Source organism: Thiobacillus sp. (assembly GCF_018780105.1).
Classification (GTDB): domain Bacteria; phylum Pseudomonadota; class Gammaproteobacteria; order Burkholderiales; family Thiobacillaceae; genus Thiobacillus.
In genome coordinates this window covers 57,672-237,443 of the sequence record NZ_JADMKC010000004.1, presented here as the reverse complement: position 1 = coordinate 237,443, position 179,772 = coordinate 57,672, and the positions used below count along the sequence as shown (strand labels likewise).

The 179,772-nt window shown below is 62.5% G+C and carries 167 protein-coding genes and 2 riboswitches (1 of these 169 cut by a window edge); of the genes, 78 read left to right on the top strand and 89 right to left on the bottom strand.

Annotated elements, in window-relative coordinates:
* Positions 1 to 285: 285 nt before the first annotated feature.
* A complete protein-coding gene (locus IV098_RS04235; RefSeq protein WP_296886566.1) occupies positions 286 to 2,253 on the bottom strand; it encodes an ABC-F family ATP-binding cassette domain-containing protein in 1,968 nt (655 codons plus the stop codon).
* 279 nt (positions 2,254 to 2,532) lie between these two features.
* On the opposite strand from IV098_RS04235, the gene IV098_RS04230 reads away from it, so the two are divergent.
* Both IV098_RS04230 and IV098_RS04225 read left to right on the top strand, forming a co-directional pair.
* Entirely contained in the window at positions 2,533 to 2,685 is a 153-nt protein-coding gene (locus IV098_RS04230; RefSeq protein ID WP_296886565.1) for a hypothetical protein, read from the top strand.
* Positions 2,685 to 2,855, top strand: a complete 171-nt coding sequence (locus IV098_RS04225) for a hypothetical protein (protein WP_296886564.1) — start codon at positions 2,685 to 2,687, stop codon at positions 2,853 to 2,855. The genes IV098_RS04230 and IV098_RS04225 overlap by 1 nt, the downstream gene beginning before the upstream one ends.
* A 2-nt stretch (positions 2,856 to 2,857) precedes the next feature.
* Here the strand turns inward: IV098_RS04225 and IV098_RS04220 are convergent, their stop codons facing one another.
* From IV098_RS04220 to IV098_RS04210, 3 genes are all read right to left on the bottom strand, one after another.
* Positions 2,858 to 4,168, bottom strand: coding sequence for an ATP-binding protein (locus IV098_RS04220; RefSeq protein ID WP_296886563.1), 1,311 nt, complete (start codon positions 4,166 to 4,168; stop codon positions 2,858 to 2,860).
* Positions 4,169 to 4,257: 89 nt separating this feature from the next.
* Entirely contained in the window at positions 4,258 to 8,247 is a 3,990-nt protein-coding gene (locus tag IV098_RS04215; protein ID WP_296886562.1) for a DUF1631 family protein, read from the bottom strand.
* An 89-nt stretch (positions 8,248 to 8,336) separates the two neighbouring features.
* Positions 8,337 to 9,050, bottom strand: coding sequence for a response regulator (locus tag IV098_RS04210; protein WP_296886561.1), 714 nt, complete (start codon positions 9,048 to 9,050; stop codon positions 8,337 to 8,339).
* Positions 9,051 to 9,196: 146 nt separating this feature from the next.
* Between IV098_RS04210 and IV098_RS04205 the strand changes: the two genes are divergently transcribed.
* From IV098_RS04205 to IV098_RS04195, 3 genes are read left to right on the top strand one after another with little or no spacing between them, the layout of a single operon-like run.
* Positions 9,197 to 9,481: a hypothetical protein gene (locus IV098_RS04205; RefSeq protein WP_296886560.1), complete on the top strand. Its 285-nt coding sequence runs from the start codon at positions 9,197 to 9,199 to the stop codon at positions 9,479 to 9,481.
* A 30-nt stretch (positions 9,482 to 9,511) separates the two neighbouring features.
* Positions 9,512 to 10,078 carry a glycine zipper 2TM domain-containing protein gene (locus IV098_RS04200; RefSeq protein ID WP_296886559.1) on the top strand — a complete coding sequence of 189 codons (567 nt, stop codon included), beginning with the start codon at positions 9,512 to 9,514 and terminating at the stop codon, positions 10,076 to 10,078.
* A 41-nt stretch (positions 10,079 to 10,119) separates the two neighbouring features.
* Positions 10,120 to 10,494 (top strand): hypothetical protein, encoded by a 375-nt coding sequence (locus IV098_RS04195; protein WP_296886558.1) that lies wholly within the window; start codon positions 10,120 to 10,122, stop codon positions 10,492 to 10,494.
* A gap of 36 nt (positions 10,495 to 10,530) precedes the next feature.
* Here the strand turns inward: IV098_RS04195 and IV098_RS04190 are convergent, their stop codons facing one another.
* The 4 genes from IV098_RS04190 to IV098_RS04175 all read right to left on the bottom strand — a co-directional run bounded on the left by IV098_RS04190 (position 10,531) and on the right by IV098_RS04175 (position 15,016).
* Positions 10,531 to 11,745: a multifunctional CCA addition/repair protein gene (locus IV098_RS04190; protein ID WP_296886557.1), complete on the bottom strand. Its 1,215-nt coding sequence runs from the start codon at positions 11,743 to 11,745 to the stop codon at positions 10,531 to 10,533.
* Positions 11,742 to 11,960 (bottom strand): DUF2007 domain-containing protein, encoded by a 219-nt coding sequence (locus IV098_RS04185; RefSeq protein ID WP_296886556.1) that lies wholly within the window; start codon positions 11,958 to 11,960, stop codon positions 11,742 to 11,744. Before IV098_RS04185 ends, IV098_RS04190 begins: the two co-directional genes overlap by 4 nt.
* A 6-nt stretch (positions 11,961 to 11,966) precedes the next feature.
* Positions 11,967 to 13,004, bottom strand: a complete 1,038-nt coding sequence (locus IV098_RS04180; protein ID WP_296886555.1) for a complex I NDUFA9 subunit family protein — start codon at positions 13,002 to 13,004, stop codon at positions 11,967 to 11,969.
* Between the two features lie 65 nt (positions 13,005 to 13,069).
* The gene (locus tag IV098_RS04175) at positions 13,070 to 15,016 is read right to left on the bottom strand and encodes a transglycosylase SLT domain-containing protein (RefSeq protein WP_296886554.1); all 1,947 of its coding nucleotides are present in this window, start codon (positions 15,014 to 15,016) and stop codon (positions 13,070 to 13,072) included.
* A gap of 219 nt (positions 15,017 to 15,235) precedes the next feature.
* Here IV098_RS04175 and IV098_RS04170 point away from each other — a divergent pair, with 219 nt between their 5' ends.
* From IV098_RS04170 to IV098_RS04145, 6 genes are all read left to right on the top strand, one after another.
* Positions 15,236 to 15,616: a hypothetical protein gene (locus IV098_RS04170; RefSeq protein ID WP_296886553.1), complete on the top strand. Its 381-nt coding sequence runs from the start codon at positions 15,236 to 15,238 to the stop codon at positions 15,614 to 15,616.
* Between the two features lie 56 nt (positions 15,617 to 15,672).
* Positions 15,673 to 16,728, top strand: coding sequence for an efflux RND transporter periplasmic adaptor subunit (locus tag IV098_RS04165; RefSeq protein WP_296886552.1), 1,056 nt, complete (start codon positions 15,673 to 15,675; stop codon positions 16,726 to 16,728).
* A 3-nt stretch (positions 16,729 to 16,731) separates the two neighbouring features.
* Positions 16,732 to 19,803, top strand: a complete 3,072-nt coding sequence (locus IV098_RS04160) for a CusA/CzcA family heavy metal efflux RND transporter (protein WP_296886551.1) — start codon at positions 16,732 to 16,734, stop codon at positions 19,801 to 19,803.
* Entirely contained in the window at positions 19,800 to 21,107 is a 1,308-nt protein-coding gene (locus tag IV098_RS04155; RefSeq protein WP_296886550.1) for a TolC family protein, read from the top strand. The genes IV098_RS04160 and IV098_RS04155 overlap by 4 nt, the downstream gene beginning before the upstream one ends.
* Before the next feature lie 180 nt (positions 21,108 to 21,287).
* Complete coding sequence (locus IV098_RS04150) at positions 21,288 to 21,965, top strand: Crp/Fnr family transcriptional regulator (RefSeq protein WP_296886549.1); 678 nt, start codon at positions 21,288 to 21,290, stop codon at positions 21,963 to 21,965.
* A 95-nt stretch (positions 21,966 to 22,060) separates the two neighbouring features.
* Positions 22,061 to 22,252, top strand: a complete 192-nt coding sequence (locus IV098_RS04145; RefSeq protein ID WP_296886548.1) for a DUF2892 domain-containing protein — start codon at positions 22,061 to 22,063, stop codon at positions 22,250 to 22,252.
* Here the strand turns inward: IV098_RS04145 and ilvA are convergent, their stop codons facing one another.
* Complete coding sequence (ilvA, locus tag IV098_RS04140) at positions 22,253 to 23,770, bottom strand: threonine ammonia-lyase, biosynthetic (RefSeq protein ID WP_296886547.1); 1,518 nt, start codon at positions 23,768 to 23,770, stop codon at positions 22,253 to 22,255. It abuts the gene before it with no gap.
* Between the two features lie 69 nt (positions 23,771 to 23,839).
* Between ilvA and rpiA the strand changes: the two genes are divergently transcribed.
* The gene (rpiA, locus tag IV098_RS04135; RefSeq protein ID WP_296886546.1) at positions 23,840 to 24,496 is read left to right on the top strand and encodes a ribose-5-phosphate isomerase RpiA; all 657 of its coding nucleotides are present in this window, start codon (positions 23,840 to 23,842) and stop codon (positions 24,494 to 24,496) included.
* 121 nt (positions 24,497 to 24,617) lie between these two features.
* Here rpiA and IV098_RS04130 read toward each other — a convergent pair whose 3' ends face one another.
* From IV098_RS04130 to IV098_RS04095, 8 genes are all read right to left on the bottom strand, one after another.
* Positions 24,618 to 24,803, bottom strand: coding sequence for a DNA gyrase inhibitor YacG (locus IV098_RS04130; RefSeq protein ID WP_296886545.1), 186 nt, complete (start codon positions 24,801 to 24,803; stop codon positions 24,618 to 24,620).
* Complete coding sequence (gene zapD / locus IV098_RS04125; protein ID WP_296886544.1) at positions 24,800 to 25,534, bottom strand: cell division protein ZapD; 735 nt, start codon at positions 25,532 to 25,534, stop codon at positions 24,800 to 24,802. The genes IV098_RS04130 and zapD overlap by 4 nt, the downstream gene beginning before the upstream one ends.
* 73 nt (positions 25,535 to 25,607) lie before the next feature.
* Complete coding sequence (coaE, locus tag IV098_RS04120) at positions 25,608 to 26,216, bottom strand: dephospho-CoA kinase (protein ID WP_296886543.1); 609 nt, start codon at positions 26,214 to 26,216, stop codon at positions 25,608 to 25,610.
* Positions 26,216 to 27,067 (bottom strand): A24 family peptidase, encoded by an 852-nt coding sequence (locus IV098_RS04115; protein WP_296886542.1) that lies wholly within the window; start codon positions 27,065 to 27,067, stop codon positions 26,216 to 26,218. The genes coaE and IV098_RS04115 overlap by 1 nt, the downstream gene beginning before the upstream one ends.
* Complete coding sequence (locus IV098_RS04110; RefSeq protein ID WP_296886541.1) at positions 27,067 to 28,311, bottom strand: type II secretion system F family protein; 1,245 nt, start codon at positions 28,309 to 28,311, stop codon at positions 27,067 to 27,069. Before IV098_RS04110 ends, IV098_RS04115 begins: the two co-directional genes overlap by 1 nt.
* An 11-nt stretch (positions 28,312 to 28,322) precedes the next feature.
* Positions 28,323 to 30,038 carry a type IV-A pilus assembly ATPase PilB gene (pilB, locus tag IV098_RS04105; RefSeq protein ID WP_296886540.1) on the bottom strand — a complete coding sequence of 572 codons (1,716 nt, stop codon included), beginning with the start codon at positions 30,036 to 30,038 and terminating at the stop codon, positions 28,323 to 28,325.
* Between the two features lie 91 nt (positions 30,039 to 30,129).
* Positions 30,130 to 31,419 (bottom strand): HlyC/CorC family transporter, encoded by a 1,290-nt coding sequence (locus IV098_RS04100; RefSeq protein WP_296886539.1) that lies wholly within the window; start codon positions 31,417 to 31,419, stop codon positions 30,130 to 30,132.
* A gap of 11 nt (positions 31,420 to 31,430) precedes the next feature.
* On the bottom strand, positions 31,431 to 32,204 hold the full coding sequence (locus IV098_RS04095) for an inner membrane protein YpjD (RefSeq protein WP_296886538.1): 774 nt from the start codon (positions 32,202 to 32,204) through the stop codon (positions 31,431 to 31,433).
* 79 nt (positions 32,205 to 32,283) lie between these two features.
* Here IV098_RS04095 and ffh point away from each other — a divergent pair, with 79 nt between their 5' ends.
* The 6 genes from ffh (at position 32,284) to slmA (ending at position 36,567) form a co-directional block, all read left to right on the top strand.
* Complete coding sequence (ffh, locus tag IV098_RS04090; protein WP_296886537.1) at positions 32,284 to 33,627, top strand: signal recognition particle protein; 1,344 nt, start codon at positions 32,284 to 32,286, stop codon at positions 33,625 to 33,627.
* Between the two features lie 131 nt (positions 33,628 to 33,758).
* Positions 33,759 to 34,016, top strand: a complete 258-nt coding sequence (gene rpsP / locus IV098_RS04085; RefSeq protein WP_296886536.1) for a 30S ribosomal protein S16 — start codon at positions 33,759 to 33,761, stop codon at positions 34,014 to 34,016.
* A 28-nt stretch (positions 34,017 to 34,044) separates the two neighbouring features.
* Entirely contained in the window at positions 34,045 to 34,524 is a 480-nt protein-coding gene (gene rimM / locus IV098_RS04080; protein ID WP_296886535.1) for a ribosome maturation factor RimM, read from the top strand.
* An 11-nt stretch (positions 34,525 to 34,535) separates the two neighbouring features.
* Positions 34,536 to 35,288, top strand: coding sequence for a tRNA (guanosine(37)-N1)-methyltransferase TrmD (gene trmD, locus IV098_RS04075; protein ID WP_296886534.1), 753 nt, complete (start codon positions 34,536 to 34,538; stop codon positions 35,286 to 35,288).
* Between the two features lie 97 nt (positions 35,289 to 35,385).
* The gene (rplS, locus tag IV098_RS04070) at positions 35,386 to 35,778 is read left to right on the top strand and encodes a 50S ribosomal protein L19 (protein ID WP_296886533.1); all 393 of its coding nucleotides are present in this window, start codon (positions 35,386 to 35,388) and stop codon (positions 35,776 to 35,778) included.
* A 204-nt stretch (positions 35,779 to 35,982) separates the two neighbouring features.
* Positions 35,983 to 36,567: a nucleoid occlusion factor SlmA gene (gene slmA / locus IV098_RS04065; protein ID WP_296886532.1), complete on the top strand. Its 585-nt coding sequence runs from the start codon at positions 35,983 to 35,985 to the stop codon at positions 36,565 to 36,567.
* On the opposite strand, the gene IV098_RS04060 is transcribed toward slmA, so the two are convergent.
* From IV098_RS04060 to gpmI, 5 genes are all read right to left on the bottom strand, one after another.
* A complete protein-coding gene (locus IV098_RS04060) occupies positions 36,555 to 37,328 on the bottom strand; it encodes a molybdopterin-synthase adenylyltransferase MoeB (protein WP_296886531.1) in 774 nt (257 codons plus the stop codon). The genes slmA and IV098_RS04060 overlap by 13 nt on opposite strands.
* 21 nt (positions 37,329 to 37,349) lie before the next feature.
* Positions 37,350 to 37,745: a hypothetical protein gene (locus IV098_RS04055; protein WP_296886530.1), complete on the bottom strand. Its 396-nt coding sequence runs from the start codon at positions 37,743 to 37,745 to the stop codon at positions 37,350 to 37,352.
* A gap of 88 nt (positions 37,746 to 37,833) precedes the next feature.
* The gene (locus IV098_RS04050; RefSeq protein WP_296886529.1) at positions 37,834 to 39,252 is read right to left on the bottom strand and encodes a S41 family peptidase; all 1,419 of its coding nucleotides are present in this window, start codon (positions 39,250 to 39,252) and stop codon (positions 37,834 to 37,836) included.
* A 1-nt stretch (position 39,253) separates the two neighbouring features.
* On the bottom strand, positions 39,254 to 40,528 hold the full coding sequence (locus IV098_RS04045) for a peptidoglycan DD-metalloendopeptidase family protein (RefSeq protein ID WP_296886528.1): 1,275 nt from the start codon (positions 40,526 to 40,528) through the stop codon (positions 39,254 to 39,256).
* Positions 40,521 to 42,062 (bottom strand): 2,3-bisphosphoglycerate-independent phosphoglycerate mutase, encoded by a 1,542-nt coding sequence (gene gpmI / locus IV098_RS04040; RefSeq protein ID WP_296886527.1) that lies wholly within the window; start codon positions 42,060 to 42,062, stop codon positions 40,521 to 40,523. Before gpmI ends, IV098_RS04045 begins: the two co-directional genes overlap by 8 nt.
* A 195-nt stretch (positions 42,063 to 42,257) precedes the next feature.
* Here gpmI and IV098_RS04035 point away from each other — a divergent pair, with 195 nt between their 5' ends.
* The 11 genes from IV098_RS04035 to IV098_RS03985 all read left to right on the top strand — a co-directional run bounded on the left by IV098_RS04035 (position 42,258) and on the right by IV098_RS03985 (position 54,343).
* Entirely contained in the window at positions 42,258 to 42,581 is a 324-nt protein-coding gene (locus IV098_RS04035) for a helix-turn-helix transcriptional regulator (RefSeq protein WP_296886526.1), read from the top strand.
* Between the two features lie 240 nt (positions 42,582 to 42,821).
* The gene (locus IV098_RS04030; protein WP_296886525.1) at positions 42,822 to 43,874 is read left to right on the top strand and encodes an efflux RND transporter periplasmic adaptor subunit; all 1,053 of its coding nucleotides are present in this window, start codon (positions 42,822 to 42,824) and stop codon (positions 43,872 to 43,874) included.
* Between the two features lie 12 nt (positions 43,875 to 43,886).
* Entirely contained in the window at positions 43,887 to 47,087 is a 3,201-nt protein-coding gene (locus IV098_RS04025; protein WP_296886524.1) for an efflux RND transporter permease subunit, read from the top strand.
* A 10-nt stretch (positions 47,088 to 47,097) separates the two neighbouring features.
* Entirely contained in the window at positions 47,098 to 47,316 is a 219-nt protein-coding gene (locus tag IV098_RS04020) for a DUF2892 domain-containing protein (protein ID WP_296886523.1), read from the top strand.
* Between the two features lie 15 nt (positions 47,317 to 47,331).
* The gene (locus IV098_RS04015) at positions 47,332 to 47,745 is read left to right on the top strand and encodes a rhodanese-like domain-containing protein (protein ID WP_296886522.1); all 414 of its coding nucleotides are present in this window, start codon (positions 47,332 to 47,334) and stop codon (positions 47,743 to 47,745) included.
* A gap of 24 nt (positions 47,746 to 47,769) precedes the next feature.
* Positions 47,770 to 48,030: a glutaredoxin 3 gene (gene grxC / locus IV098_RS04010; RefSeq protein ID WP_296886521.1), complete on the top strand. Its 261-nt coding sequence runs from the start codon at positions 47,770 to 47,772 to the stop codon at positions 48,028 to 48,030.
* A gap of 76 nt (positions 48,031 to 48,106) precedes the next feature.
* Positions 48,107 to 48,532, top strand: coding sequence for a thioredoxin TrxC (gene trxC / locus IV098_RS04005; RefSeq protein ID WP_296886520.1), 426 nt, complete (start codon positions 48,107 to 48,109; stop codon positions 48,530 to 48,532).
* A gap of 68 nt (positions 48,533 to 48,600) precedes the next feature.
* Positions 48,601 to 49,059: a protein-export chaperone SecB gene (gene secB, locus IV098_RS04000; RefSeq protein WP_296886519.1), complete on the top strand. Its 459-nt coding sequence runs from the start codon at positions 48,601 to 48,603 to the stop codon at positions 49,057 to 49,059.
* A gap of 7 nt (positions 49,060 to 49,066) precedes the next feature.
* Complete coding sequence (locus tag IV098_RS03995; RefSeq protein ID WP_296886518.1) at positions 49,067 to 49,507, top strand: SH3 domain-containing protein; 441 nt, start codon at positions 49,067 to 49,069, stop codon at positions 49,505 to 49,507.
* Between the two features lie 27 nt (positions 49,508 to 49,534).
* On the top strand, positions 49,535 to 50,521 hold the full coding sequence (locus IV098_RS03990; RefSeq protein WP_296886570.1) for an NAD(P)H-dependent glycerol-3-phosphate dehydrogenase: 987 nt from the start codon (positions 49,535 to 49,537) through the stop codon (positions 50,519 to 50,521).
* 174 nt (positions 50,522 to 50,695) lie between these two features.
* Positions 50,696 to 54,343: an EAL domain-containing protein gene (locus IV098_RS03985; RefSeq protein ID WP_296886517.1), complete on the top strand. Its 3,648-nt coding sequence runs from the start codon at positions 50,696 to 50,698 to the stop codon at positions 54,341 to 54,343.
* Here the strand turns inward: IV098_RS03985 and IV098_RS03980 are convergent.
* Positions 54,330 to 54,815, bottom strand: a complete 486-nt coding sequence (locus IV098_RS03980) for a hypothetical protein (protein WP_296886516.1) — start codon at positions 54,813 to 54,815, stop codon at positions 54,330 to 54,332. The two genes, IV098_RS03985 and IV098_RS03980, sit on opposite strands and share 14 nt — an antisense overlap.
* The gene (locus IV098_RS03975; RefSeq protein WP_296886515.1) at positions 54,816 to 55,277 is read right to left on the bottom strand and encodes a tRNA (cytidine(34)-2'-O)-methyltransferase; all 462 of its coding nucleotides are present in this window, start codon (positions 55,275 to 55,277) and stop codon (positions 54,816 to 54,818) included.
* A 43-nt stretch (positions 55,278 to 55,320) separates the two neighbouring features.
* Here IV098_RS03975 and gshA point away from each other — a divergent pair, with 43 nt between their 5' ends.
* The 6 genes from gshA to ptsP are packed head-to-tail and all read left to right on the top strand — an operon-like array spanning position 55,321 to position 61,008.
* Positions 55,321 to 56,622: a glutamate--cysteine ligase gene (gene gshA, locus IV098_RS03970; RefSeq protein ID WP_296886514.1), complete on the top strand. Its 1,302-nt coding sequence runs from the start codon at positions 55,321 to 55,323 to the stop codon at positions 56,620 to 56,622.
* Positions 56,619 to 57,572, top strand: coding sequence for a glutathione synthase (gene gshB / locus IV098_RS03965; RefSeq protein ID WP_296886513.1), 954 nt, complete (start codon positions 56,619 to 56,621; stop codon positions 57,570 to 57,572). The genes gshA and gshB overlap by 4 nt, the downstream gene beginning before the upstream one ends.
* Positions 57,548 to 58,585, top strand: a complete 1,038-nt coding sequence (locus IV098_RS03960; protein WP_296886512.1) for an FAD:protein FMN transferase — start codon at positions 57,548 to 57,550, stop codon at positions 58,583 to 58,585. Before gshB ends, IV098_RS03960 begins: the two co-directional genes overlap by 25 nt.
* Before the next feature lie 35 nt (positions 58,586 to 58,620).
* Entirely contained in the window at positions 58,621 to 59,037 is a 417-nt protein-coding gene (locus tag IV098_RS03955; protein ID WP_296886511.1) for a PTS sugar transporter subunit IIA, read from the top strand.
* The gene (locus IV098_RS03950; RefSeq protein ID WP_296886510.1) at positions 59,018 to 59,287 is read left to right on the top strand and encodes an HPr family phosphocarrier protein; all 270 of its coding nucleotides are present in this window, start codon (positions 59,018 to 59,020) and stop codon (positions 59,285 to 59,287) included. The genes IV098_RS03955 and IV098_RS03950 overlap by 20 nt, the downstream gene beginning before the upstream one ends.
* Positions 59,284 to 61,008 (top strand): phosphoenolpyruvate--protein phosphotransferase, encoded by a 1,725-nt coding sequence (gene ptsP / locus IV098_RS03945; protein WP_296886509.1) that lies wholly within the window; start codon positions 59,284 to 59,286, stop codon positions 61,006 to 61,008. Before IV098_RS03950 ends, ptsP begins: the two co-directional genes overlap by 4 nt.
* A gap of 30 nt (positions 61,009 to 61,038) precedes the next feature.
* On the opposite strand, the gene IV098_RS03940 is transcribed toward ptsP, so the two are convergent.
* The 5 genes from IV098_RS03940 to IV098_RS03920 form a co-directional block, all read right to left on the bottom strand.
* Positions 61,039 to 62,943, bottom strand: a complete 1,905-nt coding sequence (locus tag IV098_RS03940; protein WP_296886508.1) for a dynamin family protein — start codon at positions 62,941 to 62,943, stop codon at positions 61,039 to 61,041.
* A complete protein-coding gene (locus IV098_RS03935) occupies positions 62,940 to 63,248 on the bottom strand; it encodes a DUF167 domain-containing protein (RefSeq protein WP_296886507.1) in 309 nt (102 codons plus the stop codon). The genes IV098_RS03940 and IV098_RS03935 overlap by 4 nt, the downstream gene beginning before the upstream one ends.
* The gene (locus IV098_RS03930) at positions 63,235 to 63,810 is read right to left on the bottom strand and encodes a YggT family protein (protein ID WP_296886506.1); all 576 of its coding nucleotides are present in this window, start codon (positions 63,808 to 63,810) and stop codon (positions 63,235 to 63,237) included. Before IV098_RS03930 ends, IV098_RS03935 begins: the two co-directional genes overlap by 14 nt.
* Positions 63,807 to 64,622: a pyrroline-5-carboxylate reductase gene (gene proC / locus IV098_RS03925; RefSeq protein WP_296886505.1), complete on the bottom strand. Its 816-nt coding sequence runs from the start codon at positions 64,620 to 64,622 to the stop codon at positions 63,807 to 63,809. Before proC ends, IV098_RS03930 begins: the two co-directional genes overlap by 4 nt.
* A 152-nt stretch (positions 64,623 to 64,774) precedes the next feature.
* On the bottom strand, positions 64,775 to 65,524 hold the full coding sequence (locus IV098_RS03920) for a YggS family pyridoxal phosphate-dependent enzyme (RefSeq protein WP_296886504.1): 750 nt from the start codon (positions 65,522 to 65,524) through the stop codon (positions 64,775 to 64,777).
* A gap of 40 nt (positions 65,525 to 65,564) precedes the next feature.
* On the opposite strand from IV098_RS03920, the gene IV098_RS03915 reads away from it, so the two are divergent.
* Positions 65,565 to 66,608 carry a type IV pilus twitching motility protein PilT gene (locus IV098_RS03915; RefSeq protein WP_296886503.1) on the top strand — a complete coding sequence of 348 codons (1,044 nt, stop codon included), beginning with the start codon at positions 65,565 to 65,567 and terminating at the stop codon, positions 66,606 to 66,608.
* Between the two features lie 10 nt (positions 66,609 to 66,618).
* Positions 66,619 to 67,746 carry a PilT/PilU family type 4a pilus ATPase gene (locus IV098_RS03910; RefSeq protein ID WP_296886502.1) on the top strand — a complete coding sequence of 376 codons (1,128 nt, stop codon included), beginning with the start codon at positions 66,619 to 66,621 and terminating at the stop codon, positions 67,744 to 67,746.
* 87 nt (positions 67,747 to 67,833) lie between these two features.
* On the opposite strand, the gene IV098_RS03905 is transcribed toward IV098_RS03910, so the two are convergent.
* The 3 genes from IV098_RS03905 to IV098_RS03895 form a co-directional block, all read right to left on the bottom strand.
* Positions 67,834 to 68,700 carry a diguanylate cyclase gene (locus tag IV098_RS03905; protein ID WP_296886501.1) on the bottom strand — a complete coding sequence of 289 codons (867 nt, stop codon included), beginning with the start codon at positions 68,698 to 68,700 and terminating at the stop codon, positions 67,834 to 67,836.
* A 109-nt stretch (positions 68,701 to 68,809) separates the two neighbouring features.
* Positions 68,810 to 70,054: a THUMP domain-containing protein gene (locus IV098_RS03900; protein ID WP_296886500.1), complete on the bottom strand. Its 1,245-nt coding sequence runs from the start codon at positions 70,052 to 70,054 to the stop codon at positions 68,810 to 68,812.
* Between the two features lie 20 nt (positions 70,055 to 70,074).
* Complete coding sequence (locus IV098_RS03895) at positions 70,075 to 70,488, bottom strand: CopD family protein (protein ID WP_296886499.1); 414 nt, start codon at positions 70,486 to 70,488, stop codon at positions 70,075 to 70,077.
* On the opposite strand from IV098_RS03895, the gene IV098_RS03890 reads away from it, so the two are divergent.
* Complete coding sequence (locus IV098_RS03890) at positions 70,487 to 71,020, top strand: TlpA disulfide reductase family protein (protein ID WP_296886498.1); 534 nt, start codon at positions 70,487 to 70,489, stop codon at positions 71,018 to 71,020. The two genes, IV098_RS03895 and IV098_RS03890, sit on opposite strands and share 2 nt — an antisense overlap.
* The gene (locus tag IV098_RS03885) at positions 71,017 to 71,250 is read left to right on the top strand and encodes a SlyX family protein (protein WP_296886497.1); all 234 of its coding nucleotides are present in this window, start codon (positions 71,017 to 71,019) and stop codon (positions 71,248 to 71,250) included. Before IV098_RS03890 ends, IV098_RS03885 begins: the two co-directional genes overlap by 4 nt.
* Positions 71,251 to 71,256: 6 nt before the next feature.
* Here IV098_RS03885 and IV098_RS03880 read toward each other — a convergent pair whose 3' ends face one another.
* The 5 genes from IV098_RS03880 to IV098_RS03860 all read right to left on the bottom strand — a co-directional run bounded on the left by IV098_RS03880 (position 71,257) and on the right by IV098_RS03860 (position 75,935).
* The gene (locus IV098_RS03880; RefSeq protein WP_296886496.1) at positions 71,257 to 71,724 is read right to left on the bottom strand and encodes a YhcH/YjgK/YiaL family protein; all 468 of its coding nucleotides are present in this window, start codon (positions 71,722 to 71,724) and stop codon (positions 71,257 to 71,259) included.
* 32 nt (positions 71,725 to 71,756) lie between these two features.
* Positions 71,757 to 73,124, bottom strand: coding sequence for a diguanylate cyclase (locus tag IV098_RS03875; protein ID WP_296886495.1), 1,368 nt, complete (start codon positions 73,122 to 73,124; stop codon positions 71,757 to 71,759).
* A gap of 7 nt (positions 73,125 to 73,131) precedes the next feature.
* Complete coding sequence (gene ettA, locus IV098_RS03870) at positions 73,132 to 74,796, bottom strand: energy-dependent translational throttle protein EttA (RefSeq protein ID WP_296886494.1); 1,665 nt, start codon at positions 74,794 to 74,796, stop codon at positions 73,132 to 73,134.
* An 89-nt stretch (positions 74,797 to 74,885) separates the two neighbouring features.
* Positions 74,886 to 75,380 (bottom strand): peroxiredoxin, encoded by a 495-nt coding sequence (locus tag IV098_RS03865; RefSeq protein ID WP_296886493.1) that lies wholly within the window; start codon positions 75,378 to 75,380, stop codon positions 74,886 to 74,888.
* Positions 75,381 to 75,407: 27 nt separating this feature from the next.
* A complete protein-coding gene (locus IV098_RS03860; protein ID WP_296886492.1) occupies positions 75,408 to 75,935 on the bottom strand; it encodes a gamma carbonic anhydrase family protein in 528 nt (175 codons plus the stop codon).
* 102 nt (positions 75,936 to 76,037) lie between these two features.
* Between IV098_RS03860 and IV098_RS03855 the strand changes: the two genes are divergently transcribed.
* Positions 76,038 to 78,086, top strand: coding sequence for a M3 family metallopeptidase (locus IV098_RS03855; RefSeq protein WP_296886491.1), 2,049 nt, complete (start codon positions 76,038 to 76,040; stop codon positions 78,084 to 78,086).
* 19 nt (positions 78,087 to 78,105) lie between these two features.
* On the opposite strand, the gene IV098_RS03850 is transcribed toward IV098_RS03855, so the two are convergent.
* A complete protein-coding gene (locus IV098_RS03850; RefSeq protein WP_296886490.1) occupies positions 78,106 to 78,357 on the bottom strand; it encodes a hypothetical protein in 252 nt (83 codons plus the stop codon).
* Here IV098_RS03850 and IV098_RS03845 point away from each other — a divergent pair.
* Positions 78,340 to 80,694 carry an arylsulfatase gene (locus IV098_RS03845; RefSeq protein ID WP_296886489.1) on the top strand — a complete coding sequence of 785 codons (2,355 nt, stop codon included), beginning with the start codon at positions 78,340 to 78,342 and terminating at the stop codon, positions 80,692 to 80,694. The genes IV098_RS03850 and IV098_RS03845 overlap by 18 nt on opposite strands.
* Before the next feature lie 200 nt (positions 80,695 to 80,894).
* On the opposite strand, the gene IV098_RS03840 is transcribed toward IV098_RS03845, so the two are convergent.
* From IV098_RS03840 to IV098_RS03830, 3 genes are all read right to left on the bottom strand, one after another.
* Positions 80,895 to 81,779 carry a phosphoribulokinase gene (locus IV098_RS03840; RefSeq protein WP_296886488.1) on the bottom strand — a complete coding sequence of 295 codons (885 nt, stop codon included), beginning with the start codon at positions 81,777 to 81,779 and terminating at the stop codon, positions 80,895 to 80,897.
* 108 nt (positions 81,780 to 81,887) lie between these two features.
* Positions 81,888 to 82,379: a heme-binding protein gene (locus IV098_RS03835; RefSeq protein ID WP_296886487.1), complete on the bottom strand. Its 492-nt coding sequence runs from the start codon at positions 82,377 to 82,379 to the stop codon at positions 81,888 to 81,890.
* A gap of 19 nt (positions 82,380 to 82,398) precedes the next feature.
* Complete coding sequence (locus IV098_RS03830; protein WP_296886486.1) at positions 82,399 to 83,346, bottom strand: TraB/GumN family protein; 948 nt, start codon at positions 83,344 to 83,346, stop codon at positions 82,399 to 82,401.
* 124 nt (positions 83,347 to 83,470) lie between these two features.
* Here IV098_RS03830 and leuS point away from each other — a divergent pair, with 124 nt between their 5' ends.
* From leuS to IV098_RS03780, 10 genes are all read left to right on the top strand, one after another.
* Complete coding sequence (gene leuS / locus IV098_RS03825) at positions 83,471 to 86,062, top strand: leucine--tRNA ligase (RefSeq protein ID WP_296886485.1); 2,592 nt, start codon at positions 83,471 to 83,473, stop codon at positions 86,060 to 86,062.
* The gene (gene lptE / locus IV098_RS03820; protein WP_296886484.1) at positions 86,059 to 86,559 is read left to right on the top strand and encodes an LPS assembly lipoprotein LptE; all 501 of its coding nucleotides are present in this window, start codon (positions 86,059 to 86,061) and stop codon (positions 86,557 to 86,559) included. The genes leuS and lptE overlap by 4 nt, the downstream gene beginning before the upstream one ends.
* A complete protein-coding gene (gene holA / locus IV098_RS03815; protein WP_296886483.1) occupies positions 86,556 to 87,593 on the top strand; it encodes a DNA polymerase III subunit delta in 1,038 nt (345 codons plus the stop codon). Before lptE ends, holA begins: the two co-directional genes overlap by 4 nt.
* A 4-nt stretch (positions 87,594 to 87,597) precedes the next feature.
* Positions 87,598 to 88,875: a glutamate-5-semialdehyde dehydrogenase gene (locus IV098_RS03810; protein WP_296886569.1), complete on the top strand. Its 1,278-nt coding sequence runs from the start codon at positions 87,598 to 87,600 to the stop codon at positions 88,873 to 88,875.
* A gap of 93 nt (positions 88,876 to 88,968) precedes the next feature.
* Complete coding sequence (nadD, locus tag IV098_RS03805) at positions 88,969 to 89,613, top strand: nicotinate-nucleotide adenylyltransferase (RefSeq protein ID WP_296886568.1); 645 nt, start codon at positions 88,969 to 88,971, stop codon at positions 89,611 to 89,613.
* Complete coding sequence (gene rsfS, locus IV098_RS03800) at positions 89,610 to 89,969, top strand: ribosome silencing factor (protein ID WP_296886482.1); 360 nt, start codon at positions 89,610 to 89,612, stop codon at positions 89,967 to 89,969. The genes nadD and rsfS overlap by 4 nt, the downstream gene beginning before the upstream one ends.
* A gap of 44 nt (positions 89,970 to 90,013) precedes the next feature.
* Complete coding sequence (gene rlmH, locus IV098_RS03795; RefSeq protein WP_296886481.1) at positions 90,014 to 90,484, top strand: 23S rRNA (pseudouridine(1915)-N(3))-methyltransferase RlmH; 471 nt, start codon at positions 90,014 to 90,016, stop codon at positions 90,482 to 90,484.
* 14 nt (positions 90,485 to 90,498) lie between these two features.
* Positions 90,499 to 91,110 (top strand): nucleoside triphosphate pyrophosphatase, encoded by a 612-nt coding sequence (locus IV098_RS03790; RefSeq protein WP_296886480.1) that lies wholly within the window; start codon positions 90,499 to 90,501, stop codon positions 91,108 to 91,110.
* An 18-nt stretch (positions 91,111 to 91,128) separates the two neighbouring features.
* Complete coding sequence (gene rng / locus IV098_RS03785) at positions 91,129 to 92,580, top strand: ribonuclease G (RefSeq protein WP_296886479.1); 1,452 nt, start codon at positions 91,129 to 91,131, stop codon at positions 92,578 to 92,580.
* 18 nt (positions 92,581 to 92,598) lie between these two features.
* Entirely contained in the window at positions 92,599 to 93,225 is a 627-nt protein-coding gene (locus IV098_RS03780; protein ID WP_296886478.1) for a DNA-3-methyladenine glycosylase, read from the top strand.
* Positions 93,226 to 93,333: 108 nt separating this feature from the next.
* Here the strand turns inward: IV098_RS03780 and IV098_RS03775 are convergent, their stop codons facing one another.
* The 17 genes from IV098_RS03775 to IV098_RS03695 form a co-directional block, all read right to left on the bottom strand.
* Positions 93,334 to 94,839, bottom strand: coding sequence for a hypothetical protein (locus tag IV098_RS03775; protein ID WP_296886477.1), 1,506 nt, complete (start codon positions 94,837 to 94,839; stop codon positions 93,334 to 93,336).
* Positions 94,840 to 94,987: 148 nt separating this feature from the next.
* Entirely contained in the window at positions 94,988 to 95,365 is a 378-nt protein-coding gene (locus IV098_RS03770; RefSeq protein ID WP_296886476.1) for a diacylglycerol kinase, read from the bottom strand.
* Complete coding sequence (gene gcvPB, locus IV098_RS03765) at positions 95,362 to 96,813, bottom strand: aminomethyl-transferring glycine dehydrogenase subunit GcvPB (protein WP_296886475.1); 1,452 nt, start codon at positions 96,811 to 96,813, stop codon at positions 95,362 to 95,364. The genes IV098_RS03770 and gcvPB overlap by 4 nt, the downstream gene beginning before the upstream one ends.
* A 116-nt stretch (positions 96,814 to 96,929) precedes the next feature.
* Entirely contained in the window at positions 96,930 to 97,421 is a 492-nt protein-coding gene (gene tpx, locus IV098_RS03760; RefSeq protein WP_296886474.1) for a thiol peroxidase, read from the bottom strand.
* Between the two features lie 54 nt (positions 97,422 to 97,475).
* The gene (locus tag IV098_RS03755; RefSeq protein WP_296886473.1) at positions 97,476 to 97,760 is read right to left on the bottom strand and encodes a DUF3144 domain-containing protein; all 285 of its coding nucleotides are present in this window, start codon (positions 97,758 to 97,760) and stop codon (positions 97,476 to 97,478) included.
* A gap of 10 nt (positions 97,761 to 97,770) precedes the next feature.
* Complete coding sequence (gene gcvPA, locus IV098_RS03750) at positions 97,771 to 99,165, bottom strand: aminomethyl-transferring glycine dehydrogenase subunit GcvPA (RefSeq protein ID WP_296886472.1); 1,395 nt, start codon at positions 99,163 to 99,165, stop codon at positions 97,771 to 97,773.
* Positions 99,166 to 99,276: 111 nt separating this feature from the next.
* Positions 99,277 to 99,666 (bottom strand): glycine cleavage system protein GcvH, encoded by a 390-nt coding sequence (gcvH, locus tag IV098_RS03745; protein WP_296886471.1) that lies wholly within the window; start codon positions 99,664 to 99,666, stop codon positions 99,277 to 99,279.
* Between the two features lie 61 nt (positions 99,667 to 99,727).
* Positions 99,728 to 100,840, bottom strand: coding sequence for a glycine cleavage system aminomethyltransferase GcvT (gene gcvT, locus IV098_RS03740; protein WP_296886470.1), 1,113 nt, complete (start codon positions 100,838 to 100,840; stop codon positions 99,728 to 99,730).
* 36 nt (positions 100,841 to 100,876) lie between these two features.
* Positions 100,877 to 101,009, bottom strand: a riboswitch (glycine riboswitch).
* Between the two features lie 15 nt (positions 101,010 to 101,024).
* Positions 101,025 to 101,113: riboswitch (glycine riboswitch) on the bottom strand.
* Positions 101,114 to 101,170: 57 nt separating this feature from the next.
* A complete protein-coding gene (locus IV098_RS03735) occupies positions 101,171 to 102,145 on the bottom strand; it encodes a zinc-ribbon and DUF3426 domain-containing protein (protein ID WP_296886469.1) in 975 nt (324 codons plus the stop codon).
* On the bottom strand, positions 102,142 to 103,032 hold the full coding sequence (gene prmA, locus IV098_RS03730) for a 50S ribosomal protein L11 methyltransferase (RefSeq protein ID WP_296886468.1): 891 nt from the start codon (positions 103,030 to 103,032) through the stop codon (positions 102,142 to 102,144). Before prmA ends, IV098_RS03735 begins: the two co-directional genes overlap by 4 nt.
* Before the next feature lie 42 nt (positions 103,033 to 103,074).
* A complete protein-coding gene (gene accC / locus IV098_RS03725; RefSeq protein ID WP_296886467.1) occupies positions 103,075 to 104,445 on the bottom strand; it encodes an acetyl-CoA carboxylase biotin carboxylase subunit in 1,371 nt (456 codons plus the stop codon).
* Between the two features lie 61 nt (positions 104,446 to 104,506).
* A complete protein-coding gene (accB, locus tag IV098_RS03720) occupies positions 104,507 to 104,962 on the bottom strand; it encodes an acetyl-CoA carboxylase biotin carboxyl carrier protein (protein WP_296886466.1) in 456 nt (151 codons plus the stop codon).
* Positions 104,931 to 105,413 (bottom strand): type II 3-dehydroquinate dehydratase, encoded by a 483-nt coding sequence (gene aroQ, locus IV098_RS03715; protein ID WP_367114171.1) that lies wholly within the window; start codon positions 105,411 to 105,413, stop codon positions 104,931 to 104,933. Before aroQ ends, accB begins: the two co-directional genes overlap by 32 nt.
* Before the next feature lie 119 nt (positions 105,414 to 105,532).
* On the bottom strand, positions 105,533 to 106,060 hold the full coding sequence (locus tag IV098_RS03710; RefSeq protein WP_296886464.1) for a TlpA disulfide reductase family protein: 528 nt from the start codon (positions 106,058 to 106,060) through the stop codon (positions 105,533 to 105,535).
* A gap of 45 nt (positions 106,061 to 106,105) precedes the next feature.
* On the bottom strand, positions 106,106 to 107,245 hold the full coding sequence (gene ccsB, locus IV098_RS03705) for a c-type cytochrome biogenesis protein CcsB (protein WP_296886463.1): 1,140 nt from the start codon (positions 107,243 to 107,245) through the stop codon (positions 106,106 to 106,108).
* Between the two features lie 33 nt (positions 107,246 to 107,278).
* Positions 107,279 to 109,291 carry a cytochrome c biogenesis protein ResB gene (locus IV098_RS03700; protein ID WP_296886462.1) on the bottom strand — a complete coding sequence of 671 codons (2,013 nt, stop codon included), beginning with the start codon at positions 109,289 to 109,291 and terminating at the stop codon, positions 107,279 to 107,281.
* A gap of 130 nt (positions 109,292 to 109,421) precedes the next feature.
* Positions 109,422 to 110,048 carry a c-type cytochrome gene (locus tag IV098_RS03695; RefSeq protein WP_296886461.1) on the bottom strand — a complete coding sequence of 209 codons (627 nt, stop codon included), beginning with the start codon at positions 110,046 to 110,048 and terminating at the stop codon, positions 109,422 to 109,424.
* 73 nt (positions 110,049 to 110,121) lie between these two features.
* Here IV098_RS03695 and yihA point away from each other — a divergent pair, with 73 nt between their 5' ends.
* The 3 genes from yihA (at position 110,122) to IV098_RS03680 (ending at position 112,845) form a co-directional block, all read left to right on the top strand.
* Positions 110,122 to 110,805: a ribosome biogenesis GTP-binding protein YihA/YsxC gene (gene yihA, locus IV098_RS03690; RefSeq protein WP_296886460.1), complete on the top strand. Its 684-nt coding sequence runs from the start codon at positions 110,122 to 110,124 to the stop codon at positions 110,803 to 110,805.
* A gap of 132 nt (positions 110,806 to 110,937) precedes the next feature.
* Entirely contained in the window at positions 110,938 to 111,942 is a 1,005-nt protein-coding gene (hemB, locus tag IV098_RS03685) for a porphobilinogen synthase (protein ID WP_296886459.1), read from the top strand.
* A gap of 108 nt (positions 111,943 to 112,050) precedes the next feature.
* Positions 112,051 to 112,845, top strand: a complete 795-nt coding sequence (locus IV098_RS03680) for a hypothetical protein (protein WP_296886458.1) — start codon at positions 112,051 to 112,053, stop codon at positions 112,843 to 112,845.
* Positions 112,846 to 112,896: 51 nt separating this feature from the next.
* On the opposite strand, the gene IV098_RS03675 is transcribed toward IV098_RS03680, so the two are convergent.
* Positions 112,897 to 113,778 (bottom strand): class I SAM-dependent methyltransferase, encoded by an 882-nt coding sequence (locus IV098_RS03675; protein WP_296886457.1) that lies wholly within the window; start codon positions 113,776 to 113,778, stop codon positions 112,897 to 112,899.
* Positions 113,779 to 114,235: 457 nt separating this feature from the next.
* On the opposite strand from IV098_RS03675, the gene IV098_RS03670 reads away from it, so the two are divergent.
* Positions 114,236 to 115,093, top strand: coding sequence for a PEP-CTERM sorting domain-containing protein (locus IV098_RS03670; protein WP_296886456.1), 858 nt, complete (start codon positions 114,236 to 114,238; stop codon positions 115,091 to 115,093).
* Positions 115,094 to 115,183: 90 nt separating this feature from the next.
* Here the strand turns inward: IV098_RS03670 and IV098_RS03665 are convergent, their stop codons facing one another.
* The 4 genes from IV098_RS03665 to polA all read right to left on the bottom strand — a co-directional run bounded on the left by IV098_RS03665 (position 115,184) and on the right by polA (position 122,587).
* On the bottom strand, positions 115,184 to 116,059 hold the full coding sequence (locus IV098_RS03665) for a ThiF family adenylyltransferase (RefSeq protein WP_296886455.1): 876 nt from the start codon (positions 116,057 to 116,059) through the stop codon (positions 115,184 to 115,186).
* Between the two features lie 33 nt (positions 116,060 to 116,092).
* A complete protein-coding gene (locus IV098_RS03660) occupies positions 116,093 to 116,977 on the bottom strand; it encodes an alpha/beta hydrolase (RefSeq protein ID WP_296886454.1) in 885 nt (294 codons plus the stop codon).
* 62 nt (positions 116,978 to 117,039) lie between these two features.
* Positions 117,040 to 119,820: an XrtA/PEP-CTERM system TPR-repeat protein PrsT gene (gene prsT, locus IV098_RS03655; RefSeq protein ID WP_296886453.1), complete on the bottom strand. Its 2,781-nt coding sequence runs from the start codon at positions 119,818 to 119,820 to the stop codon at positions 117,040 to 117,042.
* 55 nt (positions 119,821 to 119,875) lie between these two features.
* Positions 119,876 to 122,587 (bottom strand): DNA polymerase I, encoded by a 2,712-nt coding sequence (polA, locus tag IV098_RS03650; RefSeq protein ID WP_296886452.1) that lies wholly within the window; start codon positions 122,585 to 122,587, stop codon positions 119,876 to 119,878.
* 58 nt (positions 122,588 to 122,645) lie between these two features.
* Between polA and IV098_RS03645 the strand changes: the two genes are divergently transcribed.
* The 3 genes from IV098_RS03645 to IV098_RS03635 all read left to right on the top strand — a co-directional run bounded on the left by IV098_RS03645 (position 122,646) and on the right by IV098_RS03635 (position 124,568).
* Complete coding sequence (locus IV098_RS03645; protein ID WP_296886451.1) at positions 122,646 to 123,374, top strand: TIGR00730 family Rossman fold protein; 729 nt, start codon at positions 122,646 to 122,648, stop codon at positions 123,372 to 123,374.
* A gap of 68 nt (positions 123,375 to 123,442) precedes the next feature.
* Entirely contained in the window at positions 123,443 to 123,763 is a 321-nt protein-coding gene (locus tag IV098_RS03640; RefSeq protein ID WP_296886450.1) for a DUF2782 domain-containing protein, read from the top strand.
* A 16-nt stretch (positions 123,764 to 123,779) separates the two neighbouring features.
* Positions 123,780 to 124,568: a BPSS1780 family membrane protein gene (locus IV098_RS03635; RefSeq protein WP_296886449.1), complete on the top strand. Its 789-nt coding sequence runs from the start codon at positions 123,780 to 123,782 to the stop codon at positions 124,566 to 124,568.
* Here the strand turns inward: IV098_RS03635 and IV098_RS03630 are convergent.
* Positions 124,544 to 126,667: a UvrD-helicase domain-containing protein gene (locus IV098_RS03630; RefSeq protein ID WP_296886448.1), complete on the bottom strand. Its 2,124-nt coding sequence runs from the start codon at positions 126,665 to 126,667 to the stop codon at positions 124,544 to 124,546. The two genes, IV098_RS03635 and IV098_RS03630, sit on opposite strands and share 25 nt — an antisense overlap.
* A gap of 46 nt (positions 126,668 to 126,713) precedes the next feature.
* On the opposite strand from IV098_RS03630, the gene IV098_RS03625 reads away from it, so the two are divergent.
* The 4 genes from IV098_RS03625 (at position 126,714) to xth (ending at position 131,044) form a co-directional block, all read left to right on the top strand.
* Positions 126,714 to 126,965 (top strand): MoaD/ThiS family protein, encoded by a 252-nt coding sequence (locus IV098_RS03625; RefSeq protein WP_296886447.1) that lies wholly within the window; start codon positions 126,714 to 126,716, stop codon positions 126,963 to 126,965.
* Positions 126,966 to 126,993: 28 nt separating this feature from the next.
* Positions 126,994 to 129,588, top strand: a complete 2,595-nt coding sequence (locus tag IV098_RS03620; protein WP_296886446.1) for an EAL domain-containing protein — start codon at positions 126,994 to 126,996, stop codon at positions 129,586 to 129,588.
* Positions 129,589 to 129,685: 97 nt separating this feature from the next.
* The gene (locus tag IV098_RS03615; protein WP_296886445.1) at positions 129,686 to 130,219 is read left to right on the top strand and encodes a glutaredoxin family protein; all 534 of its coding nucleotides are present in this window, start codon (positions 129,686 to 129,688) and stop codon (positions 130,217 to 130,219) included.
* 51 nt (positions 130,220 to 130,270) lie between these two features.
* Entirely contained in the window at positions 130,271 to 131,044 is a 774-nt protein-coding gene (gene xth / locus IV098_RS03610; protein WP_296886444.1) for an exodeoxyribonuclease III, read from the top strand.
* 45 nt (positions 131,045 to 131,089) lie between these two features.
* Here xth and IV098_RS03605 read toward each other — a convergent pair whose 3' ends face one another.
* The 9 genes from IV098_RS03605 to cyaY form a co-directional block, all read right to left on the bottom strand.
* Complete coding sequence (locus IV098_RS03605; protein ID WP_296886443.1) at positions 131,090 to 131,938, bottom strand: peptidylprolyl isomerase; 849 nt, start codon at positions 131,936 to 131,938, stop codon at positions 131,090 to 131,092.
* 356 nt (positions 131,939 to 132,294) lie between these two features.
* Positions 132,295 to 134,505 carry a tetratricopeptide repeat protein gene (locus IV098_RS03600; RefSeq protein WP_296886442.1) on the bottom strand — a complete coding sequence of 737 codons (2,211 nt, stop codon included), beginning with the start codon at positions 134,503 to 134,505 and terminating at the stop codon, positions 132,295 to 132,297.
* A gap of 201 nt (positions 134,506 to 134,706) precedes the next feature.
* A complete protein-coding gene (locus IV098_RS03595; RefSeq protein ID WP_296886441.1) occupies positions 134,707 to 136,050 on the bottom strand; it encodes an HD-GYP domain-containing protein in 1,344 nt (447 codons plus the stop codon).
* Positions 136,051 to 136,127: 77 nt separating this feature from the next.
* A complete protein-coding gene (locus tag IV098_RS03590) occupies positions 136,128 to 138,497 on the bottom strand; it encodes an arylsulfatase (protein WP_296886440.1) in 2,370 nt (789 codons plus the stop codon).
* A gap of 177 nt (positions 138,498 to 138,674) precedes the next feature.
* Entirely contained in the window at positions 138,675 to 139,022 is a 348-nt protein-coding gene (locus IV098_RS03585) for a hypothetical protein (protein ID WP_296886439.1), read from the bottom strand.
* Positions 139,019 to 139,906, bottom strand: a complete 888-nt coding sequence (locus IV098_RS03580) for a DUF2950 domain-containing protein (RefSeq protein WP_296886438.1) — start codon at positions 139,904 to 139,906, stop codon at positions 139,019 to 139,021. The genes IV098_RS03585 and IV098_RS03580 overlap by 4 nt, the downstream gene beginning before the upstream one ends.
* Positions 139,907 to 139,937: 31 nt before the next feature.
* Positions 139,938 to 141,338 (bottom strand): DUF3300 domain-containing protein, encoded by a 1,401-nt coding sequence (locus IV098_RS03575; protein WP_296886437.1) that lies wholly within the window; start codon positions 141,336 to 141,338, stop codon positions 139,938 to 139,940.
* A gap of 273 nt (positions 141,339 to 141,611) precedes the next feature.
* Entirely contained in the window at positions 141,612 to 142,199 is a 588-nt protein-coding gene (locus tag IV098_RS03570) for a MarR family winged helix-turn-helix transcriptional regulator (RefSeq protein ID WP_296886436.1), read from the bottom strand.
* A gap of 6 nt (positions 142,200 to 142,205) precedes the next feature.
* Positions 142,206 to 142,529, bottom strand: a complete 324-nt coding sequence (gene cyaY / locus IV098_RS03565) for an iron donor protein CyaY (protein WP_296886435.1) — start codon at positions 142,527 to 142,529, stop codon at positions 142,206 to 142,208.
* Between cyaY and IV098_RS16335 the strand changes: the two genes are divergently transcribed.
* Both IV098_RS16335 and lysA read left to right on the top strand, forming a co-directional pair.
* Positions 142,411 to 142,680: a lipoprotein gene (locus tag IV098_RS16335; RefSeq protein ID WP_367114170.1), complete on the top strand. Its 270-nt coding sequence runs from the start codon at positions 142,411 to 142,413 to the stop codon at positions 142,678 to 142,680. The genes cyaY and IV098_RS16335 overlap by 119 nt on opposite strands.
* On the top strand, positions 142,677 to 143,921 hold the full coding sequence (gene lysA, locus IV098_RS03560) for a diaminopimelate decarboxylase (RefSeq protein ID WP_296886434.1): 1,245 nt from the start codon (positions 142,677 to 142,679) through the stop codon (positions 143,919 to 143,921). Before IV098_RS16335 ends, lysA begins: the two co-directional genes overlap by 4 nt.
* Positions 143,922 to 144,184: 263 nt before the next feature.
* Here the strand turns inward: lysA and IV098_RS03555 are convergent, their stop codons facing one another.
* Positions 144,185 to 144,748, bottom strand: coding sequence for a hypothetical protein (locus IV098_RS03555; protein WP_296886433.1), 564 nt, complete (start codon positions 144,746 to 144,748; stop codon positions 144,185 to 144,187).
* A 229-nt stretch (positions 144,749 to 144,977) separates the two neighbouring features.
* Between IV098_RS03555 and IV098_RS03550 the strand changes: the two genes are divergently transcribed.
* The 3 genes from IV098_RS03550 (at position 144,978) to IV098_RS03540 (ending at position 149,565) form a co-directional block, all read left to right on the top strand.
* Complete coding sequence (locus tag IV098_RS03550) at positions 144,978 to 146,024, top strand: efflux RND transporter periplasmic adaptor subunit (RefSeq protein ID WP_296886432.1); 1,047 nt, start codon at positions 144,978 to 144,980, stop codon at positions 146,022 to 146,024.
* Between the two features lie 29 nt (positions 146,025 to 146,053).
* Positions 146,054 to 149,131: an efflux RND transporter permease subunit gene (locus IV098_RS03545; protein WP_296886431.1), complete on the top strand. Its 3,078-nt coding sequence runs from the start codon at positions 146,054 to 146,056 to the stop codon at positions 149,129 to 149,131.
* A 176-nt stretch (positions 149,132 to 149,307) separates the two neighbouring features.
* The gene (locus tag IV098_RS03540; RefSeq protein WP_296886430.1) at positions 149,308 to 149,565 is read left to right on the top strand and encodes a hypothetical protein; all 258 of its coding nucleotides are present in this window, start codon (positions 149,308 to 149,310) and stop codon (positions 149,563 to 149,565) included.
* Here IV098_RS03540 and IV098_RS03535 read toward each other — a convergent pair.
* Positions 149,556 to 149,756 carry a hypothetical protein gene (locus IV098_RS03535; protein WP_296886429.1) on the bottom strand — a complete coding sequence of 67 codons (201 nt, stop codon included), beginning with the start codon at positions 149,754 to 149,756 and terminating at the stop codon, positions 149,556 to 149,558. The two genes, IV098_RS03540 and IV098_RS03535, sit on opposite strands and share 10 nt — an antisense overlap.
* Between IV098_RS03535 and trxA the strand changes: the two genes are divergently transcribed.
* The gene (gene trxA / locus IV098_RS03530; protein ID WP_296886428.1) at positions 149,746 to 150,120 is read left to right on the top strand and encodes a thioredoxin; all 375 of its coding nucleotides are present in this window, start codon (positions 149,746 to 149,748) and stop codon (positions 150,118 to 150,120) included. The genes IV098_RS03535 and trxA overlap by 11 nt on opposite strands.
* A 3-nt stretch (positions 150,121 to 150,123) precedes the next feature.
* Here the strand turns inward: trxA and hda are convergent, their stop codons facing one another.
* Positions 150,124 to 150,771, bottom strand: a complete 648-nt coding sequence (hda, locus tag IV098_RS03525) for a DnaA regulatory inactivator Hda (protein ID WP_296886427.1) — start codon at positions 150,769 to 150,771, stop codon at positions 150,124 to 150,126.
* 152 nt (positions 150,772 to 150,923) lie between these two features.
* Between hda and nadA the strand changes: the two genes are divergently transcribed.
* The gene (gene nadA / locus IV098_RS03520; protein WP_296886426.1) at positions 150,924 to 152,006 is read left to right on the top strand and encodes a quinolinate synthase NadA; all 1,083 of its coding nucleotides are present in this window, start codon (positions 150,924 to 150,926) and stop codon (positions 152,004 to 152,006) included.
* 5 nt (positions 152,007 to 152,011) lie between these two features.
* A complete protein-coding gene (locus IV098_RS03515) occupies positions 152,012 to 152,920 on the top strand; it encodes a DUF808 domain-containing protein (protein ID WP_296886425.1) in 909 nt (302 codons plus the stop codon).
* Positions 152,921 to 152,933: 13 nt separating this feature from the next.
* On the opposite strand, the gene IV098_RS03510 is transcribed toward IV098_RS03515, so the two are convergent.
* The gene (locus IV098_RS03510) at positions 152,934 to 153,779 is read right to left on the bottom strand and encodes a PhnD/SsuA/transferrin family substrate-binding protein (protein ID WP_296886424.1); all 846 of its coding nucleotides are present in this window, start codon (positions 153,777 to 153,779) and stop codon (positions 152,934 to 152,936) included.
* The gene (locus tag IV098_RS03505; RefSeq protein ID WP_296886423.1) at positions 153,776 to 155,053 is read right to left on the bottom strand and encodes a diguanylate cyclase; all 1,278 of its coding nucleotides are present in this window, start codon (positions 155,051 to 155,053) and stop codon (positions 153,776 to 153,778) included. Before IV098_RS03505 ends, IV098_RS03510 begins: the two co-directional genes overlap by 4 nt.
* A gap of 290 nt (positions 155,054 to 155,343) precedes the next feature.
* Here IV098_RS03505 and IV098_RS03500 point away from each other — a divergent pair, with 290 nt between their 5' ends.
* From IV098_RS03500 to IV098_RS03490, 3 genes are all read left to right on the top strand, one after another.
* Positions 155,344 to 159,135, top strand: a complete 3,792-nt coding sequence (locus tag IV098_RS03500) for a DUF3683 domain-containing protein (protein ID WP_296886422.1) — start codon at positions 155,344 to 155,346, stop codon at positions 159,133 to 159,135.
* Between the two features lie 165 nt (positions 159,136 to 159,300).
* Complete coding sequence (locus IV098_RS03495) at positions 159,301 to 161,298, top strand: hypothetical protein (RefSeq protein ID WP_296886421.1); 1,998 nt, start codon at positions 159,301 to 159,303, stop codon at positions 161,296 to 161,298.
* A complete protein-coding gene (locus IV098_RS03490; protein ID WP_296886420.1) occupies positions 161,295 to 161,783 on the top strand; it encodes an HIT family protein in 489 nt (162 codons plus the stop codon). Before IV098_RS03495 ends, IV098_RS03490 begins: the two co-directional genes overlap by 4 nt.
* Here IV098_RS03490 and phoR read toward each other — a convergent pair.
* Both phoR and phoB read right to left on the bottom strand, forming a co-directional pair.
* Positions 161,746 to 163,086 (bottom strand): phosphate regulon sensor histidine kinase PhoR, encoded by a 1,341-nt coding sequence (gene phoR / locus IV098_RS03485; RefSeq protein WP_296886419.1) that lies wholly within the window; start codon positions 163,084 to 163,086, stop codon positions 161,746 to 161,748. The two genes, IV098_RS03490 and phoR, sit on opposite strands and share 38 nt — an antisense overlap.
* A gap of 33 nt (positions 163,087 to 163,119) precedes the next feature.
* Positions 163,120 to 163,812 (bottom strand): phosphate regulon transcriptional regulator PhoB, encoded by a 693-nt coding sequence (gene phoB / locus IV098_RS03480; RefSeq protein ID WP_296886418.1) that lies wholly within the window; start codon positions 163,810 to 163,812, stop codon positions 163,120 to 163,122.
* Between the two features lie 140 nt (positions 163,813 to 163,952).
* Between phoB and ubiE the strand changes: the two genes are divergently transcribed.
* The 5 genes from ubiE to IV098_RS03455 all read left to right on the top strand — a co-directional run bounded on the left by ubiE (position 163,953) and on the right by IV098_RS03455 (position 169,218).
* Entirely contained in the window at positions 163,953 to 164,687 is a 735-nt protein-coding gene (gene ubiE, locus IV098_RS03475) for a bifunctional demethylmenaquinone methyltransferase/2-methoxy-6-polyprenyl-1,4-benzoquinol methylase UbiE (protein ID WP_296886417.1), read from the top strand.
* Between the two features lie 16 nt (positions 164,688 to 164,703).
* Entirely contained in the window at positions 164,704 to 165,282 is a 579-nt protein-coding gene (locus tag IV098_RS03470; RefSeq protein WP_296886416.1) for a hypothetical protein, read from the top strand.
* Complete coding sequence (gene ubiB / locus IV098_RS03465; protein ID WP_296886415.1) at positions 165,279 to 166,805, top strand: ubiquinone biosynthesis regulatory protein kinase UbiB; 1,527 nt, start codon at positions 165,279 to 165,281, stop codon at positions 166,803 to 166,805. The genes IV098_RS03470 and ubiB overlap by 4 nt, the downstream gene beginning before the upstream one ends.
* A gap of 9 nt (positions 166,806 to 166,814) precedes the next feature.
* Positions 166,815 to 168,266 carry a sodium:solute symporter family protein gene (locus tag IV098_RS03460; RefSeq protein WP_296886414.1) on the top strand — a complete coding sequence of 484 codons (1,452 nt, stop codon included), beginning with the start codon at positions 166,815 to 166,817 and terminating at the stop codon, positions 168,264 to 168,266.
* A gap of 202 nt (positions 168,267 to 168,468) precedes the next feature.
* Positions 168,469 to 169,218: a PEP-CTERM sorting domain-containing protein gene (locus IV098_RS03455; RefSeq protein ID WP_296886413.1), complete on the top strand. Its 750-nt coding sequence runs from the start codon at positions 168,469 to 168,471 to the stop codon at positions 169,216 to 169,218.
* 67 nt (positions 169,219 to 169,285) lie between these two features.
* Here IV098_RS03455 and cysC read toward each other — a convergent pair whose 3' ends face one another.
* The 9 genes from cysC to IV098_RS03410 form a co-directional block, all read right to left on the bottom strand.
* Complete coding sequence (gene cysC / locus IV098_RS03450; RefSeq protein ID WP_296886412.1) at positions 169,286 to 170,914, bottom strand: adenylyl-sulfate kinase; 1,629 nt, start codon at positions 170,912 to 170,914, stop codon at positions 169,286 to 169,288.
* Between the two features lie 16 nt (positions 170,915 to 170,930).
* A complete protein-coding gene (locus IV098_RS03445; protein WP_296886411.1) occupies positions 170,931 to 171,887 on the bottom strand; it encodes an acetyltransferase in 957 nt (318 codons plus the stop codon).
* The gene (locus tag IV098_RS03440) at positions 171,874 to 174,180 is read right to left on the bottom strand and encodes a VanZ family protein (protein WP_296886410.1); all 2,307 of its coding nucleotides are present in this window, start codon (positions 174,178 to 174,180) and stop codon (positions 171,874 to 171,876) included. The genes IV098_RS03445 and IV098_RS03440 overlap by 14 nt, the downstream gene beginning before the upstream one ends.
* The gene (locus IV098_RS03435) at positions 174,177 to 175,379 is read right to left on the bottom strand and encodes a right-handed parallel beta-helix repeat-containing protein (RefSeq protein WP_296886409.1); all 1,203 of its coding nucleotides are present in this window, start codon (positions 175,377 to 175,379) and stop codon (positions 174,177 to 174,179) included. The genes IV098_RS03440 and IV098_RS03435 overlap by 4 nt, the downstream gene beginning before the upstream one ends.
* Positions 175,380 to 175,433: 54 nt before the next feature.
* Positions 175,434 to 175,985 (bottom strand): shikimate kinase, encoded by a 552-nt coding sequence (locus IV098_RS03430; protein ID WP_296886408.1) that lies wholly within the window; start codon positions 175,983 to 175,985, stop codon positions 175,434 to 175,436.
* Between the two features lie 115 nt (positions 175,986 to 176,100).
* Positions 176,101 to 178,272 (bottom strand): type IV pilus secretin family protein, encoded by a 2,172-nt coding sequence (gene pilQ, locus IV098_RS03425; protein WP_296886407.1) that lies wholly within the window; start codon positions 178,270 to 178,272, stop codon positions 176,101 to 176,103.
* A 31-nt stretch (positions 178,273 to 178,303) separates the two neighbouring features.
* Complete coding sequence (locus IV098_RS03420; RefSeq protein WP_296886406.1) at positions 178,304 to 178,801, bottom strand: pilus assembly protein PilP; 498 nt, start codon at positions 178,799 to 178,801, stop codon at positions 178,304 to 178,306.
* Complete coding sequence (locus IV098_RS03415) at positions 178,798 to 179,418, bottom strand: type 4a pilus biogenesis protein PilO (RefSeq protein ID WP_296886405.1); 621 nt, start codon at positions 179,416 to 179,418, stop codon at positions 178,798 to 178,800. The genes IV098_RS03420 and IV098_RS03415 overlap by 4 nt, the downstream gene beginning before the upstream one ends.
* Positions 179,415 to 179,772, bottom strand: the 3' portion of a protein-coding gene (locus IV098_RS03410; protein ID WP_296886404.1) for a PilN domain-containing protein. Its footprint extends 221 nt past the window's final position; 358 of the gene's 579 nt are visible here — the last part of the coding sequence; the start codon falls outside the window, past its right edge; the stop codon is at positions 179,415 to 179,417. The genes IV098_RS03415 and IV098_RS03410 overlap by 4 nt, the downstream gene beginning before the upstream one ends.

Below are 179,772 nucleotides of genomic sequence, written 5' to 3'. Positions count from 1 at the left end.
TGAGCCCCGCTCACAAAAATCAATCAAGCATTACAAAAGCGGGGCGAGTTCTTTGCCGCCCACCCGGCAGGCTCAATTTCCGGGGTTTCGGGGATGTCGGGGTGCGTTTTCTTTGGTTACTTTCTTTGTCGCATTGACAAAGAAAGTGACTAGCCGCCGGGCTACCCCCGGCCAACGGGCAGTGGTCAAGCTAACGACGTCAAATCCCCCTCAATCCCCTTTATGCCCTTCAGGGTGCTTTTCCAAAGGGGGAGGCCGGGGGTGGCGGCCCTTCAGGGTATACGCCTAAGCCCCCGCCGCTTCCAGCGCCTCAATCTCCCCCGACAACTCCAGCCACTCCCCCTCTTCAATCGCCAGTTCGTCAATGACATGCTGAAGCTGCTTGCCGGTTTCGGTGATCTCCTCGACGGAAAGCGTGCCGCCCAAACGGGCTTCGAACGCCGCTTTTTCCGCCTGCAACGCAGCCATGCTTTTGTCGAGCTTCTCCAGCTTCTGCCTGAGCGACTTGATCTTGCCCGATGACACCGGCTTCTTCGCCGCCACCGGCGCGGGCTCGACGGCTTTCACCACCGGCGCTTCGGCCTGCTTGCCGGCCTGCTTCAACTCTTCGCGCAGGCGCTTGCCTTCGTCCAGCAGATAACGCTGGTAGTCGTCGAGGTCGCCGTCGAACGGTTCGACACCGCCGCGGCTGACCAGCCAGAACTCGTCGCACACCGAGCGCAGCAGGGCGCGGTCGTGGCTGACCAGCATGACGGTGCCTTCGAACTCGTTGAGCGCCATCGCCAGCGCTTCGCGCGTGGCCAAATCCAGGTGGTTGGTCGGCTCGTCCAGCAGCAGCAGGTTGGGACGCTGCCACACGATCATGCACAGCACCAGGCGCGCTTTTTCGCCGCCGCTCATGGTACCGACCGCCTGCTTGACCATGTCGCCGCTGAAGTTGAAGGTGCCGAGGAAGTTGCGCAGGTCCTGCTCGCGGCTGCTGAACTGGCCGGCACCGCCGTTGGCGATGGTGTCTCGCGCGAGGCGGATCATGTGTTCCAGCGGGGTATCGGTGGGACGCAGGACGTCGAGTTCCTGCTGGGCGAAGTAGCCGATGTTGAGGCCGCGGCCTTCGATGACTTCGCCGGCGACCACTTTCAGCTCACGCGCGACGGTTTTCACCAGCGTCGATTTGCCCTGGCCGTTGGCGCCGAGAATGCCGATGCGCTGGCCGGCGAAAACGGATTTGCTGACGTGCTGAACGATCACGGTCGGCGGGGTGCCAGCGGGCGCGCCGGCGGGCGGCGGATAGCCGAAGCTGGCGTCGTCGATCGTCAGCATGGGATTGGGCAGGTTCTGCGGTTCCTGGAACTCGAAGGTGAATTCGGCGTTCGCCAGCATCGGCGCCAGCTTTTCCATGCGGTCCAGCGCCTTGACCCGGCTTTGCGCCTGCTTGGCCTTGCTGGCCTTGGCCTTGAAGCGGTTGATGAAGTCCTGCAGGTGGGCGATCTTGTCCTGCTGGCGGGCATAGGCCGCCTGCTGCAACACCATCTGCTCGGCGCGCATGTCCTCGAAGGTGCTGTAGTTGCCGCCGTAGCGGGTGAGCTGGCCGTTTTCGATGTGCAGGGTGACGTTGGTCACGGCGTCGAGAAACTCACGGTCATGGCTGATCACCAGCATGGTGCCGGGATATTTTTTCAGCCAGGCTTCCAGCCACACCAGCGCGTCGAGGTCGAGGTGGTTGGTCGGTTCGTCGAGCAGCAGCAGGTCGGACGGGCACATCAGCGCGCGGGCGAGTTGCAGGCGCATGCGCCAGCCGCCGGAAAAGCTGTTGACCGGCTGGCCGAGTTCGCGCACCTGGAATCCCAAGCCAAGGATCAGCGCCTGCGCGCGCGACTGCGCATCGTGGGCGCCGGCGTCGTGCAGCGCCATGTAGGCGTGCGCCATGCGTTCGCCGTCGTCGCTTTCTTCGGCAGCGGTGACTTCAGCCTGCGCGGCCGCCAGCATCGTGTCGCCGGCGATGACGAAATCGGTCGCGGACTCGCTGGTTTCCGGCATGTCCTGCGCCACCTGCGCCATGCGCCACTGCGACGGAATGGAAAAGTCACCCTTGTCCTCGTGCAGGGTGCCGTTCAACAGCGCGAACAGGCTGGATTTGCCGGCGCCGTTGCGCCCCACCAGGCCGACCATTTCGCCGGGGTTGATGGTGGCGTTGGCGTTGTCGAACAGCACCCGGGAACTGCGCCGGAGGCAAATGTTTTTAAGCTGGATCATGCGGTTGTGTGCGCGGACGCACCCTGACTCAGTGATGCGGGAGGGCGGATTCTACCCTGCCAGCCCGCTGCGGCCGCTTTGCGGCCGTCCCCTGTTTGGCAGTTCGACGCGGACTGTCATGTTTTCATCAAACTGCGCGCCGCCCGATACTGCCGCCGGCGAGCAAGTCCTGAATACTCTATTGATTTATATGGGCTTTCCAAACAGCGGCCAACACGCAGGGCGGATGGCACAGGCATTGCATGTAGTAAGGCATCCAAACGCAACCAGGAGCGCATCATGAAACTCAACTTCGGCCAAACCCAACTCGTCCTTGCCCTCAGCAGCTCGCCCTTCGACTGGTTCTACGGCCATACCGAACGCATGAGCCTCACCAGCCTGTCGCTGCTGTTCGTGCAGTTTTCCCTGTTTGCCCGCCAGCCGAGTGTGTAATGCAACTGAATCGATGCATCAACGTGAGCCTGGCCTTGTCCCGCTCACCGCTGGCGCTGTTTAACGGCAGTACGAACCAGATGTCGATGTTCAGCCTGACGCTGCTGTTCATCGAGCTGCGCGTGTTGCGCCGCCAGCCTGCGTATTGCCCGCAGATGCCGCGCACCTGATTTTATCGCCGGCGCAATTCCAGCACGGCTTCCAGCCCGCCGCTTGCCCGGTTGGCCAGTCCCACCTTCCACCCGTTTGTTTCCGCCAGCTGACGCACCAGCGCCAGCCCCAGCCCGGTTCCCCCTGTCTGCTGCGAGCGCGAGGCTTCCAGCCGGTAAAACGGCCTGAATACCTTTTCCAGCTGATCCTCGGGAATGCCCGCGCCGCTGTCGCGCACAATTACCCTGGCCGATTGTTCCGCACATTCCAGCGCCAGCTCGACCGGCGTGCCGCCGCCGTAGCGCTGTGCGTTTTCGATCAGGTTCGCCACGATTTGCCGCAGTGCCAGGCGGCCCGCCTCGATTTCGCAGGGCGCGGCGGATGACCAGGGCAAGCCGGCTTCCGCCGCCACCTCATGCAGCAATGCCGCCAGGTCGAAGCGCGCGCGCGGTTCGGCCCGGGTGGTGCGCGCCAGTTCCAGATAACCGCCGATCAACCGGTTCATTTCAACCAGATCGTTGACCGCGCGGTCGATACGCGCCTGGTTAGAGCTGGCGCGGGCGGTGTCCGCCGGGCTGGCATCGTCGCGCAGCATTTCCAGATTGAGCTGCAGACGCGTCATCGGCGTACGCAAATCGTGCGAGATGCCCGCCAGCAAGGTGGTGCGGTTATCCAGCAATTCACGCACCTCGGCCGCCATCTTGTTGAAGCAGCGTGCCAGTTCGGCGAGTTCGGCGGGGCCGGTTTCCGGCAGGGCCTCGGGCAGCTCCCCCGCCCCCACCTGACCTGCCGCCTGCGCCGCGCGCGCCAGCGGAACCGTGATGCGGCGTACCAGCAGCAGCGCCGTCAGCAGACTCAGAAAGGTACCCAGCGCGACCACCGCCACCGCGGCCAGCGGCGTCTGGACGGCATAGCGATCGGGGAAAAATCCCACCCGCAAGTCGTGCCCGCCGAGCGGAATGTCCAGCCATGCCGCAGCCGAACCCGGCACGCCGCGCAAGGCCACCGCCTCGCCCAGACGCTGATTCAGCGCGCTTTCGATCTGCGTGCGAAAAGTGAAGGGCGGCGCGCTGGCTGTCGCACCGACATCGACGGTGGTCAGGCGCAAACCGTGACGCTTCGCCAGTTCGCGCTCGAACGCCGCGCGCGTCTGCGGCGGCAATTCCACCCAGGTTTGCGCCGACAGCACGATCAGGCCTGCCAGATCATTCGCCGAACGCTCTGCCACCGGCACGATCAGGGTGCGATACACCACCCAGAACGCAGCCGCCTGAAACACGATGAAAGCCAGCGCCAGCGTCAGTGCGGTGCGGGCAAAGAGAGAATGGGGCATGGATCAGGAACCTGAAATGACTTCCCCACCAGAAATGGCGTCGGCCAATCCCGACTGAGCCGGCCGCAGGTTTCGCCGCCAACGGGCAGTCACTTGATGAATACCGGCTCCCGCGCCGACAACAGTTCATCGATACGGCAGGGTTTGTGAATGGCGTAGCCCTGGGCATAGTCAACCCCGATTTCGCGGAGGGCTTCCAGGATCAGGGGTGATTCCACGTATTCGGCCACCGTGATCAGACCCAGCGAATGTCCAATGTCGTTCATCGACTTGACCATGGCGTAGTCGTCTGAATTCTGCAGCATGTCCTTGACGAAGCCGCCGTCGATTTTGAGTGTATCGGTGCGCAGGTTTTTCAGGTGGGCGTAAGAAGTGAAGCCGCTGCCAAAGTCGTCCAGCGAGAATTTACAGCCAAAGCGACGAATTTCCCGGATGAAATCCTGCGCGGCGCCATAGCTTTCGATGGCAGCGGTTTCCGTGATTTCGAAGGCGATTTTGTGGGTAGGGATGTCGCTGCCCGGCAGTACCTGCTGCAGATAGCTCATCACCTCGGGATTGCTCAGCGAGTTGGCCGAAAGGTTGATGGCGAACCCACCCAGGGACGCAAAACCCGCCGGGTTGGCTCTGATCCATTCGAACACGTTCCGCATCACCCAAATATCCAGTTCGTGTGAACGCTGCAGGCTTTCTACTGCGGGAACGAAGTGCACGGGACTGACTTCCTGTCCGGCCTCGCTATCGATACCCAGCAGAATCTCGTAATAAGGCAGAAGCGAGGTGTTGTCCGTACGGATGGGCATCACCTGTTGGCAGCGCAAATACAAGCCACTGCCTTTGAGAAAGGAGTCGAGGCGTCCTGCCCAATCCATCATGGATTCCTGGGACTGCAACTGCGGGCTGGACTGCTCATAAATCTGCATCCGGTTGCGCCCCATCGACTTTGCCGTGATACACGCCGAGTCGGCATGCCGGATGGCTTCTGTCGCGCTGAATCGGGTCGGCGCATATTCGGTCAAGCCGATATTGAAACCGATGCTGTAGCTGTGCTCACCATGCTGGAAATGGTAATCCTTCACTTGCTTGAGCAGGCTATCGACGGCCTGGCAACCGTCGTCCCGGCTGGAGTTGGGCAGCAGAATCGCCAGGGTATCGTCGCGGAACGTGGCGATGGCGGCATCAGGGCCGATTTGCGCGCGAACCTCGTTGGCCAGACTGCGCGCCAGGCTTTCTGCCGCCGCCACACCGCAGGTGTTGTAGATCATGCGGAACTGGTCAAACTCGATGATGCCAATCGCGTGTGCCTTGTCCTCCTGGTCCGGCATGGCCAGATGGCTCAAGTGATGCATGAAACCCTTGCGATTGAGCAATCCCGTCACCGGGTCGTGCATGACCTGATGCACCATGCGCTGATAGGTCTCATCGAACAAGGCATGCTCCGAGCGCTCGAACAGCGGCATATCCAGATCCTTGCCCGGATTGACGAGCCCATTCTGCATGCGCCGGGAAAGCTCGGCCAGCGTGAACGCGGTCTTGCTGGTCGCGGAACGGTTGGCGAAGGCGCAGCCTAATGGCGGCTGGCTGACCCAGATAAGCTGCATCGGAACCTTGCCGTCGTCCAGACTGAAGTCCCACCAGTCGCCCACTCGCAGGCGTTCCGCCAGCCGACGATGCGCGGGCGCATCGCCTCCCTCACCCTTTGATGCAGCCAATCTGCCCGGGGGGACCAACACCATCGCGGTGGCAGTTGCAGCGGCTGCGGGACACGACGACGACGCATCGGCCAGCCTGTCGCCCAACTCATCCATGAATGCAGCCAACAGCTTGGCGTCGACATTGACCGTTGCCAGCGTGCGTTCGACCTCGTTCAGCAATGCCTGGGCTGCTTCAGGGGCGCGGGACACATCCGCACGATCAGGGTCGAGCCAGGCAAGCAGCCGATCCAGCACCGCCAGGCCTGCGTCCCACAAGTCACCCTGCGTGCCATGGCGCATTTCCAGCAGAACGAGATACTGGCGCCAGCCCGCATCCAGCAGGCGCAACAACATGGCGGGCACTTCGCGCCCCGCCAGGCGCTGCTCCAGTGCCGCGTTGACCCGGGTGCGGGCCGAACGGATGCGCTCCCGTCCCTCGCTGGCTTCCTGCAGGCGTGCCACCCGTGTTCTGCGGACTTGCAGGATTGGCAACAACACCTTTTCCAGACTGTCGCGAACCCCCTCGAAAATGCCGGGGTCCTCGTCGGCCCGAGCGCAAACACGATCCACCAGCAGGTAGAGGAAGCGTTGCAGCTTGGCATCAAAAAACTTGCCCTTGTCATCCGCCGCCACGGCGTATTGCTCAATGAGATTGAGCACCTGCCGGGCGGGGTGATTAGGCAAATTGGGGAAATTGGCGTCCTGCAGCGCAAGCTTGAGCAGCGGGCGCTCCAGCCGCTTCACCAGCAACTCCACGTCCGAACTGGGCACGAAGTCCGCCCGTGCCCGGGCGAACAAATCCGAGGTGGTATCCAGAATTCGCCGATGGTCCGGCGCAATCCATCTGGCACCGCCCCCGCTCGATGCGATATGCGCATCGATCTGATCGGCCAATGAAGACGGCATGCCCGCCGTTGCCTGGCTCACGCGTGGCAAGCTATCCAGGGCGAACTGCAACTCGCGCAGGCTGGCCTCCGGCAACGTCGCCCCGGCGCTGCTCGACCCGGGAGGTCGCAGCGCCGACTCATCGCGCCCGACCATCTGGCGGGCGGTCTGTTGCATGCGGCTGACCACTTGCAGGATCTCGGGCCGCGCGACAGCCGGCTGCCCCGAGGCAGCGCCCATCTGGCGACTGGATCGCGCTGCAGGCGCCTCCGCTGCAACACTGGCTGCACGTCGTTGAGACTGGTTGAGGGTCGCCAGAATACGATCCAGACTGTAGTCGGCGCTTTCCGGCGTTTGGAGCGTACCCGCCTGATCCTGCTTGTAGAGTGCGTTCAGCGTGTCCGCGATTTCGGCGAGATCCGGCCTCGGCTTGTCGCTTTCAACGGGTTGAGCCTCTGCCGCTGCGGCGGGCTTCGATTTCGCCTTGCCGCGGCCCGACTCGGGCAGGGTGGCCGGTTGCAGGGAAACCAGCGTCTGGTTGAGCTGCTGGTAAAGCGCCAAACTATGGTTCGACACCGCTTGCCCGAGCGTTTTGTAGAGAACCGCCCGCATGGGATTGGAGAAATCCAGCACCTGGATGGCATCCTGGAAAGCACGGCCGATCATTTCCGGACCAAGGGAATTGTTTTTCCGGTTGACCGGCATGCCGATCAGCCTGCTGTAGCGCTGCTCGAACTCACCGAGTGGGGTCGCAATAGCCGACTCGATCTGCTTGATAACCGCCGACAAACTCAGCCAGTCCTCGAATTCAGCCTCGTCGACAAGGGATAGTTTTTTCGCTGTGGGCGCGCCCAAAGAGGCTTCCGTGTCCGCCTCGATATACGAGATGCGGTCGCGTACGGCATTGAAAAAAACGTCTTCGATCCGGCTGCGACGCTGTGTCAGTTCCTGGATGCCATAATCGTAACGGGAGCGCTCCAGAAAGCTCGGCTCGTCCTGACCCGCCTCACGCAGACGCTCCTCTGCGCGCTGAAAGAAGTCCTCCATCACCCTGTCCAGAAAGCTGCGGAACTGGCTGGTGCATTCCAGTTGCAACGCCTGAATCTGCTGCGGGCTCAGGTCATCGCCGCCCCTGTCGGAATCAGGCTGGGCAAGATGTCCGCTTGCCGCTCGCAAGGCCTGTACAACCCCTTCGGGCAGGGTGGCGGTAAAAACACCTACCCCACCGGGCGACACATGCGCGACCCGCCCCTTGCACCGAAATGCGCCGGAAGCGCCCACTTCAAACACCACCTGCACGGAATCGCCTACCAGCGCCGGAAGGGCGGCGTCGGGTGTGCGCTCGCCGGGAAAGGCCACGTACAGCCCCGTCTGGCAATAGTCACGGATTTCGGCCGGAATGGCCTCACCTTCGCCAAAACGGATCTGCGCGTTCTGTAATGTGACCAGCCGCGCATGGCGCCGCTGTTCCTTTTTGCCCGTTCTGGAAGAAGCAGAAATCATTTTGGTTTTATCAGGTGGGCCTACCTAAGCCTAAAGGACACCGATCAAATTGCGTGAGAATGGCGCAAAACACCCTTTTCGGCAGAGTACTAATCTTTGCCCCGCGGCACAAACAAATATCCCAGTCCGCGTTGAGTACGGATGTAAGCCGGACTGGCCGGATCGTCCTCGATTTTCTTGCGCAGGCGATTCACCCGCACGTCGATGCTGCGGTCGAACGGATCGCGTTCGAAGCCGCGCAACTGATCCATCAACCAGTCGCGCGACAGCGCGCGGTTGGCATGGCTGACGAAAATTTCCAGCAGTTCATATTCGCCACCGGTCAGCACGATTTCGTTGCCATCGCGGGTGAGGCTGCGGGCATCGAGATTGACGACGAAAGGTCCGAAAGCAAAGATTCTGGCCGGCGTCGCAGCGGACAGCGCGGGTGCAGCTGCATGCCGCCGCAGCACGGCACGGATGCGCGCCAGCAATTCGCGCGGGTTGAAAGGCTTGGGCAGGTAGTCGTCGGCACCGACCTCCAGTCCGATGATGCGGTCGATATCCTCGCCCTTGGCCGACAGCATGATGATAGGGGGAAACCCCGGCTGCGCGCGCAGCCGACGGGCAACCGACAGGCCGTCCTCGCCCGGCATCATCCAGTCGAGTACCACCAGCTGCGGCAAGCGCGCTGCCAGCAACCGGTCCAGCGCCGCCGCATCGGCCGCCGTCTCGACCGCGTAGCCCTGCGTGCCCAGATATTCGGCCACCAGTTCGCGGATGCCGGGGTCGTCGTCGGTCACGTAAATCAGATCTTTTTGCATGCGGCAACTATAGCGCGGCTCTCGCGCGCTTCGCATCCGGTTACAAAGCGTTACAAAATGGCGGCTGCGTGAAACAGCACGCTTACTTTCCCCACCCAAACTGCGAAGCGTGGGAGCGAGACATCGCCCCCGCACAAGGAGACAACATGAACACACGTCACACATGGATCGTTGGTCTGGCTGCACTGGGATGGATGCTGACCGCACCCGCCCACGCCAATCCGTACGACCCGGGTGGCGCGTTCATGGTGGCCAGGGACGACCGCCGCGACGATGCCCGTGAGGCCCCGCGCAACGACAAGGCCGGCACGCGCAGCAGCGACAAGCGCGATGACGGCCGCGACGATGCCAAGGGCTACGGCTATGGCTACGAGCGGCGTCAGCAACAAGGCGACAGCAAGGACCGTTCCGCGTCGCAGCCACGTCGCTAACCCGCACCGCTTCACTCAAGGAGAGTCAGCATGAGTACACGCATTTTCAACACGACCCTGATCGCCGCACTGCTCGCAGCCAGCGGCAGCGCCCTGGCCGACCGCCGCGCCGACGACGAAATGACCGTGCGCGCCAAGGTCGTCGCCAGCGTGCCGGTGTACGAAACCATCAACGAACCGCGCAAGCAATGCTGGACCGAAACCAGCGGCCATGAGACGCAAACCTGGCGCGCGGCCCCCAATCCCGGCGGGGCTGTGCTCGGCGCCATCGCGGGCGGCCTGATCGGCTCGACGGTCGGCAAGGGCAACGGCAAGGTCGCCGCAGCCGCCGTTGGCGCGGCCACCGGCGCGGTGGTGGGCGACCGCTGGAACAGCGGCGTGGTCACCGAATCGCGCCCGGTTCAAGTGGAACGCTGCAGCGTCCAGGACAACTACCGTCAGGTGCTGGCCGGATACGACGTGCGTTACCGTTTCAACGGTCGCGAATTCAGTGCCCGCCTGCCCTACGACCCGGGCAACTATCTCACCCTCAACGTGAGCTACCGCATCGCGCAGGACCAGCGCGACAAGCGCTGGCACCAGGACGACCGCAGCTGATTTAGCCGCGCCCCGTCCTCACTCCTGAAAGGAAACCCATCATGTTACGCACCTCATTACTTGCCGCCGTACTTCTCGCCACCCCGCTCGCCGCACTCGCCTCAGGTGGTTATTACGCCGGCGGCCACGGCAGCCGCGTCATTGTCAGCGAGCCCAGCGTCGCCGTTTCCATCGGCGCGCCGCTCAGTGGATTCAATTTCTATTACCAGAGCGGGGGCTATTACGCGCCGGTGGCGCCGGTCTACTACCGCGCCCCGGTGATCGTACCGGCGCCGTATTACCCGCCGCATCGCGTGCAGTACTACCCCGCGCGCCACGACTGGCATGGCGGGGGGCGCCATCATCACCGCGACCGCGACGACGATCATCGCGGACGGGGCCATGGTCGGGGGCACGGCCATGACCGCGACGACTGAACCCGGTTTGCACGCGCTGAAGATACTGACGTCAGCTCACAGCGTCAGTTTCCAGGCCTCGACAGCTGCCGCGCGCGCACGGAACACCGCTTCGCGCACCTTGTCGGGCGCGGCCGCCCGAGCCACTTCCCCGGCATCGACTGCGCGGGCGACCGCAAACGCCTGCATCAAATAGGCGGGCGCGGGGTACGCGCGTGTCTCATACCCCGGACGGCCGCGGAAATCGCATTCGCAAGCTTGTAAAAACTCGGTGAAGCGTTGCGGGCGGCGAAATGCGTCGACGCGTTCGAGCAATTCGATCACCGTGGCGGCGCGCAGTTCTTGCGCACGGTGCACGTTGCCGTGATCGCGCGCGACCGCAACAGCCAGATCGCGGCAATCGGCCGGTACGCGCACGCGTTCGCACAATTCGCGCACCCGTTCGACGCTTTTGGCTTCGTGACCGTGATGCTTCGGCCACAGTTCGGGCGGCGTCGCCCCCTTGCCGAGGTCGTGGGTCAGTGCGGCAAAGCGCACAGGCAGGCTGTAGCCCTGAGCGGCGGCCCAGTCGACGACGAGCATGACATGGATGCCGGTGTCGATTTCGGGATGATGGGCGGGCGGCTGCGGCACGCCGAACAGGCAGTCTATTTCGGGAAACAGCCGCGCCAGCGCGCCGCAATCGCGCAGCGCCTGGAACATGCGCGACGGTTGCGCCTCCATCAGGCCGCGCGCGATTTCCTGCCACACGCGCTCGGGCACCAGTGCGTCGATCTCGCCTGCGGCCACCATCTGCTGCATCAGCGCCTGGGTTTCCTGCGCCACCCTGAAATCGGTGAAGCGCGCGGCAAAGCGCGCCAGCCGCAGGATGCGCACCGGGTCTTCGGCGAAGGCGGCGCTGACGTGGCGAAAGACTTTCGCCGCCAGATCGCGCTGCCCGCCGTACGGGTCGACCAGCTTGCCGTTGGCGTCCTCGGCCATCGCGTTGATGGTGAGATCGCGCCGCGACAGATCCTGCTCCAGCGTGACATCGGGCGCGGCATGCACGGTGAATCCCTTGTAGCCTTTGCCGGACTTGCGCTCGGTGCGCGCCAGCGCGTATTCGGCATGGGATTCGGGATGCAGGAAAACCGGGAAGTCCTTGCCCACCGGCTGATACCCCAGCGCCACCATCTGTTCGGGGGTGGCGCCGACGACCACGTAATCGCGATCGACCACGGGCAGACCCAGCAAACGGTCGCGCACTGCGCCGCCAACGATATAGGTTTTCATGACGGGCTGGCCGCCTCCCACCGCTGGATCGCTGCGCGCGCTCGGTCGAAATTCGCTTCGTCCGCCAGCAAGCGCACCAGTCCGTGCGCCGGCAGCTCGCCTACCCCGCCTTGCAGATAGGCGCCGACGATCTGGACAGCGATACCTTCCTGCTCAAGATAGCCCTGGAGAATATGGGCTTCAACCGCATTCGACGCCTCGTATACGGTTTGCATGAATGGCTAGCGGCGGGCGCCTTCACGGTAGGCGTCGTAACGCGCGCGCGGCGAATCGTCGCGGAGGTATTCGGGCGCGATCGCTTCGAGCGCGACGGGCTGGAAGCCGAACACGTCCGGCCAGCCGCCCTTGCAGACGTTGTCGGTGCACATGGCGTAGTGGTTGTCGCGCGTCATCAGCTTTCTGCCGGGCTTGAACTCCAGCGCCCAGGCCTGCAGGAAGGATGCGAAATTGCCCAGCGGAATCAGGCTGCGTTTCTTGCCGATGATTTCGCCGACGTAGTTCACCAGCTCTTTCAGGCTGTAGGCCTTGGGGCCGCACAGGTCGTAGGTCTGGCCGTAGGTCGCGGTGTTGTCGAGGCTGTCGGCAAAGGCGCGGGCGACGTCGTCGACATGCACCGGTGCAAAGCGTGCTGCGGCATTGGCCAGCGGCAAAACCGGGAAAGACTTGAGCAGGCCGGCGAACATGTTGAGGAAGGAATCGCCACGGCCAAAAATGACCGACGGGCGGAAAACGGTCACGTTGAGTCCGTAGCCGTGAATCAGCTTGGGGCCGTTGAGATACCAGTTTTCGTGTTCGATATGGTGGACGCCGGATTCGCGTACCAGGAATTCGGCCACGCCCTTGGAGCGCTGATAGGCCGAACGCGAGTTGGGATGGGCGCCGAGTGCGCTCATGTGCAGCAGGCGGTGGACGCCCGCTTCGCCGCAGGCATGGATTACCTTGCGGGTCAGTTCGATATGGGTCTGATGGAAATCGCCGCGGCGTGCGCTCGGCAGGTCGACGCGGCCGATCCGGTTTTCGTGCAGGATGCCGACCAGATTGATCACGGCATCCATGCCGCGGAAGTTGCGGATCAGGTCCTGCTGGTCGTGCACGTCGGCCTCGATCACTTCTACAGTGGGCAGCAGGATCAGTTCCTTGGCCATTTCGCGGCGGTGGCTCAGGACGCGCACCTTGAGGCCGCGGGCGGCGAGCTGACTGACGAGATGGGAGCCGACAAAACCGGAGCCCCCCAATATGCAAATGCGTTCGATCTTCATGATTATTTGGGGTTATCTGTATATAAGGCGATCCTGATTTTAACTCGGAACGCCTGCATTGCGCGCTATTCGTCCTCGGCGGACGCATCGGCAGGCTCGGCAGCTACTGCGGTCTTGCGCGACGGCACCACGCCCAGCCGGTCTTTCAGCAGCACCGACGGCTGGCCGAAGCGCTGGGCGTAATACATGGCGTTGCTCATCACCTTTTTGACGTAATCGCGGGTTTCGGCGAACGGAATCGACTCGATGTAGACCGCGGCCTCCATCTGCTGGCTGCTGCGCCAGCGCTGCGCCCGTCCCGGGCCGGCGTTGTAGGCGGCGGTGGCGAGCACCGGCGAGCCATCGAGACTGGTCTGCACATGCTTCAGATAGTAGGCGCCGAACTGGATATTGCGCGCGGGATCCTGCATCTCGCGAGTGTCGAAGCCCTTGATCCCCAACCGCTGCGCAATCCAGCGCGCGGTGGCGGGCATGACCTGCATCAGACCGGCCGCACCCACATTGGAACGAGCGACGTTGATGAAGCGGCTTTCCTGTCGCATCAAGCCGAACACCCAGGCTTCGTCGATCTGGTTGTCGCGGGCGGCCTGCTGCGCCAGTTCGCGATACGGCGCCAGAAAACGCAACTCGAAGTCGTGCAGCTCACGTGTACGTTCGGCGGTATTGATGGCCCGGTCGTACCACGCCATCTGCCGCGCCAGCTCGGCTGCGGCCAGCAGTTGGGTGTCGGAAAAATCCTGGATCGCCCAGTTCCACTCCAGTGCGGCATCGCTGCGCAGGTCGAGCGCATACAGTGCCTGCGCCCGCGCAATGCCGGGTGTGCGTGCAATCGCCGCCACATTCTCGCCGCCGGTTTTGACATTGATCTGCGGGGCCGCGATCACCGGCCCCAATTCTTCCTGCGCCAGCTGACCGTAATAGTGATGCTCGCGCGATAACGACAGGAAAATCGCGTTCGCCGCCTGCCGCTGGCCGTTGGCCTGCAGCGCGCGTGCGCGCCAGTAGCGCCAGACCGGCTGCGCGCGGGACGACTCGGCCATGCTTTCGATCACCCGCTGCACGGTTTTCCAGTCGCCCTCGCGCAAGGCTGCGCGTACCCACCATTCGCGCTGAAAATCAGTCACGGCAACGTCACCCGCCTGCTGATACCAGGCGAGCGCGACCGGCTCATGGCGACGCGCCGCCCAGCTGGCAAGCCGCGCCCAGGCGACCTGCTGCTCGGCCTCGCTCAGCTTCGGCGCCACTTTCTGCAATGCAGACTCGGCCGCACGGGAGTTGTTTTTTGCGACCTGGCCCAGCGCATACAGGGCCAGCTCGCGCTCGCCGCGCTGCCCGAGATCCCGTTTGCCATTGCTCAGCAGGCGTGCCGGATCGCGCGCCGCCTGATCGAATACGCTCGGTGCGGGTCGCTGCGCTTCCGGCAGGGAACGGGACACCGCCTGCGCAACCCGGATATTGCCCGCCTCCAGTGCCAGCCGCATGCGCCGCCACACATCCTCCTCGTTGATGAACCCGGCTTCCATCAGCTGGCTGAACAGGGGATCGCAGGCATTCGGCAGGTCGCGTCCGCTGAACCACAAGGCCACCGCCTCGCGCGCCTGGCTGCGGTTGCCCTGCGCCCATTCTGCACGGTAGGCATAGCAGCGATGCCCCACATCCGGCTTCTGCAGAGCGGGATACGCCGCCAGATATTGTGCCCAGGAGGAACGCACGCCCAGCGACTTGAGCCAGTCGCTGCGTACCAGCTCGGCCACGCGGCTGCCCGGATAACGCGCCAGAAAATCGGCCACGCGGGCTTCATCGCTGCGGCCCGTCAGCATCAAACGCCAGTATTCGACATACGGCATCAGCACATGTTCGGGGGGCACGTTGGCCGCGGCGCGTTCGAGACCGGCCACCTGCCGCGCGGTGTAGGCGGCGCGTGCGCGCTCCACCGCCGCATCGCCTGCGTCGGCCCACGCTGGCAGCGCCGTCAGCAGGCTGAGGAGCAAAGCGTAAATAATTTTGATCATGGATCGAGGTTAACACGCAGCAACAAGCAGAAAAAAGCGTGGCGCGTGCCGGGCGACATGGAAAAATAATTCTTGCCGAGCGGAACTTTCCTGGTGTTCGGCCGTCAGCGAATAGCCCTCGTTCCGTGTTACGAAGTGGTAACGTCTGACCGACGCGTGTCGTCGTAAACTGCCCGCCGTATCCACGCAACGTACTTTTTTCCACCTGCCGAGACTGACTTGCCCCACCGAATCAACCGCTCCCTGATGCTCTGGTTCTTCATCGCCCTGCAGGCGATGATGCCGTTCATCCACGCCCATGCGGGTGCGGTGCAACTGAGTCATTCGGGATTTCTGCATGTGCATCAGGACATGCCCACCGACGCCACCTGGCACGCCACCGCCAACGCTGACCACGGTGCCGAAGTCGACGTAGCCGATGGCAGACCGTCGCCCCTCCTGATCCTGGATGTGGCGGAGGCCGCGCTGCCGGCCAGCCGCCTGACGCTGCCGCGCATCGCTCCGCAGGCCACCCCCGGTGCCGGTCTGCCGGCGCCGCCCCCGCGCTTCCTTCCGCCCGACCACACCCTCCCCCTCGCCCTCGCCCCGCCGGCTGCCTGATCGTCCATCGCGGCGCGCATTGCTGCGCGCCTGTTGTCTGTTTTTGGAGATCACGCATGACCACACCATTCCGTATTGCCCCCGTTCTTGTCTGGGCGCTGTTCACTACCCACGCCGCGCTGGCGGCTGACACCCTGCCGCTCACCGCAGCGCAAAAAACCAATCTAGGCATCGTCACCGCGGCTGCAGCCAGCGGAACCGCCAGCCCGGCGCTGACTTATCCGGCGCGGGTAACGCTGCCGCCCGCCAGCGTGCGTGTCGTCGCCGCCGCCGGTGCGGGGCTGGTGACGCAACTCCATGTACAGGCTGGCGACACAGTCAAACGCGGCGCGCCACTGGTGGCCCTGTCGATGCCGGGACTGGCCGACGCGCAGAACGCGCTGACCCAGGCACGGCTGAAATCACAACTCGCCAGCGGCAATGCGGCACGCGACCAGAAGCTGTTCGCCGAAGGCCTGATCGCCGAATCGCGCCTGCGCATGACGCAAGCCGACGCGCAGTCGGCCAGCGCCAGTCTGGCGGCGGCCCAAACGGCAATGACGCTGCTGGGCACAGGCAAGGTATCCGGCAGCACGATCACCTTGACCGCGCCGATCGCCGGGGTGGTGCTGGACAGCGCCGCCGGGCCGGGCGAACGGGTCGATGCCGGGATGGCGCTGCTGAAAATCGCCGACTTGTCGAAGCTCGCGCTCGAAATCCCGCTGTCGACGGCGCAGGCGCGCCAGGTAGTTGTGGGACAGGCGGTGACGGTGGCGGACAGTACTGCCAGTGGCCGCATCAACGCCCTGCTGCCGCAGCTCAACGCGTCGCAAAGCGTGCTGGCGCGCGCCAGCCTCGCCGACCCACAAGGCCTGCTGCGCCCGGGTCAGTCAGTGCAAGCCTCCCTGGCGGGTCTGCAGTCTGCGCAGGCGCTGAGCGTGCCCAGCGCCGCACTGGTGTGGAAGCTCAACGCCGCCTATGTATTCGTCGAGACCGCGCAGGGGTTCACCCCGACGCCGGTCAGGCTGGTTCGCCAGAACGCCCGTGTGGCAGAGGTCGGCGGACTTGCCGCCGGCAGCCGCGTCGCCGTCAAGGGCGTGGCGGCGCTCAAAGCGCAATGGCTGGGAGAGTAATCCATGTTGAATATCCTGATCGAAACCGCGCTGGCGCGGCGCTGGTTCATACTTGCCCTGGCGCTGCTGCTGGCCGGGCTGGGCGTGCGCGCGTTCCAGCAAATCCCCATCGACGCCTTCCCCGATGTCTCGACGACGCAGGTCAAGCTGATCCTGAAAGCCCCGGGCATGACGCCGGAAGAAGTCGAGGCACGCATCGCCCAGCCGGTTGAAACCGAACTGCTGGGCATTCCGAAACAGACCATCCTGCGCAGCCTGTCGAAGAACGCGCTAGCCGACATCACCGTCGATTTCGCCGAAGGCACCGACATCTACTGGGCGCGCCAGCAGGTGGCCGAGCGCTTCGCCAATGTGAAAGGCGACCTGCCCGCCAACGTATCGGGCGGCCTGGCGCCGATTTCCACGCCATTGTCCGAGCTCTTCATGTTCACCATCGAGGGGCCGCTGTCGCTGGCGGAAAAGCGCACCCTGCTCGACTGGACGGTGCGGCCGCAGTTAAGAGCGATTCCCGGCGTGGCCGACGTCAATACGCTAGGCGGGCGCGTGGCCACTTTCTCGGTCAGTCCCGATCCCACCGCGCTGGCCGCGCGCGGCGTCACCTATGACGACTTGCGCATGGCGCTAGAAACCAACACCCGCAACGACGGCGCCGGACGCGTCAACGAAGGCGAGGAAACCTGGGTGGTACGGGTCAACGGCGGCGTGACCTCGCTCGACGACCTGCGCCGCATCGGCATCAAGGCGATCGATGGCGTGGTCGTCACCGTCGGCGATGTCGCGCAGGTGGAACTGGGCGAAATGACGCGTTACGGCGCAGTCACGCAGAACGGCAAAGGCGAGGCGGTGGAAGGCCTGGTGATCGGGCTGAAAGGCGTCAACGCGGGCGAGCTGATCAAGAACGTCAAGGCGAAACTGGAAGACATTCAGGCCACCCTGCCCAAGGGCGTGACGATCTCGACCTTCTACGACCGCGCGCAACTGGTCGACCGTGCGGTCGGCACCGTCAGCAAGGCGCTGCTCGAAGCGGCGGTGCTGGTGGTGATCCTGCTGTTGCTGTTCCTCGGCAATCTGCGCGCGGCCATCGTGGTGGCCTTGATTTTGCCGCTGTCGGTGCTGGCGACGTTCGTGCTGATGCGCCAGTCCGGTTTGTCGGCCAACCTGATGAGCCTGGGCGGTCTCGCCATCGCCATCGGCCTGCTGGTCGATGCGGCGGTGGTGGTGGTGGAAAACATCGTTGCGCATCTGGCGCACGATCCGGAGGACACCAGCGAAACGCCGCTGCAACGCGTGCTGTGGGCGACGCAGGAAGTCGCCAGCCCGGTGACCTCGGGCATCGTCATCATTGCCATCGTGTTCCTGCCGCTGCTGACGCTGGAAGGGCTGGAGGGCAAGCTGTTCGCGCCGGTCGCGCTGACCATCGTGTTCGCGCTGGCCGCGTCCCTGCTGCTGGCGCTGACCGTGATCCCGGTGCTGGCCTCGCTGCTGCTGAAGCGGGGCGCGCATGAAGATCCGTGGCTGTTGCGCAAGGCGCAAGGCCTGTACACGCCGATGCTGGACCGCGCGCTGGCCAAGCCGAAAATCGTCTACCTCACCGCCGGTGTGCTGATGCTGGCGGCGGTCGCCGTGTATCCGCTGATCGGCAAGACCTTCATGCCGACCATGGACGAGGGCGACATCCTGGTGCAGCTGGAAAAGCTGCCGTCTATCAGCCTGGAAGAGGCGGTGGCGCAGGACACGCGGGTGCAGCAGGCCCTGTTGAAGCAGATCCCGGAGATCCGCCGTATTGTTGCCCGCGCCGGCGCCGATGAACTCGGACTCGATCCGATGGGGCTGAACGACACCGATACGTTTCTGGTGCTGAAGCCGATGGCCGAGTGGCGCAAGCCGGACAAGGAATGGCTGACCGGCGAAATCCGCAAAGTGGTCGAAGGCTTCCCCGGCATCGCCTACACCTTCACCCAGCCGATCGACATGCGGGTGTCGGAAATGCTCACCGGCTCGCGCGGCGACATCGCGATCAAGATTTTCGGTCCCGACCTCGCCACGCTCAACCGGCTGACCGGCGAGATTTTCAGCGTGGTCGGAAAAATCCCCGGCGCGTCCGATGTCTATACCCAGCAGAACGCGGGCGTGCAGTATCTGCAGGCGGAAGTCGACCGCAATGCGGCCGCCCGTTTCGGCCTGTCCGCCGACGACATCGCCATGCTGCTGCGCACGCAACTCGAGGGCGAGGTCATCGGCACGATCTCGCAGCAGGGCCGGCGCATTCCGCTGCAACTGCGCGGCCCGCAGGGCCTGCGCGAGTCGCCCGACGCGTTGCAGGCGATCCGCCTGACCCTGGCGGACGGCCGCGAGATCAGCCTCGACCAGGTGGCGCATCTCAAGCGCACCAACGGCCCGGTGGCGGTGAAGCGCGAAAACGCCGCACGATTCACCGTGGTGCAGAGCAACGTCGCCGGGCGCGACCTGGTCAGCTTCGTCGAGGATGCGAAAGCCGCCGTGGCCGCGCAGGTCAAGCTGCCGCCCGGCTACAGCCTCACCTGGGGCGGCCAGTTCGAGAACCAGCAGCGTGCCGCGAAGCGCCTGATGATCGTGGTGCCGGTGGCGCTGCTGCTGATCGGCTTTCTGCTCTACGTCACCTTCGGCAACGCGAAACAGGCGCTGCTGGTGATGATGAACGTACCGCTGGCGCTGATCGGCGGCATCTTCGCGCTGGCGGCGTCGGGCGAGTATCTGTCGGTGCCCGCTTCGGTCGGCTTCATCGCGCTGCTGGGCATCGCGGTACTGAACGGCGTGGTGCTGGTCAGCCACTTCAACCAGCTGCGCGGGCAGGGACTGCACGGCGACGCCGTGGTGCGCGACGGTGCGCTGCGACGGCTGCGCCCGGTGCTGATGACCGCGAGTATCGCCGCCTTCGGTCTGGTGCCGCTGCTGTTCGCGACCGGACCCGGCTCCGAAATCCAGCGCCCGCTCGCCATCGTCGTCATCGGCGGTCTGGTCAGCGCCACCCTGCTCACGCTGGTGATGCTGCCGCTGCTTTACCGCCAATTCATTCTGAAAGGAGAACGGCCATGAACGCTGTTCATCGCTTCGCCATCCCACAATTCAAGCTGGCAAACGCCGTCCGCACACTGAGTCTGGCGCTGGCATGGGCGTTTGCCGTCCCTGCAACGGCCGATTACCTGCCCGACCCCAAAGCGGCCGAAACTGCGCTGTGGGCCTCGCCCAGCGTGGCGCAGGCACGCGGAGAATCCGCCGCGCAGGCGCTGCGCGGGCAGAGTCTGCAGCAAGGCCGCGAGGAGTGGCGACTGGACGCGGAAGTCGACCAGCGCCGCATCCAGTCCACGCCGTCCGACAACTTCGCCGAGTGGGGCGTGGCGCTGTCGCGCCCGCTCCGCATGCCGGGGCGCGCCGAGGCCGACCGCGCGCTGGCCGGCGCGCTCGACGCCCGCGCCGCTGCCAGCCTGGGCGAAGCGCTGCACGAATCCGGGCGGCAACTGCTGACGCTGTGGTTCGACTGGCTGAACCAGTCCAGCCAATCGGCCCTGTGGCAGGCGCAGCGCCAGCTCGCCGAGCAGCAGCTTGCCAGCGTGAATGCGCGCATCCGCCTGGGCGAAGCAGCGCATTCCGGACGCGTCGCCGCCGACGCCGCGCTGGCGCAGATCCGGCTGCAACAGCAGCAGGCTGCCACGCGCCTGCTGCAGGCACGCAATCGCCTGCTGGCGCAGTTCCCCGGACTGCCGCTGACGGCGGATGCGACGTTGCCTCCGCCCCCGCCGCCCGGCTTTGGCGGGTCGGCCGAGACCTACGTCAGCACGGTGCTTGAACACAACCATGAGCTGTTCCGCGCCCGGCGTCAGGCCGACGTACTGCAGGCCGAAGCGCGCAAGCTCGCCGGACAGCGCAGCGTGGATCCCACCGTGGGTGTGTTCTATCGCAACGAGATGGGCGGCAACGAGCACGTGCTGGGGCTGGGACTCGGTTTCACCCTGCCCGGCGGCGCGCGGCGAACCGACCAGCAGGCCGCCGAGCAACTCGCTGTTACGGCGCGCGACGCGGCGATCCGGCTGGAGCAGCGCCTGCGTGCGGATGCGCGCACGGATTACGAAACCGCCCTCGCCCAGGTGGCGAACTGGGAGCAGGCGCAGCAGGCCGCGCAAGCGCTGGCCGAATCCGCGCGACTGACGGCGCGCGCCTACGAACTGGGCGAAGGCAGTCTGGACCAGGCGCTGCTCAACCGTCGCCTCGCACTGGAAGGCCAGTTGGCAGCGCAGCAGACGCAGCTCGATGCGCTGGCGGCGAATGCCCGGCTGAAGCTGGATGCGCACCAGCTGTGGCCGCTCGACGTCGACTCCGACCACGCACACGCGCATCCCTGAGCGTCGCCCCGTCCGGACGGGGTCGCGGGCGCAAGCGCCATTCGGCCCCGTGCGGCAAGCCGCTGCCATGCAGATGGCGGCTTCCCCACCCCCACCTCTCGAATCACCTTCGCGCGACCTCGTCGTCCGAAGCAATTCACGATATTGTGGCGGTCAACCGCTCGACGCCCACGCCGCACCATGCCGCCTCCCTCTGAGCCCCACCTGCTTGAGCACGCCGCCTTGCGCACCTTGTTCCCGGTCTTGCTGGGGCTTGATCGCACGCTGCAGGCGCGACTGACGCGCACCCTCCAGTGGGTGCAGATGCCGCGTGAAGCCGTGCTGTTTGCGGCGGGCGACGCTTGCCAGGGTTTCCCGCTGCTGGTTTCGGGCGAGGTCCAGGTGATGCGCAGCACGCCGGATGGCCACGAAATCGAGTTGTATCGCATTCATCCGGGCGGGTCCTGCATCGTCAGCACCAGTTGCCTGCTCGGCGAGGCTGCTTATCCGGCGCGCGGCCAGGCGCTTTCCGACGTCGTGCTGGCGATATTGCCGCATGACCTGTTCGACACCCTGATCGCCAGCCACGCGCCGTTTCGCCGCTATGTGTTCGGCCGCTTTGCCGAACGGCTGGCGCAGATGATGCAGCGGGTGGAAGAGGTGGCGTTTCGTTCGCTGACGCGGCGGATCGCGGCGCTGATGCTGTCAGTTCCGGAGGACCATCTGGAGATCACCCACGAAAAGCTGGCTGCGCAGATCGGCGCCAGTCGCGAGGCAGTGAGCCGGGCGTTGAAGAAGCTGGAAGATGCTGGCTGCCTCAAACTGGCGCGTGGCCGCATCGACGTCACCGACCCCGTTCGGCTGCAGGCTGAAGCCTGACCCGGCTTGGTGACGAACATCACAGACCGGTACGTCATCTCTCTCTAAAGTGGGGGCACCTCACTGAGGTCCCCCTTCCCTTTAAGGAGCACACCATGTCATGCAACGTTGGTAGTACCGATCGCATCATCCGGATTCTGGCCGGCCTCGCCCTCATTGCCTGGGCCTTGATGGGCGGCCCGGCGTGGGCCTGGATCGGCGTCGTCCCGCTCGCCACCGGCCTGTTCAAGTTCTGCCCGGTCTATCCGCTGCTCGGCATGAACACCTGCGGCACCAACAAGAAGTAATCAGGCCAGAAACAGTTTGTAGGCCGGATTGCCGGACTCGTCCCAGTAGCGGTAGCCCAGCCCGTCCAGAAACTTCTGGAAGCTGGGCTTTTCCTTGTCCGGCACCTGGATGCCCACCAGCACGCGACCATGGTCTGCGCCATGGTTGCGGTAATGGAACAGGCTGATGTTCCAGCCTTGGCTCATGCTTTCGAGAAAGCGCATCAGCGCGCCGGGGCGCTCGGGAAACTCGAAGCGGTACAGCACTTCGTTGACCGCATCAGGCGCGCGCCCGCCCACCAGATGGCGAATGTGCAACTTGGCCATTTCATTGTCGGAGAGATCGAGCGCGTCGATGCCGTGGCGCTTGAGCAGTTCGACCACCCGCTTGCCCTCGCCCGCACCCGGCACCGACAGGCCGACAAACACGCGCGCGATTTTGGGGTCGGAGAAGCGGTAGTTGAACTCGGTGATGTTGCGCGCGCCCAGCAAACTGCAAAACGTTTTGAAGCTGCCCGGCGTTTCCGGAATGGTGACGGCCAGCACGGCTTCGCGCTTTTCCCCCAGCTCGGCGCGCTCGGCGATATGACGCAAACGGTCGAAATTCATGTTGGCGCCGGACGCCACCGCAACCAGGGTCTTGCCCTTGAGCTTGCCGCTGGCGATGGCTGCCTTCATCCCGGCGATCGACAGCGCGCCCGCCGGCTCCAGGATCGAACGGGTATCTTCGAACACATCCTTGATTGCCGCGCAGATGGCGTCGTTGTTCACGCGGATGATTTCATCCACGTACAGCTGGGTCAGCCGGAAGGTTTCCTTGCCGACCAGCTTCACCGCCACGCCGTCGGCAAAAATGCCCACGCGCGACAGCGTGACGCGTTCGCCGGCTTCCAGCGAGCGCGCCATGGCGTCGGCGTCCTCGGGCTCGACGCCGACGATGCGGATGTCCGGCCGCAGGCGTTTGATATACGCCGCCATGCCGGCGATCAGCCCGCCGCCGCCGACCGGAATGTAGACCGAATGGATCGGCCCCGGATGCTGGCGCAGCAATTCCATCGCCACCGTGCCCTGCCCCGCGATGACATCGGGGTCGTCGTAAGGATGCACGAACGTGGCCTTGGCCTCCTTGGCAAACTGCATGGCATGCGTGTATGCATCGTCGTAACTGTCGCCATGCAATACCACCTGCGCGTTGCGCGCCAACACCGCATCGACCTTGATTTTCGGCGTGGTGGCCGGCATCACGATGGTGGCCGACACACCCAGCTTCTGCGCCGCCAGCGCCACCCCCTGCGCGTGGTTGCCGGCCGAGGCTGCGACCACGCCGCGCGCCAGCTGAGCACTGCTCAGACGCGCCATCTTGTTGTAAGCGCCGCGACATTTGAACGAGAACACCGGCTGCAGGTCTTCACGCTTCAGCAAGACCGTGTTGCCAAGCCGCCGCGACAGGTTGTGGGCGGGATCGAGCGGCGATTCCACCGCGACGTCGTAGACGCGCGAAGTGAGGATGCGTTCGAGGTAATCGTCGGGTTGGCTCATGGCGATGGTTTGAAAAAAGGCAGCGATGCCGCTATCTTAGCGGGCTGAATTCAAATAGACGAAACCAAAATGACCCAAGACGAAATGAAACAGGCTGTAGCACGTGCTGCAGTGGAGTATGCCCGCGGCGGCATCATCGGCGTCGGCACCGGCTCGACCGCCAACTATTTCATCGACGCGCTGGCCGCAGTGAAGGGCCGCATCGACGGCGCCGTCGCCAGCTCGGAAGCCACCGCCACGCGCCTGAAAAGCCACGGCATCCAGGTGCTCGACCTCAACAGCGTGGGCGAACTCGAAATCTACGTCGACGGCGCCGATGAAATCACCGAACACTTCGCCATGATCAAGGGCGGCGGCGGCGCGCTGACGCGCGAAAAAATCGTCGCGGCCTGCAGCAAGCAGTTCATCTGCATCGCCGATGAAAGCAAGCTGGTCGGGGTGATGGGCCAGTTCCCGCTGCCAGTCGAGGTGATCCCGATGGCGCGCTCGTATGTGGCGCGCGAACTGGTGAAGCTCGGCGGCCAACCGCGCCTGCGCGAGGGCTTCACCACCGACAACGGCAACCTCATTCTCGATGTGCACGGCCTGTCGATCGTCGACCCGGTGTCGCTGGAAACCGCGATCAATCACATCGTCGGCGTGGTTACCAATGGCCTGTTTGCGCGGCGTGGCGCGGATGTGTTGCTGCTGGGCACCGCCAGCGGCGTCAAGACCTACAAGAAATAAAGCAGTAATTCCATTTCCAAGTTGAAAAGATCGCGAAGGCGAGCCACAGACAGTGCTGTAGCACGGCAAGGTGAAGCCGACAAAGAGATTTTCAATCTGGAAATGGAATAAGGTCTGCGGCTTACTGCGGGAGCGGCGGTTCTTCCTCCGGCTCCTGTTCTTCGGCCGGCACGCGATACTTCCCGGTCGCCCACTGCCCCAGGTCGATCAACTTGCAACGCTCGCTGCAAAACGGCTTCCAGCGGTTCTCGGCTATCCACGCAACCGGCGCGTTGCAGGTCGGGCAATTCACCACCGGTATTTTCATAGCGTGCAGAAGGTCAGGTCGAAATCGATCGCCAGATCGGAGCAGGTGCGCATCTGCCCAACCCCCGCCTGAACAAAGCGGATGTTGAGCATGTATTTATTGGCGGAAATTTCCGGCACGCACGGCAGGCTGTCGGTGAGGGTGACGCGGATCAGCAGCGGATTGCGCGATTCCAGCATGCGCTGGTAGCTGCCGTTGTCCACATGCTGCAACTCGGGCTGACCGCTGTCGCGCAGCAGTCCCAGCACGATATCGATCGCCGAATGGATGGTCGCGAACGGCAATAGCCAGCGCCGCAATTGCTGCATGCGTTCTTCGGCCGGGCGGTGCTGCCAGTAATGGTAGGACGGCAGGTCGAACTCGCTCATGCCGCCGGGTATCGCAGCGCGCTGCTTGATCGCCATCAACCATTCGTCTTCGCGCAAGTGCATGCCGACCTTGCCGGGGGTCTGATACATTTTCTGGTGGGTGGATTCGATCGACGCCAGCACCTGTTCCAGGGTGCTGTCCTGCACGTGCGGATTGCCGCGCAATGCAGTCAGGACGTTTTTCTGCCGATCCAGTTCCTGCAACAGATCCGACTTGAGGTCGGCGCGCGCAGCCACTTCCGCCAGCTCGAACAGGGTCAGCAGCGCGGCATGGTGAGCGTGCGAATCGGGTGAACTGGCATAGGCATCGAAGCGGTCGAACAGGTCTTCCAGCCGCAACAGGGTGCGGATGCGTTCACTCAAGGGATATTCGTAATGGATCACGCCGCGACGCACAGGTTTGAATCGGCCGATTGTCGCCGATCCGAGTGAAAAATCAAGGCGACGCGGCCGCCGCAAGCGCCAGATAGCGCTGATGCAGGGCCGCGACCATGGCACGCAAGTCTTCCGGCGTGGCGGTATTGGCAATCACGTCGTCGGCAATCGCCAGGCGTTCTGCCCGTGTCGCCTGCGCTGCCAGGATCGTCCCCACCTCTTCGCGCGCGAGCCCGCTGCGCGCCATCACCCGCTCGACCTGGGTCGATTCGGGGCAGTCCACCACCAGAATGCGCTGGAGCACATCGCGGTAAGCGCCCGTTTCAACCAGCAGCGGAACCACGATCAATGCATAGCGCGCAGCCAGCCCGGACAAGGCCTGTTCGACGCCCCGCCGAATCAGCGGATGCAGAATGGCTTCAAGTCGAAGACGAGCCTCGGTATCGGAAAACACCCGCTGGCGCAAAGCGGCACGATCAAGCGTACCGTCCGGCTGCATCACTGCGTCACCAAACACCTCACGCACCGGATTCAGCGCAGCGCCGCCAGGTGCGGTCAATTCGCGCGCGATGACATCCGTGTCGATGACCGGCACCCCCAGCGCCGCGAAGGCATCGGCAACCGTCGATTTGCCCGATCCGATGCCGCCGGTCAGTGCCACCACAAACATCAGATTTGGCCGAGATAGGCCTGTGTCAAATCGGCGCCGAAGAACAACGCGACCAGGCCGCCCCCCGCCAGGTAAGGGCCGAACGGGATCGGCACGCGGCGGTCATGCTTCACCAGCACGATCATGGCAATGCCGACAGCCGCCCCGAGCACCGATGACAACAGCAGGGTGACTGGCAGCATCTGCCATCCCAGCCACGCCCCCAGCGCGGCCAGCAGCTTGAAATCACCGTATCCCATGCCTTCCTTGCCAGTGGCCAGCTTGAACAGCCAGTACACCGACCACAGCACCAGATAGCCCGCCACGGCGCCCATGACCGCGTCCGGCAAACTGGTGTAGGTGCCATTCAAATTGAACAGCAGACCCAGCCACAACAGCGGCTGGGTCAGGCTGTCCGGCAACAGAGTGGTATCCAGGTCGATGAACGCCAGTGCAACCAGCGTCCAGATCAGCAGCAGCGCGCCGCCGGTCTGCACACTCAGCCCCCATTTCCAGGCGGCGGCCGCCGACAACAGTGCGGTGAGCAGCTCCACCAGCGGATAACGGGCGCCGATTGGCGCCGCGCACGAAGAACAGCGCCCACGCAACCACAGCCACGACAGCACGGGAATATTTTCCAGTGCCGTGACCTGGTGGCCGCAATGCGGGCATGCCGAACGGGGAAGCGCAAGGTTGTAAGGCGGGGACGCCGCCGGCGTTTCGCCGCGCAACTCGGCGCATTGCGCGTGCCACTCGGTTTCCATCATCTTCGGCAGCCGATGAATGACGACATTGAGGAAACTGCCGACCAGCAGGCTGAATAAAAAAACCAGCCCTGCGAACAGGGCTGGCTCCGACAACAGCATCGCCATCACACAACCGAACCCATCTTGAAGATCGGCAGATACATGGCAATCACCATGCCGCCGATCAGCGTGCCCAGCACAACCATGATGATGGGCTCCATCAGGCTCGACAGGGCCGCGACCGCATCGTCCACTTCGGCTTCGTAAAAGTCGGCGACCTTGTTGAGCATGGAGTCCAGCGAACCGGATTCCTCGCCGATCGCCGCCATCTGCAAGACCATATTGGGGAACAGTTCGGTGTTCTGCATTGCCACGGTCAAGGCCGTACCGGTCGACACTTCAGCCTTGATCTTTTGCGTGGCCTCGACGTACACCTGATTGCCCGAGGCACCGCCCACCGACTCAAGCGCTTCAACCAGCGGCACACCTGCCGAGAACATGGTGGCCAGGGTGCGGGTCCAGCGTGCGATGGTGGCCTTCTCGATCACCGCCCCAAAAATGGGCAGTTTGAGCAAGACGCGGTCCATGAACATCTGCACCTTGCGCGAGCGCTTCCAGGCCTGCAGCAAAAAGTAGATGCCGCCGCCGATGCCGCCAAAGATCACCCACCACCACTGGACGAAGAAGTCCGACATCGCCATCACCACCAGTGTCGGGCCGGGCAAATCCGCGCCAAAACTGCTGAACAGATCCTTGAACGCCGGGATCACGAAAATCATGATGACCGCGGTAATGACAAAGGCCACCACAATGATGGAGATTGGATAAAACAGCGCCGACTTGATCTTGCTCTTGATGGCGAGGATTTTTTCCTTGTACACCGCCAGGCGATCCAGCACGGCTTCAAGAATACCGGCCGACTCGCCTGCCCCCACAAGATTGCAGTACAAGGCGTCGAAATACAGGGGATGGCGGCCGAAAGCCTGAGTGAGGCTGCTGCCCTTTTCGATATCCGCCTTGATTTCGGCCAGCAAGCGTTGTACCGAAGGGTTGGAATGGCCGCGCCCCACAATTTCGAATGCCTGCAGCAAGGGCACGCCGGCTTTCATCATGGTCGCCAACTGACGGGTGAACAGGGTGATGTCCTTGTCGGTGACCTTCTTTGCGCCACTGAACAAAGTGCTCTGTTTCTTGATCTTGGCAACCGTAATGCCCTGCTTGCGAAGCAGCGTACTGACCACCGCCTCGCCGCCGGCCTGCATCTGGCCCTTGACCTTCTTGCCGCGTTTGTCCATGCCCTCCCACAGATAGGTGGCATCCTTGTTCGCTGCTTTTGCTTTTGCTGCTACTGCTTTCGCCGCTGTTGCCATAAAAGTGTTCCTTAAAGATTGGTGACGGCCTCGACCTCTTCCAACGAGGTCAGCCCGGCTTTTACTTTCAACAACCCAGCCTGCCGCAAATCGACCACGCCTTCGAGACGCGCCTGATCGGCAATATCGGATTCATCGCCTCCCTTGAGGATGATTCGGGTCATGGCGTCGGTGATGGGCATCACCTGGTAGATACCAAGACGTCCCTTGTAACCGGTACCGCCGCAAATATCGCAGCCAACAGGCTTGTAGGGCCGCCAGCTGCCGTCCAGCTGGTCTTCAGTAAACCCGGCATCCAGCATCGCCTCACGCGGCAGATCGGTCGGCTGCTTGCACGAACACAATTTGCGCGCCAGACGCTGAGCGGTAATCAGGATGACGGAAGACGCTACGTTGAATGGCGCCACGCCCATGTTGAGCAGACGGGTCAACGTACCCGGCGCATCGTTGGTATGCAGGGTGGACATCACCATGTGGCCGGTTTGCGCAGCCTTGATCGCAATATCCGCCGTTTCCAGGTCACGGATCTCGCCGACCATGATGACGTCGGGATCCTGCCGCAAGAACGACTTCAATGCCGCCGAGAAGGTCAGCCCGGCCTTGTCATTGACGTTGACCTGATTGATGCCCGGCAACTGGATTTCAGCCGGGTCTTCCGCCGTCGAAATATTCACGTCGGGCTTGTTGAGAATATTCAGACAGGTGTAGAGCGATACCGTTTTACCGGAGCCCGTCGGGCCGGTCACCAGCACCATGCCATAGGGGCGCTGCACCGCGTTCAGCAGCAATTCCTTCTGGAAGGGTTCATATCCCAGCGCCTCGATGCCGAGCTGTGCGCTGGTCGGATCGAGAATACGCATGACGATCTTTTCGCCATACAACGTCGGCAAAGTGCTGACCCGAAAGTCGATGGCCCGACTTTTCGACAACACCATTTTCATCCGGCCGTCCTGCGGCACGCGTTTTTCCGAAATATCCAGCCGCGACAGCACCTTGATGCGCGACGCGACCTTGTCCTTGATCGCCATCGGCGGCTGCGCCACTTCGGCCAGAATGCCGTCGCGCCGGTAACGGATGCGGTAATACTTTTCGTAGGGCTCGAAATGGATGTCGGACGCCCCGGCGTTGATCGCATCGAGCATGATTTTTTGCAGGTAACGCACCACAGGTGCATCGTCGATCTCGATGCCGGGCGCATCCTGCTGCGCGGCAGAGGCTTCCTCATCGACAAAATCGAGATTCAGGTCTTCTGCATTCATCACCGCCATGGTGTTGTCTGCCGCGTCACTTACCAGCTTGATCAGCTTGGCGAGCTTGTCGTCTTCTACCACCACCGGCTCCACCGACTGGTTGGTCTGGAATTTCACTTCATCCAGCGCCTGCAGGTGGGTCGGGTCAGAGGTGGCGACATACAGTTTGTTGCCACGCTGATACAACGCGATTACCCGACGTTTCTGCACCAGCTTGTCATCGAGCAGCCCCTGCGGCAGGCTGTCGGGGTCCATGGCGTTCAAGTCGAGATAGGGAAACCCGAACGAGGTCGCGGCAAATTCAGCGATCTGGTCGGCCTTGTAACGCTTGCCCTTGATGAGTTCGGTTACGAAAGACTCGCCTGCCTGGCTGGCGCGCTTGCCAACGCCATCGGCCTCGGCCTCGGACAGCCAGCCGTTGTTGACCATGGCGCGCGCCAGACCGGTTAAATTGTTGGAGATAGACGCATCGGCCATAGCTCGATTCCAAAAAGTCCTGAGTCAGATTAATGCCCGCACCGGCCAGGCCGCCGATAGCGAATCACAGGCTATAACGGCAATGATAGGCTTAAGTTGAGGCGCTTCCGGCATCTGGCGCCGGCAGGTAAATGCGTGCCATCTTGACGGCCCGATCCTGCGTTTGCACGATCTCCACCGGCACATCGCCCAGTTTCAGGCTCACCCCCACCTCGGGAATGTCCTCGAACTGCTCAAGCAACAGGCCGTTCAGGGTTTTCGGACCATCCAACGGCAGCGCCAGGCCCAGAGTGCGATTCAAATGACGCAGTAGCACGCTTCCCTCGGCCAGCCAGCTGCCGTCCGCCTCGCGCCGCAAGTAGCCCATGTCCGAAGGCGCCTGCGTGGTGAATTCGCCGACCATTTCCTCGAGCAGGTCTTCCAGCGTCACCAGACCCTGCAGTTCGCCGTATTCATCCACCACCAGCGCCAGCCGGCGACGGCCTTGCTGAAAATTGCGCAACTGGGTGAACAGCGGCGTTCCCGCCGGGACGAAATACGGCGCTTCCAGATTTTCCTTCAGCGTCTCGGGGTTGAGCTCCTCGCCGGTCAGCGCATGCAGCACCCGGCGCACATGCAGCACCCCGAGCAAGGTGTCCTGCGAACCTTGCTGCACGATCAGGCGGGTGTGATGGCTGGTGGAAATCTGCTGGCGCAGCCGCTCGGGATCATCCTCGATGTCGATCGCCTCGATCTGGTTGCGCGGCGTCATCACGTCGTCCACCGTGATGTCTTCCAGCTCCAGCATGTTCATCAGGATCCGGTGGTGTTCGCGCGGCATCCGGCCGGACGACTCCAGCACGATGGTGCGCAACTCCTCCAGCCCCAGGCTATTGCCCTGCCCTGGCTCCGGTTGCTTGATCCGCAACAGCTGCAGAATGCCCTGTACAAACAGATTGACGAACCACACCACCGGATACGCCAGCTTCAGCAGCGGCGTCAGAAGCCAGGTCGCCGGATAGGCGACACGCTCGGGAAACGCTGCGCCCAGCACCTTGGGCGTCACTTCACTGAATACCAGAATCAGGAAAGTCAGCAGCAGGGTCGCCAGCATCAGCGCCACCTCACCGTCGCCGAACAGCCGGATCGCCAGCACCGTCGTCAGCGTACCCGAGGCCGCATTGACCAGGTTGTTGCCGAGCAGGATCACGCCCAGCAGCTTGTCGGTTCGATCGAGCAGGGCCTGCGCCCGCATGGCCCCACGATGGCCGGTATCTGCAGCATGGCGCAATCGATAGCGATTGATCGCCATCATCGCGGTCTCGGATGCCGAAAAAAAGGCCGAGCTCAGCAGTAAAACGGCAAGCACGGCAAACAGCGTGCTGGTGGCAATGCTATCCAATCAGAATGGCCTCAACGCCGGAGGATGACTTCCAGCACAAATTGCGTCCCCAGATAGGCCAGCAACAGCAGCGTGAAGCCGGTAATCGTCCAGATCAGGGCCGTGCGTCCGCGCCAGCCGCGAAAATGCCGCCCCAGCAACAATCCGCCGAATACCAGCCAGGACAGAATCGCAAAAACGGTTTTGTGGGAAATCTGCACGGGCTTCCCGAACAATTCCTCGGAAAAGAACACGCCGCTGAACACCGACAGCGTCAACAAGGCAAAACCGATACCGATAGTCCTGAACAGCATCGCTTCCAGTGTCAGCAAAGGCGGGGCGCCGTTCTGCAGCATGCCGCCCCGATGCAATTGTTTTTCCAGCATGGTCATCAGCACTGCGTGCAATGCCGCCACCGCCAGCAAGCCATACGCCAGAAACGACACCACCAGATGCATGCGCAAGCTCAGTGCCTGTGAACTCGGGATGACATGGGCCTCTGTAAACACCAGCATTCCCAGCACGGACAGGGCTGCCAGCCCGCTCACCCAGGACTGGATCCGCGCCAGCGGCGTGCCCTTGCTGGACAGCCAGTAGGTAAGCGCCGTCAACCACAGGATCGTCGACAGGGAATTGCCGAATCCCAGCCGGATATCGCCCTGCCCCAGCACGGATTGATAAATCAGTGCGCCATGTGCGAACAAGGCCAGCGGCAGCGCCACGCAAGCCATCTTGAACGGCGGCGTGCGCTGCAGGCGCCAGGCCACCCAGCCATAGAGCGCGCTTACGCATAAAGTAACCAGCAATAGCGGTGACATTCGTTAAAATGGAAAATGTTTCGGCCAGCTCATTATCCATGCCGCTCTCCGCGGCAACAAGGAAACCATGCTAGATAACCTCAGCGGACGCCTCGCCGGCGTCGTCAAACAATTACGCGGCCAGGCCCGCATCACTGAAGCCAACGTGCAGGACACGCTGCGTCAGGTGCGGCTCGCACTGCTGGAAGCCGACGTCGCCCTGCCGGTGGTCAAAGCGTTCATCGAAGCCGTCAAAACACGTGCGCTGGGACAGGACGTGCTGACCAGCCTGTCGCCCGGGCAGGCACTGATCGGCATTGTTCACGAAGAGCTCACCCGCTTGATGGGTGGCGCCAACGCCGAGTTGAACCTGGCCGCCAACCCGCCTGCGGTGATCCTGATGGCTGGCTTGCAGGGCTCGGGCAAAACCACCACCAGCGGCAAGCTCGCGCTGCTGCTCAAGAACCGCAAGAAAAAGGTCCTGCTCGCCTCGGCCGACGTCTACCGTCCCGCCGCCATCGACCAGCTGCGCCAGCTTGGCAAACAACTGGACGTCGCATTTTTTGAAGCGGGCGACGAACGCGATCCGCTCAAAATCGCTGCTGCCGCGCAGGACCATGCGCGCAAGCAGTTTTACGACGTGCTGATCGTCGACACCGCCGGACGGCTGGCCATCGACGCCGCGATGATGGCCGAGATCCAGGCGCTGCACGCCGCCGTCAACCCGGTCGAAACCCTGTTCGTGGTCGATGCCATGCAGGGCCAGGATGCTGTCAACGTTGCCAAGGCGTTCAACGAAGCCTTGCCGCTGACCGGCATCGTGCTGACCAAACTCGATGGCGACTCGCGCGGCGGCGCAGCGCTGTCGGTGCGCCAGATCACCGGCAAGCCCCTCAAATTCATCGGTGTCGGCGAAAAACCCAACGGCCTCGAAGCTTTCCACCCCGAGCGCATGGCGCAGCGCATCCTCGGCATGGGCGACGTGCTGTCGCTGATCGAGCAGGCGCACAGCTCGGTCGACATGGCCGAAGCCAAAAAGCTGGCGGACAAGGTCAAAAAGGGCAAAGACTTCGACCTTGAGGATTTCAAGGCACAAATCCTGCAGATGAAAAAAATGGGCGGATTGTCGGCACTGATGGACAAGCTGCCCGGCGCCGGGCAAATGGCGATGCCCGCGGGCGCCGACGACAAGGCGATCAATCGCGTCGAAGGCATCATCAACAGCATGACCCCGCTGGAACGCCGCAAGCCCGAGCTCATCAAAGCCAGCCGCAAACGCCGCATCGCTGCCGGCGCGGGGGTACAGGTGCAGGAAGTCAATAAACTGCTCAACCAATTCGAGCAGGCGCAGAAAATGATGAAAATGATGGGCAAAGGCGGCCTGTCCAAAATGATGCGGGGCATGAAAGGCATGATGCCTGGCATGCGCTGAGCCCAGGCGTAATCTCGTTGCCCCCCGGAGCCCGCTCTCCCTTTCCCAGCCCGCGATTGCCGCCGAACTGGCAAGCCGGCGAATTTTGAGTATAATTCTCGGTTTTCTCCGTTTGCCCGGTGGGTTAAATCATGGTCGTTATTCGTCTTTCGCGCGGCGGCGCTAAAAACCGTCCTTTCTACAATGTGGTGGTTGCGGATTCCCGTTGCCGTCGTGATGGCCGCTTCATCGAGCGCGTCGGCTTCTACAATCCGGTCGCAGCCGAAGGCGCAGAAGCCATCCGCCTGAATGCCGAGCGCATTGGCTACTGGGTGAGCAACGGCGCTCAGATGTCCGACACCGTCGCACGTCTGGTCAAGCAGAACAAACCCGCAGCCGCTGCCGCCTGAGTTGGCCCAGGACAGCGACTGGGTCGTAATGGGGCGCATTGCTGCCCCGTTCGGCATCAAGGGCTGGGTCAAGGTTCAGGCTTTTAGCGAAGACCCGGGTACGCTGATGGACTTTGCGTCCTGGCGTGTCGGGCGCGGTACCGAATACAAGCATTACCCGGTCGAATCCATACAGGATCACAGCAATACGCTGGTGGCCAAACTGGCGGGAATTGACGATCGCGATGCGGCCTTTGCCTTGCGCGGCCAGGAAATATCGGTCGAACGCAGCAATCTGCCCCCGCCTGCGGAGGACGAGTTTTACTGGTCTGACCTGATCGGTCTCAAAGCGGTCAATCGCGAGGGGATCGAGCTGGGCACGGTCAGCAGCCTGATGGAATCCGGCGCGCACGACCTGTTGGTCGTAAAGGGATCGCGGGAACACCTGATTCCGTTTGCCGCGGCCTTTGTCGGCAAGGTCGATGTGGCGGCTGGCCGGATCGAAGTGGACTGGGGCGAAGATTATTAAAGGAGAAGCGGGTGCGGTTTGATGCCATCACGCTTTTCCCGGAAATGTTCGATGCCGTGCTGGATTCCGGCATCACCCGGCGGGCTCTGGATCGCGGGCTGTATCGGTTCAAGGCGTGGAACCCACGCGACTTCACCGACGACCCGCACCGCACGGTGGACGACCGTCCTTACGGCGGCGGGCCCGGGATGCTGATGCAGGCCGAACCGCTGGATCGCGCGTTGAACACAGTGCAGCAGGATCTGTCCGGCGAAAATTTATCGCCCTGGGTGGTGCATTTCTCCCCCCGCGGCCGTCCGCTCACCCACCAGCGGGTGATGGAATTGAGGGAAAAGTCCGCACTGGTTTTATTGTGCGGGCGTTACGAAGGGATAGACGAGCGGTTGTTGCAGCGCCGCGTGGACGAAGAAATCTCGCTCGGCGACTTTGTGTTGTCGGGCGGCGAACTTCCCGCGCTGGCATTGATGGACGCGCTCATCCGGCAACTGCCGGGCGCGTTGAATGACGCTGATTCGGCGGTGGAAGATTCCTTCGCCAACGGCTTGCTCGACTGCCCGCACTACACCCGGCCCGAAGTGTGGCAGGGCATGGCGGTGCCGGACGTATTAACCAGCGGCAACCACGCTGCAATCGCCACATGGCGATTGCAGCAAAGCCTGACGATCACGGCAGCCCTGCGCCCCGATCTGCTGGCCAGGCGCGGGCTGTCGAGGCTGGAACAGAATTACCTCGATTCGATGTCGCAAGACGCGGACCGGGAATAAGCGACCCCAACCGGGGTCTATTTGAAACGGCGTGATGTCTGCCCGAAGTCTGACGACTTCCGGGTACACCTCTCCCGCCAGATGTTAAGGAAACATCATGAATATCATTGAGCAACTCGAGCAGGAAGAAATCGCCCGTCTGAACAAAACCCTCCCCAGCTTTGCCCCCGGCGACACCATCGTTGTCCAGGTCAAGGTCAAGGAAGGCAACCGTGAGCGTCTGCAGGCCTACGAAGGCGTCGTCATCGCCAAGCGTAACCGCGGCCTCAATTCCGCTTTCACCGTGCGCAAGATCTCCGCGGGCGAAGGTGTCGAACGTACCTTCCAGACCCACTCGCCGCTGGTCGCCAGCGTCGAAGTCAAGCGTCGTGGCGACGTACGCCGCGCCAAGCTGTACTACCTGCGCGAGCGTTCCGGCAAGTCCGCCCGCATCAAGGAAAAGCTGCCGGCCCGCAAGGCCAAGGCTGTTGCAGGTACCGCAGCCGAATAAGCTGCGCCCTTGCCCGTCCTGCAAAACGCCCGCTTCACGCGGGCGTTTTTGTTTGCCCCTAGCCCGAAAGCGCAGCCAAGACACTGGTACTTTGCTGCCAGTGGGCACGCAAGCATATTGAGATGGATGGCGCTTGAAACTGCTAAAATTGCGCAGGTTCAACATCGCACTGAATCACCCCCTATAAAAACAAAGGAGTGTCTGATGGCAGGAGAAGCCAAAAAGCCCGGTGAGCGCCGCTTGCAAATTCTGCAAACGCTGGCTGCGATGCTGCAGGACCCCCAACCCGAAAAAATCACCACGGCGGCGCTTGCTGCGCGCGTCGGCGTATCGGAAGCGGCCTTGTACCGCCATTTCTCCAGCAAGGCGCAGATGTATGAGGGCCTGATCGAATTCATCGAACAAACCCTGTTCGGACTGATCGCACGTATCACAACGGACACGTCTTCCCCAATTGCGCAGGTCGAGGCCATCATCGCCATGCTGCTGAACTTTTCGGCAAAGAATCCGGGAATGACGCGGGTACTGATCGGCGAGGCGCTGGTGCATGAAAACGAGCGCCTGCAAAAGCGCATCAATCAGCTACATGACCGCATCGAAGCGCAATTGCGGCAATGTCTGCGACTCGGCGGCGGCAAACAATCTGAACTCAGCGCGCCGCTGGCCAATCTGCTGCAATGCATGGTGGTGGGGCGCTGGCATCAATTCACCAAAAGTGGATTCACCCGCGCACCGGGCGGCGATATCGAACTGATGCTGGCGCGCCTACTCGACGTTCAACCTGCCTGACACGCCGCCTGCCCGCATACCGGACAGGCCGGATCGCGCGGCACCTTCATCACGCGCGCCTGCGTAAGCAAGCCATCCCACAACAGCAATTTCCCGACCATCGGCTCGCCTGCGTGAGCCAGATATTTCAGCGCTTCCATCGCCTGCATCGCGCCAATCACCCCTACCAGTGGCGCAAACACGCCTGCTTCGGCACAGCGCATCTCGGGTTCGCCGGCAGCAAGCTCTGGAAACAGACAGTGGTAGCAGGGACTCCCGGCACGCGCCGAATCAAATACGGCGAGCTGCCCTGAAAAACCGATTGCAGCCCCAGAAACCAGGGGTTTTCCAGCATGCACGCAGGCGCGATTGACAGCATGACGGGTGGCGAAATTGTCCGATGCATCGACCACCAGATCAACCGCCGCGACGGCATCGCGCAGGGCGGCGCCCGCCAGGGCTTCAGGAATGGCCCTCACCCCGATTTCCGGATTGATCGCACGCACACTGCGCGCCAGCGAGTCAGCCTTGTTCAATCCGATCGCCGCAGTGGTGTGCGCAATCTGGCGCTGTAAATTGGTGAGGTCAACCGTATCGCCATCTGCCAGCAGCAACTGCCCCACCCCTGCCGCCCCCAGATACAACGCAACCGGACAACCCAGGCCACCCGCACCGACAATCAGCACGCGGGCGTCGCTAATACGTGTTTGTCCGGCCACGCCAACCTCAGGCAGCAGAATATGGCGGCTGTAACGCAGCAGAAGATCGTCAGTCAAGTTCATGGGGTACGGACTGCGGGCTGATTACTTGTAGTCGCGCCATTCCTCTGGCGTCTCGTCACGATCGCCATGCAAATGCCGCTCGTAGACTTTCACAAATGCCTGTTGCGACTTGATGTCAGGCTCGTTTGCAGCGATGTTGCGCCGTTGCACGCTCTCGCAGAAATAGGCCAGTGCGCGCTTGAGTTTGCACAGCAGGCTGTTGTCGAGATGGAACCCCTGATTGCTCAACGCCAATTCCAGCCCTTCCAGGGTGTATTCGCAGACGTTGTAACGTACCAGCAGATAATTTGACTCGCGTCCGGCGACGGCAGCCAGACCTTCCATGCCCTCCAGCAGGGCCAAAGCGCGCTCGGCTTGCCCTTCTGGCAAGGCGTGGAACACGATTTCACGGTCTTTTTCGAGGTCACACGGACGCATAACACTCCTGGCAGGCCCAAGCCTGATGTTTACAGGGCCAGTATAGCGGACTAGCCGCGGCGCTTATAGCCACAGCCAGCGGCTCAACTTACCGCCCCTGCAGAATCTGCAAGCCCTTCAGCAGATTCAGCGCCTGGTTCACTTGATAATCGTTCTTCGATACAACCTCGCCTGGCTCCAACGTGACCGGTTTCACTGGCGCAGTTTCCTTGCCATCCTTGCCCGGCTTGCCGGCTGGCGGCGCCTTGATTTCGCTGTCCGGTTTGGCGGGTTCCTCGCCCCCGTTCGGGTTGCTCAGATGCTTGTCGAGATCGGCCTCGCGCACCCCCAGGCTTTCCTCCTCGCTCGGCAGGCTCGGATCCTGCACCACGATATCGGGCTCAATCCCCTTGGCCTGGATGGAGCGGCCGTTCGGAGTGAAGTAGCGGGCCGTGGTGAGCTTGATCGCCGTACCATTGCCGATCGGCAGAATGGTTTGTACCGAGCCCTTGCCGAAGGTACGGGTTCCCATGACCACCGCACGTTTGTGATCCTGCAACGCACCGGCGACGATTTCCGATGCCGATGCAGAGCCGCTGTTGACCAGCACCACCATGGGCACCTGCTTCACGCCCTCGGGCAGTTTGGCGAGGTAATCCGCCTGCATCGGGCGCAGATAAAACTCACGGCTCGCGGTCAGGCGCATCTTGGCGTCTTCGGTGCGGCCTTCGGTGTATACCACCAGACTGTCGGGCTTGACGAAAGCCGCGGTCACCGCCACCGCGCCGTTCAGCAAACCACCCGGATCATTGCGCAAATCCAGGATCATGCCCTTGAGTGGCGCCTTGTTTTCCTTGTACAGCGCGTTGAGTGCGTCGGCCAGCAGCTCGCCGGTGTGCTCCTGAAATTGCGTCACACGGATATAACCGTAGCCGTTTTCCAGCAGCTGGGATTTGACACTGCGGATCTTGATGACGGCGCGGGTCAGGCTCAGCACGATGGGCTTGTCCGTACCCTTGCGGGCGATGGTCAACTTGATCGTCGAGCCTGGCTTGCCACGCATCCGCTTCACAGCATCGTTCAGCGACAAGCCCTTCACCGGCGTATCGTCGAGCTTGATGATCAGGTCGCCCGGTTTGACGCCGGCCTTGAATGCGGGCGTGTCCTCGATTGGCGAGACCACCTTGACGAAGCCGTCTTCCATGCCGACCTCGATACCCAAACCGCCGAACTCGCCCTGGGTCCCGACCTGCAAGTCCTTGAAGCCCTCGACATCGAGATAAGTCGAATGCGGGTCCAGTCCGGTCAACATGCCATTGATCGCGCCGTCGATCAGCTTCTTGTCTTCGACTGGCTCGACATAATCGTTCTTGATGCGGGCAAACACATCGGTAAAGGCGCGCAACTCTTCGACCGGCAGCGCTGTAGCAGCATCCTTGTCGGCCATTGCCGAGAGGTTGACGGTTAACGCCGCGCCAGCCATCACGCCGGCCAGACCGACGAGTATGAATTTCGCCTTTTGTGTCATTTCACTTCACCCATAGGAGGGGATTAACAGGACGGCTTTGGTGCCGCATTTCGAAGTACAAACCCGTGTCGGGCTGGCCGCCACTATTGCCCACGGCCGCAATCGGATCGCCGGGCTGAACCCGTTCGCCCACCTGCTTATACAGACTTTCATTATTGCTGTACAGACTCATATAGCCCTCGCCGTGGTCAACAATTATGAGGTTGCCAAAGCCGCGCAGCCACTCGGCAAACACCACTTGTCCCGCAGCAATCGCCTTCACCGCAGCGCCTTGCCCGGCCCGGATGAAAAGTCCTTTCCAGCTCACCCCGCCACCCTCTCTCGGAGCACCAAAGCGGTTCATGAGTTCCCCGGCAACGGGCAGCCGCAATGAACCTTTCAAGCTCGAGAACGGGCGCCCCGAGTTGAAGGCAACCGGCGTTTCAGTATTGACCGCCACGGCCTTGCGCGGCTGACCGCCGGTACTTTTCGCGGCCTGCCGGGATTTTTGCGCATTTTTGGCCTGCTGAGCGGCGCGGGCACGCGCGGCTTCACGCGCCGCCTGCTGTGCCATCACACGGTTCAGACGCTGAACCAGCTGGGTCAGACTGCGTTCGTCACGCTTGAGCGTGGAAATCTCGCGCTGCTGCTGCTGGATCTGCACAGACAACTTGCTCAGCAACTGTTCGCGCGCACGCTTTTCTGACAGCAATTGCCGGTTCTCACTTTCGCGCGCAGCCTGCAACTGCGACAACTCGGAGGATTTCTCGCTGACCGCCTGTTGCAATGCGGCCAGTTGCGCAAGTTCGGCGCGCAGCGCTTCGATCTGTTCGTGCTGGGCACGCGACACATGCGACAAGTAGCGCAAATCGCGCGCAAGCTGATTCGGGTCTGCGCCATTGAGCATCAACTTCAGCGCATCGCCCTGGCCACGCTGGTAAGCCGAGCGGAGTGCCTGCGCGAGGTGCGCCTGCTGCTGGCGAATGCTTGCCGCTGTCGCATCGGCCTGCTGCTGCAAGCTCAGCAGTTCATCCCGGGTTCGCACCCGCTCGCCGTCGAGCTGACGCAGTTGGCGAACGCCACTGCTGATGGCCTGTTCGGACTGGCGCAGTTCATCCACCGCTTCCTTGCGATGCGTCTGGGTTTTGCGGAATTCCTGCTGCAGGGTATCGAGGCGCTGTTTGAGCGCCTTCAACTCGGATTGCGTGCGATCGACCTGATTGGCGCCAACACACAGCGGCCAGCACAAGGCCAGCAAGAGCAGGTGGCGGAAGGCAGCCGCCTGGGGTTTACTCAAAACGAACCAGGGCTTCACCGGTCATTTCGGCAGGCTGCGGCAATCCCATCATTTTCAGCAGCGTGGGGCTGATGTCTTCGAGTGCACCGGTTTCAGCCAGGCTGGCATGCCGCCGCCCAACGTAGATCAGCGGCACCAGGTTCAAGGTATGCGCGGTATGCGCCTGGCCGGTGACTGGATCGAGCATCAATTCGGCATTGCCGTGATCGGCCGTCACCAGCACTTCGCCGCCGCGCGCGCGCTGGGCCGCGACGACCTTACCCAGACAGACATCGACGGTCTCGATCGCCTTGATGGCCGCCTGCAGGTTGCCGGAGTGCCCGACCATATCCGGATTGGCAAAGTTGCAGACGATGAGGTCGTACTGCTTGCCCTCGATTGCCGCGACCAGTTTGTCGGTGACCTCATACGCGCTCATCTCGGGCTTCAGATCGTACGTGGCCACGTCCGGCGAGGGCACCAGCACGCGGTCTTCACCGGGAAAGGAAGCTTCCTCGCCACCGTTGAAAAAGAAGGTGACGTGGGGGTATTTCTCGGTTTCGGCAATCCGCAACTGTCGCAGTCCCCTATTGGCGAGATATTCGCCCAGGCCGTTCTTGATCCGCTCGGGCGGAAAAGCCACCGACACCACGAAATCATCACTATAGCCGGTCAGGGTGCAATAGGTTGCCAGACGCGGGGTGACCTCGCGCTCGAACTCACAGAAATCAGGCTCGATGAACGGCCGCGACAACTGGCGTGCGCGGTCGGAGCGGAAATTGAGGAACACGACCGAATCGCCATCTTCCATCTTGACCGGCTTGCCGTCCGGCGAAGCGATGGCCGTCGCCTTCACGAACTCATCCGATTCACCGCGTGCGTATGCCGCTTCAAGGCCGGCCAGCGGAGAGTCGGCGAGAAACTCGGCACGCCCCAGCGTCAGCAGGTCGTAGGCCGCCTGAACCCGCTGCCAGCGACGGTCGCGATCCATGGCGTAATAACGGCCAATCATCGACGCGATATGCCCGACCCCGGTCTGTTCGATTTTTTCGCTCAGCCGGCGCAGATAGATTTCGGCGCTTTTCGGCGGCGTATCCCGGCCATCCACAAATACGTGCAAACACACTTTGTGCAGCCCTTGTCGCGCTGCCAGTTCCAGCAAGGCATGGAAATGCAATTCGTGGCTATGCACGCCGCCATCCGACAGCAGCCCCAGGATATGCAGCGTCTTGTTGTTGTCCCGCGCCAGATGGATGGCATTCAGCAGCGCCGGGTTGGTGAAAAAATAGCCCGATTCGATCGCCCGGTCGATACGGGTAAATTCCTGATACACCACGCGTCCCGCACCGATATTCAGATGCCCCACCTCGGAGTTCCCCATTTGCCCCTTGGGCAGCCCCACTTCCGACTCCGATGCGTGAATCAGGGTGTGGGGATTTTCTTTCCACAGGCGATCGAAATTGGGCTTGTCAGCCTGCGCGATCGCATTGTCGGCGCGCTCGGCGCGACAGCCAAAACCATCGAGAATGATGAGGAGAACCGGCGTGGTCTTCATGAAGAAATTTCTATTGCCTAACTCGTTTTTGTGGGATTAGTTTAATATATGCATGATTTCTAATCTATACGCAGCCCATCAAATCGGGGCAGTTTTCAGCTCGACAATGGGCGTTTGGCCGTAAATTTTCCAAGGCCTTTCCAGGAAATCACCGCGCATCAAGAGTACTACACGAACGGGAACAAGGTAACGAATATGGCAGCAGAGTGGGACGAAGTGGACCTGATGGACAAGGACGAACACATCGAGCAGGCGTCGCGCGCAATGAAGGCCATGTCGCACCCCCTGCGCCTGAAAATCCTCTGCGTGCTGGGCGACAAGGAAGTCAGCGTGCAGGATATCGTCGACCATGTCGGCACGTCGCAAAGCAACATTTCCCAGCACTTGGCCATCCTGCGCGACAAGGGCGTATTGCGTACCCGCAAGGATGCCAACCGGGTGTTTTACCGGGTAGGCGACACCCGCACGCTCAAATTGCTGGGGATGATGCGCGACGTTTTCTGCGGTTTCACCAAGTAATCCCCCGCACACAGAAAGACCCGGACGCGCTGGCGTACCGGGTCTTTTTTATTGCCGCAAGGCACAGTTTACCTACACGGAACAGAGCACAAACGCACCATGAGACAGAGTGGCTAGGTGCGCGCTTGTAGCGCATACTGGCAGCGCCTTGCGCCACCGCAAGGCTGAAAAACAAGCACAAGCAATTGATAATAATAGTTAATTAGCGTATTCTAATAGACAGTTTCAGGAGAGTCGTCCGTGCCTGCATTGAGTCCCGCCCGTTTGTTTTTGTACGCCTGCGCCCTGCTGCCGGCCCAGGCAACCTGGGCCGCCCTGCCGTTTGCTGTCGCGCCGGTGCAATACCGAACTGCGGCCAGCGGCTATTCCACCGAAGCAGTGGTCGAGGCGGTCAAGCAATCGACGCTCACCGCCCAGGTATCGGGGCGCGTGGTGGCGGTCAATTTCGATGCTGGGGATACGGTCAAGGCGGGCGCAGTGCTGATCCGCCTCTCGGCACAGGAGTTGTCCTCTGCGGTTGCGGGCAGCCAGGCGCAAGTGGCTCAGGCCAGCGCCAATCTGACCAATGCGCGTGCCAATTACGAACGCCAGAAACAGCTCTTCCAGCAAAAATTCATCAGCCAGGCCGCGCTTGACCGCGCCACGTCCGACTATCGTGCCGCCGAAGCGGCCGCGCTCGCCGCGCGCGCCGGCGTCGGACAGTCGACCGCACTGTCCAGCTACACCACCATCGTCGCGCCTTTTTCCGGGGTGGTTTCCGCCCGCCTGGTCGAAGTGGGCGAGTCCGTGACGCCCGGCAAGCCGCTGATGACCGGCTTCGACCCGAAAGACATGCGGGTCATTGCGAGCATTCCGCAATACAAGCTGGCCGACGTCAGAACCGCGGCCACGGTTGCGGTGGAAATCCCCTCGCTCAACAAATGGATCGAGGCCACCGGCGTGACCGTGCTGCCGTCGGCCGACACCGCCACCCACACGGTCAAGGTGCGCCTCAACATGCCGGCCAACCTCGAAGGCGTGATTCCCGGCATGTTCGCGCGTGCGCATTTTGCAATGGGCAAGGCCCGCAAGCTCAGTATTCCGGCGAGCGCGCTGGTGCGGCGTTCCGAGATCACGGCCGTCTACGTGGTGAAAGGCGATCACGTCAGCCTGCGTCAGGTGCGTCTCGGCACGCCGGATGCAAGCGGTCAGGTTGAAGTGCTGGCCGGCCTGAACCCGGGCGAAATCATCGCGCTGGAAGCGGTCAAAGCCGGCATCTACGCCAAAAGCCCTGCCAACGCCCCTCAAAACTGATCGGTGACGCGCATGGGACCCTCCGGACGCATCGCCCGCTTTTTCCTCACTTCCCAGCTGACGCCGCTGATCGCCCTGATCGCGGCCTTGCTGGGGCTGTTCGCCATTCTGGTCACGCCGCGCGAAGAAGAGCCGCAGATCAACGTGACCATGGCCAACGTGTTCATCCCCTTCCCCGGCGCCTCGGCAAAGGATGTGGAGGCGCTGGTGGCCACACCGGCCGAGCAGGTGCTGTCGCAGATCGCCGGCATCGAGCACATCTACTCGGTGTCCAAGCCCGGCATGGCGGTGCTGACCGTGCAGTATCTGGTGGGGCAGGACCGCACCCAGGCGCTGGTGCGGCTGTACGACACCATCCAGGCCAACCGCGACTGGGTCTCGCCCGAACTCGGGGTCGGCGAGCCCATCATCAAGCCGCTCGGCATCGACGACGTGCCCATCGTCACCGTGACCCTGTGGACCCGCGACCCGGCGCGCGGCGCGTTCGAACTCGAACAGGCAGCACACGCCGCGGAAACGGAGTTGAAGCGCATCGCGGGAACGCGCGAAGTCACCACCGTCGGCGGCCCCGGGCGAGTCGTGCGGGTGATGATGGACCCCGACCGCATGGCGGCCTTCAACGTCTCGGCCAAGGACATCCGAGATGCCCTGCAGGTGTCCAACGCCGCGCAGCCGTCCGGCACGCTGGTGTCGAACAATCAGGAAATCCTCGTCCAGACCGGCACCTTCCTGGCGGGCGCCGACGACGTGAAACAGCTGGTCGTCGGCGTGGCGCAAGGGCGGCCGGTCTACATGAGCGACATCGCCACCATCGCCGCCGGTCCCGACCAGCCGGCGAACTACGTCTGGAACGGCCCCGGCACGGGCAGTGCACATCAGGCCGACAAAGGGCAGACTTTTCCCGCCGTCACCCTGGCGATCTCCAAGAAACCGGGCGAAAACGCGGTAGAGGTTGCGGAGAAAGTCATCGCGCGCGTCAATGCGCTGCAAAACAGCGTGCTGCCCGAAGGCGTCGAGGCCAGCGTCACCCGCAACTACGGTGCCACGGCAGACGACAAGGCCAAAAAACTGATCCAGAAACTGATCTTCGCCACCGCCTCGGTAGTGCTGCTGGTGCTGTTCGCCATCGGCAAGCGCGAAGCGCTGATCGTCGGCGCGGCGGTATTGCTGACCCTGGCCGCCACCCTGTTCGCTTCGTGGGCGTGGGGTTTCACGCTCAACCGGGTGTCGCTGTTCGCGCTGATTTTCTCGATCGGCATTCTGGTCGACGACGCCATCGTGGTGGTGGAGAACATCCATCGCCGCATGAAGCTGGACCACGATGGACTCGAGGCGATCATCCCGCGCGCGGTCGATGAGGTCGGCGGCCCAACCATTCTCGCCACCCTGACCGTCATTGCCGCGCTGCTGCCGATGGCCTTCGTCTCCGGCCTGATGGGGCCGTACATGAGCCCGATCCCGATCAATGCCTCGATCGGCATGCTGATCTCGCTCGCCATCGCCTTCATCGTCACCCCATGGCTGGCGCTGAAACTGATCAAACAGGAGGCGCATGCCGGGCACGACGGCGATGACAAACTGCTCGCCCTGTTCCGCACCCGCCTCACCCCGTTTTTGCGCGGCGCAACCGGCATGCGCTCGCGCCGCTTGCTATGGCTCGGCATCGGGCTGGCCATCCTGATCTCGGTCGCGTTGCCGGTGGTGCAGCTGGTGATCATGAAAATGCTGCCGTTCGACAACAAGTCGGAATTCCAGATCATCGTCGACATGCCGGTCGGCACGCCGCTGGAGAAAACCGCGCAGGTGCTCGCTGAAATGGGGACAGCGGTCGCCGCGCTGCCGGAAGTCACCGACTACCAGGCCTATGCCGGTACCGCGGCGCCGATCAATTTCAACGGACTGGTGCGCCAGTACTATTTGCGCAGCGGCCCCGAAATCGGCGACCTGCAGGTCAACCTGGTCGACAAGCATCTGCGCGACCGCAAAAGCCACGCCATCGCACAGGGCATCCGCCCGACCGTCGAAGCCATCGCAAAAAAACATGGCGCCGACGTCAAAGTCGTCGAAGTACCGCCCGGCCCGCCGGTGATGTCGCCCATCGTTGCCGAGATCTACGGCCCCGACTACGACGCGCAAATCGCCGTTGCCAAGCAGGTACGCGGCGTGTTCGAGCAATCCGAAGGCATCGTCGCCATCGACGACACGGTGGAGGACGACGCCCAGCGCTTCGTGCTGCGCGTGCTGCAGAACAAGGCCGCGATGGCGGGCGTGGCGCAGAAAGATATCGTCGCCGCGATGAAGATGGGGCTGTCGGGCGAGAACGTCACGCCGATCCACGGCAGCGGCGCCAAATACGAAGTCCCGGTGCGCATCACCCTGCCGCCGGAACGCCTGAGCAGCCTCGACGAACTGCTGAAGCTCACCGTGCGCGGCAACGACGGCCACCTCGTCCCGCTGTCCGAACTGGTCGAGATCCTTCCCGGCACGCGCGAAAAGACCATCTATCACAAGGACTTGCTGCCGGTGGTGTTCGTCGTCGGCGACACCGGCGGCGCGCTCGATTCGCCGCTATATGGCCTGTTCGAAATGCGCGGCGACCTCAACGGCAAAGCGCTGAAGGAAGGCGGCACGCTGGCGGAATATTTCATCAAGCAGCCCGACGACCCCTATAGCGGCTTCGCGCTCAAATGGGACGGCGAATGGCAGGTGACCTACGAGACCTTCCGCGACATGGGCATCGCCTACGCGGTCGGCCTGATGCTGATCTACATCCTGGTGGTCGCCCAGTTCAAGAGCTACCTCACGCCGCTCATCATCATGGCGCCGATTCCGCTCACCGTCATCGGCGTGATGCCCGGCCACGCGCTGCTCGGCGTGCAGTTCACCGCCACCTCGATGATCGGCATGATCGCGCTGGCCGGCATCATCGTGCGCAACTCCATCCTGCTGGTCGACTTCATCAACCAACAGGTCGATGCCGGAATGGACTTTCAGGAAGCGGTGATCCAGGCCGGCGCCACCCGCGCCAAGCCGATCGTGCTGACCGGCGCTGCCGCCATGATGGGGGCCTTTTTCATACTCGACGACCCGATTTTTTCAGGGCTCGCAGTGTCCTTGATATTCGGTATCTTCGTCTCCACCCTGCTTACTCTGGTGGTGATCCCGGTGCTGTATTACGCCACGAATTACCGCAAACATTCCTCACCTCAATAGGAGCTTCACCATGACCGTCGAACGCATCGTTCGTATCATTGCCGGTTTTTTCATCATGCTGTCGCTGGCGCTGGCGCATGCCTCCGGCAGCGCCGACCTGGCCCAGCCTTCGTGGCTGTGGTTTACTGCCTTCGTCGGTTTCAACCTGTTTCAATCCGGCTTTACCCGCTTCTGCCCGCTGGACATCGTGCTGAAAAAAGCCGGCGTCAAACAGGGCTGCGGCCTCTAAACGAGAAGACTTCTTATGGACATGCAATTCATACAAGACAACTGGATGCTCGCCTCACTGGCGGCGGTGTCCGGCGCCATGCTGATCTGGTCATTCATCGGCAGCAAAATCTCCGGCATCGAGGAAGCCGACACGCTGAAGGCCACCCGCCTCTTCAACGACGACGCGCTGGTGCTGGACGTGCGCGAAGACAAGGAATTCGCTGCCGGCCACATCCCCAAGGCGAAGCATATTCCGCTCGGGCAGTTGTCCGGTCGCCTCAAGGAACTCGACAAATTCAAGGGCAAACCGGTTCTGGTCACCTGCCGCAGCGGCCAGCGCTCGGCGCGCGCCTGCGGCATGCTGAAAAAAGCCGGATTCGAGACCGTCTACAACCAGGCGGGCGGCATCATCGCGTGGGAACGCGCCAACCTGCCCGTCACCAAATAACCCATTCACCGAGAAGGAGCCACCATGGCTAAAGTTGTCATGTATTGCACCGCCGTTTGCCCGTATTGCGTCTCGGCCGAGCGCCTGCTCAAAAGCCGCGGCGTCACCGACATCGAAAAAATCCGCATCGACCTCGATCCGGCAAAACAGGACGAAATGATCGCCCGTAGCGGCCGCCGCACCGTGCCGCAAGTATTCATCGGCGACACCCATGTCGGCGGTTTCGACGACACCGCCGCGCTGGATGCGGCCGGCGGTCTGGTGCCGTTGCTCGCCAGCGCCTGATCCCAGAAGCCTGCGCTTGAATTCATGGCGCGCGCCTCCACCTTGAGGCAACGATCATTTGCCTCAAGGAATCCTGATGGAACTTGCCTGCCCCCACTGCCTGGCGCTCAATCGCGTGCCGGACGAACGCCTCGCCGACGGCCCCAAATGCGGCCAATGCGGCACGCTGCTGCTGCCCGGCAAGCCGGTCGACCTCAACGCCAGCAGTTTTGACCGCTTCATCGCCAAGGCCGGCTTGCCGGTTCTGGTCGATTTCTGGGCCGACTGGTGCGGCCCCTGCAAGATGATGGCGCCGGTATTCCAGCAGGTCGCCGCCGACATGGCCACGCGGGTGCGTTTTGCCAAGGTCGACACCGAGGCCAATCCGCAGGTCTCGATGCGTCACCACATCAAGGGCATCCCCAGCCTGATCCTGTTCAAAAATGGCGAGGAAGTGGCGCGCGTGTCGGGCGCGATGGAAGCCAACGCGCTGAAGCGCTGGCTGTTGACACAAGGCATGTAACAAGCGCGTGTAAAATACCGCCTGTCCCGGAGCGTGCGCTCCGGTTTTTATTGACCCAGGAAACCATCATGACCGACGCACTGCAGCCCACATTCAATATCGAAAAACTCTACGTCAAGGATCTGTCGGTGGAAGTACCCAACGCCCCCGCCATTTACCTCGAACGCGAAGCGCCGCAAATTGAAGTCAACATGTCGACCGAAAGCCGCCCGCTCGGCGACGACATGTACCACACCAGCATCACCGTCACCGTCACCTCCAAGATCAGCGACAAGACCATGTTCCTGGTCGAGTGCACCCAGGCCGGCGTGTTCCGCATCCAGAACGTGCCGCAGGAACAGATTCCGATGGTGCTCGGCATCGGCTGCCCCAACATCGTGTTCCCCTACCTGCGTGAAACCGTGTCCGACGTGGTGATCCGCGCAGGCTTCCCGCCCCTGCTGCTGAACCCGGTCAATTTCGAAGCGCTGTACGCCCAGCAACAGCAGGCCCAGCAGCAGCAAGCCGCCCCCGCCCAAACGCATTGAGCCGGGCTTGTTGAAACCGCTGCTCACGGCCGGTTTTCTGCTGGCGCTGGCGCATCCGGCCAGCGCGCTGGAATATCGCAGCACCGCGCGGCCTGCCCTGCTTTACGACGCGCCTTCCACCGCTGCCGGCAAAATCGCCGTCGCGGGCAGTGGCGTGCCGCTGGAGGTGGTGGTCGACACCGACGCATGGATCAAGGTGCGCGACGCCAGCGGCCGCCTGAGCTGGGTCGAGAAATCGGCACTGGGCGGCGCAAAAACCGTCATGGTCAAGGCTGAAACCAGCACGCTGCGCAAGCAGCCGCGAGCGGACGCCGAAGCGGTGGCGCAAGTCGCGCGCGGCGTGCTGCTCCAGCTGACCGGTCCCGCCGATGCCTTCGGCTGGCTGCCGGTGAAGCATGCCGACGGCCTGACCGGCTGGCTGCCCGCACACGAAGCCTGGGGCCGGTAAACGCATGGCGCGGGCCCGCTTATGAGCATGAAACTTGGCGTACTCGGCGCCGGCGCCTGGGGCACCGCGCTGGCGGCCAGCTGGGCGTCCCACCACAGCGTCAGTCTGTGGGGACGCAATGCGGGCGAACTCGACGCCATGCGCGCCCAGCACGTCAACACCCGCTATCTGCCCGGCTGCCCGTTGCCGGACAGTCTGCGATTCAACCCGGATTTCACCGCTGTCGTCGACGCCGCCGAGCTGATTGTCATCGCCGTGCCCAGCGGCGCGCTGCGCCCCACCCTCGCGGCCCTCGCGCAGCATCCCGCACTGCCGCCGCTGCTGTGGGTGTGCAAGGGCTTCGAACCCGGCAGCCGCAAGCTGCCGCACCAGCTGATTGCTGAGCTGCTGCCCGCCCACGCGCAATCCGGCGCGCTATCCGGCCCCAGCTTTGCTCAGGAAGTGGCACAGGGCTACCCCACTGCGCTCACCCTCGCCTCGCATGACCGCGTACTGGCGCAACGCCTGGCCGCAGCATTGTCCGGCCAGCGCCTGCGCATCTATGCCCATGACGACGTCATCGGAGTCGAGATCGGCGGCGCACTGAAAAACGTCATGGCGATCGCCGCCGGCATTTGCGACGGCCTGCAGCTCGGGCACAACGCGCGCGCCGCGCTGATTACACGCGGACTGGCTGAAATGACCCGCCTCGGCGTCCAGCTCGGCGGCCACGTCGAAACCTTCATGGGGCTGTCCGGACTCGGCGACCTGATCCTCACCACGACCGGCGACCTCTCGCGCAACCGCCAAGTGGGGCTGCGTCTGGCGCGCGGCCAGAATCTCGACACCATACTCAGCGAACTCGGCCATGTCGCCGAAGGCGTCACCACCGCGCGCGAAGTCGCCGCCCTTGCCAGCGAACAGGGCGTCGACATGCCGATTACCCGCACGGTCTGCCAGATGCTGTTCGAGGGGCTGCCTGCCGCGCAGGCGGTCGACGCGCTGCTGAACCGGGACATCAGGTCCGAGTTTTAACGCTGTCCGGAGCCGCCGGCCGTCTGGCCGACCACACCCCTATTGTTTTCTGCGGGTTTAGCCGTAAACATAGCGTTCGCAGCGCTGAGGCGCGCACGCCCTCGACGCCACCGTGCGCCTGGCCCGGGTTTAGTTAATTTTAATTAATACAGTCAACATGTGAGAACTGCCAGCTTGAGCCAAAGCCCGGACATCCCCGTCAACCCGAAACGCCCGCGCAACGAACAGTTGCGCGGGCTGTTTCGTGTCCTGATCGGATTTGCCCTGCTGGCCTATGCCTTCTCGCTTACCTGGCATTGGTTCGACACCCGGCGCGATGCTGAGACACAACTGCAGTACATCCGCAGCACCCTGGTCGAAAACACGCGCACCACCCTGCGCAACTACGAACTGGTGCTGCGCGGCCTGGGCAGCGAACTGGTTGCGCTGGGTGCGCTGGACAAACCCTCAAACGGCCGCGCGCTGATCGAACGAATGGGTGCAATCGACCCGGGCATGGCGGGGCTGGGCCTGGCCCGGCCAAACGGGCAGCTGCTGCTGGTCACCGGCGTCCCGGACGATACGGCCTTGCCGAATCTGCTGCAGCAAGCCGAAACCCGCGACAGTTTCCGCAAAAGTCTCAGCACGGGCCACCTGCAGATTGGCCGCCCGTATTTCATGCCCTTGCTCAAACTCTGGGTCAGTCCGGTGCGTGTGCCTATCGTCGACGCCCAGGACAAGATCATTGCGGTGATGACCGCTGGTTATTCCATCGACGGCGGCACCGCCCTGCTGGCCAATACGGTCCTGCCGCCCGATGTCGATATCGCCCTGCTGCGCGACGACCATTACGTTCAACATCTGCAACCGCTGCCTGCGGGACCCCGGCAAACTGTTTACGAAAGGGTCTACCAACGACCGGTACACCCCAAAACCATCCAGCAAGTCGCCGCGCTCCATTCCAGCAAGGGGATCACGACCATCGATCTGCCGCGCCTGAACGGCAGGCACTACGTCGCGTACGAGCGAATCGACGAATACGGGCTGACTGCGGCAGCGTTCGTCCCCTGCCGAACCATCGTATTCGAGTGGCTGCAGCGGATCGTGTTGCCGACGCTCCTGCTGCTGGCCTGCCTGATCGGCGGCACGCTGATTTACCGCCGCGCCCTGATCCGCCAATCCGAGTCCGATGCCGTCGTCGGACACCTCTTGGCATGGCAAAAGGCGGTGCTGGACGGCGCCGATTACAGCATCATTTCCACCGACACCGCAGGCACCATTGTCAGCTTCAATGCCGCAGCCGAGCGCATGCTGGGCTACAGCGCCGACGAAATGATCGGCAAGGCCAATCCCGAGATATTTCACGACCCGGACGAGGTCCGCCAGCGCGCGGCCGAACTCAGTCAGGAACTGGGCGAACCCATTGAGCCGGGGTTCGACGTTTTCGTCGCGAAAGCCCGGCGCGGCGGAGCCGATGAACGCGAATGGCTCCATCTGCACAAGGATGGCAGCCCTTTCCCGGTGCGCCTCTCGATCACCGCCCTGCATGGGCCATCGGGCGAAATAGAAGGCTTCCTCGGCATCGCCGCCGACCTGACCGAACAGAAGCAGGCCCAGGCTAGTCTGCGCGACAGCCTGGCGCGCTACCGCATCCTGTTCGAGCATGCCGGCGACAGCATTTTCCTGATGCAGGGCGACCTATTCGTCGACTGCAACCCGGCCACGCTGGACATGTTCGGCTGCACCCGCGAGCAGATCATCGGCACCACGCCGTACCGTTTTTCGCCTCCCTTTCAAGCGGACGGACGGCCGTCGCAGGAAGCCGCGCTGGAGAAAATCGGCGCTGCGTTCGCTGGGCAAACCCAGGTGTTCGAGTGGCAGCACCAGCGCCTCGACGGCAAGGTTTTCGATGCGGAAGTGACGCTGAACATCATCCTGATCGACGGCCAGCCACACATCCTCGCCACCGTGCGCAACATCAGCCAGCGCAAGAAAGCCGAAGCCGAGCTGGCACAGTCGCGCCAGGCCCTGATCGAAGGCAACGAAAGCCTGCGCCTGATCAACCGGCTGTCCACCCATCTCCACGCATCGCTGGCGCTGGACGACATCCTGAAGGAGGCCATGAACGCGCTGCTCGGCCTCAGCCACGCGCCCAACATTGCCATCTATCTGCAAGATGCGGAAGGGGCGCAACTGGATCTGGTGGCAAGCCACGGTTTCGATCCCAGCCTGTTGCGGCAGATCACCCGAATCTCCGTCGCCGGCAGCCTGTGCGGGCTGGCGCTCACCCATCAGCACGCGCTGGTCAGCGAGCACTTTGCGGCAGACGAACGCTTGCAAGCCGGCATCAGAAACGCACTGGACGCAGCGGGACTGCACGCGGGCGTCTCGATTCCGATCACCTACAACAAGCAGGCCCTCGGTTGCCTCAGCCTGCTGTATCGCGAACACAAGCCTTTCAGCGAAACCGAGCTGGAAACCCTGAACGCCTTCAGCAATGCCGTGGCGCTGGCGATTGCCAATTCGCGCCATGTCATCAGCCTGGCTTTTCAGGCGCGCCACGATAGCCTCACCCTGTTGCCCAACCGTACGGTCCTGCATCAGGAACTGATCGAACGCTTCGAACGCCAGCCGGGCAAAACCGCCGCATTGCTGTTGCTGGACCTGGACCGCTTCAAGGAAATCAACGACACGCTGGGACACCACATCGGCGATCAGCTGCTGACCGGAATCGGCCCACGCCTGGAACAAACCCTCGCCGGTCTGCACACCCTGATCTGCCGTCTGGGCGGTGACGAATTCGCCATTCTGCTGACCGGGCTGGACGACAGGAATGCGGTGGTTGAGTGGGCGCAACACCTCACCGATGCGCTGCGCCGCCCCTTCATGATCGAAGGCATCGCGCTGCAGATTGGCGGCAGCATCGGCGTCGCCTTTTATCCGGAACACGGCGACAACAGCCACGCCCTGCTGCGCGCAGCCGACGTGGCCATGTATCAGGCGAAAAAACTGTCCGCCGGCGTAGTGGTCTACGATCGCAGCTACGACACCCACAGCCCGGAACGCCTCGCACTCGCGGGCGAACTGACCCATGCCCTGCAAAACGACGAGATGGTGCTGCACTACCAGCCCAAGCTCGATATCGCCAGCCGGCAGATCATCGGTTTCGAAGCGCTGGCGCGCTGGCAGAACCCGCGGCTCGGCATGCTGTATCCCGATGCCTTCATCCATCTGGTGGAAATGAACGAGGTCATCCACCCCTTCACCCAGACCATCCTGCACCTGGCCCTGACCGACAAGCGCCGCCTGCACGACCTCGGCTACACGCAGCCTGTCGCCATCAATCTGTCGGCGCGTAACCTGATGGATGGGCGCTTCGTGGCCCATCTCGAACACGCCATCGTCAGCTTCGGCCTGCCGCACCAGGAAGTCGAACTCGAACTGACCGAAACCGCCCTCATGCACGACCCTGACAGTTCGGTGGCCCTGCTCCGGTCCATCGCCGCGACCGGGGTCAACATTGCCGTGGACGACTTCGGCACCGGCTACTCGTCGCTCGCCTACCTGCGCAGGCTGCCGCTCTCCGCGCTCAAGATCGACCGCTCATTCGTCATGGGCATGGCCGACAACTCGCAGGACGCCACCATCGTGCGCTCTACCGTCGCCATGGCTCACGGTCTCGGACTCAAGGTGATCGCCGAGGGCGTGGAAAACGCCAAACTGCTGGGCATGCTGCAGGAGATGGGCTGCGACCAGGCGCAGGGCTATTACCTCAGCCGGCCGCTGCCGCTGGACGAACTGATCGCCTGGCTGAAACAAACCGCCCCGGTCAACGCCGCGTAGCGGCGCCCGCCGCCTCGCGCGCGATGCGTTCGATGGTGGCGACAAAGCCGGGGTCTTCGCCATGCAGCAACCCGGGCAGCGTGGCTCGAAAGTCTTCCCGCTCGCACCACTCGGTCATGTAGTCCTCCCAGGATGTCCACAAGCGCGCCTGCTGGCGGCTCATCTTGTCCTCATAGACCAGCACATAGGCGCGTTCGAACAGGCTGACGAGAATGGCGAACAGCGCGCGCTTGCGTTCGCGCTGCTCTTCGTTGAGCTCGCCCTTGGCCACCGGCGACAGCAGATTCAGGTCGGCGTTGTCGATCACCAACCGCATGAAATCGGCGTACTCGTCCGACAAGCGCAGGAAGATTTCCTCCTCGTCGGTCTGCCGCTCGCGTCGCTGGTCGAGCAGATAGACCCCGATTGCGAACGGCAAACCGACGACGGTCACGATGTAGCTGGCCGCTTCCAGCCATTCCAGATAGGTCACTCAAACGCCTCCTGCAAACCCGTTTTGTCGCCAGGCCTCGAACACCGTCACGCTCACCGCATTCGACAGGTTCATGCTGCGCGAATCGGGCAGCATGGGCAAACGCAGGCGGTGGCCGACGTCGAAAGTCGCCAGAAGCTCAGCCGGCAACCCGCGCGACTCGGGACCGAACACCAGCACGTCGCCCGGCTGGAAACGCACGCTGGCATGAAAGGCACTACCCTTGGTGGTGAACGCGAACCAGCGTCCCGGCAGCGCCGCCTGCGCCGCGGCCCAGTCCGCATGCACCCGCACGCAGGCCATGTCGTGATAGTCCAGCCCGGCCCGCGCCACCTGCTTGTCGGACAGGTCAAAGCCCATAGGCTCGATCAGGTGCAGCCGGCAGCCGGTGTTGGCGGCCAGCCGGATGAGGTTGCCGGTGTTGGGCGGGATTTCGGGTTGGTACAAAACGATATCAAACATCGGCAATGACCTAAAATGACGGTTCTTACGAAAGGCGCATTGTATGGTTCCCTACCTCACCACAGCACTCACCGGCCCGCTGCTCGAACTGGAAAAACGCCTGCTCGATGCCCAGCCGACCATCGAGCACTGGTTTCGCCAGCAATGGCAGGAACAGTCTGCGCCGTTCTACACCTCGGTGGATATCCGCAACGCCGGCTTCAAGGTCGCGCCGGTGGACACCAATCTGTTTCCCGGCGGCTTCAACAATCTGAACCCCGCCTTCATGTCGCTTTCCATCCACGCGGCAATGGGCGCGGTGGAAAAAATCTGCCCCGACGCGCAGCGCTTGTTGCTGATCCCCGAGAACCACACCCGCAACATGTTCTACCTGCAGAACGTCGCCGTGCTCGCGCACATCCTGCGCCAGACCGGACTGATCGTGCGCATCGGTACGCTGATCCCCGAAATCACCCAGCCGACCACGCTGGAGCTGCCCGGCGGCGGCCGCCTCACGCTGGAGCCGTTGGTGCGCAAAGGCGACCGCATCGGTCTTGAGGGCTTCGACCCCTGCGCCGTGCTGCTCAACAATGACCTGTCGGCCGGCGTGCCGGACATTCTCAAAGACATCGAGCAGACCATCATGCCGCCGCTGCATGCGGGCTGGGCCACCCGCCGCAAGTCGCTGCATTTCAAGGCCTACCAGCATGTCGCCGGCGAGTTCGCGCGGCTGGTCGGGATCGATCCGTGGCTGATCGACCCCTACTTCGATCACTGCGGCAAGATCGATTTCCACGCGCGTCAGGGCGAGGATTGTCTGGCCGAAAAAGTCGGCAAGCTGCTCGACAAGATCAAGCTCAAGTACGCCGAGTACGGCATCGACCAGCCGCCTTTCGTCATCGTCAAGGCCGACGCCGGCACCTACGGCATGGGCATCATGACCGTGAAGTCGCCCGACGATGTGCGCGAACTCAACCGCAAGCAGCGGAACAAAATGGCGGTCGGCAAGGAAGGCATGGACGTCAGCGAGGTGCTGATCCAGGAAGGCGTCTACACCTTCGAAAGCATCAACGACGCGATCGCCGAGCCGGTGGTCTACATGCTCGACAACTACGTCGTCGGCGGCTTTTACCGCGTCCACACCGCGCGCGGCATCGACGAAAACCTCAACAGCCCCGGCATGCATTTCGTGCCGCTGGCGTTCGACGAAACCTGCGTGATGCCCGATCGCAGCGCCAACCCCGATGCCAGCCCGAACCGTTTTTACGCCTACGGCGTGATCGCCCGGCTGGCGATGCTGGCCGCCAGCATCGAGCTCGATGAAGCCCTCGACGCCGCTGAAAACGCTGAAAACGCCGCCGCATGAAACTGCTGTTCATCGTCGACCCACTGGCCGGGCTCAAGCCGTACAAGGATTCGAGCGTGGCGATGATGCGCGCGGCGACGCTACGTGGCCACGCCTTGTTTGCGGTCGAAGCGCGCCAGCTCAACGTCCAGCACGGCACCGCCCACGCCACCTGCAGCACGCTCGATGTGCGCGCCGATGACGACTGGTATCGCGTGATCGAAACCCGCGACTGGCTGCTGAAGGATTTTGATGCCGTGGTGATGCGCACCGACCCGCCAGTCGATACCGATTATTTGTTGGCGACCCATCTGCTCGGCGTTGCCGAAAGCAACGGCGCGCGTATTCTGAATCGCCCGGCATGCCTGCGCGACTTCAACGAAAAACTCGCCATCCTGAATTTCCCGCAATTCATCGCGCCCACGCTGATATCGGCCGACGCAACCGCCATCGGCAGCTTCCTTGCCGAGCACCAGGACATCATCGTCAAGCCGCTGACTGAAATGGGCGGCAGCGGCATCTTCCGCCTCACGCTGGCCGACCCCAACCGCAACGCCATTCTGGAAACCCTGGCCCACCATGGCCGTCGGGCCATCATGGCGCAACGCTATCTGCCCGCGATCAGCGAAGGCGACAAACGCATCCTCCTGATCGACGGCGAAATCGTGCCGTGGGCGCTCGCGCGCATTCCCAAGGCTGGCGAAACGCGCGGCAACCTGGCCGCCGGTGGCACCGCACGCGCGCAACCGCTGTCCGCACGCGACCAGAAAATTGCCGAGACGATCGCGCCGTGGGCAAAGGACCACGGCATTTTTCTCGCCGGCCTCGATGTGATCGGCGACTGCCTGACCGAAATCAACGTCACCAGTCCCACCGGCTTTCAGGAAATCACCGCGCAGACGGGTCATGATGTGGCCGCGCAATTCATCAGCGCGATCGAGCGTGGATGCAGCACCACGATTTGTCCTTGAAGCCCAGCCTGCGCATGCAGTCTGCGCGCATCAGCCTGGGCCTGCTGCTCCTGTTTCTGCTCGCTGGCTGCGGTGCACCGCCGCTGCTACAGCAGCAATCGTATGTGTTCGGCACGCTGGTCGAAATCAGCGTTTACGGCACGCCGGAAGCGCAGGCCAGAACGGCGACGGCAGCGGTACTGGCGCGCTTCGATGCGCTGCACCAGCAACTGCATGCCTGGCAACCCAGTGAACTGTCGCGGCTGAACACGGCGCTGGCGAAAGGCGAGCGTACAAGCGTCACGCCCGAACTGGCCGCCATGCTGCGCGATGCGCAAGCGCTCTCGGTCCAGTCCGGCGACCTGTTCAACCCGGCCATCGGCGGCTTGATCGCATTGTGGGGATTTCATGCCGACGCGCCGCAATCGCGGGTACCGGATGCGGCCACGATTGCGGGATGGGTGCAGCGTCAACCGCGCATGCGAGATCTGCACATTGAACGCAATACGGTCTGGAGCGACAACCCGGCGCTGCAACTCGACCTCGGTGGCTATGCCAAGGGCCGCGCGCTCGACGATGCCGTCGCGATCCTGAAATCGCATGGCATCCAGAATGCGCTGGTAAACATCGGCGGCAACGTGATCGCGCTGGGGCAACACGGCGAGCGCCCCTGGCGCGTTGGCATCCAGCATCCGCGCAAGCCGGGTACGCTGGCGACGCTGGATCTGCTGGACGGCGAAGCAATCGGCACCTCGGGGGATTACCAGCGCTTTTTCGAGGCCGGCGGCAAACGCTACAGCCACCTGATCGACCCGCGCAGCGGCTGGCCGGCCAACGGCGTGCAGTCGGTGACGATCCTGCTGCGTGGTGCGCACGCGGGGACCCGTTCGGACGCGCTGTCGAAGCCGCTGTTCATCGACGGCGCGGCGTACCTGGCCAAACATGCGGCACAACTAGGGATCACCGACTACCTGGCGGTCGACGCCCGCGGCAAAACCCTGGTCGCGCCCACACTGGCGGCGCGACTCCACTAGAATATCGACTTTGCTTTGATCCACACCATTTCACCATGATAGGCATCCTCATCGTCGCCCACGGCACCCTCGCCGACAGTCTGGTCGACTGCTCGACTCATGTGCTGGGACAACGCGCACGCGGACTCGCCACGCTCGACTTCATCGGCCATGCCGATCCGGACGAGCGGCAGAAGGCGCTGCAGGCGCGGCTGGCCGAAATCGACGAGGGCGACGGCGTGCTGGTGCTGGTGGACGTATACGGCGCAACGCCCAGCAATACGCTATGCCGGCTGCTCGAACCTGCCCACATCGAAGGCGTTTCCGGCGTCAATCTGCCGATGCTGCTGAAAGCCCTGAATTACCGCGACACGCTGAATCTGCAACAACTCGTCGAGCGCATCGTCGATGGCGGACGCAACAGCATCAATCATATTTCCGAGACCATGTGCAATGCAGCAAAGGGACGTTGAAATCGTTAACAAGCTCGGGCTGCATGCGCGCCCGTCGGCCAAGCTCACCCAACTCGTCTCCGGCTTCAAAAGCCAGGTATTCATGACGCGCAACGGCCGCCGCATCAATGCCAAGAGCATCATGGGCGTGATGATGCTGGCCGCCGCCAAGGGCAGCGTCATCACGCTGGAAACCGAAGGCGAAGACGAAGTCGCTGCGATGGACGCGCTGGCTGAACTGATCGCCAGCGGCTTCGGGGAAGAACTATGAGCTTTTCCCTGCACGGCATCGGCGTTTCCAGCGGGATCGCCATCGGCTATGCGCACATCACTTCGAGTGCACGAGTCGAAGTGCCGCAGTACATGCTGGATCGCCAGTACATCGACGAGGAACTGGCGCGCTTCGACGCGGCCATCCTCACCACCCGTGAAGAACTCGAAACGCTGCGGCTGCACATTCCCGCGCACGCGCCTGCCGAGCTGTCGGCCTTTCTCGACATGCACCTGATGTTCCTCGGCGACTCGACCATCGCCGAAGAGCCCAAGCGCTTGATCAGTGAAACCCAGTGCAACGCGGAATGGGCGCTGGCGCAGCAGATGGAAGCGCTGGTGGCGCGCTTTGAAGAAATCGAAGATCCCTATCTGCGCAGTCGCCAGGACGACGTGGTGCAGGTGGTTCAACGCGTGCTCAAGGTCCTGCTCGGTCACCCGAGCCATTTGCCGCTGGACGTCAATTTCGACGAAGAACGCATCCTGGTGGCGCACGAGCTGTCGCCCGCCGACATGATCCTGTTCAAGAGCGTGCGCTTCGCCGCCTTCATCACCGATCTCGGCGGCACCACCTCGCACACGGCGATTCTCGCGCGCAGCATGGCGATCCCGTCGGTGATGGCGCTGCACAATGCACGCGGCCTGATCCGCGACCACGACCTGCTGATCGTCGACGGCCGCGATGGCGTGGTGATCGTCAATCCGGACGAATCCGCACTGGCCGAATACCGGCTGCGGCAAAACCAGTGGCGCATCGATACCGAAAAGCTCAAGCGCATCAAGAGCAGCAAATCGGCCACCCTCGACGGCACGCCAATCGCGCTGATGGCGAACATCGAACTGCTCTCCGACCTCGACGCCGTGAAGGCAGCCGGCGCGCAGGGCATCGGCCTGTTTCGCAGCGAATTCATGTTCCTCAACCGCAGCGACCTGCCGAGCGAAGACGAACAATACGAATTCTACAAAACCGTCACCGAGTCGCTCGACGGCAAACCGGTCACCATCCGCACCCTCGACCTCGGCGCCGACAAACAGGCGCCGTGGGGCCACTCGGTGGCCGATAACCCGGCGCTCGGCCTGCGCGCGATCCGCCTGTGCCTGGCCGAGCCGGGACTGTTCCAGACCCAGTTGCGGGCGATCCTGCGCGCCTCGCACCATGGCCGGGTCAACATCCTCATTCCGATGCTGGCCAGCTTTATCGAACTGCGCCAGACCCTGCAGCACATCGACACAGCCAAGGCCTCGCTGCGCAAGGACGGTCTGAAATTCGACGAGGGCATTGCCGTCGGCGGCATGATCGAAATCCCCGCGGCCGCCCTGTCAGCGCCGTTTTTCGCCGAGCAACTGGATTTTCTGTCGATCGGCACCAACGACCTGATCCAGTACACGCTGGCGATCGACCGCGCCGACGACAGCGTGGCGCATCTGTACGACCCACTGCATCCGGCGGTGCTCAACCTGATTCAGCACACCATCCGCGCCGGCGCCAAGGCGGGCAAGCCGGTATCGGTCTGCGGCGAAATGGCGGGCGATCCGCAATTGACGCGACTGCTGCTGGGATTGGGATTGCGGACGTTTTCGATGCAGGCGGCCAGTCTGCTGCAGGTCAAGCAGCAGGTGCTGAAGGCCCAGCTCGAAGAATTGGCGCCGTTGACGCAGCGCCTGCTGAAAAACACCGACCCCGACAAAACCGCCCAGCTGCTAGGCCGCCTCAACAGCTAGGCTCTGACAAACAGCCCGGCGGACTTGAAGTCAGGCCACCAGTTGCGCGGCGATGCGGGACAGCGCCACCTTGTCGTGGCGCATGTCGCTGACCTCCTGCTTGATCTGCGCCATCCGGTTGTGCAGCGTGCCCATGTTTTCGAGGATGCGCTGCAGGCTGGAAAGGCGGGTGTCGAGATACTGCTTGTGCTCGCGAATACGCGTCATGACCGGATCAAGCGCAATCCGCAACCAGCGTTCCGCTTCGGTGCGCGCCAGGCTGAAGGCCTTGCGCGCCGCTTCGACCAGCCCGCCGTAGAAGCGCCGGATCATGAAGTTCTTTTCCAGCAGCAAGTTGGCGGGATCGCGGCAAAACGCATCGGTCTCCTGCATCAGGATTTTCAGGCGATGGCGATAGGCACCCAGATCCAGCCTCGGCACCTGCATCTTGGGCAAATGATGGTCGCGGTGAAAACGGACGTACGCCCGTTCCAGCGACTCCAGCATGCTGTCGGCCATCTTGGTGGCCTGCAGCAGACGGTCGTTCATCTGCTCGCTCATCTGGCGGATGCCGTGGGTCAGGCCGTGCGTGGTCCAGCTGCCCTCCATGACGGCGCGGCCGGCGCTGCATATATCGTCCAGCGTGGCGTCCGACAGGTTCGCCATTAACTGCTCGCCCTGTCCCTGCAGCATTTTGCGGGTAATCCGGAAATGCACTGCGGTGGCATCGTAACTGTCCTTTTCCTGCTGCAGGCTGGCGCGGGTCTGCTCAATCAGTTCGCGGTTCTTGCCGGACAGCTGGGTCAGTTGGACCAGCTCGTCGCTGCTGCGCTTGAGACGAGCGTCCAGATCGCTGCGGCTTTCTTCCAGCGAACCCATCACCTCGCGGCTGACGGCGTGATGCAGCATGTCGCGGCGCGACGGGATCACCTGATGCGCCAGCAGGTATTCCAGCGACTCGATGCCGGAGCGTAACCGCAAAGCCGCGTCATGCTTGATGGTGGCCACCAGGGCCTTTTGCGCCGACACGGTAAACACCCGGCTGCGCGGCAGCTTCAGCACGCGCGCGGTTTCCTCGGCCTGACGCTCGATCGCGGCCTGCACCTCGGCATCGCTCTTGAGCTCGTCCCACAGCATGTCGATCTTGTTCAGTACGGCCACGTGATAGTTGGCGTGGCGATGTACGTGCTTTTGCCAGATTTCCAGGTCCGAGCGCGTCACTCCGGTGTCGGTCGCCAGCAGATACATCACTGCGTGCGCGCTGGGAATCACTGACAGGGTGAGCTCGGGTTCGGCCCCCAGCGCGTTGAGGCCCGGGGTGTCGAGAATGATGAGGCCGGCCTGCAGCAGCGGATGCGGGTAATTGACCATGGCATAGCGCCAGGCGGGAACTTCCACCGTACCGTCCGCACGCAGTTGATGCCGCTCGCTAGCATCCTCGCCACTCCACAAACCGAGTTCAATGGCTTCCACCGCCGGCATCGGCCGGGTTTCGGTCAGTTTTTGCAGGCATTGCTGCATCTGGCGCGGATCGGTGGGGTCGAGCGAAACCCGGCACCACTCGATGGGCATGTGTTTGAGCGTCGTCAGCGACTCCTCGCGGCGGCGCGTCTCGATCGGCAACAGGCTCAGGGCAGGGGCTTCGCCCGCGTTGAAGAACAGCTCGGTCGGGCACATGGTGGTACGGCCGGCATCCGACGGCAGCAAACGCTGGCCGTGGTCGGAGAAAAACAGTGCATTGATCAGCTCGGTCTTGCCGCGCGAAAACTCGGCGACGAACGCCACCACCAGCTTGTCCTGACGCAGGCTGGTCGCCGCATCGGTCAGGCGCAGCGAACGCTCGGCGTCAATGCCGTGCTGCTTGTCCAGCCAATTGGAATAATCCGTGATCGCGCCCGCCAGACGCAAGCGGCGCTCGCTGAAGTCGGAGACTTCCTGTTCCAGATGGATACTCATGATTGATGGTTCTTTTCCAAATCACGCCAAGGCGCAGGGTCGCTTCGCACAGCGACTGTTTTTTTACGTGAAGTTTCCCCTCGAACCAGCCGCACCGCCGATTTCGGCACGCACAGTTGCGCGGCCAACCAGGTCAGCAGCGCGGCATTCGCCTTGTTATCGACCGCCGGGGCAGCGATCTTTAATTTCAGGCGACCATCGTGCTCGCCGACGACGGCCGACACCTTCGCGCCCGGTTGCACATGCAGTTCCAGCAGCCAGTCGTCGCCCTGACGACGCCGCCAGGCCGGCTCAGAGGGCGCCAAGGAGCGCCTGCTCCACCGCCAGTATCGGCACCATCAGTACCAGCTGGCACAGGATGAACAGCACGATCGGCGTCAGATCGACGTTTGCCACCATCGGCACGATGCGCCGCAACGGCCGCAGGAAGGGTTCGGAGAGCTCATACACCACCGGCGCCAGCGGCGTGCTGGTGTTCACCCACGACAGCACCGCGCGCGCCAGCGTCAGGCCGATGATCAGGTAAACCGTCAGACTCAGCAGCCGCACCACCGCCAGTCCCAGCATCACCGGCCACACCTGGCCGCCCGCCAGCGCAAACGGAAAGTCGTTCAACCAGTAGCTCGTGAGCACCACCACCAGTTCGACCAGCCAGGCCAGCAGCAGACATGCCCAGTCGAGCCCCAGAAACCCCGGCACCACGCGGCGCAGAGGCTTCACCGCAAAGTCGGTGAGGGCAACGATGAACTGGGCAAAGGGATTGCGGAACGGCACCCGGAACAACTGCATCATGAAACGCAGCAGTACCGCAATCACGAACAGATTGCCGAGGGTCTGGATCAGAAATGCCAGTGCGCCTGCGATCACGCCAGTCGCCCCAGTTCATCGCCTAGTTCGGCACTGCGCAGGCTGGCGGCATCCACAGCCTGGCCGAAGGCCGCCTTGACGCCGGCGGTTTCCAGCGCAGCAATGCCGCGCTCGGTGGTGCCGCCCTTGGAGGTGACGCGGCTACGCAGCAGCGCCGGTTCCTCACCCGACTCCAGCGCCAGCTTGGCCGCACCAAAAAACGTTTGCAGCGCCAGCTGACGCGCGGTCGCGGCCGACAGACCCTGCGCCACGCCTGCCGCCTCCAGCGATTCGATGCAATAAAACACGTAGGCTGGGCCGCTGCCCGACACCGCCGTCACGGCATCCAGCTGGGATTCGCTTTCCACCCACACGACCCCGCCCACCGCGCGCAGCACCGTTTCGGCCTGCGAGCGCGCATCCGGATTGACGGCAGCAGGCGCGTAGAGCCCGGCGATGCCGGCCTGGACCAGCGCCGGGGTATTCGGCATGGCGCGCACGATGCGGCTGTGGCCGCCCAGCCAGCGGGTGAGGTCGGCCACCCGCACCCCAGCGGCGATCGACACCACCAGTTGGCCGGCAAGCCGCGTCGACAGCGTGGCCGCCACCTCCGGCAGGGATTGCGGCTTGACCGCCAGCACGATCAGCGCGTGCAGCCGCGCCTGCGACAAGTCGGTGTGGGTCACCACGCCAAAGCGCGCAGCCAGCTGTGCGCGTGCGTCGGCATTGATTTCCACCACCTCGATATCGGTGGGTTGCGTGCCGCTGGCGATGAGGCCGCCGATGATGGCAGCGGCCATGTTGCCGCCCCCGATGAAACTGACTTTATGCATTGTTCACCTCGGATGTTTCATGAATTCGCGCGATGATCGCGCAGGATTTTGTTTTATAGGGGAAGTTTGTGAAGGAGTGGCGTAGTGACTCATACGCCCGACTGAGTAAAGTTTCCATATGAAACAAAAGACCAGCGAGGGCGTGCGTCAATTTATGAATCATCCGGGGTAATCCTTTCACCAAAAAGTGCGGTGCCCACCCGCACGATAGTCGCGCCTTCCAGTATGGCGGCTTCCAGATCGGCCGACATGCCCATCGACAGGGTGTCGAGCGCATGGCCGCGCGCGACCAGCGCATCGAACGCCTGGCGCACTTGTCGGAACGCGGCGCGCTGGGCGGCCTGGTCGGCCACCGGCGCCGGAATCGCCATCAGGCCGCGCAACTGCAGGCGCGGCAACGCGGACACGGCGGCGGCCAGCGCCGGCAGCTCAGCGACCGACACCCCGCCCTTGCTCGCCTCGCCGCTCACGTTCAACTCGATGCACACCTGCAGGGACGGCAAGCCGGCGGGGCGCTGCGCCGACAGCCGCTCGGCGATTTTCAGCCGGTCGAGGCTGTGTACCCAGCTGAAGTTTTCCGTGATGGGGCGGGTCTTGTTGCTCTGGATCGGTCCGATGAAATGCCATTCCAGAGCCAGATCGCGCAAGGCCTGCTGCTTGTCGAGCGCTTCCTGCACGTAGTTTTCACCGAATGCCCGCTGCCCGCAGACCGCCAGTTCACGCACGGCTACAGCATCGAAGGTCTTGCTGACTGCCAGCAGACGCACCGCCGCCGCATCGCGTCCTGCATCGGCAAGCGCCTGCGCGATCCGCGCCTGCACGCGGCATAAGCGCTGACCGGGAGCGTCCTGCGCAGACGGCAACGCAGGCTCAAGTTCGCCTGTTTTAAGACCGTTATCCATTGCGCTTATTATCTTTCAAAACACACCCGCCGAGGCTCACGTGGATATTTCCGAATTATTGGCTTTTTCCGTCAAGAACAAAGCGTCCGACCTGCACCTGTCCGCCAGCCTGCCCCCGATGATCCGGGTCAATGGCGACGTCCGCCGCATCAACCTGCCGCCGATGGAACACAAGGACGTGCACCGCATGGTGTACGACATCATGAACGACGGCCAGCGCAAGGTGTATGAGGAAACGCTGGAGATCGACTTCTCGTTCGAGATCCCCTCGCTGGCGCGCTTCCGCGTCAATGCTTTCAACCAGCAATACGGCGCCGGCGCGGTGTTCCGTACCATTCCGTCCAAGGTGCTGTCGCTGGAAGAGCTCAACTGTCCGCAAATTTTCAAAGAGATTTCCGACCAGCCGCGCGGCATCGTGCTGGTGACCGGGCCGACCGGCTCGGGCAAGTCGACCACGCTGGCGGCGATGATGGATTACATCAACGAGAACAACTACGCGCACATCCTCACCGTCGAAGACCCGATCGAATTCGTGCACCAGAGCAAGAAATGCCTGATCAACCAGCGCGAAGTCGGGCCGCACACGCTGTCGTTCAACAATGCCTTGCGTTCGGCACTGCGTGAAGACCCCGACGTGATCCTGGTGGGCGAATTGCGCGACCTGGAAACCATCCGTCTCGCGCTGACTGCTGCCGAAACCGGCCACCTGGTGTTCGGCACCCTGCACACCTCGTCGGCGGCGAAAACCATCGACCGCGTGGTCGACGTGTTCCCGGCAGCGGAAAAGGAAATGGTGCGTTCGATGCTGTCTGAATCGCTGCGTGCGGTGATCTCGCAGACGCTGTTGAAGACCAAGGACGGCAACGGCCGCGTGGCGGCACACGAGATCATGATCGGCACCCCGGCGATCCGCAACCTGATCCGCGAAGGCAAGGTGGCGCAGATGTATTCCGCCATCCAGACCGGCGGCAACATCGGCATGCAGACGCTCGATCAATGCCTGCAGGATCTGGTAAAACGCAACATCGTTGCTTCCGGCGTTGCACGCAATGCCGCGCAAAACAAGGATGCCTTCTTCGGTTGAGGAATTTGTCATGAATGCTGAAAAAACCATCCACGACCTGCTGCGCCTGATGCTGGCGAAGAATGCGTCCGACCTGTTCATCACCGCAGGTTTCCCGCCCGCGTTCAAGGTCGACGGCAAGATCACCCCGGTGTCGAATCAGACCCTGACGCCCGCGCACACCAGCGAACTGGCGCGCTCGATCATGAACGAACGGCAATGGAGCGATTTCGAGGCGACCAACGAGTCCAACTTCGCCATCAGCCCGCCCGAAATCGGCCGTTTCCGGGTCAACGTGTTCGTCCAGCAGGGACGCGTCGGCATCGTGATGCGGACGATCGTGACCAAGATCCCCAAAATGGCCGACCTCAACCTGCCGCCGATCATGCGCGATGTCGCCATGATCAAACGTGGCCTGGTGATTTTCGTCGGCGCCACCGGTTCCGGCAAATCCACCTCGCTCGCCGCCCTGATCGGGCATCGCAACGAGAACGCGGCAGACCACATCATCACGGTCGAAGATCCGATCGAATACGTGCACGAGCACAACAAATCCATCATCACCCAGCGCGAAGTCGGCATCGACACGGACAACTGGTTCTCCGCGCTGAAGAACACCCTGCGGCAGGCGCCCGACGTCATTCTGATCGGCGAGATCCGCGATCGCGAGACCATGGAATACGCCATCGCCTTCGCCGAAACCGGCCACCTCTGCTTGTCGACGCTGCACGCCAACAGCGCCAACCAGGCGCTCGACCGCATCATCAACTTCTTCCCGGAGGAGCGGCGCGACCAGTTGCTGATGGACCTGTCGCTCAACCTTAAGGCCTTCATCTCGCAACGCCTGATCCCGCGCAAGGGCGTGGCCGGGCGCGTGGCCGCGGTCGAGATCCTGCTCAACTCGCCGCTGATCGCCGACCTGATCTTCAAGGGGCAGGTGCATGAGATCAAGGAAATCATGTCGAAATCGCGCGAGCTCGGCATGCAAACCTTCGACCAGGCGCTGTTCGATCTCTACGAGGCGGGCATGATCAGCTACGAGGATGCACTGCGGAACGCCGACAGCCTCAACGACCTACGCCTGCAGATCAAGCTGCACGGGCAGGAAGCCAAAGGCCGCGACATGATGGCCGGGCTGGATCACCTCGGCATCGTCTGACCCGCGGTCTTAACCCGGGTTGATGCCGGCGCTTATGTCCGGGACTTGATTGCCCCGGCGGCCGCTTTCAGCGCCGCCGCCTCCGCGTCATCCATTCAGCATGACAAAACGGTCGCGGCCACTGTTCTTGCCCGCGTAGAGGGCTCGATCGGCCCGCTCAACCACCTCATCGAGAAGTTCGCCGTTCTGCACCAGGGTCAGCCCCAGGGTGATGGTCATCCGGATCGGCTCTGCAAAGTGGTCCAGCGGCATCGGTGAATTGCGCACCTGCTCGACGATGCGTTTCGCCGCAATGGTCGCGGCCTCGGGCGATGGACACTGCATCATCAACAGAAATTCCTCCCCGCCAAAACGGAATAGAGGCTCGTTTGGCCGCAACGCGTTGCTAAGGCTGCGCGTCAAATGCTGCAAAGCCTTGTCGCCCACCGCATGACCATATTGATCGTTGACGTCCTTGAAATGATCGACGTCGATCATCGCCACATAAAGTTGGGTCTGTTCCCGCCGCACCGCTTTCTGCGCCTGTATAAACTCGTCTTCGATACCGTAGCGCAAGGGCAGGCCGGTCAGCGGGTCGTTGCACATGGCCTCGGCCAGGAATTGCGTCTTGAACCAGGCCAACAGGCCGATCAGCTCGGACTGGCTCTGTTCGAACACTTCCAGGTCAGCGCCCCCCCCCGGCTTTCCGTCCAGAATATTGGTACACAGGGCCCGAATGGCATCGTGCATGGCCTGATGCGCGGCCTCGAGCTGTCGCGTCTTGAGCACGCTCAGTTTCTCGAAACGGGGCCGCTGCAAGCCGATCCAGTGCCCGAACCGGCACAATTGGTGCGCCTGGCTCGACAGCACATCGTCTCCAGGTGAGGCTTGCAGCACAGCGCAACGCATCACGCGACGCGTCCAGTCCAGATGCGCCTCCACGGCCGCATCCAGCTCGATGATGAAATATCTCATTTCGCCCGACAAATTGGGCATAGGCCTGCTCCGATTATTGATATTGAAGCTTTTCTCGGCTTAATCGTGCGCGTTTGCGTGGCTTTCGTCCACCCCGGACGCAAGGTTTTCAGCCTGCCGAAGGCGCCGGTTTGAGCGGCCGCATCGAGCCGGCTATCAGCTTGTAATGCAGGAAACGGGTTTCGATCATGCCGTTGAACAGGGGAATGCGGCGGCTGGCTTTCAGCCCCATCAGCTTGGGCAGCAGGGGATCGCCCGAAATGATCCAGGCGTCCCAGCCGCTGAAGCCCTTCTTCAGCCAGTCGCCCAGTTGCGGGTACCAGTCGGCCAGGTCTTCGGCTTCGCCCAGACGTTCGCCATAGGGCGGGTTGGTGACGAGCGTGCCGACCGGCGCGGGCGGCGTCAGTTCGAGCGCATCCGACACTTTGAGTTCGATGACATCGGCATAGCCTGCGGCAGCCAGATTGTTGCGCGCCTTGTCGACCACCCAACGATCCAGATCGGAACCGAAAATCGGCAGTTTCCTGAGCGGCTTTTCCAGTGCACGGGCCTCGGCCTTGATGCGCTTCCACAAAGCCGCATCGAAGTCGCGATAGTGCTCGAATGCAAAATGCCGCGCGCGCCCCGGCGCGCGATTCAGCGCCATGTCGGCCGCCTCGATCAGAATGGTGCCGGCGCCGCACATCGGGTCGAGCAGCGGCGTGCCGGGTTCCCAGCCGGACAGCATCAACAGCCCGGCGGCGAGATTCTCCTTGATCGAGGCGGCGCTCGCTTCGGTCTTGAAACCGCGCTTGAACAGCGGCGCGCCACTGGTATCCAGGTAGAAAGTCACCGCATCCGGCGTAAAGAATGCATACACCGGCACATCAGGCGCTTCGGTGTCGACGCTCGGGCGTTCGCGCGTTTCCTCGCGGAAGCGATCGCAGATCGCGTCCTTGATTTTCAGCGTGATGAAGTTGAGGCTTTTCAGCGACGCGTTCTGCGCGCCGACTTTCACCGCGATGGTCTTGTCGACACCAAACCACGACGGCCACGGCAGTTCGAGCGCCGCACGGTAGATATGCTCCTCCTTCTGATAACGCGTGAAGCCCACCTTGCGCAGGATGCGCGTGGCAATCCTTGAGGTGAGGTTGGCGCGCATCTCGGCGGCGGCATCGGCCATGAACAGCACGCCGGCGGGCAAAGCGCGCACGATCTGCGCGCCCGCGGCGATGAGCTCGGCCTCCAGCAGGGGCTCCAGCCCGCGCGGGCAGGTGGCGAAATGGCTGGCGGGCGGCAGCACGTCGCGCTCGGGGCGGACGGGGTGCGGCTTCTTGGGACGACGGGGCGAGGATTGAGAGGGTTGGGGTTTCAAACAAGACTTTCAAAAAGGAATTAAAACGGCTTCAACACCACCAGCAGCACGATCGCCAGCAGCACGATCACCGGGATTTCATTGAACCAGCGGAACCATACGTGCGAATGGGGGTTCTCACGGGCTTCGAACTGGCGCAGACGCTTGCCGCAGACGTGGTGATAGCCGATCAGGCCGGCCACCAGCGCGAGCTTGGCCCACAGCCAGTTCATGCTGAGCGGGAAATACGCCAGCCACAACCAGCTGCCGGTAATCAGCGTCAGCCACATGATAGGCGTAACGAAGCGATACAATTTGCGCGCCATCAGCAACAGGCGGTCATAGGCTGCATCGTGACTTTCCATCGCCAGATTGACGAAGATGCGCGGCAGGTAAAACAGTCCGGCGAACCAGCTCACCACCATCACGATATGAAACGCTTTCAGCCACAGCATGGATAGACAAGCCCTGATCAATAAATGGACGCCAAGTCCGCTGACCCTGATTTTACTGGGTTTGATCGCCTGGCTGTGGTTTCGGCCGCCGGCCGAGGTCAGCGACGGGAATCGCGCCCTGCCGCCCTGGCAGGTCACGCTGCCCGATGGCCGCGTGCTGAGCAGCGAAGCGCTCAAGGGAAAAGTCGTGCTGGTGAATTTCTGGGCGACCTGGTGCCCCTATTGCCGCAAGGAAAAGCCGGTGATCGACGATTTCTGGAGCGACTATCGCGACAAGGGCTTCGAAGTTATCTCGATCAGCGTCGACGACACGCCGGAAAAAATCGCTGCCTGGATGAAAGACAAGGGCTACGCATTCATGGCCGCGCCGACCAACGCCTCGGTCGCAGCGGCATTCGGCGACGTGTCGAGCGTGCCCACCTCGTTCATCGTCGATGCCGACGGCCACCTCCGCCACACCGTCGCCGGACAACTGCATTCAGCACGATTGGAAAAGCTGGTGTTGCCCTTACTGAAAGCCACGCCGCCATGACCGAATTACCCGACAGCCTTGCGGCTTGGGCACAGGCCCGGCTCACCGAAGTCGAAGCCAAACTCGCATTTGCCGAAGACCTGATCGACACGCTCAACCAGACCGTGATTCGCCAGCAGGCGCAGCTCGACTCGATGCAACAGCAGCTGCGGCTGCTACATCAACGCATCAAAGATGTCACGCCGGACGAGTCGCGCAGCCTGCGCGACGAGATACCGCCGCACTACTGACGCCGCTCACTCCACCGCGATCTTCACCACCACCTTGCGGATGAAGCCCGTACTTGTGCCCTTCAGGGTACTCACCAGCGGCGCATGCGCATCCTCCGGAAAAAACAGGCAGAACGCGCCCGCAGGGGTGGCGATCCAGCTCGCCGGCGCGTCCGTGAAGAACTGGATATCGCGCGCGGCATCGTAGTCCGTCGCCGGGCTTAGGCATTCGGCCAGCGGCTTCCAGCCCATTTCGTCGACGCCTTCGAGCACCAGCTGGATATCGATGTAGCGGCGATGGCATTCCAGCTGCGCCTCCGCCCGGCTGCGCCCGTGACACGCCTCGACGATGGCGAAAATCGCGTCGCCCTGCACCGCGTGCCTGCCCGGCTGCAGCTGGCCCAGATCGGTGTCGCGCAGGAACGCAAAAGCCCGGGCAAACAAAGGATGCAGGCAGGTGTAGCGGTCGGCGCAAATCAGTTTGTCGATAATCATGCTGAAGGACTCGGGTTATGACGGCAGCGCGATCAAGTCGCCGGACGCACCTGCTGCGCGCGTTCCTTGTACAGGTACATCGCCTCGTCCGCCTGGCGCATCAGCGAGTCCAGCGATGCCGTGTGCGCGCCGCAAACGGCGACGCCGACGCTGAGACCCTGCCGCACCGGCGCCGAACCCGGCAACTCGACTTCGACGGCGTTGCGCAGGCGGTCGAGCAATGCATCCAGCGCCGGTCCTTTCGACGTGTCCGGCAGCAAGACCACGAATTCGTCGCCGCCGAGCCGCGCCAGCAGGTCGGTCTCGCGGAAGCAGTCGCGCAGGGTGTGGGCGACCTGGATCAGCACGGTATCGCCCGCCACGTGTCCGAAGGTGTCGTTGACCGACTTGAAATCATCGACGTCGATATTGAGCAGCGTGAGCGGCCGCCCGCTGCGCTTGGCCAGCGCAAACATGTCGTGCCCACGCAGATTGAACTGATGGCGATTGGCTAACCCGGTGAGGCCGTCGTGCATGGCCATGTTGCGAATGCGCTGGTGCGCCGACAGCGAATAGCCCACCAGTCCGCCCACGCCGGCGGCCAGCAGAAGCAGCAGCGCTTGCAGGCCCATGCCGCGGCGCTCCGTTGGTACGGCCTGAGAAGCGGCCAGCTGCCAGGTTCCCCCTGGAATGGTGATGTCCATCCGCACCGCATCCGGCTTGTCGAACAGCGCGGCGTCGCCGAGAAAAACCGCGCCGCGCGCACCCAGCCCGTCCTTGCCGCGCAGGGCAAAACGCACGCCCGAGTGCGGATCGAGCAGGCCCGCCTGTTCGAAAATGGGCCGCGGATCGACCATCACCGAAGCCAGACCCCAGTAACGCGAAGTGCCGTCGGCCCGGGTAAACACGATCGGGATGCGGTTGATGATGCCGACGCCGCCCTGTGCCAGTTCGAGCGGGCCGGCCGTGATCGGCCGCAGCTCGCGCATCAGCCGCAGCACGGCTTCGCGCTGGTTGGGCGTGTGAAGATAGCGCAGGCCGAGCGCCTTTTCGTTCCCCTTGCGTGGGTATACAAAGCTGATCTCGTTGTCCGGTGCGATCGCCACGTTGCGTATCGCCGGCTGCAGCCGGATCAGCGAGGCCGCGATCGGCGCCAGATCGGCTTCGGTGAAATCCGGCTTGGTGAGCACAAAGGTCGGCAGGCCCAGGCTCATCGACAGCGTGGCATTCAGCGACGACTCCAGCCGCGCCCGCACGGTGGCGGCTTCAGCCTGCAGCATGGCGTGCTCGGCCTGATTGCGCCGGTCCTGATCCAGCCAGACGAAGGTCTGCAACACCGCCCAGATTGCGCACGCTGCCACGACGCCCGCTGCCCAGGGCAGCACGCGCGATGCGGCAGGAATCGTGCGGAGGGGCTGCATCGATGGCTTAACGGCTGATCGGCTTGTAGCGAATCCGCTTGGGTTTCGCGCCTTCTTCGCCCAGACGCTTCTTCTTGTCGGCTTCGTACTCCTGGTAGTTGCCGGGGAAGAACACCACCTGAGAATCGCCCTCGAAAGCGAGGATGTGGGTGGCGATGCGGTCGAGGAACCAGCGGTCGTGCGAGATCACCATCACGCAGCCGGCGAATTCGAGCAGCGCATCTTCCAGCGCGCGCAGGGTTTCCACGTCGAGGTCGTTGGACGGTTCGTCGAGCAGCAGCACGTTGCCGCCGGCGATCAGCGTCTTCGCCAGATGCAGCCGGCCGCGTTCGCCGCCGGACAAATTGCCGACGATTTTCTGCTGGTCGCCGCCCTTGAAATTGAAGCGACCGAGGTAGGCGCGCGACGGAATCTCGTAGCGGCCCACGGTCAGGATGTCGCGGCCTTCTGCCACTTCGTCGAACACGGTTTTATTTGCGGCCAGCGCATCGCGGCTTTGATCGACGTAGGCCATTTTCACGGTCTGGCCGATGACGACCTCGCCGGAATCCGGTTTTTCCAGACCCGTGATCATTTTGAAGAAAGTCGATTTGCCGGCGCCGTTGGGGCCGATGATGCCGACGATGGCGCCGGGCGGCACGCTGAAGCTCAGGTTATCGATCAGCAGGCGGTCGCCGAAGGCTTTGCTCACGCCGTTGAATTCGATCACCTTGTCACCCAGACGCTCGCCGACCGGGATGAAGATTTCCTGCGTCTCGTTGCGCTTCTGGTATTCGACCGAGTTCAGTTCCTCGAAGCGTGACAAGCGCGCCTTCGACTTGGCCTGGCGCGCCTTGGGGTTCTGGCGCACCCATTCGAGCTCCTGCTTCATCGTCTTGATGCGGCCGGCTTCCTGTTTGCCCTCGGTTTCCAGCCGCGCTTCCTTCTGCTCCAGCCAGCTGGTGTAGTTGCCCTTCCACGGAATGCCGTGGCCGCGGTCGAGTTCGAGTATCCACTCGGCGGCGTTGTCGAGGAAGTAGCGGTCGTGCGTCACCGCCACCACGGTGCCGGGATAGCGCACGAGGAACTGCTCCAGCCACTCGACCGACTCGGCGTCGAGGTGGTTGGTGGGCTCGTCGAGCAACAGCATGTCTGGGTTGGACAGCAACAGCTGGCACAGCGCGACGCGGCGCTTTTCGCCGCCCGACAGGTTGCCGATCACCGCATCCCACGGCGCCAGCCGCAAGGCATCGGCCGCAATTTCCATCTGCGTGTCGAGGTCGGCGCCGGCGGTGGCGAGAATGGCCTCGCAGCGCGCCTGCGCTTCTGCCAACTTGTCGAAGTCGGCATCGGGCTCGGCGTAGGCTGCGTAAATGGTTTCCAGCTCGTTCTTCGCCGCGACAATTTCGCCGAGACCGGCTTCCACTGCCTGCCGCACGGTGTGGGCCGGATCGAGCTGCGGCTCCTGCGGCAGGTAGCCGATGCGGATGCCCGGCATCGGGATCGCCTCGCCTTCGATATCCTTGTCGACCCCCGCCATGATGCGGATCAGCGAGGACTTGCCGGAGCCGTTCAGGCCCAGCAGGCCGATCTTCGCACCCGGAAAAAAGCTGAGGGAAATGTCTTTGAGAATCTGCCGCTTCGGCGGCACGATCTTGCCGACGCGGTTGAGGGAATACACGTATTGCGCCATGAATCAGGAAGTCCGGAAAAAATCAGAAAGGGATGCGGTGTAATGAGTGGCGCGTCCCTGGGGCCACGCCGTGAGCGGTCAGGCAAACATCACGACAACTCCTTGTCGAGCAGCGCCTTGAGTTTGACGAAATCGAGCTCACCCAGCTTTTGTTCCAGGATCTGCCCTTTCTTGCCAATGATGAAGCTGGTGGGCGTCAGCCGCACATCGCCGAACGCCTGCGCCAGTTCTCCTTTCACGTCGAGCGCAACCGGAAACGGCAGCTGGCGGGTTTGCGTGAAGTTGACCACATGGCTGGGCGGATCGTAGGCCATGGCCACTGCGATGATCTCGAAGCCCTTGGCCTTGTACTGGTTGTAGGTCTCGACCATGCCGGGCATTTCCTTGATGCATCCGGGGCAGGAGGTTGCCCAGAAGTTCACCAGCACAACCTTGCCGCGCAGGCTGTCGAGCTGGATCGGCTGGCCCTCAAGCGTCACGAAGGTGGCGGCGGGCGCGGCGGGTTTGCTCAGCATCGCGTATGCGAGCGCGGCAACCACAATCAGGGCGATAGTAAAAAGGGCAGCGGGTTTGGCGTATTTCATAAGGGTAGTGAGCGGTGAACGGGAAGCTTAGCGGTAGGACTGGGCAAGCGCGACATAGTGACGGGCGGAATAGTCGAAATAGGCAATCTCTTCGTCGCTGAGCAGACGCACCTGTTTGGCGGGACGTCCCAGATACAAATAACCAGATTCGAGCACCTTGCCTTCCGGCACCAGCGAGCCGGCGCCCAGCAGCACGTGTTTCTGAATCACCGCGCGGTCGAGAATGATGCTGCCCATGCCGATCAGGCATGCGTCTTCGATCGTGCAGGCATGCAGGATCACGAGGTGGCCGACAGTGACGCGCGCGCCGATGACGAGCGCGCCGCCCGCCGGGTTGGCCGGGGTTTTGTGCGATACGTGCAGCACGCTGCCGTCCTGGATGTTGGTGGCATCGCCAATCGCGATCGAATTGACGTCGCCGCGGAGCACCGCGCCCGGCCACACCGAGGCGTCGGCGCCCAGCGTGACTTCGCCGATCACCGTGGCGCGCGGATGCACCCACGCGCCGGGGGCGAGTTGCGGATGAATGCCGTGGTGCGGGACGACCGAATCCAAGTCCATAATTGACCGAGGGTTGAAATACTGCAGGTACAGGCCCAAATTATAATCCGTGCACGTCGTTGCCCCCTTCCAAGCGCCCTTTACGAAAGAACCTTCATGAACAGCACCAATCCCCTGCTCGATTTTTCCGGCCTGCCGCGATTTGCCGAATTCAAGCCCGAATTCGTCACCCCCGCCGTCGACCAGCTGCTGGCCGACTGCCGCGCCGCGGTCGAACGGGCGATGGATGCTGCGACGCCCGCCGAATGGGATGCCTTCGTCAGCCCGCTCGACGACGCCAACGAGAAACTGGGCCGCGCCTGGGGTCAGGTGTCGCACCTGCATTCGGTGATGGATTCACCCGAGTTGCGCGAGGTGTACAACGCCAACCTGCCCAAGATCACGATCTATTACGCCGAACTGGGGCAAAACGAAGCGCTGTTCGGCAAATTCAAGGCGCTGGCCGCCAGCGCCGGATTCGCCACGCTGAACGCGGCGCAGAAAAAGATCGTCGAAAACGAGCTGCGCGACTTCCGCCTCGGCGGCGCCGAACTGCCGGCGGACAAGAAGGTCTCTTTCATGGCAATTCAGGAAGAAGAAGCGAAACTATCCACCAAGTTTGAGGAGAACTTGCTCGATGCGAAAAAAGACTTCGCGCTGTTGATCGACGATGCCGCGCAACTCGAAGGCATCCCAAACGACGTGCGGGTGATGATGCAAGCGACCGCAGAGGCTGAGGGCAAGACCGGCTGGATAATTACGCTACATGCACCATCGTTCGGGCCGGTCATGCAGTACGCTGACAACCGCGCCCTGCGTGAGCAGGTCTACCGCGCCTACGTCACCCTCGCGTCCGAATTCGGCAAGATCAAGCTGGACAACACGCCGCTGATCGCGCGCATCCTCAAGCTGCGCCGCGAAGCCGCCGAACTACTCGGCTTCAAGAGCTACGCCGAGTTGTCGCTCGCCGCGAAGATGGCCGACACTCCGGCCGAGGTACTGAAGTTCCTCGACGAGCTCGGCGCCCGCGCCCGCCCCTACGCGGAAAAGGACTTTGCCGAACTCAAGGCATTCGCCGCATCCGAACTCGGCATCGCCGACCTGCAGGCGTGGGACAACGCCTACGCCTCGGAAAAACTGCGCGTCGCGCGCTACAGCTTTTCCGATCAGGAAGTGAAGCAGTATTTCCCCGAACACCGCGTGCTGGCCGGGCTGTTCAAGCTGGTCGAAACGCTCTACGGCCTGTACATCCGCGAAGACAAGGCGCCGGTGTGGCATCCCGACGTGAAGTTCTACACGCTGACCGACCACGCCGGACAAAAGGTCGGTCAGTTCTACCTCGACCTCTACGCACGCGCCTCCAAGCGCGGCGGAGCCTGGATGGGCGACGTCATCACGCGGCGTCGGAAAGCAGACGGCATCCAGACGCCGGTGGCCTACCTGAACTGCAACTTCTCCTCACCAGTCGGCGGCAAGCCCGCGCTGTTCACCCACGACGAAGTCATTACCCTGTTCCACGAAACCGGCCACGGCCTGCACCACCTGCTCACACAGATCGAGGAATTGGGTGTCTCCGGCCTCAACGGCGTCGAATGGGATGCGGTCGAGCTGCCGAGCCAGTTCATGGAAAATTTCTGCTGGGAGTGGGACGTGCTGAAGCACATGACCGCGCACGTCGACACCGGCGCGGCGCTGCCCAAGGAATTGTTCGACAAAATGCTGGCGGCGAAGAACTTCCAGTCCGGCCTGGATACCCTGCGCCAGATTGAGTTTGCCAGCTTCGACATGCGCCTGCACGACGATTTCGACCCCAACGGTGGCCGCAGCGCGATGGACCTGCTGAACGATATTCGCAAGCGGGTCGCGGTGATCGTACCGCCCGCGTACAACCGCTCCCCCAACAGTTTCTCGCACATCTTCGCTGGCGGCTACGCGGCGGGCTACTACAGCTACAAGTGGGCTGAAGTGCTATCGGCCGACGCCTACGCACTGTTCGAAGACGAGGCCGAAGGCTACGGCGGCGTACTGAACTCCGAAGTTGGCCACCGCTTCTGGAGCGAAATCCTCGCCCAAGGCGGCGCCCGCCCGGCGCTCGAATCGTTCAAGGCCTTCCGCGGCCGCGAGCCAACCATCGACGCGCTGTTGCGGCATAACGGCATGGCTTGAAGCGCATCAGGCAGGACGTTCAAATCAATAAAAACGGAGCCCCACGGTTCCGTTTTTTATTGCCCAAAGCCGGGTCCTTTCCGGCGATTGCAAATCCCCCCGAAATCATCGGGCTCGACAGGCCGGCGAATAGCCCTGGCATCGTCAGCAGGTCACATTTCATGTTGTATATTGAACTTTGATCCAGCCGTTGTTGGCTAACGCCGGACAGAAATACAAAACCAGGTTCTTTAATAAGGGAGGAAAAATGACGATGCGTCTTATTACTCATTTCCTGACAATCGGGCTACTGGCAACGGCGAGCCTGCCTGCGGTGTCCGCATCACCCACGCCCCGTTCGCTCGACCGCAGCGTGCTGCCGATCCAGGCGCCAAAGCGGCCGGTCTACACGGAACTCGATATCCGCAACGTCAAGACACCATCGCATTTCGAGGTCAAGGCGCCCGCAGGCGCGCCCAACGTGGTGATTGTGCTGATCGACGATCTCGGCTTTGGCGCCACCAGCACTTTCGGCGGTCCGATTGCCACGCCGACCCTGGACAAACTGGCGCAAAACGGCCTGCGCTACAACAATTTCCACACCACCGCGCTGTGCTCGCCAACCCGCGCCGCACTCAAGTCCGGACGCAACCATCACACGGTCAACATGGGCTTCATTACGGAGATGGCAACTGGCATGCCGGGCAATACCGGCCAGATTCCGGATGCAACCGCTCCGCTGGCGGAAATGCTGAGGCTCAACGGTTACAACACGGCAGCCTTCGGCAAATGGCATGAAACCGCCGTCTGGGAAACCGGGATCTCCGGCCCGTACGACCGCTGGCCGACACGTCAGGGCTTCGACAAGTTCTACGGCTTCATCGGCGGCGAAACCAATCAGTGGGCGCCTTACCTCTTCGATGGCGTCACCCAGGTCGAACTGCCGAGCGACCCCAACTACCATTTCATGACTGACATGACCGACAAAGCGGTTGCCTGGGTGAAATACCAGAAAGCGCTGTCGCCCGAAAAACCGTTTTTTGTCTACTTCGCTCCGGGTGCCACGCATGCGCCTCACCATGCGCCCAAAGCCTGGATCGACAAGTGGAAAGGCAAGTTCGACCAGGGCTGGGATGCGATGCGTCAGGCCACCTATGAACGCCAGCTCAAGACAGGCGTGATCACGGCCGGCACACAGCTGGCGCCGAAACCAGCGGCAATTCGCGATTGGGACAGGCTGTCTGCCGACGAAAAGCGTCTGTACGCCCGCCAGATGGAAGTATTCGCCGCCTATCTCGATTACACCGATCATGAAATCGGCCGCATGCTCAAGGCAGTCGACAGCACCGGTCAGGCCGACAACACCCTTGTTTTCTATATTGCGGGCGACAACGGCGCCAGCGCTGAGGGTGGCGAGCACGGCATGTTCAGCGAGATGACCTATTTCAATGGTGTTCAGGAAAAGGTCGCCGACATGCTGAAGGTGATGGACAAGTGGGGCGGCCCCGAGACCTACCCGCACTTCGCTTCGGGCTGGGCGGTTGCGATGGATACGCCTTTCGCCTGGACCAAGCAGGTCGCCGCGGATTTTGGCGGCACCCGCAATGGCCTGGTGGTGCACTGGCCGAAGGGAATCAAGGCGAAGAACGAGCAGCGCACCCAGTTCAGCCATGTGATCGACGTGGCGCCGACCATCCTGCAGGCCGCCGGCCTGCCCGAACCCAGGGTAGTCAACGGCACGCCGCAGATTCCCATGGAAGGCACCAGCATGGTCTACAGCTTCGACGATGCCAAGGCCCGGGAACGCCATGCCACGCAATACTTCGAAATTGCCGGCAACCGCGCCCTCTACCACGACGGCTGGCTGGCGCGCACGATTCACCGGGCAGCCTGGGAGCGCGAAGTTCGCCGCCCCTTGAAGGACGATGTGTGGGAACTTTACGATGTGCGCACCGACTTCAGCCTGAGCACCGATCTGGCCGCGAAGAATCCGAAGAAACTCGCCGAGATGCAGGCGCTGTTCATGCGGGAAGCCGCCAAATACCACGTGTTGCCAATCGACGACCGCCTGTTCGAGCGTACGCTGGCTGAAGCCGTTGGCCGCCCCGATCCCATGGGCAAGCGCACCTCGCTGACGCTGGCCGAAGGCATGACCGGCATGATGGAAAACGTCTTCATCAACGTGAAGAACAAATCCAAGACCCTGACTGCGGTAATCGAGGTACCACAGGACGGTGCGAACGGCACCATCCTGGCGCAGGGCGGGCGCTTCGGCGGCTGGTCGCTGTATGTGAAGGACGGCATACCTGCCTACGACTACAACTTCCTCGGCCTGCAGCGCAGTTCGATCGCCGCCTCCAGGAAGCTCGCGCCCGGCAAGAACACGATCCGCTTCGATTTCGCCTACGACGGTGGCGGAATGGGCAAGGGCGGACTGGGAACCCTGTATGTGAACGACGAGAAAGTCGGTGAAGGCCGCATTGAGCATACCCAGGCAGCCATCTTTTCGGCCGACGAGACCGCCGACGTGGGCATAGATCTTGGCACACCGGTCGTGGAATCCATCGGGGCGGAAGCCCGGTCGCGCTTCACCGGGCGCATCCCGGAGGTAATCGTCCAGGTGAAATAAGCGTGTCGGGGATCAGACATCCCCGATCAGGCAATAAAAACGGGTGCACGCACCCGTTTTTATTGCGCGGCCGCCAGACGTTGCCCACGCGAGCTTTCTTAACCCATTGGGAAACAAGCACTCTGGCAGCGGCACCCATGGCGCCTGCAAACAAAAGCCCCCGCAAGCGGGGGCTTTTCACGGCAGGTACAGCCCGTTACTTAGTTCTTGTTCGCGATCATTTCCTGAATGATCGGCGCCAGGATCAGCTCCATGGCGAAACCCATCTTGGCACCCGGCACCACGAAGGTGTTGCGGCGCGACATGAAGGAGTTCGGGATCATGTTCAGCAGGTAGGGGAAGTCGACGCCCTTGGGCTCGCGGAAGCGGATGACGATGAAGCTTTCGTCCGGCGTCGGGATGTCGCGCGTGATGAAGGGGTTGGAGGTGTCGACCGTGGAGACGCGCTGGAAGTTGATGTCGGTGCGCGAGAACTGCGGCGTGATGTAGTTCACGTAATCCGGCATGCGGCGCAGGATGGTGTCGACGATCACGTCGGCCGAATAGCCGCGCTCGGCGCTGTCGCGGTGGATTTTCTGGATCCATTCGAGGTTGACGATGGGCACCACGCCGATGCCGAGGTCGACGTGCTGGGCAACGTCGATGTCATCGGTTTTCACCAGGCCATGCAGGCCTTCGTAGAACAGTACGTCGGAGCCGGCGGGCACGTCTTCCCACGGAGTGAACTCACCGGGATTGAGGCTGCTGCCGAGACGCTTGTTGTGATCGGCCGCTTCGGCATCGCTGTGGATGTAGAAGCGCTTTTTGCCGCCGCCGGTCTTGCCGTAGGTTTCGAACAGTTCGGCCAGCTTGCCGAAATGGTTGGACTGCGGACCGAAGTGGCTGAACGACATGTTGCCTTCGGCTTCGGCTTTTTTGACAGCCTCCTTGAAATCCACGCGCGACAGGCTGTGAAAGCTGTCGCCTTCGATCACGGCTGCATTGATTTTTTCACGGAAGAAAATGTGTTCGAACGCGCGCTTGACGGTGGTGGTGCCGGCGCCGGACGAACCCGTGACCGCGATGACGGGATGTTTCTTGGACATGCTGGGACTCCCTGAAGAGGTAATAATTAGGAATGAAAGCGAAACCCTAGCATTTTACCCGCGCCGGGTCGGGCTTGTCACTCGCACGTCGGGATGCGGTTTCCCTGGCTACAGGGCAAATTCGAGCCGTTCTTCGAGTTTTTTCAGCGCGGCGGCAGCACAGGCGGCATCCTTATCGCCGCCCGGTGCGCCCGATACGCCCACCGCGCCGATCAGGCTGCCCGCAGCCCGGATCGGCAGACCGCCTTCCATCACGATCAGGCCGTCGATATGGTTGAGTTCGGGCCGGATATCGCCGCGCGCAGCGCGAAATTCGGCGCTATCGATGCCCGACATGATGACCATGCCGGCCTTGCGTTCGGCGATTTCGAGGGTGTGGCGCGCCGCCAGGGTGTCGCGCAGCGCAACCTGCAGGTTGCCGGCACGATCCAGCACCGCGACCGAGACGTTATAGCCGTTCTGGCGGCAGGCCTCGACCGCGCCCATGGCGATGTCGCGCGCCAGTTCCAGACCGATCTGCTTGACTTGCAGCACATCGGGCTGGGCGGCATGAGCGGACACGGACGCGGCAAGCAAGGCAATCAAAAGCTGGGGCTTCATGACGGTCTCCTTCGATTCATCAGGGGTAAAGCGAGGTGACGCGGTAACCGCGTTTTTCCAGCAATGCGGGCAGGCCGTCCGCCCCCGTGAGATGCAATGCGCCGACGGCCACGAACGGCGTTTTCCCGTCCGCCAGCATCTGTTCGATTTTATCGCTCATACGCAGGTTGCGTTCGGTGAACAGCTTTTGCTTCATCCAGTCGGCGGAACGCGGGGCGCGCTGGAGCGACTTGACGGTGATCTGCTGTAGCGCCGCCGGATCATGGGCAAGCCAGGCGTCGATCAGCGCCTGGGTGTCGGCCCGCATGTCGTCGGTTTCCAGATAGCCGAGCGATTCGTCGAGATAGACGAGCTGGTCCTGCGGCGGGATGCTGTCGAACAACTGGAACTGGTAATCGATGCCTTCCAGCTCGGTCACCGGCTTGCCGAGCGCGTTCGCAATGCCGATGAAATAAAACTCGGTGGCGTATTCAAAGCCGTAACCGAGCTTTTTCAGCGCGCCCACGGTCAGGGTCAGGCTCGCCATCCAGGGCTTCCAGCCTTGCACCGTTTCGCGCGGAATCGCCAGGGCATCGAGCTGGGTATGCAGGCGCTGCCGCAGGGCGGGCGGCAGCAGGGTGTCGAGCGTTTGCGGCGGCGGCAAGGCGGCATAGCGCTGCAGCCCGGCCTGCATCTTGTCGATTTGGCTGGCGTCGAGTTCCACCACCAGTTCGCTCGATTGCACCATCGCCTGCGTGGCGATCAGATCCAGCGGAAAAAAATCGGCGCGACCGACATGGATGGTGCCGAACAGATAGGCGGTTTGGCCCTGCTTGCTGATGGCATAGAGCAGGCCGCGCGCGGGCGCCGCCTGCATTTGCTGCAAGATGGCTTCGGCCTCGGGCGCCGCGGCGGCAGGGGCGGCCGTCGCCGGCGCCATATCCGCCCAGGCCCCCTGCCACCCGGCCAGCAGAATGATCAGCAACAAGCGGGAAATCCGGTTTGACATGGCGCACTTTCAGATATGTGGGGCCTGGCAACGGCCAGGCGGCGGCTGACGGGAGGGTAGGTATAATTGTCGGTCGGCACTTTTACCCATTTGAGCAGTTTTCATGCAAGAAAAATACCTTCCCTCGGAAATCGAACACGCGGCGCAGGCGCGATGGACCGCCAGCCAGACTTATCGCGCCAGCGAGACGTCCGATCGCCCCAAATACTATTGCCTGTCGATGTTCCCCTACCCGTCGGGAAAACTGCACATGGGCCACGTGCGCAACTACACCATCGGCGACGTGCTGGCGCGCTACCACGCGATGCGCGGCTTCAACGTGATGCAGCCGATGGGCTGGGATGCCTTCGGCCTGCCGGCGGAAAACGCCGCCATCGCCAACAACGTGCCGCCCGCCGCCTGGACCTACGCCAACATCGACCACATGCGCACGCAGTTGCAGGCGCTGGGCTTTGCCATCGACTGGTCGCGCGAACTCGCCACCTGCAAGCCGGATTACTACCGCTGGGAACAATGGCTGTTCACCCGCCTGTTCGAAAAGGGCGTGATCTACAAGAAGATGGCGACGGTGAACTGGGACCCGATCGACCAGACCGTGCTCGCCAACGAGCAGGTGATCGAGGGCCGCGGCTGGCGCTCAGGCGCCTTGGTCGAAAAGCGCGACATCCCGATGTATTTCTTCCGCATCACCCAGTATGCCGACGAGCTGCTGAGCGGGCTCGACACCCTGCCAGGCTGGCCCGAGCGGGTGAAGACCATGCAGGCCAACTGGATCGGCAAGAGCGTCGGCGTGCGCTTTGCCTTCCCGTACACGCTCGACGGCAGGGATGAAAAACTCTGGGTGTTCACCACCCGCGCCGACACCATCATGGGCGTGACCTTCTGCGCTGTCGCCGCCGAACACCCGCTCGCCACCCGCGCGGCAGCCGACAACCCCGAACTCGCCGCCTTCATCGCAGAGTGCAAGCAGGGCAGCGTCGCCGAAGCCGACATGGCGACGATGGAAAAGAAGGGCATGGACACCGGCCTCAAGGTGACCCATCCGCTCACCGGCGAAGCGATCCCGGTGTGGGTCGGAAACTACGTGCTGATGAGCTACGGCGAAGGTGCGGTGATGGCGGTGCCGGCGCACGACGAACGCGATTTTGGCTTTGCGCAAAAGTACGACCTGCCGATCAAACAGGTCATCGACGTCGAGGGCGAGACCTTCTCGCTCGACGCTTGGGCCGAATGGTACGGCGACAAGATGCGCGGCCGCTGCGTCAATTCCAGCAAATACGACGGTCTCGACTACACGGCAGCGGTCGACGCTATTGCTTCCGACCTCGCCGCGCTGAACCTCGGCGAAAAGAAGACCCAGTTCCGCCTGCGCGACTGGGGCATTTCGCGCCAGCGCTACTGGGGCTGTCCGATCCCGATCATCCACTGCGACAGCTGCGGCGACGTGCCGGTGCCGGCTGACCAGCTGCCGGTGGTGCTGCCGGAGGATGTGGTGCCGGATGGCTCCGGCAACCCGCTCAACAAGCGCGCCGATTTCGTCAACTGCACCTGCCCCAAGTGCGGTGCACCGGCGCGGCGCGAGACCGACACGATGGACACCTTCGTCGAGTCGTCGTGGTATTACGCGCGCTACGCCTGCCCCGATTTTGCCGGCGGTATGCTCGACGCGCGCGCAAACAAATGGCTGCCGGTCGACCAGTACATCGGCGGCATCGAACACGCGATCCTGCACCTGCTCTACGCGCGCTTCTTCCACAAACTGATGCGCGACGAGGGCCTGGTTTCCAGCGACGAGCCGTTCCAGAACCTGCTCACGCAGGGCATGGTGATCGCCGACACGTTTTACCGCGAAGACGCCAGCGGCAAGAAAACCTGGTTCAACCCGGCCGACGTCGAGCTGCGCGACGGCGTAGCGACCTGTAAAACCGATGGCCAGCCGGTGATCGTCGGCGGCACCGAGAAAATGTCGAAGTCGAAGAACAACGGCGTCGATCCGCAGGCGCTGATCGACCTCTACGGCGCCGACACCGCACGCCTGTTCACGATGTTCGCCGCCCCGCCGGAGCAGAGCCTGGAATGGTCGGACGCAGGGGTGGAAGGCGCGCACCGCTTTTTGCGGCGCTTGTGGAAGGCCGGCCACGAACACCTGCAGGCAGGCGCGGTTGCGGCGTATGCCGGTGGCGAACTGGGCGATGCCGCCAAAGCCCTGCGCCGCCAGCTGCACCAGACCATCCAGAAAGTCAGCGACGACATCGAGCGCCGCAAGCAGTTCAACACCGCGATCGCCGCGGTGATGGAACTGATGAACGCGCTGGCGAAGCTGGAAGGCGACGACGCCACCACCCGCAGCGTGCGGCAGGAAGTGCTGGAAGCCGCCGCCGCCCTGCTCGCGCCGATGGTGCCGCATATTGCCGAGGCGCTCTATGCTGAACTTAAACCCGGTGCCGAACTCCGGCCGGGGGCAACGATGACCTGGCCGACGGTCGATGCCAGCGCGCTGGTGCAGGATGAAATCGAGCTGATGCTGCAGGTGAACGGCAAGCTGCGCGGGCAGATCCGCGTATCGGCGACGGCGGACAAAGCCAGCATCGAAGCCGCCGCGCTGGCCAGCGAGTCGGTCCAAAAATATCTCGAAGGCCAGCCGCCGAAAAAAGTGGTGGTGGTGCCGGGACGTCTGGTGAATATCGTCGTATGAACCGCCGCCTGTTTCTTGCCCTGATTCCCGCCGCGCTGGCCGCAGGCTGTGGCTTTCAACTGCGCCGTTACGACGGCTTGCCGTTCGCCAGCCTCTACCTCGATCCGCCCGGTGGCAGCGCGGTGGCGCAACGCCTGCGCACCATGCTGGCGAGCGACAAGTCCATCCGGCTGACCGCAACCGCGGCCGAAGCGGCGGCCGTGCTCAAGATCACCCGGGAGGAACGCGTCAAATCCATCCTCACGCTGACGGGCGGCGGCCGCGTATCCGAATACAGGCTGACGCTGAAAATCAGCTATGCCGTCGTCGGCAAGGACGGGGCTGAACTGGCCGCGCCCGAAAACTTCGAGCTGGTGCGCAGCATGACCTACGACGATTCGCTGCACCTGGCCAAGGGTGCCGAGGAGCAACTGCTGTATCGCGACATGGACGAAAATGCCGCGCTGCGGATCGTGCGACGCATGCAGACGCTCAAACCTGCCGACACCAGTCAGTGAACATTCCGGCCGAACGTCTGCCCGATCAATTGAGCCGCGGCCTCGCCGCGCTCTACGTGGTGGTGGGCGACGAGCCGCTGGCGGCACAAGAAGCCAGCGACGCCATCCGCGCAGCGGCGCGCGCGGCCGGCCACAGCGAGCGCAATGTGTTTACCGTGCAGGGGCGCTACAACTGGCAGGGCATTTTTGCCAGCGGCGACAACCTGTCGCTGTTCGCCGAACGCCGCCTCACCGAAATCCGCATCCCCTCCGGCAAGCCCGGCGTCGATGGCGCCAAGGCGCTGGAAACCTACGCGGCCAAATTGCCCGCCGACACCCTCACCCTGATCAATCTGCCGGGGATGGACTGGAAAGCCATGCAAAGCCGCTGGTTTGCCGCGCTGGCGAAGGCCGGCGTGGTGATCGAGGCGAAGCCCATCGACCGCACGGCCCTGCCCGGCTGGATCGAACGGCGATTGGCGAAACAGGGTTTGCGTGCCGAACGCGCCGCGCTGGCGTTTCTGGCGGAGCAGGTAGAAGGCAACCTGCTCGCCGCGCAGCAGGAAATCGACAAGCTCGCGCTGCTGCTGCCGCCGGGTGACGTGACGTTGGCCGACGTCGAACACGCGGTGGTCGACGTCAGCCGGCTGGAAGCCGACGAACTGGCCGATGCGCTGTATGCGGGCGATGGCACCCGCTTCGCGCAGATCGTGGCGGACCTCAAGGACAGCGGCGAGGCGGTGCCCGCCATCCTGTGGCAAGTCGCATCCGCGGTGCAATTGCTGCTGCGGTTAAAATTGGCGGTAGCGCAGGGCGACAGCCTGCCCGGCGTGATGCGGACGCTGTGGGGACGCGACAAGCAACGCGCACCGCAAATCGAGCGGGCGCTGAAACGATTGGGCCTGACGCAGGTCGAATCCGCTCTGGCCGACCTCGCCCTGATCGACCGCCAGGCCAAGGGCCTGGAGCGCGTGGGCGACCCGTGGGACACCTTGCTGCGGGTGGGAATGACGCTGGCTGAACCGGCACGAAATGGACAACGAGATCGACGTTAAAGCGATGGATATCAAAAACTACATGCAAACGGTGGGCAAACAGGCGCGCGAAGCCTCGCGTGCGATCGCCCGCGCCGACACCAACCAGAAAAACCGTGCCTTGCTGGCGATCGCTGCCGCGATCCGGCGCGATGCCGCCAAACTGCTGGAGGCCAACGCGCGCGACATGGATCACGCGCGCGCCAGCGGACTCGACGCCGCGCTGCTCGACCGCCTGCAGATCGATGAAAAAGCCGTGGCTGGCATGGCCGAAGGACTGGAGCAGATCGCCGCATTGCCCGACCCGGTCGGCGAGATCACCGACCTCAAATACCGTCCCTCCGGCATCCAGGTCGGCAAGATGCGGGTGCCGCTCGGCGTCATCGGCATCATTTACGAAGCGCGTCCCAACGTGACCGCGGATGCCGCCGGGCTGTGCCTGAAGTCCGGCAACGCGGCGATCCTGCGCGGCGGCTCCGAGGCGCTGCACTCGAACCAGGCGGTGGCCGCCTGCGTGCGCGAAGGCCTCGCGGCCGCCGGCCTGCCCGCCACCGTGGTGCAGGTGATCGAGACCACCGACCGCGCCGCGGTGGGCGAACTCATCACCATGAAGGATTACGTCGATGTGATCGTGCCGCGCGGCGGCAAGGGCCTGATCGAACGCATCACCGGCGAGGCGCGGGTGCCGGTGATCAAGCATCTGCACGGCAACTGCCACGTCTACGTGGACGACCGCGCCGATCAGGCGAAGGCGGTGAAAATCGTCGAGAACGCCAAGACCCAGCGCTACGGCACCTGCAACACCGCCGAATCGCTGCTGGTGGCGCGCAGCGTGGCGATGGCGGTACTGCCTGAAATCGGCCGGATGCTGGCGGGCAAAGGGGTGGAAATGCGCGGCTGCGTCGAGTCGCTGGCCATCCTCAAGGTCGCCGGCATCGCCGAAGACAAGCTGCGCGCCGCCGTCGCGGCCGACTGGCACGAGGAATATCTCGGCCCCATCATCGCGGTCAAAATCGTGGCCGATCTCGACGCCGCGATTGCCCACATCAACGCCAACGGTTCGCAGCACACCGATGCCATCGTCACCGAAGACTATGGTCGCGCGCGACGCTTCCTGCGCGAGGTCGATTCGGCCAGCGTGGTGGTCAACGCCTCGACCCGCTTTGCCGACGGCTTCGAATACGGCCTCGGCGCGGAAATCGGCATTTCCACCGACAAGATCCACGCGCGCGGCCCGGTCGGGCTGGAAGGCCTGACCTCGCAAAAATGGATCGTGCTGGGGGATGGGCATGTGCGGGGTTAAATGGTGAGCGGTGAGCGGGGAGTGGGAAGCGGAGTCGGGCACGACACGGGTTTTTCCGTTCACCGCTCCCCGCTCCCCGCTCACCAACACGCCATCGGCGTGATGGGCGGCACCTTCGACCCGATCCATCTGGGCCATCTGCGACTGGCCGAGGAAATGGCCGAGGCGCTGGACCTGGATCAGGTGCGTTTCATCCCCGCCGGGCAGCCGCCGCACCGTGACATGCCGCACACCAGCGCGCTGCACCGGCTGGAAATGGTGCGCCGCGCCGTGGCCGGCAACCCCCGTTTTACGGTGGACGCGCGCGAAGTCGAACAGCCGGCGCCCAGCTACACGGTCGACACCCTGACCGCGCTGCGCGCCGAGCTCGGGCCGCATCAACCGCTGTGGCTGTTGCTGGGCGCCGACGCTTTTGCCGGGTTGCCCGCCTGGCATCGGTGGCAACAGCTGTTTGCGCTGGCCCATATCGCCGTCACCACGCGCCCCGGCTCCAACGACCACACGGCCCAGCCTGACACGCTGGCCGCAGAACTGAAACAGGAACTCTCGCACCGCCAGGTGCCGGCCGGGTCGGCTACAGGCCCGGCCGGCGCAGTGGTGTTGCAAAACATGACGGCGCTGGACATTTCAGCCAGCCGGATCCGCGCCATCCTGGCACGGCAGGGCAGCGCGCGATATCTGCTGCCCGACGCCGTGCTCGACTACATTCACCAACATCAACTGTACCTACACTCATGAATATCGAAGACAAGCTCAAACTGATCGTCGCCGCACTTGAAGACCTCAAGGCGCAGGACATCGCCATCCTCAACACCAGCAAGCTCACCGCACTGTTCGAACGCATGGTCATCGCCAGCGGCACTTCCAACCGGCAGACGCGCGCGCTGGCCGACAACGTGCACGTCAAGGTGAAAGAGGCTGGCGAATACGTCGGCAACACCGAAGGCGAAGACAGCGGCGAATGGGTGCTGCTCGATCTCGGCGACGTGATCGTGCATGTGATGCTGCCCGCCGTCCGCGCGCATTACAACCTGGAGGAGCTCTGGGGCGCGGCCGAAGCGGCACGCACCCGGCATATCCAGGCCGATCACTAGGTCATGAATCCATCGGTTTCGCCATGGCGGCGATGCGGCACTAGATGAAACTGCACCTGCTCGCCGTCGGCCACAAAATGCCCGGCTGGATCAACAGCGGTTACGACGATTACGCGCGGCGGATGCCGCCCGACCTGCCGCTGCTGCTGACCGAGATCAAGCCCGGCCATCGCGTGGCGGGCGAGGACGGTGCGCGGGCCCGCCAGCTCGAAGCCGAGCGCATCCTCGCCGCCCTGCCTGCGGGCTGCGTGCCGGTGGCGCTCGACGAGCGCGGCGCGCAGGTCACCACACGCGAACTGGCCGCATGGCTGCAGGGCTGGATGGCGGAAGGCGTATCGCCGGCGTTTGTCATCGGCGGGGCGGACGGCCTCGACGACAGCGTCAAGACGCGTGCGGTCAAATTGCTCGGCCTGTCGAAACTGACCCTGCCGCATGCCATGGCGCGGGTCATGCTGGCCGAGCAACTGTACCGTTCCGTGTGCATAATCAAGGGGCACCCCTACCATCGGGATTGAGGAAAACACGAATCATGCTGGTTGATAAAAGGATCTATCTGGCTTCGCAATCGCCGCGCCGGCGCGAGCTGCTGAAACAGCTCGGCGTGGCCTTCGACATGTTGCCCCTGCGCGCGGTGGCGGGGCGCATGGACGTGGTCGAGATCCCCCAACCCGGCGAAACGGCCCCCGATTTTGCACAGCGCATGGCCATCGAAAAGGCCGCGTGCGGCTGGCGCGCGGTGGACGCGCGTCACGTGCTGCGCTTCCCGGTGCTGGGTGCCGATACCGTGGTGGAACTGGACGGCGCCATTCTCGGCAAGCCAGCAGACCGCAGCGATGCCGAGGCCATGCTGTCGCGCCTGTCCGGCCGCCTGCACCTGGTCCACACCGCAGTCGCCATCAAGCAGGAAGGGCGAATCGAACAGTGCCTGTCGACCAGCGTGATCCGCTTCGCCGAACTCAGCCCGCTCACCATCGCCCGCTACCTGGATACCGGCGAACACATCGGCAAGGCTGGCGCCTACGGCATCCAGGGCCGCGCGGGCGCATTCGTCGAACATCTCGAAGGCAGCTACAGCGGCGTCATGGGACTGCCGTTATATGGCACTGCTGTCTTACTGAGAGTCTTCGGTTTCGCCGTCTGACGTGCGATCCCACCCATCATGAGCGAAGAAATCCTCGTCAACGTCACTCCGCAGGAAACCCGCGTCGCCGTGCTGCATCTCGGCTCGGTACAGGAACTCCATATCGAGCGCGCGCAGTGCCGCGGGCTGGTCGGCAACATCTACATGGGACGGGTGGTGCGCGTGTTGCCGGGGATGCAGTCGGCTTTCATCGACATCGGCCTGGAACGCGCGGCTTTTCTGCATGTGGCCGACATCTGGGAAGAACGCCACGGCAGCGAACCCGAGCGGCCGATAGAACAGATCCTGCACGAAAGCCAGACCCTGATGGTGCAGGTGATCAAGGACCCGATCGGCACCAAGGGCGCGCGCCTGTCGACCCAGATCAGTTTTGCCGGGCGCTACCTGGTCTACCTGCCGCAGGAAACCCACATCGGCATCTCGCAAAAAATCGAGGGCGAAGAAGAGCGCGAACTATTGCGCCAGAAACTGCACCAGCTGATGCCGGAAGGCGCCCGCGGCGGCTTCATCGTGCGCACCATGGCGGAAACCGCCGAGGACGCCGAGATCGGCGCCGATATCGAATACCTGCGCCGCCTGTGGACCAACATCCAGTCGCGCGTCAATTGCGAAGCGCCCTGCCTGCTGTATCAGGACCTCGACCTGTCGCTGCGCGTGCTGCGCGACTTCGTCAACAGCGACACGACCCGCATCCTCATCGACTCGCGCGAAACCTATCAGCGCATGGCCGATTTCGCGGAGAACTACACCCATGCGGTGTTCGACAAGCTGCAGCACTACAGCGCCGGGCGGCCGCTGTTCGACCTGCACGCCATCGATGACGAAATCGCCCGGGCGCTGGGACGCCGGGTCGATCTCAAGTCGGGCGGCTATCTGATCATCGACCAGACCGAAGCGCTCACCACGGTGGACGTCAACACCGGCGGTTTCGTCGGCGCGCGCAACTTCGACGACACCATCTTCAAGACCAACCTCGAAGCCGCGCAATCGATCGCCCGCCAGCTGCGCCTACGCAACCTCGGCGGCATCGTCATCATGGATTTCATCGACATGGACAACGCCGAGCACCAGGAGGCGGTGCTCACCGAGTTGAGGAAAACCCTCGCGCGCGATCCCACCCGCACCAGTGTCAGCGGTTTCTCCGCCCTGGGCCTGGTCGAAATGACGCGCAAGCGCACCCGTGAATCGCTGGCGCACGTGCTGTGCGAGCCCTGCCCCACCTGCGGCGGACGCGGCGAAATCAAGACCGCGCAAACCGTGTGCTACGACATCCTGCGCGAAATCCTGCGCGAAGCGCGCCAGTTCGACGCCCGCGAATACCGCATCGCCGCCGCACAAAGCGTCATCGACCAGTTCCTCGACGAAGAGTCCGGCAGCCTCGCCCAGTTGATCGACTTCATCGGCAAGCCCGTCTCGCTGCAGGTCGAAACCAGCTATCCGCAGGAACAGTACGACATCATCCTGCTGTGACCGCCTGAGCGGGCTTTCGTGAACACTACGCCTCCCACCTACTGGCACACCGCCTGCGCCGAACTCGCCGCTGTCGACCCGGTGATGGCTGCACTCATCGAACGCTATCCCGACGCAATTCTCGGCGACCGGGGCGATCCGTTTCAGACCCTGGCGCGCGCCATCGTCGGCCAGCAGATATCGGTCACAGCGGCCGACAGCATATGGATGCGCTTTGCCGATTACGCGCAGCACATCCAGCCCGAACACATCGCCACGCTTGAGCTCGACGCGCTTGCGGCCTGCGGCCTGTCGCGCCGCAAGGCTGAATATTTACGTGATCTGGCGGGGCATTTCGTCGACGGCCGGGTCGAACCGGCGCGCTGGAAAGGCCTGGATGATGAAGCGGTGATCGCCGAACTGACCGACGTACGCGGCATCGGCCGCTGGACGGCCGAGATGTTTCTGATCTTCAGCCTGCGTCGCCCGGATGTATGGCCGCTGGACGATATCGGCCTGCAGAAAGCCGTCGCTCTGCACTATCTGGCGGGCGAGCGGCCTACGCCGAGCCTGCTACGCCAGCACGGCGCGCGGCACGCGCCCTGGCGCACTGTCGCCACCTGGTATTTGTGGCGCAGCCTCGATCCGGTCGTTGTGCAGTATTGAGTAGCGTACCAAGCACCCAGGCAATTCAGGGCGCCATTTGACCGCGCGTGTTCAGGGAAAATTGGCGGAAAGTTGTTCGGCTTGGGGTCGCTTGAACGGACCCTGCTGTCAGGCCGCCTGCTGCACCGGCGCAATATCCTGGGAGATGCTGCGCAACAGCAGGATGTCGCGATAGGCGCCCGGCTCGAAACCGATGCGGGTGCCGCCGCGATGGTCGAAAACCAGTTCGTCGAAAAAGGCCTTGATGTCGGGCGTATTCCACACCTGCACCATTTTCTCCAGCAAGTGGGGATAGGCCTCGAGACCCTGGCCGTTGTCGTCTTCGTTGAAAAAGGCGCGGCCATCCAGGTTCACGTTGAAGTAGCGCCGGCATTCGGTACTGGCGGCGACGTAACCCGCCGTGTCGCCGGCACGATGCAACAGATCGAGCAGCAGCAGCCACGGCACCGGCGACTCGGTCGGCGCTTCGCGCAGGTGTTCCTGCAGCAGGTGGATCGCGAGTTCGCCATGGCCGTGCGCCATGAAGACTTCGGCCTGATCCAGAATGTCCTCTTTCAATTCGGTGCCATCATCACTTGGCGGGGCCGCCATGTCCGCCATGCGCTGGGGAATCACCGGCGGAATGGCATCGAGGTCAGACTCCGGCGATCCGCGCGTTGAATCCAGATCCGGCTGCGCCCAGTTGTCGTCGATGAGATTGACCGCCTGCGAACGGCCACGGCTGCGGCGACGCAAGGCGACGATCAGGGCGCCCGCCCCCACCAGCAAACCGGCGGCCAGCAGGTACAGCGGCCATTGTGGCGACAGCTTTGCCACAGGCGGGGGCACGGCAACCGGCGTAGCGGCGCGTGCATGGTCGAGCTGGGCGTTGCGTTCCTGCAAGGCCAGCAACTGCGTTTCCAGATAGGCGATCTTGCGGTTGAGTGCCGTGTTTTCGTCCGACAGGTCGGTCGGATTCAGGGTTTCAGCAACGGGCTGCCCGGGTTCGGACAGTTGGGTATCGAGACGCAGTGCGAGGGGCGAGCCCACGCCCGCTCGTTTGCCCGACAGCACCAGGCGCGGTTGCGCCGGGGCCGCTGCGCGAGGCTGCTTCGCTGGGGCGCGCTGCGTGGTGACCGCAGCGCGGGCAGGTGCGGGCGTGGCGCGTCTGGCTGGGCGGCGTTCCGGTGCAGGGGCCACCGCCGACGTTTCCGGTTCGGCCCGGGTTGGCGGCGCGACGCCGGGAATCGCGCTGCTGCTGGCGGATTCCATCAACTGCCCGGGCGGGTCGAGCAGAACGGCATATTCCCGTTGCAGGCGCGCCTCGCATTCGGAGATCAACACAAACTGCGCCACCGGATCATTGACGCTCTGGGTCGTGCGGATATGCAACAGGGTCTGGCCGCCGGCGGGCTCGATCGTCAGTTCGGCGCGCGGCAAGGGCGCGATCCCGCCCGGGAAAGGACTCATGCTGATGCATTCCGTCGTGGTCGAATCCGTCGCACCAATCAGCGGGACAACAGCATGCAGGGGCTGTCCCAGATACGAGCGCACGCTGACGTCCCCCAGTCCGAGCGCTGCGGCAAAACCGGCATGACACAAACCCAGCAGGAGGCAGGCAGTTTTCAAGTTCACATGATTACGGGTGGAGGCACTATATGCATGATATTCGGGCGAAAAACCCTGCAACTTGAGGCGGTTCCCGCAGATGGCATGCTTTTTGGCTGGCATGCGCCGGAGTTTACCGCAACAGCGCCGGAGATGACCCCAACAGCGCCTGACTTTATCCCACCAGCACCAGCGCCCACACCACCACGGCATTGACCAGCGCGATCATGACCGCCGCACTACCCATGTCCTTGGCGCGCTTGATCAGCAGATGGTGTTCCAGCGAAATCCGATCCACCGCAGCTTCGACGGCCGAATTGAGCAATTCGACCATCAGCACGCCTAGCACGGCGGCGATCATCAGCGCGCGTTCGACCCCGGTCGACCCCAGATACAGGGCCAGCGGAATCAGCAACAGCGCCAGGAACACTTCCTGACGGAACGCATCCTCATGCTTGAACGCGGCGCGCAAGCCGTCCCAGGTGTAGCCGATGGCGTTCAGCAAACGCCGCAGGCCGGTCTTTCCCTTGTAAGGGCTGACAGGCTCGGTCATGTCGCAGGCTTATACGTCAGGTCGAGTTCGCGCGCCGCCTTGACGTCATCCAGCCGCCGCACCGGCAGGCTGTAGGGCGCGCCCTTGACCAGTTCGGCGTTGGTTTCGGCTTCGTGCTTGATGATTTTCATCGCCTCGATGAAGCCATCGAGGGTTTCGCGGCTCTCGGTCTCGGTCGGCTCGATCAGCAGACACTCCGGCACCAGCAACGGGAAGTAGGTGGTCGGGGCATGGTAGCCGTAGTCGAGCAGGCGCTTGGCGAAGTCCATCGCCGACACGCCGGTGGCGTCTTTCAGCTTTTTCAGCGTGACGATGAACTCGTGGCTGGCGCGACGCTCGGGGTACGCCAGTTCAAAGCCCGCCTTGCGCAGTTCCGCCATCAGATAGTTGGCGTTGAGCGTGGCGTATTCGGCGACGCGATGCATCCCCTCGCCCCCCAGCAGGCGGGCGTAAATGTAGGCACGCATCAGCACGCCGGCATTGCCCATATTGGCCGACAGGCGGCCGATGGATTGTGGCAGATCGATCTCGGTCGCCAGGCGATAGAGGCCGTTGTCGTTGAGCACCAGCGGGATCGGCATGAAAGGCAACAGCCGCTCCGCCACACCCACCGGGCCCGCGCCCGGCCCGCCGCCACCGTGCGGGGTGGAGAAGGTCTTGTGCAGGTTCATGTGGATGACGTCGAAACCCATGTCGCCCGGACGCACCTTGCCGAGAATGGCGTTGAGGTTGGCGCCGTCGTAGTACAGCAGACCGCCGGCGTCGTGAACGATTTTCTGGATGTCGGTAATGGTTTTTTCGAACACACCCAGCGTCGACGGGTTGGTCAGCATCAGCCCGGCCGTTTGCGGGCCGACCGCGGCGCGCAGCGCGTCCAGGTTGACCGCGCCGGAGGCATCCGTAGGGATTTCCTTCACGGTATAACCACACATCGTGGCGGTGGCCGGGTTGGTACCGTGTGCCGCATCCGGCACGATGATCTCGCGCCGGGCCGTGTCGCCACGCGCGTCGTGGTAGGCGCGGATCATCGCCACCCCGGCGAACTCGCCGTGCGCGCCGGCCATCGGCGCCATCGACACGCCCGCCATGCCGGTGACGTCCTTCAGCATTTCCTGCAGCTCGAACATGCTGGCAAGAAAACCCTGCCCCGTCTCGTCCGGGCTGGCCGGATGGCGCGCCAGAAACTGCGGCAGCATCGCCAGCGAATTGCACGCGCGCGGGTTGTATTTCATGGTGCACGAACCGAGCGGGTAGAACTGCGTGTCGATCGAGAAGTTCTTCTGGCTCAGTCGCGTGTAGTGGCGCACCACGTCGAGCTCGGACACCTCGGGCAAGGCCGGTGCGGCCTTGCGGCGCAACGCGGCCGGCAGATCGTCGAGGCTGCCGCCAGCAGCAGGAAGTTGCGAGGTGGCCGTGCGGCCGGGACGGGAATGGTCGAATATCAGCATGACTTCAGGGGTCGGGATTCAGGGGTCAGGGATCAAGGAAGAACTCAAGTGCCTGACGCAGAGGGCGCGGCATAGCCGCACATCCCCTGAATCCTGACCCCTGAATCCTGATCCCCTTATTTCAAAGCAGCCAGCGCGGCATCGTAGTTGGGTTCCTGCTTGATCTCGGGAACGAGCTCGGCGTGCAGTACCTTGTTGTTCTCATCCAGCACCACCACGGCACGCGCGGTTACGCCGGCCAGCGGGCCGGAGGTGATGTCGACGCCGTAGTTGCGCTTGAACTCCGCGCCGCGCATGGTCGACAGCGTCACCGCATTGCTGGTGCCTTCGGCGGTGCAGAAACGGCCTTGCGCAAACGGCAGGTCGGCCGAAATCACCATCAGCACGGCGCCGTTCAACGCGGCATCATTGAATTTCCTGGTCGAGGTCGCGCAGACGCCGGTGTCCAGGCTCGGCACGATGTTCAACAACTTTTTCTTGCCGACGAAATCCGCCAGCGAGACGTCGGACAGATCGCCGCTGACCAGTTTGAAGTCCGGCGCGGTGTCGCCGACCTTGGGGAAGTTACCGGATACGTCGATGGGGTTGCCGCCGAGGGTCACTGCCATGATGTTTCTCCTGAATTAACAAACGTAGGGATGCGGGGTCAATCAGTCTGGCAATCAGCCCGCGGGGTCTTCGTATCGCGACAAATGCTCGTCGATATTCTCGCGCAGGTATTTTTCATATACCTGCATGAAGTAAGCGATCGCAGATTCTTTTTCGAGCAGGAACTGCGCCTTGTTCTCGCTGCTGGCGTAGATCACGAAGGCGTTGAAGCGTGCCGCAGCGAACAGCATGGCCGCGCTCACCCTGGCCGGTTTGACCTTGCCCATGTGGGTGTTGCACAGCGCGATATACGCGTCGGCGAGTTCGTAGAATTCCTTGTCTTGCGGCATGTCGCTCATGGTTTTCCGATCAGTTCTTGTACGCGCACGGCGGCGCTTCGCGGCGCTTGGACAGGATACGTTCCAATTGTTGCGCGTAATGGTCAAGGTCGGCGGCAGTCTTGGTTTCAGTGACACAGACCAGAATCGCCTGCCCGAGTTCGGGATACCAGCCGGAAATATCCAGCCCGCCGAGGATGCCCTGTGCCTGCAGCGCGCGCAGCACATCTTTCGCGCTTGTGCCCTTCAGCATGTTGTCATCGAGCTTGAGCACGACTTCGTGGAAATACGGCGCAGCGAAGGCGCGCGTCACCCCGGGAATCGCCGTCAGCTTGTCGGCCAGCGCCACTGTGTTGGCGTGGCTGGCTGACGCGACTTTCGCCAGACCTTGCGGCCCCAGCAACGCCATGTATTGGGTGGCAGCGGTGACGACCAGCCCCTGGTTGGTACAGATATTGGAGGTGGCCTTGGAGCGGCGGATGTGCTGCTCGCGCGCCTGCAGCGTCAGCGAGAAACCCGGCTTGCCGTCGAGATCGACAGTACGTCCGACGATGCGCCCCGGCATCTGCCGCACGAATTCCTGGCGACAGCACATGAAGCCGAAGTACGGTCCGCCCGAAGCCATCGGCGCGCCCAGCGGCTGGCCTTCGCCGACGGCGATATCCGCCCCCTTCGTCCCCCACTTGCCGGGGGCTTCCAGCACTGCCAGCGTGGTCGGGTTGACCAGGCCGATCGCCAGCGCGCCCTGGGCATGGGCCCAGTCGGTCATCGCATGGACGTCTTCCAGTACGCCGAAGAAACCAGGCTGCGGAATCACCAGACCGGCAAACGCACCGGGGTCGGCCGGCAGCACGGTCTGGCCGCTGGCGGCGTCGTAATCGAGTTCGACCAGTTCGATGCCCTGGTTCTTCACCGTGGTCAGCACCACCTTGCGGTAGATCGAATGCACGCTCTTCGGCACCAGCACGCGGCGCGAGCTCTTGTGCGCGCGCACCGCCATCAGCACGGCTTCGGCCAGCGCCGAGGCGCCGTCGTACAGGGAGGCATTCGACACATCGAGCCCGGTCAGCCGGGTCATCATTGTCTGGTATTCGTAGATCAGCTGCAGCGTGCCCTGGCTGGCTTCGGCCTGATACGGCGTGTAGGCGGAATAGAACTCGCCGCGTGTGGTGATCTGCCAGATCGCTGCCGGAATGTGATGCTCGTAGACCCCCGCACCGATGAAGTTGGACCAGAAGCCGTCAGCCGACGCGCGCTCCTGCATCAAACGCGTCACCGCCATTTCGGGCAGGCCGTCGGGCACGTCTTTGAGCTTGCCGGTTTTCAGCGCGGACGGGATTTCGTCGAACAGGTCTTCGATGCTGGCCGCGCCAATGGCACCCAGCATGGCGGAGACGTCTTCAGGAGTGTGGGGGATGAAGGGCATTTTGTCAGGGGTCAGGATTCAGGGATCAGGATTCAGGGGGGATTCAGTGCCCGGTTCAAGGTAGGCGCGGCGCAGCCGCACATTCCCTGACCCCTGAATCCTGGCCCCTCCTCAGTGCGCTTCCGACTCAACCAGCTTCTGGTACGCGGCAGCGTCCATCAGTTCGGCAACATCGGCGGCATTGGCGGGCTTCAGCTTGAACATCCACGCGCTGTAAGCATCCTTGTTGATGGCTTCGGGGCTGGATTCGACGTCGGCGTTGGCGGCGATGACTTCGCCCGCAACCGGCGCGTACACGTCGGATGCGGCTTTCACCGACTCGACCACGGCGCATTCTTCGCCCTTCGCCAGGCTGCGGCCTGCGGCGGGGTTTTCGATGAACACCATGTCGCCCAGCAAATCCTGTGCGTGGTGGGTAATGCCGACCGTCAGCGTGCCGTCGGCTTCGACGCGCACCCATTCGTGGCTGGGGGTGTATTTGAGGTCTGCGGGAATGCTCATGATTTCTCCAGGTAAGGGGTTGGGCTTGAGGAGCGGTGCTGTGCACCTGCCCCGTTACGCCTCACGAAATTAAAATTTTGCCGTTACGCACGAATGGATATTTAACCACTTTGGCTTTCAGTTTCTTGTCGCGGATCTCGACTTCGACTTCCTCGCCCGGTGCGATGCCAAGCGGGATGCGAGCCAGCGCGATCGATTGCTGCATCGTCGGCGAAAACGTGCCGGAGGTGATTTCGCCCTCGCCATGCTTGGTCAGCACTTTTTGATGACCGCGCAGCACGCCCTTGTCGAGCAGCAACAGGCCAACCAGCTGTTTCGTGATTTCGCTCTTTTCCAGCGCAGCCCGGCCGACAAAATCGCGCGCGGTTTTCATGTCCACTGTCCACGCCAGGCCGGATTCCAGCGGCGAAGCGGTTTCATCCATGTCCTGGCCGTAGAGGTTCATGCCGGCTTCGAGCCGCAGGGTATCGCGCGCACCCAGGCCGATCGGCTTGCCACCGGCTTCCATCAACGCCTTCCAGAAGAAGGGCGCGGATTTCGCCAGCACCATCACTTCATAGCCGTCTTCGCCGGTGTAGCCGGTGCGCGCGATAAACATCTCGCCCATTGCAGCGGCGTTGAAAGGCTTGAGATGGGCGGTGATGGAATCGACGCCAGGCAGCGCGTTGTTCAGCGCCGGCGTCGCAGCCGGCCCCTGAATCGCGATCATCGCGAGGTCGCGGCGCGGCGTCAGAGTGAGTCCCATGCCCCACTCGGCATTCATTTTTTCCATCCAGGCGAGATCCTTTTCCGCGGTACCGGCATTGACCACCAGGCGGAACCAGGACTCGTCCATGAAATAGATGATGAGATCGTCGATCACCCCGCCGGCTTCATTGAGCATGCATGAATACAGCGCCTTGCCGGAGACCTGCAGTTTGTCGACGTTGTTGGCCACCAGCCGGCGCAAAAACGGGCGTACGTTGGCGCCCCTGATGTCGAGCGGCAGCATGTGGGAGACATCGAACAGACCGCAGCCGGTGCGCACCGCATGATGTTCTTCGATTTGCGAGCCGTAATTGACCGGCATGTCCCAGCCGCCGAAATCGACCATTTTGGCGGACAGCTCGCGATGGGTGGCGTTGAGCGGAGTGTGCTTGAGCGCTGCTGGAGTAGACGCGGCTTGATTTGACATGACGGTGACCAAAAATTTAAGGGATGCACGCTTGCGCTCCACCCCTCTGTCCTTGGTACCTGAGAGATTACGGTTGTGCCGGATCGAGTCTGGCGCAACCGCTGCCCCTTCGGTGGTGATCTGCCGGGTTTGAATTGAACCCAGCGTCACGCTCTCCAGAGTATTTTCCCAATACAAATATCGATTGGGGGTTGCGGTCCTTTTGCCTGAGCGATTCCGGGTGGGTTACGCCTTCGGCGGCATGCAAGGCATGCGCTCTCCCGCAACGGGAGGCCGAACTATACCGAAGAAGCGGGGGAGCGGCTAGCCTTGCGCCAGACCCGCGCCGGCTCAATAAGTCAGCTTCAGATCGAAGCCCATCGGCGCCACGTCGCGGATGGTCAAAGGCAGGCTCAGCGGCTGTTCGCTGCGCGGCGGAATGCCCGCGGCGATGCGCTGCGGGTCATCGAGATACTCGCTGGGCGCGAAGCTGCGCCGTGCCAGCGGCCGCTCGCGCTGGTCGGTGAGTGTCAACACCAGCATCGGCCAGGCCTGGGCCTGATCGGCACGATTGCCAAGAGTCAGCACCAGTTTGAGCCGAGTGGGGGTTTCGGTCTGCAGGTCGCTGCCGATGATCTGCAGCTGCGCCAGGTTTTGCGGCAGCGACACGCTGCAGCCCAGCAGCGAACAGACCTGCTCAACAGCGGGGCGCGCCTGCGGCCACCGTGCAACCAGGCTATCGCGCAGGAAGTAAGCCATTTGTGCCAGCAGCACGATCAGCAGCAGCGCGCTGCTCAAGCCCCACACCCAGGGCTTGAGGCGGCGCGGCGCGGCCAGCACCGCCGGCACGCTTTCGGGCGGCGGCGTGGCATATTCGATACGGGCGACGGGCGGCTCCGTTGCGGTGAAAACCGGCGCAGCGGGGTGCTCGGGCTCGAATTGCGGCAGCGGCCCAAGGTCGTCCGGCACCGGAATGTCGGGGTCGATGAGAATGATCGAGGGCAATTCGAGCGCGCTTTCGCGCTGGGCAATGCCGCTGGGGATGGCGGCTTCGCGTACGGCCTGCTCGATCTCGCGCACCTCATCGGGCGCATGTCGCGTGAACGGGAAGGGCGAGGGCGGAAGCGCGTCGGTTTCGGCTTCAGGCTCGGGTTCCGGTTCCGGTTCGCTCACCCGAGGTGAACCGTCGGCCATCAACAGGCTGGGATAGGCATCGAAAGCGGCGCCGCAGACGCTGCATTGCACCCAGCCCTGCGCGGCATCGAGTTGATCCTGCCCTAGACGGAACACGCTTGCGCATGCGGGGCAGGTGGTGCGAAAGCTCACTGCTTGATTCCAGACAGGCGCACCCAGCCCTCGTCGAGTGTGGGCGCATCAAACGCAAACCATTCGCGATACACCGCCATCACGTCCTCGGCCTGTTCGGCAAGAATGCCTGACAGCACCAGTTTTCCACCGCTGCGGACGCGCCCCGCCAGCAGCGGTGCCATGCCCTTGAGCGGATTGGTCAGAATGTTGGCGACGACGATATCGTATTGTCCGGGCGCAAATGCGTTCGGCAGGCAAAAATGTGCGCTGACCTCGTTGAGCGCGGCGTTGTCGCACGAGGCGGTGACGGCCTGCGCGTCGATATCGACGCCGTCCACCCGCGCCGCGCCTAGCTTGACCGCGGCAATGGCCAGGATCCCGGAGCCGCAGCCGTAGTCGAGCAGGGTTTCGCCGCCACGCAGGTTTTCGTCGAGCCAGCGCAGGCAAAGCCGGGTGGTGGGGTGACTGCCCGTGCCGAAAGCCAGACCGGGGTCCAGCTTGAGGTTGATCGCGCTGCTGTCGGGCGCGTCGTGCCAAGTGGGGACGATCCACAAGCGCGGCGAGATCGGGATCGGGTCGAATTGCGACTGCGTCAGCCGCACCCAGTCCTGCTCGGCCACCGTTTCCACCGTGTATTGAGTGGGCGCGGTGATACCGGCAAGTTCAGCCGCCGCGGCGAGGATGGCGGCCACGTCGGCGTCCGCTTCCAGCAACACGACCGCGATGCTGTGCGGCCACAGTTCGGCTGTCGGGTAATCCGGCTCGCCGAACAGCGGGGTTTCGTCGACGGTGCCGGCATCGGCGTCTTCCAGCGACACCGACAGTGCCCCCACTTCCATCAGCGCATCGGATAGCGGCTCAGCGGTTTTTGAATCAACGAGGATGCGGACGGATTGCCAGGACATGGTGTGAGCAGGAAGCAGTGGGCGGTGAACGGAGTTGCCCCCTTAATGTTCGCCGCCTGCCGCTTCCGCCTTGTCCTCCGCCAGCTTGTGCTCCAGATAGTGGATGCTGGTGCCGCCGGCGATGAACGCCGCATCGTGCATCAGGTTCTGGTGCAACGGAATATTGGTGTGGATGCCCTCGACCACCATTTCCATCAGTGCGCCGCGCATGCGTGCGATGGCTTGATTGCGCGTGTCGCCATAGGCAATCAGCTTGCCGATCATCGAGTCGTAGTGCGGCGGCACGTAATAGCCGTGATACACATGCGAGTCGACGCGGATGCCAGGGCCGCCGGGCGCATGATAGTTGGTCAGCTTGCCGGGGCTGGGCACGAACGTGGCCGGGTGCTCGGCGTTGATGCGGCACTCGATGGCATGCCCGCGGAACTGGATGTCTTTCTGCTTCCACGGCAGTTTTTCGCCCGCGGCAACACGGATCTGCGTCTGCACGATGTCGATGCCGGTGATGAGTTCGGTCACCGGGTGTTCGACCTGCACCCGGGTATTCATTTCGATGAAGTAGAACTCGCCGTTTTCGTACAGGAACTCGAAGGTGCCGGCGCCGCGGTAGCCGATCTTGCGGCAGGCTTCGGCGCAGCGTTCGCCGATCTTGTCGCGCAGCTTGGGATCGAGCCCCGGCGCAGGCGCTTCTTCCAGCACTTTCTGGTGGCGGCGCTGCATCGAGCAGTCGCGTTCGCCCAGGTGGACGGCATTGCCGTGCTCGTCGGCGAGAATCTGGATCTCGATATGACGTGGCGTTTGCAGGAACTTTTCCATGTAAACCATGGGGTTGCCGAAGAAGCTCTGCGCTTCGGAGCTGGTCATGGCCACGGCGTTCAGCAGCGCGGCCTCGCTGTGCACCACGCGCATGCCGCGCCCGCCGCCGCCGCCCGCTGCCTTGATGATGACCGGGTAGCCGATCTTGGCGGCAATCTTGATGATCTCGTCCGGATCGTCCGGCATCGCGCCTTCGGAACCGGGCACGCACGGCACCTTGGCTTCGATCATGGCCTGCTTGGCGGTGACCTTGTCGCCCATCAGGCGGATGTTTTCGGGACGCGGGCCGATGAACGCAAAACCGGACGACTCGACGCGTTCGGCGAAATTGGCGTTTTCCGACAGGAAGCCATAACCGGGGTGAATCGCCTCGGCATCGGTGACTTCCGCCGCAGCGATGATCGACGGCACATGCAGATAACTCTGCGCTGAGGCCGCCGGGCCGATACACACCGATTCGTCGGCCAGCTTCACATACTTCGCGTCGCGGTCGGCTTCGGAATAGACGACGACCGTTTTAATGCCCATCTCACGACAGGCACGCTGGATTCTTAGGGCAATTTCGCCACGGTTGGCGATGAGGATTTTTTCAAACATGATCGTTGAGGCTCGGTGAAGTTTGAGGGAGGGGGTGTGCAGGCGCCTGACGCCTCACGCCTCAACCAATCACGAACAGCGGCTCGCCGTATTCCACGGGCTGACCGTTTTCGACCAGGATGGCCTTGATGACGCCGGCCACGTCGGTTTCGATTTCGTTCAGCAGCTTCATCGCTTCGATCAGGCACAGCGTATCCCCTGCGCTCACGCTCTGCCCCACTTCGGCAAAGTTCTTGGCACCCGGCGCCGGCGCACGGTAGAACGTGCCGACCATGGGCGAACGCACCACGTGGCCCTCGGGCAACGCGTCTTCCGCCGGTGCTGCAACTGCGGCGGGCGCGGCTGCCACCGGCGCCGGTGCGTGCATCATGTGCTGCGGCATATGCGACATCATCATCGGCGCGCCCGCAATGCTCTTGGCGATGCGGACTTTTTCTTCGCCCTCGGTGATTTCAAGCTCGGCAATGCCGGAGGCTTCGACCAGGTCAATGAGCTTTTTCAGTTTTCTGAGATCCATGAGGAGTCCTGTTTTGGAGGTGACGCAGCGCGTATTCCAGCGCCAGTTCGTAGCCGAACGCGCCCAGCCCCGACACCACGCCGACCGCGAGATCGGACAGATACGAGTGATGACGGAAGGATTCGCGTGCGTAGATATTGGAAAGATGCACTTCGACGAAAGGAATGGATACCGCCGCCAGCGCATCGCGAATCGCCACGCTGGTATGGGTATACGCCGCCGGATTGATCACGATGAAGTCGACATGATCGCGACTGGCCTGATGAATGCGTTCGACCAGCGCCCCTTCGTGGTTGTGCTGGAAGGTTTCGATAAACGCACTGGCGGCATCCCCGCGGCCCACCAGCGCACGATTGATATCGTCGAGCGTGGCGAGTCCGTAATGCTTGGGTTCACGGGTGCCCAGCAGATTCAGATTGGGGCCGTGCATAACCAGAACATGCGGATGCAGACTGGAAGCCGATTTGGCCGCAACGCGGCCGGTTCGTTTAGTCGTCATAGCTGCAAGTTTGCCGTAGATAGGGGTGAATTGTCCAGATATTGACGCCAGATCGCATCTATGTTGCGGATTCAGGCCGCCCCCATTTTGGCCAAAACTGCTTCCAGCCTCGCACGGGGCAGCCGCCCGAGGTGTTTGAGCACGATGTTGCCTTCGCGATCGAGCACAATCGTGTAGGGCAATGCACCGCTCGGGTTACCCAATTGCCGCGCCAGGTTGTTGGCCGCCCCTTCACCGATCAGGATCGGGTAGTTGACTGCCTGGCGCTGCATGAACTGCGCAACGTTGGCCTGATTATCAACGGCAATGCCGACGAATTCGACGCCCTTGGCCGTGTATTGCGTACGCAAGGCAACAAAGTCGGGTATTTCCTCTCGGCACGGCGCACACCAGCTGGCCCAGAAATTCAGCACCAGCACCCGACCGCGCCATTGCGACAGGGCCTGGGGCCGGCCCTGCGTATCCGGGTAAGTGAGCTGCCACAGCACCGCGACAGGAAGCGCCGGCGCTTGCGGCGCGTAACGGGTTTGCGCCAGCCATATCCCCGCAACCAGCGCGAGGACGGCGAGGGGAATGGCATAGAGCAGGGATTTATTCACGCCCTGATCCAGACCGGCAATTGACGGCCGATCCGCCCTCCCCGCTCACAGCTCCCCGTAAGAATGCAGACCCGACAGGAACATGTTCACGCCCAGGAATGCAAAGGTCGTGACGAACAAACCGATCACCGCCCACCATGCCAGCATCGGGCCGCGCAGCCCCTTGACCAGACGGATATGCAGCCAGGCCGCATAGTTCAGCCACACGATCAGCGCCCAGGTTTCCTTCGGGTCCCAGCTCCAGTAACCGCCCCAGGCTTCAGCCGCCCACATCGCGCCGAGGATCGTCGCGATGGTGAAGAACGCGAAGCCGATGGCAATCGCCTTGTACATCATGTCGTCGATGACTTCGAGACTGGGCAGACGGCTGGACAGGATGCCGCGCGACGACAGCAAATAGCCGACACCCAGCATGGCCGACAGCGAGAACGAACCGTAGCCGATGAAGTTGGCGGGCACATGCAATTTCATCCACCAGGATTTGAGCGCGGGGACCAGCGGCTGGATTTCATGCGCCTGGCGGTCGAAGGTGTACCAGAGGATGAAGCCAACTGCCGCCGAAATCACCAGCAACACCAGCGCGCCGAGCTGGCGGGTCTGGTAACGCGCTTCGTAGTACAGGTACATCATCGCGGTGATCAGGCAAAACAGCACGAACACTTCGTACAGGTTGGATACCGGGATGTGGCCGACATCGACGCCGATCAGGTAGGACTCGTACCAGCGCACCATCAGGCCGACAAAACCCAGCGTGATGGCAGCCCAGCTCAGGGTGCTGCCCGTCTTCATCGTGAATTCCGAACGCGTCAGCAACCCCGCCCAGTACGCCAGCGTCGCCAGCCCGAACAGCGCGCACATCCACATGATCGCGGCCTGGCTTGAAATCAGGTATTTGAGGAAAAACGCCTGCTCCATGCGGGTAAGATCGCCCTGATACTGGCTGATCGCAAACAGGCTGATGAGCCCCACCCCGATGAACAGCGGACGGAACGGTTTCCAGAACCAGCCGAACACCGCCAGTGAGGGGATCGCAGCCAGCAGGATGGCTTTTTCGTAGATATCCATGTAGTCGCCAAAGCGCGACAGGGCGAACAGGGCGCCCGCGGCCACGATGGCGGCGAACAGCCAGTCGAACCACGACAGGCGCTTGAACAACGGGGCAGGTTGGTTGAGGGCGAGTTCCATGATGTTTCTCCGGCTTACTTCACAAACAGCGGTTTATTTGACCAGGGTATCGAGCGCTTGCGCATGTTGCGCAAACTCCTTCTCGAAATCAATGCTGTGCTTGGCCGACGACATGGCCAGCAGCGCGCTGCCCGGCTTGACGCGCAGCCACACCCGGCGCTCGCGCACATAGAGCATGAAAAACACGCCGAGCGTCAGCAACAGCGAACCGAAATAGACCACGTTCTGGCCGGGCGAGCGAGTGAGCTGCAGGCCGCTGGCTTTGACTTCATCGTATTGCATGAGTTGCAGATAGATCGGCGCGCCGTAAACAAACATGTCGCTGATGCTGTTGAGTGAATCGCGCACCAGCCAGCCGGTGGCCTCATCGGCCGGCGGCGGGGGCAGCCCGGCCTGGCTGTTGGCGATCTGCAGCGCCTCGAATGCCGCCAGCTCGATAATACGCAGGTACGTGCCGGCCGCCTTGTCGCGCTCGGCCGCAGGCACCTTTTCTTCGATGAAACGCCCCAGCGACTGGAAGCCACCCTCGGCGAACAAGGCCAGCATCTGGGTCGCGCTGAATTTAAGCTTGTCCTCGATCTCGGTGCCCCAGGCATTTTGCGGCAGCGCCTGGCGGGCGAAACGGGCAGCGATCTGCGGGCGCAATTCGGCGTTCAGCAAGGCGCCGCGCAAACGCATGAAGCTCTCGATATTGCCTTCGGCGTCGAGCGGCATGCGCATATAGCGGAAGGCCTCGTTGGGCGACTCGCGCACGCCGGTCATCATGTACCAGCGGCCATTCAACTCCAGCGGCAACATGTAGTTGCTGAACTCGCGTGCCTGCCCGCGCGCATCGCGCAGCTTGAACTGGACGCTGGGGCCGACATTGCGCAGATGCTTGTTGTCGCTGACCGGGCTGCTGCCGAGCACGCCCATGGCGTCGCCCGCCGGTGCAATGTCGCCGCCCATGTTCTCGATGTTGAACGGACGGAAGTCGGTGAACTCGAGGGTGTATTCCCCCGCGCCACTGGAGAGCGCGGTGCTTTGCTGGACAACGCCTTCGACCGGAAAAGACGAAGCTGTCGGCGCAAACAGGTTCCAGCCGCGCAGGCTCATGCGGGTGCCGCCATCGGCGAAACTGGCCTGGTAAATCGCGACACCGTCGTATACCAGCGGATGGTTGACGGCGATGGTGGCTTCCTTGATCTTCTGGCCGGACTTGTCGAACAGTTCGATATCGCTTTCGAAGCTTTTCGGCTGGCCGGTGGTGTAGTGCTCGATGCGGAACTGCTTCAGCCCCACGGTGAACGGCAGATCCTGCACCAGATAGCCGTCGGCGACGTTGAGGAAAACCACATCGGCGCTGGAGCCCTCGGGAATCTGCACACTGCCGCGAAACGACGGGTTGGAGGGCCCCAGGCGCGAAATCGCCGGCACCTGGCTTTGCGGAATGTCGCGCGTCTCGATCTTCTTGTATCCAAGCAACTGCTGCACCTTGAACACCATGTTGCCGTCGAGCAGCCCGCCGACACAGATCAGCACGATCGCCGAATGCGCCAGCAAATAGCCGAGACGGTTCCAGCTGCCCGCCTTGGCGGCAAGCAGCACCCCCTCCTCGCGCGTCAGGTTCTTGACCTTGTAGCCTTGCCCTTCAAGGTAACGCTGCGCACTGGCGGCCAGCGCAGTCGGCGCGAGTTGCGTGACGGCCTCGTGCTTGTGCTTGAAAGCATTCAGCGATTGCTCGCTCACGTGTTCGCGAAAGCTTTTCATCTCGCGCACAAAGTTCGGCGCATTACGGAAAATGCACACGCTGGTCGAAGCGACCAGAAACGTCAGGATGAGCAGGAACCAGGCGGCATGATAAACATCGTACAGCCCCAGTTTCTCGAACACCTCGAACCAGAACGGACCGAGCTGGATGAGATAGTTGCCGTAGGGCTCGGCCTGTTTCAGCACCGTACCGATGATCGACGCAACCGCGAGGATCGACAGCAGGCTGATGGCAAAGCGCATCGAGCTCATCAGCTCGAACAGCGACTTGCCAAAGGAATGGGGAACGGTATTCATTTGCTCAACATGACCCAAAGGGCATAAAACCCTACAAGCACAATACCCAAAGGGCAAAAATAAAAAGGGTGACTTGCGTCACCCTTTGAACAGGCTCAGGCTTGAATGGACACAAGCCAAGGCAATCAGTTCAACGCAGACCCTGAATATAAGCCGCAACCGCCTTCATGTCCGCATCGCTCATCTTGACTGCGATATTGCGCATCATCTTGGCCGCATCGTTCGCACGTGCGTCAACGCGGAATGCATTCAACTGCGTGTAAATGTAATTGCTATGCTGGCCAGCCAGACGCGGGAACTGCGCGGGAATGCCTTTGCCCTGCGGGCCGTGGCACGAAGCGCAAGCCGGCACGCCGGCGCCCATCACACCGCCGCGGAAAATCTTTTGCCCCTGCAAGGCCAGTGCCTGGTCCTTCGAGGTGCCGGGTTTGGGTTGCTGGGAGCTGAAATAAGCAGACAGGTTCAGCATGTCCTGTGGCGTCAGGCTGGCAACCATGCCCGACATGATGGCGTTTTTGCGCGCGCCCGACTTGAACTCGGTCAGCTGCTTGTTGATGTATTCGGCATTCAGACCCGCCAGCTTGGGGTTTTCAGCCGCAACGCTGTTGCCATCCACCGAGTGGCAGCCCGCGCACACCTGATTGACGATGGATTCTGCCGCCTTGGGGTCGCCTTTGCTTGCCGGAGTGGCAGCAGGTGCGTTGGCAAAAGCAGAAGTGGTGGCCAAAACGGCAACCAGAGAGGCGAAGAATTTCATCTAAAGCTCCTGAAGCTTGCAAAACCAGGGGATTGCAAAATTTGGTGAAGCGGGTAGTTTAGCGGCAACTAATATGACTGCCAAGCCTGTGCTTAATCGTGCCCACTTCCACACCTCGGTCGCCCAGTTGCGTGATCTGCCTTACAGTCGCGCCGAAATTGCGTTTGCCGGACGCTCAAATGCCGGAAAGTCAAGTGCAATCAATCTGTTAACGCGGATTAACCGGCTCGCCTACACCTCAAAAACGCCCGGCCGGACCCAGCTGATCAACTTTTTCGCGGTCGACGCCGACACCTATCTGGTCGACCTGCCGGGTTACGGATATGCGAAAGTTCCGCCCGCAGTCAAGGCAAAGTGGGAAGGATTGTTGTCGCGCTACCTGCAGGAACGCGACGCACTGGCCGGCATGGTGCTGATCATGGATGCGCGCCACCCACTCACCCCGCTGGACCGGCAAATGCTTGACTGGTTCACCCCAACCGGCAAACCGGTGCACATCCTGCTGTCCAAGGCCGACAAACTATCCAACGGCGAGCGTGCGTTAACTTTGCGCCGCGTCAAACAGGAACTGTCGGCCCTTCCCCATGTTTCGGTACAGCTGTTTTCCAGCCTGTCCCGCCTGGGGGCCGAAGATGCGACGACATTGCTCGAGAACTGGTTTAGCCAAGCCCAACAGGGCGAACCTGGGCCGGCGGAAGTGCAAAACGCGTCCGGTATGCAAAAAGAAAGCCCCGACCACACGAAGGATCGGGGCTAAAGATGCCTTAATGCGTTAAGGCACCCCGCTCAGGGAGGAGAAGCGGGGGACGGTGAAACACCGTCTATTGATAATGAGCAGACTTGCCCGGAAATAGTTCCGACATCAACCCGCATTTTTTTGGAGACGTGTGTGACCCTGCCATTTGGCGCATTTCCCGCCGCCCGTATGCGCCGCATGCGGCGTGATGACTTTTCCCGTCGCCTGATGCGCGAACACACGCTGACGGCCAATGACCTTATATATCCGGTATTTGTGCTGGACGGCCAGAACAAGCGCGAAGCCGTGGCTTCGATGCCGGGCGTCGAGCGCTTGAGCCTCGACTTGTTGCTGCCCGTTGCCGAGGAATGTGTGCAACTGGGTATCCCGGCACTGGCCTTGTTTCCGGTCATTGACGCCGGCCTGAAATCCCCGGGCGCCGAAGAAGCACTCAATCCGGAAGGACTGGTCCCGCGTACCGTCGCCGCCCTGAAAAGCCGCTTTCCCGAACTTGGCATCATCACCGACGTGGCGCTGGACCCCTATACCAGCCACGGTCAGGACGGCCTGATCGACGCAAACGGTTACGTGATGAACGATGAAACCGTCGTCGTCCTGGCCCAGCAGGCCGTTGTCCATGCCCGGGCCGGCGCGGATATCGTCGCCCCCTCGGACATGATGGATGGTCGCGTCGTCGCCATTCGTGCCGCGCTCGAAGATGCCGGCCAGATCCATACCCGTATCCTGGCGTATGCCGCCAAGTACGCTTCCAGCTTTTATGGGCCGTTCCGTGATGCCGTCGGCTCGGCCGCCAATCTCGGAAAAGGCAATAAATCCACCTACCAGATGGACCCTGCCAACAGCAACGAGGCGCTGTGGGAGGTCGGCCTCGATTTGCAGGAAGGGGCCGACATGGTAATGATCAAGCCAGGCATGCCCTATCTCGACATCATCCGCCGTGTAAAGGAAACCTATGGCGCGCCGACATATGCCTATCAGGTGAGCGGCGAATACGCTATGTTGAAAGCAGCCGCGCAAAATGGGTGGCTGGATGAGCGTGCTTGCGTGCTTGAGGCCTTGCTGGCGTTCAAGCGTGCAGGCGCAGATGGTGTGCTGACCTACTTTGCGCGCGATGTGGCGCGCTGGATCAACACGTAGTGTAAAACGGGGGCCTGCCCCCGACCGGTCTGCATGCAGCGCGAGGGCGGTCAGCGATAATCAAATATGACGGGTGCTCCTATGTTTTCTTCTTTTTTCGGCTAACTTATGTCCGTCAACATCCCCAAAGGCTTCACCGGCTTTACGCAGCGCAGCAAAGCTGCAGAGGAATGGGACAAAACCATTGTCGCCATCTCGCCCTACCAACTCAAGGATCTGGTTCTGCCAGAACCACTGAGCGCTGCACATCAATCGGGCGAAAAAATTGAAGAGCAGGCATTTAAGATTCGTTTGGCACATTCCACCGAGCGGGTTAGCTCAGCCAGCATGCTGGTGCAGCGTAAATATGCCGGACGCGGCTATAAAACCAATGATTTCAACAAGTCGCCCGAGCGCATCACCCTGATGGCATCACAGAACGACAAGGTGATCGGGACACTCACCTTGGGACTGGATACGCCTCACGGACTCTTGGTCGAGGAGTTATACAAACAGGAAATCGACAACCTGCGTCAGGCCGGCCGCAAAGTCTGCGAATTGACCAAGCTGGCCGTTGACCAAACCCACGGCTCCAAGCACATCCTGGCCTCGCTATTCCACATCGCCTATATTTATGGTCGGGTCATGCAGGGCTACACCGATGTCGTCATTGAGGTGAATCCCCGCCATGCCGCATTCTACAAACGCATGCTGGGATTCACCGAGTTCGGGCCGGAAAGGCTCTGCAGCCGTGTGAATGCCCCGGCCGTCCTGCTGCGACTGGAACTCGATTACGTTGACCGGCAAATCGAATTGCTGGGCGGAAAGACCGAGAGCGCCCAAGGCGAGCGTTCACTTTACCCTTATTTCTTCAGCAAAACGGACGAGATCGGGATCACCAATCGCGTGACGCACGGCGGGTAACAGGCCGCCAAGACTGAAAATCAGGCCGTTATTCCCGCCAGCGGGGCACGGCTAATGGAAAACGTCGTTCTTGAGCCCGCCAAGCTTGAAAAACGTCCGCATGTCGTCCAGGTCGTACTTGAAACGGGGATTCAGGCCATCGCGCATACGGTTCAGGATCGCGATCTTCTCGGCGGGCAAATCCTTGTCTGGGGTTTTGAGCACAATCAGCAACGGCACCTTGAACGTGCTGAACACATTGACCGCCCCGCCCAGAAACCCTTTCGCCAGCCTCTGGAAATCCGAAAGCAGAAACGCGGCCCGCAACGAGCGCTCGTAATCAAGCAGCAGTTGATGAGGGTCGCGATCGCGATTCATATAAGCGAAGAAAATCACTGATTTCAATGACTTGAGGCGCCCGAAATCAGCCAGATACAGCGCACCCCCCGGCTTCAATATGCGCTGGATTTCGCGGAAACACCCTTCGAGATGCCCCGCCGTCGGCAAGTGATGCAAGGAAACCGTGCTGATGACCCCATCCACCGATTGCGGCTCAAACGCATCCAGCTTCGTAATGTCACCGGTCATGAAGCTGACATTGCGCACACCGGCTTCATCCGCGTGGGTGCGGGCATGCCTGAGCATCTCCTGCGACATGTCAACGCCAACAAACTCGATCTCGGGATTGATCGTTGCAATTTGAATCAACTGGGTTGCCGGGCCGCACCCAAGATCGACCACCCTCTTACACCCCTGGAGGGCCTGCGAAGCTCGCGCGGTGTGAAACAAATAGGATGCTGCCAAGGTGCTTTCAGCACGCCCTGTTTCTGAAAATGCCGCCACCTGATCAACATCTTCCATGATGGCATCCGGCTCGGGCTCGCGCGGCAAAGTCTGGTCGCTCAACAATTCCCGCAGGAAGGTGGGCAGTAATGAGATGCGGGGGAGATTCATGCTGACCTCAATAATGTGTAGTGCATCGTAAAGGCTTAACGCCCATTCCAAACCAATCTTGACAGAACGCTACCACCTGTTTTTTAGCACAAGCAGCCTGTCGGAAAATTTTACAAAAAATCTCAAACATCTCGCCAATCCCACTATTCAAACATGAATTCACCTTTATTTTCAATGCACTCAACACGCTGGCACGCCACGTGCTTTATTGCTCGGCAATAGCGTTGGTTTGATTGAGAGCACCCAAGTTAAGCCACTCCATCAACACGCTAAGAACTTCGAGTTGGGCAGTGTCGGTAAATTTTACAGTTTTCACTCATTACCGAAGCCATTTGCAGCGCGAAATTCGAAAATCCTTTTCATTACATAGTGTTAAAAGTAGTGGAACGGATGTTGCTTTAGTTGGTGGGTACAACGTTTATATCCTTAATCCGGTTTTATTTAGAGGAGTCTTGAAATGAAAAAATCACTTTTGACGATGTCAATCCTGCTGGCAGCTGGCAGCGCATCCGCCGACCCGTTCTACCTGGACATCGGCACCAGCTACGGCCCCGCAGGCGGCCAGGTGTGCCCGACCTGTACCTCGATGAAAGATGAATTCACCTTCACCTATCAATCCACCACCACCATTTCCGATACGGTTAACGACAACGCCATCGGTGCTGGCGATCTGCTGAGCACGGACGGCGGCTTGGCGGTCGGCGGCTTTAATATAGCCGGCTTGGGCAACAACCAAGTCAACGGCTTCAACCCCAACGAGGCTTTTGGCACCAACAGCAACAATGGTTATGGTGCCTCCAACTACCTGATCAGCTTCTCGGTGAGCGGCTTGGGTGGTATTGTCAACGGCGTGACGGGCGGTGGTGTTCCGACCTTCTCCTACGGCCCCGGCCTGATGGAACTGTTCGTGACCTTTGACGGTGTGACGTTTAACAACTTCATGGACGTTGCCATCACCGGCGGCGGCGCAACCGGCGTCAGCACCATCCTGCTGGGCAAAGCCGATTTCACCAGCGTTGATGCAGGTTATAACGACCTGATCCACTCGGGCACCGAAAGCTGCCTGGGTTCGGACAGCTTCTTCGACATCTGGACGAACTGCGGTACCGGTACCGACATCCAGTTCTTCGCCAGCTTCGACACCAACATCTTCGTGAGCGATTTCACATACGATCCTGTTACCGACACCTTCAAGCTGACTTCGAACCACGATGGCAGCGCAACCTTCTCGGTGCCGGAACCGGGCACCCTGGCTCTGCTGGGCGGCTCGCTGATCCTGATGGGTGGCATGGCTCGCCGCAACAAGAAGGCTTAAACCTTCCCACCCTCGTGGTGGAAAAATCAAAACGGCACCTTCGGGTGCCGTTTTTTTTACCTGCTGGTCAGCTAGCCCGCTTGGGGCGTGTCAGCGCTTGCCGGCAGCCTCGCGCGCCAGCAAGCGTTTGACGTACCAGAACATCAATCGCTGCATAGGATGGCGGTTGCCGAACGGCCGCCAGCATTTCAGCAAACGGTTACGGTAGGCATCGAAATGCAGGCTACGGGGTGCGCAGATGATTTCGCCGCGCCCCAGCAATATCTTCAACACATTGGTGCAGGCGGCGCCTGCAGCCAATTCGATCCCCATGGCGGTTGACGGTACTTTCTTTTTCAGAAAATTGACCGAACTGCGGTCAACCAAATAATGGCGCTGCTGGACCGAAGGCGAAACGCCGATCACGAACTTGATGATCTGATCCTCGAATGCATAGCCGTCCAGACAGAAATACTCTTCGAAACTCATCTTGCCTGGCATGAAGATCAGGAAGGCCGTCCCCATACCCATGGGCGCCGCGGTAATGGTCGGAATGCCTTTGGCATAACAACGGGCAAACACCGCCCGCCGGATATCCAGGGCGAAAATATCCAGGCTATCGACATAGATATCCACGCCGTCCAGGAAAGCATCGAGATTTTCCAGTGTGACACCGTGATCGAAGCTTGTCACATCGGCTTCCGGATTGATGTCCTTGACTGCGGCTGCCATCGTCGCGGCCTTGGGTGCATTGAGGGTCGACATGGACGCGCCAAACTGGCGATTGAAGTTGGCCTGCTCGAACACGTCCAGATCGGCGATGTGGAACTTGCCTATGCCCAGGCGCGCCAGCACGATCAGGTGACTGCCGCCCACCCCCCCCATGCCGGCGATGGCCACTTTTTTGTGCCGCAGCTTTTCCTGTTCGTCAGCGGTCACCCAGCCGATGTTTCTCGAAAAGGCCTGCTTGTAATCGAATGCTGTCATGTTCGGGTCCGGTTAAGTGGGGACGCGGATGAATCACTGTCCGCGCAAAAAGGGGACGATCTGCGAATTGAAGGCATCGGGCTGCTCCAGGTTGGGGACATGTCCCGCATCCGAAATGACCGCAAGTGCTGAACGCGGCAGCATCTGGTGAATGCGCCGCCCCAATGCCAGGGGAATCGCGCGATCCTGCGCACCCCAGACCACCAGGACAGGCAGATCGAGCGCAGCCAGGCGTTGTACGACGGCTTCCAGCTTGTCGGCAAAACCAAGCCGCATCAAGGCCAGAGCGGCCGCCGATGTTCCCGCGATCCGCTGGAACCAGGTCAGGCGTCTGAACAGGTCCGGGGGAACAGCTTCTGCCCGGTACAGAAAAAAGTCCCTGAGCATTCGGCTGCGTATCGCATTGCCCGGAATGGCCATCAAACATTCGCCCACGCCCCTGATTTTAAACAGGCGTGCAGAAAATGGCTCCGGATTGGGCAAACCCGCGCTATCCACCAGCACCAGCTGGTCGACCTTGCCCGGAAATTGCACGCTGAACTGCATCGCCACACCGCCTCCCAGGGACTGCCCAATCAGGCTGGCCTTCTCGATGTCGAGCGCCTGCATGAAAGCTGCGAGCTGCTCTACATAACGTTCATAGCTAGGCTCGGTAATGCGTTCGCTATAGCCAAAGCCCCACAAATCGAGCACATAGACTTTAAATGACTGGGCAAGTGCATCAAGATTGCGACACCACAGCGTGCCGTCGAAGAAAAAGCCGTGCAGCAGAATGACCGGCTTGCCCGTACCTTTCACCACGTAATGGGTTTGTTTGCCATTGAGGCAAATCAGCTGGCCTGGCGCGTATCGGGCCGTCCAGGTGTCGAGCGGCTGCGAGTCCCATGACGGCGTGCTTGCGCGGGCAGACTCAGCCATTTCATGCCTCGTTTCTGCGTGCGAAACCGGTCTGACCGCGCTTCAATGCCCCGGCTGCCGCTTTAAAGTCGCTTGAGCAGGGCTTGTGCATCGGCCAGTTCGGAAAACTGCGGTTTGTCTGCCAGCAAGGCCTGGATTTCCTTGCGCGCCTGCGCCGGGTTGCCGGTGAGCGCCAGGGCGGCCGCATGGTGGTAGCGTACTGCCGGATTTTTCGGCGCTTTGGCCAACGCCTTGTTCAACCAGACGAGCCCCTTCGACGCCTGACCCTGCCCCACCAGAATCCAGCCCAGCGTGTCCTGTACGCCCGGGTTGTCGGGTGCCAGTTTGATCGCCTGCTCAGCCGTTGCCAGCGCGCGCGGGTCCTTTTCACGCGCATACAGATTGGCAAGGTTGTTCAGCAAAAGGACCTTGTTAGGCACCAGCCGATTGACCGCTTCGTACTCGGCGATGGCCTCCTGGTTGCGCCCATTGCGCATGTAAAACTCGGCGGCAAACGCACGCACCGCCGCATCTCTCGGGTATTTTCGTATCCAGTCCTGCAGCCCCTGCTCGGCAACCTTCGGCTGCACGATGACCTGGGCGCGGAACAGCTTGACGAGGCCGGCTCCGCCCGCGCCTTTTTCAAGTGCCAGCCGATACGCCGCAACGGCCTCGGGCACGTGGTTGAGCGCAAGCTGGAGATCGCCTTCGCGGTCGAATCCCAGCGGTGACTTCGGTTGTTGCACCTGCATGCTGCGGGCCACCTGCAGGGCGGCCTCGGGCTTGTTCTCGGTCATTTCCAGCCGAATCAAGGCCTCCTGGCTGGGCAGGTAATCGGCCTTGAGCTTGAGCGACTTCTGCAGGCTGATGCGGGCCTCCTTATATTGCTTGTTGGCAATCTGGGCCATGGCAAGCTGCAGGAAGGCATCCGGCGCGTGCTCCGATTTTTGTGCCAGCTTGGAGAACGTCTGCACGGCCTTGGCCCGCTCGCCCACGGCCATCTGGGTGTTGCCCAGCAAGACCAGCGCTGCGGTGCTCTCCGGGTTGAGATTGACGGCCTCGCTCGCCACCTTGAGCGCGTCGGGAAAGGCGCGCTTGGCGAGGTAATGGGCGACCAGTGCCGTGCGCGGCGGAATGGCCTGAGTGTGGGCTTTTTGAGCCTTTTCCAGCCAGCCGACATAGTCCTGATCCCGCTTTTCCAGGCCAGCCAACGCGGCCAGCGCCATCATGGCCTGCAGGTTGTTCTTGTCGCTCTCAAGCACGTGCTCGAAGCGCTTGCGGGCGGCATCGGGCTTTTTGTCTGCGAGATCGAGTTGAGCCAGACTGGCCACCGCCGGGAAAAAGCGCGGATCAACCTTGACCGCTTGCTCGAAGCTCTTGCGGGCATTGGTTGGATCTCGTTTCCCCAGATAGGCATTGCCGCGCAGATTGTGCGTGATCGCGCTGTCCGGCAACTTCTTCTCGAGCGCATCGATTGCGCTCAGCGCCTTGTCGAACTCGCGGCGGCCCAGGTAAGTCTGAACCAGCAGGCTTTCTGCCTTGTATTGATGGGCATCCAGTGCTGCGGCCGATTCCAGCTTGGTAATCGCCTGCAGGCTGTCGCCCGTCGTCAGATGGGTGATCCCGAGCTGGGTTTGAATGGCGGCATTAGTCGGGTCGATCAGCGCGGCGCGTTCGAGCAGGGCCGCCGCATTCATGTTCTCTCCCTTGATGCGATAGGCATCACTGGCCATCGCCAGGGCCTGCGCATCCTGCGAGTCAAGCGTGATCAGCGGCGCCAGGGTTTCCAGCGCCTTGTCGGGCTGATTCAGTTTGATCTGGGTGGCGGCCATGATCCTGCGCGCAAACGCATGCGCAGGATAGCGCGCCAAAAAACGCTGCAGATAGCTTTCCGACTGCTGATAAGCCTCCATCGCGTAGGCAGTCGTCCCGGCGAGCAGCACGCTCGGCATGTGATCGGGCGAAATCTTGAGCACTTCCTGCAGGCCATCGCGCGTTTCGGGGAATTTTTTCTGCTGGAAGTCGTACAGGGCTTGCAGATAAATGCTACCAAGCGCTTTCGGTGCAAGCTTGTGGGTCTTCTCGATGTCCAGCCGGGCCTGTTCCAGTTTCCCCATCGCAATGCTCAGCGTGGCGCGGTCCTGCAGCGCCTTGAGATTGTTGGGTTCGATTTCCAGCGCCTTGCCGTAGGCAACCAGGGCCGCGGGCTGATTCTTGCTGAGCTGCTCCCAGTCGCCGATATAACCCCATGTCTGCGCCTGGCGCTCCTTGATCTTGAGCGCATCATCAAGCCATTTCCGGGCTTTGGGCATGTCCCGCACGGCAATCGCGCATTGCGCCAGGCCCCAGTAAGTCGGCGGATTGCCCGTGGCGGTATCGAGGGATTGCTGGAACAGGTTGCAGGCCTCCTTCAGCATGCCGCCCTGTCTGAGCATTGCGTCGGCGCGCAGTTGCAGAATGCGCGCCAGATTGGTTTTCGAGGTTTGCTCGCCGGGCTGGATCGTGTCGAGCAGCCGCTTGTATTCGCCCATCAGTAACAAGGCTTCGCCAAGCTGGGGTTTGATCGACTCCGGGTTCACCCCCAGCTTTTCGGCCTGGCTGAGTTCCTTTTCCGCTTCGGCCCCCATGCCTGCTTTCAGATAAACCTGCCCCAGCAGCAAACGCGCCTGCGGGCTGTCCGGGTTTTTCTGGATCGCATTTTTCAGCTCGACGATGCTGGCCTTGAGATTGCCCTTGTCCTCGAAGTCCTTGGCGCGCTGGATGTGTTCCTGCTCGGTCAGGTTGGCCGTGCTGTCGCAGCCAGGAAGCGCGACGGCGACAGACAGGGCAAGTGCAATCGCCAGGGCAACGGGGTGTTTGGTCATTTATCTCGGCTCCATTGAGAAGGCGCTGCGCCAACAGCGCCTTCAATCATCATCATTAGTGTGCAGCTTCCCAATTATGTCCCGCCCCCACGCCCACCCGCAACGGCACCTTGAGCGCGGCGACATTGCACATGTACGCCGGCAATTCGGTGCGCACGCGGTCGAGTTCGTGCTCGGGCACTTCGAGGATCAGTTCGTCGTGCACTTGCAGCAGCAGGCGGCTGGCCAGTTTCTCGCGGTCGAGCCAGCCCTGCACGGCAATCATCGCCAACTTGATAAGGTCGGCGGCGGTACCCTGCATCGGCGCATTGATCGCGGCGCGCTCGGCACCCTGGCGGCGTTGCGGATTTTTGGCGTTGATCTCCGGCAGATAGAGCCGGCGGCCGAACACGGTTTCGACATAGCCCTGGCGGCGCGCGGCTTCGCGGGTACGCTGCATGTAGTCGGCCACCCCCGGATAGCGCGCGAAATAGCGATCGATATAGGCCTGCGCGGCCGAGCGTTCCAGATTGAGCTGCGACGCCAGACCGAAGGCCGACATGCCGTAGATCAGGCCGAAGTTGATGACCTTGGCCATGCGCCGCTGTTCGCTGTTCACATCAAGCAGCGGCACGCCGAACACTTCGGCGGCAGTAGCGGTGTGGATGTCGCGATCTTCGGCAAACGCGGTCAGCAAACCGGCGTCGTCCGACAGGTGGGCCATGATGCGCAGTTCAATCTGCGAGTAATCGGCCGACACCAGCTGATGCCCGGGCGGAGCGATGAAGGCTTCGCGGATACGGCGACCCTCGGCGGTACGCGCGGGAATGTTCTGCAGATTCGGCTCGGAACTGGACAGGCGCCCGGTGACGGCGGTGGCCTGCGAATAGCTGGTGTGGACGCGCCCGGTGACCGGATGGATCATCTGCGGCAGCTTGTCGGTATAGGTCGACTTCAGCTTGGCCATGCCGCGGTAGTCGAGGATCGCGCGCGCGATGGGGTGGTCGAGCGCCAGTTGTTCCAGTGTGTCTTCGTCGGTGGACGGCGCGCCGCCCGGTGTTTTCTTGATGACCGGCAGGCCCTTTTGAGTAAACAGGATGTCGCCGATCTGCTTGGGCGAGCTCATGTTGAAGGGTTGTCCGGCCTCCTGATAGGCGCGCTGTTCGAGTTCCAGCATCTTCCTGCCGAGTTCGCCGCTTTGCACCGCGAGCAATTGCTTGTCCAGCAACACGCCAGTGCGCTCCATGCGGAACAGAATGCCCGCCACCGGCAGTTCGATCTGGCGATAGACGTAATCGAGCTTGTCGGAGGCGGCGATCTGCGGCGCCAGCGCGTCGCGCACGCGCAGGGTCACGTCGGCGTCTTCGGCTGCGTATTCACTGGCGCGCTCGATCGCCACCTGCTCGAAGCCGATGCGCGCAGCCCCCTTGCCGGTGACGTCATCGTAGCTGATGGTCGCCAGCCCCAGATGGCGCAGCGCCAGATTGCCCAGTTCGTGCGACTGGTGCGCCTCGATCACGTAGGACTGCAGCAGCGTGTCGTCGACGGCCCCGCCCAGCGCGATACCGGCATTGGCAAAGATGTGGCGATCGAACTTGAGGTTCTGGCCGATGATTTTGGGCGCAGGGTTTTCCAGCAGCAGCTTTAATTTGGCCAGCGTGGCGGCGCGATCCAGCTGTGCCGGCGCCCCGGCGTAACAATGCGCCAGCGGCAGATAGGCGGCCTCGCCAGGGGTGATGGCGAAGGACATGCCGACCAGCTCGGCCTGCATCGGATCGAGCCCGGTGGTTTCGGTGTCGAGCGCATACGCCGGTGCGACAGTGAGGCGCGCGATCCAGTCGTCCAGCTGGGCGTTGGTCAGGAGGGTTGCGTAGTGTGCGCGGTGATCGCCGCTGCAGTCCTGCTCGGGAATGGCCGGCAAATCCGTCGTCGCCGCATCCAGCTCGCGCAGCCAGGAACGGAAGCCGAAACGCTCGAACAAACTACGCTGCGCGGCCAGGTCGCGCGCCTGCAGGGTCAGCGCATCGAGCGTGAACGGCAGCGCCACGTCGGTCTTGATGGTGATCAGCACGCGTGCCTGCGGCAGCCAGTCGGCTGCTGCGCGCAGGTTCTCGCCCACCACGCCCTTTACTTCGTCGGCATGCGCCACCAGGTTGTCCAACGTGCCGAATTCGGCGAGCCACTTCACCGCAGTTTTCGGCCCCACCTTGGCCACGCCGGGCACGTTGTCGACGCTGTCACCGATCAGCGTGAGGTAATCGATGATGCGCTCCGGCGGCACGCCGAATTTGGCGTTGACGCCGGGGATGTCGAGCGTTTCCTCGCTCATGGTGTTGACCAGCGTCACATGGTCATTGACCAGCTGCGCCATGTCCTTGTCGCCGGTGGACACAATGCTGCGAACGTTGTGGCGCGCGGCCTCCACCACCAGCGTGCCGATCACGTCGTCGGCTTCAACGCCGTCGATCACCACCAGCGGCCAGCCCTCGGCGCGGATCAGCTCGTGCAGCGGCTCGATCTGGCAACGCAGGTCGTCCGGCATCGGCGGGCGGTGCGCTTTATAGTCGGGGTAGAGATCGTCGCGAAAGGTTTTGCCCTTCGCGTCGAACACGCAGGCGATATAATCCGCCGCATAGTCTTTCTGCAGCTTGCGCAACATCGACAGCACGCCCTTGATCGCATTGGTCGGCTCGCCCGCCGCGTTGCGTAGATCGGGCAGCGCATGGAACGCGCGATACAGATAGGACGAACCGTCCACCAGCAGCAGGGTTTTTTGGGGCTCGCTCATACGGGGGCATTCATACGGACTTGATTCACACTAAGACCAATCACGAGGCGCTCGAAACATGCATGGGGATAAATTACCGATTACCGCCGATCCGGGTCGCACCGCCGAGATCGACTACTCGGCGCGCGAGTCGTGGCGCATGCTGGGAATTATGGCAGAGTTCGTCGAGGCAACTGAACGCCTGGCTTCGATTCGCCCGGCGGTCTCGATCTTCGGCAGCGCGCGCACGCCGCCCGACCATGCCTATTACATGCTCACCGAGGAGATTGCACGCAAGCTGTCGGATGCCGGCTTCTCGGTCATCTCCGGCGGCGGCCCCGGCATCATGGAAGCCGCCAACAAGGGCGCCTATTTCGGCAAGTCGCCCAGCGTCGGCCTCAACATTCAGCTGCCGCACGAACAGGCCGGCAACCCCTATCAGGACATCAGCCAGACCTTCCAGCATTTTTTCGCGCGCAAGGTCATGTTCGTCAAATTCGCCGCGGCCTATGTCGTGATGCCCGGCGGCTTCGGCACGCTCGACGAGCTGAGCGAGGCGCTGACGCTGGTGCAGACCGGCAAGATTCCGCGCATTCCGATCGTGCTGGTCGGCTCGCAGTTCTGGCGCGGACTACTCGACTGGTTCAAGACCACCCTGGTGGACGAGGGCATGATCGCAGCCGAGGATCTCGACCTGATGCAGGTCATCGACGAACCCGATCAGGTGGTCGACGCCATCTTCAGCCACTACGAAAAACGCGGTTTCATGCCATCGCTGGCCGAACGCGAAATCCAGCTCAATCTGTAGACCGGATGCATGGCCGCCTGCAGCGCGGCCGTATCCACACCAACCAACCCTGTTTTTCGGAGACCGCCATGCGCTATCCCGTCCTGTTATTGACCCTGTTGTTGAGCGGCGCAGCCCTGGCCGCCGCGCCGTCCGACCAGCCCCCCGAACTCACGCCGGTTCCGGATGGCCCGCCCGGCGCCGACGACACACCCACCGTGACCATCAAGTCGACCAACGAGGGGGCCGTCGAGGAATTCCGTTCCGGCGGCCAAGTCTACATGCTCAAAGTCACCCCCAAAATCGGCAAGCCCTATTACCTGGTCGACCCCAGCGGCAATGGCCGCTTCAACCGCATGGAAACCCTGCCCGGCCTGCAGCCGCCGCAATGGGTGATCAAGGATTTCTGATTTTTCTGCTTAGCTGATGACCTCCGCATCCAATCAAGACATTCCGCGTACCGTCGCGGCCAGCCAGGGCTGGCGCTGGGCTGTCGAAGGCTTTCGTCTGTACCGCAAAAACCCGCTCCTGCTGTCTGCCGCGTTCGGCATGCTGTTCGGGCTGGTGATGGCGCTCAACCTGATTCCCGGTATCGGCGGCACCCTCTCCGAGCTGGCCTCGCCGCTGATGGTGGCGGGTTTCATGGCGGCCTTCCGCGCGCTGGACAACGGCGAAGACCTCGAACTGCCGCACTTCCTGGCCGGCGTCAAACGCCCCCTGCTGGCAGGGCCGGCAGTTCCCCTGATGGCCATGGGTGCCGTGCAGCTGCTCGGCACTCTCGCCATCGGTCAGGTCATGCACAGCATGGGTTTCGATCCCGAAGTCATCATGGCGGCCGCGCAAAACGAAAAGGCCAACCCGGCCGAACTGCAAGCCTTGATGAATCAGTCGCTGCCCGCCGTGCTCACCGGCTTGCTGCTGTTCACCCCGCTCATCATGGCCACCTGGTATGCGCCGGCACTGATCCTGTTCGGCGGCGCGCGCCTCGGCACCGCGCTCGGCGTCAGCCTCAAGGCCGTACTCAAGAACTGGGCGGCGCTGCTGGTCAACGGACTGGTACTGGGGGTGATGCTGTTCTTTGCCGCGCTGGTGCCGATGCTGCTCGGCCTGCTGGTGGCGATGCCGGTCCTGTTCGGCTCGCTGTACGCCTCTTACCAGGCGATTTTTGCGGTGTGGGCGGACGAGGCCGATCAAGCAGCCGACAAATTGGCGTAAGCCAGCGCCAGCCACTTGGTACCGGCGTCGCGGAATATCACCTGCACCCGCGCGTCGGCGCCGCGCCCTTCAAAATCGATGATGATGCCGCTGCCGAACTTGGCGTGGGCGACGCTCTGCCCGATGCGGTAACCGGTGTCATTGCCTTGCGACGCAGCCGGACGGGCAGGCGGCGTAGCGCCAAATCCTTGCGGCGGGGGCGCGCTGTTGCGGCGGTTGAGCGGGCTCAGCACCTGCTCCGGCAATTCGTCGAGAAAGCGCGATGGCAGGCCGTAGCGGACTTGGCCGTGCAGCATGCGCGACTGCGCGTGCGACAGATACAAACGCCGTCGCGCGCGGGTGATCGCCACATACATCAACCGCCGCTCTTCTTCCAGGCCGTTTTCCTCGTTCGCACTCTGCTCGTGCGGAAACAGGCTTTCTTCCAGCCCGGTGATGAACACCGCGTGAAATTCCAGCCCCTTGGCGGCGTGCACCGTCATTAGCTGCAGGGCATCGTGCCCGGCGCCCGCCTGATGTTCGCCCGCTTCCAGCGCAGCATGGGCGAGGAAGGCATCCAGCGTGTTTTCTTCGGCCTCCTGAGCAAACAGCGCCGCAGCATTGACCAGTTCATTGAGGTTCTCCAGGCGGTCGGTGCCGTCCTTGTCGGCGCGGTAATAGTCCGCCAGCCCGCTGGCTTCGATCACGTGGTCGATCACCTCGGCCAGCGGCAGTTCGCGGGTGGCCTGTTTGATCGCCTCGATCAACTTGGCGAATCCGGCGACCTTGCCGCTGGCGGTACAGGCCGCCTGCCACAGGCTGGCGCCGGACTGCGCCGCGCTGGCCGCCAGCAATTCCAGCGTGCGCGCACCGATCCCGCGCGCGGGGAAGTTCACCACGCGGATAAAAGCGCCGTCGTCCTCCGGATTGGTCAGCAGGCGCAGGTAGGCCAGCGCGTGCTTGATTTCCAGACGCTCGAAAAAGCGCAGCCCGCCGTACACGCGATACGGCACGCTGGCGGAAAACAGCGCGTGCTCCAGCACCCGCGACTGCGCGTTGGAGCGGTACAGCAGCGCCATGTCCGACAGATTGATGCCTTCGCGGTTGAGCGCCCTCACCTCGTCGACCACGAAGCTGGCTTCGTCCTGATCCGAATAGGCGTCGTAGACGCGAATCGGCTCGCCCTCGCCCTCGGCCGTCCACAGGTTCTTGCCGAGACGGTGCGCGTTCTGCGAAATGAGCGTGTTGGCGGCGGTGAGAATGTGGCCGTGGCTGCGGTAGTTCTGCTCCAGCTTGATCACGTTGCCGTGCGCGAACTCGCGCTCGAACTCGGCCATGTTGGCGGTATTGGCACCGCGAAACGCATAGATCGACTGGTCGTCGTCGCCCACTGCGAACAACGCGGTGCCGGGCCCGGCAAACAGCTTGAGCCAGCGGTATTGCAGCGTATTGGTGTCCTGGAACTCATCGACCAGGATGTGCTTGAAACGGTCGCGGTAGTGTTCGCGCAAGGGCTCGTTGCGATACAGCAGCTCATACGAGCGCAGCAGCAGCTCGGTGAAATCGGCGACGCCCTCGCGCTGGCATTGCGCGTCGTAGGCCTCGAAAATCTCCACCAGCCGGGTCGAGTAGGCGTCGAACGCCTCGACGTCGCGCGCCCGCAGTCCGGCCTCCTTGTTGGCGCCGATGAAGCGCTGCACTTTCTTTGGCTCATACTTTTCGGTGTCGATGTTCATCGACTTCATCAGGCGCTTGATCGCCGACAGCTGATCCTGGCTGTCCAGAATCTGGAACGACTGCGGCAATCCCGCCTCGCGGTAATGCGTGCGCAGCAGCCGGTTGGCGAGACCGTGAAAGGTGCCCACCCACATGCCGCGCGTATTGATCGGCAGCATCGCCGCAATGCGCGTCATCATTTCCTTCGCCGCCTTGTTGGTGAAGGTCACCGCGAGGATGCCGTGCGGCGACACCTGCCCGCTCTGGATCAGCCACACCATGCGGGTGGTCAGCACACGCGTCTTGCCCGAGCCCGCGCCCGCCAGAATCAGCGCGGATTCATGCGGCAGCGTCACCGCCGCACGCTGTTCGGGGTTCAGATTTTCCAGCAAGTCGGCAAACATACGGGGGTAGAATCGGGCGGCAATCGTGAATTATAAAGGGGGCAGGATGGTGAAGATTTTGTTTTTCGGCGATCTGGTCGATGCGCTGGGCATGGCCAGCGACGAAGTCGAACTGCCGGCCGACATCACCGATGTCGAACGTCTGCTTTTCATGCTGTCGCGGCGCGGCGAAATGTGGAAAAAAATGCTGCTGGGCAATCCCAAGCTCAACATCACGATCAACAAGCAGTTCGTCGAAAAATCTGCGCCGGTCAAGGACGGCGACGAAATCGCGCTGGTCGGATTTGCGATGGCATGAGCCTCACCCCGTCGCACGCCGGAACGCCATGACACCCGACAGACCGCACCCGTCCCGCTTTACCCGCGAGCTCTGGTTGAGTCTGGCCGCGCTGGTGGCCGTTGCGCTTGCTTTCGCGGTGTATGTGCGCGCCGAAAAACAGATCGACCGCGCCCACGAATCCCGCCTGCAGTCTTTCTTGCTGGCGGACGAACTGCGGCAGTCGTCCGACGACCTGACCCGCATGGTGCGCACCTATGTGGCCACCAGCGACCCCATCTACAAGCAGCAATACGAGGAAGTGCTCGCCATCCGCGACGGCAAGCTGCCGCGTCCGCCCAATTACCAGAATATCTACTGGGATCTGATACTGCCCGGCCAGCCGCGCGAGCGCGCGACCGGACCATCCGTTTCCCTGCTGCAACGGATGCGCCAAGCCGGATTCACCGCTGAAGAATTTGCCCTGCTGGAACAGGCCAAAGCCCATTCCGATGCGCTGACCCGGACCGAGTATGCTGCCATGGACCTGATCGAGTCCGCGGCCCCGGTGACGGGCGCAGTCCGCAACCGGGCTACCTTGATGCTGCATGACTCGTCCTACCATCAGGCCAAGCGGGCCATCATGCAGCCGATCGATGCGTTCTATACCCGGGTGGAGACGCGCACCCGGGCAACCGTAGAGGGGCGCGAGACGATCGCCACGCTGTTTCGCGCGCTGTTCGTCGGACTCGTTCTGGTGTTGCTGCTCACCCTGTGGCGCGCCTATCGCACGCTGAAAACCACGCTTGGCGACTCGGCGGGCGCCCTGTATGAACGCATTGCCCGTCTCGGCAGCGGCGACATTTCATCCGCCATTCCGGTTGCGCCGGGCATGGAAAACAGCGTGATGGGCTGGCTGTCGGAAACCCAGAACAAGCTGAGCCGGATCGAGACCGAACGCGAAAAGATGGCAAACGAAATCCGCCAGCAGCGCGACCTGTTCATCAGCGGCGCAGTCGTGTTGTTCAAGTGGCGCAATGCGCCGGGCTGGCCTGTGGAGATCGTTTCGCCCAATGTGGAAAAGCTGCTGGGGTATCCGGCAGACGATTTCCTGAGCGGGCGCATCGGCTACAGCGCACTGGTGCATCCGGACGACATCGAGCGGGTGATGCTGGAAATCAACGCCGCCAGCGAAGCGCATGTCATCAACGTCGAACACGAGCCTTACCGGATCACGCGGCGCGACGGGTCAGTGGTTTGGCTGCTGGATCACTCGCTGGTGATTCGCGATTCACAAGGGCAGGTCACGCACTATCTCGGCCATCTGCTCGATATCACGGCCAGCCGGCAGGCCGAGGAACACATCCAGTACCTGGCCAATTTCGACGTCCTGACCGGGCTGCCCAACCGTACCCAGCTGGACGATCACGTGAAATATGCCATCAGCGTGGCGAAGCGCCGCAACGGACGCCTGGCCCTGATGTTCATCGATCTCGACCATTTCAAGGACATCAACGACACCCTCGGCCACAGCATCGGCGACGCCTTGTTGATCGAACTGGCCAAGCGCCTGTTCACGGTGCTGCGCGAAGAAGACGTGGTATCCCGTTCGGGCGGGGACGAGTTTTTCGTCATGCTGCCCGATCAGGATGAGCGCAGCGCCGCCCATGTTGCGCAAAAACTGCTCGACGCCATCAGCGTGCCGTATGTCGTCGACCACCACGACCTCTGCGTGACCGCCTCGATCGGCATCGCCCTTTTTCCCGGCGATGGCGAGGATCTGGCATCGCTGTCCCAAAGAGCCGATACCGCGATGTATCGCGCCAAGCAGGAAGGCCGCAACAGCTATCGTTTTTTCACCACGGAGATGCAGGCGCGCTCGGCGCGCCACCTGCAACTGGGCAACGCCTTGCGCCATGCGCTGGAACGCCAGGAGTTCAGCGTGCAGTACCAGCCGCAACTGACGCTGGAAGACGGTTGCGTCGTCGGCGCCGAAGCCTTGCTGCGCTGGCAGCATCCCGAACTCGGCCAGGTGTCGCCCGCGGAATTCATCCCGGTCGCCGAAGACAACGGCTTCATCCTGCATATCGGGGAGTGGGTGCTGCGGCATGCGGTACAGCAGGCCAAAACATGGCTGGAGGCCGGCCTGCCGCCGCTTGTCATGGCGGTAAACCTGTCCGCCGTGCAGTTTCGCCATCCCACTCTGCCCGACCTGGTCGCCCGCATCCTCGACGAAGCCGGCCTGCCGCCCGAATACCTCGAACTGGAGCTCACCGAAAGCGTGGCGATGCACGACCCGCAAGGCGCCATCGCGGTGATGAACAAGCTGCACGAACGCGGCGTGCGCATGTCCATCGACGATTTTGGCACCGGCTATTCGTCGCTTGGATACCTGAAGAAATTCAACGTGTACAAACTCAAGATCGACCAGTCCTTCGTGCGCGACATCCGTACCGACCCGGAAGATAAAGCCATCGTCAGCGCCATCATCCAGATGGCGAAAAGTCTCGGCCTCGCCACCATTGCAGAAGGCGTGGAAACCGAAGGCCAGCTGGATTTTCTGCGCGAACAGGGATGCGACGAAGTGCAAGGCTATTACTACAGCAAGCCGCTTTCCCCGGACGCTTTCGCGGTCTTCGCACAAGCCACCCGGCAACGCAGCTAGCCCTGCCAGCGCGCCTGCCAGGCTTAAACTTTTGCCGCCCATGGCCGTTAGTGCGGTTGATTACGTCACCGATGATTCAATCGTTAGGGAGTACCGCATGAAAACCAGGCTCATCTTGATCGCAGTCTGCATCGCTACGGCCAGCGCGCCGCTTGCCGCTGCCCAGCTGTACCAGTGGAAAGATGCGCAGGGTCGCACCATGTACAGCGACCAGCCGCCCCCGCCCAACGTCGCCAATGCCCAGCAAAAATCGTTCAAGGGTAACCTCATCGAAACGGGCGAGTCCTACGCGACCAAAACCGCACGCGAAAAATATCCCGTCACCCTGTACGCCAGCGCCTGCGGCATCCCGTGCGACGAAGCGCGCGCGCTGCTCACCGCGCGCGGCATTCCGTTCAGCAACAAGGATCCGCAATCCAGCCCCGAGGCCCAGGCCGCGCTCAAAAAGCTCACCGGCAGGCTCAGCGTACCGGTGCTTGCTATCGGCAGCGACAAAATCGATGGTTTTGAGGCCGGGCAATGGAACGCCGCACTCGACCGTGCAGGCTATCCCAAGTCCGCCCCGCCGGGCAGCAAGCCTGCAGCCGCCGCGCCCGCCCCCACGGCGGGTGCACCGGCCGCACCCAAATAGCAGCAGCCTGCAGCCCGCCCCGGAAAACCGGGCTGCGGTAAACTTCGCGGCATGAAAATCGCCGCCTGGAACGTCAATTCACTCAAAGTCCGCCTGCCGCAACTGCTGGACTTTCTCGCCACCCGTCAGCCCGACACGGTGTGCCTGCAGGAAACCAAACTCACCGACGACAACTTCCCGCGTGCCGAAATCGAGGCAGCGGGCTATCGCGTGGTGTTCGCCGGGCAGAAAACCTACAACGGCGTCGCCATCGTCAGCCGCAGCGAAGCCAGCGACGTCGTCGCCGGCATTCCCGGTTTTGCTGATGAGCAGAAACGCTTCCTCGCCGCCACGGTCGACGGGGTGCGGGTGGTGTGCGTGTATTGCCCCAACGGACAAAGCCTGGATTCCGACAAGTACCCCTACAAGCTCGCCTGGTTCGACGCGCTCATCGGCTGGCTGAAAGACGAACTCACACGCCACCCCAGGCTGGCCCTGCTCGGTGACTACAACATCGCACCGGACGACCGCGACGTGCACGATCCCGCCGTCTGGAAAGACTGCGTGCTGGTGTCGGAACCCGAGCGCAGCCGCTTTCAAAGCCTGCTCGCGCTGGGCCTGCAGGACAGCTTCCGCCTGTTCGAGCAACCCGAAAAAACCTTCAGCTGGTGGGATTACCGCATGATGGGCTTCCGCCGCAACCAGGGGCTGCGCATCGACCACATCCTGCTGACCGCGCCGCTGGCAGCCGCCTGCACCGCATCGACCATCGACCGTGACATGCGCAAGCTGGAACGGCCATCGGATCACGCGCCGGTGGTGGCGGAGATCAGCCTGCCAGCTTGACCCCCTGTCAGCCCCGCTAACGACTCCGGCGTAGCCGCGCCCGGCTTACTTGGCGGGCGCAGCTGCGGCGGGCATTTCGATCTTGGCCTTGGCCTTGATCTCGTCCATCTGCTTTTTCAGATTCTGCTGTTGCAGACCTTCTGCCAGCTGGGGTTTGACCACTTCAAACGCGGGCGCCTCGATCGGCTTGGTGTCTTCCAGCAGAATGACGTGATAGCCGTACTGTGTCTTGACCGGCACTTCGCTGAATTGCCCCTTCGCCATTTTGGCCAGAGCGGTGCTGAACTCCGGGACCATCCGGCCCTGCTCGAACCAGCCCAGATCGCCCCCATTTTCCCTGGAGCCCGGGTCCATCGATTTTTCCTTGGCCAGTTTTTCAAAATCGCCCGGCGCCTGCTTGAGCTTCGCGATGATGTCGCTGGCCTCGGCCTCGGTTGCCACCAGGATATGGCGCGCCTTGTATTCGCCCGCGCCAATGCTGGCCTTGATCCGGTCGTATTCGGCTTTCAGTTCCTGATCGCTGGGCTGATGGGTTTTGATGTAATCCATGACATAGGCATTGGACAGAACAGTCAGCTTGACGAGATCGAGCTGCTCGACCACTTCCTTCGATTTGTCGAGCCCCTTTTTGGTGGCCTCTTCGGCAATCAGCATCTGCATGATCAGCTGGTCGGTCACTGCCTGCCTGGCTTCGGGGCTGTCTGCCTGGCCGGCGTGACCGCTCTGCTGAAGAATCATGTCAACCCGGCTCTTGCTGATGGTCTTGCCGTTGACCGTGGCGACGACTTCTTCTTTCACTGCCGGTGTGGCAGCTTTGTCTTTCGAGTCGCACGCGCTCAGCGTCAGCAGCGCACAGGCGCCAACCAGCAGCATTCGGGTAGGGATCGAGATCATTGAGTATTCCTTGTATCCAGAATTGAAAATTGGCGCGTTTCAGGGCCGGCGGAAAACGCTCTGGCGCCCACGCCGACGGGGTCGCGGGGCAGATGATACGGCCATTCAAAGCGATCAATGCACCTGCCGGGGATAGCGCTTTTCCATTCCCGCGCCCTGTCCACGACTGTTCTACCCCGTTTGGCTGCCTGAACCACCGCCCGCTGCCGGCGTTGCTACCAGAGGCACACCGCAAGTCCGACAGCAAAACCACGCACATTTTTGTCGAAGGCCCGCGGCTGACGAGGCGGGTGTGGAAGACCAGGATAAAGACAGGCACGCCCCGTCAGACTAAAACCTGCCCGCTTAACGCGGCCTCAGGGCGTGGCTGCCAGCTGCCCTTTCAGCTCGATCAGGACAGGTTCGCCCGGCATCCGCGACAGCGCCTGTCTGAGCGCGGCCTGCGCTGCCCGGGTCTGGCCATTGCTATGCAGGGCCACTACATAAACGTAGCTGTAGTTCGCGTTCTCCGGTTCCAGTTTGGCCGCCCGCTCAAGCGAGGCCAGCGCTGCTTCCATCTGCTTGGCGCGTACCTGCAACAATCCCAGGCTGTAGTGCAGCACAGCGGCGTCCGCTTGCTGCTTGAGCCCGGCGCGCAGGGTTTGTTCGGCCGCGTCGTCGCGCTGCATCTGGCGCTGCAGGTCGGCCAGATTCACGTACGCGGGAACCCAGTCGGGGTCGCGCACGGCGGCTGTCCGGTAGGCCGCCTCGGCGGCGGCGAACTCGCCGCGCGCGGCATAGTAGTTGCCCAGATTGACCTGGCCTTCCGGCGTATCGGCATACTGCTTTTGCGCCGCCAGGTACTCGGCACTGGCGCGTTCCATGTCGGCACGCTGTTGCGGCGTCATCTGTTCAAGCGGCACGCCGGCAAACTGGCCCGCCGCTTCGATACGCAGCGTGCGCACGTCGTCGTGCAACAGTGGCGCGGCCAGACGCCAGCGCTGTTCCAGCGGCAGGTCTATCAGTCCGGCCAGTGCGCCGCCGCGCACTTGCGGATCGGGGTCGTTCAGCGCACGCGCCAGCGCCGGAACCGACTGCGGCGACAACCAGGCGCCGAGCTCTTCCGCGGCGATGGCACGCACCACGGCCGGCTGCAGCGGATCATCGAGCAAGGCCAGCAGGCCGGCTTCGGCATTGGGCGCACGTTTGCGCGCAGCGGCGAGCGCCGGCGCGAAGGTCTGGAAACCGCGGGCATCGCGTCCGAGCCAGCCGCGCACGGCTGCAGCCGCCCAGACAGCGGATTTGTCGGTATGACAGGCGGTACAGGCATTGGGGGTGCCGAGACTGACCGACTGGTCGGGGCGCGGCACGCGCAAGCTGTGGTCGCGCCGCACATCGACGCCCATGTAGGTTTTCGTCGGCATGTGGCAGGCGAGGCAATCCGATCCCGCACTGCCTGCCCTGTGGTGGTGATGCGCCGTGCTGGTGTATTTGACTGCTGCGTGACACTGCATGCAGACCGCGCTGCCGCTGGCTTTCAGCTTGAGTGAATGCGGATTGTGGCAGTCGCTGCACGTCACACCTTTCGAATACATCTTGCTCTGCCTGAACGAGGCGTATTCATACACTTCGTCCCGGATCTGGCCATCGACGTGATACAGGCCGCTTTGCAGGGCAGCGGGCGCATGGGTGTCCATCAACGGACGGCCGTGCACGAAGTCTTCGGACAACTGGCTGCGCCGCGAATGGCAGCGGGCGCAGGTTTCGATTTCCTTCTGGGTAGTGCGCCTGGCACTGCGCTTTGCATTACCACTGGCCGGGTCGATGGTCCAGTGCACATTGCGGCGTTCGTCGAACCGCACGGCCAGCCCCTTGTCCGGGATGGCGTTCCAGCCGCCTGCGCGCTTCGCCCAGGCCAGATGATTCGAGCCCGGGCCATGGCAGGCCTCGCACGACACATTGATGTCGGTCCACGTGGTGTGAAAGCGCTGCGTGCTGGCGTCGTAGTTTTTGCGCAGGTCGGTCGAATGGCACTCGGCACACATGTGGTTCCAGTTCTGCGAACGCCGGGTCCAGTGCAGCACGTCCTTGTGGTCCACCTTTTCACCCGGATACAGATGGAACCAGCGCTGGCCGCCCGCTTCCCGGGCCCGGCTGTCCCAAGCGATCGACAAGGCCTGCAATCTGCCGCCGGGCAATTCGATCAGGTACTGCTGCAAGGGGCTGACGCCGAAGGCATAGCGGATCTGGAAATCCGCCAGCTTGCCGTCGGGTCCGTCGGTGTTGACGAAAAACCGGCCGTCGCGCTTGAAGAATGTGGAGGTCACGCCCGCGTAATTGAAGCGCGCCTGGTTGAAATCGCCGAGCACGGTTTGCTCGCTGACGTCCTGCATCGCCAGATCGTGATGCGAGCCTTTCCACTCGCGCACCGCGCTTGCGTGGCAGCTGATGCAAGCCTTGCCCCCCACGAAGCGGGCCTGCTGCACGCGCGTTGTGGCGGGCGAATCGACGGATGCGGTTTCAGCATCGCCCACACCGGACAGGCTCCACGATGCCAGCAGCAAGCCCAATGCGACCAGCGCAAGCACGGCCCATCCCCAGCGCGCTATGCGACGGGGCGGGGCTTGGGTTCCAGCATCAGGATCGGGAAGGGGTTTGGAAGCGGATGTTTTCATCGGGCGCACGACTGGCGAAATGGGAGGGTTAGATACTCGAAGTTTAGTGAACCGGATGCATCCTTACGATCCGCTGGGCCGGGCAGTTTGCAGTGCAGCGCGTAAATGCGCCCATCAGCTCGGAACGCGAGCCAGCAGCGTTTCGATATCCATCCGGAAGTAGCGCGTCAGCACGCGCTGCAGCTCCCGATGCGAATAGTCTTCGCCACGCGTGGTCAGCGCTTCGTGCAGCGGCCGCGCAATCGCCGCAAAGGCATCGAGCAGTTGCGGGTCGAAATGGGTGCCGCGGTCGCGCGAAAGGATTTCCATCGAGGCGTCGAAGCTCAGCGGCGCCTTGTAGGGGCGGTGCGAAGTCAGCGCATCGAAGACGTCGGCGATGGCGAAAATGCGCGCGACGACGGGGATTTCCCCCGCCTTGTGGTGGCCGTCATAGCCGCCGCCGTCGAATTTCTCATGGTGGCCGCCCACCACCGCCTCGGCGTCGGCCAGCCAGGCGGCACGGCGCACGATATCAAGACCGTGCGCCACGTGCTGCTTCATCTGGGCGTACTCCTCCTCATCCAGCTTGCCGGGCTTGAGCAGAATGTGATCGGGAATGCCGATCTTGCCGACGTCATGCAGGAACGCGCCCTTGATCAGCGCCTGCATGGTCTTGAGATCGACCCCGACCGTCTCGGCCAGACACACCGAGTAGAGGGTGACCCGGTAATTGTGGGCATCGGTATCGGCGTCGCGCTTGGCAATGGCGCTGCCGAGCACGCTCAGCATTTCGAGGTTGGCATCGCGCAGGCTGGCGGACAGCTCGATCACCCGGCGCATCAGGCGCTGAATGACGGGATAAAGAATCGCTGCGGTCAGCAGCACCGCGATGAAGGCAAACAGGATGGCGCGCGCCAGACGGCGATCGAATTCCGCCAGATAGGCGGCGCTCGGCGCGTACAGTGCGGCGACCCGGCCGAGCGCACGCCTGTCAGCCTTCTCGAGCGGAACCTGCAGGAAGTAGACCCGCGCACCATCGATCTGCTCCGGGCTCGCGTCCGTCCTGGCATTGCGGCCTGCCGCCACGGATTGCGAAGCCAACCGGGTCAGTGCGTCTGCATGCCCGGCATAGTCGGGGTGTTCAACGTGCGCAACCGCGACGCCGCCGGCATCGAAAATCGTGGCGGCGACCAGCCCGCCATCGCGCGGCATCGAACGGCCGCGAACAAACCGGTCCAGCCGCGCCTGCACCGCGCCATTCGTCTCAGACCCTGGCGCATCGAGCACATCGCCTGCTACTGCGACGAATTCAGCCGCGCGTTGCTGCGCCAGTTCCACTGCCGCCCGATGCAGTTGCTGGCGCTCGACCCAATACACCGTCGCCGCGGCCAGTCCGGCAAGCAGTAGCGCGGTCAAGCCGATGCGAAGAATCAGCAGTTTGTGGAGGGGCCAGTATTGAGGGGACGGGATGGAATCCATCGTGCAATCGTTCAATTGGAAATGTGCCTGCATCGGCCAGCATGCGCACCGCAACACGGTGCGCATGCTGCGCTCATTCAAAGAGCATTCTTGTTTGCAGGCGTCACGTCCACCGTAACTTTGTTGACTTTTCCGGCAAACACGCCATGCGACGCTTTGTAGTCTTCCAGCACCGGAGTAGCGTTGTCCATGCCCACATCGGCGCTTTCATCGAGCGAGAAGATCATCCCCTGGGTGCGCTCGATGCGGCCTTCCGCCACGGTTTTACCATCGACCAGAATCTTGCCGGTGCCGCCTTTCCCAATACCGCCGCCATCGTAGGTGAATTCATAGCGCAGGGTATGTTTGCCGGCCGGCAGCACCTTGTTGGCACCGATCGTGCTCCGATTCATGCCGAGGAAATTGTAGGTGTAACTCGGTTTGCCGTCCTTGACATGGAAAGACCAGCCACCGAAACGCCCGCCTTGCGCCAGCACCACGCCCTCCGCGCCACTGGCAGGAATGTCCACCTCGGCGATGATCGCGTGCGATTTGTTCTTGATGTTGATGAACACGTTTTCGCTCAGGTCTTTCATGCCGCTGTACAGCGTCAGTGAAGTACGGCCGCCCATCAGATCAGGCCGGCCCGCGAGTTGCGGATTCAGCCGTTCGATGCCGCGATCGTCAATCGGCAGCACGTGGTTGACCCTGGCTTCCCGCATGAACAGTTCCTGCAACGCTTTCAGCTTCTGCGGATTTTTGGCCGCGAGATTGTTGACCAGACTAAAGTCGTTACGCGTGTCGAACAGCTCCCAGGTATCTTCCTTCAGTTTGGCGCGGGGCGCCTGTTCCCAGGGGGCTTTGTGAATGACGCGGGCAAACCAGCCGTCGCGATAGATCGCACGATTGCCGATGATTTCGAAATACTGGGAACTGCGCATCGGCGCTTTGCCATCGGCAAAGGCGCTCAGCATGCTCTTGCCCTGGATGGGTACTTGCTTGATGCCATTGACCTCGGTCGGCTCGGGTAGCCCGGCGGCTTCGAGAATGGTCGGCGTGACGTCGATGACATGGGTGAACTGGCTGCGCAGTTCGCCCTTGGCCTTGATGCCCTTCGGCCAGCGCACCACCATGCCATTGCGGGTGCCGCCAAAATCGGAACCGATTTGTTTCGACCAGGCAAACGGCGTATCACCGGCGATGGCCCAGCCGGCAGCCATGTGCGGATAGGTGGTGGCGTCGCCCCAGTGATCGAAATGCTGGAGCTGATCTTCGACGGTTTCCGGCACGCCGTTGAGGTAGGTGTATTCGTTGAACATGCCGTTCATGCCGCCTTCGGCGCTGGTGCCGTTGTCGCCGGCAATGTAGAAAACCAGCGTGTTGTCGAGTTCGCCCAGATCGTCGACGGCCTTGAGCAGACGACCAATCTCAGCATCGGCATATTCCGCAAACGCGGCAAAGGTTTCCATCTGCCGCGCAAACAGTTTTTTCTCGTTGGCCGACAGCGACGCCCACTGCTTGATGGCATCCGGCATCGGTGCGAGTTGGGTGCCTTTAGGCACCACGCCGAGCTTGATCTGGCGCGCCAGGGTTTCTTCGCGCAGCTTGTCCCAGCCCTGATCGAATTTGCCCTTGTATTTGGCAATCCACTCCGGCGGCACGTGGTGCGGGGCGTGCGTGGCGCCCGGCGCAAAGTACATGAAGAACGGTTTGTCCGGCGTCAGCGCCTGTTGATAGTTCACCCATTCCACGGCCCTGTTGGTCATGTCGGTCATGAAGTTGTACTTCGGATCGTTCGGCAATTCCACCGGCGTCATGCCGTCATACACCAGCGGCGACCATTGATTGGTTTCACCACCGAAAAAGCCGTAGAACTTGTCGAAGCCGTTACGTATCGGCCAGCGATCGGTGGGTCCGGAGGGGCTGATCTCCCACGCGGCGGTTTCGTGGTTCTTACCAATATGCGCGGTGCTGTAGCCGTTGTAGCGCAACATCGCAGCCAAAGGCGCCACGTTGTCCGGACGCTGGCCGGTATTGCCGGGAAAGGCGGTCGCGGTTTCGGTGATCGACCCCATGTTGTTCATGTGGTGATTGCGCCCGCTAAGCAGCGCCGTGCGCGTGGGTGCGCACAACGCGGTGGTATGGAACTGGTTGAAGCGCAAACCCTCGTTCGCCAGACGATCCAGTGTGGGCATTCGGGCCGGGCCGCCGAAGGTGCTGGGCACGCCGAACCCCATGTCGTCGAGCAGGATGATCAGCACATTGGGGGCATTCTTCGGCGCCTTGATCTCGACGCGGGGCGGCGGTGTCGCATTGCGCGCATCCAGTTCGTCGTAGAGCGGCGCATCCGGGACGTGGATTGGCAGCACTGTGCGATCCAGCCCGTCCGCTACCCCAACGGCCACGGCCGGCAAACTGATGAGTATCAAGGCCATCAGGCCGGGAAAATGACTGTGTTTATTCATCATCGAAAAAGTTACCTTCCTGAGCGGACTCAAGTTTTAAGTGCGGCGCTGATTTACGGATTGAGTGGGCAAGACGCACGATTAAACCGTGCCAGTAAATAGTGCGCGCAGAAAATCTCACACGGGGCGTGTCCTGACCCTTGCGTGCAGGACGGCTCTGCTGCGGAAAATAGCGGCGGTTCAGCGCCCCATGTTGCGGTTGTAGGCCGCGATGACCCGATTGATGAGGTCCGGGTCGCGTGAGGTTGCGCCATCGGTCCTGAATTCCACCCGTACGCTGCCATCGGCCTGGGTGCGCACGTTGGCCGTCACGGTAATGCCATCGCGGGTGCCGCTCACCACGCCCGCTGCGCGATCCGCCCGCGCAACGGGCACGCCCTGATCGGCCAGGGCGGCTTGCGCGGCGCCCCACGAACGGTCGAAACTGCTGACCGGCGTCGTCGAATAGGTGCCGGGCGCAGTCTGGTAGTAGGTGCAGCTGCCGAGCAGCGCGACGACCAGCGCGAGGGATGCAATACGTGCGTTCATGGGTTCACCTTTTTCCAGCTGTCATCCGGGTTGAATTGGCTCATGGCGCGCGCGGTGGCGCTGGATTTGGGCCCCAGGTCTTTTTCGTACAGCACACCGTCATGACTGACGATAAAACTCATGACGCCGCTGTCGCCATATTTGACGGGCCATGCCACCAGGGCGAATCCAGCGGACAGGCGGTTCTTGATCAGGTAATCGTAGGCGCCGCCGGGCGCTTTACTGCCTTGCGCGGTCAGGATGCGGTAATGGTAACCGTAGTAACCGCGTCCACTCGGTTCGCCGTCGCCGAACAGAGGGCCCAAGGGGCTCTCGGTCTCGCCATCCAGCGCCGCCCAGTAGAGTCCATCCTGCTTGCCGGGGGTGCTGATGAGCTTGTACGCGTATTCGAGCACACCATCGCCGTTGTGGTCTTTGCTGGCGTATTCCTTTTGCGCATCGTAGTAGGCAAATGTCGCCTGCATTGCAGCGAGCTCATTGCGGCCGATGCGGCGGGTCCGGATCTCGTCCGCAGCCGCGCGCGCATCGAAATGCCATGCCCCGTTTTTCTCGACCATCGGAATCGGTAGCACCCATTCCTGCGCGCCGACTGCCAGATGGGCCGTATGCGCCGGATCGATCACGATCTTGTGCGAAGTCGCCCAGCCCCCCAGAAAGGCATCAATATCGCGACGATCCAGGGTCTCGGTTGGAATGAATTTCCTCCAGTCTTGCCCCAGTATCTTGCGCTGTGCATCCTCATCGATCTGCACAATCGCATCGACCAGCGCAGTCGCCGCCGCATCCGGAGTAGGAAAAGCCTGTTGAGCTGCCGCCGCAAGCGGTGCGAGCAGGGCCGCGCCAGTCAACGCCGCGCCCAGCAATCCCTTCAAATTCATACGCATTTTCTTGATCACCATATTCGTTCCCCCCGCCTTAACGTCTACGTCCGCCGCCACCAGCGCGCGCGCCGCCACCCGAGCGCGCCCCGCCACTACTCATGGAGCGACTGCCGCCACCGTAACTGGCGGCCGACTGACGGCTCGAGCTGCCGCGGTTGATGCTGTCCCGGCTCTGGCCGGCGTTGCCCGCGCCCTTGAACGCGTTATCGCCGCCCCAGTTCGACGACGCATTGGAGCGACTGGCCTGGCTGCGCTCCATGTTTTGCGCTTGGGCACGGTCCTGGCTGCGATCCATCTGCCCACGGTCGGCCTGGCCGCGATTCGTGTCTCGCGTAGCCTGATTGACGCGATCACGGGTTTGCGGGTCGTTACGCAACTGGTCGCGCCCGGCTGCCGGATCGATCCCGCGATCCTTCATGGTGGCCTGCGCCTTGTCGCGGCTGGCGTCGCGCTGGGTGTCGCGTCCCCGATAGTCGCTCCGGTTGTCGGCGCCGGCAGACTTGCGGTCGTGTTGTTGCCGCGTCTTCTCGTCGCGGTAGGGCACGCCCTTGCGGTTGGCGGCGTTGTGATTCCAGTTGGTATTCCCGCTCACATTGTTGAGCTTGTTGTTGACGTTGATGTTGTTGTAGCGGTTGACGTTGATGTCGACGTCGCCATGCCCCCAGTTGCAGCCGCCCCACAGGCCGTTGCTGATACCGACAACCGCCGCGCCCCAGAATACCCCCGCTACGAAGGCACCGCCGCTGTAGTAAGCAGGGTAGTAATACGGCGGCGGCGCCCAGTAGTAAGGCGGATAGGCGGGATACCACCAGGCACCGTACACCACTGTCGGCTGGTAGACCGGAACGTAAACCTTCTCCGGCTGCGCCGGCTCGATGATGATCGCCGTCTGGCCGTTATCCGTCTGCGTACTGACTTTCTGCTGCTCGGTGGTTTTGAGATTGCCGGCCTCCTGCGCTTTCTTGCGCATGAACTGCACCCGGTCCATCACCCGTGCCGGATCAGCCAGGAAGGCATCGCCCAGGCGCTGCACATCGCCCGGCTTCTCGCCCATCATGGCGAGCACTTGCGGAAACGCCGCCAGTGACTGCACGCTCGGGTCCCAGTTTTTGGACTGCACCGCCGTCACCGCAGCATCGCCTTCCATTTTCGGATTCGCTTTCGACCATTTCGCCGCCTCGGCCACGTCGGCCGGGTAAGTCGACGCCATCAATACCTGCGCCAGCAGCGAGTCAGGATACAAGGCGATGGGTGCCAGCATCTGGTCCAACTCTTCGGTGCTGAAGGTGGGGGCAACAGTGCTCGCAGTGCTTGTCGCGCTTTCCGCCGCGTGAGCCCACGGCACCGCGCACGCAAACACGATGCCGGCCAGGCATGGCAAAAGCCGCCGCGCGACCCGGCTCGATGGTCGGTGCGAAAAACTCAGGAAGGTCATATTCAGTCTCCGTCGATAAAGCGAGTGCGCAGCGGTCCGCGCAGGGTGTCACACTGATGTTTCAGTTCAATTTGTTATTTTCGTGCTGGCTGCACGCGTGCTGTCCACCATCGAAAGACCGGGCAAGACAACGAACACAGCGAAGAGAAAGGGGGCAAAACGTGCGGCGATCATGGCTGATCCTTCGGTACGTAAAAGGAAGCCAAGCCTACTCCATACCGCCCACAGGGGAAAGTGAGTTTGTCCTCCCATCAAGACAGGATCGCGGACGCGTCAAATGGCTCCGGCCGCGACTGGGGCCGCATGCTCGCGACAGATGCGCCGCACCTCGGGGCTGCTCAGTTTTTCCTGCATCAGTCCGCAAAAGTAACTGCGCGGCCCGAGCCGCTGGTTATGGCGGCAGGTCGAACACACGCCGAAGCTGCGTTTTCCGCTCTGTGACTGCACCTGCGTCAGCACCTGCCGCAGCACGACCATTGCAGAGGTCACGCGCGCCGGACTGGCGGTTCGCACCGCTTCGCGCCAAGCGCCGGCCGAATTCAGGGTGTTCAACAGGGCGCCGCCCGCTTCGGTCAGTACCAGGCGCACGACCCGGCCATCCTGCGGGTCGGCATAGCGCGACAGCAGCCGGCGACGCGCCAGCACCAGGATGGTCTGCGACACCGTGCCCTTGGTCAGTCCCAGATAATCGGTGATTGCCAGCGGCGTGTTGCTGAAGCGATTGGCCTGATTGAGATAAAACAGTACGTGCAGATGGACCGGCTGCAAGCCCTGCGCGGCGCCCGCCTGCCGCAAGCCCGCACGCGTCAGCAAAGACAGACGCTCGACCAGATCAAACAGGGTGAGCGCCTGGCTTTTCACTGCGGATTACAGCTGGATCGTACCGCCGCCCTGGGCTGCAACCAGCGCAGTCAGCTTGGTATAAAGCGGCGTACCGTCCTTGGTATCGACCCAGTCGCCGTTCTGCGGTTTGAAATGAAAGCCGCCCGAACGCGCGGCCACCCAGATTTCGCGGGCCACGCCATGGCGGTTGATGATGAGCTTGCTGCCATCCTCGAACTCGACCTCGATAATGCCGTCGGCGGGCGTTTCGAAATCGAGGTCGGCTGCTTCCAGCGCCTGCTCGATGTGTGCCAGCGTTGCGCCGGCGGCCCGGTTGAAGTCGGCCTCGCTTGATTCAATAGGTGTCATGGGGTCCCGTGCTAACATTTCGCGCATGAAATTGCGCACCATATATATAGTGTCCCTGCTGCTGTGCGGACTGGGTTTGACCGCCTGCGGCATCAAGGGCCCCCTGTATCTTCCCGAAAATCCCCCCGCACCGCAACGGACCTCCAATTGAATACCCTGCACAGACTCGACGGCCAGCTTCATCTCGAAGGCGTGGCGCTCAACGAACTCGCCGAACGTTTCGGTACGCCGCTTTACGTCTATTCCCGGCAGGCACTTGAATCCGCTTACCAGGCCTATGCCGAGGCGTTTGCCGACACTCCGCATCTGGTCTGCTACGCCGTCAAGGCCAATTCCAGTCTGGCCATCCTCAATCTGTTCGCCCGCCTGGGCGCAGGGTTCGACATCGTCTCCGGCGGCGAACTGGCACGCGTGCTGGCTGCCGGCGGCGACCCGGCCAAAGTGGTGTTCTCCGGCGTCGGCAAAACGGCAAGCGAAATGCGCGCCGCCCTGCAAGCCGGCATTCTCTGTTTCAACGTCGAGTCGGTCAGCGAACTGCACCGGCTCAACCAGGTCGCTGGCGAAACGGGCAAGCGCGCGCCGGTTTCGTTCCGGGTCAATCCGGACGTCGATCCTAAAACGCACCCCTATATCTCGACCGGGCTCAAGGAAAACAAATTCGGCATACCGATCGCCGACGCGCCCGCGCTGTACCGGCTGGCCGCCAGCCTGCCCAACCTCACCGTCACCGGCATCGACTGCCACATCGGCTCCCAGCTGACCGACCTGTCGCCGCTGGCCGATGCGGCCGACCGCGTGCTGGCGCTGGTCGATACGCTGGCGGCCGAGGGCATCATGCTGCATCACATTGATCTGGGCGGCGGCGTCGGCATCCGCTACCACGACGAAACCCCACCCGACCTCGTCGCCTACGGCCGCGTGCTGGCAGCACGCTTTAAGGGCCGCAGCGAAAAACTGCTGCTGGAACCGGGGCGCTCGCTGGTCGGCAACGCCGGCCTGCTGCTGACCCGGGTCGAATACCTGAAGCCGGGCGAGGATAAAAATTTCGCCATCGTCGATGCGGCGATGAATGACCTGATGCGTCCGGCGCTATACGAGGCGTATCACGACATCGTCGCCGTCAGCGAGCGCGACACGCCGGCCAAGCGCTACGACGTGGTCGGCCCGATCTGCGAAACCGGCGACTTTCTTGGCTTTGCGCGCGACCTGGCGATCGGGGAAGGCGACCTGCTCGCACTGCTTTCGGCTGGTGCATACGGCATGAGTATGGCGTCAAACTACAATTCACGGCCTCGCGCAGCAGAAATCCTGATCGACAAGAATGAAATTCACCTCATCCGCGAACGCGAAACGCAAACCGGCATGATGGCTGGAGAGCGGCTCCCTGATTGAATTCATGAACAATCGGGTGACGGATAAATCCACCCAATGTGGTATCGACTCGCTACGTTTTGTTTGATCGCTACATTTTTCAGCGAATTATTTTTGCCCCTCTCTACCTATTCATTGAACCACCGAAAAAACTCACTAGAATGAGGCTCACCAAGCGGAGCCTCGGTATCGCCCGTAACACGCGGGTTTCGGGCAAATTGGCCTGTCGGTACCACGCTTTGGAAGTGCAATTTCTGACTGCACGTGGCTTCAAGCTGTAGTAGTTAAGTGATGTGTTCAACTTCTAAGGAGTGACAAATGGCAACAGTAAAAAAACCCGCCGCCAAACCGGCGGTCAAGAAGGCAGCCCCCGCTGCCAAACCTGCAGTTAAAAAGGCCGCAGCCAAACCAGCAGTTAAAAAGGCCGCAGCCAAACCGGCAGCCAAAAAAGCAGTAGCCAAGCCTGCCGTTAAAAAAGCGGTCGCCAAGCCCGCTGCCAAAAAGCCCGTCGCCAAGGCCGCAGTCAAGAAAGTCGCAGCCAAGCCCGTCGCTAAAAAAGCAGCAGCCAAGCCCGCTGCCAAAAAGCCCGTCGCCAAGGCCGCAGTCAAGAAAGTCGCAGCCAAGCCCGTCGCTAAAAAAGCAGCAGCCAAGCCCGCTGCCAAAAAGCCCGTCGCCAAAGCCGCTGTCAAGAAAGTCGCAGCCAAGCCCGTCGCTAAAAAAGCAGTCGCCAAGCCCGCTGCCAAAAAGCCCGTCGTCAAGAAAGTCGCAGCGAAGCCGGCAGCACCCAAGGTTGCAGCCAAACCCGCCGTGAAAAAGCCGGTCGCGAAGAAAGCCGCTCCTGTGGCCAAACCCGCCCCGGCTCCTGCCGCCGCACCGGCACCGGCTGCACCGGTAATCAAGCCTTTCGGGCTCTGACAGATCGGGTACGACCCAATCTGAAACGGGGGCCTGGCCCCCGTTTTTTTTATGCGTATGCCTGACGCGGATATCACGTCCGCTCCAAGATTTTGGTTTTCGTACGGAACTGATATGGTGCAGAGCCATCGTATATCACTGTTCTTTCTGCGGAATCCCCCCATGCGCGCCCTGTTCATCCTGCTGTTCGTTCCGCTCCTTGCTTTTGCCCAGGCCGGCGGTCCGCCTTTCATTCCGGTCAACATGATGAAGGTCACCGCCTCGCCGGTGTCCAGCACGGTCAACGCCGTGGGCGCGCTGATCGCCGAAGACAGCGTGGTGCTGCGTCCGGAAATCGACGGCCGCATCGAGACGCTGCTGTTCAAGGAAGGCCAGCCGGTGAAAAAGGGCGCGGTGCTGGTGGTGCTCGACTCCGCCGAACAGCGCGCGCGTGTGGCGGCCGCCCAGGCCGACATGACGCTGGCGCAAAGCCGCTACAAACGCAACGAAGAACTGCTCGCGCAGAATTTCATCTCGAAACAGGCGCTCGACGAGGCACGCGCCAACCTCGACATCCTGCGTGCACGCCTGCAGCAGGAACAGGTAGCGCTCGACAAAACCCGGATCCGCGCACCCTTCAATGCGGTAGCCGGCTTGCGCAACGTCAGCCCCGGCGCCTACGTCAACAAGGGCGACGATCTGGTGCAGCTGGACGCACTCGGCAGCCTGAAGCTCGAAGTGCCGGTACCGGAAACCTATCTGCCGCTGGTGCGCATCGGTCTGCCGATCACCCTGACCATCGATGCCCTGCCCGGACAGACGTTCAGCGGCAAGGTGCACGCCATCGACCCGGTGGTCGATCCGGCCAGCCGCAACGTGCGGGTGCGCGCGCGCATCGCCAACCCGAAGGGGCAGCTCAAACCCGGCATGTTCGCCCGCGCCACCGCCAATCTGGGTGGCAAGACCAGCACGATCCTGCTGCCCGAGCAGGTGATCGTGCCCAAACCGGATGGCAGCTATGTGTTCCTTGCCGTCGACGGCAAGGCCGAACTACGCAAGGTCAAACTGGGCAAACGCGAGCCGGGCCGGGTCGAGATCGTCTCCGGCGTGGCGGTCGGCGATACCGTCGTGCTCGACGGCCAGATCAAGCTGCGCCCCGGGGTGCCCGTCGTCACGCTGGAACAGGCGGCGCAGATGATGAAGAAAATGCAGACCGGCAAGCCGCGCTGATCTGGCCACACCTTGATAAAGACTGAGCCATGATCCTTTCCGACCTCTCTATCCGCCGCCCGGTGCTGGCCACCGTGATGAGCCTGCTGATCATGCTGATCGGCCTGATTGCCTTCGACCGCCTGCCGGTACGCGAATACCCCAACATCGACGCGCCGGTGGTATCGGTGCGCACGGTCTACCCTGGCGCCTCGGCCGAGGTGATGGAAAGCCAGATCACCAAGCCGCTGGAAGATTCGCTGTCCGGCATCGAGGGCATCCGCACCATCAAGTCGGTCAGCCGCGAGGAAGTCAGCCAGATCACGGTGGAATTTGTGCAGTCGCGCGACCCCGAGGCCGCTGCCAACGACGCCCGCGACCGCGTGGCGCGGGTACGCGGCCAGTTGCCCAACGAAGCCGAAGACCCGGTAGTGGCCAAGATCGAGGCTGATGCCCAGGCCATCATCTGGCTGGCGTTTTCCAGCGACCGCCAGTCTCCGCTGGAAATCACCGACTACGCCGACCGCGTGGTGGCCGACCAGCTGAAAACCCTGCCCGGCGTCGCTTCGGTCATCATCGGCGGCGAACGCCGCTACGCCATGCGGGTGTGGCTCGACCCCGACCGCATGGCGGCGCTGGGGGTGACGGTGCAGGACGTGGAAACCGCGCTGCGCAGCCAGAACACCGAGCTGCCGTCAGGGCGAATCGAGGGCCAGATGCGCGAATTTTCGGTGCTGGCCGAAACCGATCTGAAAAGCCCGGCTGAATTCGAGCAGGTCATCATCCGCGACAGCGGCGGCGCGCTGGTGCGGCTGGCCGACATCGGCCGCGCCGAGGTCGGCGCCGAGGACGAGCGCAACATCGTGCGCGTCAACGGCCGCGCCGCGGTGGGCCTGGGCATCGTCAAGCAGTCGACTGCCAACACGCTGGAAGTCGCCCGCGCCGTGAAGGCCGAACTGCCGCGCCTGCAGGGCGCGCTGCCGCCCGGAATGCAGATCAAGGTCGGCTTCGACAGCTCGATCTTCATCGAAAAATCGATCGAGGCCGTGTACAAAACCATGATCGAGGCCATGGTGCTGGTGGTCGGCGTGATTTTCCTGTTCCTGCGCAACTGGCGCGCCACCCTGATTCCCTTCGTCACCATCCCGGTGTCGCTGATCGGCGCCTTCATCTTCCTCTACGCGATGGGCTTCACCATCAATGTGCTGACCCTGCTCGGGCTGGTGCTCGCCATCGGCCTCGTCGTCGACGACGCCATCGTGATGCTGGAAAACATCTACCGCCATATCGAGGAAGGCATGCCGCCGTTCGACGCGGCGATCAAGGGCGCACAGGAAATCGGCTTCGCGGTGGTGGCGATGACCCTGACGCTGGCTGCCGTGTTCGCCCCGCTGGCCTTCGCCGAGGGCAACACCGGCAAGCTGTTCACCGAATTCGCCCTCACGGTGGCGGCGGCGGTGCTGGTGTCCGGCTTTGTCGCGCTGACGCTGACGCCGATGATGGCGAGCCGCATCCTGCGCCATGAAACCCGCCACAACGCTCTGTTCAACTTGGGCGAACGCGTGTTGCACGGTCTCAACAGCGCCTATACCCGTGGCCTCACCCGCGTGGTGAAGCATCCGTTGATCGTCGCGCTGGTGTTCGTGCTGGTGGCGGGCGCCGCTTACGGCCTGCTGAAGTCGCTGAAATCGGAACTCGCGCCGACCGAGGATCGCGGCTTTTTCATCGGTTTCATGCTGGCGCCCGAAGGGTCCACCCTGCAATACACCGACAGCTATGCGCGCCAACTCGAAGGCCTGTATCAAGGCGTGCCCGAGGTGAATACCGCTTTCGTTGTCGTCGCGCCCGGCCTGGAGCGCCCCAACCCGGTGAACAGCTCACTCTCCTTCGTGATGCTGAAGCCGTGGGAAGAACGCAGCCGCAGCCAGATGGACATCACCGCCGCCCTCGGCCCGCAAATGTTCATGGGGATGCCGGGCGTGCTGGCCTTCCCGATCAACCCGCCCTCGCTCGGCCAGAGTTTCCGCAACCCGCCGCTGCAGTTCGTGGTGCAGGCGCCGAACTATGCCGAACTCGACAAGTCGGTCGAAGCGCTGATGGCCAAGGTGCGCGCCTATCCGGGGCTAGTCAACGCCGACAGCGACCTCAAGCTCAACAAGCCGCAGCTCAAGGTCGCCATCAACCGCGACAAGGCGGCACAGATGGGCGTCGGCGTCGACACCATCGGCCGCACTCTGGAAACCCTGCTCGGCGGCCGCGAAGTCACGCGCTACAAGCAGGCAGGCGAACAATACAACGTCGTCGTCCAGCTCGACCCTGCCGTGCGCGCCACCCCGCGCGACCTCACCGCGCTGTACGTGCGCGGCGAAGGCGGCAACCTCACCGCGCTGTCCAATCTGGTCGCCGTCACCGAAACCGTCGCGCCGAAGGAACTCAACCACTTCAACCGCCAGCGTGCCGCCATCATCTCGGCCAACATCGCCCCCGGCTACACCTTGGGCGAGGCGCTCGTCTTCATGGACCAGGCGGCCAAGGAAACGCTGCCGCCCAGCGCGCGCACCGCGCTCGACGGCCAGTCGCGCGAGTTCGGCGAATCCGGCCAGACGCTGGCGATCACCTTCGCGCTGGCGCTGATCATCATCTATCTGGTACTGGCGGCGCAGTTCGAAAGCTTCGTCGCGCCCTTCATCATCTTGCTTACCGTGCCGCTCGCCGCCACCGGCGCCCTGCTGGCGCTGAAACTGACCGGCGCCACGCTCAATGTATATAGCCAGATCGGGCTGGTGATGCTGGTCGGCCTGATCACCAAGCACGGCATTCTGATCGTCGAATTCGCCAATCAGTTGCGCGCGCGCGGCAAAAACAAGATGGAAGCGGTGATCGAGGCGGCCAGCCTGCGTCTGCGCCCCATTCTGATGACCACCGCGGCGATGGTGCTGGGCGCGGTGCCGCTGGCGCTGGCCGCCGGCGCCGGGGCGGAATCGCGCTCGCCGATCGGCTGGGTCATCGTCGGCGGCCTGCTGCTCGGCACCTTGTTGACACTGTTCGTGATTCCGGTCGCCTACACCCTGCTGACACGCAACCCGACTGCCCGCGCCGCGGCTGCGGTACCCACCCCCCAGCAATAGAAATGATGAATTCGCCACTTGCCCTGACGAGGCTTCGTCAAGGCAAGTGCGCGCCGCATTCATCAGGCTGTCAAACCTCCCTGATTTAATTCGGTTTTCACGCGATTTCGCGCAATCCGGAGGCTGGCATGGACACTGCATATACCTTGGCATACCCAACGCAAGGAGCAGACAACATGATTGAACTCAACCAGGGCGGTTCACTGGACGTCACCCTGAAAGAAGATGCCCAAGGCCGCGACAGCGTGATCCTGGCGCTCGCATCTCAGCAGGGCTGCGAACTCAGTCTGACGCCGCATCAGGCCCGCGTGCTGGCGACCGAACTCATCATGGCCGTCAACCGCGCCGAAGTGCGCAACAACCTCAAGCACAGCCAGAACATGGTGCGCAGCGGCCAGCAACAAACCACCCGCCACGGTTTCTTTCACGTTTGATCTGACACCACTTTTCGGGCGACCGGCTTCGGTCGTACCCAGGTAGCAGGCAGCCAGGCCTGATCTGCCTTTACGATAAGCCCCGCATTGGCGGCGGCGCGCCATCCATGATAGGGTGGCGAACTGTGGCGCAAGGACTCGTCCTTGCGCCCTTTCTTTTCTTCATCATCAGGAATCAGCATGGCCGTCATCGAACTTACTCAGGCAAATTTCGAGTCCACCATCCAGAACAACGATGTTGTCGTCGTCGACTTCTGGGCACCCTGGTGCGGCCCCTGTCGCGGTTTTGCTCCCATTTTCGAGGCGGCTGCCGAGAAACACGCCAACATCGTGTTCGCCAAGGTCAATACCGAAGTCGAACAGGAACTGGCCGGTTTCTTCCAGATTCGCTCCATCCCCACCCTGATGGTGTTCCGCGAACAGGTCATTCTGTACTCCGAATCTGGCTCGCTGCCCGCCCATGCACTCGACGGTCTGATCGAACAGGTGATGGGTCTGGACATGGCGCAGGTCCACAAGGACATCGCCGAGCAGCAAACGCAGTCCCAGGCCTGAGTCTCAGGCAGATTGATTGAGCAGCTGCCGCGCCAGCGGCAGCGTGATCGGGCGGCGCGTTTCCAGACTGACCCGGTCGAGCGCTTCCAGCACTGCCAGCAGGCTTTGCATGTCCCGCGCAGCGCGGGTCAGCAGATAATCCGCCACCTGCGGATCAAGCTTGAAGCCCAGGGTTTCGGCGTGCTGCTGCAAGGCAGTGCGCTTTTCCGCATCGTTCAGCGGCTGCATCTGGAACACCAGTCCCCAGCCCAAGCGGGTTTTCAGCTCCGGCATCAACGGCAGCACGGCGGGCGGCGCGCTGCCTGCCGCCAGCCACAGTCCGCCCTGCTCGCGCACCTGATTGAAAGCCGCAAATCCGGCCTGTTGCCGGGCAGCGTCCCAGCTTTCCACCGCATCCGCCACCACCACCTCGCCAGCCGCCGCGCCGCCCTGCACCACCTTGCGGCCGCGCGCCTCGCACGCAGCCGTCCACGCCGCCAGCAGATAGCTCTTGCCGCTCCCCGGCGCGCCCCACACATACACCATGCGCTCATCTGCCGTGCCATCGAGCATGGCGCCGAGCTGCGCGACGAGCTCGCCATTGCGGCCCGCCACGAAACGGGCGAGATCGGGGCGGGCGGGCGGGCGGATATCGAGCAGGAGCTGACGCATAGGGGCGCAAGGATAAAGCACTTGTCCCCGAGCGGGGTGTCCGGAGGCGTGCCACAGACCGGATGGCCGGGTGAAATCGCCCGCTCCGGGCGTATGGGCGACCGCCATGCACGGCTATACTTTGCGTTTTGCCGCTCCCTGCGTTCGATTCGATGAGCCTCGCTTTCCCCGTTCCCCTTAAACACCTGATCCAGCCGCCGCCAATGGTGGAGGAAGTGCTCGGCGCCGAAGAGCGCGCTGCGCTGAAGGCGCGTATCAAGACGCTGATGAAACAGCAGGACGCGGTGCTGGTGGCGCATTACTACACCTCGGCCGACCTGCAGGATCTGGCCGAAGAAACCGGCGGTTGCGTGTCGGATTCGCTGGAAATGGCGCGCTTCGGCCACGCTCATCCGGCGAAGACGCTGATCGTCGCCGGGGTCAAGTTCATGGGCGAAACGGCCAAGATCCTCAATCCGGAAAAGCGCGTGCTGATGCCCGACCTCAAAGCCGACTGCTCGCTCGATCTGGCCTGCCCGGCCGACGAATTCGCAGCCTTTTGCGATGCCCATCCGGATCGCCTGTCGGTCGTCTACGCCAATACCAGTGCGGCGGTGAAGGCGCGTGCCGACTGGGTCGTCACCTCCGGCATCGCCGTCAAGATCGTCAAATACCTGCACCAGCAGGGCCACAAGCTGTTGTGGGCGCCGGATCGCCACCTCGGCGATTACGTGCAGCGCGTCAGCGGTGCCGACATGCTGCTGTGGCAGGGCTCATGCGTCGTGCACGAAGCCTTCAAGGCCGAAGCGCTGAAAAAACTGCATGCCGAACACCCTGCCGCCGCCGTGCTGGTGCACCCCGAATCGCCCGCCGCGGTGATCGCGCTGGCCGATGTGGTCGGGTCGACCACGCAGTTGATCGATGCGGTGAAAAACCTGCCGAACCCCGAATTCATCGTCGCCACCGACAACGGCATTTTTCACAAGATGCGTGCCGCCGCGCCAGGCAAACTGCTGCTCGAAGCGCCGACCGCCGGCGAAGGCGCGACCTGCCAGTCGTGCGCGCATTGCCCGTGGATGGCGATGAACGGCCTGCGCAACCTGGCCGCCGTGCTGGAATCCGCTGAAGCGGGCACGCCAGGCGCCAACGAAATCCTCATCGAAGAATCCGTGCGCGCCAAGGCCCGGCTGTCGATCCAGCGCATGCTGGATTTCGCCGCTGCCGAAAAAGCCGGCCACATCCAGCTCGGGGACTGAAGCGTATGGCCGGAGCCAGTTTGCTTGCGCTGCTCGACGACATCGCCACCATCCTCGACGATGTATCGGCGATGACCCAGGTCGCCGCCAAAAAAACCGCCGGGGTGCTGGGCGACGATCTTGCGCTCAACGCCCAGCAGGTAGCCGGCGTCAAAGCCGATCGCGAACTGCCGGTGGTGTGGGCGGTCGCCAAGGGTTCATTCATCAACAAGGCCATTCTGGTGCCGGCGGCGCTCGCCATCAGCGCGTTTGCGCCGTGGCTGGTCACGCCGCTGCTGATGCTGGGGGGTGCGTTCCTCTGTTATGAAGGCTTCGAAAAACTGGCGCACAAATACCTGCACAGCGAAACCGAAGACAGCGTGCACCGCGTCGAACTGATGCATGCCGTGGCCGACCCGACGGTCGATCTGCTGGCGCTGGAAAAGGACAAGATCAAGGGCGCCATCCGCACCGACTTCATCCTGTCGGCCGAGATCATCGTCATCACCCTCGGCACCGTGGCTGCCGCGTCGTTCGGCAAGCAGGTCGCCGTGCTCACCGGCATCGCCATCGTCATGACCATCGGCGTCTACGGACTGGTCGCCGGCATCGTCAAGCTCGACGACGCCGGGTTGTATCTGAGCCAGCGCGCCAACGCGGCGGCACGCGCATTCGGCCGGGTGCTGCTGGCCGCCGCGCCCAAACTGATGAAACTGTTGACCGTGCTGGGCACCGCCGCGATGTTCCTGGTCGGCGGCGGCATCCTGGTTCACGGCCTCCCCGTTCTGCATCACGCAGTCGCAGCCATCGCCCCAGCAAGCGGGGTACTCGCCGTGTTGGTTCCGCTACTGGCCGACGCGCTCATCGGCATCGGAATCGGCGCCTTGGTATTGGGTGCAATCAGCGCAACAAAACGGTTGCTCAAACCCGCCTGAACCCCAAAGCAAACTATTTTTGATAAGGCTGGATCAGCTTGCGCACCGGATCATAGGCCGGGTCATCCACGGTGACGAAGCCATCGTAAGCCGCATCGAAGGCCTCCAGCGTGGCGGCCATGTCCGGAGTCGTCTTTTTCAAGGCCAGAAGCGCATCCCGCAATGAATTGCGCAGCGGCATTGGCATGCTGGGATGGACAGCAAATACGTAACCCGGCAGCGGTGCGGTGCTGCCGATCACGTTAATCCCGCTGGGTTTGAACGCTTCAGCCACGGAGTCTTTCAATATCCCGCCCTCGAAATCTCCCGCCAGCACGGCCTTGGCAATGTTGTCGTAATGTTTGAGGTAGGCGAAAGTCGAAAAATCAGTGGACACCAGCCCCATCGATTCGACCGCAGCCTTTTGCAGCAGGGCCTTTTCATCGCCAAAGGCGAAGCGCTTGCCCTTGAGCATGGCCGGAGTGGTGATGCCCGAACCGGCCTTGACGCCGATGACCAGAGAAAAATGTGGGCGTCCTTGTGTCGTCGGCGCAACCAGCGGGATCACCCCATATTTCTTGTGCGCCTCGATGTAGGCCACCGGGGTGAGATAGGCAATCTGCGTCTGCCCCTTGCCCAGGTCATCCACCGCCGACCCCATGTTGGGCGAGGGCCGGAAGCGCACATTGTGCTGGGTGCTCAACGCCAGATAGTTGGTGAGCACACTCATGCGCTTGATCATTTCGACCGGGATATCCATGGCAACCGACCCCATCGTCACCTCGGCGGCTTTGGGCGAGGGCGCAGCCCAGGCGGGGGCCAGCAACGCGCCGGTCAGTAACGCCGTCGCCAGGGTTTGCATGAGTTTGATTCGGTTCATGATGTTTTTCTCTCGGGCAGCCAGGTGGCCTCCGAATACACACTGTAACGGTCGCGCCCAGCGTTCTTTGCATGGTAGAGCGCTTCATCAGCCGCATGGTAGAGCGCACGTGGCACCGTCATCGAAGCATCGTACTGCGCAATTCCCACGCTGATGCTGACCTTGAGCCGGCTGCCCTCGTGGACAAACGCATGCTTTCGCACACTCTCCAGCCAATCCTTGACGAACAACTCAGCCTGCACGGCATTGGTGCGATACAGCACGATGCCAAATTCGTCCCCGCCCAGACGCGCCGGCAGATCGGACTTGCGGACCTGCAGGCGCAATAGCGTGCCGATGTCGCGCAGCACCGCATCCCCCGCACTGTGGCCATGGCTGTCGTTAACCTGCTTGAAGTGATCGAGATCGAACAGCACCAGCGTAATGGTTTCCGAGAAACGCTCGGATTGATGAAACATCTGCAGCAGGGTTTCATCAAATTTTCGGCGATTGGGCAGTTCGGTCAGCCAGTCCGTCGTCGCCATGGTGCTCAGCAGATCGAGTGCATGCTCGAGCTCGCGCGTGCGGCCACCCAACTGGATATTCTTTTCGCGAAGCTCCTCGTTGGCAAAATCGATCTTGCTATGCAACTGCTGGTGGTAACTGGCGAGCGACTTGTTCAGTGAATTGAATACCGACACGAGCCGGCCGATCTCGTCCGCGCTGCCCACATCGAGATCGCGCGCGATGTAGGAGCCTCCATTTGCGACCGTTTCCTCCATGGTCGCGGTGAGTCTGCGGATCGGCGAGACAATGCCGCGCGCGGTAAAAAAGTACACCATCAGGCCGAGAATGGCGCCAAACCCAAGCTGCTCGACAAAGACCCGCCAGTAGAGCGCTTCGAGCGCGCGGTCCAAAGTTTCGGTGGACACGTCGACGGTGACCGTGCCGATAGGCTGACCCTCGAACACCACCGGGGATTCGAATCTCTTGACCGCCGTCCGGCCATCTTTGCCTGCAGCCTCGGACATGACGCGACCATCCTGGTTGCGGATGGTGACGTATTTCACATGGGCCTGAGCGGACACGTTCCGGGCCAGAATTTCCAGATTGCCATAGTCAAACCCGGCGACCAGCGAAGCCGCACCCGAAGCAGCGGCATTGGCAACACTCTGCCCGGCCTCGTCAATCAGCTTGCCCAAGGGGCCACGCTCATTCTGTACGCGCAGCACGCCAATCCCGGCGGACGTGACCACCACACCAACCGTGACGTAAGCGATGAGCTTGGTGCTCAAACCCCAGCGCAAATCAATCTCCTTAGTACCCGTTGTTCTAATACGGCCATACGCTTGGTCAAATGAATGGTGTGACGGAGAAATTACTGCCGCAAGCCTAAAACATCGCCGTTTTGGCTGGCCAAAAGCCAGTTTTCAAGGATTCAACGGGGTCTGCGGCGTTTTTCCCTTATGCCGCAGATGGTTTTAACGATGGCAGAGGCTCACGGCTTGCGTCCATATCCCGTAAAATAGCTGCTTTGAAGCAGTTCGATTCGGCCGCGTCCCGCGACGCCCGAACCCCAGCCAGCATGACCGCACGCCTGCGCGAAATCCCCTACAACTACACCTCGTTTTCCGACCGCGAGATCGTCATCCGCCTGTTGGGCAGCGACGCGTGGAACGTGCTCAATACGCTGCGCGGCGAGCGCAAGACCGGGCGTTCGGCACGCATGCTGTTCGAGGTGCTGGGCGACATCTGGGTGGTACGGCGCAACCCTTATCTGGAAGACGACCTGCTGGCCAATCCCAAGCGGCGCAAGATGCTGGTCGACGCCTTGCGTCATCGGCTGCATGCCATCGAAACGCGCCGCCAGGGTAACGAACTGGTGGGTCAGTTGCTGGCGGCCGCCGAACGCGCCGTCCGCGAATTCGAGGCCTGGTTCGCCGACACTGCCGATCTGCGCGCGCGCATCCTGCGCCGTCTGGCAGGCGTCACCCGCCGCGACAACATCGGCTTCGACGGCCTGGCGCGCGTCTCGCACGTTACGGACGCCACCGACTGGCGCGTCGAATATCCCTTCGTGGTGCTGACACCCGACACCGAAACCGAAATGGCGGCGCTGGTGGCCGGGCTGGTCGAGCTCGATCTCACCATCATCCCGCGCGGCGGCGGCACCGGCTACACCGGCGGCGCCATTCCGCTGACCGCTAGTGCTGCGGTGATCAACACCGAAAAGCTGGAATTCATGAGCGCGGTGGAAATGCAGCACCTGCCGGGCTGCGAGTTCGAGGTTGCCACCATCCACTGCGGCGCCGGCGTGGTGACCAAGCGGGTGATGGAAGCGGCCGACGCCGCCGGGCGAGTGTTCGCAGTCGACCCGACCTCGGCCGACGCCTCGACCATTGGCGGCAACGTGTCGATGAACGCCGGCGGCAAGAAGGCGGTGCTGTGGGGCACTGCGCTCGACAACCTGGTGTCGTGGAAGATGGTGACGCCGGACGCCGACTGGATCGAAGTCAGCCGGCTCGACCACAACCTCGGCAAGATCCACGATGTCGTCTCGGCCACGTTCGAAATTCGCCGTTTCGCCGCCGACGGCAAGACGCCGAAAGGTTCGCCGGAAATCCTCATCATCCCCGGCAGCCGGTTCCGCAAAACCGGTCTCGGCAAGGACGTCACCGACAAATTCCTCGCCGGCCTGCCCGGCATCCAGAAGGAAGGCTGCGACGGCCTGATCACCTCCGCACGCTTCATCCTGCATCGCCTGCCGGCGCACGGCCGCACCGTGTGCCTGGAGTTTTTCGGCAGCGCACGCGAAGCCACGCCGGCAATTGTCGAAATCAAGGACTATTGCGACGCCCACCCCGACGTTCTGCTCGCCGGACTGGAACATCTCGACGCGCGCTACGTGAAAGCGGTCGGCTACGCCACCAAGGCGCCGCGCAGCACGCGGCCAAACATGGTGCTGCTGATCGACGTGGTGTCGGACAACGCAATCGCGGTCGGCGAAGCGGCATCCAAAATTGTCCAGCTCGCCAACGCGCGCGGCGGCGAAGGCTTCATCGCGGTGTCGGCCGAGACCCGCAGGAAATTCTGGCTCGACCGCGCCCGCACCGCCGCCATCGCAGCGCACACCAATGCCTTCAAGATCAACGAGGATGTGGTGATTCCGCTGCCGCGCCTGGGCGATTACACCGACGGCATCGAGCGCATCAACATCGAGCTGTCGATCACCAACAAATTGAAGCTGCTCGACGCGCTGGCCGGGTTCTTCGCCGCGCCGCTGCCCTTGCTGGAAGACGAAGACACCATCGCCGACCCGGACAAAGTCGCGGAAAAGCAGGCGCAGGCGCAGGCGCTGATCGCCTCTGTTCAATCACGTTGGGCGGGCTATCTCGATCATTTGGATGCCCCTGCCGAACCCCTCACCGCTTCCCCCTCACCCCTCACCACCTTCGAGGCCCTGCGCGACAAGCACATCCGGGTGTCGTGGAAGCGCGAAGTGCGGCGCGAGCTGCACCAGCTGTTCGTTGGCCGCGAATACACCCGCATCCTCGAAGCCTGCGACAGCCTCCACAAGGACGTATTGAAGAGCCGCGTCTTCGTCGCGCTGCACATGCATGCCGGCGACGGCAACGTGCACACCAACATTCCGGTCAACTCCGACGACTACGCCATGCTGCAGGCCGCCAATGCAGCGGTCGCGCGCATCATGGCGCTGGCAACCGATCTGGGCGGCGTAATCTCGGGCGAGCACGGCATCGGCTTGACCAAGCTGGAATTCCTCGACGAAGCCGCCATCGCGATCTTCGCCGACTACAAATCCAAGGTCGATCCGCAAGGCCGCTTCAACAAGGGCAAGCTGCTGCACGGCGCCGATCTGCGCAACGCCTACACACCCTCGTTCGGCCTGCTTGAAGCCGAGTCGATCATCCTCGAAGCCTCCGAAACCAAGGCCATCGCCGATTCGATCAAGGACTGCCTGCGCTGCGGCAAGTGCAAGCCGGTGTGCAACACCCATATCCCGCGCGCCAATCTTTTATACAGCCCGCGCAACAAGATTCTCGCCACCTCGCTGCTGATTGAGGCCTTCCTGTACGAGGAACAGACCCGGCGCGGGGTGTCGATCAAGCATTTCGACGAGTTCAGCGACGTCGCCGACCACTGCACGGTGTGCCACAAGTGCAAAAACCCCTGCCCGGTCGACATCGACTTCGGCGATGTCTCGATCGCCATGCGCAACATGCTGCGCAAGCAGGGCAAGAAGAAATTCAATCCCGGCACCTGGGCGTCGATGGCTTTCCTCAACGCGACCGATCCCACCACCATCAAGGCGATCCGCAAGCCGCTGATCGAGTGGGGCTATGCCGGCCAGCGCCTGGGCAACACGCTGTTCAAGCGCCTGGGGCTGATCCAGGCGCAGATCAAAAACCCGCCCGCCTCGCTGGGCAAGCCCAAACTGGTGGCGCAGGTGATCCACCTGGTCAACAAGCCGATGCCGGGCGGCCTGCCGAAGAAGACCTCACGCGCGCTGCTGGGCCTGGAAGATGCGTCGATCGTGCCGGTGCTGCGCAACCCGGCCAAGCTGTCGGACGACGCCGACGCCGTGTTCTATTTCCCCGGCTGCGGTTCGGAACGGCTGTTCTCGCAAGTCGGCCTTGCCACCCAGGCGATGCTGTTCGAACTCGGCGCACAGACCGTGCTGCCGCCCGGCTACCTGTGCTGTGGCTATCCGCAGACCGCGGGCGGCCAGGCCGACAAGGGTGAGGCGATCACCGCGGCCAACCGCGTGCTGTTCCACCGCGTCGCCAACACGCTGAACTATCTCGACATCAAGACCGTGATCGTGTCGTGCGGCACCTGCATGGACCAGCTGCTGAAATACGAATTCGAGAAGATATTCCCCGGCTGCCGCCTGCTCGACATCCACGAATACCTGATGGAAAAAGGCGTCAAGCTCGACAATGTGGCCGGCGAGAAATTTCTTTATCACGATCCCTGTCACACGCCGATGAAGACCCACGCGCCGATGAAAGTAGCCAACGCCCTGCTCGGCGGCGGTGTAACCTTGTCCGACCGCTGCTGCGGCGAATCCGGCACGCTCGCCGTCACCCGCCCGGACATCTCGACGCAGATCCGCTTCCGCAAGGAAGAGGAAATCCGCTCCAGTGTCACCGCGCTGGGCACGGGTGGGGCGCCGATCAAGCTCCTCACCTCCTGCCCGTCCTGCTTGCAGGGACTGGCGCGCTACAGCGACGACGCCGGCACCACACCGGATTACATCGTGATCGAACTGGCAAAGCAGTTGCTGGGCGACAACTGGATGGAAAGTTATCTGGCCAAAGTCGGCAACGGCGGAATCGAGCGGGTGCTGCTGTAAGGGTTCGTAAATGAATAGCTTGCCGATTATGGGTGTGCTGGCGGGATGCGATGCAAGGCGACAAACACGCCGCATGTCCGTCCCATGCAAGTGTTTGTCAACGCGGCAGCGCGCCCGTCAGTGCGGCCAGAATCGTGCAAGTTATTCGTTTACGAGCCCTAAAGCATGGGTGTAGCCGAACCCGGGGACGCCGCCCTCGATAATCCAGCCGCCGCTTTCATCGCGCAGACCCTGGAGCGCATGACCGAGGCGCAACCCGCCGACCTCGCACTGCTGACGCGGCTGTGGTTTCACCTGCGTCTGCACGCCAACCAGCCGATCGCCGCCGCTCACGCCAAGCTCGATACGCTGGTCACCATCCTGACGCAACAGCCCGCCTACACCCACGCGTTGCGCGAACACCTGGCGACCCTGTTTGCCACCAAGAAATCCACCCGCCTGCTGACCGAAGCGGGTCTGCTGCCCTACCGCTCGTTTGCGGCCGAACTCAAGCGCCGCATCGGCTTCAAGCTGTTGCCGCCGGAGCACGACGCCAGCCACCTACGCGACTGGCTCGATGCGCAAATCGCCCCGCGCGACCGCGAGTGGGTGATCGACTCCGATCCCGCCGTGTGGGCGCGCCTGTGCGAATTGCTGCAGTTGCATAGCCTGTTCCAGCGCGACCCGCCCGGGGTACTGACCAACGCCATCCGCTCGCTCGCCCACCGCATTGCAGCAGGCGGACTCGATCCCGAGTTGCTGCGCATCGAGCCCGCACTGGAAGAATACGATTCACCGTTTCTCGCGCTGCACCACGAGGTAGACGACTGGCTGCGCGGCGAGGCAGGCGACACCCGGCAGATCGACGTCCTGATCGATCAATGCGAATCCGCGCTCGACCGGGTGCGCCGCCGCAAGAACGAAACCGGCACCAGCATCGAACTCACTCTGCAGTCGCTGCGGCTGTCTCAGCAAATGCGACGCATGCGTACGCTGATCGGCCTGATCGATGAAGCGGCCGCCGGTGCGGTTGCCGACTACGCACCGCTGGTCGCGCTGTTTTTCGAGCTGGTCGAAACCAGCGCCGAACGCTACCGCGTCAGCAGCCTGCTGCGCGACACCGGTGGCCGTCTTGCGCGCCAGATCAGCCTGTTCGCCAGCCAGACCGGCGAACACTACGTGGCCGAAGGCAGCGCGGCGCTGAAGCGGATGTTCTGGTCGGCCAGCGGCGCGGGCGTCGTCATCGCCGGCATGGCTCTGCTGAAATCGCGTGTGCTCGCACTGCACCTTGCACCGCTGCAGGAAGCCCTGCTGGTCAGCCTGAATTACGCGCTCGGCTTCGTGCTGATCTATGTGCTGCACCTGACCATTGCCACCAAGCAGCCGGCGATGACCGCCAGCCTGTTCGCCCACACGCTGGCCGAAGTACGCAGCCACGCGGCAAGGCAGAAACTGATCGACGAATTCGCCGACAAGGTGTGGCGCTCCCAGGCTGCGGCCATCCTCGGCAACATGCTGTTCGCGTTTGCCACGGCGGTTGCGATCGCGCTGGCGCTCGATTTCTCGGGCCATCACGCGGTGAGCATCGACAAGGCCCATCATCTGCTGGCCGAGATACATCCGCTCGGCACCGGCACCCTGTTTTACGCTGCGGTGGCCGGCGTCGGCCTGTTCCTCTCCGGCATCGTCAGCGGCTACTACGACAACAAAACCATTTACCAGCGCATTCCCGAGCGGCTGCTACGGCTTAAGTTGCCCCCACGCCTCATGGGCGCGCGCTTGTGGGCGCGCGTTGTCGACTATCTGCGCGAGCATCTCGGCGGCGTCATGGGCAACGTGTTTTTCGGCTTCTATCTCGGCCTCACCAGTGCCTTCGGCGCGCTGGCCGGTTTGCCGCTCGACATCCGCCATATCGCCTTTTCGGCCGCCAACCTTGGCTACGCCTGGCAAATACTCGACTGGCAACTGCCGCTGCACGTCGTGCTGGTCTCCATCGCCGGCGTTCTGCTGATCGGCATGGTCAACCTCAGCGTCAGCTTCTCGCTGGCGTTCTACATGGCCTTGCGCGCCACCCGCACATCGGCGCGCGGCTCCGGCGAGCTGCTGGGCCGTGGGCTGCTGGCCATCCTGAAAGCGCCGTTTCGCTGGCGGCGCATCGACCCCTCGTTCAAGGAGACGCCATGACGCTTCCCGTTTGCCCGCTCTGCCCGCAAGGGGTAGGCCGTGGTTCTAAAGACGCTGAAGCGTCAAGAACCACGCTCTGCCAGACCGATGCTGGCACGGTGTTGTGGCGCAATGATTTCTGCCGTGTGGTGCTGGCCGACGAGCCGGACTACCCCGGCTTCTTGCGGGTGATCCTGAATGCGCACGTGAAGGAAATGACCGATCTGTCCGCTGCCGATCAATCGACTTTGATGCGCGTGGTGTTCGCTACCGAAGCGGCGCTGGTGGAGGTGATGCAGCCCGACAAGATCAACCTCGCCTCGCTCGGCAATGTGGTGCCGCATCTGCACTGGCATGTGATTCCGCGTTTTGCCGATGATCCGCATTTCCCCAACCCGGTGTGGGGGCAGAAAACGCTTCATGGCAAACGCCACGCTGCGCCCGACCTCATGCAGCTGGCAACGGCCCTCAGCCGACGGCTTGCGCCGGAAACGGAATCACCGTAGCGGAAGGCGACGCCTCGATCAGGCGCGATTTGGGGAACACCGCGGCAAACGTGCTGCCCTTGCCCGGGGTCGACTGGATGGTCAGGCGTGCGCTATGGCGCGTGAGCACGTGCTTGACGATGGCGAGTCCGAGGCCGGTGCCGCCGGTTTCGCGCGAGCGACTGCGGTCCACCCGGTAAAACCGCTCGGTGAGGCGTGGAATGTGTTCGGCGGCGACGCCTTCACCGGTATCGGTCACGGCAAACACGCCTTCGTTGTCCTTCATCTGCCAGGACAGCGTGATGTCGCCGCCGTCCGGCGTGTAGCGCACGGCATTGGACACCAGGTTGCCGAGCGCGCTGCGGATTTCCTGCAGGCTGCCGCGCAGTTTGGCATCGCTGGCGACTTCGAGATGAACCCGGTGGCGGCCGCCGCTCAGCGATTCGGCCTCGGCCGCCAATGCCTGCGCCAGCTCCGGCACGTTGACCGATTCGTCCTTCAGGCTGTGATCGGCGCTTTCCAGCCGCGACAGGGTCAGCAAGTCATCCAGCAAGTGCTGCATGCGCCGGGTGTTGTCGAGCATCAGGGCAAAATAGCGGCGCGTGTCTGCGGCGGGCAGCGTGGTCGCATCGGCCAGGGTTTCGACGAAGCCGCCGACGACGGTGAGCGGCGTGCGCAGTTCATGCGAGACGTTGGCGATGAAGTCGCGCCGCACGGCATCGACGCGTTCCAGTTCGGTGATGTCGCGCGCCACCAGCAATTTCTTGGCTTCGCCGAACGGCACCAGTTGTAGCGACAGGGTAATTTCGCGGTTCAGCGGCGATTTGCAAACCAACCGCCGTGAATAATCGGCGGCGTCGAGAAACTCCAGAAAGTGCGCCTGACGCAGCAGGTAGCGAATGAACTGGCCGCGGTCGCGCTCGCAATCCAGGCCCATGTATTTGCGCGAGGCGGGATTGCACCAGTCGATCTGGTCGTTGCCGTTGAGGATGACCATGCCGTCGGGCACCGCCTGGGCAGCGTGCTCGAACTGCTCCAGCGCGTTGGTGAGTTCGCTGCGGCTGTCGCGCTGTCGGCGTTGGAGTTTTTCGAGGCGGTAAAAAATATCGCCCCAGGTGCCCATTGCTTCGGGTGGGGTCACTTCATCGGGAGATTCCAGCCAGCGCGACAGGCGGTATTCCTGCCACAACCGGCGCAACATCACCGCGGCCTGGATACCGACCAGGAACGTCAGCGCGGTCACCGCACCCGAGCCCGCCCACAGCATCAGTGCCACCAGCAACACGCCAGCGAGTACGCTGAGCGGACGCCACCAGAAACCCATGTCGATCACCCCTTGAAACCCCGAGTGCCGCGATTATCCCACTTCAGCCGAGAAGCGATAGCCCGAGCCGCGCACCGTCTGGATCAGCTCGGAATGGCCGGAAGGTTCGAGCGCCAGTCGCAGGCGGCGAATGTGCACGTCGACCGTGCGCTCCTCGACAAATACATCGTCGCCCCACACCTGATCGAGCAGTTGGGCACGCGAATAGACGCGCTCGGTGTGGGTCATGAAGAAATGCAGCAGGCGGAACTCGGTCGGCCCCAGATCGAGCGACTGGCCCTTGCCGATCACCCGGTGACTGGTCGGGTCAAGCCGCAGGCCGTTGACCTCCACCGGTTCGTCGGTCATTTGCGGCGCGCGGCGGCGCAGCACGGCCTTGATGCGCGACACCAGTTCGCGCGGCGAAAACGGCTTGGTGATGTAGTCGTCGGCGCCGGTGTCCAGACCCAGTACCTTGTCGCGTTCCTCGCCGCGCGCGGTCAGCATGATGATCGGAATCGGCTGATAACGTTCGTCGCTGCGCAGGCGCTTGCAGAGATCGATACCCGACATGCCGGGCAGCATCCAGTCGAGCAGGATCACGTCGGGCAGGCTGCTTTTGAGAAATTTCAGCGCATTCTCGGCATCGCCCGTCACCGTCACCGAGTGGCCGGCCTGCGCAAGATTGAATTTGAGGAGTTCCTGAATACCCGGTTCATCTTCGACCAGCAAAATATTGGCAGCCATGCTGACTCCAGCTCTGTTTCAAAGATAGCCATACTATGACAGTAATATGAATGATTAATGACACCCGCGCCGGGCACGTCAAACCCGCGCCAGCCCGTGCGCTGGTAGAATTCCAAGCTGTTTCCCAGAGTCCGTCTGCCATGGATAAAACCACTCATTTCGGCTACCAGCAGGTGGCCGAGTCCGACAAGGCCGCCAAGGTCGCCGAAGTCTTCCACTCCGTCGCGGCGCAGTACGACGTAATGAACGACCTGATGTCGGCCGGCCTGCACCGTCTGTGGAAGCGCTTTGCCGTGGCGCAGGCGGGGCTGCGGCCGGGGATGAAAGTGCTCGACGTGGCCGGCGGCACCGCCGACCTCACCCGACTGTTCCTGAAGGAAGTCGGCGCGACGGGCACCGTACTGCTGACCGACATCAATTTCTCGATGCTGCGCGAAGGCCGCGACCGCATGCTGAACGAAGGCAAAACCCCGCCCGCCGTGCAATGCGACGGCGAGCGGCTGCCGTTTCCCTCGAACTATTTCGATTGCGTGTCGGTGGCCTTCGGCCTCAGAAACATGACGCACAAGGATCAGGCGCTGGCCGAGATGCACCGCGTGCTGAAGCCCGGCGGGCGCCTGCTGGTGCTGGAGTTCTCCAAGGTGTGGAAACCGCTGGAGCCGGCCTACGACCTGTATTCATTCAAGCTGCTGCCGCTGATGGGCAAGCTCGTCGCCAACGATGCCGGCAGCTACCAATATCTGGCCGAATCGATCCGCATGCATCCGGGACAGGAAGAACTCAAGACCATGATGGAAGCCGCGGGCTTCGCCAAGGTCAGTTATCACAATCTGACCGCAGGCGTCGTCGCGCTTCACCGAGGTTTTAAATTGTGACGCGGGGCTTCAAGGGTTGATCACAGCCGGTCTGATCGAGCGCAGCCTGAACCATCTGCTGCGCCAGACGCCCGGCGCGTCCGACGCGCTGTTGCGCCATGCGGGTGCCGGTGTGCGTTTCGACCTGACGCTGGCGCAGGCCGATTTCCGGATTGCCGACGACGGCTATTTTTCCGAAGCGCCCGTCGACACCCCCGATGCCACCATCCGACCCACGCCCGCGCTGATTGCCCGTCTGCCCTTTTTTGGCCGCGAGGCGCTGCGCCACGCCGATTACAGCGGCGACCCGGCATTGCTCGCCACGCTCGACCGCGTATTCAAGTCCGCGTCATGGGATGTCGAAGCCGACCTCGCGCCGTGGGTCGGGGATATCGCCGCGCATCGCCTGCACGCCTTCGGACGCCGCGCCTTTGCCGGACTTGCCGATGCCGCCGCAGCCTTGGGCCGCAATGCCAGCGAATACGCGGTGGAGGAAGCCGACATGATGGCGCGTGGCGTCGATGTTAGCCGCTTCAACCGCGAGGTCGATGTCCTGTCCGACGATACGGCGCGGCTGGAAGCGCGGCTACGCCTGCTGGAAACGCGCCAGCCATGAAACTGCTGCGCCTGCTGCGCATACTCAGCGTCGGCCTGCGCTACGGCCTCGAAGAGTTTTTTCTCGGCCACGAACGGGTGCGGCCGCTGCGCTGGCTGGTGCGTGCGCTGCTGTTCTGGCGCCCGCTGACCGAACCGCGCGGGGTACGCCTGCGTCTCGCGCTGGAAGCGCTGGGGCCGATCTTCGTCAAGTTCGGCCAGATGCTCTCTACCCGGCGCGACCTGATCCCGCTCGACATCGCCGATGAACTGGCTCTGCTGCAGGACCGGGTGCCGCCTTTCCCCTCGAACGAAGCCATCGCCACGCTGGAAGCCGCGTACCACCAACCGCTGGCCGAGGTGTTCGCCGAATTCGACGCCACGCCGGTGGCATCGGCTTCGGTGGCGCAGGTGCATTTCGCGCGCCTGCATGAGGGCACGGCCGTCGCGGTGAAAGTCTTGCGTCCCGGCATCGCGCCGGTGATCGCGCACGACGTGTCGCTGCTCTACGCTGCCGCTGGACTGCTCGAAAAACTGTTCGCCGACGGCCGCCGCCTGCGTCCGCGCGAAGTGGTGGCCGAATTCGAAAAGCATCTGGAAGACGAACTCGACCTGATGCGCGAAGCCGCCAACTGCTCGCAGCTGCGCCGCAACTTCAAGGATTCTCCGATGCTGCAGGTGCCGCAGGTCTATTGGGACTACTGCGCGCGCGACGTCATGGTGATGGATCGCATGGACGGCGTGCCGATCAGCCAGATCGAGCGCTTGCGCGAATCCGGCACCGACATCCCCAAACTCGCCGCGGCCGGGGTGGAAATCTTCTTCACCCAGGTGTTCCGCGACGGTTTTTTCCATGCCGACATGCACCCCGGAAACATCCTGGTGCGCGCGGGTTCCGAGCAGTACATCGCGCTGGATTTCGGCATCATGGGCACGCTCACCGAGGTCGACAAGCAGTACCTCGCACGCAATTTCCTCGCCTTCTTCCGCCGCGACTACAAGGGCGTGGCGCTGGCTCACCTGGAATCCGGCTGGGTGCCGGCCGACACCCGCATCGACGAACTCGAAGCAGCGGTGCGCGCAGTCTGCGAACCGGTGTTCGACCGCCCGCTGAAGGACATCTCCTTCGGCCGCGTGCTGCTGCAGCTGTTTCAGGCCTCGCGCCGCTTCAACGTGGAAATCCAGCCGCAGCTGGTTTTATTGCAGAAAACCCTGCTCAACATCGAAGGCCTCGGCCGTCAGCTCGACCCCGAGCTCGATCTGTGGAAAACCGCCAAACCCTTCCTCGAACGCTGGATGAACGAACAGATGGGTTGGCGCGCGCTGGTGAAAAACTTGCAGACCGAAGCGCCCAAATGGGCCGCCCTGCTGCCGCAACTACCACGGCTGGCGCACCAGGCCTTGAACGAAAACCGCCTGACGCAACTGGAATCCGGCCTCACCCTCATGCTGCAGCAACAACACGCCCGCAACCGCTGGCTGGCGGTCATCGCCGGCCTGCTCGCCGTCCTGACGGCCGCTGCGCTCTATTTCATCTTGCGATAAGGACTCGCCATGCTGATCGGTTTTGTCATTGCCTATCTTGTCATTTCACTCGGCATCGGCTTTTATGCCGCCACCAAGGTGCACAGCGCCAGTGACTACATCACGGCCGGACGCTCGCTGCCGATGATCGTGGTGGTGGCGATGGTGTTCGCCACCTGGTTCGGCGCCGAGACCGTGCTCGGCATCCCGGCCACCTTCCTCGACGAAAACCTCGGCGCCACGATTTCAGATCCTTTCGGCGCCTCGCTCGCGCTGATCCTGTTCGGCCTGTTTATTGCGCGCCCGCTGTATCGCATGAAGCTGATTACACTGGGTGATTACTTTCGCGAACGCTACAACCGTCCAGTCGAAATGGTGATTTCACTGGCCATTGCGCTGTCCTATCTGGGCTGGGTATCGGCGCAGGTGGTGGCGCTGGGTCTGGTGTTCAACGTGCTGTCGGACGGCGCCATTACCCAGGAGCAGGGTATCTACATCGGCGCGTCGGTGGTGCTGCTCTACACCTTGTTCGGCGGCATGTGGTCGGTAGCGCTGACCACCCTGGTGCAGATGACCGTGATCGTCGCCGGCCTGCTGTGGATTGCGATGCTGGTCGGCGACATGCCCGCCGTCAATGGCGTCGCGCCGGTGGTCGAGCACGCCGCCGCCGCCGGCAAGTTCGAATTCTGGCCGCCGCTGGAGTGGGCGGCCATTGTCACGTTCGTCGCCGGCCTGCTCACCATGGGACTGGGCTCGATCCCGCAGCAGGATGTGTTCCAGCGCGCCAACGCCTCGAAAAACGAGCGCGTCGCCGTGTGGGGCACAGTCATCGGCGGCGTGCTGTATTTCGCCTTCGCCGCCGTGCCGATCTACCTGACCTATGCCGCCACCCTGGTTGATCCGGCCCTGACCGCGACCCTGCTCGCCGAGGATGCCCAGCAAGTGCTGCCCGCCTTCGTCAAGGCCCACCTGCCGCTGTATGCGCAGATCATTTTTTACGGTGCCCTGCTCTCGGTCATCATGTCCACTGCCTCGGGCACCCTGCTTGCGCCGTCGGTCACCATTTCGGAAAACATCATCAAGGAACTCATGCCGCGCCATCGCATGAGTCAGAAAAAACTGCTGTGGATCACCCGCAGCGTCGTAGTCGCGTTCACCCTGCTGGTCGTCGATTATTCGCTGTGGTCGCTGCAAAGCGAAACCAGCATCCACACCATGGTCGCCAACGCCTACAAGATCACCCTCGCCTGCGCGTTTGTACCGCTGGTGGCGGGGCTCTACTGGAAACGCGCCAACAATGCCGGCGCCGGCCTGTCGATTGCGCTGGGTCTGATAGCCTGGATCGCGATGGAGTTCATCGCACCGGAAGCAAGCTTGCCGCCGCAGTTCGTCGGCCTGATTGCAAGTGCAGCGGGCATGCTGGCCGGCGGATTCATTCGTCAACAGCAAAGCCGCGTGTCGAAAAACTTTACGCCCGCCTGAATCGCGGCATAGGCGCGGCTTGGAAAACAACAGGCAACCCATTGTTTAAAATTGATATTTTGAAACACAAGTCCATTTGGCACGACTAGTGCTTTATCTCCTGGCAAGCAAGTGAAATTGGGTAAACGGGCTTGAACTTTGTATCTGCCTTCTTTCGCTTCAAGTTTTTGAATCCGATGTATTCAACCTTCAGGAGATTGGCATGACCCTCAAACTCAAGCACCTTATTCCCGCTTCCATCGCAGCCACCGTGCTGTTCAGCGGCATCGCCAATGCAACCATCCTGACCGTTTTTGATGGCATCCCCACCGGCTCGGCTTCGTTTGACGCCACCGTGACCGGCGCAGGCGGTACAGTTGTTTCAGACGTTTGGGCTGCGCTGCCGTCTGGTGGCACCAGCATCGTCCGCACGGATTACACCATTACGCGCAACAACGGTGGCAGCCTTTTCCCGACCACCTACGGCTCAATGTCTGGCCAAGTTATCAGCATCAATCCTGATGGCAACTTTCCTGGGTCGAATGGGACCATTGCCAGCGGCATCACCTTCACCTTCAACAACCCTGTGAACTCATTCGGATTTGAAGTTGGCGATTGGGCGACCTGCTGCTTCAACCCGACTACAGATCTGTACATCTCGTTCGACGACGGCGCCCCAATCCTGGTGGCCTCTGCATCGACTGAAACAGAAGGCCAGTTCCCGAATGCTGCCGGCAGCATCGTGCACGAGATTTTCGTAGCCGCTTTTGATGACTCGGGCGACTTCACGAAAGTCCAATTCTGGGGGACCGGATCAGGTGAGGTGTTGGTCGCCGGAGGCGAAATTAAATACGCACTGCTGGATCAAGGCAGCCTGCCGCCCACCAATGGCGTGCCTGAACCCGCTTCCCTGGCTCTGCTGGGCATCGGCATGGCTGGTCTGGCAGCCATGCGTCGCCGCAAAGCCGCCTGATAGCCCCTTCGCAGCACAAAAAAAGCCGACGCATGCGTCGGCTTTTTTTACGTCCGATCAGACCCGGTCAACGCAGATAACCCTCGTGCTCCAGCTTGAGCAGAATCTGCTGCACGGCTTCGTCGATGCCGAGTCCGGTGGTGTCGATCGCCAGTTCCGGTTTTTCCGGCACCTCGTAGGGATCAGACACGCCGGTGAACTCGGGGATCAACCCCGCCCGCGCTTTGGCATACAAGCCTTTGCGGTCGCGGCCTTCGCAAGTTTCGATCGGCGTGGCAACGTGGATTTCAACGAAGCCGCCTACCGACTCGATCATGGCGCGCACGTCGCGGCGGGTCTGACGATAGGGTGCGATCGGGGCGCAGATGGCAATGCCGCGGTTCTTGGTAATTTCGCTCGCCACGAAGCCGATGCGGCGCACGTTGATGTCGCGATGCGCCTTGGTAAACCCGAGTTCAGACGATAGATGGCGGCGCACGATATCGCCGTCGAGCAGGGTGACGCAGCGTCCGCCCATTTCCATCAGGCGCGCCGCAAGCGAGCGCGCGAGGGTGGATTTGCCCGCGCCGGACAGGCCGGTAAAAAACACCGTAAAGCCCTGCCGTTCACGCGGTGGACTCTGACGGTGCAGTTCCGCCAGCACCTCGGGAAAACTGTACCAGTCCGGGATTTTCAGACCGGACTGCATACGGCGCTGGAATTCTTCGCCACTCAGCGTCAGCTGCCGGGCACCCGTCGGAGCTTCGGACTCGGGCAGGTGTTCGGCGCGATCTTCCACATACACCATGCGCGGATAAGCAATCAGGCGCACGCCGATCGCCTCGGACAGCCTGGTCAGCGAAGCCGCGCCCTCCGGTTGATCGAGGTCGATGCCGCGCCGGTATTCACCATCGGTCTGGTGTTCGCCGCCGGCAATCAACAATCCGCAACCGTAGTTGCGCGCAACGATGGCGCGCAGGAGCAGGGCCTGGGCGCTTGCCTCGCGCGGCGGTGCAGGCAGTAGGGACAACTGGGTGGAGGCCACCGGAAAACGTTCGCGAATGGCAATGAAACTGCGCACCAGGCCAAAATAAGCCGGCGCATCGGTGATATCGCCGCCGGCCTGTGGGTGCAGCAGCAAGTTAGCTTCGTTTTCGATCGCACTTTTCAGGCAGAACTCGAATTGCGCACGGTGCATCGGCTGGCGCGCCTGCCAGGCGACCACCCGGCGCCAGCCGCGCTTGGCAAACAGGGCGCGCAATTCAAGCGGGGTGGCGCGCAGGGCGACGAAATCCGGGTGCGGCGGCAAGGCCACGCCCTCGACCGCACCACCCAAATGCCAGACGCCCCGATTTTCCCAGGCATCGCTGACCGTCAACACGGCGAGCATGAAGCCCTCGCCATCGCGCAGCGCCACCCGGTCGCCGGCCTTGAGTTCGGCTGCGGCTTTCTGCCGGCTGACGAGACTGACCGGTAGTGGCCAGAAGCTGCCGTCATCAAGCTGCTGTTCGGCTTCGACTCGCGCGCACTGGGCCTGTGTCATGAAACCGGCAAGCGGCGAATAGGCGCCGGTCATCAGCATTTCCAGCTCGCATTGCTGCCTCCAGTCGAGGTCAAGCGAAGGCAGGCCCAGGGCCTCCTGCTTGAGCGACTCGCCTTTCTCGGGGTCGATCAGGTTAACGAGAGTGCCGCCGTAAGGTGCGATGAGCTGGTTCATGTCGGGTCCGGAAAGTTCAGCGATAAATGTCGAAGAAAGCGGCATTGAAGCGGGCCAGTTCAGCTTCGGGCAAATGATTGATACCGGCTGCGCCCTTGCGCCCGCCGCCGGTTTCGAACTGACTGCACAAGGTATCGGCGCCTGACTTATTGGCGAGCGGCGCACGCACGCTCACGACGTAGCCGCCTTCCGGTTTGGCAGTCAACACGGCATGCGCCTGTGCGGGCGACTCGACCGCGAGTTGGTTACCGAACACGCCGGAAATCCGTCGCGCCCATTTTTCCGCCGGCAGCATGAAGATGCGTCCGCTGCTGCGCGCCTCTGCCGCGGGCACCGCCACCGCGCGTGCCATATCGCTCTGATAGCCGGTATTCAGGGTTGGATAGGCCGCCGACTCGGCGATAAAAGCGAACGGGTCAGCGTAGGGGCGCAGCTGGCGATACAGCTCGGCCGGGTCGAAGAACAGATCGTCGAGCGTTTCACCGTAGCCGTTGTAGTTGAGACATTCGCCGAGCGACTGCAACTGCGCCAGCTGGCTGGCAGACAAATTCAACGGCGCCGCTGCCTGCCGCGCGGCATCGGCCAGATTGTCGCCGAATGCCGCGGTCACCGCCCATACGCGCTGCTTGCCGCCCAGATACTGGTCCACCAGCAGGCTGCTGCAGACATTGGCATCGGTGTCGATATGCGGTTCGAAATGAGGGTGAACCGGAATGTCGCCCGGCTGGTGATGATCGAAGTAACGGACCCGCGCGCCCGCTTCGAGCAGACGGTCGAGCGCATCGCGGTTTTTCGACAACGCGATATCGAGCACCGTGACCTCGTCGCCCGCCTGCGCCCGCACCCGTTTCAACAGGCTGATATCGCGCTTGGGGCCGGTCACAAGCTCGGAATCGGCGGGGGCGCTCAGGCGCAACTGGTGCAAGGCGCAGATGCCATCGGCATCGCCATTAAAAACGTCAATCAGTGCCATGGGTCGGTGCGGAGCGAGCGGTTCGCGGAGAACGGAAGGTGGGCCATTGTATGAAGGCAAGCGCAGCAATGACAAGCATGTGCAGCGCACTGTAGCGCAGCCAGATGACAGGCAGTGCGGCGTAGTGCTGGCGATCGCTGCTCAGCAGGAACTGCAGGGCCGAAAACCGCTGGCCGTATTTGTCGATTTCGCCTGCCAGCCCAAGCTGCAGCAAGCCAATGGCCAAGGGCAGCGAAGCGGCCAGGACGACCCATCGCGTCCGTCGCAATGCCGCGTCAACCGGCGAAGCCAGTAGGGCAGCAGCGAGAAACAGGCTGTACAGCCAGGCGCACAATGCGGTAAACGCCAGCGGCTGCGGAGCTGCGATCAGCTCGATCAAGTTGTCGGTCGCCGCGGCGACCACCACGCCCCAGTATGCAAACAGCAGCACCGGAAGCGCCGCCCAAAAATGCAGCACACCGAGGCGCAAGCCGCGCCAGCGACGCGCAGTTTGTGCGGCCAGATACAACAAGGCGCCGGGCATCGCCGCCAACGCGACCCAGCGCACACCGGTTTCCCATTGTCCCGACCAGCCCAGCACCGGGCTGCCGACCAGATCGTGCAGGCTTTCATCCGGCACCGCCGCCTGCAACAGGCCGAACAGCACCATGCCATACACCAGCAAGCCGAAGGGCAGTTGCAGCATACGTACACGCCCCGACACCTGACGCCGCGCCAGCCACACCGGCCACACCGCCAGCCAGACACAAGCCAGCGCAAGCAAGGGCGCTGCCCATCCGCCCGTATCCTGCCCCAGCAGTTCGCGCACGTTGTAGGGCACGAAAGGCATATGCGCCATGCCCCAGAACAAGCCACTCAGGCCCAGCACCACACCGATGAAATAGCCACGCGCGGCGAACGCCGGGGCAGCGGCCCGGGTGCGTGGTGCGGCCGATTCCACCGCTGCGAAGGGCTGACGTGGTGCCCGCAGCATGCGGCGCGCGACCGCATAGCCCGCCAGCCCGCCCAGCCAGGCCAGCAGCCAGTCTGTGGTGTCCACGATTTTGTGCGGCAACATCAGTTGCCCGAACTCGATCAGGGCAGGCATCCCCATCAGCACCAGCATCGACAATCCAAACAACGGACTGCGCCAGCGCCACGGCTGGCGCGCGACGCCCCAGGCCAGCAAGCCGCCGAGCGGGGCAAAGAACAGGGTTTTGCGCAGCACCTCGGTGATGGCGCGGTATTCGGTGCCAAAGTAATACACCTCGAACGGCACCCGCTGCACAAAGTCGAGCCGGCTCTTGATGAAAGCGCCATCAGTGCGAAAGTCGAAGGGGAACCAGAACACGAAACACAAGACAGCCATCCAGGCTGCCGCCAGAACGAATGACAGCCATCTGGCCCACGGCAGCGCTTCATCGTGCGGTATTGCGCGGGCAACCAGACGTCCGCCCGCAAGACCGCCCAGTGCCGCGCCGGCTGCCGCAGTGAACAGGTCGGTGACATCGCTCACCCGTGAAAACACGAACAGCTGCATGCATTCCAGCAACACGGCGGTCGCCAGCGTCATGCCCCACGCCCGCCAAGCACTGCGCGTGCCATCGAGCCGCCACAGCAGAGCAAGCGGAAACCAGATCAAGGCATCGGTGGCGATTTCGTACAGCGCATAGGCGGCATCATCCGGCAAGCGGCCGAACGGAATCAGATTGACCATGCCGCTCTGCCATTTGTGAAAAATCTCGACCAGGCTGATGGTCAGATCGAGCGGCAGAACGTTGTAAACAAGCACGGCCGCCCAATACACCCAGGCCAGCCTTTCCGCCAGGGCCGCCTGCGCGTGCTGGTGCTGCCACGATTGCAGCCACGCCAGAAAACGGTCGCCGGCCACCCACCAGGTCAGCACCCCGATGAGACCGCCCAGGGTTTCGGCCAGGATGTCGTTTTGCGACACGGTGCGCTGTGGGAAATACAGCTGGGTAAACTCGATGCCCACACTCAGGGCGGTGGCCGCGGGAATCAGCGCCAGAGTGGCCAGCCCTTTTGCCAGCGTGCCGGAACCGGCCGACAACGCGCCCATCCACAAAAATGCCAGCGGAATGAACAACAGCAGGTTGGCCATCCAGTCGGCGCGCGACCCGATACCGAGTTTGAGGAAAGGAATCCGGCTAAAGCGGGCAACGGCCTCTTCCCACGGCAAAGTCCTGAAATCCAGCGGCACCAGACTGCCGTAAATCACGAACGCCGTGTAAGCCAGCGCACCCAGCCACAGCAGCCCTTGAAGCGAAGCGAATCGATCTGCCTGGCGACTCATGGCCCGGCCTTATCGAGCGTCAGCAACAAGCCCGCAGGGATCCGGGCGCCGTACGAAGCGGTTGCCGGATTCCACTCCGGGTAAGCTGCCAGCTCGCGCGCGAGTTCACTCGGCAAGCGAGGCGGCGGCCGACTTCCGGCAAGCAGGCAGCGGTTCAATTCGGCTGGATGAACATCCAGGCAGGCGGCGCGATACGCCAGCGTCTGGTTGTGGCTCGTCGCTCCCCCCTGCAAGGGCTGCGCCGCTACCACGAGATTGCCGACCACCCGCTGGCGATAGGCCGTACCCCCGGTGCTGCGCACCTGTATCCCGGTCCCCGAGGACAATACGGTGTTGGAAAAAATGGCCATATCGCGCGGCACATCGTTATGCGGCTGAATATGAATCGCGTCGCCGTTGCCATTGACGAACAGATTGTCGTACAGCGCGATCCGCCCCTCAGCCTGCAACAGCGCTTCGCTGGAATTGTGCGCAAACAGGTTGCCCTGGATCAGATAGCGATCCTCGCTCCCCGCACCGCTCAACGGGAAGTGCCCCAGCAAAACATTGGGGCGTGCCTGCGGGCCGGGCAAGCTGCCCTGCTTGGAAAATATGTTGTAGCGAATCAGCGTGTCATGGCGCCCGGAAAACTCCGCCGGCCGGCTTTTCTGATGTTTGATCTGCAGGGAATATCCCAGCGTATGCGTAATCCGGTTGCCCTCGATACGTCCGCCGATGAAGGCATCCGAACCATCCGAGTCACCCAGATACATGCCGGTGCCAACCCGCTCGATACGGTTATCCCGGATCTCCCAGCCGTATGCCGGACACTTGGTCGATATCCCCACATTCTGTTGCGATGCAGCGTGGTCATGGATATGCAGCCGCTCCAGCGTAATGAAATCGGCAAAGCGGCTGTGGCCTTCAGCCTTGACCGCGTCCACCGGCAGGTTCTGTCCATCGAGCTCCAGATCGCGCACGCTGATATGCCGCACATCGACCAGGCTGAGCGTATTGGCGCGCGGCCGGGCAATGAACCGGGGTGGTGCGGCAGAGTTGGCGGCGGCGATGACGATGGGCTGTCCCGCCTCACCCGACAGACGATGCAATGGCAAACCATGATGGTAATCGCCCGGCTGCAGCAGCAAACGGTCACCTGGCTGCAGGCGCTGCAGATACGCCCGATAATCGTCCGGGCCTGCGTGGTAATCGATTGCCATGGCAGCAGGCGCCGCCAGGTGACAAAAAAGCCACGCCCAGACGATGCGCAGCACTCAGTCCCCCTTGTCGGGAGACGGCAAACCGCTCCTCAGTAAATCCACTTTCCCGTACAGCACGCGCAACATGCCAGACACGCTTTGCCGCCCGGTATCCACAACGATATCCGCCACTTCGCGATACAAGGGATCACGTTGTGCATACAGTTCGCGCAAGCGGGCCAAGGGGTTTTCAGTTTGCAGCAGGGGGCGGCTGCGGTCATGCCGGGTGCGTTCGTACAAGTGTTCTGGCGTACCGCGCAAATAAACCACAACCCCGTTTTTGCGCAGCCTGTCGCGATTGTTAGGCGACAAAACCGCCCCGCCGCCCGTGGCAAGCACCACGCCAGACAAGGCTGTCAGTTCTGCAATCGCCGTTTCTTCACGTTTACGGAAACCCGCTTCACCCTCGATTTCGAATATGACCGGAATCTTGACCCCGGTGTGCGCCTCGATTTCGTGATCCGAATCGAAAAACCCACACCCGTAATGCTTGGCCAGCAACCGACCAACCGTGGTCTTGCCCGCGCCCATCAGCCCCACGAGAAAAAGATTGTCTTGCTTGCTCATGGCCGCATTGTAAAGGACGACTGACTGCCGACAGGTATGCCACAGCATGAAAATACGGGTGCTTTAAACGAAAAAAAGCGCGGGTATGAAACCCGCGCTTTGGGTGTGTACGCGATTAACGCAGTGACAAGCGCTCGTCGAGAATCCGCGGTGTCAGGAAGATGATCAGCTCGGTCTTGGTGGTATCTTTAGTCGTGTACTTGAACATCCAGCCGAGTCCGGGTATGTCGCCCAGCAGCGGCACCTTGCTCACGGTCGAAAGCTCTTCACCATCGAAAATTCCGCCCAACACCAGGGTTTCACCGTTGTTCACACGAACCTGGGTCTTGATCCGCTTGGTATCGATGGCAGGGTTGTCCTGCAAAACCAGCGAAGCATTTCGCACCGAGTCCTTTTGCACCTCGACCGTCAGGATGACCGAGTCATTGTTGAGGATCTGTGGATCGACCAGCAAGCACAGGAAAGCGTCCTTGAACGTGACCGTAGCCGGATTGTTCGCCGTACCCGGGGTAATGTACGGAATTTGCGTACCGTTCAGAATGACTGCCGGCTTCTGGTTGGTGGTCATCACGCGAGGATTGGAAATGACCTTGCCCCGATTCTCTTCTTCCAGCGCCAACAACTCAAGATTCAGCAGGTTGCCACTCGCGGGGTCAAGCAGATTGACGAGGAAATTGGATGCGAGACCAGGAGATGCGCCCGGCAAGAGCCCGACGCTGCTGCCACTGGCTTTGCTGGGGTTGCTTCCGCCCACTGCAAAACTCAGACGCGTACCCAAATCACGGCTCCAGCCATCGTTGGCCAACACGACTCGCGCCTCGATCATGACCTGACGCGCGGGCACATCCAGGCGGGTCAACAATTCTCGTATTTCCTGAATTTTGCGCGGGGTGTCAGTAATGATCAGCGTGTTGCTTTTCAGTTCATAGGTCGCACGGCCACGCTTGGTTAGAACCTTCTGATCGCTCTTGCCCTCACCCTGCTGCGAGGCTTGCGCCACAGCCCCCCCACCCAGGCCCTGAGCCTGCGCCGAGCAGTTGACGCCACCCCCAGCCGAGTTCAGGAAGGCACCCATGGAAAAACCGTACAACATGGTTTGCGCTTCATCCGCCCGCATGTAGTTGAGCTGAATGTACTCGGTAGACAGGGGCTCCAGATCGGCGACCGCAGAGCGCGCTTCATACTCGAGCTTTTCCTTGGTCAGCAGCTCGTCCTTGGGCGCAATCCAGATCACGTTGCCGTTCTGGCGCTTGTCCAGCCCCTTGGTCTGCATGATGAGTTCAAGCGCCTGATCCCACGGCACATCTTTCAAACGCAGGGTCAGGTTTCCGGTCACCGTATCGCTGGCGATGATGTTCAGGCCGGTGAAGTCTGCGATCACCTGCAGCACCGAACGCACTTCGACATTCTGGAAATTGAGGGACAGTTTCTCACCGGTGTACTTCACCTTGCCGTCAGCTGTTTTCTTCTGGGCATCGTCGCTCTTTTTGACTTCGACAATGAAGTTGTTGTCGGTCTGATACGCCGAATACTCCCAGCCGCCCTTGGGCTGGATCACCATGCGGGTGTTTTCGCCCAGCTTGTAGGTTTCGATGGTCTGCACGGGCGTGCCGAAATCGGCCACATCCATTCGACGCTGCAAGGACTTGGGCAAATCGGTTCCGATGAAGTCAACCACCACGCCGCCGGACTGCTGGCGGATATTGATGCCCGCCTGGGAGTCCGACAGCGTCGTGACGACGCGCGCCTCGCCCGTCACACCGCGCCGGAAATCGACATTGCGAATGCTGTGAGCGGCTGCGCCCGGTGCCGCTTCTGCAAACCTGGGGTTGGTATTCACTGGCGCGGCCCCGGCACCGGTATCGCCCAGGGAAATCAGCAGCGAGTTGCCGTCTATCTGTGTGTCATATTCCACCGACTTGTTCAGATTCAGCACCAGGCGGGAACGCGTACCCGCCTGCACCACGTTCACGCTTGTCAGCGGCCCAAGGTTAGCCTCCACGGTATTGCGCCCGAGCGCATTTCCGGTATCCGGCAAGTCCAGTGCAATGCGCGGCGGATTGCCCACGGTAAATCCTGCTGGCGTCGCAGTCAGTGCATTTTTGAGCTTGACGCGCACCACGACCTTTCCGCCTGGCTGCGTAGTCGTTTCGACGCTCTGCACCGCGTTACCGGTGGGCGGCGTGTCGGCCGCACGCGCGGCAAAAGGCAACACCAAGCTGGTGAGCAGGGCGATCCCGAACAGGTGACGGGTCATTTTCTGGGCAATCTTCGGCAGTGCGTTCATGTCAGCCTCTATATATATTCAGTACTACAAATCACTCTTGCAAAACCAGGGTGCTGGAACGCTCGGACCAGTCTCCGGCGCTATCCTGGACAATTTCACGCAAACCCACTTCGTTCTCGTTGATCTGCGTGATCAGGCCAAAATTCTGGCCCATGTAATTGCCTTTTTTGACGTGATAAATCGCGTTGTCAGGCGTCTTGACCACCGCATGAACGGTGCCATTTTTGGACAGCACACCCACCATTTTCAGCGTTTCCAATGAAAACGCTTCCAGCGGTTCTTTCGGTCGGGTGAGGTCGGGCTGCATTCCACCGCCGCCGCCCATAGACAGCTTTCTCGGCTTGAACGGATCGGGCAGATCGAACGCGTTATATGTAAAGGGTTCGTAAACCTTGACCTCGGGCAGCGGCTCGATCTTGCCCTGCATTTCTTTTCCGGTCTCGGCAACAAAGGTATGCAGGTCTTCCATGTTGCCGCCGCCGCAGCCACTCAAACCCAACACAATCAACACAATGGGCAAGCGCTTCATTTGGGCTGCTCCTTGGTTTTCTTCTTGCTGGCGATGATTTCTTCGTCGTCCAGATACCGATAGGTTTTGACGATAGCATCCATGTTCAGCCCCCCGTCCTTGCCCGGTTCCATGACGATATCCTGCAAGGTGACGATGCGCGAGAGCTTGGACACATCGCTGACAAAAGCTGCCGCATCGTGATAGCCCCCAGTGATTTTGACGCGAATCGGCGTTTCAGCGTAGAACTCCGACACCGTTTCAGCCTCCGGCTTGAACAGTTCAAATTGCAGACCCCGACCCAAACCGGCCTGGTTTACGTCAGTAATCAACGCATCCATCTCCTGCTTGTTCGGCAATTGTTTCAACAGTGCGCCGAATGCCTGCTCGATGTCGGCCAGTTGCTTTTTGTAAGCCTCCAGATTGATCGCCTGAACTTTCTTGGTGGTGAACACACCACGCAACTCGGTTTCTTTCTGCTTGGCCGCATCCAGGGTTTCCATACCGCCGCGCCAGTCGAACCACCAGCCCGCGCCCACAATCGCCACGCACAGCAAAGCCAGCGCCGCCAGCTTGCTTGGCAACGGCCAGTCGGCCAGCGTTTTCAAATCCAGTTTGTTAAGTTCGTCCAGGGTCATGCTTTGGGCCCCTTTTCGGTTGCATCATCGGCCTGTTGGCGTGTTTGCTTGACCGTCAATACAAATTCGTTGGCGCGCAGATTGTTGACTGTAGCCGACTTGATTTCGATCAGACTGGCCGACTCGAACCAGGGCGAGTCATCCAGCGACCGCATCAGCGTGGAAACACGTGCACTCGACTGCGTGTAACCCGTAATGGTGACAAGATCCCCTGCTTGCTTGAAGGATTTGAGATACAGCCCATCCGGCAACAGACGGATCATCTGATCGAACAGATGCACGACTTCAGTACGATTGGATTGCAAGGTTTCCACAACCTGCTTGCGCGCCAGCAGGGCCTGGGTCTGTTCACGG

Excerpts from the sequence above, each read along its gene's own strand:
- IV098_RS04235 (WP_296886566.1), bottom strand. The coding sequence starts at position 2,253 with ATGATCCAGCTTAAAAACATTTGCCTCCGGCGCAGTTCCCGGGTGCTG.
- IV098_RS04230 (WP_296886565.1), top strand. The coding sequence starts at position 2,533 with ATGAAACTCAACTTCGGCCAAACCCAACTCGTCCTTGCCCTCAGCAGC.
- IV098_RS04225 (WP_296886564.1), top strand. The coding sequence starts at position 2,685 with ATGCAACTGAATCGATGCATCAACGTGAGCCTGGCCTTGTCCCGCTCA.
- IV098_RS04220 (WP_296886563.1), bottom strand. The coding sequence starts at position 4,168 with ATGCCCCATTCTCTCTTTGCCCGCACCGCACTGACGCTGGCGCTGGCT.
- IV098_RS04215 (WP_296886562.1), bottom strand. The coding sequence starts at position 8,247 with ATGATTTCTGCTTCTTCCAGAACGGGCAAAAAGGAACAGCGGCGCCAT.
- IV098_RS04210 (WP_296886561.1), bottom strand. The coding sequence starts at position 9,050 with ATGCAAAAAGATCTGATTTACGTGACCGACGACGACCCCGGCATCCGC.
- IV098_RS04205 (WP_296886560.1), top strand. The coding sequence starts at position 9,197 with ATGAACACACGTCACACATGGATCGTTGGTCTGGCTGCACTGGGATGG.
- IV098_RS04200 (WP_296886559.1), top strand. The coding sequence starts at position 9,512 with ATGAGTACACGCATTTTCAACACGACCCTGATCGCCGCACTGCTCGCA.
- IV098_RS04195 (WP_296886558.1), top strand. The coding sequence starts at position 10,120 with ATGTTACGCACCTCATTACTTGCCGCCGTACTTCTCGCCACCCCGCTC.
- IV098_RS04190 (WP_296886557.1), bottom strand. The coding sequence starts at position 11,745 with ATGAAAACCTATATCGTTGGCGGCGCAGTGCGCGACCGTTTGCTGGGT.
- IV098_RS04185 (WP_296886556.1), bottom strand. The coding sequence starts at position 11,960 with ATGCAAACCGTATACGAGGCGTCGAATGCGGTTGAAGCCCATATTCTC.
- IV098_RS04180 (WP_296886555.1), bottom strand. The coding sequence starts at position 13,004 with ATGAAGATCGAACGCATTTGCATATTGGGGGGCTCCGGTTTTGTCGGC.
- IV098_RS04175 (WP_296886554.1), bottom strand. The coding sequence starts at position 15,016 with ATGATCAAAATTATTTACGCTTTGCTCCTCAGCCTGCTGACGGCGCTG.
- IV098_RS04165 (WP_296886552.1), top strand. The coding sequence starts at position 15,673 with ATGACCACACCATTCCGTATTGCCCCCGTTCTTGTCTGGGCGCTGTTC.
- IV098_RS04160 (WP_296886551.1), top strand. The coding sequence starts at position 16,732 with ATGTTGAATATCCTGATCGAAACCGCGCTGGCGCGGCGCTGGTTCATA.
- IV098_RS04155 (WP_296886550.1), top strand. The coding sequence starts at position 19,800 with ATGAACGCTGTTCATCGCTTCGCCATCCCACAATTCAAGCTGGCAAAC.
- IV098_RS04150 (WP_296886549.1), top strand. The coding sequence starts at position 21,288 with ATGCCGCCTCCCTCTGAGCCCCACCTGCTTGAGCACGCCGCCTTGCGC.
- IV098_RS04145 (WP_296886548.1), top strand. The coding sequence starts at position 22,061 with ATGTCATGCAACGTTGGTAGTACCGATCGCATCATCCGGATTCTGGCC.
- ilvA (WP_296886547.1), bottom strand. The coding sequence starts at position 23,770 with ATGAGCCAACCCGACGATTACCTCGAACGCATCCTCACTTCGCGCGTC.
- rpiA (WP_296886546.1), top strand. The coding sequence starts at position 23,840 with ATGACCCAAGACGAAATGAAACAGGCTGTAGCACGTGCTGCAGTGGAG.
- IV098_RS04130 (WP_296886545.1), bottom strand. The coding sequence starts at position 24,803 with ATGAAAATACCGGTGGTGAATTGCCCGACCTGCAACGCGCCGGTTGCG.
- coaE (WP_296886543.1), bottom strand. The coding sequence starts at position 26,216 with ATGTTTGTGGTGGCACTGACCGGCGGCATCGGATCGGGCAAATCGACG.
- IV098_RS04115 (WP_296886542.1), bottom strand. The coding sequence starts at position 27,067 with ATGGCGATGCTGTTGTCGGAGCCAGCCCTGTTCGCAGGGCTGGTTTTT.
- IV098_RS04110 (WP_296886541.1), bottom strand. The coding sequence starts at position 28,311 with ATGGCAACAGCGGCGAAAGCAGTAGCAGCAAAAGCAAAAGCAGCGAAC.
- pilB (WP_296886540.1), bottom strand. The coding sequence starts at position 30,038 with ATGGCCGATGCGTCTATCTCCAACAATTTAACCGGTCTGGCGCGCGCC.
- ffh (WP_296886537.1), top strand. The coding sequence starts at position 32,284 with ATGCTAGATAACCTCAGCGGACGCCTCGCCGGCGTCGTCAAACAATTA.
- rpsP (WP_296886536.1), top strand. The coding sequence starts at position 33,759 with ATGGTCGTTATTCGTCTTTCGCGCGGCGGCGCTAAAAACCGTCCTTTC.
- rimM (WP_296886535.1), top strand. The coding sequence starts at position 34,045 with ATGGGGCGCATTGCTGCCCCGTTCGGCATCAAGGGCTGGGTCAAGGTT.
- rplS (WP_296886533.1), top strand. The coding sequence starts at position 35,386 with ATGAATATCATTGAGCAACTCGAGCAGGAAGAAATCGCCCGTCTGAAC.
- slmA (WP_296886532.1), top strand. The coding sequence starts at position 35,983 with ATGGCAGGAGAAGCCAAAAAGCCCGGTGAGCGCCGCTTGCAAATTCTG.
- IV098_RS04060 (WP_296886531.1), bottom strand. The coding sequence starts at position 37,328 with ATGAACTTGACTGACGATCTTCTGCTGCGTTACAGCCGCCATATTCTG.
- IV098_RS04055 (WP_296886530.1), bottom strand. The coding sequence starts at position 37,745 with ATGCGTCCGTGTGACCTCGAAAAAGACCGTGAAATCGTGTTCCACGCC.
- IV098_RS04050 (WP_296886529.1), bottom strand. The coding sequence starts at position 39,252 with ATGACACAAAAGGCGAAATTCATACTCGTCGGTCTGGCCGGCGTGATG.
- gpmI (WP_296886527.1), bottom strand. The coding sequence starts at position 42,062 with ATGAAGACCACGCCGGTTCTCCTCATCATTCTCGATGGTTTTGGCTGT.
- IV098_RS04035 (WP_296886526.1), top strand. The coding sequence starts at position 42,258 with ATGGCAGCAGAGTGGGACGAAGTGGACCTGATGGACAAGGACGAACAC.
- IV098_RS04025 (WP_296886524.1), top strand. The coding sequence starts at position 43,887 with ATGGGACCCTCCGGACGCATCGCCCGCTTTTTCCTCACTTCCCAGCTG.
- IV098_RS04020 (WP_296886523.1), top strand. The coding sequence starts at position 47,098 with ATGACCGTCGAACGCATCGTTCGTATCATTGCCGGTTTTTTCATCATG.
- IV098_RS04015 (WP_296886522.1), top strand. The coding sequence starts at position 47,332 with ATGGACATGCAATTCATACAAGACAACTGGATGCTCGCCTCACTGGCG.
- grxC (WP_296886521.1), top strand. The coding sequence starts at position 47,770 with ATGGCTAAAGTTGTCATGTATTGCACCGCCGTTTGCCCGTATTGCGTC.
- trxC (WP_296886520.1), top strand. The coding sequence starts at position 48,107 with ATGGAACTTGCCTGCCCCCACTGCCTGGCGCTCAATCGCGTGCCGGAC.
- secB (WP_296886519.1), top strand. The coding sequence starts at position 48,601 with ATGACCGACGCACTGCAGCCCACATTCAATATCGAAAAACTCTACGTC.
- IV098_RS03990 (WP_296886570.1), top strand. The coding sequence starts at position 49,535 with ATGAAACTTGGCGTACTCGGCGCCGGCGCCTGGGGCACCGCGCTGGCG.
- IV098_RS03975 (WP_296886515.1), bottom strand. The coding sequence starts at position 55,277 with ATGTTTGATATCGTTTTGTACCAACCCGAAATCCCGCCCAACACCGGC.
- gshA (WP_296886514.1), top strand. The coding sequence starts at position 55,321 with ATGGTTCCCTACCTCACCACAGCACTCACCGGCCCGCTGCTCGAACTG.
- gshB (WP_296886513.1), top strand. The coding sequence starts at position 56,619 with ATGAAACTGCTGTTCATCGTCGACCCACTGGCCGGGCTCAAGCCGTAC.
- IV098_RS03960 (WP_296886512.1), top strand. The coding sequence starts at position 57,548 with ATGCAGCACCACGATTTGTCCTTGAAGCCCAGCCTGCGCATGCAGTCT.
- IV098_RS03955 (WP_296886511.1), top strand. The coding sequence starts at position 58,621 with ATGATAGGCATCCTCATCGTCGCCCACGGCACCCTCGCCGACAGTCTG.
- IV098_RS03950 (WP_296886510.1), top strand. The coding sequence starts at position 59,018 with ATGCAGCAAAGGGACGTTGAAATCGTTAACAAGCTCGGGCTGCATGCG.
- ptsP (WP_296886509.1), top strand. The coding sequence starts at position 59,284 with ATGAGCTTTTCCCTGCACGGCATCGGCGTTTCCAGCGGGATCGCCATC.
- IV098_RS03940 (WP_296886508.1), bottom strand. The coding sequence starts at position 62,943 with ATGAGTATCCATCTGGAACAGGAAGTCTCCGACTTCAGCGAGCGCCGC.
- proC (WP_296886505.1), bottom strand. The coding sequence starts at position 64,622 with ATGCATAAAGTCAGTTTCATCGGGGGCGGCAACATGGCCGCTGCCATC.
- IV098_RS03920 (WP_296886504.1), bottom strand. The coding sequence starts at position 65,524 with ATGGATAACGGTCTTAAAACAGGCGAACTTGAGCCTGCGTTGCCGTCT.
- IV098_RS03910 (WP_296886502.1), top strand. The coding sequence starts at position 66,619 with ATGAATGCTGAAAAAACCATCCACGACCTGCTGCGCCTGATGCTGGCG.
- IV098_RS03905 (WP_296886501.1), bottom strand. The coding sequence starts at position 68,700 with ATGAGATATTTCATCATCGAGCTGGATGCGGCCGTGGAGGCGCATCTG.
- IV098_RS03890 (WP_296886498.1), top strand. The coding sequence starts at position 70,487 with ATGGATAGACAAGCCCTGATCAATAAATGGACGCCAAGTCCGCTGACC.
- IV098_RS03895 (WP_296886499.1), bottom strand. The coding sequence starts at position 70,488 with ATGCTGTGGCTGAAAGCGTTTCATATCGTGATGGTGGTGAGCTGGTTC.
- IV098_RS03885 (WP_296886497.1), top strand. The coding sequence starts at position 71,017 with ATGACCGAATTACCCGACAGCCTTGCGGCTTGGGCACAGGCCCGGCTC.
- IV098_RS03880 (WP_296886496.1), bottom strand. The coding sequence starts at position 71,724 with ATGATTATCGACAAACTGATTTGCGCCGACCGCTACACCTGCCTGCAT.
- IV098_RS03875 (WP_296886495.1), bottom strand. The coding sequence starts at position 73,124 with ATGCAGCCCCTCCGCACGATTCCTGCCGCATCGCGCGTGCTGCCCTGG.
- ettA (WP_296886494.1), bottom strand. The coding sequence starts at position 74,796 with ATGGCGCAATACGTGTATTCCCTCAACCGCGTCGGCAAGATCGTGCCG.
- IV098_RS03865 (WP_296886493.1), bottom strand. The coding sequence starts at position 75,380 with ATGAAATACGCCAAACCCGCTGCCCTTTTTACTATCGCCCTGATTGTG.
- IV098_RS03855 (WP_296886491.1), top strand. The coding sequence starts at position 76,038 with ATGAACAGCACCAATCCCCTGCTCGATTTTTCCGGCCTGCCGCGATTT.
- IV098_RS03845 (WP_296886489.1), top strand. The coding sequence starts at position 78,340 with ATGCGTCTTATTACTCATTTCCTGACAATCGGGCTACTGGCAACGGCG.
- IV098_RS03850 (WP_296886490.1), bottom strand. The coding sequence starts at position 78,357 with ATGAGTAATAAGACGCATCGTCATTTTTCCTCCCTTATTAAAGAACCT.
- IV098_RS03840 (WP_296886488.1), bottom strand. The coding sequence starts at position 81,779 with ATGTCCAAGAAACATCCCGTCATCGCGGTCACGGGTTCGTCCGGCGCC.
- IV098_RS03835 (WP_296886487.1), bottom strand. The coding sequence starts at position 82,379 with ATGAAGCCCCAGCTTTTGATTGCCTTGCTTGCCGCGTCCGTGTCCGCT.
- leuS (WP_296886485.1), top strand. The coding sequence starts at position 83,471 with ATGCAAGAAAAATACCTTCCCTCGGAAATCGAACACGCGGCGCAGGCG.
- lptE (WP_296886484.1), top strand. The coding sequence starts at position 86,059 with ATGAACCGCCGCCTGTTTCTTGCCCTGATTCCCGCCGCGCTGGCCGCA.
- IV098_RS03810 (WP_296886569.1), top strand. The coding sequence starts at position 87,598 with ATGGATATCAAAAACTACATGCAAACGGTGGGCAAACAGGCGCGCGAA.
- rsfS (WP_296886482.1), top strand. The coding sequence starts at position 89,610 with ATGAATATCGAAGACAAGCTCAAACTGATCGTCGCCGCACTTGAAGAC.
- rlmH (WP_296886481.1), top strand. The coding sequence starts at position 90,014 with ATGAAACTGCACCTGCTCGCCGTCGGCCACAAAATGCCCGGCTGGATC.
- IV098_RS03790 (WP_296886480.1), top strand. The coding sequence starts at position 90,499 with ATGCTGGTTGATAAAAGGATCTATCTGGCTTCGCAATCGCCGCGCCGG.
- rng (WP_296886479.1), top strand. The coding sequence starts at position 91,129 with ATGAGCGAAGAAATCCTCGTCAACGTCACTCCGCAGGAAACCCGCGTC.
- IV098_RS03770 (WP_296886476.1), bottom strand. The coding sequence starts at position 95,365 with ATGACCGAGCCTGTCAGCCCTTACAAGGGAAAGACCGGCCTGCGGCGT.
- gcvPB (WP_296886475.1), bottom strand. The coding sequence starts at position 96,813 with ATGCTGATATTCGACCATTCCCGTCCCGGCCGCACGGCCACCTCGCAA.
- tpx (WP_296886474.1), bottom strand. The coding sequence starts at position 97,421 with ATGGCAGTGACCCTCGGCGGCAACCCCATCGACGTATCCGGTAACTTC.
- IV098_RS03755 (WP_296886473.1), bottom strand. The coding sequence starts at position 97,760 with ATGAGCGACATGCCGCAAGACAAGGAATTCTACGAACTCGCCGACGCG.
- gcvPA (WP_296886472.1), bottom strand. The coding sequence starts at position 99,165 with ATGCCCTTCATCCCCCACACTCCTGAAGACGTCTCCGCCATGCTGGGT.
- gcvH (WP_296886471.1), bottom strand. The coding sequence starts at position 99,666 with ATGAGCATTCCCGCAGACCTCAAATACACCCCCAGCCACGAATGGGTG.
- gcvT (WP_296886470.1), bottom strand. The coding sequence starts at position 100,840 with ATGTCAAATCAAGCCGCGTCTACTCCAGCAGCGCTCAAGCACACTCCG.
- prmA (WP_296886468.1), bottom strand. The coding sequence starts at position 103,032 with ATGTCCTGGCAATCCGTCCGCATCCTCGTTGATTCAAAAACCGCTGAG.
- accC (WP_296886467.1), bottom strand. The coding sequence starts at position 104,445 with ATGTTTGAAAAAATCCTCATCGCCAACCGTGGCGAAATTGCCCTAAGA.
- accB (WP_296886466.1), bottom strand. The coding sequence starts at position 104,962 with ATGGATCTCAGAAAACTGAAAAAGCTCATTGACCTGGTCGAAGCCTCC.
- ccsB (WP_296886463.1), bottom strand. The coding sequence starts at position 107,245 with ATGGAACTCGCCCTCAACCAACCTGCCCCGTTGTTCAAGCGCCTGTCG.
- IV098_RS03700 (WP_296886462.1), bottom strand. The coding sequence starts at position 109,291 with ATGAATACCGTTCCCCATTCCTTTGGCAAGTCGCTGTTCGAGCTGATG.
- IV098_RS03695 (WP_296886461.1), bottom strand. The coding sequence starts at position 110,048 with ATGAAATTCTTCGCCTCTCTGGTTGCCGTTTTGGCCACCACTTCTGCT.
- yihA (WP_296886460.1), top strand. The coding sequence starts at position 110,122 with ATGACTGCCAAGCCTGTGCTTAATCGTGCCCACTTCCACACCTCGGTC.
- IV098_RS03680 (WP_296886458.1), top strand. The coding sequence starts at position 112,051 with ATGTCCGTCAACATCCCCAAAGGCTTCACCGGCTTTACGCAGCGCAGC.
- IV098_RS03675 (WP_296886457.1), bottom strand. The coding sequence starts at position 113,778 with ATGAATCTCCCCCGCATCTCATTACTGCCCACCTTCCTGCGGGAATTG.
- IV098_RS03670 (WP_296886456.1), top strand. The coding sequence starts at position 114,236 with ATGAAAAAATCACTTTTGACGATGTCAATCCTGCTGGCAGCTGGCAGC.
- IV098_RS03665 (WP_296886455.1), bottom strand. The coding sequence starts at position 116,059 with ATGACAGCATTCGATTACAAGCAGGCCTTTTCGAGAAACATCGGCTGG.
- IV098_RS03660 (WP_296886454.1), bottom strand. The coding sequence starts at position 116,977 with ATGGCTGAGTCTGCCCGCGCAAGCACGCCGTCATGGGACTCGCAGCCG.
- prsT (WP_296886453.1), bottom strand. The coding sequence starts at position 119,820 with ATGACCAAACACCCCGTTGCCCTGGCGATTGCACTTGCCCTGTCTGTC.
- polA (WP_296886452.1), bottom strand. The coding sequence starts at position 122,587 with ATGAGCGAGCCCCAAAAAACCCTGCTGCTGGTGGACGGTTCGTCCTAT.
- IV098_RS03645 (WP_296886451.1), top strand. The coding sequence starts at position 122,646 with ATGCATGGGGATAAATTACCGATTACCGCCGATCCGGGTCGCACCGCC.
- IV098_RS03640 (WP_296886450.1), top strand. The coding sequence starts at position 123,443 with ATGCGCTATCCCGTCCTGTTATTGACCCTGTTGTTGAGCGGCGCAGCC.
- IV098_RS03635 (WP_296886449.1), top strand. The coding sequence starts at position 123,780 with ATGACCTCCGCATCCAATCAAGACATTCCGCGTACCGTCGCGGCCAGC.
- IV098_RS03630 (WP_296886448.1), bottom strand. The coding sequence starts at position 126,667 with ATGTTTGCCGACTTGCTGGAAAATCTGAACCCCGAACAGCGTGCGGCG.
- IV098_RS03625 (WP_296886447.1), top strand. The coding sequence starts at position 126,714 with ATGGTGAAGATTTTGTTTTTCGGCGATCTGGTCGATGCGCTGGGCATG.
- IV098_RS03620 (WP_296886446.1), top strand. The coding sequence starts at position 126,994 with ATGACACCCGACAGACCGCACCCGTCCCGCTTTACCCGCGAGCTCTGG.
- IV098_RS03615 (WP_296886445.1), top strand. The coding sequence starts at position 129,686 with ATGAAAACCAGGCTCATCTTGATCGCAGTCTGCATCGCTACGGCCAGC.
- xth (WP_296886444.1), top strand. The coding sequence starts at position 130,271 with ATGAAAATCGCCGCCTGGAACGTCAATTCACTCAAAGTCCGCCTGCCG.
- IV098_RS03605 (WP_296886443.1), bottom strand. The coding sequence starts at position 131,938 with ATGATCTCGATCCCTACCCGAATGCTGCTGGTTGGCGCCTGTGCGCTG.
- IV098_RS03595 (WP_296886441.1), bottom strand. The coding sequence starts at position 136,050 with ATGGATTCCATCCCGTCCCCTCAATACTGGCCCCTCCACAAACTGCTG.
- IV098_RS03590 (WP_296886440.1), bottom strand. The coding sequence starts at position 138,497 with ATGATGAATAAACACAGTCATTTTCCCGGCCTGATGGCCTTGATACTC.
- IV098_RS03585 (WP_296886439.1), bottom strand. The coding sequence starts at position 139,022 with ATGAACGCACGTATTGCATCCCTCGCGCTGGTCGTCGCGCTGCTCGGC.
- IV098_RS03580 (WP_296886438.1), bottom strand. The coding sequence starts at position 139,906 with ATGCGTATGAATTTGAAGGGATTGCTGGGCGCGGCGTTGACTGGCGCG.
- IV098_RS03575 (WP_296886437.1), bottom strand. The coding sequence starts at position 141,338 with ATGACCTTCCTGAGTTTTTCGCACCGACCATCGAGCCGGGTCGCGCGG.
- IV098_RS16335 (WP_367114170.1), top strand. The coding sequence starts at position 142,411 with ATGCCGTCGGCGGGCGTTTCGAAATCGAGGTCGGCTGCTTCCAGCGCC.
- cyaY (WP_296886435.1), bottom strand. The coding sequence starts at position 142,529 with ATGACACCTATTGAATCAAGCGAGGCCGACTTCAACCGGGCCGCCGGC.
- IV098_RS03550 (WP_296886432.1), top strand. The coding sequence starts at position 144,978 with ATGCGCGCCCTGTTCATCCTGCTGTTCGTTCCGCTCCTTGCTTTTGCC.
- IV098_RS03545 (WP_296886431.1), top strand. The coding sequence starts at position 146,054 with ATGATCCTTTCCGACCTCTCTATCCGCCGCCCGGTGCTGGCCACCGTG.
- IV098_RS03540 (WP_296886430.1), top strand. The coding sequence starts at position 149,308 with ATGATTGAACTCAACCAGGGCGGTTCACTGGACGTCACCCTGAAAGAA.
- trxA (WP_296886428.1), top strand. The coding sequence starts at position 149,746 with ATGGCCGTCATCGAACTTACTCAGGCAAATTTCGAGTCCACCATCCAG.
- IV098_RS03535 (WP_296886429.1), bottom strand. The coding sequence starts at position 149,756 with ATGACGGCCATGCTGATTCCTGATGATGAAGAAAAGAAAGGGCGCAAG.
- hda (WP_296886427.1), bottom strand. The coding sequence starts at position 150,771 with ATGCGTCAGCTCCTGCTCGATATCCGCCCGCCCGCCCGCCCCGATCTC.
- nadA (WP_296886426.1), top strand. The coding sequence starts at position 150,924 with ATGAGCCTCGCTTTCCCCGTTCCCCTTAAACACCTGATCCAGCCGCCG.
- IV098_RS03515 (WP_296886425.1), top strand. The coding sequence starts at position 152,012 with ATGGCCGGAGCCAGTTTGCTTGCGCTGCTCGACGACATCGCCACCATC.
- IV098_RS03510 (WP_296886424.1), bottom strand. The coding sequence starts at position 153,779 with ATGAACCGAATCAAACTCATGCAAACCCTGGCGACGGCGTTACTGACC.
- IV098_RS03500 (WP_296886422.1), top strand. The coding sequence starts at position 155,344 with ATGACCGCACGCCTGCGCGAAATCCCCTACAACTACACCTCGTTTTCC.
- IV098_RS03495 (WP_296886421.1), top strand. The coding sequence starts at position 159,301 with ATGGGTGTAGCCGAACCCGGGGACGCCGCCCTCGATAATCCAGCCGCC.
- IV098_RS03490 (WP_296886420.1), top strand. The coding sequence starts at position 161,295 with ATGACGCTTCCCGTTTGCCCGCTCTGCCCGCAAGGGGTAGGCCGTGGT.
- phoR (WP_296886419.1), bottom strand. The coding sequence starts at position 163,086 with ATGGGTTTCTGGTGGCGTCCGCTCAGCGTACTCGCTGGCGTGTTGCTG.
- phoB (WP_296886418.1), bottom strand. The coding sequence starts at position 163,812 with ATGGCTGCCAATATTTTGCTGGTCGAAGATGAACCGGGTATTCAGGAA.
- ubiE (WP_296886417.1), top strand. The coding sequence starts at position 163,953 with ATGGATAAAACCACTCATTTCGGCTACCAGCAGGTGGCCGAGTCCGAC.
- ubiB (WP_296886415.1), top strand. The coding sequence starts at position 165,279 with ATGAAACTGCTGCGCCTGCTGCGCATACTCAGCGTCGGCCTGCGCTAC.
- IV098_RS03460 (WP_296886414.1), top strand. The coding sequence starts at position 166,815 with ATGCTGATCGGTTTTGTCATTGCCTATCTTGTCATTTCACTCGGCATC.
- IV098_RS03455 (WP_296886413.1), top strand. The coding sequence starts at position 168,469 with ATGACCCTCAAACTCAAGCACCTTATTCCCGCTTCCATCGCAGCCACC.
- cysC (WP_296886412.1), bottom strand. The coding sequence starts at position 170,914 with ATGAACCAGCTCATCGCACCTTACGGCGGCACTCTCGTTAACCTGATC.
- IV098_RS03445 (WP_296886411.1), bottom strand. The coding sequence starts at position 171,887 with ATGGCACTGATTGACGTTTTTAATGGCGATGCCGATGGCATCTGCGCC.
- IV098_RS03440 (WP_296886410.1), bottom strand. The coding sequence starts at position 174,180 with ATGAGTCGCCAGGCAGATCGATTCGCTTCGCTTCAAGGGCTGCTGTGG.
- IV098_RS03435 (WP_296886409.1), bottom strand. The coding sequence starts at position 175,379 with ATGGCAATCGATTACCACGCAGGCCCGGACGATTATCGGGCGTATCTG.
- IV098_RS03430 (WP_296886408.1), bottom strand. The coding sequence starts at position 175,985 with ATGAGCAAGCAAGACAATCTTTTTCTCGTGGGGCTGATGGGCGCGGGC.
- pilQ (WP_296886407.1), bottom strand. The coding sequence starts at position 178,272 with ATGAACGCACTGCCGAAGATTGCCCAGAAAATGACCCGTCACCTGTTC.
- IV098_RS03420 (WP_296886406.1), bottom strand. The coding sequence starts at position 178,801 with ATGAAGCGCTTGCCCATTGTGTTGATTGTGTTGGGTTTGAGTGGCTGC.
- IV098_RS03415 (WP_296886405.1), bottom strand. The coding sequence starts at position 179,418 with ATGACCCTGGACGAACTTAACAAACTGGATTTGAAAACGCTGGCCGAC.